This is a genomic window from Paenibacillus sp. FW104-T2 (assembly GCF_058789975.1).
In genome coordinates this window covers 54,330-228,453 of record NZ_JBYTCE010000010.1, presented here as the reverse complement: position 1 = coordinate 228,453, position 174,124 = coordinate 54,330, and the positions used below count along the sequence as shown (strand labels likewise).

Genomic DNA, 174,124 nt, shown 5'->3' with positions numbered 1-174,124 from the left:
TGTACCAAAAACCTTCACGTTCATCCTGCAAGCAGGATGATTACTCACTCGTTGTTCAGTTTTCAAAGATCAAACTTCGTTTCCGACTCTTTCAAGGCCGGAATTAGAATGTATCACATTCCATTATATCATGTAAAGACATTTCTCAAAAATTTTTTTGAGTTTTCCGTGCCTTTTGCGGCCGGAAGAATAATATATCATTTTGTCAGCCAGCTTGCTAGTTGTAAATTATTCCAGGAGTTGAAGCAAGTTGAACTGCTAAGAATTGTCCTATTCAAAAATTCCAATCTGCCTTGGCTTCAGTCTCTAGCTATTCATCAGGAAGGGAACCTTCCATAACAAACATTAAACCAGGAATACGCTTCATGAGGTCTCTCGCCTCTTGTTCTGTGATCCGCATTCCACATCCATCTTCATGTGCTTCCGTAAACAAATAGTCGCTTCCGTCTTCCTTCAGAAAGCACAGGTCCTCTGGCAAAGAGGGATACAGCCAATCAAGGAAACCATCAGCCTCTTCCTTCAGGATCTGTCCAGAGGCTGGCGTACATTCATATATGTAATAGACTCCTTCAGTGTAAAATGCGCTTGTCCTCATCATCATTTCTTCCGTGGTACAGCGCTCAATCAGATACGGCTTCAATCTCTGGAAAACTCTGGCGACTTCCACTGGAGTGTCCCCTATGTCGTGTTGTCTGTCCACAAGGAAAAAACGATCCGTCTTATCAATCAATTCATCAATTAAATAGATATAAGCAGCGCCACTTGGAGCCGTATGAAAAGGTATTATTCTCATGTCAATCCCCCTACATGTTCAATATCTCTGACGATTTCTACAGTGTCACGTGATTGCATTATGGCATAGGCTGATATCATCTATTCGATAACAGGAGGCTGAACACATGGCATACGGACCTGGTGCGATTTCATCTCCGTCCTCTGCAGGGTATCCTTACCCATATTATCCACCAACACCGCCACCCCCTTATCCCTATCCTTATCCGTACCCCTATCCATACCCGCCATATTACCCACTGCCTTTGCCCATTCCTTATGGCGGCCCTTGGTGGCATGGAGGGTATCCGGGAGGCGGGTACCCGGGCGGACATCACGGACCATTCCCTGGAGGCGGCTATCCCGGTGGTCCACATGGCGGAGGTCCTGGTGGTCATCCAGGTGGAGGTCCCGGCGGTTTTCACGGTCATCGCTTTTTCCAGCAGGGATAACATTTGGAATCGTGCAGGAGCTGCTGCAGGCAGTTACTGCAATTTATGATTGATTTTTACAATTTTACTAGTGATCTAGTACTCAATCTCATCCATAATCTCCAGGTTACGATTAGAGTCTTTCAGCAGGTTAGTGAACGTGTCTGTAATAAAATAAACAAAATCGGGATCATGTACATACATGATAATCTGTCCATAACTTCCCTGGTCCGACGGATCAAAGTCTAACATTAAGTAGAGGGAACCCCCGGCCATTGTCGCAAAGGGTATCCACGGTTTATGAAATAAGTAAGGTTTGATCTCGGGATCAAGTTTGCTGATCTCTTCTGCGGAATAATACTCACTCAGTTTCTCATCACGCTCACAGAAATATTGCTTGGTTTCCCGTATCTCATCAAGTGACAACATATAAAACGGGGTGCATTCCTCTCTCTCGGCATCTCCGGGATACAGGATATGAAAGGCATAACCACTACCATCTTTACATTTGTAGAATTCGCGAAAATCTTCGGGCAGCCGGACATCCATCTCGGTTTCAAAAGCAGCCAATCGATCCTCGGTAGCTCCTTTCTTCTCCTGATATTCGTGGTATAGCTGCCTAATCTCTTCATCCTTCACTTTGACATCCAATAATTCATTCAAATGATTCATCAGTTCATGCATACTATCGTGTATATCCGATTTCACAACCTTCTCCCCTTCTCACCAATTTCTGCCTGTTCCCGCACATATTCCTTATATCCCCAGAACGCTTCTTCTTCACCGCCATCTTCAATCAGAATCATGACGGCGTAAGATAAAAGGTTCAACCATTCTTCCATTAAGGCAATTTGTTCATCCGATATAAGTTTGTTCCTGCGCAGCATGCCATCAGGCAATATCGCCCATGCTCGCCCCAAATGGATGATGCTCCATAAGCAGGACATCACTTCCCGGTTTAGTGCGGGCTGCTTAAGTTGCGATGCCAACGTGCGGACAATTTCCATTAACTCGTGAAAGTTTCTTCTATTAACTGCCCGCGGAAAGGGCGCAGGCTTCCCAGAAAGCCGCTCTCCATCATGGGATGATCCAGATCGTCATGAACAAAGGCATGACATTTCAACAAAAGGACCGCTTCTTCAATTCTCAATGAGCTTTCCCCATTTCTGTTTGCATGTTATACAGCCCGCCACTCTACCATCGTAAAGGCTGCTCTCCACGCCACACAACAAAACGCTCTACTTCACGAAGTGATCCCGTTCCAATACTATAGTCATCCATCTGCTCAGCATGCAGATCAAGAATATGCACCATGCCTCCAAACGTACCTACTGCTAGTCTGGATTGGTCAGGCGAAAGCGCCAGTGAATAGATGGTGCTGCCTACAAAATGCCTCCAAACTTCCTGACCCTTCTTATCTATACATTTGAGATAGCCATAAGCATCACCAAGAACCATGCCTTCAGGTATTTCTACCGAGGCATAGACACGAGCAATTTCATCCATTATCGGCCAATCTTCTCTGGATTCATTGCCTTCCACCTCACTCAATTCCACCTGCATTGTAACTCCATTATAAAAATGACATGCATTAAACCATACCTTCCGGCTATCTCCGGAAAATAACGCATGATGCGGATAGCTCGATTCCGGATAGAGCGAATACGTATGATGACGTTCACGATCCAGAAGCATATGGTCACTGACCTGACTGCCAAACGCAATCCATCGACCATCCAGTGATACCGCAGCGTGACCCATGGAAATTTGTGTATCCTCTAATTCATGCTCCTCCACCTCTGCAGGATCAGGATGAATTGGAGATACCTTGCCATGTTCCACCAGATAAATGCCGTAAGTGGACAAAATGATGAGTGCCTGACCTTCATTAAATGGAATAAGACCTTCAAGTGTACGCTCCGGGTATTCACAGTCTGCGAGAGATTCAATTCGAGGCAGCACCTGATGAATGGCCGATTGAATATCTTCCCAACGGAACGTTGCCACTTCTTTTCCTTCCAGATGACGATCCGGATGTGTTATCACCCGAATACCTTCACTACCTGCCAGAGCATACTGTGCAGCATCCGGGGACTGGCCCGCAAATTGATATTGCGGAAAAGAAAGTACTTGCTCGGAATTCGCAGTATACACACAGCCTTGATCCGTATGAAAACCACTATTGATTACAACGGTACTGTTGTTCAGATATCCGGCTATACGCACGGCCTGCATGGATGACTGGAAGGTTTCACTGAAGGGCCATGTCGCTGCAGGCAACTCCGTGCGCAGCCTTTGCAGATCGTTCTGCTCATTGGCCTTCTTCACCATGTCCCATACTTGCGCACTGATTTCGGCTCTTCCGTCGTCTGTCAGTTCGGATTCATCCGGCTCTTCTCCCGCCATACCTCTGCGCACAAAATCATTTACACTCTGGGCATAGCGTCTCCCTTCCTTCCTCCACCGCTCCGCGATCTGTTCGTTTAACCAACTCATCCATGATTCCTCCACTCCGTGTCAATTCATGATTGTACAGTGATGTGCGAGCAAAAATTGTTCGATGTCGTAATCCGTAGTACCTCGGTTCCCGTCCGTTTCCTCATAGAAAAGCGCAATTTCACTGCCGTATGCATAATTAAAACGCAGGTATCCACCGATGGAAGCCATAAACAGCTTACAGGTATATTCATTTTCTATTACAGCATCCCAATTGAACTGCAATTGGCATAACTTGGACAAATGGTGAAGGGAGACCCCTTCCACATTATCTAGCAAGTGGTAAAAGGTATGATTCCTCAGCTCATTCCACGGTTCATAATACCTTAGTGTGATCGGGGCATTTTGACGGTAGTATCCACAATAGATCTTATCCAGCATATCTCCAAATTCCGATTCGGTATGTTCCCATAACATAATCTGTTCATCGTGGCGAGGGAGCCACAATAGCCCGTCAATGTCAGGATGAATGGCCAGAAAATCACCATCCACAGAACTCCCTATGCTAATGCACTCCTTCAATTGATCTAGACTGACAGGTGTATCCTCGGTATGCATCCAAAAATCATACTCTGCAAAAGGCTTCAATACCTCCTGATCTGGACGCTGAATATTCATCCACCCCGAATAAGTCCCCTCCCCATACTGTTCGAGCCACTCTCGATAGGATGCAGGCAATGATACGGAATACTGCTGCTCAAAATGTCCAAGCTCCTCCGCTGATACCGGTTTAAGCGTATGACTTACCACATACATGAACGACATCTCCTATCTTCAAACTCAAATCCCTGTCTTATAACCCATATGATGAATCAGGCAAGCTCCTCCTGAACAATTTCCGTTATTACGCCTTTACGATTCACGATACGAATCGAGAATGCATCATATCCATCCCGTTTAACCTGATCAAAATGCATAGTCTCGCCCGTAATCAACTCGTAGGTTCCGTCTTCATCCACATCTTCTCCGAATTCCTCATCCCAAGGAACGTTATAAAAGGCGGACAAGAGAACTTCAAACGTATCTTCTCCTTCTACGTCCAGATAAGGACGCAGCGTCCTTTTGCTCAGCTCTTCCTCCGGATAAGTTTCACATAGCATCGCATCATAACCATGTTTAGCTGCATCAATAAGCAGGTAACGCTCTCCGGTCACCGTGTGCTCGGCATATACGATTAACGGTGTCGAATCCTGCCAGGTTATCAGATCATCTTCCATCAAGTCACCATAATAAAAGATATGGAACTTGTTATGGCCATCACTCGTTTGCAGCTTGCCTTTCCACTCCACTTCCTGGTTCTCCCCATCCGTTACTTTCTTAACGATCCCTTCCAGATATGCAGGTCCATTATGTACGCCAAACAAATTCATGATCTCGCCTCCGCTTTATTCATTCGTATCCATACGATTTTCTGTTCTTCATCCACTGTCAGGTTGACATCCACATTCAGCTTATTATGAAATAGTGCCGTAATGTTCAGGTACGGGTCACGTGCCGGTTCACTTCCTCCGTTATGAGAGCGAGTCATCCCTTGGTGAATAATGGATTGTACCATATTCCCATCGCCTTTGCCCGTAGATTCATAGGTATAAATCTCCTGTCCTTCTTTATTGTAAAAATGAAGGTAGGTAGTGTAGTCCTTGGCATTGGAATATTCCATTTCCGATTTCACATAGGTGGTTTTAAGGCTATGGAAGTCCACCTTCCCTGCCAAATAGGGATTCTCGTTCTCGGGTGAAATGTCATACTCCTGATAAGCCAATTGAAAAAGGTAGTTAATATCACTCATATCCACCCGGTAATACAGCTGGCGATGATCTCCGCGCTTATCCATGGCAGCGAAACTGTTGATCAGCGGCCATGCATCATAAGGTTTTCCATTTACATCGATCACGAGCGCATAGTCTGATAAAACTTTTTCTTTTTGGAACACACCGAACGTCTGTAAAATAAAAAAGGCCGGGATCATCAGGATCCCTAAAATAATAGCCAACGTAAGCAGCTTGCCGCGCAATTTCATTCCTTTCCTCCTTCAAACATGTACAGCATCAACCTTAGCCCGTCTTGTGTTGAAGCTTGGTGAGTGTACGCACCATTTGATCCCTGTTTTTTGCTTCTTTCATATATACAGGTAGATAGTGTGATGCTGTTTTTAACGGCACATTTCCACGTCGTACGCGCAGATCGGCGGAAACATACGAAATCAGATAATTTAAATGCGCCCGATTAACAGCCCATACCAATTTGCCTCGAACGTAGTCCAGGAAATATAACTCCATCCCAAAAACGGGGTCTCTCCCGTCACGGGTGTCCATAATATATCTTCTGCAAACCGGCTTGCTATGCAGCTCGGCTTGATTGTCTGCGCCGCAGTGCGGACAATGAATGTGCGTTGATTTATGTGATACTTTTTTCTCATCTGTCACTTCAACATTGAACCAGCGTTCACAGAGAGTACAACTGCCCTTGGCATGATATTGATATACTTGTTTCTCCACCCCATGTGCATAACATGCTGAGCACTTCCACGTGATTTCATCCTGACATTCTTCAATATACGCATGACCACCGCATGATTGACATGTGACATCCACACGCTCACCTCGGCGGAGTACCCAGTAAAAATTATATTTATAGGCCCCTTCGTCCTCAAATCGCTTCATTATTAAATCGACACCTTTCTTGACTGAAATTAATTCGGCTTTCATCAGCATGGCAGTAAACATAAATTTCAAGCCTCAATATTTTCCATCCAAGGCTACCTAAAATTATAAGTAACTCCATCGCGTAGTACAAGAAACGTGTCTATGTCTGCGGAAATTTTGAATATCGAGCCTCTGGGGATTGTGTTTCACGTCACACCTGTCTCCACTGAACTGTCGTACACTAGACATGGCTGCAGCAAGCTATTGATTAGTTTGTGAATGATATCACTTAAATAAGGTTGTGTTCCCATGTTCTCCTGGATGAGTTTCATCAAATTGTCTTTCGCATTGGCATTAAGTACGGCCGTCCTCTCCCATTGCAATGCTGCAGAAATAGATAACCCGGATCATCACGACACTGCTCCTGTGGAGTCAATCCGTCATCAACCTGTTGACCCCATTATCCGTAGAGAAGGCACAAACGTATACATCGAGATGACAGCCCAAGTGACCGATATCGAGATCTCCGCAGGTGTTGTCTATAATGCCTGGACTTTTAACGGCACTGTACCTGGACCCGTTCTGCGCGTCATCGAAGGTGACACATTGATTTTCACTTTAAAAAATGAGGATTCTGCCTTGCCACATTCCATGGATTTCCATGCCGTACACGCTTCACCAAGCAGCAAATTCGTTGACGTTATGCCAGGTGAGGAGGGTACATTCACTTATAGCACATCGTCGCCCGGAGTCTTCATGTATCATTGCGGAACCAGTCCGGTACTTGCCCATATTGCAAACGGTATGTATGGCATGATTATTGTTGAACCGAAGGCCGGCTACCCTTCTGACGGACAGATTGATCGTGAATATACGCTCGTACAAAGTGAATGGTACAAAGAGCATAGCTACGATGCTTTTATGAATGATGAGCCGGATTATGTTGTCTTTAATGGCAACGACTATGGTCTGGTCAACTCCCCTTTGCTCGCTAAAACGGGTGATACGGTTCGAATATATGTCAGCAATGCAGGGCCGAACGAAGTTTCGTCCTTCCATGTGGTAGGGACTATTATGGACCGGGTTTACATGGATGGAAATCCCCGTAATATCCAATATGGATTACAGACCGTTATGCTTCCTGCGAGCGGAGGTGCAGTCGTTGAGTTTACCGTAACGGAAGAGGGCGATTATCCCATTGTAACCCATCAATTCAAACATGTTTCCAAGGGTGCTTCTGCAGTTTTGCGAGTTACCTCTGATGGCAAGGATCACGGTGGTAAAGCGATGCAGCATTAAGGCCGTCTCCGTGCTCAAGCAAATAAATAATTGAACCCTGCGAGGTGAATTTTGATCATGATATGCAGTTCTCAGGGCAAGACTCCCTGCCATGTCAAAGTCCCCCTTTTTCAGCACCTTGGACCTGAAGCATCATCCCTGCTCGTTTCCCTGCTGCAATCGCAGGTCTTTCACAAAGGGGAAATGGTCGTGAAGGAAGGAGAAGACTCAGCCAAGTTATACATGGTTCATCAGGGATGTGTGAAATTATCCAAATACACCGAGAACGGGAAGGAGCATATTGTCCGTTTCCTGTTTCCTGGTGATTCCTTCGGGCATGACGCACTGTTACATCAAAAACCGTATGGAGTTCATGCAGAAGTATTGGAAACATCCACTTTATGCTCCCTTCATAGGCAGGATTTTGACCAATTGATAGAACATGACCCAAAGCTTGCTTATCATTTTCTTCTAGCTGTTTCCGATCTTCTTGAACAATCTGAAGAATGGAATACTGCCCTCAGTTCCATGAACCCTGAACAACGAATCGCTAAGCTATTATTGAATTTTCATGTGCGAAATATAGAGACAGACGGAATCAAGCTTCCTGTTTTTAAAAAGGATCTGGCATTACTGGTAGGCATTACGCCCGAAACCTTGAGCCGCAAACTGGCCATTATGCAGTCCGAAGGTCTGCTCCAGGTAGCTGGGAATGTCATTTACCTTCTTCAACTGGAAGAGCTTCAGCAACGAACCCAATAACTCGGCTTAGAGAATCCTGACAGGAACGTTACATCTTTCACACAATATGTGAGTATCGTCACAGTGCACCATGGAGATCAGGTATACAGTGATACGTAAGAGAAACCACTCTACAGGAGGTTAACAAGATGAATACAATTGTAAAAATGGACAAACAGGCGATCATGCTTAAAATGGAGGAGTTATGCTCCGTGTTATTACAGGATGAAGGTTACCGTGAGATGCGGGAGATGATTGATCAATTTGCCGCAGATGAGCAGGCTACAGCGCAATACGAGCAGTTTATGGAGAAGCATCAGGCTCTGGAGGAAAAAGAACGTCAGAATATTGAATTGCTGACATCCGAAATGCAGGTGTACGAACAAGAAGAACGCGCCCTCTATGATCACCCGCTTATTCGCAGATTCATGTATGCACAGCGTGAGTTTAGCCAGATGCATCAGCAGATTAGCCAGTATTTCACCAAGTCCGTTGAATTAAACCGACTACCCAAACCGCGCGAAGTATATAAGGAAGCATGTGGTTGTGGAGGGAACTGTTCAAGCAATCACTAGTCACTGGTCACTGGGGAACAATGTAGATGCATCGGTAAGCAAAAGAGTATCCGTAACCTCAACATTTTGAGCGGATACTCTTTTTTTTGCTATGTTGCTTTTTTCGTGGAGATCTTACAGATCAAGCAGTAGGGATACAAGAAGCCCCATGGAAGCAATGAAGCCCACGACAGGACCACCTTCTTCAAAAGCTTCAGGCATCATGGTCGAACAGATCATGGCTATAATACCGCCGCCTGCAAATGCCCCAATGGCCGCAGCCATTTCATTCGGAAGCTGTTCGAGAAAAAGATATCCGCACAAGGCTGCAAGCGCAGATATCAACAGTACACCAAGCCACATCCATATGATTCTGGACTTGGTGTAATGATTGCCTTGCAAACCCACCGTGCTGGACAAGCCCTCCGGGATGTTGCTGACGAATATGGAAACGATGAGCACCACACTCACGCCTTTTCCGGCCAGCAAGCTAGCACCAAGCATGATGGATTCAGGAATGGCATCCATCACTGTCCCCGCAAAAATGCCGAGCCCGCTTTGGCGGCTGCCTCCGGGTTTCGGATGTGCTGAACGTTTACGTCCGGCACCACCCCTACTGGAAATAAGCAGGTCGAACAAGGTGTACACTACAGCACCCGCCGTAAACCCTATGGCTGTCGGGACAATCCCGCCATCATTCAAGGCATCTCCAATCAGCTCAAATGAAGCTGCCCCAATTAATGTCCCCGTACCGAAGGCCATAATCCAGCCAATCACTCGTTTCGGAATCTTGAGAAACAGTGCAGCAAGTGCACCAATAACTACCGCTGAAGCGGAGATGCCTCCCCACATGAATGCAGTCCACATTCGGGTCATCCCCTCTCATGTCTATATCATATCTATCCTTTCATTAACCTGGCTTGCTGCCGCAAAAACATCCGGTAGCACTGCTGCAAGATACAATCTATCTTGTCTGATCGTCAGTATTCCTCATCACATCCCATGTGATCTATGTCACTCATGCATTTCTAATATCGCGTTATGATAATATGATGCTGACTAAAAGAGAATAAACCAAATAAGGAATTGCACCGCTCCAGCAATCTCAATCAAACCCACTTTCATCGGACGCAAAGTGCGACCAGCATATACAAATGCTCGAACAGCTGAGTAGATATATGCTAAGCTCATCCATGGATATCCGGCGATGACGGGAATGATGAGCAGGATAATATGCAGCAGACGGGTCATTGTTACCCAGCGTTTGTTGTTTCGCTCCCGGAAGACAGATTTCACAAAGAACGTACTTCCTGTAAAATGTAAAAAAGAAAACAACAGCACGATCACCATCCGGTAATCCCATACTCCCGATCCAATGAGATATGCTGCTGCACCTCCAAGCGAGAACATCAACATGGCGCATAGATCATTCGTAAGCGAACGCTCAGCCTTGTGTCTGACATGCCAGATATTAACGAGCAATAATAGGATCAGAACCGGGGCAAATGCCAGTATGGAAGGATGACCGATTAACGGGGGTACCAGGCATACCACTGCACCCACGCCATATATCACTGCCCATGTGTACAAACGTCGAAGATCCGCTTTTCTTTTAAGAGATTGCAGCAAGGGGTAAGCCGCCAGGTATAGTCCAAGCCACGCCATGAATAGTGGCAAATGCAGCCACTGTGGGCCGCTGGCCATTACGCCTGCCGCAAAAGGTACACTTACCATGGCCCAGCCGCCATGTTCATGAGGAATAACCATTTTATGTACTGTCACTTCACCAATGACCTCCTAATTGATATGGATATAGAAAGGAAGAATCATAATGCGCAGGGAAAACAAAGATACGGCAGCAGAGTTTCTTCAACAGTTCCCCATTTTTCAGGATCTAAGTCCTGAGGAATTGAAGCAGGTTGAGGATATCGCCATTTCCAGAAGCATTCATAAAAAAACAGTTATTTTTGCCGAAGGCAGCGAGAAGGAAGCTGTATTTTTTATCCGAACCGGCATCGTAAAAGCATATAAAACGGATGAGAACGGGCACGAGCAGATCGTTTCCTTCCTGAAAACAGGAGATATGTTCCCGCATACGGGGTTCTTCAATGCTCACCCTTATCCCGCTACAGCAGAAGCCATCACTCCAGCGGAACTGATTGCCATTCCGGTCAGACTGTTTGAACGTCTTATGCTTAATACGCCATCCATTGCAATCAAAATTATGCGCGTCCTCGGCGATAAAATCCGCGAACTGCAGGATAAACTGCAAGTGCTCTCCGGCCAGGATGTCCGGAACCGCGTGCTGTCCTTCCTGCTGATGTTGGCAGAGCAGCACGGTCAGCCTTCCGGTCACAAAATCATTATTAACCTGCCCATGACGCACCAGGAATTCGCCAATTCCATTGGTACGACCAGGGAAACCGCCAACCGTTTGTTGAATCAGCTCACCAAGGAAAATCTGCTCGAAGTGGATCGGAGACAGATCATCATCCATGATCTGCAGGCCTTAAAGTATCAACGCGACACTTGAGCAGATACCTAGACTCTACCACTCTACCTCTAATGCTGAAATTCTAATAAACATAGCAAGGCATACATCTCATTTCGTATGAAAAGACCTTAACAAGAGTCGCATGTTGTTAAGGCCTTTTGCTGTATTTATCCTGTCATATGGCTACTATGCTGAAGGAAGATCCCTTTTTCCCATATCACTGAACATGCCCGCGTAGAATTTTACCTCCCCTGCTTCATTGCGGATCGCTGTAATACTCAGCCATTCCAGATATATCTCCCCGTTTTTCTTCCGGTTCCAGATCTCTCCCTGCCAATACCCTTGCTGCTTCAGATCAGCCCATAGCTGTTCGTAGAACGATTTATCCTGTTTACCTGATTTCAGCAAGCTCGGCTTCTGTCCCACCGCTTCATCGGATCGATAACCGGTGACTGCCGTAAATGCCGGATTCACGGAGCGAATAACGCTGTTTGTATCCGTAATCAGGATGGCCTCAATCGTATTTTCCAGTATGCTTGCAGACAGCTGAAGCTTCTCTTCGTAAAACATCCAGAAGACAAGTACCAAGCTTACCAGTGCAACCATGGAGAGTGCCATGAATCCAATCGCATAGTGACCTGTCATGCTATAGAGCAGCGTCAACATTAGTGGCGGGAAAAAGCCACCAAGTCCCCCCATTGCAGATATAATACCGTTAGCGACACCTGGTTGTTTAACGAAATACATTGGGACCAGTTTAAAAATAGTTCCGTTTCCTGTACCGGCGCATAAGGCTACGGTCAGGCAACCAACCGTGTACATGTAGATTGACGGCGCGAAGGATAATACGATCGCCGCTACCGTTAAACCACCGAATACAAACATCAGTATTTTAAAAGAATTAAAGCGGTCTCCAAGCCAGCCCCCGACCGGACGCATAATGGTAGCAACCAGGATGAATCCCGCTGTGCGTATCCCTGCATCCACTTTATCCATCTGAAAGTGACTGACCAGGAAATTGGGAAGGTACACGGTGAATGCTACGAAGGAACCAAAGGTCAGGAAGTAAAATAAACAGAGCAGCCATAATTTAGGGCTTCGCGATACCGCTTTTAATTGTTGAATTAGCGGCACGTTAACCCTTGTTTCCTGTTTGTCGCCCAATACAAAGTTCAAAGCGGCCATTCCCAGCAGCAAAATGCTGTACAGAAGAACCGTTTTGGACCACCCTATATGATCCGCAATCAGCGGGGCACCAAAAGCTGACAATGCCGTTCCCAGATTACCGATACCATAGATCCCGTTAACAAACCCATGTTTCTCTTTTGGATAATATTTGGGCAGTGAAGTTACGCCTACGGAAAATACCGCTCCGCCAATCCCGAGGAAAAAACCACCTATAATCAAATCCAGAAAAGAAGTGGATCGGCTGATCCACCATACGGGTGCGAGCAGCAGAACAAAACTGATCATAAAAATATTGCGTGCTCCATATCGGTTCGTCCAATACCCAATGGGGATACGGGCAACGGAGCCAATGAGGACAGGGATGGCTGTAGACCAGGCTAGCTGCGAAGAGGTTAACGCAATATCCTCCTTAATAAATGGCATTAGGGAAGACAGTATAACCCACACCATGAAGCCCAGAACCAAACTTGCCGTCTGCAAGGGCAGTTGGACTTTGCCTTTGTTTTGCATCTACATCGCCCTTTCTTTGTTCGGATTTGATTTTGAATCCGGATAAACAGATCCGTCACGTCTACGGTACAATACGTAGCTTCGCTTGAGGTAGCCGAGCGGCATGCTCAGCATATGCACAAGACGCGTAAACGGAAAAACGCAGTACAAGACAAACGAAAGCAGGATGTGTACTTTAAAGTTCATAGGCACGGTCTGCATCAGCGTTGGATCAGGCTGAAATACCATCAAACCGCGCAGCCAAGGGTTAATTGTCGTACGGTAATCAAAGCCAGTATGGTTCACTGCATTTGCAGATGTCGCCAATATGCCGGTTATGATGACAACAAGAAGCATGATGAGGGCCATCCAGTCTCCTGCACTGCTCGTCGCTCGTACTTTGGTGGCCACGTATCGACGCACCAGCAGTATGACTCCCCCGGCAAGTGCGATAATCCCCGCAGGCAACCCGCCTGCTATGGCAATCAGATGATAACCTTCGTCACTTAGCCCGATCCAGCGATAGAATTCTACCGGAACAATTAATCCGGCAATATGGCCGCAGATCACTGCGAATATGCCAATATGAAACAGCAAGCTTCCCCATTTCAGCATGCGTTTTTCTAACAACTCACTGGACTTGGATGTCCAGCTGAACGGATTCGTCACGTACCTCCATATGGTCGCAGTGATACAAAAAATGAGAACCATGTATGGGAGAGCTCCCCATAAAAACAACTCCGGTGTACTCATCGGCCTCCCCTCCCCATCCAGGTTGGCATGGTTTGGGCTGCTGCAGAATGGTCATGAACCTCTTCGTCAACATGAGCTGGCTTAGGCATAACCTTCAGAACTTGCTCTAACAATGGACCGTAGGGACTGTTCTGCCCTAATACACTATCTGTGATCGTTACCAAAGACTTATAACAACTCGATATCACTCCATAAGCATCTTCAGAAGGAGCCTCCGCTATAAATTCAAGCACCATGGGTAAATAATCGGGCAGTTCATTCAATTCCATGTAGAATCCCGCAGCTTCGTATCTGCGCTTTAATTCAATTAATGCCGGTCCACGGTCTCTTTCGTCTCCATAGAGAGCATAGGTTAAGTACAGATTTGATTTTTTGTCAAAATCAAATGTCCGTACGTATTTGTCCTGCCAAAACGTGGGATCCACTGATTCCGCTTCTCCCACAAAGGTCAGAAGAACTTTTTTCATTGTTTCATCCGTGAGGGATTGTACAGCAGTTCGGACACTCTGCAGTCCGTTCCTCCAGGCAGGATCCGGATATTGCAGCAGATAGGAGGTCAGCTTACATGCTTTTCTGGCCTCATCCATTCGTTCATCCGATGCCTGACTCCATTCCGTATTCATATTGGTCGCCATCGTAGTCGTTGTCTCCTCTCCCATCAGAATACACCGCAGGAACCTGGACCCCCTGCAAAATCAAGCCCGCAGCTTCCTTGTTCCTTGAAGAGATCCGCTACTTCTTCCCGATGAGCAGGCGGGATCACGAAGCGGTCATTATATTTGGCTATGGCGAGCAGTCGGTACATGTCTTCAACTTCCTGCGTGTCCATCCCCACTAGCTTAAGCAATGCAGGATCACTGGTTTTTCCAGTTTGCTGATTCCGCATGTGAATCCGCATTACCGCCATTTTGCGCAGTACATCACGAATGCGTTCCGTGTCTCCTGCAGTGAGCAGATTGGCCAGATATTCCACAGGTATGCGCATATTGTCAATGGCAGGGAAGATATCACTCGCATCCAGTGAACTCCCCTGTCCTTCAACCCGATTCGTGATTGGACTCAGCGGCGGAATATACCATACCATCGGCATGGTCCGGTATTCCGGGTGAAGCGGAAGCGCTATGCGCCAGTCCACAACCATTTTATAGATAGGCGACTGCTGAGCAGCGATAATCCAATCTTCCGGAATGCCGGCCTCCCTTGCTTCACGAATTACGCCAGGGTCATGCGGATCCAGGAAGATATCCATTTGGGATTCATATAAATCCTGTTCATTCTCCGCAGAAGCCGCAGCTTTAATACGGTCTGCATCGTACAACATCAGACCAATGTAACGGATACGACCGACACAGGTCTCTGAACAAATCGTTGGTAAACCCGCCTCAATCCGCGGAAAACACAAGGTGCATTTCTCGGCTTTGTTGGTTTGCCAATTGAAATACACTTTTTTGTAAGGACAGCTGGACACGCAGAATCTCCAGGCACGGCATGCGTTTTGGTCGACCAGTACGATGCCGTCTTCTTCCCGTTTGTACATCGCTCCTGAAGGGCAGGAAGACACACAGGAAGGATTGAGGCAGTGTTCACAAATTCGCGGAAGGTACATCATAAACACCTGTTCAAAATCCATTTTGATCGATTCCTCGACACCCTTCATGTTGGGATCTTCCATCCCCGTTACATGGGCACCTGCCAGATCATCCTCCCAGTTGGGTCCCCACTCCAGGTTCATGTATTCACCCGTAATTTGGGATTTGGGTCTCGCCACAGGCTGATGCTTTTTCTCCGGACTGCTCGTTAGTTTCTCATATTCATAGGTCCAGGGTTCGTAATAATCGTCGATGGTCGGCTGATCGGGATTGTGGAAAATGTTAAGCAATCGTCTGGCACGTGTGCCCGACTTTAACTCAAGCTTGCCATTTTTCATTTCCCAACCGCCGCGATACCTCTCCTGATCCTCCCACTGTTTGGGATAACCTACCCCAGGTTTGGTCTCCACGTTATTCCAGTACATGTATTCCGCGCCAGGCCGGTTCGTCCACGTGTTTTTGCACGTTACGCTGCACGTATGGCATCCGATACATTTATCCAAATTCATGACCATGCTGACTTGTGCTTTAATCTTCAAGCCAATCCACCTCCTGCAGTTTTCTTATGATGACATTCAGGTCACGCTGGTTGCCTGTTGGGCCGTAATAATTGAATCCATAGCTTAACTGGGCGTAACCGCCAATCATGTGGGTCGGCTTCACATGAATCCTCGTCGGACTGTTGTGCGTACCTCCACGTGTTTGCGATATTTTTGTTCCGGGAACGTTAATATGTCGATCCTGGGCGTGATACATGAACGCCATTCCACGAGGAATGCGGTGGGTGACGACTGCACGCGCAACGACTACACCGTTCCGGTTAAAACATTCGATCCAGTCATTATCGACGAGTCCTGCCTCTTCGGCATCCTCATGATTCATCCAGATCGTCGGGCCACCTCGGAACAGGGTCAGCATGGGCAGTGCATCATAGTACATGCTGTGAATTGACCACTTGTTGTGCGGAGTCAGATAGTTCAGGACAATTTCCTTGCCACCTTCGATTGGACGTTTGCTGCTTGGATGGAAAGGTGTATGTTTCAGTACAGGTTTGAACGTCGCCAGTGTCTCTCCAAACTCGCGAAGCATCTCATGATCAATGTAAAATTGCTGTCTGCCTGTCAACGTGCGCCAGGGAATAAGCCGTTCCACATTGGTTGTAAATGGCGAGTAGCGTCGGCCACCCTTCTCCGATCCACTGAATGCGGGTGAAGTGATAACCGTTTTGGGCCTGGAAGTAATCTCATCAAAAGTAAAACATTCTTCCGATCGCTCTTCAGCCAAATCCTTCAGATGTAAGGCCGTTTTTTGCTCAAGCGACTCCCATGCACGTACCGCCATTTTGCCATTTGTTGTTGTGGAGAGCGTCAGAATGGCTTCCGCCACATTTCGGTCTGTACTCAGATCAGGACACCCTTGCCCCACTCCCGCTTGCCTGCGCGTACCCAAAATACCCTTGAGCTTCTCATATTCTTCGCTTGCTGACCAAGAGATCCCCTTGGTTCCAATGGGTTTATCCTTAACCACAGGACCAAGAGTGATCATCTTGTCATATACCGCCGCATAATCACGTTCCACAATCTGAATGTGAGGCATCGTTTTGCCCGGAACAGGTTCACATTCTCCTGCACTCCAGTCCCTGATCTCGCCATACGGTTGAGCCAGCTCATCAGGTGAATCATGCAGCAGCGGTGTCGCCACAATCTCATGCTGGGGTCCGTCGAATTGCTGTGCAGCCATTTCCGAGAAGACACGTGCAATCTCCTTGAATGTGTCCCAGTCCGAACGGGACTCCCACTGTGAGGCAACTGCCGGATTAAACGGATGTACAAATGGATGCATATCCGTGCTGCTCAGGTCACTTTTTTCGTACCAGGTTGCCGCTGGCAAAACAATATCGGAATACATCGCTGTTCCCGCCATGCGGAAATCCAGGTTAATCATCAGATCCAGCTTACCCTCGGGTGCTTCGTCCACCCACTCCACGTGTTCTGGCCGGAGTCCGTGATCATCATCGTTCAGCAAACCGTTCGTCGCACCAAGCAAATGCTTCAGGAAGTACTCATGGCCTTTCCCAGAGCTCGAGATTAGATTCGCTCTCCATACGAACAGCACTCGAGGGAAATTCGCAGGGTTATCCGGCTGCTCAATGGAGAACTTGAGTTTTTGACTTTTTAATTCGGATGCCACATATGCACCGATTTCGTCTTTCGTTACAGCTCCGGCATCTATAGCATCCTGATGCAGATCAATCGAACTCCGATTGAATTGTGGATAGGACGGAAGCCAGCCCATGCGAGCAGCCATGACGTTATAATCTGCAACGTGCTGGAATCGGGGTTCACCCTCCAGTGCCGAAGTCAGCTCGCCTACTTTCGTTTCTTCGTATCTCCATTGATCTGTTGCAAAATAGAAGAATGATGTACCGTTCTGAAGACGGGCTGGCCCTGTCCAGTCACGGGCAAAGGCAATTGTCTGCCACCCCTCCGCAGGACGAAGCTTCTCCTGTCCAACATAGTGAGCCCAGCCACCGCCGTTCACGCCCTGACAACCAGTCATGAGAATCAGATTGATAATTGCACGGTAGATCACGTCCGAGTTGTACCAATGGTTGATTCCGGCTCCCATAATAATCATGGAACGCCCCTGGGTATCAATAGCATTCTGGGCAAATTCACGTGCAATCTGCACCACGGTTTCCTGCGGAACGCCTGTAATCTGTTCCTGCCATGCGGGGGTAAAAGGCTTCTCGTGCTTGTCATTCAGCTGACCATTCACTGCCTCATACGCTGTAGTTCTTCGAGCACGCGGCATGTCAGAGATTGCGATTACTTCGGCAGAATCTGCGGAACGAGTCATTTCACGTTCTACTCCATACTTGGCAAGAACCAGATCATACACCGCTGTAACCATAATCCAGCGATCCTCAAGCCAGATTTGACGAACAGGAATTTGACGTTCCATAACATGTCTTCCCTCGTCGTCAAAATAAGGCAGCTGAATCGTGACCAAGTCATGATGCACCCCTAGAAGAGATAACCGCGGATCGATGGGTTCGCCATTCTCGACCTGTTCCATTTTCAGATTCCAGGTCCCTTCCTCACCCCAGCGGAATCCCAGGCTTCCTTTCGGCATTGCATATGTCCCGCTGTTTTCGTCATAGACGAGTGTTTTCCAGGCCATATTGTTGCCCGTAATGCCCAAGTCTTCTCCGACAAGAAATCTGCCCGCTGTGTGAACCCCGTTCTTCTCCTCAACGATCAGGAGATTAGGAAAATCCGTATATTGTTTGGCATACTGCATGAAGTATTCCGTGGGTTGTTCGATATAAAATTCTTTGAGAATCACATGTCCCATAGCCATGGCAAGAGCTCCGTCGGTCCCCTGTTTGACTGACATCCATGTATCCGCAAATTTGACATATTCGGCATAATCCGGACTGATGGATACAACCTTCGTACCCCGGTAGCGTGCTTCAGCCAAAAAGTGAGCATCGGGTGTACGCGTCATTGGCAGGTTGGAACCCCAGACGAGAATATACCCGGAATTGTACCAGTCGCTGCTCTCCGGCACATCGGTTTGATCACCCCAAATCTGCGGTGAGGCCGGAGGCAGATCGGCGTACCAGTCGTAGAAACTGAGCAGCGGCGATCCCATCAGGGATAGGAATCTTGAACCTGCAGCATAACTGACCATCGACATGGCAGGAATAGGCGAAAAGCCGATAATCCGATCAGGTCCGTACTGCTTGATCGTATGAATAAGGGAGGCCGAGATTATCTGCGTTACTTCACTCCATGACGCACGAATCAATCCGCCCTTGCCACGAACAGACTTGTATTTTTTGACTTTATCCGGATCATCCGCAATACTGGACCAAGCCTTGACCGGATCACCATGCAGCTGAAGTGCCTCACGCCACAGATCCAGCAATGCCCCCCGAACGTATGGATATTTGACACGCAGCGGACTGTAAAGGTACCAGGAAAAACTCGCTCCGCGCGGACACCCTCTTGGTTCAAATTCCGGCATATCCGGGCCCGTGGAAGGATAATCGGTAGCTTGTGTCTCCCAAGTGACAATCCCGTCTTTCACATAGATCTGCCAGCTGCAGGATCCGGTGCAATTCACGCCATGTGTCGAACGCACAACTTTGTCATGCTGCCAGCGTCGCCGATAGACGTCCTCCCAGTCCCGGTTTTCGGGTGACATCTCGCTCCAGCCTTCTGCATTCTTTTCACGTTTCGCAAAATATTTAAGTTTCCCCATCCACGGTGTGCTTTGCTTACTCATTGTTTTCCTCCTGCTAATATGACATGTAGTTTCAGATCGGAATAACATCCGTTGCCGACATTTATCACTTACATCCAGCTAACCTCCAATTTGGGACATATGCCGGAGAGACGGAATTCCTCGAATTTCTTCGCCTTTAAGAGCTTTGAGCATGTCATGCGTCTCGGGCTTAACCCCCAGCGCTCTAAGAAACATGGCTTGAACCGCACTGGCATTACCGACATGTGGACGTACGTTGAATTCATCCGACCAATAAAGGCAGGGCTTGATATTGCCGTCTGCCGTCAGTCTCAATCGGTTACATGTACCGCAAAAGTGACTGCTTACAGGATGAATCAGACCGAATGTGCCCGCCGCTCCTTCAATACGGTAACTATCTGCCGGACCATGGCTATAGACATCACAGCCTGTGTAATCCCAGCTGTTCTTGCATGTATCCAGTACATGCTGCAGTGACATAAAACCCGATTTCCAGGCTTCTCCGCTCTCCCCTATGGGCATGTATTCGATGAAGCGAACATGTATCTCTTCATCGAGAGTCAAGCGCAAAAAATCCTCAACCTCGTCATCATTCACGCCTTTCATAAGCACCACGTTCAGTTTGATTGGCTGCAGACCAGCTTTTTGACTGGCTCTTACACCATCCAGCACCCGTTTCAGCTTGCCTCCCCTGGTAATTCGGGCAAACCGTTCAGGTTGCAGGGAATCCAGACTGATATTTACTCTTGTCAACCCGGCTGATTTCAGACGATCCGCGCATGCGGCCAGATATATGCCATTGGTTGTCATAGCGATATCCTCAATGCCAGGAATTTCGGATAAACGGGCAATTAGCTCATCAAGACCTTTTCGAACAAGAGGTTCACCGCCGGTCAAACGCAATTTCCTGATCCCAAGCGGAGCAAGCGCCTGAACAACCGAGACAATTTCTTCATGTGTCATGATCTGATCCGGTGGTTCAAACTGCATCCCTTCCTCCGGCATGCAGTATACACAGCGCAGATTACAGCGGTCCGTAACCGAGATGCGCAGATAATCATGAACTCTTCCAAAAGGATCAACCAGTCCAGCTTGCATCTCAAACTCCCCCTTCCTCTGGGTGTAATCTCACTATGGCGGGATGGAGGGATTCCTCTTTCCTCTCATCACTTGTCATCTTGTCGCTAAATATAAGGATGTCTTTGTAACGTAACTGTGCAAAATATCACAATGAGTGAAACATAATGCACATGACCTATTTCCAAAACTCCCGCAATCCGGGTTCCAAGCAGGAATCCGTAAAAAATGAGGCAAGATTATGACAAAACAAAATGTGTGAGCACGCTCACACAGGGGACCGTACATATTTTCTATACTCAGTTTGCAACACCACACTAAACCGATCCAGGAGGAACAACCTATGAACACATATGCAGCAACAATTAACGCAACCGAGTATCCACCGCATCTGAAACATAAAATCATCTTCGAGACGTTTGAACAATTGCCGCAAAATGAGGCCATGCTGCTTATCAATGACCATGATCCAGTACCTTTGCGATTTCAATTTCAGTCCACTCACCCAGACGGCTTCACCTGGGAATATATCGAACAGGGTCCGTCTGTCTTCCAGGTCAAAATCAGTAAATTGTAAAATGGGGACCAAACAGAGCACGAACTTACAGGAATGGATGTGAGCCATATGTCTTCAACGGATGACCGAATCATTGAACTCGATGTCCGGCCGCATTTAAGCAAAAAGCTTGAGCCGTTCCAACTCATCATGAACACCGTCAAGGGGCTGGACCCCATGGATGTTTTTGTGCTCCACGCGCCTTTCAAGCCGACACCCCTGCTCGGCATACTAAAAATGAGAGGTTATTCCCATTCAACGGAACGAGTCAATGCTGAGCACTGGCGTACCACGTTCGTACACCGGAAAAATAAAACGTGGTCCAAGGAAGGGACGTTTCATACTGCAAAAGACCTGAACCAGGAAGAAATTCCTACTGGCTGCATCGGAGAGCCTGACTCAACTGAATTTACTTACAGCTCTGATGAGGCGCCCCTGTCCCCAACCATTACACTGGATAACCGGGGATTGGAGCCGCCGCAGCCCATGATGAGAACCCTCGCCGCACTAAAGCGCTGTGAGCCTGGGCAGATGGTTCTCATTCATAATGACCGTGTTCCTGTGTTTTTGATGGAAGAACTGAATAATCTCGGATGCTCTTACACCGTAGAGGATCAGGCGGATGGTACAGCCAAGCTTAGAATCGTAAAAGGATAAGGGAGGGAAACGCCATGTCCAGGCTGCCATTTTGGTTTATCGTTACAGGCATCCTCGGATTTATCGCGTACCATGCGTTTTCCCTTCTGTCCCTGACAGGCTGGCTTGGTGATGAGTTACGAGGGCCGGAAGGATGGTTCCATGCCCATCTGTTTGTCTTGGGATGGGCTACCATGCTGGCCATGGGGGCTGTATATCAACTGATTCATGTGATTTTGCAATCGGATATTTACAGTACGAGGCTTGGTTACATCCATTACGTGATGTTTGGCATTGGCGTCACTGGTATGCTGTATGGATTCATTCAGGCAGATGTACGCTGGCTTGCAGGTTTTGCTACCTGTGCCCTGATTGGAATTCTGTTGTTCGGATGGAATATGGCGGTCACGTTATTTCGAGCATCGCAATGGAATCCGATTACGGTAAGTACGGCTTGTGCTTGTCTTTATTTGGTCCTTACCGGTCTGACGGGTATGTTAATGGGCTTGAATTTTGCATTCGGACAATGGAACGGACTGCATGAACGAATATTCGGGGCTCATATCTGGATGGGGACGATCGGCTGGTTCGGCATGTTAATTACAGGATTCAGCTACAAAATGCTGCCCATGTTCTATCTTTCGCACCATTATCCGGTTCGGCTTCAAAAGATAATCCTGTTGTTGTGGAATGCAGCTGTCATTACAGGCGTTGTGGCATTTCTAGCTGATATGAAACGAGGCCTGCTCTGGCTCGCACTCCTGCTGCTGACAGCAGGTATGCTCGTCTACGTCTACCATTTGGAACAAATACAGGAGAAACGTCACAAAAACAATCCCGGCCCAGGCATACGCTGGTCAGTCTATGTAAGCCGTGCACTGGCAGCTTTGATGCTCGCTCTGTTGATCTATGCAGCGCAAGGACCGGAACTGCTGCTTCATCCGCGGGTAGTCCTTCTGGCAGGCTGGGTCTATCTTGGTGGATGGGTCTCAATAACCATTCTGGGTTATGCTTCGAAGATCGTCCCCTTCTTATGGTGGACACACAAATATGGCAAGCAAGCCGGAAAACCAGGAACACCTCTTATGGCTGGTATGTTAAATCAGCGTTATGTGAGCTGGGGTTTGATTGCCATGGCTGCTTCCAGCCTTCTGCTTGTCAGTGGTGTATTGATCAATCTGGCAGAGGTAATGATGGTCGGTGGTACTCTTTTATCGATCTTCTCCATGGCTTATATCTTCATGATCGCAAGGGTGTTCCAACATTAAGAAACAGAAATGGAGCGTGGAACATATGGAACAGACGCAACAGATCAATCCACTGTTTGAGTATCTTAAGGAAGTATACGACCCGGAGCTAGGCGTTAACATTGTTGACCTTGGGCTCGTATATGAAATGCAGGAGGAGCCGGAAAGGGTCTCCGTCCGCATGACCTTGACCACACCAGGCTGCCCGCTGCATGATACGATTCTCGGTGCTGTGAAATGGGTACTGCAGGAGCATACAGACCATAAAGATGTAGATGTACAGTTGGTATGGGAACCTCAGTGGTCTCCCGATATGATGTCGAATGAAGCCAAGGAAATGCTCGGATATTTTTAAATGATTAATCCAACTGGCTCCTGATGAACATATAGACACGATAAAAAACGTACTACAACTCTGCATTCAAGAGAGTGTAGTACGTTTTTTGCTTGGTATGCGTTTTGATAACTCTTATAGAAATCTACAGGCCCTGAGTGACTCCGAACCATTTTATATGTCACGGGCGTAAGATTCATCGGGCACCTTGTTTAATACAACAAACAACCGAGCTTCACGGTTTCCCGTGTTATAGTAAGCAAATGTGTCTTCTCCACTACAGCAGATTACATCTTCCTGTTGTACTTTGTGTTCGACTCCATCCAATATAATTGTTCCTTCTCCTTCAATAATAAGAACCAGCACATCCGATCCAGGATGTTTATGGACAGGCAGTTGTTGTCCGGGCAGAAAATGCAGCGCAAACGTGACCCCACCGTTATGATTAAACAGAATTCGTTTCGTAAATCGTTCGGTCTGAAACTCCTTAACGGCTTGCAAAGAAATCGTACTCATGATGATTCCTCCTTCTGTAATCTTGAGATGAATTCATCATAGAACACCATGGCAGGATTTTCCTTGATTGAGATCAAGAAAACCCGAAGTGGAAATAATTGATCAGACGACGAGACGTCCACGCTTTTCTGCAAGACCAATGGTGGCTTCCACTCCGGAATTGAATTCGAGAAAGTCCTGTTCCACCCCATCGCTAAATATGACCCCATCCTCAGGCATTTGCGATACGATCCGCAGGGGCTGTTTCGGATGAACCTGACCAAACACCAGGTTAACTGCTGTTGTCCGGCTCGGGAATGGTTCACGAACTGTAAAGTACAAATAGGGTGCATCCCACCCAAAGTTCTCCATGTGATGTCCTCGGGTAACGGGGCTTTCCGCGTTAACATCAACACCATTGATGTGCATATGCTTCCATGCTTCGGACCCCACAATGCCGGCTGCTCCAGCCAGCACACTCTTGAACCAGCCTGTCGATCCGAGTCCTGTGGAAACAATAATACCGCTCGATGACTGCTGTTCTACCGAGGAACCCAAACGGACTTCATACCTGGCTGAGACATGGGTCTTCCGTCCGATGAACAAATCGTTAACCCCGTACAGAAATTGTCCGTCGTTAAGTTCCACTTTTGCCAAAGTTACTTCTTTCAAGGAACGCTGCTTGCGCATGACATCCGGGATAATCATCTTCAGGTCCTCCACCGTAAATGGAAGAAGTACGCCATCCCATCGCATGGGATCAGGATTCACGCCGATGAGCGGCTGTTCCGTCACATATTTGAGCGTATTCGCCACCAGTCCATCCTGCCCTACAACCACAACGATGTCCTGTTCTCCGAATATAAAATTGGGGACATGTTCCCGGTCAATGGTCTGCACCCGGCCGAGTTGACCCAGCTGATGCTGGGCCTGCTGCACGGAATGTCGATAACGTCGATCCTCTTCAATATAATCACTGAAATCGGCACCAAGACGTTCAATGTAAAATTGAGCCTGCTGCACCGTGTTATAACGCACCACCAGTTCTTCCAATCTTGTTCTGCGTTTGACCAGAATCAGCTTGGCATCGCCAAGATAGTTTTGGTCAGCATGTGGTGTACGTGAAGACTTATTGGAGTTCCCCAGCCTCATCGTACATGGCCTCCCTTCTCTCTTCCAGGTGTCGACATTAATCCTTGCAGCAGATCAGGCGAAATGTTGAGCTGACCAATTTTCCCTGCATTCTCCGCCAACTCCTGAAATGCCAGCGCAATCAGTTTATCCGAATTCATTCCCATATTGGCCATTGCCTGAAGTACATTCGGTTCAACATCCTGCAAAGATCTCATAACGGCAGCAATTTCATAGGCTTTCGCATCCGCTTCAGCATTTTGGTTCGCAATGGTCAATTCAATAAGCTGCTGTTTCCGTTCCTCCATGGCCGTGTTGAACTGAAGCTGCTCCTGCGCCATTTCATTTTCCTTCTGCTTGACTGAGCGCTCCGCCTGTAATTGTGTCTCCCTGATCTGCTGCTTTTTCGTTTCCACGGCAATTTCCGTATTGAGCTCGTTCTCCTTCACTCGTCTCTCCTGCTCAATGGAGGCATTGCGGCGCACATATAATGCTTCATCCGCTTGACGTAAAATCTCTTCCCGTGCCTGTGCCTCCAGCGCACGCATCGTTTCCTTATTCGGCAGAATGGCCAGGATGGATAGACTCATCAGCTCAACGCCTAGTTTCTCAAGTTCTTCACTCTGCACGACTTCACGTTTCATGCTGCTTGCAAGCCGTTCACTGGATTGAATGGCCTCTTTCAGTGGCATCCGCTCCAAATGCTTCTTGGTTAATACTTTGGCCGTCGTAATCACACGTTGATCAAGCTTGCCAGGATCGTCAGAGATATATTTGTTTTTGCGTAAGTTGTACGTGTAATTCAAACTTTGCGTTATTTTCAGGTAGTCCACGATGCGATAGCTCAATTGGCCCTGAATCGTCACCGTTTGATAGTCCGCCGTAATTTCTTCGAACATAAACGGAACATCGACGGATGATACAGGGAGGACAACAACCGACGTTGTAGGCTCATAATAATAAAAGGACAGTCCTACACCTTCGCGCTGCACCTTCCCATTTTTAATTTTCATTACATATTCACTGGGTTGAAACTTCACGAATCGGAATCCAAACATCGTTCATTCCCCATTTCTTAATATTGTCATTATGATATTATCGAAATGATAACAAAGAACAATGATAATGTCAATATGACATTAATGATTTCCGAAAAAATAGACCCGTCTCTAGGCCGCAGCCTTAAGACAGGTCTGTATTTCATTGTTTTACTATTTCAATATAGCAGTTCCATCATTCTGGCAACGACAACAGCTCCTTGTGCACGGTTAGCCGTCTGTTTCGGAGCGAAATTCCCATCGCCCAAGCCCTTCAATAATCCTAACCGCTGCATGGATGATACGGCTTGCTTCGCATAACCTGCGATATCTCCGTTATCCCTGAACTCTGTACCTGTGGATACATCCACACCGGACGTTTCATCCTGCTTCACAGCTTGCATGACACGTTTCAGTATAACCGCCATTTCTTCACGGGTAACCCGGTCATGCACTCCAAAAGATCCGTCAGGGCGCCCCTGAATAATGTTCATCTGCAAACCAAGACGAATCGAATCCGTATACCATTGTCCTTCGGATACATCACTTAGCAAATATCCGGTTTTGTTCGGAACATGAGACTCACCAATTCCCTTCATAACCATATGCAAGAACTGGGCCCTGGTCAGTTCACCCAACGGATCGAAACGGTCACCGGACATCCCAGAGACAATTCCTTTACCATACAAACTCTTTACTTCATTCACTGCCCAAGAATGTGCTTGTATATCCGCCAGAGTCACATTCACCTCTACTATAACGAATGAACCGGATTGAAGCGGCTTGAACGTCATTATTTGTGCAGACTCATCATATGCAGAATACAGGACTGTCTTCATCTGACCATCTGGCGATAAGGATTGAACAACGGGAACTGTATTCGCTGTCGCCGGTGTAGCTATACCCGAAAATGCGATCTCAATAGCTCGATCCGTCCAAGGCAGCACTTCGCCATCCACCAACAGTTTGACATCGATAACGGAGTGATTACCGATCACTGCTTTTTGCTGCTCGGACAGATTCGCAGTGGACCCCTTCGATATCACCACATCCAGTGTTTTGGCGGTCGATGCATGGATCTCCTGAAGTGATTTCATCGGTATGCGTACCGAAGTCTGGCCCACGCTCAGCTCCATTGACTGTAACGCCTGCGTCTTGACCCATGCTCCGAGTGAACTCACAGGCAATTGGAATGTGACAGCTTGGTATGGCTCAGCAATGTCTGCAACCAAACGCAGCTGTTGGTTACCTGCTTCCAGCCCTTTCACCAATTGAACCAGCTGCTGTTCATTCAGTGGAACAGAATACTGATCTTTCCTGGTCAAAACTCCTTTGAGTAGGGTAGATCCCTTTTCGGTCTGCTGTTCCGTTTCAGGTGCAGGTACTGTAACCGCTGGATTTCCTGGTGAGGATGGCGGTGACGGTTGGACTGGTTGCGATGGTCCAGGGGTTGACTCCTGCCGGACCAACTGACGCATGCCTTCTTTTAATGCGTTGTCAGCTTCACTGATATTCTGAATTGAAGCTTCGATGTCGTCCATCCATTCCTTGGCTCTAGTCAGCGCCTCCGCCAATCTGCTCCAACTGGCAGCCGTGTATTGATTTTGCTGAAGCTTAGATGCTGAGTCCACGGTCATCCGAAGAGCAGTTTTGTCTGCAGGAAATGTTCCATATGCCTCAAAATCCATGAATCCTACCCATGTCGAACCGGCCGTGATAGTAACTCGAATGTAACGTGCCTGAGTGTTTTCCGGCAGTATGTGTCTTGGACTGGTGGATACAACGACATCACTTGTGGTATCCACCACCGTGACATAATTTTCATTGTCTTCAGAGACTTCGATTCTGTATTTGATGCCTCCGCTCCACATGGACATTTCTAACTTTCGGATATTGGCAACCGCACCGAGGTCCACTTGCCACCAGCTGCCTACACTTTGATCCGTTCCCCATGATGTATTCGGGTTGCTGTCAATTGCCCCGTCAGGTGAGTTGCTCTGTCCGCCGCCCGCGCCTTCACTAGTGGAGGCTGTTGCTGTCTTCCCTGTTGTCAAGGCTTCGAGTTGAACAAGGTCACGACCGGCTTGCTGAAGCTGTTCCAGTGCTTGATTCACTTCAGACTGGATGGCATCAGGTTTGTCTCTTACCACAATGGCTGCCTGCAGCGCCGTCTGCAAAAGGCTCCAGCTTCGGTAAGTATAGGATGATTCACTCTGCTGCTGAGTCTCTTCGATGAGCTTGATCAGCAGAGTTTTGTCTACATCGGACAATCCCTGAATGGCTTTCTCCAAATGGATCACTGCCTGGTCCACTTCGGTCTGGGTCGCTCTTGGATCAGCAAGTACTTGTTTAGCCTTGGCGAGTGCTTTGCTAAAAACAGTCCATGTTGCAATTGACCAATCTGCTTCATGATATAATTCAGCTTCTGCAATTTTGCCTTCAAGCGTCTTACGATCAGCCGGGATAACTTCAAGCTGCTGCATAACTGCTTCGAGCGCAGCTGCAGCTTCATCGGTCTCCTGTTGTGTCAGAACCTCTGAAGTATAGGCTTTGTAATACACGTCCTTGGCTGCCTGAATGGCTGGTGCCAGGGTTATCCAGCTTGGTGGCGTATAATCAGAAGCCACCATTTCACTCCCACGTTTAATGGCTGCCCATAATTGCTGGCGGTCTACAGGCTGGGTATCCATCCCTCGTTTGTACACATTCAGTGACTCCAAGGCACGACCTTCGAACGAGTACCCTCCATTGGCAGGATATTCATCATAGTCGAACATGGCATGGTTCTCCCACGCATCTCCCTCTGAAGCAATCCAACCCACATTGGCGGCAATCCATGCCGGCTCCCAGTAGAAAAAACCCGCTCCGCGGCCATCAGGAACTTCTGCAATCATATCCATAATGCCGGCAATGGCATCATGCTGACCTTGCACCGTAGCCGGGAAAGTCGCACCGCCCACATGCAGCGCCTCTGGACTGCCAATGATGTTGCCATGGGCATCTCCATTTTTGTAGGAAAACGGGTATGAGGTCTCGGCAATGATTACTTCTTTTTTATATTTGGCAGAGACTGTATTCATCGTTTGCCGTACGTCAGCGAAGGTTCCATGCCAAAACGGATAGTAGGATAGCCCAATGATGTCATACTCCAGTCCGCGCTTCTCCACTTCTCCAAAGTACCAATCAAACAGCTCCGGTTTGCCGCCTTCTGCCAGATGAATCATGATCTGAACCTGATCTCCACCATCGACAGCGCGCACACCATCTACACCACTCTGCAGCAAGGCAACATTCTCATCAAAATTCACATTGCTGTTCAGGCCGTTCAGAACGCCGCTGTTAATTTCGTTCCCGATCTGAACCATATCCGGCATGGCACCCGACGATTTCATCTCACCTACGACCTCAGACGTATAATTGAATACCTCCTGTTTCAGTTCTTCAAAGGATAAGCCCTCCCATTCCTTTGGTCGAAGCTGCTGACCTGGATGGGCCCACTCATCGGAATAATGGAAATCCAGCAGGATCTTCATTCCCTTTTCCTTAACACGTTTAGCAAGTCGAATTACATCATCTTTATCATTATACCCACCTGATTTTTGTGGATCATTCCACAGACGGAGACGAACATAATTGACGCCGCGGTCCTTAAAGATGTCGAGCAGATCCCTTTCCGTCCCATTACTGTCCAGATATTTACCGCCATTGTCTTCAATTGCCGTTAAGGTTGAGATGTCCACTCCACGTACAAAATCATTCCGGTATCCCCCAACCTGAATATCAGCCACCGGTTGAGTAGGCGCTCCATATACATCCCCTGTAACGGTGAAGCTTCCAACGGAAGAATACTGAATCGGATCTATCGCGTTCCATGATACGGGAACATCTGCCGTCTTTCCATTTGAATAATGAGCCTGCACTTCAGCAGGCATTACGGGTGCAACCCCTTTTAAGGTGGAAATATTAATTGGAGAATACGATGTAATGAGTTCTGGCGTAAGCCCCTCTTCTTGCCCCCAGACTTTCAATTCGGCAATGCCTGGCCACCAATCTGGTCCAGCATAATATGGAATCGTAACCTTCACATACCTCACGTCGTTAGCCTGAAAACTCACCTTCGCGATGTCTTCGGCTATTTCGTTCGTTCGGTGATCCGCAGCTGTTGTCCATTCAGCGCCATCTGCTGACACTTCAACATGATACTTAACCACCTGGCCTTTATCTTTCCATGTCACTTCAGCTCCCGATACCTGGTACGTTCCTCCCAGATCGACCATTAACCAATGAGACTGCTCCGCTTCAATTCTGCTGTCTGCACTCCATTTGGTATCGGCGCTGCCGTCCACGGCATTTTCCTTGTTGCCATTGTATTGCAGATCCTCTGCACTCACGGTAACCTGTTTATTCAATGCAACGTTTACCCCTGCTGCCCCAGCCGGACGTACCCAGAAGCCGAGCTCACAGAACAGCATGAATAAGACCAGGCAGCCGCTTATGTATTTCTTGTTCACTCTTGATCTCCCCCTTTTTATAACACCTGAACATCATTGAATCATTGATGAAATCTATATTATTGTAAGCGCTTCACAGCGAGCCGGAACACGGCATTTTCCAAAGGAAACAGCAGTTATTCAAACAGTTTAATATCATTTGCTGCTAGCCGAACCATTCCAACCGTGAAGTCTCTCTGCTCCTCCTGTGTTAGAACAACGCCTTAACGCAAAAAAACCTGCCCCTTTGCCTACGGCATCTGGGACAGGTGTATTCATTGTATTATTCCTTCTGATGAGATCGGAGCAACAGTAATCCTATTTTGAATCAGGATCCGCGCCTCATTTTTTCACTCACAAATCATTTATTTGTCAAGCTTCAGTTCCAGTTGGACCTGAATATCATTCTCTGTGGATAACACAACCGAGTGAGGATTCTCCATACCGAAGTCTTCGAAAGTGACTGTTGTCGTTGCAGACAGCAGTACCTGATCATTTTCATAGGCGGCCTTTGCATCAAAAGTAACCTCTTTTTCGACGCCTTTAACCGTAAGGGTACCGTTCATTTTAAAATCCACGGTTTGTCCTGCAGTCCATTCCGCTGGAATGCCTTCAAAAGAAGTAGCGGTAAAAGTCGCTTGCGGATGTGTGCCAACATCGAAGAAATCAGCTTCTTTCACATGACCATCGCGCTGACCGTTACCCGAATCAATTCCGCTCATCTCAATCTGACCTTCCGCTTTCATCTGGGAAGCATCGTCCACATTAATCGCCCAGGTTCCACTTACCTGCTCGTCCACAAAATTGACAGTCTCCTGTGATGTCGTTACCGAGAAATACACCTTCGAGCCTTCGCTGATGGTCCAATCCCCGTTTAATTGCTCCGCGCTTGCTGCTTCATTTGCAACCGTCGTACCTGTGCCTGCATCCGTTGTGGATGCTGCGGTGCTTGCTGGTAGTACCTGCTCAATATCTACGTTATTCCCCATATAACTGTTAGCGACATAGTAACCTCCGCCCCCAAGAATTACGATTGCAGCAACTCCGGATATCACCCATGTTTTTGTCTTTTTATTCATCTCTATCTCCTCCAATTGGTCATTGTATAGTTGGTTGTTGCAAGAATCTTATCAACCCAATGTGTCAGGATGACGTCAAAAAGGATGAAAGCCTCATTCTTTTTTCTGAAAATATTTGCCTAATTGGCTTTAGGGCCCTGCTCATGTAAAATCAGTACACAAGCTTATGTCGTGAAAGGAGAAACCTTCTTGAAATCCATACTTATCGTTGAGGATGAGCAGGCAATTGCTCGTGTGCTGGCTGCTTATCTGAGAAAAGCGGGTTTTGATGTCCGTCATGCAGCAGATGGACCCACTGCTCTCACTTTATTTGATTCTGACGTACCCGCCCTGGTTCTGCTCGATGTCATGCTGCCAGGGATGGATGGTTGGGATCTGCTGCGGGTGATTCGTGAAAAAAGCCCTTGCCCTGTCATTATGCTAACGGCACTGGACGACATTCAGGACCGTCTCAATGGGCTGAATGCCGGTGCCGACGATTATATGAGCAAACCCTTCGTGCCGGAGGAAGTGGTTGCAAGAGTTAATGCCGTACTTCGCCGCAATCCACATTGGACAGCAGAAGGGGAAGGTAAACGTTATTTCGGCAATCTGGTCATTGATCTGGCAGCTAAACAGGTACTGCTGAATGGTGCAGAAGTGGCGTTAACGCCTCGCGACCTGTCGCTGCTGATGTTCCTATCTGAATATCCAAATCGAACGTTCACCCGGGAGCATCTCATTGAGCAGGTATGGGGCATGGAATATGACGGAAGCGACCGGGCTGTGGATCTTTCCATTAAACGGTTGCGTCAGGCCCTCTCCCACTGGCTGCCAGAAACAGGAGAAATCCGGACTTTAAGGGGAATGGGGTATCAATTTTGGATCGCAAACTAAGCCGTAAAACGCCTAAACGAAAAACTTCCATTCTCTCCTATTGGACACTTCAATATTTTCTGATCCTCTGTATCGGCTTCATCATAATTGTGGCAGGGGCACTCTACTGGATCAGGACCACTTCCCTGGAGAAAGGTCTCAAAACCGCTGAGCTTCTGGGTCTTGAAATTGCGGAGAAGGTATCCGGGACTGAAAACAAACTGCACATTCCTCCTGATCTGGATCGATTGGTGGACAAGCGTACCAAGCTTTTTAATACCGATAATCATTTTTGTATCATGATTCTCGACAACAACAATCAATTGATCTATTCCAAACCGAAAATGACCCAGCAGGAAGTTTACACTAGACTGTCAGATGATCTGTCGGAGCCGCGAAACCACAAATTTGCGGGTGTAACCGTCAATGTAGTGGATGCCGACCAGACGCTGGGTAAAGTATGGGTGCTGCAGTCCAAAAAAGCCATAACTTACAGTCCCGACACTCTGCTGATTGTAGGTCTGCTGTTTGCTGCTCTCATTCTGTGTGGCTGGTTTACGATCTATCTTCTGTCCCGCAAGCTGTCCAAACCCATTCGCCAGGTTGCACATGCCGCAGAGCAGATTCGAACCGGCAATTATGATGTAAACCTGAATCTGGACACCAGGGAGCAGGAAATGAATGAACTCGTCCATTCTTTTCGTGAAATGTCCCTGCGATTACAGCAGCTGGAGGAATGGCGTAATCTCTCACTGGCAGGCGTTACCCATGAGCTGAAAACCCCGGTTACCTCCATCAAAGGACTGGTTATGGCTGTTCGAGATGATATTGTTAGCCCGCAGGAAGGCAAAGAGTTTCTCGATATCGCCTTAAAAGAATCCGAACGTATGGAACGCATGGTGGCTGATCTTCTGGACTATAATGCCATGAGTGCAGGCAGTGTTGCCGTACGCCATGAGCGCGTCGATCTGAGTCTGCTGGTTGGGGAGATTATTTACCAGTGGAAAATCGCTTACGAGGATCAATCACCGGAAGTTGCAATGCATGTACCTGCGGGGGCACTGTATACGATCGGTGATGCATTGCGGATTCAGCAAATTATCGTCAATCTGCTGAATAATGGTTTGCAGGCCACTGCTTCGGGACAAACCACATTGTTCGAGATTCGCCTGCGTGCTGAAGAAAACTATCTCTACGTAGACGTACTGGACAACGGAACAGGAATTGCCGAGGAAGATCAATTCAAAATATTTGAACGTTTCTACCGAGGCGAGCTCAAAAAGCGTCAGTCTCGGGGATTGGGACTTGGGCTCACCTACAGCCGCCTTCTTGCTCAAGCACAAGGTGGAGATCTGACCCTCACCTCAAGCAGCCCAAAAGGAAGTCAGTTTACGCTGAAACTGCCACGCTGGAAGACACCTGAAGCAACCACTCCCGAAAAAGCGTACCGTTCACCAGCAAATGCTTAAAACATCTTAAACAGCAGAACAGCCCGGCCCGGGTTCCTGAATGGATCCCTGGCAGGGCTGTTTCATTATATTTTGTTTATCGGACAGTAATGTTCCGCTCAGCTTCTATGTAGATAATAATCGCGGCATATACTCATCATATGCATCAGTTATCAATTGTTCATGCAATGGGCTGTCCATAATAATCGCTTTCCGTTTGGCTTTGAGCACAATCTGCTCCACATCGGCGTAACTGCACCCTTTTAACTGCTTGCACATATAGGTTTTCAGGTCTGGCTGATGCTCAAATTGTCCAACCAGTTTGTTGATATATCGCTGCCTGCTCTCTTCATCCGGCATGGCATACGTTATTTTGGTATCAAATCGACGCCATACGGCATGATCCAGTTGGGTTTCCAAATTGGTGGCTGCCACCAGTACGCTATCGCCATCGAATTCATCCAGACACTGCAGCAAGGTATTAACTACCCTGGCCATCTCTTTCACTTCATCATTGCTCTCCCGGGTGCGGCCAATGGCATCGAACTCATCCAAAAACAACACACAGGGATTCAGACGTGCATACTCAAAAAGTTTACGTACATTCGTAGCCGTCTCTCCCAAATGGCTGTGAATGATTGCGTCCAGACGTACTAAAACCAGTGGGAGATTAAGCCGAGAGGCCAGGTAGGATGCCGTTAAAGTCTTCCCCGTGCCAGGAGGACCAAACATGACCAATTTGTTTGGCATGGAAACATCATGCTCCACAAAGCGTTCCTTCATACCGAGAATGGTCAGGAATTCCTCGATGATACGCTCGTTCTCCTGTGAGAAGACAATGTGCTTTACTTTGCGTGTACACTCTTTCGGTGAATAAAAAGCAGCCATATCCATTCCCTTGGCACGGGGAATACGGTTCATATGATTTGTTTTGCTCATGTTTGAATAACTCTCCTTCCGTTTATGCCAGGAGAGTAAGCTGCGAATCTCCAAGCCTTAAGGAATTGATGTTTGAGAAACCGAATAAAGAGGTCACGATCAACTATGATTTATAAACATCACTTTAAACGACTTAATAATAGTTTTTTGGAAATTTGTTGTGAGTTTCTTATTGAACTTCCGTTTAATCGTAATTATTACTATTTAATCATAACATACGACCGCCTTTTTGCAAAGTCAGTCTTCCTCGCTCGCGCAAAAAGCGTTGTATATGCATTGCACATGTTGCATGCGTTGCCCAAATTTGCTATTCTGAAAGTGCATCGTTGTGTATAACGCAAATAAGCCCTCTTTATTAAGAGGACAAAATGTTCCGAACTTCAAGCGGCAACTTGGTAAGTCGGAATTATCTTTATACCAACGAATGTAATCTAACTCAAAAGTGAGGTTATTAATCATGGCAAAAGACGTATTGTGTGAAGTAAATTCCTGTGTTCACTGGGCTGAAGAGAACAAATGTAATGCTGATTCGATTTATATCGTGAGCCACAGTTCACAAGAAGCAAGCAAGTCTGCTGAAACAGACTGCAAAACCTTTGAAGTAAAATAAAGACTTTACCATTGTTTTAAGTTAAAGGAGCCCTGGCCGGTTCCTTTTTCTTTTTGTATTGTAACAAGAATGATAATTATTATCAAGCCCTTTTTGCCAAGTTCGTTATTCCTCTGTCAGGATGCACATAAAGAAGGCTGCCTACGTAAACTACGAGAGCAGTCTATCTGCCCATGAACGATTAGATCCAAGAGGTGAATAACGATGCCTGTTAAAAGTGGCAAGCAGTACATTGAACGAATCAATTCCCAGAGTGTCCCCTGTTGGTATAAGGGAGAACTCGTTACGGGTAAAAGATCAGAACATCTTGCTTTCAAAGGCCTCATGGAGACACAAGCGCAACTCTACGACATGCAATCAGATCCGCTGCTTGCAGGTAAGATGACGTACGAATCCCCCGTAGACGGGAAACCGGTGGGACTGTCATTTCTGCCGCCCACCACAGTTGATGATCTGCGGAGACGGCGTGAAGCGATGAGTGTCTGGTCAAACGTTCATCACGGGTTTCTGGGTCGGTCACCCGATTATATGAACACGGCCATCATGTCATTCTACACTGCAGCGGAGCTCCTTAACGAGTTATCTCCGCAGTACGCTGAAAATCTGAGGAACTACTATGCCTTCTGTCGTGACAATGATATTACCCTCTCTCATGCCTTTATACAACCACACGCCAGCAAAATATCCGGGCAGATGGATGCTACCGAGGATGCAATCGCAGCCAAGGTGGTTGAACGTACTGAAGATGGTCTTATCATCACCGGGGCATTCATGATGGCTACACAGGGTGCTACATGTGATGAAATTTTTGTATACCCGTCACCCTCACCAGCCCCTTTTGACGATGAAAATCCGTTTGCCTTCGCGTTTGCCGTGCCTAACGATCTTCCAGGCATCACCCTCGTATGTCGGGATACCTACGCATCTGAATCCCGCTTTAATTTCCCGCTCAGCTCCAGATACGAAGAGATGGATAACATCGTCATTTTTGATCATGTCTTAGTGCCCCATGATCGGATTTTCTTTGCTGGAAACGAAGAAATGTCCTCGCGTTTATTTAACGGAAGCAACTTCCACATACACGCAGGACATCAGGTTTTATGCCGATATATTGCCAAAACTGAATTCATCCTGGGAACACTTCAGCTGCTCACCGATACGCTTGACCTCGCCTCCGAAGCACACGTCGTTGAGAAAACGGCACGTGTACTAGCCGGACTCGAGTCTCTTAAGGCGTTAGCCATCGCTGCTGAAGCTGGCGCCGTGCCAGATGGTCGAGGTTTTATACTGCCTGCACCACAGCCACTGATGGCTGCCAATATACTATATCCGAAGCTGTATCCCGAGATGATTGAAATCATCCAGCTAATGGCCTCAAGCGGGATGATTATGGTGCCTCAGGAGGAAGAATTCAAAACGGATGCAGCAACGCATTTGGACATCTACCTGAGAGGAACGGATATGACAGCACAGCAGCGCACTTCCCTTTTCCGTTTGATCTGGGAGCTCGGTGCAGGTTCATTCGGTGGCAGACAGACCCAATTCGAACGTTTTTTCTTCGGGAACAGTATTACCGTATCCAACCGCTTGTACTTGACCTATTCTGGCGTAGACACGTACCGCCAGCTAGTTAGCCGTTTTCTGGAAGACACGCATCGTTAATTTCTGTTCGCCTAAGAGGCAGCGTTTTAAACCAGATGGTCGTAGACTGTCATCAGTTCAGAGGCTGGTCTGCTAACATCCACATCTCTTAATGCAGGCTGGTCTCCGTAACCGATGTGAAAGACTCCTAATACCTGCTCTTCACTGGTTAAGCCCATCAGATTCATAAAAACGGGGTGCTGCTGATAATCATTCATTTTCCAAACGGCATGCAGTCCCTGTTCTGCTGCCAGCATGGAGAATCGCCTGCTCCAGGCTTTTGCAGGCAGTATATGATCCTCTTGATTGTTGGTTGGTGCAACAACAATCAGATGCGCAGGGATGGCTTCTGTATATTGATATGCGGCCCAGTCACCATATCGGTCTGCCAAGTGAGGAGGATAGCTCTGTCTGACCGCTTCCAGATAGAGCTGGCGCCCTTCTCCAGCAAAAAGCATAAATCGCCAGGGTTTAGAACTCATCACGTACAAGGAAGGGTCTGCCTCATCCAGCAAACGTCCAATCACCGATTGTGGTACCGGAAGCGGGCTGAATTCGCAGCTTCCTGCACGCTTCTTGCCACTCCCCAACTGATTCACACCGGTTAACATTGTGTCGCTCCTCCTTTATCTTCACTTTCTGTCAGACACTCTTCATGCAGATCTACATGAGCCAGTTTTTCTTGGGCTCTACTTCACTTCTTCTTCGGTCCACTTCCTCATGTATCCGGGCTTTATCACGGGAGGTGAAATGTTCCGTTGCCGAATTTTCCGTTTGCGGGATACTGTCACGAACAAGCCTAATGTAATCCATTGAACGAATCAGGGATTGACGTCCCGGAATGAATCGAATTTTACGACCTTCGAGCAAACAGTAAATTTCAATCATGCCAGGCAGCTTCCCGAAGGCTTCCCAGCAAAACACACTGGCCATATGCTGAAAAGCTTCAACTACGTTTGGATCGTGGACCACCATGAATTTCTGAAGCAACAGAGAGTCCCACCCTTCCGGTTGCCAAGCTGTCTGGAAAATCATCGACAAGTGCATGGAAAGTGCAGGAATTTCGGTTTTCCACTGTTCAAACAGAATCATGGGATGCTTCAAGTCATCGTTCATGGCGATTGCCAATGATAGTTCATCAATGACTTTATTTTTCACATCCCAGTAATGAAGGATGGAGTCGAAACCTGCTGCCTTTTTCGGCCACCACTTTTCCAGCAGATATTGTACCGGAACCTCCTTGCGCACATCGGGGTCCATACTATAAAAGGCATTAACCGCATGACTGACCGCATACTGAACGCGGTGTCTCCATTGCAGCGGGGCACGCTCTGCAGCCTCCGATTCTGGGCGAATGAATCGATGCGGGCTGCGAAGCATCTCCTCCAATTTATAATCCTCAAGCAGTCTCTCCGAATGGTCCGTACCTCTCGGCTGAACGGCTGCCTGAACATTAGGTTTCAACATGGTTTCTAGGACACCTGTAATCCGGCAGCAGCGAAGCGTTTACCGAATTCACGGCATGTATCCTTCTCCTGCTCCATCGGACTGTACTCAATCTTCAGCATCTCTGGAGATACTTCCGCCCCGCGCTCCTGCAGCTTCGCAGCTGCAAGATCCACTGCTCCGCAAAATTGTTCATAAGATGTGTCACCGCTGCCGAAGACAGCCGCTCGTTTGCCACTCAGGTCCAGTTCATCCAGTTCTTCGTAAAAATCAAGGAATTCATCTGGCAGTTCCCCGTCTCCCCATGTGTATACCCCTATCAGGAAACCATCATATTCAAGCACGTCCGCTGCATTGCAATCCATTACATCCTTGAGGACTGCCTCATGCCCTCCCTGTGTAATTCCTTCTACAATCAGCTCTGCAATTTCTTCCGTATTTCCAGTCATGCTCGCATAAGCCACCAACAATTTAGCCATCTATTTTTCCCTCACTTTAATTTAGTCATCTAGATCATGCAGTTCATAAGGATATCTGAATTATCAAAATCATATGTGATAATGATTATCATTGTCAAATTAAATTTTCATCTTTTCTTCATTTTTCGTATATGGCTACACAGCAAATTCAACACAACCAAAGTCCCTTCTGCCCACCCCAACTGGCGTACAGCCCCTTTTTTGTTGTACAATAGTATCCAAATGACTTTTGAAGGATGGATAAACGACTATGTACGTAGCATCGAACTGGAAGGACTATGAAGTAATCGATACAGGAGGCGGCGAGAAACTGGAGCGTTGGGGCGATGTCATCTTGCGCAGACCCGATCCACAGATTATTTGGCCTCTCGAAAAAGAAACCAATGAATGGCGCCAGGTGCATGGTCACTATCACCGCAGCTCTTCCGGCGGCGGCAGCTGGGATATGAAGAAGCCAATTCCGGAACGCTGGACCATCGGATACGAAAACCTTAAATTTCACATCAAACCGACCAGCTTCAAGCATACAGGCCTGTTCCCTGAACAAGCTGCCAACTGGAGCTGGATGATGGATAAAATCTCGAATGCAGGACGGCCCATCTCCGTACTTAACCTCTTTGCCTACACGGGCGGTGCGACGGTTGCTGCAGCTTATGCCGGCGCTTCGGTAGTTCACGTGGATGCAGCCAAAGGCATGGTGCAGTGGGCCAAGGAGAACGTTCAACTCTCGGGTCTTGCAGACCGCCCTGTTCGTTTTATTACAGATGATGTATTCAAATTCGTACAACGTGAACAGCGCCGTGGTAACCGTTACGATGCGATTATTATGGATCCTCCGTCCTACGGGCGGGGACCTAACGGAGAGACGTGGAAGCTGGAAGAGAACCTCTACCCCTTCTTGAAATCTTGCATGAGCATTTTGTCGGATAACCCACTATTCATGCTGGTTAATTCCTACACTACTGGTATCTCATCCACAGTTCTGCGCAACATGCTGACGATGACGATGTCTGCTCAATACGGAGGCAGCATTACTGCAGGTGAAATCGGTCTGCCGATTACACGCAGTGGTTTGGACCTGCCTTGCGGCATTCTGGGCCGCTGGGAGTCATGATGTCTGATCACGTACAGCCATCAGGTGATATTCCTGTACTATATGAGGATAATCACCTGTTAGGCATTACGAAACCTGTTAATGTCCCCACCCAGGAGGATGCGTCGGGAGACCCCGATCTGCTCACGCTCTTGAAGCAGGATTTGAAGGAACGGTACAATAAACCTGGTAATGTATATCTCGGTCTGGTTCACAGGCTGGATCGCCCCGTTGGAGGCGCAATGATTTTTGCCAAAACCTCCAAGGCGGCTTCCAGATTGTCTGAAACGGTCCGCGGACGACATTTCCGCAAAATATACGCTGCCGTCGTTCATGGTAAACTACCTGCGCAGAAGGGTACGTTGAGACATACTTTGCTGAAAGATGCGCGAACCAACACAGTAACAGCTGTACCAAAAGGTACCCCCGGCGGTAAAGAAGCTGTTCTGGATTACCAGGTTATCGGTCAAACGGATCGATACAGTCTGGTACACATCGAACTTCATACCGGAAGATCGCACCAGATTCGAGTTCAAATGAAAGAATCTGGCTGTCCCTTGTTTGGAGATCAGAAGTACGGTGCTGGTGTGAACAAGCCCGGCCAGCAGATCGCTCTCTGGTCTGCCATCGCGGCTTTTCCGCACCCGGTAACCAAGGAAGAGATCACATTAAGATCGCTACCTCCCCGCGAGTTCCCATGGGCGGAATGGCCATCTGGCTTGTATGAGGATGCGTTTAAAGAATAATGGACAAACCGTGTATCCGAATCTATATTCTGGGTACACGGTTTTTTTAACAATGTATCTTGATCGAAACGACAATGTATTACGACCATTCAAGATAAGACGAAGATCTATAGAGAAAAGAGCCATTACTCCTGAGATGGAGAAAGGAAGTTTGCATCCTAATGACACCGTTCACTAAACAAGTCGTGGCCATTATTGCATCTATACCGGAAGGCAAAGTCATGACCTATGGCCAGATAGCCGCTCTTGCGGGCAGCCCCCGTGCTGCAAGGCAGGTTGTGCGCATTCTTCACTCCATGAGCCGCAAGGAGCGACTTCCCTGGCATCGTGTTGTTAACGCCAAAGGAGAGATAGCCATTCCGGATGAACACTCTCGCTTGATGCAGGAGACCGAGCTCATCAGCGAAGGTGTTGAATTTCAGCTGAATGGAACCATTAACCTCCAGCAGTTTGGATATGATCCTGGGCCTGTATTTCTTGACGGTTTATCAGATAACCAGGAATAATTCATATTCACTCTCCAATACAAAAAGAGCCCCAGCAGTTCAAACTGCCGAGGCTCTCTCTCATTCAATCGCTTTGTATAAAGCGTAGATCGTATGAATATTAAACGATGATACCAATAATATTTTTAAGCTGTTGCATTCGCTTTTTGATGCTGTTCCACCGGTGTCGGTTCAATCGCCGGCTTCGTCTTACGGATAAAGAACGCCAGAAGCATTGCGGCAACGGTCATCCAGGTAGCTACCGTAAATGCGTAGTTTACCCCGTAGATGGTTGCATCTGCCGTAGCACCGAGCATAGCAGCTTGATCCTCAGGATTAATCTGTCCCAAAGCAAGCGTATCTGCCAGGTGGGATTTCAATTTACTGCTCATGATCGTAACCAGAATGGCTGTACCAATCGCACCAGCAACCGTACGAAGTGTGTTGGACATTGCTGTACCGTGTGCATTCAAACGCTGTGGCAGTTGGTTCAAGCCGGCAGTCTGAATCGGCATCATCAACATCGACATACCGAACATACGTGCAGTATAGATAAACATCATGTAGCCATATGTTGTATCAATGGACAGGCGGCTTAGCCCCCATGTCGTAATTGCAGTAATCGCAAGACCTGCAACGGACAGCCAGCGAGCACCAACTTTGTCAAAGATACGGCCAGTGATTGGAGACATAATCCCCATCAGAATCGCACCAGGCATCATGAGCAAACCTGATTCAATTGGTGAGAAGCCGCGAATATTTTGCAGGAAAATCGGAAGCAAAATCATGCCGGCAAACATCGCCATGGTCACAAGCATATTAATAATCGTAGTTAATGTGTACATGTTGTATTTGAAAATACGGAATTCCAGCAGTGGATGATCCGTTGTCAGTTGACGAACTACGAACAGGATCAGCGATATGGCACCTACGACCAGACAGCTGATAACAATTGCGCTTCCCCATCCATCTGTACCAGCATCACTGAAGCCGTACAACAAGCTACCAAATCCAAGTGTGGACAAAACAACGCCTGGATAATCGAGTTTCGGTTTGGATTGACGGGTTACATTTTTGACAAATGCAATACCGATTGCTGTTGCAATCACGGAGAATGGCAAGATGATGTAGAACAGCAGTCTCCAGGAATAATGTTCTACGACATAACCGGAAAGCGTTGGTCCAATGGCCGGAGCAAGGATCATGGCAATCCCCATTGTACCCATGGCCTGACCGCGTTTCTCGATCGGGAAAATGGTCAGGAAAACGACAGTCATCAGAGGCATCAGAATACCTGCGCCTGCCGCTTGAATCACACGACCAACCATCAGAATGGAGAAATTCGGACTAATTCCGCAGACGAGTGTTCCTAATGTAAATAACGTCATTGCCGTAATAAAGATCTGACGTGTTGAAAATCTGGCAATCAGATAAGCCGTAACCGGAATTAACACGCCATTGACAAGCATGTATCCCGTTGTCAGCCATTGGGCTGTATTCGCCCCGATACCGAGATCTTCCATGATTTTAGGAAGAGCCACGTTCATCAGGGTTTGGTTCAAGAAGGCTACAAATGCACCAATTAGCAGCGCGGCTACAATCGGTCCCTTCTTAATGTTGTCCATCGCAGAGGATGGAGCTGCAGCGGTAGTACTCATGGGTTGTTCATCTCTCTTCCTTCTAACTTTTCAATCATTTGAGTATGAATTCTTAGCAGATGCTCAAGATCTTCTTTTGGAATATCCAATATGGGAGATACTCTTTCCATCCACAACTGGTGTGTTTCCTGCTGTGCCTTATCTCCTTTATCCGTAATTTGCAGCATGACGGATCGGCGATCAGAATGGGAACGTGTCCGGACTATGTATTCACCCTTGACCAGACGTTCAACCACAGCACTCATGGAACTGCTGCCCATATGGCAGAGCTCAGCCACCTCGTTGATGCCAATGGAAGGACGCTCCTTCAAAATGGATAACACCATAAATTGAATCGAAGTTAACTCAATCTGCTTGTTTTCATTCCAGAATGCCCGAAACAGCATTTGATTCACTTGCCGGAACGAATTGATAATGTAGAATACTTCATACGTATCAATCATTAATTCACCCTTTTTACTTTTGGAATATAATATTTCGCACACGAAATATCAGGGGAACAATTATTTATTATAACAAAAATAATGACATAGTCAACTCTTTACATATGAATTTTCTGAAATAATTCATTGCCCTATGAGACAGACAAATCAATTCACTCCAGCCAAAATAAAATACCATAGCACTCCAGCTTGTATCCGCAGGAGTGCTATGGTATAGCATTAATTTTAAATCATATCATCATGAATTAGCCCCTGTCCATCATTGTCATTAGGATGTGGAGGACAACGCATGCTCCTTTGTTTTGGGTGCTGTCATCTTACCCAGTAGATAGACAAGCAGCTGTTGGTTGTGCATTGAAATATTGCTAAGTACGGAATTCATGAAATCATTTCGAATGGCAACGCCACGTTCTGTCTCCATTCGTCCCTTGTCAGATAAGGATACCCACACAATTCTTCGATCGTTATCATCCCGATCTCTGCGGATCAAATTGTTTTTTTCCATACGGTCAAGCAGCATGGTTACGGCCGCAGGTGTTGTAGCCAAAAAAGGAATCAGATCGGATGGCTTCATTTTCTGATGATCCTCAAGAACCTCCAATACAGCCAGCTGTGCCTCTGTTAAAGAGGGGGCCAGTTCCTGATCCATATGCAGCTTATAGTCCTTGGTGAGCCTTGACCAGCACTTGGCAAAATCGGAATTATACATCTTGAATCGCTCCTCTCTGCAACCCGGTTTTTCACTTCACTAGCTTAACTTTTCGCTCTAAAAACCCGCATTCCTGCTGCATTTTTTCAATTTCCCAGCGATCGACCGTAATCGACGAAGGTTGTTAAACTTCGCATGGACAGCCTCTTTTAATCCGAGTTTGAACAACAAAAAAAGACTCTTTGCACGACAGAGTCAACTGCTGTGCAAAAAGTCTATTTACTCATTTTACGATGTTGATGCTGGCTGATTTTCATCGAAATTCATGAGAAGTTCCACGATTTCATCCTGTTTATCCACATGAACCAGCAGCTTGCCAATATGTTTGCGTTCCGTAATCGGTACACCTTCAGAAGAAATCGGATACGCCTGCCCTTCTTTGGTCATTACCGTTACGTTTCGTTGTTCCCTGCAATAGAATGCCCCAGCTATGCGGCTTCCGTTCGGTTTCACACGCTTGCCTTCTTTGAATTCGAATGTGGCAATACCTTTGCCTCCGCGACTTTGCAATGCATAGTCCAGCAGCAGCGAACGTTTACCGTAGCCCAAGTCGGACAGCACGGCAATCTCGCCCTCATCTCCTTCTACCCATAAGGCAGAAACGACCTCATCCGTCTCTTTTAACTGAATACCACGAACCCCTCCGGATACCCGTCCCATTGGATTGACCTCATCTTCACGGAAACGGATCGCCATCGCTTCCTTGGTGATCAGCATAATATCCTTGCCACCTGTGCTTAGATGTACCGACAATACCTCATCGTCCTTACCCACTTTGCAAGCAGCTACAGCTCCGGAACGTTTGGTGATGTACTCTTTCAGCTCAGTACGCTTCACCTGTCCCTTACGTGTAACGAAGACGAGACTGTGACCTTCTTCTTCGAAGGACTTGACTGCGAGCACACTTGCGATACGATCATCCTTCGCTAACGGGATGACATTGACAATGGCTGTTCCGGGATCTTTCCACTTGAATTCCGGCACCTGGTGAACAGGCAGCAAAAAGTACTGGCCTTTTTGCGTGAACACGAGCAGGTTTTCAAGCGTATTAACTTCAAGCACCTGTGAAATATAGTCGCCTTCCTTTACACCGCTTCCGTTGCGCTCGCCGCCTGAACGAGTAAAGGACTGCATGCCCGTACGTTTCACATAGCCCTCTTTGGATAATGTAACAAATACATCTTCCGCGTTGACGAGGACTTCCAGATTAACCTTAAGTTCTTCCACCTCACCCTGAATGGCCGAACGACGGTCGATCCCGTATTTCTCCCGGATCTCCATCAATTCTTTGCGGATGACACCAATTAGCTTGCGATCGCTATCCAGAATGGAGCGTAACTGGGCAATCTTTTTCATCAGATCGTCAAGCTCCTTCTGGAGGGATGTGATCTCCAGATTGGTCAAACGGTACAGCTGCAGCGTCAAGATTGAATCCGCCTGGCGCTCCGAGAATCCGAACATCCACATCAGATTATTTTGCGCGTCCTGGCGATTTTTGGATGCCTTGATTGCTGCGATAACTTCATCAAGAATGTTCAGCGCCTTGACCAGACCCTCCAGCACGTGTGCACGGTCTTCCGCTTTCTCAAGCTCATACTTGGTCCGGAATGTCACAACCTCACGCTGATGGGCAATATAGGCTTCCAGGATGGATTTCAACCCAAGCTGTTGAGGTGCCTTGTTCACGATGGCAACCATGTTAAAATTGTAGGTTACCTGAAGATCGGTTTTTTTCAGTAAATAAGCCAGAATACCTTGCGCATCCGCTTCTTTTTTCAATTCAACCACGATACGCAGACCGTCACGTCCACTCTCATCGCGAACTTCGGCAATACCTTCTACTTTTTTCTCAAGTCGAATATTCTCCATGGCTGTAACAAGTCTGGATTTTACCACCTGATATGGAATCTCAGTGATGACAATCTGCTGTTTGCCACCGCGCATATTCTCGATATCCGTTTTCGAGCGAATGTAAATTCTTCCTTTGCCTGTCCGATAAGCATCCAGAATACCTTCGCCACCCATGATTAAGCCGCCTGTAGGAAAATCCGGGCCTTTCATGAACATCATGATCTCGTCCAGCTCAATCGATGGTTTTTCCATCACTGCGATGCAGGCATCAATGACTTCACGCAGATTATGCGTTGGTATCTCGGTTGCAAAGCCGGAAGAAATCCCACTTACGCCATTAACCAGTAGGTTGGGATAACGAGATGGCAGCACAACCGGCTCTTTGGCTGTATTATCGAAATTGTCCTTAAACAGAACGGTCCGTTTCTCGATATCTCGCAGCATCTCCATGGCGATCGGCGACAATCGGGCCTCTGTATACCGCATCGCTGCAGCCGGGTCATCATCCTGTGATCCCCAGTTACCATGACCGTCTACGAGCACATGGCCCATTTTCCAAGGTTGTGCCATCCGCACCATACCATCATAGATGGATGAGTCACCATGGGGATGGTAGTTACCCATCACATCACCGACGGTTTTTGCAGATTTACGATAAGGCTTTTCAGGCGTATTACCGGAATCGTACATGGCGTATAGAATACGACGCTGCACGGGTTTTAACCCATCCCGAACATCGGGAATGGCCCGATCCTGAATAATATATTTGGAGTAGCGACCGAACCGGTCACCGACGACCTCTTCGAGAAAGGCCGGCAAAAATTGTTCTGATAGACTCATTCCAAGCACCTTCTATTCTTCGTACTCTGTAAAGTCGACGTTCTCTACAATCCAGCGTTTACGCGGATCGACCTTATCACCCATAAGTGTTGACACACGGCGCTCCGCTTTGGCAGCATCTACAATCTCCACCTTGAGCAGCGTCCGTGTCTCCGGATTCATCGTCGTTTCCCACAGCTGGTCCGGATTCATCTCACCCAGACCTTTATAACGTTGAAGTTCGACGTTGTTTCCAAACTCCTTCATGTAATTCGCCAGCTCATCATCCGTCCAAGCGTAGCGAACACTTGCCATTTTACCGGACTTGCGGGTGAGCTTATACAATGGCGGCTGTGCAATAAACACTTTACCTTGGTCAATCAGAGGTTTCATATAACGGTAAAAGAAAGTCAGCAGCAGCACCTGAATATGTGCCCCATCCGTGTCCGCATCGGTCATGATTATGATTTTGGAATAATTGCTGTCTTCAACGGCAAATTCAGTCCCAATCCCCGCTCCGATTGCAGCCGTTATCGCACGATATTCCTCGTTTTTGAGGATATCCGCCAGCTTTGCTTTTTCCGGATTGAGTGGTTTTCCTTTCAGAGGCAGTATGGCTTGAATCTTCGAATCACGCCCCTGTTTGGCCGAGCCTCCCGCGGAATCACCTTCAACAATAAACAGCTCGTTTCGGGTAAAATCCTTGGATTGAGCCGGAGTCAGCTTGCCATTCAGATTGGAACTTTCACTGCGCTTTTTGCCTGTACGCATCTCGTCACGGGCCTTGCGTGCAGCTTCTCTTGCCTTCGAGGCCTGAACCGCTTTGCGAATCAACGTCTGAGCCACCTGCGGGTTTTCTTCCAAAAACCGCTGCATGTTCTCCGAAACGACCGAATCGACCGCACTTCGAGCGGAAGCGCTACCGAGTTGATCTTTCGTTTGTCCAACGAATTCGACTTCGGACATTTTTACGCTGATGACAGCCATCATGCCTTCTCGCAGATCATTACCCTCAAGATTTTTATCTTTTTCCTTAATCATGTTGGTACGTCTTGCATAGTCGTTCATCACACGGGTATACGCCGTCTTGAATCCGGTCTCATGTGTACCGCCGCCCCTGGTCGGGATCGAGTTAACAAACGAAGCCAGCGTTTCGGTATACCCTGCGTTATACTGGATTGCCACTTCCACCTCGATGTCGTCCTTCTCCGCATAGAAGTGAATGACATCATGCAGCACATCTTTATTTTCGTTCAAATACGCAACAAACTGGCTTGCTCCGCCTTCATACATATACTCATCCTGATTGCCTGACCGTTCGTCTTTCAGAACAATTTTCAGGCCCGAGTTCAGAAATGCAATTTCCTGAAGCCGTTCTGCCAGTGTATCATAGTTCAATTGAATGCCATTTTGGAAGACTCGTATATCGGGTTTAAACGTTACTTTGGTCCCTGTCCGATTAGTATTCCCGAGTACTTCGAGTCCCGTTACCGGCTCTCCAACATGTTCGACACCCTTTTTGTCCTGCCAATATTCAAAACGTTGACGATGAATCTTGCCATCACGGAAGATTTCGACTTCAAGCCACTCTGACAAAGCGTTCGTAACCGAAGCTCCTACGCCATGCAGTCCGCCTGATTTCTTATATCCTGATCCACCGAACTTTCCGCCTGCGTGCAAAATCGTAAACACGACCTGGGGAGTAGGAATCCCTGTTTTATGTATACCTGTCGGAATTCCCCTTCCGTTATCCTGAACCGTAATAGAACCGTCCTTATGCAGCGTGATATCGATTTTGGAGCAGAATTTGGCGAGATGCTCGTCGACAGCGTTGTCCACAATTTCCCATACCAAATGATGCAGACCTGAAGTACTGGTGCTGCCGATGTACATCCCGGGCCGTTTCCGAACCGCTACCAGTCCTTCAAGTACTTGAATGTCGTCCGCGTCGTAGCCTGAAGACCCTTGTCCTCCGCCTGTCGAACCTGCCGACATATCGATTTGCTCGACCATTCATGCTCCCCCTTCTTAACTTGCAACTGAAAAAATACCTAAAATGCAAACAGATGTTTTCTTATCCTTGTCCATTTTAATTCAAGATATCCCGTTTCGTAAAGACAAGGAATGACACAATGAGTGAGGCAATGCCCCAAACACTAAGCACAATAAGGGAAAAACCCAAATTCATTCCTTCAATCGGTGGCAATCCGCCGGACAAATAATCCGGAAGTTCCAGATTAACCATGAACAGGTATTTGGCTGACTGCCAAGAGGCAGCCATATTCGTGAGAATGGTTCCTGCGATAAGCGCAGCCATCATAATAACAATACTTGCAGCCGTGCTGCGAACCAGTACGGATACCATGAAAGCCAGAATGGCCACAATGACGCTCACAAACCATATCAATCCAGCCTGCATGAGAAGATACAGCCATTGATCCACGGCGTGTACGGCAGACAGATCCACATCTGTACCCACAACCTTGAATCCGGTAAAGATCGGCATGCCGAAACCTTTATATCCGAATACTGCACCTGATATAACGTAACAGATAATATACGCAGATACGACGATTATAGACACAAACATAATCAGGGTGACCAGTTTGCTGAGCAGTACCTTCCAGCGTTTGACCGGACGAGTCAGCAGCATCTTGATGGTACCTGTTGTGCGCTCACCCGACACCAGATCCGAGGCAATGGCCATAATAAGCAGTGGAATAAACAAGCCAACGGCATTATTCATGAATTCCCGGGTAAAGGTTACACCATTGGGCTCCTCTGGATTCACATCATTTTCCAGATAATATTGCATCTGCTGGATATAAACCGTGCGGTACTTTTTATATTCCTCAGGCACCCGGTCGCTGCCCAGTGAATTTTGATTATCCGTGATTGCCTGCTGAAGTTCAAGTCTCCAGTCGCCACCAAACTTGTCGCGGTTATTTTCCGCAGATTTCATCTGAGCATACGTAAACATCGGAACCAGAACCGCAAGTACAATAAATATAATATAAAGACGTTTCTTCTTCACCATCTTAATCGTTTCATTTCGGATGAGCGGCATGATATTACTCAATGGATTCACCTTCTGTCATCTTTAAGAATAATTGTTCCAGTGTCGGCTGAACCCGCTGTACACCTTCAACCCGAATCCCTGCCTGTACCATCTGATTCACTAGACCCGATATGCGATCCTCGTGCATTTCAGCAACAACCGCATTGGATCCAAGCCCTGCGATAATGGTATCATCCATCACCTCGGCAGGGCGATCCACTAACGCAATACCTGCGTCAAGCAGCATTTTTCTGCCCTCCTCCAGAGGTGAGAGATGCCAAATGGCGAATTTGGAGTGATCTTCAATTAATTCATCTACGCCTCCAACGGCAAGAACGCGGCCTGCACTTATAATCGCAACCCTGTCACACAGAAGCTGAATTTCACTCAACAGGTGACTGCTGACAAATACAGCCATCCCTTCGCTTGCAAGTTGTTTGATAAACACCCGAAGCTCCTTAATCCCTTTGGGATCAAGTCCGTTGGTAGGCTCATCCAGAATCAGCAGACGTGGGCGTCCAAGCAGGGCCTGGGCGATACCCAACCGTTGGCGCATGCCTAACGAATAGGTTCTCACTTTATCATGAATTCGTTGATCCAGACGGACAATATCCACCACTTCCTGAATACGTGCGTGATCAACACCAGGCTGCATCCGGGCAAAGTGCTCCAGATTCTCCCAACCTGTCAGGTATGTATACACCTCCGGATTTTCCACGATGGAACCGACATATTGAAGAGCACGCTCAGGATCGCGATTCACATCGTAACCACAGACTTTAATATTGCCTTCTGTCGGTTTGATCAGATCAACGAGCATCCGGATGGTTGTTGTTTTCCCCGCTCCGTTCGGGCCGAGAAAACCAAAAATTTCTCCGGGCTTCACTTCAAAAGTGACATCTTTAATAATCCATTTGCGTCCTATTTTTTTCTTAAGATGCTGCACAGACAGTACATAATCGCTCTGCGGCTCTGCCATTAGTACGTGCTCCCTTCTGCCGGTGTTTCAGCCTGATATTCCTGCGCGATCCGAACCGCAATCTCCTCGTATCCTGCACCATTCGGGTGAAAGTGATCGGATGAGAGATACTCGCCCAGATGATTTTCAAACAGATCAAAGGTGGGTACAAGCGTCATCTTATCCTCTTGGTTCAAGATTTGGAGCGCAGCATCATTCCATGCAGCTACAACCGCATTACCGGGAACCTCCAGCTCCTTCACATCACCAAAGGGGTTGTATAAACCTATGTACGCAATCTGTGCTTCCGGATTGATCTCCTTAACTTTCTTCAAGATTTCCTGGAGACGCTTGGACGTTTCAGGCAATGCTGCAGCCAGCTTTTCGGCGGTCGGCGGATCCTCACCCTGCAATACCTGTCCACCCTGAAAGAGATCATTAGCTCCGATGGACAATAAAATAAAGTTGGACTGCTGGAGTACATAGCGTACACCCTGTTCATCCAGTTTACTTAGTAATGCATCCGTTCTCAGGCCATTGACTCCCAGGTTGTTCAAAACCTGAACATCATGTCCCTGTTCCTTTAAAATATTCCCTGCACGCCTTACAAAGCCCAGTCCTTCATCATCCCCCGTGCCCCTAGCCAGAGAATCACCAATAACGGCCATTCGAATCTTACCATCATCAACTGGAGCTGCAGGTTTGCTGGCCTCATCAGCCGGTGTTTTCGTCGACTGCCCGGTCCCTAAAGCTGAATCCCCCTCAGGATAGATGACGTCTTTTATGGCATAACCAAAACCGAATAATAGCAGAAGCGTTGCCAAAATGGACACCGTACTGATTGTTCTCCAGATCCATGGTGCTGAATCAAGGGTTTTTCTTTTCATGCATCACATCTCCGCTCATGTACACCTGGTTGGGTGCTTATAATTTAAAATGGTTTTACATTAAGATGACGCTTTTTCTAAATAACATAAATGTTCTGTCGTTAATTTGCAAATTTTGCCGCTCTATTCTTTTTTAATTTTATAAATGGAAAAAGGCTATGCCTCACACAGATTTCGCTGCGCGGACATAACCTTTTTCTTTGATTTAAATCTGAACGTTATTCATTCAAATGACTTATTTGCCGATAAATTCTTGAGCCCAGTAACCGTTGTAGTACCCAACACCGATTTGAGTAAAGTTTTTGCTCAGGATATTCGCACGGTGTCCTTCACTGTTCATCCATGCAGTAACGACTTCCTGAGGCGTTTTTTGACCTTTGGCGATGTTCTCACCAGCATAGCTGTAAGTTACTCCAAATTGTTTCATCATATCAAAGGGAGAACCATACGTTGGTGATTGGTGATCAAAATAGTTGTTGTTGCTCATGTCTTTTGCTTTGGCAAGAGCGACTTTATCCAGAAGTGCATCGGATGCCAGTGCGCTCAGACCTGCTTTGGCACGCTCAGCATTCACCAGCTTTACGACCTGTGCTGCGAAATCGGATTGAGCCGACTCACTACCACTGTTGCTTGTGTTGTTACCTGTATTACCTGTGTTGCCAGTGCTTCCGCTGTTCTCCGGTTTTTCCGTTGGTGCAGGAGCCGGTTTCTCTTCTTGAGTTGGTTGAGACGGTTTGGCTGTTTCTGGTTTTGTTGTTTCTGGTTTTGTTGTCGGTTGTTTAACAACCTGACCATTCGATACCGTAATTCCGTTATCCTTCATCCACTTTTCAAGCAATGTTTTCAGGCTAGTTGCATCCGTAAGTTTAATTGTGGCTTTATATGTGGACACTTCTGCCGCAGAAGCAGGGAGCATAATTCCTACAGCCAGTACAGCTGTCAGACTTCCAGCAACGACGGTTTTCAACAAGTTCTTTTTCAAATTCATTCATCTCCTTGAAAATTAATTAGTTACAACTTTGTAATCAATACTCTAGCAGTATACCAATTCATACGAGTGATGTGAACCTATAAATTATGGAAGAGTTACTTTTTTGTAATCTTTAGCTTCGTTTCAAAAGCATCAAACTGGTTTAAATGTTTAAGTCACGCTTTAAGGACATGAACCTATTTACGTAGGTGCAGTTGGATTATCGTTTTGCTAGGTACCAAATACATGATAACCTCATTGCCTGTCCCAATTGTATAAGGCTTAATAGTTTTTTCATGCGAACAGCCTACTAAACTATCATATATGAAAACCATCCTTTAAGGGGCGTCCTTATTTAACCAAAAAAAAAGACATCCGGAATAAATACATCTTGTCCGAATGTCTCGAGTTACCTGTACATCAACGACCTGGTTGAGGAGTAGGTACCTTGTTTTGAAGAATCTTTTCTATAGAAGGACTTTACTGAAACGATATCCTCTCTTTTGAAAGCCAATGTGCTCATAGAAAGAATACGTTGATGAAGCAACTTCACGATTCGCACCGGTGACAAACAATTGTTTCCCACCTTGCTGTCTGCCCCAGTCCTCAGCACGAGCCATCAGACGACGGCCAATTCCGCCTCCACGGTACTCTTGCCCTACAATCAAGGACGTAATTTGAGCGGCAGGTTCTGGATAGGCATGACTTTGCACACATTGCAAGCCGATCATACCAATAATTTGTTCATCCACTTCGGCAACAAGCATGCACGCGTTTGGATTACTCTCCAAACCTTCAATGCGCTCTTTCATAACATTGGCTGTTGTCGGATAGCTGACCTCTCGCATCAGTCCCGTTACCGCTTCAGCATCTCGCAGTTCACACTCTCGGATCGTCAGTACAGGGACCTGGGCATTATTGGACATGATTTACCTCCACTTTCAGCATATTTGCGGCTTGAACCGCCGTTTTTCGAGCTTCTTCCACATCGTGACCAGCACTAAGTGCCACAGCCATCCGGCGTCCCACTTTGACCTCAGGTTTGCCAAATACACGAACCTGCGTACGTGGAAGAGCCAGTGCTTCTTCAATCCCGCCTATAGTAAAGTCGGATGTTTCATGATTGGCCTTCAGCGTAGCTGAGGCTCCAGGTGTAAGCAGATGTACATCTGTTACAGGGAAACCCAGAATTGCACGCACATGCAGCGCAAACTCGGAGCTATCTTGCGTTACCATGGTAACCATACCTGTATCATGCGGACGAGGTGATACCTCGCTGAACACAACACCGTCCGAAGTCAAGAATAGTTCGACACCGAACAGCCCATAACCACCTAACTCATCGGTTACAGACTTGGCAATATGACAAGCTTGCTCCCATTGCTGCGGAGTCATTGCATGCGGCTGCCAAGATTCGACATAATCTCCATCCTTCTGAATGTGACCAATCGGAGGACAAAATACAGTTCCTGATACAGATCTTACGGTGAGCAGCGTTATTTCACTGTCAAATTTCACAAAGCTCTCCACGATGACACGTACAGATTTGCCGCGAGCTCCAGAAAGAGCGATATTCCAGCAATTCTCCACGTCATCCGGCGTGCGGCATACACTCTGCCCTTTACCGGAAGAACTCATCAATGGTTTGATCACACAAGGTGTACCCAGTTCACGAACGGCTTCTTGAAGCTCTTCCAAGTTGTTCGCAAATAGATAGGCTGCTGTCGGAAGTTTCAATTGTTCTGCCGCCAAACGCCGGATGCCTTCGCGATCCATGGTTAAACGGGCAGCACGTGCCGTCGGCACAACACAAAATCCCTCTTCTTCAAGCTCCAACAAGGCTTCTGTCGCAATCGCTTCGATCTCCGGTACGATGTAATGAGGTTTTTCCTTGCGGATCAATTGTTTCAAAGCTTCGGCATCTAACATGTCGATGCAGTAAGACCGGTGTGCTACCTGCATGGCAGGTGCATTGTCATAACGATCAACAGCGATCGTTTCAACTCCCAGTCGATGGGCCTCAATAACGACCTCTTTTCCCAATTCTCCGCTACCCAGCAGTAGCATTTTTTTGGCTTGAGCCGTAAAAGGAGCACCCCACATGTTCTTTCCAATCCTCCCAAAGAGAAATCTTCTATATCTGTCTCTCTATTTTCGGGGTTTTGGTTAAAGATTGCAAGGGTGCTCCCTATTTTTCTTGTGAATTTTACAAGATTTTTTGTGTTTTTTCGATCAATTTTTACAATTACCGTTCACAGATTCGATACTCTTTCCATTCCTCCCAAAATCAAGGATGTGATTGTAATATTGATCAGAGATCGTCAATGAACCTTATCTTGCCTTCTTCCCAAGAGTTCAGCAGCCTGTAATGTGCCGATTTTTCTCTCGGAAGATGTCATTATGTGAAGAAACATAGGCCATCTTGGGCGCCTTCGGATTCAAGTACTGTTTCGCACTGTTTACTGCCACAATCGCATCATTAAAAGCTCCGGCAATCAGTCGTACTTTACTCTCATGGGTTGCACAATCTCCTGCCGAAAAAATACCGGGTATGTTGGTCTCTGCAAGATGGCTCATTGCAATCATACCTTCGCTCATCTCCAGACCGCAACGGGCAATGTCACTTACGTGGCTTGTATACCCATGATTAACCACGACTTCATCTACTTCGAGCAAATCATTCTCCCCGGTGTCTACGTGAGTTATAACCACCTGATGTATGCGTTCCCCATTCCCCTGTAACCGTGTAATTTGATAAGGTGTACGCACATCTGCTATGTCTTTCATGTGTTTCACGTTTCGTTCCATGGCGCGAAATTCCGTTTGACGGTGAACAACCGTTACTGTTTGAGCTTGTTCCGCGAGTTCGATAGCCCAGTCAACAGCACTATTGCCTCCTCCCGAGATCAACACATGTTTACCCTTAAATCGTTCCGGATTTTGCACCGTATAATGGAGATTGCTCCGCTCATATTCACTGGCTTCTTCCATGTCGAGTCTTTGAACTTCAGCGATTCCTCGACCTATTGCGATAATAATGGATCTTGTATAATGCAACTCGCCATCGTCAGTATGCATGGCGAATAGTCCGCTGTCCAGACGAGTGAATCTGTCTACACTACGCTTCAACACAACAGTCGGTTCAAAAGTGGTTGCCTGCTGGACGAGCCACTCAATCAATCGGGAGCATTTCATAGGTGGCACTCCGCCCACATCCCATATCGTTTTATCCGAATAGGTATGCAGAAACCCACCAAGCCGATCTTTGCCTTCAATCAGTTTCACTTTCATTTCGCGCATACCCGCATAGAAGGCCGCATACATGCCTGCAGGGCCGCCGCCAATGATTGTCACATCATAAATGTCTTCTTCATGCATTTCGGACACATCCGTTCTGGTTTTATCAATCGAATGCAGCTCTGGCAATAATACCGTTAACCTTATTTGTTTTTCTCCTTAAAAGCAGCAACGATATCATCAATCACATAACTGTTGGCAAGCGGAGACATTCCCAGATTGAACCATTCCTTTCCACCGACCATATAGACATGATCATTCTTGACCGCCTTTAGATTCTTCCACAGTGAGGTGGTTAACATCTCGTCAAACCTGCTTTGTATTTCCTTGTTCGTCTCATCATCCAGTTGTACGATCAGATGATCTGCATCGTATTCGGGCAATACTTCCAAGGATACGGACATTGCATTTTCTGATTCAGGAAAGTTAGGGAGCGGTCTCAAACCCAACTGCTTATGGACGAATCTTCCCCGATCAATGCTCTCGCCATGTAATATAATTTCCTTCTCCATCACTCTGATGTACAGCACAGTCTCGTCACCAATCAGGGTGTGCAGCGTTTCGGCGCCTTGTTTCTCATGCTGCTCCAAGGTTTGCATCACCTGTTCGGCCTGCTCCTCTTTTCCCAGAATCGCTGCTATCCCACGCAGTTCATCCCGCCAGTCATCTTGCTCTGGCAGCAGCACGGTGGGAGCAATCTGCGATAGCTGATCATAGTCCTTTTTCGACCACCAGACAGGAGCAATAATCAAGTCAGGGCCAGCATCAAGAATCGCTTCAAAGTCAGGTGTTCTTGCTATGCCCATCTTCAACGTATTGGAGAATGGCTCTTGCAGATATGCGGGAAACTCGGAATGATAGTTCTGCACAGCCACAGGTACGATACCGAGTGCATATAACAACTCCGGGTATACAACCGACAGAGCGATTACCCGTTGTGGTGATTCTGGTATAGTAATGTCGCCCATCTCAGTGTGGACCACTTTAACCTTGTCAGCTCCTGCTGCTGATGGATGAGACGCTCCTGTTTCTTGTGCTTCACTTGAAGACACCTTCTGACTGTTCGGACTACAGGCGGAAATCATAAGTAAAATCAAAATTGCACACACCACTGTAAACCCTTTGAACTTCACTTCGTATGTACCCCCTATATGTCAATGAGATGTGATAATGATTGATTAATAATAATTATCATTATCATTTAGATATAGGAGTAGTATATTAAATTTCGTTCCTGCATGATATTGACGATTCGGACTTTTTGCTATGGACGATCTTGCCAGAGCTTTAATATCTCATCCAGCATCAGTTCATGAGTAAACGCAGTGTAATCCAGCAGAACGCTCGGCATGAGTATATCGATGCATCCATTTTGGACTGCTGTCGTATCATTCCATGCTTCAGAGTTTTGAAGAGCGCTCCACGTTTGTTTGGACTTTTCATCTTCTTCCACGATCAACAGCATTCTATCTATTGAGAGCTTCGACAGCTCAGTAACTTTCAGTGTTCCCAGCTCCCATAATGCCTCTATTCCTTCAGGACCGTTCATTTGCATGTCCACATAAAATACAGAAGCTATGCTCCTCGGCCCCAGCACCTGCAGCACTTCGTCATGGACTCTCAGTACAAGAAGCCGTTCTTCTCGAATGTTGCCTGCAAGCTGTGTTCTAACCATCGCTGACTTCTCATCATATCTTTGCAGCCACACCTCCGCAATATCCGATCTGTCCAAAAAACGCGCAACATATCTCAGGTGATCCCGCCAATCCCCCTTGTCCTGCGGAATGATGCATACAGGCGCAATGGAACGAAGCTGATGAGCCAAAGTGTCCGACATTTCTCCCTCAACGGTGATGATATAATCCGGATCAACCATGCGAAGCTGCTCCAGCCAGATGGCTTCCAACTCAGCCAGCGGTATGACTCTGTCCGTTTCATATTTGCGTCTGTAATAATCAGTCCATGGATGACTTGCCTTTGCGGCACAAGGAATAGTCTGCAAGGCAAGGAGAGTTCCTATGCTCAAGGAATGAACAGCTGCTATTTTTTGCTTGCTGGCCTGTATAAATGCTGCTGGTGGAATACCCGAGATTTGCTTGAATTTACGACGGAAGTACATTTCATCCGGATAGCCCACATATGACGCAACATCCTTGAGTCGATGATAGTGATCGTTTCTCATTAAAATCTGAGCTTGCTTGATTCGGAAAAAGGTCAAATAGTCCATCGCACTGCAACCATATCTTTTTTTGAATAGGCGCATGAAGTGACGAGAGCTCATTCGTGCAACGGTCGCCAGCTCCTGAATCGTTATTTTGTTCATATAATTTTGTTCGATGTAGTCCTTCACATGTTCTATGGGTGAAGCGGAAAAACGCTCTTCTGCTCTTAACACATCGTTGAACATTGTATGCAGTAATTCCTGAAAACGAATTTGACCATCATACCTTTGCAGACCATTCTTACTCAGCGCTTGCTTATAGATCGTCTGACAGAGCACACGAGCCGCAACCGTCGAAGCACACATGACCTCAACGTTGAACTGATCCCCCAAAAGCTGCTTCATAATATCGAGAACTGCGTAATCACTTTGTTCCTCCAAGTGCATCACTTCGAAGTTCATATGATACACCCCTCTCTCATCCAGTGAATGGACATTTGCCTCAACCAACTGCCCAGGCAGTCCGATGTACCACGCTCCTGCGCGCAATTCAATAAATTTGCCATCTACTGTTAACCAGCCCTGTCCACTAGCCATAAACAGTAACATATATGTGTCCAGGAAGTGTTTTCTCAGACACCAATTTCTTGCATAATCGCTTGTGTCAGGTTGATCCACATGTATGAGCTTAAAGTGAAGATGATCCAGTTTGTCAAAACGTTTTAATTGGATTTCGCTATGTACTGCTTGCATCGTTCTCCCTCCAGCCGTCCCGATACGTTTTTTCGGTAATCCTTAAAATATAACACAGTTCCGTGAATGAACTAAGCGCCAGTAGGAGCAGCCATACACGTTCCTCTTCGCAAAAGGCCCGCACAGCACCTTTTGAATAATAAAAGACACTCCGGGCATTCCTATTTCCTGCCTTCAATGAAACCATTTGCTTATCTTGAAGGAAAACCAGGGTTATAGGGTGCTGGAGTGTCATATGCATCAGTCACAAAAATCTAAAGCATACATAAGCCAGAATTCATTTTATAAAAATTTGTATTGCGCTTCGATGAGACCATTATAAACGCCTTGTTTCTGAATAAGTTGCTCATGGTTTCCTTCTTCCTTGATTTCACCGTGATCGAGCACAATAATGTTATCTGCATTCCGGATCGTCGAGAGTCGGTGAGCGACCATGAAAGAGGTTCTGCCTTTAAGCAGCACTTTCAGTGCTTCCTGAATTTTGAGCTCTGTCTCGGTATCAATGCTTGCTGTTGCTTCATCCAAAATAAGAATCCGTGGATCCGCGAGCAAGGCACGGGCGAAGGACAACAGCTGCCGTTGTCCCATGGACAGCACGTTTCCTCTTTCTTCAACCTCCGTATCATATCCACCAGGCAGCTTCATAATAAATTCGTGGGCATTGACCGCCTTCGCAGCCTCCTCCACTTCTTCATTTGTTGCATCCAGTCTACCAAATCGAATATTGTCTCGAATCGTTCCGGAAAAGATAAAGGTATCCTGCAAGACAATGCTTACCTGACTGCGCAGACTCTCAACCGTAATATCCTGTATATCATGGCCGTCAATCGTTAGTCTTCCTCCGGAAATATCATAGAAGCGGCTAATCAGGTTGATAATTGTACTTTTTCCTGAGCCGGTGTGACCAACCAGTGCAATAGACTCCCCTGCTGCAGCCTTAAAGCTGATTCCCTTAAGCGCCTGCCTGCCTTTCTCGTATTCAAAAACGACATTGTCAAAAACGATATCGCCTTTAATAGAAGGAATCGGCTTCGCACCCGGTTTGTTAGCAATGCTTGGTTCCTCATCCATGAATTCGAAAATGCGTTCGGAGGAAGCCATGGCTACCAGCAATTGATTGTACATCTGACCCAGACGGTTAATCGGATCCCAGAAGTTACCGACATAGTTGGCGAAGGCTACAAGCAAACCTACAGTTAACTGACCATCTTGAATCAGGTAGGCACCAAACCAGAACAGGATCAATGTACCGAAACCGCCGGTAATTTCAATAAGCGGTCCAAAGCCCTGGTTCATGGCTGATGCTTTGTCCCATGATTTTTTGCTGGACATATTCATGTTGTCAAAGTATTTCATGTTTTCTTTTTCCTGTGTATACGCCTGAGTCACACGGATCCCCTGAATGGATTCATTCAAGTGGGAGTTGATGCGGGAGTTCTTCATGCGTACATCCTGCCAGGCACGACGGATCAATACGCGCAGCTTGGTGGAGATAATAAACATGATCGGTACCGTAATAATAACGGCAAGGCCGAGTTTCCAGTTGATAAGCATCAAAATAACGATAATTCCCAATAACTGCACGCAGTCGATCATGACGTTGACTGCACCATTGGTGAACAAATCCTGTAATGAGTTGATATCATTCGTGACACGAACGAGTACGGACCCCGCCGGTCTTTTGTCAAAAAAGTTAAAGGACAGTTTCTGAATATGTTTGAACAGATCCGAGCGAAGGTCATAAATAACCCGCTGTCCTATAATATTGGTTAATTTGATCCGGTACGTATTGGCAGCCCATTGAATGAGATACAGCAGGAGTACCGAACCCCCAATAATATATAACAGGGTCATGCTTGGCAGTCCACTCTCCGGTGCTATGGCTCTGTCAATCGCCAGACTGATCAAGAAAGGAACCGATAATTTCGTGATCGTACCCAAAATCATCATCAATATGATCAGCGGCAGAAGCTGCCTTGCGTAAGGTTTCATATAGCCGAACAAACGTCCAAATTCTTTCCAGTTAAACGGTTTCTCTATGATCTCATCGTCCTGATAGACGAATCGTTCATTTATATTCTTTTCAGAGGTCCCTTTGACCTCGCGCCTGTCTGCTACCGTTTCGGCACTCATGAGTTCACCTGCTCCCCAGCCTCCCGCTTGCCGCGGGCGATGTAGTCTGCGTATTGAATTTTGTAAACATCCTGATATGGTCCAGGTTCTTCAATAAGACGTTTGTGTGTACCGCGCTGAACGACACGCCCTTCATCCAGTACCAGGATCTCATCTGCATGTCGCAGTGATGATATCCGGTGTGCAATGATAAAGGTTGTTCTACCTCGCATAACTTCCTGGAAACCGGACTGGATCTCATGCTCGGTCTCCATATCGACCGCACTGGTCGCATCGTCAAGTACCAGAATTTTCGGATTTTTGAGCAAAGCTCTAGCGATCGCAATCCGCTGTTTCTGACCCCCGGACAGGCCCATGCCTCGTTCACCAACAACCGTGTCATATCCGTCCGGAAACTCCATAATGAAATCATGTGCTTTGGCCAGCTTCGCTGCCCGAATAATCTCATCCATGCTTACATTTTTGAGACCATACGAGATATTGTTGCGTATGCTGGAGGAGAACAGGAACGTTTCCTGAAAGACGGAAGCGATCTGGCTGCGCAAGCTGCGTATCCCCATGTCCTTAATATTTTTGCCATCCAGCTTGATGGTTCCCGAATTCACGTTATACGCACGCATCAAGAGCTGAATAATGGTGGACTTACCGGAACCTGTGCCTCCCAGGAAACCGATAACCGTACCCGGAGGTGCATCAAAATTGATATCGGTTACGGCCGCCATTTTATTGCCATACGCAAAGGTTACGGAATCAAACGTTACATGCCCCTTAACCTGATCAGCCTCGACAATGATTGGATCTTCTGTCTCCTGCACGTCCACCGGTGTATTCAACAGTTCCAGCACCCGTTCGCCAGAAGCTTTGGATTGTGTATAGTTATTGATATGGAATCCAAGGTTCCACATAGGTCCGATTATGTACCAGATCAAACTGAAAAAGGCAACGAGTTGACCAAGTGACAACGTTTGATTAATAACCATTCTTCCTCCGATGACCAGAAGGAGTACAACGCTTACAGAAGCAAGAATTTCCATAATGGGAAAATAGCGACTCCACAATGTTGCAGCATGGATCTGATTCGTTTTATAACGCTCGTTGCGTGTGGAAAACTTCTCCACTTCGTAAGGCTCACGTGCAAAGGATTTTACGGTACGCACTCCAGTGATATTTTCCTGTACGGCTGTCGTCAATGAACTGAGCGCCAGTCGCATCTCCTGGAATGCAGGGTGGATCTGGGATTCAAATCTTAGCGCAACAAAGGCAAGCAGAGGAATACATATGAGTGTCAGCAAGGTAAGCTGCCAACTCATCGTCATCATCATAATTGCGCCGAATACGACCATCAAAACCATGTTGAGAATCTGTGCAAAGCCAAATCCGATAAAGTTGCGGATGGCTTCCAGGTCTCCCGTGAGGCGGGACATCAGATCACCCGTCTTGGCCGTATCATAATACCGGAAGGATAAAAACTGAAGCTTTTCGTAACATGCGTTACGCAGTCGGTACGCCAGGAAGTTACCAAGGCGTCCTCCATAGAATCCGTGTAAAAACTGCATTCCCGCTTTCAAAATCACAACACCTAACACGGTTAAAGCAAGTATGGGAACGTCTTCAAAATTGCGCGGTATAATTACATCATCAATCAGTACCCTGAGCAAATTCGGATACACCAGCCCGAGCGCAGTCGCTATGGCGAGGAACAAGATTGATACAAATAAATACGTGCGCTTTTCCCAAAAAAAGGTTTGCAGTTGCCTGAGAACATCCATGTTTCTCCTCCTCTTGTCTCGTTCAAAAACGGTATGAACATTTATGAAGTTTATCACCGTCCCCCATTCGCGGCAAAGCGAATAACTGACCATATTCAGGCTACTTTCTCCTTAATGCGTCATTAACAGGAATAAAAGACCACCTATCAATCAAATGTTTGAATATTCTCTTTGTTTCAGGTTGTTCGGACAAAAAAAGGCTCCCTGGTTGACCTGGTCGGTCAGGAGCCTTTTTGCAGATACATATGCATACACTCTACGTGTATACTTATTCGTGTACGAATTGCTGCACTTGGGCTGAAAGACTGTGCCATTCCTCTGCTGGAACGCCACTTGTCAGTGTCTCATTCAATGCGGCAACAGCTTCTTTCAGTCGATCTTCCAACTGGCTGGCTTGATGCTGCAATGACTGGTGCAGTTGGGCATCATAGAACTGGACCAGTTTTTCCTGTGCAGCAGGAAGAGCGTTAGCCACCATTTGTTTGATAACCGGATCGAGCGCTTCCTGGAGTCGTTGTCTCCCCTCACCTTCAAAGAATTGCTTCGGGTTACGGAAGTAACTGAGATACGTTTTCCATCCTGACGGTACCTCCAGCCGGATTTCCTCGAGCACAGGTGTACTCCAGTTCTCATTATAAGCAAGCGAAAGATCCATTCCGCCTGATCGCTCTTTAAGTTCCTGAACGCAATCATCGATCTGCCTCATTAACCAGCACTTCCCTGCCTGCTCCAATCGGAGTGTCGTCGCAAGCAATTCCTGTTCCAGCTCTACAGCGATCATACGCAGCAGTTCTCGTCCGCATGCTGCAAATGCACCTTTTAGATTACCACGGTCTTCCCGCAGAACGGAAGGATGGAACGCTTCTGCCATAAAGAGCCCCAGTCGATAACCCAGCCGCTGTCTGACATGAAAGAGCAATTCAGCCGTCTCCTGAGCAAGCTCTTCTCTCATGGAGCGCTCGGCAAGGGTTCGGATTCGCACGAGAGACTGATCCATGACAGCATCCAGTTCCTGCCTCCGCTGCTGCAGCACTTCTTCACTCTGAACTGCATCGTGGGCACGCTGATCTAACCGCTGGATAACCCTCGACAGCTCTTCGGCAGCACCACCAACCGCAAGGTCAGCAAGTTCTGTGCCAGCAAACCGATTGAACTCTTCCTCAAAACGAAGGAAACCCGATTGCTCAAGCATGTCCGCATCTCCCGTGCTTTTGCCTTCCATGGCAAGCAGGCTGGAAACCGGAAATAACCGCGGGGCCCGAATCCCATTCGTTCGAAGCTGCGTACTGACATGCTCCAGTACCTGTTCAAGTTCATCTTCGGATGATGATAAGTCACTGGCATTCACCACGAAGAACATCTGGTCCATGGCCGAGCTGTCTTTCACCCGTCCCAGTTGGTTGAGAAACTGTCGATCTCCCTGAGAGAAAGCATGGTTGTAGTAGGTTACAAAGATAAGCGCATCCGCATTCTTCATATAATTGAATGTAACACCCGTATGACGGGCATTCACCGAATCGGCCCCAGGTGTATCGACCAGCACAATGCCTTGTTCGGTAACGTCACAGCTGTAGTACAGATCAATGCTGTCGACAAAGCAGGATTTCCGTTCATTGGCCACAAAATTTCGGTATCCAATAAGGTCTACCTGAACATCTTGACCAAGCTGATCCATCGTGTCATCCCAGCCTGCAGCTGCTGCCTGCAGGAAGCTGTAGTGCGGCCGTCCTGCGGGATGTACATCTTGGGGCGATAAGGACTGGACCCGTTTCTGCCAATCCGCTCCCGGTTCGCCCAATCCAAGCAAACGGAAGGAATAGGCCAGATCTTCCTGAAACGCGGCCAGGGTCTTCATGCGGACCCGGGCCGTTCCATGCTCCGCGCCTCCGGCCGGAGCCATGATCCGGTTAATCGCCGCTGTCGTTGGATGCGGCGATACGGGGAGTACAGCTTCGCCCAGCAACGCGTTGGCGAAGGAGGATTTGCCGGCGCTGAAGGCTCCGAACAGCGCCAGGGTAAACGTGCCGCCCGCAAGCGAAGCCGCGCGTGCACGCAGATCCCTTACCGCCGACCCCATGGCGGGGTACGGCTCTACCAGCGCAGCAGCGGCTTCCAGCCGTGCCGCAGCTGCGTCCAGGCGCCGGCGGCGCTGTGCGCCAGCCGCCGGTTGCATGTGCGCCGCAGCTTTGCGCGGCGGCGCTTCTGTCTGTGGCTGCGCAGCCACAGACGCGGATGTGCCCGGGTCAGAGCCGTGAGCTTCGCTCGGCTCTTGCGCGGGCACATGCGGGCCCTGCACCTCCGGCAACAGCCCGGAGGGGAGAGGGCCCGCAGGAGGCAGCAGGCTGCGCAGCCCTGCTGCCTCAGCGGCGGCGGCGCGCTGCAGCGCCGTATAGCGCGCAGCCGCCGCGGATTGCGCCAGCACCGCTGCGCGGCTGGCGTCCAGCGCCTGAAGCGCGGCTTCGCCCTGCGCGCCCAGCGCCTCAAGCATCCGGTCGACCAGCATCATGGCCGACCTGCGGTAGCGGGCCTCAATCTCGCCCCGCACCTCCTTGCTGAATTGAAGCACATACTCGGGAGACACCTCTGCGCCAGCGCTTCGTTTCATCTCCAACAGTGCTTCATCCAGAACAGGCAGTTCAGTATTCAATGCCTGTTCCCAGTCCGGGCTCCACAGCTGATGGGCTTCTCCCAGCTTCCGAAGCATGGTGCGAATATGCACTTCCACTTGACCCGAAGTTTGATCCTGCAGCATTTTAACGAGCTCAGCTGCACGGCGCTGCTTTTCCTGTTCGGTCTTCCCACCTGAGAAAAGCAATCCTACCCGAAATCCAGGTTTCCGGCTCTCAAGATAGGCTGCGGCCGAAGTACGGATATCTGCAGGAGTGAGGTTGGCATTCGATAACAGGGACTCCAGCTCCCCCCGGAACTTCTCACGCTCCCGTGAGGGCTTGGCACGAAGCTCGTCTTCTTCAGCCTTTAACTTATCCAGCTCTCGTTCAAGTCGTTCAATGCCTTCCTGTCCTCCGATTTCGTCCAGCAGAGCTGCCTCTTCGTCCTCTCGCCGTTCAGCCTGTCTGATGATGTGCTGCTCGGTGATATGACTGACCGAACTTGCAAGACTATGACGAATGAGTGCTTCCTTCTCGTTTAACATGTGTTGAATCAAATCAGGGAGCACATTCCATTGGTTATAACGATGATCCTTATCGCGAAGCGAAGTGAACAAGAGCCCATCATATCTGACTTCCCACGCGTCAAAAATCGCCTCTACACCTTTCACATACTCGTCAAACGCTAGCTCACGTTCCCTATGCTTATCAATCTGATTCACGATGAGAAACAGCGGCTTCCCCCAATCCGATAGGCTTTTGGCGAAAGACAAATTGCTCTCAGACTGAACATGGTTATAATCCATCACATAAAAGACCACATCAGCAAGGTGAAGCGCCGAATGTGTTGCCAAGCCATGCCCCCGGTCAGTCGAGTCCACACCTGGTGTATCCAGAAGCACAGCGTCATCTGCCAGCAAAGGGATATCATCCCACACTTCAATGGAACGATATGCACCACCATTCTTGCAGTACTCTTCCAGTTGCTCAGGAGAGACTTCAAGCGGATCTGCGAGTACTTTCTGATTGTCAGCGCTTTCGTTAGCTGCCGTATAAATCAGCGCTCGCGGCGCGCCATTACGAATGGACACCACATTGGCACTTGTCGGCACAGGGCTTGATGGCAGCACCCGTTTCCCACATAAACTATTGATCAAACTTGATTTTCCTGCAGAGAAGTGTCCACAAAACGCGATTGTCAATTGCTTCATCTCTGCCTTGCTCATCAGATCTGTTAACGCATGTACAGCAGTATGGTCCTCTGTCTGCTCCATTGCCTTGCGCAGCGAAAGCAGTGGTTCAGCCAATTCTACTGGGTAATCTGTTCTGGTCATGTCTGGCCTTCCCCCTGGCTCCTCTTTATTGTACCTGTCATGTCTTTATCTCATAATAAATGTATTTTAACATTAGACAAACCGAATTTGAACGGTTTCGTTCATTTAAAGCTAAGCGTTACAGAAAGAAAACATCATTTTTACTTAAAAAAAATAAAACCGATCTGTCGGTTTTATCTGAATAATGGTTCTATTGATTACACAATGCTGTTCATTGTACGTAGCTATGTATGCTGCATTCAATGCCCGCATGAACTTATGTGATAAGCTCAACGCCAGCATTGATGCAACATGTCTTGCATTGACCAGGAGAATTAGCTAACAGCATTCTCCAGGGAAGGCAGCAAAATTTCAAATACTTGTCCATGCTGCAAAATCGTAATGTCTCTTCCTTTGTCTCTCATAACCACAACTTCCGGTTTGGTAGACATACGCTCCAAATAATGCTCAGGCACGTCGCCGGAGTGGCTTACTGTGATGCCTTCGACTTCTTTCTCTTCGTTCTCAGCCATTTCCTGTTCTACGATTTGCTCAAAAATATCGGAGAAGGCCTCAAAATTGTCAGTGTACACGGAAATGCATTTCATCATTACTCATCCTCTTCTGGTCATTAATTTATTTTTCGTTTTGGGCTTGTAGCACGTTCCTTATCTTTCCTGATTTGGGACGTTTTCATACGCTTTTTCCCTTCCCGGCATACGTCCAGCAATGGACAAATATGACACGCGGGATTTTGCGCCTTGCAATGGTAGCGTCCAAAGAAAATAATCCGGTGGTGAGTTAAAGTCCACTCATCCCGGGGTACGCGCTTCATCAGTTTTTTCTCGACTTCAAGTACGGAGTCGTCCCAGCCTGCCAGCCCGAGCCGTTTGGATACACGTTCAACATGCGTATCCACCGCAATGGCCGGTACACCAAATGCATTGGAAACAACCACATTCGCGGTCTTCCGCCCTACACCTGGCAGCGTCACAAGCTGATCATGTTCCTGCGGTACATCACCGCCATACTGCTCTATTAAAATACGGCACATGTTCTGAATATGCTTGGCCTTGTTCCGGTACAAGCCAATACGCCGGATGTCCTGTTCCAACTCTTCGAGCGGAACCGCCAGATAGTCGGCAGGACTGGTGTACTTTTGGAACAAGTCTGCAGTCACCTTGTTTACCGTTTCATCGGTACACTGAGCAGACAACAGGACAGCTACAGTCAATTCAAACGCATTGCTGTGATTTAATTCGCAATGTGCATCAGGGAACATCGCTTCCATCGTATCGAGTATGTGCCTAACCGTCGCTGCATTCATGAAGAGCTACCTCCCACAAAATCACCACACGGTGGTGTGGAGACTTACTTTCCAAGCTTATTTCGAGTGCTCAGCGGGGACGCCAAAAAGCTTGCAAAAAAAACGTCCTGATGGGGGAAAGATCCCGCATCAAGACGGTCATTCTTTTGATCCTCGAAAAAAACGATTACTGTTTTTGGATCTCCATGACTACGTTATTCAGGAGATACAATACAATATTATCATTATCTTTGAGAGATTGCACGCTTAAAGTGTTGTCACCCTGGTGAACAAATACGCTTGTACCAAGTGCAAAACGGTAATTTGTATCTGAGGTGGACTCACGTTTAACCAGGATTTGGTTACCAACGCCATCATAAGACCAGAACTGCTTACTCATAATGGTCATCACTCTGAAACGAGTGGAATTATCCGTATCCTTGGTCATTTCAACACGGTCACCCACTGTAAGGCTGTTTAATGTGGTTAACGTAGAGCCAGACTTGATTACTTTTACAGCACCGCTAACAGGTACGGTTTCGCTCTGTCCATTAAACAACTTCAGCGTTACCGAAGTCGCATCAACAGACGTCACTTCTGCCAAAGTCCGTTTCACGACCTGAACCGCTTTAGGAGTCGTTCCTTCGAAAGTCACGTTAATCAGATTGCCGGCAGTCAGTTGAGAAGCTGTAATACTTTGTCCACCTTCACCTGTCAAAACAGCCTGATCCACGTAAAACTGACTTGTCAGGGAGTCCGATTTCACACGAACACGACCATTAGTCTCTACAGATACAACTTCAAATTGTGCCACGGTGTTCAATGACACTTTTTGTACGTAATCCTGATTGGAACCAAGCGTAACGGTTACTTTATCACCAATCTTCAGGTCACTCAGACTTGCTCCAGACTTGTTGTAGATCTCTACTGCCGGAACGGTAGAATAAGGAACCGTGATGGTTTGATTACCAGACAATACGCTGATGGTTTTTTTATTTGTATCCATGCCGCTAAGCGTACCTTCGTATTTGTAAATGACTTTTACGGACAACGCTCTGGTTCCGACATACGTCAGATCGAGTTTGCGCCCTTCGTTCAATAGCGATTCCAATCCTGCAAGCGTAGGCTTGGTTGTATTGTAGTCCAGCTTCGTTTTGTCATCCAGCGTAAATACAAATGGTTTTTTGTTACTGTCCAGTACAGTCAACACTTTGGTTTTGCTGTTGTAAGAAACTACTGAAGCACCGTTCATCGGTTCCATCTGACGTCCAATAACCTGAATTCGAGTTACACGATCTTCACCATTTAGCGTCAGCTCAACCTGGTCACCATTCGTTGCATCTGTAATCAGATCCGACAATGATGCGTCCTGGATTCCGTTGATTACTACCTCCGGATTTTCCGCCAGCAGTTTTGCCTCAAGAGAGCCACCTTCACGTTTAAACGTCAATGTTGACTGATTGCCACCAATCTCCACCAAAGTACCACGTACAGACTGCTCTACACCCTGAGACAATTCGATGGTTTGCAGAACACTGTCCTTCACTGTGTATTTCACGGTACTGCCTGCTTTTAGCTCAGCCAAAGACAGAATTCGATCCTGATAACGAATAATCAGGTTATCACCATACGTAAACTGCTCTGTGGTTCCTGCTGCATTCGTGAACTTGATCGTTTTCCCGGTTGTGCTCACTTCCGTAATCACACCGCTGTCACTTTTGTTCACAATACCGGACTTCACGCGGATGGCCACCGTTTTTTTGTCAGCGGAGAAGGTCTCACGCTGTATTTCAATAATGCTGTCTGCTGTAATATCAGCAAGCTTGATCGCATTTCCGTTCTGGTCGATAAAAGCAGTTGCTTCATCATACCCGTAAGTTTCATAGTTTTCGCCAACAAAGATCCCAATTTTATTGCCCGACAACGAACGCGCAAAAGTACCTTCGACGCTCTCCACCTGCGGCGTCGCATCGATAACTTCCACATAAGCTGCATTTCCAGCAGATCCAACTACCTGTACTTTGGTATAGAGCTGAACATTCGGTTCTGCCGCACGTGTCTCACTATCTTTTGTAAAATATGGAGTGCTACTGTTCACCGTAAAGTTTGTTACTTTACCATTAACCAGCAGGCTGATCTGACCATCTTTTAATCCAGTTACATAACCCGTGTACGTGTTCGGGTAAGCTGTATCTGTTAACGCTTCTCCTCTGCTAAAGAAAGTCGCTAATTGGGCCCGGGTTACCGATCCGGTTGGATTAAATTTGTTGCCTTCCACACCTTTGGCAAGCTCCAGGCTCACTGCCAGATTGACGTAACCTTTGCCATCTGTGGAGATGCTTGCATCATCGGCGAAGCCAGTGGACTGACTGTTCTGAGCCTTCGCTTCAGCCTCTTTGTCCAATGAACGGATCAGCAGCTTGGTAATCCACTCACGCGATGCAGGCTTTTGTCCCCATGTTGTTTTAGATACGTCTGCTGTAGCTTCTTCCGTTTTATCAATCAGTCCCAGTTGAAGCGCCAAAGCCACATATGGCTTGAAATAATTCCCCACTTCCATATTTGTCGGTAATGCCGTAGCCGTGCTGTCGTTCAACTGGCCTTCCTGGTTCATAAAACGGATCGCCATGGTTACAGCTTCCTGTTGTGTTACCGCATCTCCAGGACGGAACAGACCATTGTTACCGAGAAGGATACCTTGGTTTGCCAGCTTATATACATGCTTCTCAGCCCAGTATCCAACCTTGATATCACTGAACAAACCTGCAGGTGCAGTCGTGTTGCTTACAGCCGCAGTCTGGCTCTGCTCCGCTTCTGTTGATTCCGCTGCCATGGCAGCTCCGCCAGCGCTAAGGGCCATCATGCCTGCAAGCACGGCTGATACTACTTTTTTAGAGTGTGATGGATTGTTATATTTAAAAGTCACCTATGATTTCCCCTCTCATGTAAAACGGTCGATATCCATTGGAAAACGGTAAAACAACATGCTGCAGCCAAACTATTCGGATCTTGTCATTGGATGCTCAAGATCGACATGGCCCATCAAGCTCTCGGATTGCTGCCCGTCCACCAGCAAATCAAGCGATTTAACTTCATCAAACTGGAAGAATGTTTTCTTCAAGGCATCAATTGCATAGGCTTCTCCACCTGCACCAAGACGTGCAGTATCAGGCATATGAATGTCCAATGTAAGTGCACCTGCATCAAATTTCACGGATTTCAATTCAATATCTTTGGCCCACAGTGGAACAAGTTTGTCATCAGACGTTTGTTGTAAAGCCGCAAATGCTTCCTTGTATTTATCATCATCTGCTGCGTAGGAGATACTCGCAGTGGCTTCATGCAGATCCAGCTCTTCCGGATCGGTATAAAACACCTTGATCGTTTTTTGCTCTGTACTCTGTGAAGTGCTGCTCGAATCCGTAGAAGCTCCTCCCGAAGAAGTTGTTCCTTCCGAACCTGAGCTGGAAGGTGTTGAATCCGGTGTAGATGTCGTACCTTCTGTTTCCACAGTTACAGGATCAGTAATTTCTGTATCATTTGTCTCATTCTCATTCGTTTGATCCTCAGGGACACTAACTTCCGTACCTGCCCCTTGAGTCTGACTTGGAGCAGGAGCTGCTGTTGGCTTGCTTCCGCATCCGGCAGCAACTGCCATAACCGTTACCAGCAGTGCTGCAATCCATATTTTTTTGTTCATTCTAACTCCGCCTCCTGATCATAAGGGAAACCCTTATTTAATTCCCAGATACTCCTTGATTCCTGCAACAATACCCTTGGCAACACTGTTTTGGAAACTTTCAGTGAACAGAGCTGCTTCATCACTCTTATTGCTCAGGAAACCGCCCTCCAGCAGCACAGCTGGCATTGTCGTTTCACGGGTAACATGGAGGCTTGCCGTTTTCACGCCACGATCCTTTAATCCCGAAGATTGCAGAAGATATTTGTGCATGATGGTAGCCAATTCCTTACTAGTGGATCGAGTATAGAAGGTTTCTACACCGTTCGCAGCAGCAGGTCCACTATTGGCATGAATGGAAATGAAAATATCCGCGTTTACCTTTTCGGCAATTTTCACACGTTCACTCAAAGCAAGAAAAGTATCATCGCTGCGGGTTAACACAACGTCAATTTTAGACTCTTTTTTCAGCAGTGCTTCCACTTTCAAAGCCATTGCCAAGTTAAAATCCTTTTCCCGTTTACCGGTAACACCAATTGCTCCAGGATCATGATCCCCGTGGCCTGCATCAATGACGACAACTTTCTTGCCATTATCTCCAACTGGAGGAGTAGGTGTCGAGCCTTGCTTGTTCAGATCAACCATAATCAAACCAGAATCGTTTTGAACGTCATAACCTTTGGCACTCGAAAGGTCAATGACAAAACGAACAGTAGAAGGGCTGTTGCTGTATAACGAATACCGAATCTTGGAAACATCGGGATAACCGCTGACTACAAGCTGTCCATTCTGGTTGCTGTCAAGAGCTTGTCCCTCACTGAAAGAATCAGCAAATGCTGTATTAGGTAAGTCGATAACAATCCGATCCGGTCCTGTCATCGTGAAGACGTTCGGCTTCGTTTCTCCGCTGGTTGCAATAAAGAAGCGGTTGTCACTGAAGCTGATGCCGTTCACCAGTACAAGACCTTCCTCATTTGTACTCCCGCCATTATTGCCGGAGTTTGGAGGAGTTGTAGTCCCGTTTCCGGAACCTGAATTCTGGGTAACTAATGTTACCGTCTTCGTAGTGTTGTTCCAACCCACCTTAAGACCCATTTGTTCACCGATAAATCGGAGTGGCACAAGAGTCGTACCATTTTTTACGAGTGGCGGGGCATCCAGGTTCACGTTACTGCCGTTCACCGTTGCCGTCTTCTGTCCTACAATCATCTGCATGGCAGTGTTGTCTTTGCTTATCGTCACGGTGCTTGTACTTTGCTTCCATTCCACACCGTACCCCAGACTCTCGGAAATAACCCGAATCGGCACCATCACTTTGCTATTGATGATTTCCGCTTTGGCATCCGATGGCTGCACAATTTCTTTCCCGTCTAGGATAATTTTCGTATCCACAGCTGCATGACTATAGCCCGGGAAAACGAGCCCAAAGACAAATAACAGTACCAAAAAACCGAACTTCTTCATCCTTCACCCCTACCATTCTCATATTTTTTCGCCGCATGTTGTGACTTACAGCTCCGACTGACCACGTGGGCATTACCAGACACCTATTAGACGCCCCGTACTCTCAAAAGTTGCGAATATATTCCAACATAACAGAAAAAAAACGTTGTCAAATCAAGCTTTTTCTACATTTTAATGTCTTTTTATTTCCTTTTTTATCAATTAAACATCTGAAAACAACGAGCTTTCCTAAACTGCGCATTTACGAATAATCGTACTTAAAGCCCTAAAAATTCTATAATTCCATCTACAATTGCTTCTGCACAACGGTTCTGATAATCTTCTGTGAGCATGAGTGCTTCATCTGTTGGATTACTCATAAAACCTAGCTCAAGCAGAACTGCTGGCATGGACGTCTCACGAGTTACATGCAGGCTGACCATTTTCACACCACGATCCTTGAGCCCTGCAACTGGCATGATATGTGTATGAAGCACATCGGCCAGCGTTTTGCTCTCCATCCGACTATAGAGCGTTTCTATTCCGTTCGGATCAGCAGTCGTAAATTTGTTCCCGTGAATGGATATGAAAACGTCCGCCTGATTAAGTTCTGCCATCTCGACTCTCTGCTGCAAGGAAAGTTCCGTATCATCCTGACGCGTGATCACCGTTTGAATATCTTCATGCTTCTGCAGCAGTGCTTGTACTTTCAAACCCACTGCAAGATTAAAGTCCTTCTCATACTTTCCGGAAATACTTACTGCTCCCGACTGCCTCCCACCGTGCCCGGGATCAATAATCAATATTTTCTTGCCATCATCCGTTGGTAAGGCGGGTTGACTGGCAGACTCCCCATTACTTGCTGTCAGATCAACGAGCAGCACATGGTTATCTCCAAGCGACCATTTAGCCGTAGCAGGTTGTTTCAGATCAAATACAACACGAACCGTGGATGGTGAATGGCTGAACATGGCATATCGCACCTTGGATACCACAGTGGAATCTGTAACTACAATGCTGCCGCTGCCATCCGAACTGAAATCCTGTCCTTGGATGAAAGACTCAGAGAACGTGGTTTCAGGCATATCCACAATAATTCGATCCGGTGCACCGAGAGTGGACAGTTTCGGCTTGACTTCTCCACTTGTCGTTATCATCAATCGATTACTGCTGAAACTTATACTTTGAAGCTCAGCCTTCAACAGAGAAGGAGTTGTGGTAGCCTCTTCCTCTTGTTCTGCCACTGGTGGAGCGGTGCGTAGGCTGACTGTCTTGGTTCCATTGTCCCATCCTACTTCAAGCCCCATGCCTTCTCCGACGAAACGCAAGGGGACCAGCGTCGTTCCTTGTTTGACCAAAGGTGGGGAATCCAGTTCTACAGGGCTTCCATTGACTGTTGCTGTATCTTTACCGGCCGTCATTGCTATACTGCGGCTTCCTTTTTGAACCAGAACAGACTTGGTTTCCTTTTCCCACCTCACCTGATAACCGAGGTTCTCTGAAACAATGCGGATTGGGACCATCACGGCATTTCCGACATTTTCTGCTGGTGCACCGGATCGCTGATCAAGGGTTACTCCATCAAGAACAATTGAGGGCACGACGCCTGCTTGGGCTGCGATAGGAAATAAACACATGAACAGAAAGATAACGACTGCAGCCGACCATTTCTTCATAGATCATCCACCATTCTGTTGTGTTCTGTACCTTCGTATTGTCCTCTATGTAACTTTCCATAATATACTAATCAGTTTATCAGATAATGGCTTTTCATCCGGTTACAACGTTGTCATATTTAGTCGGAACCAAGATGAAAAAAGAAATCAAATTGGAAAAATATCTTCTTTTTAGTCAACACGAATTGGATATCTTGTCAAAAATATCATCTATTGATGCTATTATATTTTATGAGGCACCATTAGAAGATCCTCATCCATAGCAAATTGTCCAATCTACTTTGTATCGTAAGGAAAGAATGAAAGTCATTTTATTCATAGGGGGGAAAACAGTGATCACTTTGTATAAACAGGCATCCAATGGCAAGCTGCTCTACGCAGAATACTGGATCGAAGAGGATCAGGTTGTGGAGCATATCGGCGAAGTCGGTACGGTTGGTACAACGACCAGAATGGATTTTCCAGTCTCGTTTAGCGATGAGGACGAATTCAAGGTTGATTTTCTTCATCGCTGCTCAGACCAAGGTTACAAACAAGCTTCTGAAGACGAGGGTTATATGCTTATTATTCAATATCCGATGAAGAGTCTGACAGGCAGCAAACGTGATCTATGGCTCAAGGATAAAGCCAGTGAGGCACTGACAAGTGAGCTAGGTTGGAAAGGGCTCGGCATTGTAGATGGACATGATATGGGCCAAACGTCAAATCCAGTCACGCAGTATGCTTTGAATATTTACTGCTTTGTAATGGATGAGACACTTGGAATTCAAGCAGTTAAGCGTGTGCTCCGAGAGACGCGACTGGACTATACCAAGATCAAAATCGCATCAAGAGATTTAAAAAATGACGGGGATTACATATTGAAGTATTCAGCAAAAAACAATCAGGAATTCTACGTATAGATCACTTGATTTAAATGTGTCATTCTAACAAGGTAGCAGATTAATCAGCACTGAATAATAGAAAAAGCTTCTGTCTCTCATCGGAACAACGTTCCTACGGAGAAGCAGAAGCTTTTTTATTCGATATGTCAGATATTATCCAAACAGTTTTGCGGCATGACGCTGCTCATACGCTGTAATCTCATCATCATGTTGCAATGTCAGACCGATATCGTCCAGACCTTGCAGCAAGAATTGACGACGGTGCTCATCCAGATCAAAATCGATATGCAGTCCGTGTGCATCGGTAATCGTTTTGTTTTCCAGATTGACGTTCAGTTCATAGCCTTCATGAGCAGCTGTACGCTGGAACAGATCTTCTACTTGCTCTTCAGACAATTTAATTGGCAGGATGCCGTTTTTGAAGCAGTTGTTATAGAAGATATCTGCAAAAGATGGTGCGATGACACAACGGAATCCATAGTCCATAATTGCCCAAGGTGCATGCTCACGGGATGAGCCGCAGCCGAAGTTTGCACGGGAAATCAGAATGGATGCTCCTTCATAACGGGATTTGTTCATTTCGAAGGAAGGATTGTTGTTCCCCTCTTCATCGAAACGCCATTCATAGAACAAAAATTGTCCAAATCCGGTACGTTCAATCCGTTTCAAAAATTGTTTTGGAATGATCGCGTCAGTATCTACATTGACCCGGTCTACCGGTGCAACGATGCCTTGCAGTGTTTTAAATTCTTCCATGTGATCCGTTCTCCCTTCTGTCCGTTACCTGTTAGATAACTGCTTCCGTTTTAAAATTCCAGTCACGTACGTCAACGAAGTGACCTTTAACCGCTGCCGCTGCAGCCATTGCCGGAGATACCAGGTGGGTACGTCCTCCACGTCCTTGACGTCCTTCAAAGTTACGGTTAGATGTTGATGCACAGCGTTGTCCTGGTTTCAATACATCCGGGTTCATTGCAAGACACATGCTGCATCCTGCATCACGCCATTCAAATCCTGCCTCCGTGAAGATTTTATCCAAACCTTCTTTTTCGGCTTGAATTTTAACACGGCCTGAGCCAGGAACCACGATTGCCGTAACATTGCTGGACACGGTATGGCCTTTGGCAACCTTGGCTGCCGCACGCAGATCCTCAATCCGTCCATTCGTACAAGAACCGATAAATACATAGTCTACCTCAATTTCAGAAATCGGTGTTCCAGGTGTAAGACCCATATATTCAAGCGCCTTTTCAGCTGCTTTGCGTTCATTTTCAGTTGGCAGTTCTGCCGGAACAGGCACTTTGGATGAGATATCCGTTCCCATACCCGGGCTGGTACCCCAAGTTACTTGCGGAATCAGGGACTCCACATCGATCTCTACAACACGATCAAACTCGGCACCCTCGTCTGTAACAAGCTCTTTCCAAGCTGCAACAGCTTCATCAAACTTAGCACCAGCAGGAACATATTCACGTCCACGCAGATACTCAAATGTCGTTTCATCCGGAGCGATCATACCTGCTCTTGCTCCACCTTCGATAGACATGTTGCATACGGTCATACGCTCTTCCATGCTGAGTTCACGGATCGATTCGCCCGTATACTCAATAACATAACCTGTTGCAAAGTCTGTGCCATATTTGGCAATCACTGCGAGGATCATGTCTTTTGCTGTTACGCCCGGATTACGCTTCCCGACGAAGCGCACCTCCATGGTTTTTGCTTTTGCTTGCTGCAGACATTGAGTAGCCATGACATGCTCTACTTCACTGGTTCCAATTCCGAATGCCAGTGCACCAAATGCACCGTGTGTGGACGTATGGCTGTCACCGCAAACAATGGTTTTACCTGGGTGAGTCAGACCAAGTTCTGGTCCCATAACATGTACAACACCTTGGTCAATCGTATCCAGATCATACAGTTTTACGCCAAAGTCGCGGCAGTTTTGAGAGAGTGTATCAATTTGTTGCTTGGAGATTGGATCGGTAATGTTGTAACGATCCTTGGTAGGAACGTTGTGATCCATTGTCGCAAACGTTAATTCCGGGCGACGTACCTTGCGTCCAGACAAACGCAGGCCTTCAAATGCTTGTGGAGAAGTTACCTCGTGTACAAGGTGGAGATCGATATACAGAATGCTCGGTTTTCCTTCTTCCTGATGAATTACGTGATTTTCCCAAATTTTCTCAAACATCGTTTTTTTACTCATCATTTTCACCTCATCATAAGTTCGGTCCTTGGAAGAGCCTCTGTTTTTGTCTAAACGGTGAGGCTCTTGAATGACATAAATATATCACCCTGTCCTTCATTGTTCCAAGATATAATATCTATAGATGTAATAGGTTTGACCTATAATGAGTTGAAATACAATAAACCACTGTAACCACAGCGGCTCTTAATTGATAACAATTATCATTATCATATAATGCTTATACTACGTTGCTTCACCACGAGTGTCAATGCTTTTTATCTATATTCATTATAGAAAAATGATTTATTTATCCATGATGATATAATGGTGGCATAACGAAAGGAATGACAAGTGCTTATGGAATTCAGACAACTTCAATATACGCTGCAGATTGCTGCAGAACGGAATTTCTCCCGGGCGGCAGAGAAACTTCATATTGCTCAGCCTTCGCTCAGTCAGCAATTGTCTAAACTTGAGAAAGAGCTTGGCGTTCTGCTCTTTCAGCGTAATACCAGCACGGTGGAGTTGACCCATGCTGGGGTCACCTTTGTGGAGCAAGCCCAAAAAATTGTAGATGCTGTGGAATTACTCAGACAGGAAATGTCAGATATCTCCCAGCTGCGCAAAGGCAAAGTCGTTGTGGGCAGCATGCCGATCACCGGTTCCCACCTTCTGCCGCATGTACTCCCTGCTTACCAGCAAGCCTATCCGGATATCGAGGTTACATTGCTTGAAGACGCCGGTCTAACGCTGGAGAAGCTGACAGCCAGCGGCAAAGCTGATCTCAGCCTGCTCTCCTTGCCCTTGCAGGAACCAAGCCTGTCGTACGTTGCCATCGGCGAAGAGCGAATCGATCTGGCCGTACCTCCTCAACACCCCCTTGCCGTCAGAGGCAATCCGGATCATCCGATCCCTGTGCATATGGAGGAGCTTCGGGACGAGTCGTTTGTTGTATTGAAAAAAGGACAAGGCTTCCGCAAGCTGACCTTTGATCTGTGCCAGCAGGCAGGATTCGATCCGAGTGTCGTATTTGAGAGCAATAACATTGAAACCGTGCAATCCCTTGTAGCTACAGGCATGGGCATTACCCTTGTTCCACGCTTTATAGCCAGGGCACCACGCAGTGAGTTTGTGCCTGTCTATGTACCACTTGCTGAACCTGTCCCAAGTCGTACTCTAGTGGTCGCTTACCGTCAGGGACGTGTACTTTCCAAAGCGGCAGAAGCTTTTATTGAGACATTTAAACAGACGGTTGCCAAGCTTTCCGAAGGAGACAATGAGAATCCTGCCTCTGTAAATTAGTCATTTCAAAGGTACAAAATAAACAAAGGCTTGACCCATATGGGTCAAGCCTTTGTTCTATACTCTTCACCCGCATAAGCAGGATCAAGTTCTTGCATGAAATCGCAGTACATCGTTACATCACAATGTTGCTGATATCATGATCTAAAGTTAACGTAGAAACGTACATAAGAGATATTCATGTTTGGTTGGTTATTTCCGTAAATTACGTTCACTCGTCAGCCTGTTCTGTTGATTGACCAGTCGGCCTTCGTCCTGAATGTTTTGTTCAGGCGGTGATAGCCCTCCTGCTCCATTCTCTAAGAATGGCCTCAAGTGATCTTCCCTAGTGTTTTCCTGTTCCAGTCTCCTGAGCGTATCTTTCACATGGTTGTCCATTGATTGATCATCCTCCTTGGTGACGGGATAGTTATCATTACCCGCCTCCTGGAAGAATAAACACTTTACTGGAATTATTTTTTTATTATTTTGCACTAAAATAAATACCAGGTCTGCGGTCTTCAAAAACAGGAATGCGTCCCCGCACTTCATCAACAAGGGAAGGGCGAATCAGCCCGGTCACGATCTCTTCCCCTTCTCCTCCCTCAGCCACAATTTCGCCCCAAGGATCAATAATGAGAGAATGCCCAAAAAATTCGGTGTCTCCCCCTTTACCGACCCGGTTGCACGCGATCACATACATCTGATTTTCAATCGCTCGTGCTGTCAGCAGTGTGCGCCAGTGGTGCAAACGTGGATTCGGCCATTCTGCTGGTACGATCAGTGCTCTGGCCCCATTCAATGCAAGCGTACGGGCTAGTTCTGGAAATCGGATATCATAACAGATGGACGCCCCCGCTGTGAGACCGTTCTCCAGTTCGAAAATTTCAGGATCTGCTCCAGGCTGCAAATATTTCTCCTCATCCATCAGGCGGAATAAATGCAATTTATCATAACGTGTAACCTGCTTACCTTCCCTGTTGTAGGCATACATGGTATTAAAAATTTGTCCATTTCGCTTCTCTGCTATAGATCCACCGACAATTGAAATCTGATGCTTCTCGGCAAATGCCGATAACCACTCCCGTGATTTTTGCCCTTCCGGGTCAGCGAGCTCATGGATTTGTTCCAAAGCGTAACCTGTATTCCACATTTCCGGCAGCACGGCCAGCCCCAGATCCGGATATTGTTCAACTGCTTGCTCAAGCAGATTCTGCATATGTTGATGATTGGCTTCAGGATTACCAAGCTGAATGTCACCCTGAATCAGGGCAACACGCATTTCCTCCAATGGTTGTTTTGTCATGACGTGCACTCCTCCGAACTGTAATACCTGTTATCATAGCTTGATCCGCGCGAAGCCTGCAACAACGTTTTGATCAACCTTATTTATGACTTCAATCGCTGCTAGTTAACGATTATAGAGGATGGGTCAGTTCGTTTCAGCAATTCTGGGAACAGGCTCTGCAATCTGCTGTACGATAAGGCATCTCCCATATTCCACACCTGCTCATCCAACGTGTACACTTTTCCTTTTTTTACAGCGGGCAGTTCCTTCCACTCATCACTTTCAAACAGCTTCTCCGTTGCTGCCCTGGCCGCATCGCTCTCTGGCAGCATGACAAAAATATGGTCCCCCGCATACTGACTTATCGACTCTGTTGAAATCTCCTTGTAGGCCCTCCCGGCAGCTAGAGCTTCCTGCACTTTGCTTACAGGCACAAACCCCTGCGGGTGATACAGAAACGGAGCCAGTCCGATATTGCCCATGACAAACAAGCGGGCACCTCGGTGATGCACTAGCACCGAAGCCGTTTCGCCAAGCTGAATCCATGGTTTTATGCTGCTCCACATCTCCTCTGTTCTCCTATGATAAGATGCAATCCATGTCTCTGCATCCAGCTCCATGCCAAACCAGCTTCCCACTTTGCGGATGCGCTCTTCCAGGTTCGCATGAGAGTTGTATATCAAAGTAGGAGCAATGCGGGAAAGCCGCTGGTACAACTGTTCATTCGTGCTATCGAACAAAATCAGATCCGGCTGCTTCTGCACGGTCCATTCCAAATCAATGGAAGGTAAAACATCATACGCTTTGCCATCAAGCACGGGAAGCCCCAACGCAAGTAAGTCTCCTGCAGAATCTCCATAGAATAGAATCCGCCCAGGGTGTCCAGGAATGTTTACTTCATGTCCAGCCCAATCTTGAACAAGCGTATGTCGTTGAAGGGATCGATCATATTGCCGGGGAGCCAGTCCGGTGTGCTGCCTGAAGCGTCTGCTGAAATAGTACTCATCCCGGAAGCCTATACGACCCGCAATATCGCGCAGAGGTTCATCAGAAAGGGAGAGCCATTCCTTCGCCTGTTCAATGCGTACGTGGTTCAGGTATTCAAGAGGCTTACGGCCTGTAATTTGCCTAAACAAAGCTGTAAACTGAGCTGGTCGAAGATTCGCGAGCCTCGCTAATTTCTGTACACTTATATCCTGAGCGTAATGCTCGTCGACGTATTGAATGGTGTTCTGTACCCTGACATCCGGGCTTTGTTCTGTTTTGGGCAGCGTATAGCGGGACACTACTAGTTCCATCAATTTTTGAAAATGTACATTTAACCGGCTATATTCCGCATCCGTTTGATAGAGGCTGGCCGATTCCAACAAATCCAGCATGCCGAATAACGCGCCGGGTGAAAAATCGTTCATCTTGTCCCTTTCTTCAAATAAAAAACGTGTGTAAAGTTCCGGATCCCCTGTTACCATGTGCACGGCATCGAAATGAAGCACCGTATATCTCAGCTCACCAGAACGGTTATGCTCCAGCTGATAATTCTCTCCTGGTGCCATGGGGTATATCTTGCCGGAGATAAATGGGTGTAACTCAGATCCGATATATATGCGGCCTTCGCCCTGTTCACAGAACAGCAGCGTATGCCGTTGACAGCTGACTTCAAGCATAACCTGTTCAGAAGGTTCGATATGACGCTTGATATGAACATAACGGAACAGGAATGCGGAGAAAAATAAGGGATTACCGTTTGCGATCATTTGCTGCACTTCCGTTTCACCTCATACCTACTGTAAATGAGAATGGTTATCATTAATCTATTCTGATTATACGCCGCAAAGCCTCATTATTCCAGCATATATACAAAAGACACTGATTCACGATTAGAAACATTAATAAGAGCCCTCAACGATACGCTGAAGGCCCTGTACAGGATATGAATGGTCTTTTATTGAATCATCTGTTTCGGCAATTCCTGCAGAAGCCACTCTCTTGATGTAGCATCGCTCGATGCTTTGACGATATCAAATCGATAAACCTTGCCTTCCTTGACTGCAGGCAGATTATTCCACACCTCACTATTCATCAATTCCTCCGTTGATTGCTGTGCGCCTTGATCTACTGCATTTAAAATAAATATGCGGTCTCCAGCGAACTCTGCCATTTTTTCCTGTGATATCTCAACAAATCCTACTTCTTCATCCAGTACCTTTTGGATTTCAGGGGTTGGCTTCATACCACCAGGTCCGTACAACAGCTGGGGCAATCCTGCACCCGCCATCACGAACAATCGATTACCTGGATACATGGTAAATACCGATGCGGTTTCGTCTTCCTTCAGCCCATTTGCACGCAGCTGATCCCACATTTCCTCTGTTGCCTTGGCATGTGCAGCAAGCCAGTCTTCAGCCTCCTGTTTTTTGCCGAGCAAATCTCCCAAGAATCGCATCCGTTCTTCGAGTGGCCAGAAGGAGTTGAACGTCACCGTCGGAGCAACTTTTGAAATCTGCTCGTATTGCGTTTCATCATCATTCGAGAAAATAATCAGGTCAGGATTGAGTGATAGCGACTTTTCAACACTGATTGGAAAACCAACATCTTTTGCATCTGCCACCTGATCATCGAACACCGTACCTTCATTTTTAAGAATACCTACAGGAACTACCCCGAGTGCCAATAAATCCCCGGTAACTTCCCCGTGGTATATGACACGCTGTGGATTAGTCGGAACTTCAACTTCGTGTCCAGTCCAGTCTTTAAATATTTTCGTTTCACTCGTATTGTCTGCCCCTGCCACTTCTTCTTGCCCGGTGTTCTCTGCTGCTGCCTGCGAGTCATTGGATGTTGCCGCAGCAGTTGTCTCTCCGTCACCTGAACCGTTCGTGGATGAATTGCCGCAAGCAAGCAGCAGTACGGATAACGCTGCAATCATGAATGTCGTGCTCATCACACGAAAGCTGTTTTGTTTCATTTTTTTCTTTCCCCCTAGATAGTTAAGCATTCTATAAATGATATTGATTATCATTATCGTAAATGATCATAAGACAAAGGCTCTTCTTCGACAATGGACAAACACGAATCTGGCCAATTCGGTTTTGTACAAAAGCTATTTTCACGGTAGATAAAAAGTCTTCAATCTCTTATCCCCTCTATACAGCTCGGGATTAGCGTGATAAATTAATGAATACTATTCCCACTTTTATGAACCGGAGTGATGAAATTAATGAGTAATCTACAGCAAAATTCGGGTCGTTCCGCCTTTGATATACCTACCTCAGACGTTATGACACAGCTGCCAACGCAATTTTTTGCAACACTCGTGCAAAATGTTAACCGTGAAATCGCAAGTGGTCACGACGTAATTAATCTTGGTCAGGGGAACCCGGACACTCCTACACCACCGCATATCGTAAAAACATTGCAGGAGTCTGCCGAAAATCCGCTTTATCATAAATATTCACCCTTTAGTGGACATGCCTTCCTGAAGGAAGCCATCGCCAAACGTTATCAAGAAGATTACAACGTTGACCTTGATCCGGAGACTGAAGTTGCCATTTTGTTTGGTGGGAAAACGGGGCTTGTACAGCTGCCGCAAGTGCTGCTTAATCCCGGGGACGTATGTCTCGTTCCTGATCCGGGTTATCCGGATTACTGGTCCGGGGTGGCTCTTGCCAAAGCGCAAATGTCATTTATGCCTCTTTTGGAGTCGAATGCATTCCTTCCTGATTATGAGTCCATCTCGGATGAAGTTCGTGACAAGGCCAAGCTGATGTATTTAAACTATCCCAACAATCCAACATCCGCGACTGCCCCGCTGTCATTCTATGAAGATACCGTGGAATTCGCCATCCGGAACAAGATTGTCATTGCCAGTGACTTCGCATATGGTGCAATAGGGTTTGACGGACATCGTCCGGTCAGTTTCCTGCAGGCGCCTGGCGCCAAGGAAGTCGGTATTGAATTCTATACGTTATCCAAAACCTACAATATGGCAGGCTGGCGGGTAGGCTTCGCTCTGGGTAATGCGGAGATTATCTCCAAAATCAATCTGCTCCAGGATCACATTTATGTTAGCCTATTTGGCGGCATTCAGGCAGCGGCAGCTGCTGCCCTGACTTCCTCCCAACAATGTGTTACTGATCTGGTTGCGCGGTATGAATCCCGCCGTAATGCATTATATGAAGCACTTTCCTCCATCGGATGGCAGGCTTCGAAGCCCGGGGGTTCTTTCTTCAGCTGGCTGCCTGTTCCTTACGGGTTTACCTCAGCCGAATTTGCAGATTTGCTGCTTCGGGAAGCCAAAGTCGCTGTAGCACCGGGTATCGGGTTTGGCACACATGGGGAAGGTTACGTCCGCGCAGGTTTGCTGAGTGACGAGAAGCGATTGGAGGAAGCTGCCAGAAGGATTGGCAAGCTGAACTTGTTTAAGTAATTAAAGGCCGCATACCCCTTTGCATCTGCCAAGTTTCCATGGTATGTTATTAACAAATATCGAACGAAACGTGATGACGGGACCAGTACGAGAGAACAAGCCGCGCCCAGAGAGTAAATTCCACCGGGCTGCAAGAATTTACCGCGGCTTCTCTCCGAAACCTACCCCTGAGCGGCCTGTTTATGCAGGACAGTGCCTTCTGTTACAGGGCGAGAGCCGGATGATGCAATCATCAATAAAGGTGGTACCGCGGAAGCAACAAACTTTCGTCCTTTTTACAACAAAGGACGGGAGTTTTTTTTGTACCTGGATAACGGCCCATTGGTATCTCATTCATTATGTTTAAGGAAGTGAAAGCATGTCTTCACGAATAGTAGTCAAGATTGGGAGCAGTTCGCTTACCACCGAGGAAGGCGGCCTTGACCGCAGTTCCATATCATTTTACGCCAGTGAGATCGCTTCGCTCTATGAACAGGGCCACGAAGTTCTCCTGGTCACTTCCGGAGCCGTTGCTGCCGGATTCCGTGAAATTGGTTACCCTCAGCGTCCCAAAATGCTGCATGAGAAGCAAGCGGCAGCCGCAGTAGGTCAGGCATTGTTGATGCAGGCATATCAACAGGCTTTTGCAGCGCACCGCGTTACTACAGCACAAATTTTGCTAACCAGAACCGATTTTCACAGTCGGAAACGGATGGGAAATGCAGGCATGACCGTGGAAGAGCTGCTCAGACAACGCGTCATTCCCATTTTCAACGAAAATGATACGGTATCAGTAGACGAGTTGAAATTCGGGGATAATGATCTGCTCTCTGCGCTCGTTGCCAATTTGGTGAAAGCCCAGCATCTTGTTATTCTCACGGATACCAACGGACTCTATACGGCAGATCCCCGGAAGGATCCGAGTGCTGTACGTTATGATCGAATTCCTGAAATTACAGAAGAAATCTATGCGTATGCCGGAGGTTCAGGTTCATCGGTCGGTACAGGTGGCATGCGGTCCAAAGTTGATGCAGCCAAAGTGGCAACACGAGGAGGCGTCCCTGTCTTTGTGGGTAGCGTCAAGGAACCCGGCGACTTGCAAAACGCGGTTGAGGGCTGCGGCAAGGGGACGTATTTCGAAACTCGTCTGGCCGCACTCTCCCGCAAGAAACAATGGTTAGGCTTCATGTCAACACCTCTCGGTACAGTTGTCGTGGATGCCGGTGCCGAAGATGCCCTCGTTCACGGCGGTCATAGTCTGCTGCCAGTAGGCGTCAAACGTGTGCTTGGCACATTCCACGCAGGTGACGTTGTTGAGGTCATGGGTATGGATGAAACACTACTTGGCCGAGGCATTGTCAATTATGATGATGATCAGCTTCGCCTTATCGCAGGTTTGCCGAGTGGAGAAGTCATGAAGACCCTGAATGCCATCCACCGGCTTGAGGTCATCCATCGAGACGAATGGATTACGTTAAAATAACAAGTAATTGGTTGTATAGGTTAGAGACATGGACTTGCATAAATGAAGGAGGAATTTCAGATGAGTGAAGTAAGACAAAAAGCCAGCAAAGCTCAATCGTCTGTTCCACAGTTAAACCGTTTAAGTACGGACCAGAAAAATAAAGCCTTGCTTGCCATGGCGGATGCGCTTATTACGGAATCGGAATCCATTATTACGGCCAATGCGGAAGATCTCGAGCGTGGCAGAGAGCAAGGGACACCAGAATCCATGCTTGATCGTCTCGCTTTGAACAAAGAGCGTATCGCGGGAATTGCGGAGGGTTTGCGTCAGATTGTTGAACTCCCAGATCCAGTTGGTGAAGTACTGGAGTCATTTACGCGTCCAGATGGACTCCACATTGAAAAATTAAGGGTGCCGATTGGCCTGATTGGCATCATCTATGAGGCCCGTCCTAACGTTACGGTTGATGCTGCTGGGCTATGCCTCAAGACGGGCAATGCCGTTCTGCTGCGCGGGGGTTCTTCTGCCCTCTCTTCCAATCGTCGTATTGTAGAAGTACTTCATCAGGCACTAGCCAAAACAGACTTGCCGCCGGATGCGCTGCAGCTCGTGGAAGACGCTAACCGCTCTTCCGTCGATGAAATGCTCAAGCTGAATGGACTACTGGACGTCATTATTCCAAGAGGCGGTGCTTCACTGATTCGCAACGTGGTGACCAATGCAACGGTACCTGTCATCGAAACAGGCGCAGGCATCTGCCATACGTATGTGGATGAAACGGCGGATCCGGTCATGGCATCAGAAATTGCGATCAACGCAAAAGCACAGCGCCCATCCGTATGTAATTCCATGGAAACCCTGCTGATTCATGCTGCTTATGCAGAACAGCATTTGCCTGCCTTGGCCGAACAATTCCGTGAGGCGAATGTTGTATTAAAGGGTTGTGACACGACTCGTCGTCTGATCCCTACTGCCCTTCCCGTGACGGAAGAAGACTACGGTACAGAGTATAATGATTATATTTTGAATATACGAGTTGTGCAGGGTCTGGAAGAAGCCATGCAGCATATTGCCACGTATGGCACCAAACATTCCGAATGCATCGTCACCCATGATACAGCTCATGCGGAACGCTTTTTGCATGACGTGGATGCTGCCGCCGTTTATCACAATGCTTCCACCCGCTTCACGGATGGATTCGAGTTCGGTTATGGAGCCGAAATTGGAATAAGCACACAGAAGCTGCATGCTCGTGGTCCAATGGGACTGCCTGCCCTTACTTCTACCAAATACCGCGTTACCGGCAATGGACAAATTCGGCAATAATATCGCAGCCACAGCCATATAGGAGGAACGATAACCATGAGTCAAGAACAACAGACGTTATTACAACAAAAGATTACTTTCCACGGAGCAGGTGCCATGGCAGAAGCCATTGTGCGCGGACTGATCTCCCGCCTCGTTGTACGCCCGCAGGATATTACGATGCTGAACCGGAGCAACCAGAAACGTCAGGAAGAGCTGAGTACTCGTTATGCCGTTCATACAGGAACAGCCTCCCAATCATCGGAAGTACTCTCCGCTTCTCCCGTTATTGTACTGGCCATGAAACCAAAAGACGCTGCGGCAGCTCTTCGTGAGCTTGGTCCCCTCCTGTCACCGGACCAGCTTATCGTCTCTGTCATCGCCGGATTATCCATCCGCACGATGCAGACACTGCTCGGCCGTAAACAACCGATCGCTCGATCCATGCCGAATACATCCAGTACGATTGGACTTGGTGCAACAGGACTTGCCTTCTCCGCCGAAATTACAGATGAGCAGCGCAGTACAGTCATGACGATGTTTGAAGCGGTAGGCATTGTCACCATTGTTCCGGAAGAGAAACTGGAAGTGCTCACGGGTATTTCCGGAAGCGGCCCAGCTTATGTATACTATTTGATGGAAGCCATGATTGCGGCGGGGATCCGCGGCGGACTGTCCAGCCAGCAATCCCGCGATCTGACTGTTCAAACTGTACTTGGTGCGGCGAGAATGGTTCAGCAAACGGGAGCGGAGCCCATGAAACTTCGCAGTGATGTTACCTCACCTGGAGGCGCTACACAGGCAGCACTCAAAACACTGGATGAGGGCGATTTCTTTGAAAACGTGATTGCAGCCGTCAACCGCTGCGCAGAGCGCTCACGGGAGATGGGAGCTGCTTTGGAAGGAGATTTACGATGAACAACATGTGTACTGCCACATATCGTCTGCATGATGATCGTGCAGATTTCCGTAAAAAGGCGGAATCCATTGCAGTCGGTATGACTGTCGGCAGTTGGACTGAATTGCCGCAAGCCAAGCGCGAAGCCATGCAGAAACATCTTGGCGAAGTGATTAGCGTAGAAGTTCATGAACATGAGGGCATGGCTCCAGGAGAACGATATGCAGATATTACGATTGGATATCCTGATGTAAACTTCAGCCGCGATATTCCGGCTCTGCTCGTCACCGTCTTCGGCAAAATTTCGATGGATAGCCGGATCAAGCTGACAAGACTGGGCTTCTCGGACGGATTCCTAAGTGCATTCCCAGGTCCCAAATTCGGACTGAATGGGGTTCGTGATCTGCTTGGTGTTCATGATCGTCCTTTGTTAATGAGCATCTTCAAATCAGTCATTGGTCTGGATGCAGATGAGCTGCGCGAACAGTTTATCCGTCAGGCTCTGGGCGGAGTTGATCTGATCAAGGATGACGAAATTCTGTTTGAAAACAAGCTGACACCTATCGAGAAAAGAGTCGAGGTTTGCATGAAGGCTGCTGAGCAGGCCCGCCAGGAGACTGGCAAGAAATTGCTCTATGCCGCCAACCTGACTGGCCCAACTTCGCGCTTGAAGAAGCAGGCTGAACGAGCGATTGATGCGGGTGCCAATGCCTTGTTGTTTAACGTTTTGTCGTACGGATATGACGTTCTGCATGAGCTTACAAGCGATCCGGACATTAACGTGCCAATCATGGCGCATCCTGCACTTGCTGGCGCACTGTACCCTTCACCGCATTACGGGATATCCGCTTCGGTGCTGCTGGGTCAACTAATGCGTCTTGCCGGAGCGGATCTCGTTCTCTTCCCTTCGCCTTACGGATCGGTGACCATGCCAAAAGAAGAAAATATGGCCATTACGGAGCAGCTGCTCTCCAAAGATCTCCCGGTCAGAAGCAGTATGCCGGTTCCATCCGCTGGGATTCACCCAGGACTTGTGCCATTAATTCTCCGTGATTTTGGCACGGATGTTATCGTGAACGCCGGTGGAGGTATTCACGGACATCCAATGGGTACTGAGGCAGGTGGGCGTGCATTCTTGCAAGCCATTGAGGCGGCACAGCGTGGAGTTCCGCTTGCAGAGTATGCATCTGAGCACCCCGAGTTGAAAAGTGCACTGGATCTGTGGGGTGGAGAACGATGAGAAGTGACAAGAAAACGGTCATTTTCTGTGATTTTGATGGCACGATTACCCTTTCGGACAATATTGTGGCGATCATGAAGCACTTTAAGCCTGAAGGATTTGAGGCAATCATGAAAGATACGGTGGATCAAAGCATTACCCTGCGTGAAGGGGTCGGAGCCATGTTTGCTCTGCTGCCTGCATCACAAAAGGATGAAATTGTTGAATTTGTGCTTGGACAAGCAGGCATCCGCGAGGGATTTGGCGAGTTTCTGGAATATGTTCGGAACGAAGGCATTGAATTTAATGTGACCAGTGGCGGTATGGACTTTTTTATCGAACCACTGCTTGCACCTTTTAACATTCCACATGATCACGTCTATTGTAACGGTGCAGACTTTACAGGTGATTTTATCCGAATTGAATGGCCTAATCCATGTCAGCCCCCTTGTGAGAACGGCTGTGGTATGTGCAAAACGACGGTCATCCGCACATTCCCGGAAGAAAAATATAATCGGATTCTGATCGGAGACAGTCTAACCGATTTTGAAGGTGCCAAAATTGCCGATCTGGTGTACTCCCGTTCCATCCTGACGGACAAGTGCATCGAACTTGGTGTAGACCATGTCCCATTTGCTACCTTTTACGATATTATGGAAGACATGAAACAGAAGCAAACACAAGGAGTGCTGTAAAAATGGGTTTTGAGAAGATTACATTGGAACACAAACGTCAGGTGCTGGAGGAACTTGCTGATATTAAAGCCCTCTTTGCCAGCCGCAACTGGTTCCCCGGAACAAGTGGTAACCTGTCGATGCGTGTGGGAGAGTTTGATCCCGAGCAATTTTATTTTGCCGTTACGGCTTCAGGCAAAGACAAATCTCTTCGCACGCCGGAAGATTTCCTTTTTGTCGACAAGCATGGTAAAGCGATCGAAACAACAAACCTGAAGCCAAGTGCAGAAACACTGATTCATTGTGAAATCTATCGGTTGACTGGCTGCGGGGCTGTATTCCATGTACACACTGTATTTAACAACCTGATCAGCGAGTTCTTTGGCGGAGAAGGTCATGTGCCGATCCAAGGCATTGAACTGATCAAGGCTTTTAACATTTGGGAAGAAAATGCCGAGATTCGTGTGCCGGTACTGCCTAACTTTGCTGATATTCCATCCATTGCCGAACTGGTTCCAGGTGTACTTGACCCCAAAGTGCCGGGAATTTTACTGCGCAATCACGGCATTTATGCCTGGGGCAAAGATGCATTTGAAGCCAAAAGGCATCTGGAAGCTTTTGAGTTTCTGTTCGAAGTGATGTATCGTCAGCTGCTGCTGAAAGGTATTTCGAAATAGCCATCATTCCCTCACTGTTATTCAAGACCAAATCAAAAACACGCTATGACTGATTGTTCAGCTCATAGCGTGTTTTTTGGTTTGGGGCTCCGACAAGCCCGAAATTCACCTTAATTTACAATCAATTATCCCGATCCTTGAACAGGAACAGATTAGCCGAATCGTCTTCTTTCCCGTTTAGTCCGCTATGCTGCGCAATCGGACGCTGCTTGCCAAAGAGCAGCTTCAATCCACCAAAAATAAGCAATAGCGAAACAATAATCGTGTTCACATAGGAACGGATTTCATATGTCATAAACAGATTAGGGAACATTTCGTTCAGTTGTGGAATGACAAGTCGGATTGCCAGATAATACACGCCAAGTGCTGCAATACCGAATCCAATCAGACGCTGATGTCTAGCCCAATCCTTAAATATCGGTTGATCCGTAAGCGGTTCGCGGCCATAACGGCTTGAACACTGTAGCCCATCAAAGAAGCTGTAGAACCAAACGAGCGGAATCATGAACAGGAAAACGGACAAATGCAGCAGGTCCAGAATATAAATGCTGCCGAGGAACAGGAACATTAATTGCATTCCTCGCTTCTGAAGACCCAGGTACAGATGACCTGCCCCCGGAAAAGCCGACAAGAGGGTAGCTAACACCTTGCTGCGTCGTCCAGATGCTCTGCCCATTTCCAACTCTTCGAACAACGTACGGTCCTGCAATACTTCTCCTGCCTGCTTTCGATGTGCATGCTGTACAGCGTCAAACATGCAGTAAACCCAAATGACTGGCAGAATAAGCAGAAACATCAGAAAGGTCTCTTCATTGGTAATGGAAGCAACAAAGACCATCATCGCGAAAGAGCCAAAGAATGCGATCAAAAAGGATAGTCCCCGATGCAGCAGCCCCAGATGAAGATGACCCAGACCAGGGATGAACGACAGTAAAATGGTAAAGAATCGTTCACCTTCACTGCCTTTGCGATACTCGGGTTGGCCGTATGTACCCTCAGGAATACCATAGCCACCTGCAGGATGCTGACGCATCTCTTCCCCATTCATTGGCTCCATAACGCCATTTGGATCCGGATAGCCCTGTTCATATGGACCTCCTGGATATGGACCATATTGAGCCTCGTAGCCCCTGTAATGAGTATTACGTACAGAAGGGGTACGCAGCAGAACAATGATGATGTCCAGCATGTTGATGCACCAGAAGAAAAAGGCAGCGAGTGCTCCGAATATCATCAGGTCCCGTTCATCTCCAATTACTGCCAACATGAAGGCACCTATCAAAGAGCCAAAAACGAGTAATGGGTAAATCATCGCCTTAGCGGTTCGACCCCAATAGAGAAAACCAAGACCCGGGATCACATTTAATAAAAATGCAAATATTTTGTTGCGATCTGATTGCACAGTCGTCATCCTTTCTTTTCAGGCAATGCGTATGATTTATGGTTTAGGCTTGAAGTTATCCAGCCAATTGGTGGCGGCTTCCGTCCATTTCTGTGTAAAAGATCCCCGCTGCTCGCCGTCATGGAACTTGTGATAGGGCGCTACCTTATCAAACACTCCGGAGGAGAGAAAGATTAGCGTCAGGCAAGCCGCTACAGCATAATGAAACACCTTGTGCTCCAGCCAGCGTCTGCTTCGGCCTGAACGTGATTTGCGCTTGCTTCCTGACTGGTTCAGATCCGTAATACGCTCCATGATGGAATCAGCAAAGTGGGCCGGGTTCTCCAGTTGTGGCCATTTTTGATGAATCCCCATCGCTTCCAGATAGTTATCCATGGCTTCCGGATCTTCAATGATAGCCTTTTCCATGTTAACAGCTTGGTCACCGGTAACTCGTCCTTCAATATAATCCGTCCAGTCCTGCACACGGTACATCTCGTTTTTACTCACGCCACTCATCCTCCTTCCAATGACTTCTGATCCACTGCCGGGCACGGTACAAACGGGATTCCACGGTTTTGACAGCCACCTGGGCATCATGTGCGATCTGCTCATAATTTTTTTCGCTTAAATAATACGCTGTAATAATGTCCCTATGCTGGGCAGGCAGTTGATTAATTCGTTCACGCAGGGTTTCCTTGCGTTCTTCCCGCACGAGCCGGGCCAAAATATCTTCCTCGCTTCCAGGCAGGTTGATTATTCGTTCTTCTCCACCCAGATCTTCACTGCTTCGCCGGCCTAACTTGCGTTTTGCATCAATGGCTTTGTGAAAGGCAATTCGGGTAAGCCACGTTTTGAAACCTTCGGAACGGTACTCGGGGAGAGATTTATACATCTGAATGAACGCCTCCTGAGCTGCATCCTGCGCCTCCTGATCGTTCCTGAGTACGGAATATGCCACATGATATACATGCTGGCTGTACTTATCGATCAACAAGCGAAACTTGGATGCATCTCCTTGACGGATTTGTTCGATTAAGCGCGCTTCATCAATGACTCTCCCCTCCTCTCCACTACAATAGACGACAACGTTCTGGGCTGCCCCTGCGTATTTATTTAAATTTTTTAAAAATTCTTATCATAACAGTGCCTGAATAGATGATGAGTTCATCAATCACTTCATTGTAGAGATCTTCATTTCCTTCCGGAATCAAAAAACAGGCTCAGAATGTTTCTGGCCTGTTCCTTGATTTTCCTTTGCACTCAGACTAGCGTCCACCGCTGCGAAAACGCTGCGTGTATGCCTTCGCGTCCTGAACATTCTTCACCCGGTTGCGGCTCCACTCCAGCAAGATGCGGTCAATATAGCGGAAATGTACTTTACCGGCAAATACGGCTTCCTTCAGGGCCATCAGTATCAGTTCTTCCTGATAACGGTCCTGATCCAGCCAGCTGGAGATCGTTTCGCATTCCATGGGTGAAAGCGGGCGACCAAATTCTTTCTCGAAGATGGAAAACATATTACGTTCTTCCTCTTCTATTTGAACACTGTTCGAATTAGGACGTGCTGTCATGCTCATTTGCTGTTGCCTTGCGGCTGCTGCATCTTCAGCAACACATGTTGCGAGTTTGGCATACAATCCATGCAGATCGTAACGCTCATACTGAATATCCCGCTCTTCGTCCCGATGCTCATCAATGGATATATACCCATCCCGCATCAACCGCTGGAGCATTCGGGCAATACCTTCGGGGGCAAGTCCCATTCGTCCCGCCAGCTCTTCCAGGGTAGGAAACTCATTGAATTCTGCCTGACGGTAGCCGAGCAATTGAATCAGCAAAAGCACTTCGGCGTCTGATAATCCGAGTTGGTGATAAAAACGCAACAAAGCATACGGGAGCTGTGCTGTCCCAGACGTTAACCCGTAAGCTACGCCACTGAGCCACGCTTTGGATCCGGTTTCTTCCATAGATTCGTGATTAATCATTAAGGGTACAGACGGTAGAGCATACGCGGGAATGCAATTGTCTCACGTACATGATCCAACCCGCAGATCCATGCTACTGTCCGCTCCAATCCCAGACCAAATCCGGAGTGAGGTACCGATCCGTATTTACGCAGATCCAGGTACCATTGATACGCCTCGTCAGACAGCTTGTGCTCTTCAAAGCGCTGCTGCATCAACTCGGGATCATCGATACGTTGGGATCCGCCAATGATTTCGCCGTAACCCTCTGGTGCGATCATGTCAGCGCAGAGAACCACTTCCGGACGATTCGGGTCCGGTTTCATGTAAAATGCCTTGATGCCAGCCGGGTAATGCGTAATGAATACAGGAGTATTATACTTCTCCGCAATCGCTGTCTCGTGTGGAGCACCGAAATCTTCTCCCCAAGGAATATCGAAGCCTTGTCCATTCAAGAACTCAATCGCTTCATCATACGTAATACGAGGGAATGGAGCTGTGATCCCTTCCAGTTTGGATACGTCACGCCCGATGGATTCCAGTTCGGCACGACAGTTTTTCACGACAGACTGAACGACGTGTGCAATAAACTTCTCTTGTACTCGCAAACTTTCTTCGTGATCCACAAAAGCCATTTCCGGCTCAATCATCCAGAACTCGATTAGGTGGCGGCGAGTTTTGGATTTCTCGGCACGGAACGTTGGTCCGAAGGAATATACTTTACCCAGCGCCATTGCTGCAGCTTCCATGTACAATTGGCCACTTTGTGTAAGATAAGCATCCTCATCAAAATATTTGATGTGGAACAGGTTGGTTGTTCCCTCAGCGGACGAAGGAGTCAGAATCGGAGGATCAACCTGAGTGAATCCGTTACCATCAAAAAACTGCTGAACTGCACGGATAATCTCTGCACGAATCACCATAACAGCACGTTGCTTCGTAGAACGCAGCCATAGATGACGATGATCCATCAAGAAGTCCACACCATGCTCTTTCGGTGTAATCGGATAGTTTTCAGTCAAATGAATGATCTCGACGCCCGTAACCGTCATTTCATATCCGGATGCGCTGCGCGGTTCTTCACGAATAATTCCTGTTACATACAAGGAACTTTCTTGCGTGAGGCTTTTGGCATCATTCCATACCTCTTCGCTAACTTCACTCTTTACGACAACCCCTTGAATATATCCGGTTCCATCGCGCAGCTGCAAAAATTGAATTTTGCCGCTGGAACGTTTGTTATTAATCCAGGCACCGATCTTCACGGTTTCGCCCACATGCTCATTCACATTACGAATTACACAATCCGTACTCATGCCCATATCTCCCCTTGGTTCCTAAATTTGAAAATGCAGCGGGCAGGCCTCAGCCTGTCCCCTGCACTTCCTTGACATGCTATATTCACTTTACAATTAGATTACTTAGAATTCAATACGATTCGGTGTGTATCACGTGCAATCACCAATTCTTCATTGGTAGGTACAACGAGAACCTCAACCTTGGAGTTTGCTGTTGTGATTCGGCGCGGTTCGCCGGAACGGATGGCATTGAGAGCTTCATCCACTTCCACACCCAGGTAAGTAAGCTGCTCGCATACTTTTTGACGAAGAACGACGGAGTTCTCTCCCACACCTGCTGTAAATACAATCACGTCCACACCGTTCATTGCTGCTGCATATGAACCGATGTATTTACGCAAACGATATTCGTACATTTCGAATGCAAGGGTGGAGTTCGCATCACCGTTCTCCATTCCTTCCGTAATCTCACGCATGTCACTGCTGATGCCCGAGATGGCAAGCAGTCCGCTATGTTTGTTCAACATGGAGTTCACTTCGCTCACGCTCAGTTCTTCCTTGTTCATTACGTAAGGCACGATGGCCGGGTCAAGGTCACCACTGCGCGTTCCCATCATCAGACCTTCAAGCGGAGTCATACCCATGGATGTATCTACGGATACGCCACCTTTTACTGCCGTTACGCTACCGCCGTTACCGACGTGGCAAGTGATGATTTTGAGATCTTCTACTGGACGGCCAACATACTCAGCTGCAGTCTTGCTTACGTAGTCATGGGAAGTACCATGGGCACCGTAACGACGCACTTTATATTTTTTGTACAGTACACGCGGAATCGCGTAGAGATATGCTTTCTCAGGCATCGTCTGATGGAATGCTGTATCAAATACCATGACCTGAGGTACACCTGGCATATTAAGTTCAGCCGCACGAATACCCATCATTGCTGCTGGGTTGTGAAGTGGTGCCAAATCGAACAAGCGGCGAATTTCAGCCTTCGCTGCATCGTCAACCAGAGCAGATTCCTTGAAGGCTTCCCCGCCGTGAACGACACGGTGTCCAACCGCCTGAATCTCATCGACTGAACCAAGCACGCCGTTTTCTTTATCTGTCAAAATATCGATAACTTTACGAATTGCCGTTGTATGCTCCAAAATTTCACTGACTTCTGTAACATCCTCACGGCCCGTCGGTTTGTGTGTAAGAATGGAGGAATCCATCCCGATCCGTTCAACCAGTCCTTTAGCGAGTACGGACTCATCCGTCATGTCATACAATTGATATTTAAGCGAGGAGCTCCCCGCGTTGATTACGAGTATTTTCACAGCCGGTCACCATCCTTGTCGTACTTGAAGAATCCTTCGCCCGTCTTAACTCCGAGATGTCCTGCACGTACCATTTTCTTCAATACGGTAGAAGGACGATATTTGAGCTCTCCGAATTCACGGAACATTCTTTCTAGCGCAGCTTCAACGGAGTCCAATCCGAAACGGTCAGCCATTTCAAGCGGGCCATGCTGGAAGTTGTATCCGATACGCATTGCATCATCAATATCTTCAGCAGAAGCAACGCCTTCTTGAAGGACATGAAGAGCTTCATTGATCAGCAAGCAAATCAGTCTGGACGTAACGAATCCAGGGGATTCATAGATCATTACACCTTTTTTGTCTACAACCTCTTCCACAAATCTTCTTGTTTCATCGAAAGTGGAATCCGATGTTTTCAAACCACGAATAATTTCTACAAGGTCAACCCGGGAAACCGGGTGAATAAAGTGCATACCAATAACACGCTCTGGGTACTTGGTCGAGCTTGCAAGCTCGGTCAAACTCAGCGTGGATGTATTACTTGCAAGAATAACATTGCTTGGGCAAACTTGATCCAATTGGCTAAATACGGCCTTTTTGGCTTCCAGGTCTTCCGAGATCGTTTCGATAACCATATCGCATGATCCCAGTTCTGCCAGATGAGCTACTTTGGTAATACGGGATAAAATCAATTTTTTCTCGGCTTTGGTAATAGCCCATTTCTCTAATTGCTTATCGAGGTTTGTTTCAATCATGTCATATGCATGGTTAAGCTTCTCCGCCGTGTGCTCCACCAGAAGCACATCAAGTCCTTTGGCTGCAAGCATCTGGGAAATGCCTTGTCCCATCGTGCCGCCGCCGACAACTCCTATTTTTTTAAAAAACATGGTTCTGCTCCATCCTTTCGGTTCTCTATTTCTCTATTGTACCCTGTTCGCCGAAAATTACAAATTTCGACCCAACATATAATAATATCTTAGCACGAGTGAAAAGTAAAAAAAAATAACCGGCATAAATAAATTATGCCGGTAAAAGGGCGCTGTCACGAAATTGACAACGAAATTGCTCCCCAGACAAAACTTCTTCTCTCATCAGCGTATCCAATGAATTGTCGAATATTGTCCGTTGTTCTTCGAGCAGACGTTTGGTCTGATCCATCAGATCCTGCAGAATCATTTTATTTTCGCGCATGAGCTCTTCTGTTGTAACCATATCCATGTTTACAATACCAAGCGAGGTCAGACCCGAAGCCATCATGGTCTGTACAACATTGGTCGCCTGTTCAAAGTCATTGCGTGAACCGGTACTGCGACCACCATAGTACATTTCTTCTGCTGCTGCACCGCCAAGTGCAATCATGATCTGTTCTTCCAGAAAACGCTTGGTGTATAGGAATTGCTCCTGCTGCGGATTGTGACGTACATAACCGAGTGCCTGTCCACGCGGGCTGAGAGCAACCTGGCTTACGCTGCCAGGACGTACGAGCTCTGCCATGATGGCATGTCCCAATTCGTGAATGGCTACCCGTTTTTTCTCTTCAACACTGGATTCACGATCTGTCTTCTCACCCATCATGACTTTATCAATCGCCAGAGACAAGTGGCGCTGTTCAATGTTGAGCAGTCCATCTCTCATGGCGTAGATTGCTGCTTCATTCATGACACTTTCAAGCTGTGCACCTGAAAAGCCGTAGGATTCCTCTGCTGTTTTCTCTAGGTTTACACCTTCCATAAGAGGTTTATTCACCGCATGGAGCTCTAAAATATGTTTTCTGCCTTTCTTGTCAGGCAGGTCCACCTGGATATGACGGTCAAAACGTCCCGGACGAGTTAAGGCGCTGTCCAGCATTTCCTTACGGTTTGTTGCTGCAATAACGAGAATACGCGGTGTATCAGATGTATAAATTCCGTCCATTTCCGTTAACAGCTGATTGAGCGTCTGGTCATACTCACGCTGCTGACCGCCTTCACGTTTACCACCAATAACATCAATCTCATCGATAAAGATAATGGCGTTCTCTTTGTTTTCTTTCGCGGCACGTGTTCTGGCATCACGAAACAAATCACGAATTCTTCCAGCACCTACGCCGACGTACATTTCTACGAACTCACTGCCTGAAGCGGCAACGAATACGGAATCAGTATAATGTGCAGCCGCTTTGGCCATCAGGGTTTTCCCTGTTCCTGGAGGGCCTGTAAGCAGGATCCCCTTCAATGGGCGAATCCCGAACTTCTGAATTTCTTCATGTTTGATGAGAAAATCAAGAGCTTCCCGCAGCTCCTGCTTGGCACTATCCTGTCCGCCAATTTCTTCAAACGTCAGCTTGGTGGGTCCTTTTTTCTTGCGCTTACGTTCCTGACCCGCTCCAACGGTAATGCCACCCCGCATCTGCATCATAAGCAGCAATCCGCCCACAACCGCTGCTGCGATCAGAATCGGAAAGATATTCACACCAATAAAAGCGAGAAAGATAATCAACACGGGGACAAAACCAATGGCAACTTCCTTCGTCCATTTAGGCATTAGGCCACACTCCTATCTGGCCGGGTACACGCGGCAGAATAATAAACTTGCTGGCATCTCCGTCTCTAAGACTTACATATACGTTATTGTCATCCATGGCTGTATTCACTTGAATACCATTGGTCGCCATCTTGGATAATGTTGGTGTAATTTCGGTGTACTGCTTGTTCTCCATCGCCTGAGCGACGGTAAACATTGCATCGCCCCACCAGTTCTCCAGGGCTTCATTCGAATGATCAACGACATCAAGTTTCAATGAGCGCGAGCCGATCAGGGTCTGTCCTTCTTTCTGAATATATTGAACCAATCTGCCCAAATCTACATTTGGTTGCAAATCAAGTTTCAATTGTACATCATTGCGGTTAATAGTTAACTGAACATCATTAACCCCTTCATACTGGGTTACCATTTTTTCAATCGGATTCTGCATGGCCACCTGACGATACACAAACCAACCTCCAAACAACACAACGGCTGAAATGACGGCAGTTAAAGCAATAGGCAATACTTTTAGCTTCAAGTGAGTTTCCCCTCCCAAATTTTGGCCCATCCTATGGCTTATAGGCATATTATGAATTGTGTACGAATGACCTGTGATGTGCCCAACAGGTTTTATTCCTGTTTGATGTAACCTTGAATACATATTTGAGTATATCACATCGTATATACAATTTCGAAGGCGAAAATATGAATAAATTATTAATTTTAACTATTCAAATCCAGAATAATTTTCGAGATACGCCAAAAAACCGGATCAGGCGGGGTTCCGTCTGCCGGTTCTTTGAAGATTTTACCTGAAAAATCTCTGAATATCTGTTTAACTGTTTGGAATTGTATAGACCAAATCAACCTGTTCTCCATTGCTGAAGCGATAGAATCGATAATAGTTGTGTGTATCATCTTTGTAATAAACTTGCCATACATAGACGCCATTGACGACTCCAGGCATAATTCGTTTGATCTCTCCGCCCGGTACTTCAGAACTGAATCGATTGCGAACTTGTGCTTCCGATAACCCGTTCTGCAACAATTCACTGTGCACAGCATTGCTTCCTGTGACCGGTTTATTGGTTGCATCAAACTTAACCCAGACGGCGATGTCCTGATTATCTTTATTTTTGGCCATCATCGTCCAGTAAATGTTATCTTCGCCTTCTTTTTGGCCCCAGACGTATTTTCGAAGATCCTCATAAGAAGTTATCCCGAGCTGCTCCTGCGCCGCTTGAATAGCTAGCGCTTCTTCGTTGCGCTGGTCCTGGGTAATATAGACATAGAAGCGCTGTAATCCAAACAGAATCAAAACCAGGATGAGCAGCGAGATCCAGATCCATTTCTTTTTTCTTTTCAAAAGCCGAACTTCCTTTCCCCTATGACGCTGCTGCTATTCTGAAATTAACGGGCGAGCAGTCCGTCAAATGCAAGTTGAGACTCGCGCAGAATGCGCTCTTCATCCATAGTAAGACATTCACCATGTTTCACCAGCTGTTTGCCGTCAACCCATACATGCTCCACATCCTTGGCTGAAGCGGAGTAAATGGTATGAGAGATTAGATCCGTGTGCGGATAGAAGTGTGCTTGTTCAATATTTAGCGCAATGAAATCAGCCTTCATGCCGACTTGAAGTGCTCCCGTATTGTTCAGGAAGATGGATTTGGCACCATACCCCGTTCCAAGTAGCAGCGCTTCTCCCGCTGGAACCGCTGTTGGGTCACCGGATACTCCCTTATGAATTAAAGCAGCCAGTCTCATCTCTTCAAACATATCCAGGTTGTTGTTGCTTGCTGGTCCGTCTGTTCCCAGAGATACGGTTACTCCAGCTTTCAGCAGATCGGGAACACGCGCAACACCCGAAGCAAGCTTCAGATTGCTTCCCGGATTGTGAGAGACCGCTACATCATGGCGTGCCAGAATTTCAATCTCCTCATCATTCAAATGTACGGCGTGAGCTACAAGAGAAGGTCGAGAGAAGAAACCGAGCTTTTCCAGATGTGCCACTGGACGCAGTCCATAATCCGTTACATTCTGTTCGACTTCGCGAAGGGTTTCCGACATATGGGTGTGCAGCGGCAGATCCAGATCATGTGCAACCTGTACCAGCTTCTCTATGTAATCCGGAGGGCAAGTATACGGCGCATGCGGTGAGATGATCGTCGTAATTCGACCACCAGCCTGTCCGTTCCACTCGCGTGCAAACGCAGCCGATTCTTGCAGTTTGCGCATTTGCTCTTCTTCGGAACAGAGACCAATGACACCACGTGCCAATGCGGCACGAATCCCGGATTGTTCAACCACTTTTGCCACCTGGTCCATATGATCATACATATCCAGGAATGCAGTTGTTCCGCCTTTCAGCATTTCTAATACAGAAAGCGAGGTGCCCCAATACACGTCCTCAGACGTCATTTTCGCCTCCATAGGCCACATTTTCTCCTGAAGCCATACTTGCAGGGCCAGATCGTCCCCGTGACCTCTCAGAAGGGACATGGCTGCGTGACCATGCGTATTGATCAGACCCGGCAAAAAGACCAGTCCTTTGCCATCAACCTTCGGCAGGCTCTCATCTCCATCCGGCAGTGTCTCACCAATATGCACAATCTTATCGTCTTCAACCACCATATACCCTTGAACCACGGTCCATTCCGTACCACTATTTACAGCAAATTTGCCGTTATGAATTACCCATCTATTTGTCGTCATCTTCCTCGTCGTCCTTTCCGTTCTCCAGATAATAAGCAAGGCTAAGCAGATCCGTTGTAAAATCAGCATGATGAATACGGACGTGCGGTGGTGTTTTCAAGATGGTTGGTGCAAAGTTCAGAATCGCTTCAATGCCGGATTCCACGAGCTGATCGGCTACGTTCTGAGCTTCGGTATCCGGAACGGTAATGATACCAATACGAATATTATCTTTTTTGACCGAGTCCGTTAGTTCATTCATGGGCTGTACTTTCAGGCTGTTAATCTGACTGCCGATCTTAGGACCGTATGCATCGAAAACAGCAACAATTTTCATGTTGTCTTTCAGATAGGCGTTGTAATTGGACAATGCATGTCCCAAGTTACCAGCTCCGACCAGAGCAACATTGATTTGCTGATCAATTTTCAATATATGACGGATTTTCTCGATTAGATACGATACGTCATATCCAATGCCTTTGCGACCGAAGTCCCCAAAGTATGCAAGGTCTTTGCGAATCTGGGCAGGATTAAGATCCAGGCGTAGTCCCAGTTCCTGTGATGACACCGTGCCCACCTCACGTTGATGCAGTTCATTCAAATAGCGCAAGTAAACAGGCAACCTGCGTACCACAGCTTCCGAAATTTTATCTGATTTCATTACATTACTCCCCCTTACCAAGGCCACAATAGATAAATAAAAATGTAGCATCCCGCATAACCTTTTTCGTTTCCGAATGAAATCATGCAAGATGCCTTATAAGATATCAAGTTAAAAGTGCTTCAAAAATAATTCACACTCTAATAAAGTTTACAGCGAGAAGCCCTTATTGCGCAACGATGTCACTCCTGATTCGAAGCAGACGCGTCCTGAGCCGGCGTTTCCAGCCACTCGCTAATCCGTGGAACCATCTGTTCAGTCAGCATATGTTCCATTTTGGGACCGGGTAATGAATACAGGAAATACTTTCCGTAATAAGACTCAATCACCCGTGTATCGTAAACGATGACTATGCCCCGATCCTTAGCCGTACGAACAAGCCTGCCGAATCCCTGCTTGAAACGGATGACGGCCTGTGGAACAGACAGCTTCATAAACGGATTCTTTTTCTGTTCCTGCAGCAGTTCACTCTTCGCCTCGACGAGTGGATGGTTCGGTGGCTGGAAAGGCAATCTGACAATGGCCAGACATGTTAAAGCCTCTCCAGGGATATCTACTCCTTCCCAGAAACTGCTGGTGCCCAGCAGAACGGTTGCTTTCGCATCCTGGAACCTGCGGGTTAACTTGGAACGACTACCACTATCAACGCCTTGACCGAGCAGCGAAATATCGTTACCCGACAGCGCTTCTTTTAATGGGTCATACACCTGGCGCAGCATTCGGTATGAAGTAAAGAGCACCATCATACGGCCCCTTGTCGCAATAGCCGTTTCGGCCAGAGATCGTACAAGCATGTCGACAAAGTGAGCATCCCCCACACTGCCTTTTACGCTTGGGAAATCACGAGGGATGACCAGCAAAGCCTGGTCCCTATACCGGAATGGCGATGGCAGCATGGACGTCAGCAAACGGTTATTATCGGCTGCTTCCTGCAAGCCAAGCTGTTCAATCATGAACTGAAATGACTTATCGACCGATAGCGTAGCCGAAGTAAGGACAACGCTTTTCTTTTTATCGAAGAACATGTCCTTCAACTGTGCACTAACATCGACAGGAACGGCATACAGCTGCAGTGATTTGCTGCGGAACTGGCCGCTTGCCTCCATCCAGTATACCGTTTTGGCATCATCCATTCGCATGAAGAAACGTAGGTTTTCTTTGAGCGTTGCCAAATCCTTAAGCAGACCTGTAATGTCCGTGATCAAGCTATCCGATTGATAATCGTCCTGGTCTTCTTTGACTTCAAGAAGCAGCTTGTCTCCCTTGCGGATCAAGTCCCCCAGTGTGACATAAATCTGGTTCTCGTAATCCTGCAGCTCCTGCCACTTTGCCGGTTTCATTGAAGGCTTCAGTCTAAGGGAAAATTGCCCTGTTTCTCCGGGAGAAGCATCACTCCGCTCAGGCAGCAGGTTAAACAAGGCATCGCTCAAACGATCCCACATCTCTTTGACTTCAACAGCAAGCGGGAACATCTGGTCAATGACTGAGCCCCACTGCACCGAATTTTCATGCCCCGCAAGTTGTGTTCGCAGCATGGGAAGCTGACCGTTCCGACTATCCTTAAACAATCGGGTCAGGGTATGAACCAACGTGAAATATTTCATGTGAAGACCCAGGTGCTTACCCGCCACATCTTCGAGATGATGAGCCTCGTCGATTACGAGACTATCGTAAGTAGGAAGAAGCTGATGAGCTGCTTTTACATCCGTAAACAATTTGGAATGATTCGTAATGACGATATCGGACAATCCTGCTTCATGCTTCGCCCGATGGTAGAAGCACTTCCTGAACCAAGGACAAGAACGTCCCAGGCAGGATTCCGATTCGCTCTGTACCGTTTCCCAAAAGTCCCCACCGCGCGCACTGAGGTTCAGCTCCTCGTCATCTCCAGTCTCTGTCTGGGTGAGCCACACAATCATCTGAGCCGCTGTAAAGTAATCTTCTTTCGGTGTAGCAAACTCACGTTTGTTAATCTTGTGCTCAAACTTTCGCAGACACAGGTAGTGCCCCCGACCTTTAAACACGGCAGCCTTAAACGGAAAAGGCACCACTTTGGTCAGCAGCGGGATATCACGCTCCCGAAGCTGTTCCTGCAGGTTGATGGTATGCGTGCTAACCATTACTTTTCGTTCCTGCTTCACACTTTCATATATGGCCGGCAGCAAGTACCCCAGGGATTTCCCCGTACCCGTACCTGCTTCAATTAACAAATGCTTTTCTTCGTCCAGCGCTTGCCTTACACTGCTGAACATCTGTGTCTGTGCCTCGCGTTCTTCATAGTGATCCAGGGTATCCTGCAGATTGGCCCGGACCTGATCCATATACTGCTCAAAACTTACACCTTCGAGCGGATTACCTTCGCGTTCATCGCGTGGAGCACCGATCTCAGTCCAATCACTCACATTCAAGGCCAATTGGCGGTAATACGTATGTCCATCCAGATCCTGTATGGGCTCTGCTTCCTTCTCACTGCGCATGCCGTCGAAGAACCAGCCCAGATCGCTGTCCTCAGGTGCAAACAGGTCGCTGAGACGCTGTATCGTAATCAATGGCAGTTGACGCAGTTCATCCAAACACTTCAGGAGCACATAGGCCGTTGCCAAAGCATCACTGTCTGCCTGATGAGGACGGTCGTGCTGGAATCCGAATTCTGAAGATACATACCCCAGTTGATAAGAACCAAGTGAAGGAAATGAAATTTTGAGAAAATCAATGGTATCCAGAATACGTCCGGTGAACGGCAAGTAGCCGCATCGGTCAAGCGCATTCTGAAGGAAATGAAAATCAAAAGCCACGTTGTGTCCCACAAGGACAACATCGTCAAGCAGCGGAACCATCTCCATCATCATCTCTTCGAGTGAGGGAGCGTCCGCCACATCTTCGTCAGTAATCCCGGTTAATCCCGTAATAAATGGAGGAATAGGCACACCAGGGTTTACATAAGAACTATATATTTGAGTTATGCTGTAGTCATGATCTATGATGGCAAGTCCGGCTTGGATAATCTCACCGTCGGACTGCGTGCCGGTTGTTTCGAAATCCAATACGGCAAATTTCATTGCAATGTACAAGTCCCTTCCATTCCAGTCTATGTTACAGCATAGCAAAAAAACGGGCATTTGAAAATTAACTGACAAAAAAGGCGGTGTTCCCTCCATGATCTTAAAGGAGAAAACACCGTCTTGATGCCGCTGCACTGCACTTGAATTTCAAGTACGGTCAGCTTATTCCATATTGCAGTTGTCCGCTGTTCAGCCTGCAGGCTTCCATATTATACAACGGTTCGGTCAACGTCGGGTCATGCTGGAGTGCCTGTGCAAACAAGGAACATGCTCCTTTGGGATTCGCCATCTTGGCTTCAAGGCAGCCCAGTGCATTACAGGCTAACCCCTTCAGCCTCGGAGAACCATTCAGGTGCACGATGAGCCGCAGGTGACTTCCCGCTTCCGCGGTTTGATTGAGGTTCATATGCGCAAGTCCCAGATAGTACCGAGTCAGTGCACTATCCGGATATTCGGCAATAATTTGTGAGAACTGCACAATCGCCTGTGGATACATCTGTAACTTGAAGTATCCCTGACCGCGACTAAAGGATTCCAAATGGATTTCAGGCAGAGCCGTGACGGCTTCCTGTTCCGGTTGGAGTGCCACCGGCTGTTCTAAATCCCTGACCTGACTCATCTTCTCCTCAAACATCAGCCACTCATCAATCATCCCGTCACTCATCCGCTTCAGCAAGTTCCACTTTTGCAGCAGTTCCTGTTTGTTCAGACCTTCAGCGGAAGGGTAGCGCTTGATAATTTCATCTAACATGTCGTTCATTTCGGCGAAAACATGCTGGAACATCGATGCATCCCCACCCTTGAAAAAATGGATTAGTGCGTGACCTGTACTCATTTTTTGCAAGGTGGACCGATTTCATTCCCCTTACCAGTGGATTACATAATTGTCGCGTGAACTTCCTGCTTCATGGTTTGCACAGGTTTGTTTTGACCGTCCACAAAAACCACAGTAGGTTTGTGCGTATTCGCTTCTTCCTGAGACATCATTGCATATGAAATGATAATAACCGTGTCTCCTGGCTGCACAAGCCGTGCAGCTGCACCATTCAGACAGATTACTCCGCTGCCGCGTGGTCCGGGAATTACATAGGTCTCGAGCCGTGCACCATTGTTGTTGTTTACAATTTGCACTTTTTCATTTTCCATCAGATCAGACGTTTCCATCAGATCTTCATCAATGGTAATGCTCCCCACATAATTCAGGTTGGCTTCCGTAACGGTGGCACGGTGAATTTTGGATTTCATCAATGTTCTAAACATGGGACAGTACCTCCGCTCTTTGCAATCTTGTATTATCAATCAGTCTCGTTTTGCCAAATTTCACAGCCAGCGCAATCAGGATATCATCTCGTCCATGCACTTTTTCCTGATCAGCAAGCGGCACCAGACTCGGAAAAGCCTGAATCTCGGCATAATCAATAACAGCACGTGATGAACGCCCGATGTTCTCACGCAGAATACGCCGTATATCCGCAGCAGTCGTGTCAGCACTTGTATCCACTGCTTCTTGAGCCGCACGCAGCGCCTTGGACAGGACCAAAGCTTCCTGACGATCTTCAGCACTCAAATAGACATTACGCGAACTAAGTGCCAAGCCATCCTGCTCCCGTACAATCGGACATGGAACAATCTCAACAGGCATATTCAGATCATTAACCATTTGCTGGATGACTGCTACCTGCTGTGCGTCTTTCATTCCGAAAAATGCGCGCTGTGGCTGGACAATGTTAAACAGCTTCGACACCACTGTTGTCACTCCGTCAAAGTGTCCTGGACGGGAAGCACCGCACAGCCGTTCAGTCAAACTTGACACCGATACTGTTGTTTGTGTCTGCTGTGGATACATCTCTTCAACGGAGGGAATAAATACGATATCCACTCCCTGCGCACGCGCTGTCTCCACATCTCTGGCTTCATCCCGAGGGTAGCTGTCAAAGTCTTCATTTGGCCCAAACTGAATCGGATTTACAAAAATACTTAATACGACAATATCACTTTGCTGTTTGGCAGCATGCATCAGGCTTGCATGACCTTCATGAAGATATCCCATCGTAGGCACCAAGCCTACAGTAGACTCTCTGGATTGTGTAGCTTGACGCTTCAAACCAATTTCCTGTCTAAGTTCTGTGATGGTCCGAATCACTTTCATGAGTTGCTCTCCACCTTTTCTTTGCGATGTCCATACAGCTGCTCCACAACGCCGTCTGCGGCAGTAAATACATGTTCCTCCGCAGGGAAGGAACGGTCTTTGACTTCCTTGACATAAGCTCCAATGCTGTTACGAATCAGCGTACCTACATCGCCGTATGTTTTAACAAAGCGTTTCGGCATGTAGGGAGAGGCATACTGAACCACATCATGGAATACCAAAACCTGACCGTCACATCCACGTCCTGCTCCGATACCAATTGTGGGAATGGACAGTTCCTCCGAAATAGCTCTTGCCACTTCTTCGGTAACGAGTTCAAGCACAATGCCGAAGGCTCCCGCGGCTTCGAGTGCCTTGGCTTCATCCATTAATCTTCTGGCATCTGCTGCATCCTTACCCTGGATCCGATATCCCCCGATCTGATTCACCGATTGCGGTGTCAGTCCAATGTGTCCCAGAACCGGTACGCCGGCTTGCACTACAGCCTTAACGGTATCCGCGATCTCCACGCCGCCTTCCATTTTGACTGCATGCGCATGACCTTCCTGCATCAAACGACGAACACCCTTCAGCGTTTCATCCACACTGCCGTGATAGGTCATGAACGGCATATCCGCTACGATGAATGTGTTTCCTGCACCCCTTACAACAGAGCGGGTATGATATACCATATCGTCTATCGTCACAGGCAGGGTGGAATCATAACCCAGCACTACATTGCCGAGCGAATCCCCGACCAAAATCATGTCAATGCCTGCTTCTTCCGCAAGCAGGGCCGTTGGATAATCGTAAGCCGTAATCATGCTGAGGGGCACGCCATCCTGCTTGTATTTTTTCATTTTCACAATATTCAACGCTTGTTTGTTAGCCATTTTCTTCATGGCTCCTTTCTCCTTTTCATTCAGAACGCAACAAAAAAACCTTTTAGTTTTCCACTAAAAAGTCCCGAAAAGTCAAAAAAGAGTCACTTGCGATCGTCCCTTCTGTCTCGGTCCTCTTCGGCTCAGAGCAGAATCCAACAACTCACTTAACACATTTTCCATTTTGCTATGCATCTGTTCATGATCAAGCCAATCAGGCATACTGTTGCCGGAGTGCAATTCGGTCTGCAATAGCCGATATCGCCTCACGAACACAGTATACCAAAGATCAGCCCAAACTTCACGTGTTATGTTCATTATTTTAGTGGAAATTCGACAATTTCCTTAATCGATCAATGATATTTCTCCCGATACTACGGTTATCCGTTCGCCACTTCTCTTCTCTACAATCAAAGCCCCCGAAGGATCTAGCCCAATGGCTGTTCCCTCAATATCTCCCTGCGGGTTCGAAACCTTCACTTCCCGGTGAATCGTAACGGAGAGAGCTTCCCACAATGACGCGATTACACCGAAACCTTCCCTTTGATACAAAAGGTAAAGATGTTCCATTTCATTCAAAATGGCAGCAGTTAACTTTGTTCGATCCACCTGCTGTCCGGTCTCGACTTTGATTGAAGTCGCAATGGACGTCAGATCCTCCGGGTAGTCCGTAAGTTCAAAATTCACATCTACCCCAATACCTGCAATGCAGTAACGCAGTTCATGATCTTCTACCGCTGACTCCAGCAGGATGCCACACATTTTGCGACCGTTAATCAGGAGATCGTTCGGCCATTTGATGCCTGCATCGGCCCCCGTATGGGCCCGAACAGCCCGGCAAACGGCTACACCCGTCAGTAATGTCAGCTGTGGCGTATTCCGAAGCGGCTGCTCCGGACGCAGCAATATGCTCATCCAGATCCCTTTGCCAGGAGGTGAGAACCATTTACGCCCGAATCTTCCCCGTCCACCTGTTTGTTCCTCGGCAAGAACTACCGCACCTTCTGCCTGACCCTGTTCGGCCATTTGCTGAACATCGCCTTGCGTAGACAAGGTTGAATCTAGGATGAGTGCTTTACGGCCAAAGACAGACGTTTGCAGAGCCAGTTGAAGGCCTGCTGCATCAATGCTGTCTGGTCTCGTGAGTAGGCGGTATCCTTTGCGGGAGACAGCCTCGAATTCGTATCCGAGATCGCGTAGCTTGTTCACATGTTTCCAGACTGCTGTTCTGCTAATGGACAGGTTCCGGCTGATCTCTTCCCCTGATACAAATCGTCCATCCGCATTCATGAGCATATGTAACAGTTCTTCATGCTTGGTCATCTGCAGCCACCCGTTTCACTTCGGCGGTCAGCGCTTCATGCTGATTCGCTATATTTCCAATCGCTGTTTCACGTAACAAATGCTTCATCAACTGGCCAAGCCAAGGTCCACCTTTGCGCTCGAGTAGCCCAAGAACATTCTCTCCGGTAATATGGAGATCCCTCAGCTCATGCACCGGCATGGATCGACTCCAATCCGCTGCGTTAGCAAGAATCGCTTGGTATGATGCCTCTGCTGAAGCGGAAAGGAGATGGCCAGCAGGGAGAATAAGTTGAATCTTGAGCCAATCCGCAGCGGCTTGACGTCCGCACGTCAGTTCAGCACTAATCCACTCAGACCGTAATGACACTTGATCCTTATGGTTTTGCACAACCGTCTTCAGTAACTCATCAAACTGTAAAACCCCGGTAATGCGCAAACGATCATCGTTGGAAAACGTCCACTTGCGCAGTAAAGCATCGGCTTCATCCTTCTTATATTGACCTGCGATCAGCAAGAGCGACCAGCGCAGTAAGGAATCATTATCTTTCAGTTCCCCGATTCGAAGTAGCAGATTCCTATTGAATCGGCTGCCATGCACCGGAGCCTTAATATATTCCAGTATTTTACTATGCAGCAGCAAGTCCAAACCTCGCAGCGGATGAGGACCAGCCATCATCTTCACCATCTCGGTACGAACTCGCTCCATGGCAATATGTTGCAGCAAGTCTCTCTGCCTCATGAGACCTTTCCACGTGTTATAGGCAATGCTGAAGTCAAAAACCGAAGCAAACCGGACACACCGAAGCATGCGAAGCGCATCCTCACCGAACCGCTCACTCGCTGCGCCCACACATCTGACTCGTTCTTCACGAATATCCACTTGACCACCAAAAGGATCAACGATTGTCCCCCTTCTATCCATGGCCAGGGCATTCATCGTAAAATCACGACGCTGAAGGTCTTCTTTGATATCCTTGACAAACTGAACTTCAGACGGTCTTCGATTGTCTTTGTATTCCGATTCCGTACGGAATGTTGTGACCTCGAAGTAGTACCCCCCTGAACGTACAGTAACCGTTCCATGCTGGAGTCCTGTCGGAATACAGTCTGCAAACAGTTCCATCACTTGTTCAGGGGATGCCGAGGTTGTAATATCCATATCATCTACATTGCGACCCAGCAGCTCGTCCCGAACACAGCCACCAACCCAAAACGCATCATAGCCCTCTTCATTCAACTTAAGCAGCACCTGTTCACTCTGCTCAGCCATCTCGAGATCAACCCTTGTCCATTGCACCAAACCAATCACCTCATTACTTGCCTGTTGCTTGATCATTCTGTATCGCTGCTTCTATTGAATAAATAGAAGTTCAACCGCAAACGGGTTTTAGATTGGGAGCTTCTCTTCCCAGTACCCGATAGTATATTTGTTCATATTCATGACGGATGGCATCATTGCAAAAATCATGATGTGCCCTATGAAGACAAGCTTCTCTGAAATCTGCTGCCAGTCGATCATCGGTCAACAAGCGAATGGCATTCTCAGCCATGGACTGTGTATCGCCGATGGGTGATAAATACCCGGTTTTCCCGTGTAATACGAGTTCAGGAATGCCTCCTGCCTGTGATCCAACGGTCGGCACACCGCAGGCCATCGCTTCCAGGGCCACAAGTCCGAAGCTCTCTTTCTCCGAAGGAAGCATTAGGATGTCTGCCATGGATATGACTTGTGCAATGTCATCCTGTTTACCCAGGAAATGAACTTTGTCATTCAAACCCAATTCATTAATTTTCCATTGGATTTTAGGCAAATCCGGCCCCTCTCCAACAAACAGCAATTTGGCTGGAACCTGCTCCTGAACCTGACGAAATACTTCAACAACGTCCTGTGTCCGCTTTACCGGGCGGAAGTTAGAGATATGCATCAATATTTTCTCATTTGGAGCCGCAAAATCCCTGCGCAGACTGACCGCATCCCGGGGATAATAAATTCGTTTATCAATAAAATTATATGTCAGATCAATTGGACGTTGAATGTCCAAAAGTTCAACCGTCTCCCGAATCAAATCCTGTGAAACCGCAGTTACAGCGTCACTTTCGTTGATCGCAAGCCGAATGAGATCTTTCAGGGATTCATCCTGTGCCAGTACGGTAATGTCTGTACCATGCAGAGTTGTGACAACCTTCAGATCGTCGCCCACCATCTGTTTGGCCAGGAAAGCACATACTGCGTGCGGAACTGCATAATGCACATGCAGCAAATCAAGCTGCTGGGCTTTGGCCACTTGAGCCATCTTGGTTGCCAAAGACAGGTCGTATGGCGGATAGCGAAATACATAATAATCATTCACTTCAACTTCATGGTAAAAGATATTTTTCTGAAAAGTACCCAGTCGGAACGGAATACTATTCGCAATAAAATGAACCTGGTGACCCTGTTCGGCAAGCAATTTGCCGAGCTCCGTTGCGACAACGCCAGACCCTCCGAGGGACGGATAACAGGTGATACCAATCTTTAGCTTTTGATCCATCCGGTGGACGCTCCTTTCATCTCCCGCATGTGCGAGTTGATGTAATGCTGGCGGAATTTATATTCATATTAGGGTAAGAGCTTGCACAGCAACGTATTATCTAGCTGCTGCGCCAAACTGCCCAACGACATAAGGGGTAATACTCGCAAATCCTTCTGCGAAAGAAATCAAACTCCGCTGACCCAGCAAGGAGTCCCGAGCTCTTACGCGTTCGATATAACCCTGATTCAACGGAGTAGACACCGTTCCTGCCCCTATTTCAAATTGGGAACGATAACTGAGCAGCGATTTTTCCTTTTGCTCATAGTGTTCCGTAATATCGACAATCAAATCCACCGGTCCCATATCGTTAATGAAGTAAAAATACAGCTCCTTCACTTGGGTGGCAGGCATGTCCGGCATGTAATTGCGCAGCTTGGCATTGAATACCGCTTCCTGCACAAGCTTGCTGCACATGACATGATCCGGATGACGATCTTCCCAATAGGGTGCAAATACAATTTTCGGGGCATGCCTGCGAATCTCGGCCGTCACTGCCTGTATGTGCTCAGGGGTTATGTATAAACCACGATCTGGCAAGCCCAAATTGGTTCGACACGAAAGACCGAGGACGCGGGAGGCTTCCTCCGCTTCCTCGGCTCTGCGCTCTACAGTCCCGTTGGACGACATTTCTGCTTTTGTCAGATCACACACGCCCACTTTCATTCCCGCTGCAGTATGTTTGGCGATCGTTCCCGCCATTCCAATCTCCGCATCGTCTGCATGTGCCCCGAAAATCAGAATATCAAGACTCATTCGGAATCACCTGTTGTAACTCCAGCTTCCGGTTTGTATTTATGCACGAGCTCTCTCCATGCAAAATCGCCGCGATCCAATGCCTTAACCAGAATTTCAGCCGTTGCAATGTTGGTTGCGAGCGGAATACCCTGTACATCACACAAACGAAGCAGGGCATTAATATCCGGTTCGTGTGGCTGAGCCATAAGCGGATCACGCAGGAAAATAATTAGATCCATCTCATTCTGAGCTACTAAAGCACCAATCTGCTGGTCTCCTCCAAGAGGACCTGATTCAAAGCGGTGAATCTTCAAGGAAGTTCCTTCCATAATGCGAAGTCCGGTAGTGCCTGTCGAATACAATTGGTGATCTGTGAACACTGGTTCATAAGCTGTTACAAAGTTTACCATCTCTTCTTTTTTGCGATCATGGGCAATAAATGCAATTTTCAACATGACAATCTCCTTTAGTCGATAAAGTGATCAAATCCATAGATGAGTCCTGTATATTCCATAACCTTCTGAACACCGATTTTTACACCGGGCATGTAACCTGCACGTTCGTATGAATCATGACGAATTTTGAGCGTTTGGCCAAAATCGCCAAATACCACTTCCTGCTGCGCAAATACGCCTGGTAAACGAACACTGTGAATCCGGAATCCGTTATAATAGCCTCCGCGGGAGCCTTCAATGGTTTCCTCTTCATTAGGGTTGCCCTGACGGATTTCCTCACGATTGGCTGCAATCAGCTCAGCCGTTTTAATTGCTGTTCCTGAAGGCGCATCCAGTTTTTGATCTCCATGATACTCAATGATTTCAACGTTAGGCATATGTTTGGCCGCTTGTGCCGCGAATCTCATCATCAAAATGGCACCAATGGAGAAGTTCGGGGCAATCAGACCTCCGATCCCTTTGTCCTGACACTGCTTGTCCAGTTGTTCGATCTGCTCCGTCGTGAAGCCGGTAACTCCCATGACGGGTCTGACTCCATAACGGATCGCAAGTTCTGTATGAGCGAAAGCATATTGAGGTATTGTAAAATCAACCATGACCTGCGGTTTCGTCTCTGCAAAGGCCATTTCGATATCGTCGGTTACAAGCACTCCGCATTCCGGAAGACCGACCAGGGTTCCGGCATCAATACCCGCGCCGGAGCGGTTAACCGCAGCAGCAAGCTCCAGTTCCGGGTCTTGAAGAACCAGCTTCACCACTTCCCGGCCCATTCGGCCAGCCGCTCCGATTACGGCAACTCTTATTACTTCACTCATCTTGGCTGCATCTCCTCACTGTATGTTGGTTCAGTCACTAGAAAATTCATTTCGTCAGCTTTCGCTTCAGATGAAATGAATTTCTTATTGAATAGAATTCTTACGCTGCTTAATTTGTTGGTACATTTGATGCAATTGTGCGTTCTGCGGATCCAGCGATATCGCATCACGAACAGCCTTGATTGCACGATCAAATTCATTCAAATCGCTATAGGCCAGCGCAAGCATCACATGCGCTTCGACAGACAGCGGATCAAGCTTAACCGCTTCTTTCAGCAGAGCAGCAGCCGTAACATAACGTTCGTGTGTTCCGCTGCCAGCCTGTTCCAGCAAAACCTTCGCCTGTGTACTTAGCTGTTTGGCTTCCAGTGTCTGCAGATGCAGAACATATTCTTCTGTGCCATTAGACAGCTCAGCTGCCTTACGGGCATGTTCCAGTGCCGGACCAAGGTGCAAGCTGCGGGCATGTGTAATGGAACAACGGTAGTGAAGCTCCGCATGTTCCGGGTAAGCAAGAATAGCCGATTCAAACCAACGGATCGCTTGCTCAAAATCATTTTGCAAAATACAGCGGTAAGCCTGCTGCATATACTCTTCCGGCTTCATCATCCAAGCTGTCCCTCCCCAATCGGGTGATGGTACAGCATATGTAATCTACGCCTAATCGGTGTTTTTTGGAGTCCACCGATTTGCATCGCGTGTATTAAATTTATGCATGACTTTGTCGTGTGCCTGTGCCAGGTCAATCCCGAGCGAGTTGGCAAAACAAATCGTGATAAACAAAATATCCCCGAGCTCCAGCTCAATGGAATTGTCTGCCTCAGAAGCCTTCTTCGGCTTTTCACCGAACTCGTGATTGACTTCCCGAGCTAGCTCTCCCACCTCTTCCGACATACGCGCCAGCATGGCCAGCGGACTGAAGTAGCCTTCTTTGAACTGGGAAATGTAGAGGTCAACCTCGCGCTGCATTTCTGCGATGCTTTTCTCCATGAGAACGGATTCTCCTTTTGAAATTGTGTCGTATTTGTTCCTAATATATCAGTTATTTAGTTTGACTTCCACCATCCTGACGCACAAAACATTTTTAAAGAATCAATAAATAGGTATACTAAGATGGCAAGTATTGCTTCATCATTAATTTACATATGGAGAGGGATCTAATGAGCACTGCCAAAACTTGGATTCAAATCAAACTGATTCTCCCTATTTTGCTAGGTACTGCTTTGTATGCTTTTGGACTGCTGTACTTCATTATCCCTAATCAACTAATGGAGGGCGGTGTCACCGGGGTTACCGTACTGCTCAATTATGCGTTTGGCCTCTCTCCGTCTCTGACGACCCTTGTTATCAATGTCCCGCTATTTCTGATCGGGCTCAAGATATTGGGCGGCAGACAGATGGTCTATACTGGGGTGGGCATTGGTGCCCTTACGGTGTTTCTGTGGTTGTTTGAGAAAATGATTCACTCGGGATGGATTGAGCCTCTGCACACGGAGAATGATCTCCTGCTGGCAGCCCTTTATGCAGGTGTCACTCTCGGGGCTGGTTTGGGTATCGTATTTCGCTCAGGCGGTACGACAGGTGGTTCAGACATCATTGCACGGATTCTCAATCGAAAATATGGTTGGAGCATGGGCCGAATTTTGCTCGGTATCGATTTTATTATTATCGGCATTTCACTAATCTACATTCCAAAAGAAAAAATACTCTATACGCTGGTTGCCGTCTTTATCGCCTCCAAGGTCATTGACTTCATTCAGGAAGGGGCTTATTCCGCTCGGGCATTCATGATCATTAGTGACCACGCCCCTGAAATTGCCGATCTGATTACCCGGGAAATGGACCGCGGTGTAACTCTGATTCCAGCCATTGGCGCCTACTCCAAGCAAGCCAAACATGTTGCTTACTGCGTTATTTCACGTCAGGAGTTCAGGCGACTGCAAACTATTGTCAGATCTGTTGATCCCCGAGCCTTTGTTATCATCAGCGATGTTCATGACGTCCATGGAGAAGGCTTCAAGGAATCCTAAAAACCAACTGAAATATATACAAAAAAACCTCTAATCCAAGGACAAGCCAGTTCGCTTCCTTGCGGTATAGAGGTTCTTTGGTTTGGATGGTTTGAAGTTGATGATCAGCGCCGGAATGGAAAGATGCCTTGCTGTTGTGCACGATATTTACGATATCCTGCATAAGTTAGTGCGGCCACAATCACGGAAGTAATGAATAATCCTGCAGCTCTCCGGTTCGGTCCCTGAACAAATGGAACAAAGGCACTCTCATCCTTCTCGCGACCAAACAATTGATTAACCAGTTCTTCGCCTTGGGATATCATGCTTTGCAGCTGAGTGATATCTGGCTGTTTGGCTCCAGTCAGCCCTTTGGTATGGGATAACCAGGCATCCAGCTGAGCGATCTCGTAGGGTTCACGGCGAATCATCGCTGCCGGTCGAATGGTTTCATAGTGTTCTTCAAGCAAAGCATATCGGCTCGTGAGTGCTGCTGCTTTCTCATGCTGACTCACAGCAGTGGATATGGCCTGAAGGTCATCTTGTACAATTTTATAATATTGGAGCCATAAGGGTTTGGATGGATTCGCAAGACTGTCAGCAGCGAGCCTCAGCTTGGCAGAAGCCTGCTGAAGACCGGTATCATCACTTTTGACGCGGACGGCTGCTTGTTTGACTTCCACAATCGTTTCGGATAAGGCATGGATGCCTTCGACCGTCGTCTGACCTTCAAACGAAATATGCTCCAGTCGTTCGCTAATTCGCATAATACCGTTTCTGACTTCTTCGATATTATGATCCAAGGCATGCCTGTAGAGCGATGTCGCTTCCTGATTAAGCTGCTGAATGGAACTGTTGACAAGGGCTTGTTGATCCGCTTCCCCTTCATTCCCTTCACTTTGTGCAAATACACTGTATGACAAGTTCGTCCAAAACAACAGCGCCATGAACGATACTACCAATAACCCGGTTTTGTTCCAGAACATTCTCTTCATGGACATCCCCCCCATACCAATGTATGGCAGGGCACGGCCACTTAGAACAAGCTTGCGAAATCAGGCTCGTCTAGCCTGTCTCAATGCAAGCCACGCACACAGAATGCTAACCAGGGTAAGCCCGAAAGTGAAATTGCGTACGCCATCCAGATGCTCATAGAGGGCACTAGGCAGCCAAGGGAAAATATTATATGTATAGTCCATCGTATCGTTCAATAATGTCCATAGACTGGCGATTAGCAGCGCCACCCATCTGAAACCAAAGAACCTGACATAAATCAATGCTTCAATAGCCATGGCACTATGTGAGGCGATCAGCATCCAGTCCTGCCAATGCGGCGAACCCCCCTGCATCCATCCCGCAAAAATAATCGAAACGGCCCAGACCCCATATTTCACCGATGTAACCACAGCAAGAGCTTGAATAACATGTCCGATTCGGTTGAGCACCACAGACTTGGGTTTATATAGAACCCATAGAAGACCAAGGGTAAAAAACAAACTCGCTGTAGGACTGTCCGGAACAAAAACAACCTGCCATATGGGCTGTTCCGCCAGTGTTAATTTCAGCTGATCTCCGTACCATATGTACCCATACACGGTACCCACTGCATTACACCAAAACAGAAGCCACAGAAAATACCGATTGGTCAGAAACTCCCGGCTCCAGAAAAACGATAAAGACACGTTCGCTGCCCCTTCCTTCATACTATTTCTATTGTCTTTATGAAGCGTTGATTGGTAAATCACTCAAAAAAACCTGACCGCAACAACAGTCAGGTTTTTGGCTTAATTTGATTTTACTGTTCTGCCTTCTGTTTCGCAAGCCATTCCGCCAGGTGATTGATATCGTCGTCCGTAAGGCCTTGGGCGATAGCTTGATCATACTGAGGTGGCATGCTGTTGTATCCTTCTTTGATAATCGTTAAAATTTCTTCCTGGCTGTGTTTGTCACCCACACCACGAAGGGAAGGACCTCCAGCACCCTTCATATCTGCGGCATGACATGCCACACAACCTGCCTTTTTAAACGTTTCCATTGCGGGATCGTCCTTCTCAACGATGGCCACTTCTTGCTGTTGACCCGGTGCATTGGACGTTGGCAAACCTTGTTCATGTTTCTCAAGCGCCTCTTCCTCACGCTGAATGTGTTCAGGCTTCTGGCCTGTCGCTTCAAGCTCGTGCTTGTAGTGTGTCCAAGCCACATTCGTGAGATAAAATACAGAGAGGATGGACAGAACCATGAGTGATGATGCAATTGGACGTCTGTAAAACCGTCGTTCCTTGCCTGTATCCAAGAACGGTGCAAGCAGCAACGCTCCAAAAGCAACCCCGCTGACACCCAGAACACCGAGCAGGACATAATCACCTGACGCATAAGGATATTTCAGATATTGGTACAGAAATAGGAAATACCAGTCCGGCATCGGAATAACGGATGCACTTGGATTGGCCGGATAACCAAGGGGTGCAGGTTCAGAGATGGTCAGTACCAGGATACCCACCAGCACCACAACACCAACCATCCATTCTTTCAGCAGAAAGTTAGGTATAAATGCTTCTGATTTGCCTGGATACGCTGTATAATCCGGCGGGGTAATAAAACCTGCCCCTTTTCGGACGCGTGAATCACCGACAAAGATAATCTTCTCCTGGTCATCAGGCTTGTGTCCGTGAGCCATTGCGATTCCTCCCTTCTCAAGTTATAGTGGTCCCGAAATGCCCTGTCTGCGGATCATGATGAAGTGTCCGACCAGAAGCACCAGAAGCACAGCGGGAAGGAAGAAGACGTGCAGGGCAAAGAATCGTGTTAGCGTCTGTGCACCTACAATGGTTCCACCTTGAAGGAATTCTTTAATAATGGGTCCGAGCCATGGGACGGTATTGGCAATTTCCAGGGTAACTTTGGTTGCAAAATAGGCTTTGTTATCCCATGGCAGCAGGTACCCGGTCAATCCAAGACCCAGCATGACGAAAAAGATCAACATGCCAACAACCCAGTTCATCTCACGGGGCGCTTTATAAGAGCCTGTAAAGAATACACGCATCGTATGTAAAAACATCATTACGATTACCAGACTGGCTCCCCAGTGGTGCATGCCGCGCACAATTTGGCCGAAAGCTACCTTGGTCTGCAGATACTCGACACTGGCATAAGCATTGATAATATCAGGTACGTAATACATCGTAAGAAACATTCCTGAGAGAATCTGAATTACGGTAATAAAGAACGTCAAGCCACCAAAGCAGTAGACGAATGCGGAAAAGTGGTGAGCCGGGTTTACGTGCTCTGGAACTTCATGATCCGCAACGTCCCTCCAGATTGGCGTGATATCGAGACGCTCGTCAATCCAGTCATAGACATTTTTAAACATCTGCGTTCACGCCTCCTATTTCACTCGGGTGTTCGGAACAATCTCGCCCAGGTATACCCAGCCCTGTTCCTCCTTGACCACATATTCATCCAGCGGTTTCGGGGCTACGGCAAGATTTTTCCCTTCCTTGTCATAGTGCGCGCCATGGCACGGGCAATGATACTCATCAGGATAATTTTTGTCACTGTTCCAGCCGACTGTACAACCCAAATGTTTACAGATCGGTGAAAGCGCATAAATTTTACCCTGCTCATCCTTACGAATCCATGCCACAAGCGAAGCATTACTCAGGTACCAACCATCTTGCTGCTGCAGTTCAAATGTGAATTCTTGAGGTTCGTTCGTGATTTTGCTGATCTCAGCTACTTTGACAGAAGTGCCTTCTCCCTTGTGCTGCAATATTGGGTCCACCGCAAAACGGACCATGGGAAGAATCGCACCGGCGGCCATATAGGCTGTAGCTCCACCAAGCGTGTACGTTAAAAACTGCCTGCGCGACATTTCCATCCGGCTTGGTGGTTTGTTCGAGGCTTCGTGCTGGTCATGCTCACTGCTCATACTGTCTCCACCCCCCTTTTTCAACCAACTCTCTCATACGTTTTCATTATCAGAAATTCCACGACTTACTAGAACATACATAATCATATAGTAGCCCTAGAACACCGTCAAGAATTTGTCACACATTTTTAAGGTTCTATTGTAAGCGTTATTAAAAAAGTGTTGATAAATTGTCACATTTCCAGTCAAATGTTAATTTTTCCACATCTCGCGCACTTTTTCCCCGACATACCCTGCTATTTTCGCTTCATCTATTTCCTCAACCATTTGAGAACGATTAAAAACCAGATCTGCAGAAGAAATTTTGTCTCTGTCCAGAAAACCATCTGATGTCATTATCACCACATATTTGAATCCTGAGTGCTTCAGCTGCTCGCATATGGTGTTTAATGCCATTGACATTTCCGGAATAGCGAAATGGAATGCTGGATATGTCATGATCCTCCCTTTAAACGGGATTTCAATCAAATCCAGAAAATCTCTAAGCCTCTCTAGTGCTTCTGTGGCTTCAGCCGGCGAATGATTTCCCGTAAGACCGGTGAATGGAATAAGGCATGTATCCAGATAGAGTTGCAGTTCAGCCCAGCTGTCTTGAGTCATCTCACTGAATTTCAATTCCCTATTTCCCCTCTCTATCCATTTTATTCCCATATTATATATGAGCAAACGATGTAAATCTATAGAGTTATTCGTAAATCTCTCCCTAAAAACACAAAAGGAAATGCGTAATCACGCATTTCCTTTTTATATGGTTGGATCATCAGTTAATCAGTTTATGGTTTTCAGTTCATCCGTCAGACTCCGGAAAGCTACTTCGTCTCCGGTAGCCAACGCCTTGTCGATTTCCATATACAGCTTCTCGCTACGCTGTTTACGAAGCGCTTCGTCCCACACCATCTCAGCAGCCAGCCCCAACATGACTTCATACGTAACTTTCATTTTATCCAATAGGATGCACCTCCAAAACGGATTTAAGAGCTCCTATATTCCTTACCTTTGGCAACATAACCAAGTGAAGTCCTCGACATCCGCTCAAGGTCGGCATCCGTCAATTCACGGATCACTTTGGCTGGTGTTCCCAGAGCCAGGGTATAGGGCGGAATTTTAGTATTTTCAGTTACAACAGAACCGGCCCCAATCAGTGTGTATTCACCAATTTCAGCTCCATTGAGAAGGATGGCTCCCATACCGATCAGTGAGCCTGTTCCAATGTGACAACCATGAATAATCGCGGCATGTCCCACTGAAACGTCATCTCCCAGAAACAAAGGTTGATTCGTATTCACATGTCCAACAGCATTGTCCTGAATGTTACAACGTTGTCCGATCCATATTGGCGCCAGATCGGCCCGTAATACGGCATTGAACCAGACCGTAGAATCTGCACCTAACTTCAGGTCACCTATAAGTTTGGCCCCTTCAGCTACATACACCGAAGAATGAAGCTGCGGTTGTTGACCCTTGAATGGGATTATCATATCAGTATCACTCCTTAATTTGGGAGTGATTTTAGCAACTTGTCCCCTAAATGTCAAACACCAGAGGAGTCGTGTCACCAGACAGCGATCGGCAGGTTGCAGCGAGCCGCAAGCCCCATGCTGTCATTTGCACGGTACTCTCACCCTCCTGCTCTCCGATGCGTAGCATCCCCAGATGCAGCATCATTTTGACAACTCTCGTTTCATAGATCGTCTCCGGTGTGTCGTAATAAAACGGCTGGATTAACGGACCAATTTGTCGGAACAAGGACTCTGCGGTGGACCAACCAGGCGCACATTCTCCTGTCCAATACACAATGGAGGACAAGTTCGGAATAGCACCTTTATAAAGTCTTAACCAAAACCGAAATAGCTGTATCATCTCGGCTGTATTCTCTGCACCCAGTTTTTCCTCGCCGGCTGCAGTCAATTTCAGCAGCCCCTGTTCTTCCCGAACAAGCCGGTGGTGGAATGCATAGTCATATAGCAATGCAAACCGGTCAGGGTAATCCTTGAAGGAACGACCGTAGCCAAACCTCCATCCTGCTTTTCCAACCAATGTTTCACTGACATGGAGATGATCCATCACCTGCTGCTGAGAACGTCGGTACATCATGCCTTCTGCGTTCAACGTAATTTCATGCTGCTGCACAAACTGCAGGAACAACTTCAGATCGTCTACCAGCAGATGGTATTCATCTCGATACATCGGTGGTTCATTTGTCGTTTTAATACCTGCCTTCAGGTGAGCGGATAACACATCCCGGAACCTCATTTTCAAATCCTGGGGTACCTGGTATAGGTACTTCGTATGCTGTGTTGTTCCATTGAATAACCATCCACTCTTGGTGAACCGAACGATAAGATCTCGCGGACTGGCGCCGGACTCGCTATCTTTTTTGTCCATCGATTGACGGGCAATGGCGACAAGCTCCTCCATGCCAAAGTATTGCCGAGGATCAAATAGCAGGTTGTTCAGGAAACGCAGATGGGCCATATTAAGTTCGCTGACCTGTTGCTCAAAAAATCGTCTACTGCCCAACGTTGTGAGAATACTCTGGATGAGTTCATGTTTGGAATTGGGTTTGCACTCACACTGGTAATAGTCCGCTATTCGATTAAGCTGGCCGATATCGGCAAAAGTTAGCATATCCGCTAGATTCATGGGTCCATCGCCTCGCCGTTAACTACTATTGGGCTACTGATTCGGGGCCGGAGTAGTTTGGTTTTGTAAACATGTTTGACGGAATTCCCATGATCTAAACCTCATTCACCAAATCTTTTATCTTTTTATTCATCCTATGCCCGAACTTGTCTGCTCAGAAGAAAAATGAGAGGCACAGAATGATACCAAACGACAGTTTCGCTCTTTCAAAACAAAAAAAAAAACAACCTGAGTCCAATTACTCAGATTGTTTAGCTGCATCCAATGATAGATGTCGTGTGCAATTATATAACAAGGGACTCCAGTCATCCTGTTCTTTTTCCAGGATCGTAAGCGACAGGTTTCCAATTCGTTCCGTATAGCGGTCTTTGAACAAGGCAGACAACAAGTTTGCGAGAAAAGCGCCATGAGTTACAATCAAAATATTTTTGTCCTGATATGCTGCCCACAAATCTTCTAAAAACGCTAAAGCGCGAGTCTGTATATCAATAATCTGCTCCTGTCCCAGATCCAGCGTCTCCCAGTCCGTTCCCCAGCGGGTGATTCGTTCATCCGAGGTCAAACCTTCGATCTGACCGAAACCTCTTTCTTTTAAACGCGCATCTGGCTCAAGCATAGGCACGTCTAGCAATCCAGAGATAATCTCTCCTGTCTCCTGGGCCCGCGATAAACCACTGGTAATGATATAGTCCCATTGATAATCCTCTGTCAACAGACGGTGTCCCAGACGTTCTGCCTGCTGACGCCCTTCGGCATTCAATGGTATGTCTGTCTGCCCTTGGATACGCCCTGCAGCGTTCCAATCGGTAAGACCGTGACGAATAAGCCCAATTCGCATCTCATCCCTCTTTTCTATACGGCGAACGCCTGGTTAACTACGCACGCGCACCTTGTTTACGTTTGTTGGTCGTTCGATGCATCCGCCCCAGCGAAAACAAAGCCATGCCAATAGCGAGTAGTGACAAGGCCATCCAGTATCCCGGATATGCAGGTCCCATACTTACGACAAAGGGTTCAATAATGCTTCCTCTGTCGGCCCCTGGCATGTCGTACTGATACATACTTGATGCAGTCAGATCGCTTCCAGCAACAGCTGTTTCGAGAATCCCCGTAGAAACGACGCTTTGCTGTTCAGCTTCTGATACCCCAGACTTAAACATCGCCATGTATAAGAAACTGCATAAAAAAATGGCCAGAAACGCAGCAATCCACAACGTCATATGCTTGCGGATCGCAGCAGAGAATCGATTCACTTTTGCCTCTTCAGGCAAAAGCCACGGGGACTCCGCATAAATGCGGTCCATTACGTTGCGATTGACTCTCTCTGCCTGCTGCTCTGTCACTGGTTCCGGTATGCTGTGCAGCAGCACTTGGGCTTCTTCCCAAACTTCAAACTGCTGCGAGCACTCCTCACAACCATCCAGATGAGCATGAAAAGCAAGCCGCTGAGGATGATTTGCCGGCAAGTCCCAGATCAGTGCAAACAAGTCCTGGGCTTCATTGCAATTCATCGGTTCTTCATCCCTTCATATGGCTCGTACACCGGTTCGAAGAAATAAGGTTCCAATTGGGTTTTTACGCTTGATCTTGCTCTGAACAATAACGATTTTACAGAACTGACGCTCTGCCCAAGAATATTCGCAATCTCCTGGTAGTCTAGTTGATCATATTCACGGAGTATGATGGCAGAACGCTGCTTCTCCGGTAAGTTGTTAATGGCATCTCTAACCAGCATGACCCGCTCACTGCGCAGTACAGCATGCTCTGGGGCGTTCTCGGAAGGAGCAATGGGTACAACCCCGCTCTCTTCTAGAGGAACACTGCCACTGCGCTGTTTGCGCAGCTCACTCAGTACCGTATTTCTCGCAATGGTATATAACCACGTCGAGAATGAAGCATCAACCTCACGGAATGAGTGTAAACTGCGGAATGCCTTATAGAAAGTCTCAGAACAGAGATCTTCCGCAAGCAGCTCCATATTGGAACTTTTCAACATATGATATACGAAAGCCAGTATTTTACGCTGATAACGACGCATCAGCTCGGAATATAACTCCAGGTTACCTTCCTTGATCTCTCGAATCAACTGGGAATCCGTCATTTGAGTGCGACCCCTCCTCGCCCATCCATGTGCTTCTCCCCGTTCGACTCTATCCATGTATTACCGAACAGGCACAAAAAAGTTGCGGTTCTCACCGCATAAAACAGCGTAAAGCCATATCAGGCATCTACGCCAAATTCCCCTATGTAATGGCAATTTCCCCAACGTTTCTACATTAACAGTATTTATTGTACAACGGTCAGCAGCCTCCTGGCAAATTCTTTACGATTTACAAAAGTCCGACCTGTCATTCTTATGCCTCTTATTTTACGAGTATGACTACATAAGACCCAATTGGCAAAATTGCACATTGCACACTCATTAGACGCAGAGTTATCCAAAAAGGTTTCAAATTTTTAACCTTTTTTTCGATCCTTTTTTGGAGGATTTTATTTCCTGAATTTACGTAAGTTATAATTTGGTTTAACAAATTTTTATAAAGTGTTGACAAAATGAAAACGTATACATATAATAAAAGTACAGTATGGTTTCTCTCCACTCCTATCCAATAACTGTATTGCTCCACGTGAGCAATGGCCGCTTATGTAAGCGGTCTTTTTTTTGCCCTTCTTTAAGGACGTATCGTAACAACTGTTTATCAACACAAAAAAAAGGAGGGCTTTCGCCCTCTTTTTTTCTATCCTCATACCCAGACCTGATATCCCAGGGAATCCAATAAAGACTTCGCACGTTCCATATCCTCTTCCTGACGGAATGACAAACGCATGATGCCTGGCACATCAACCCGGTTCTCGATAATCTCCAGGTTGCTCAAGTTGATATCATGTGTCCCGAGCTCTGTTGCAATCTTACCAATCATCCCTGGCGCATCCTGAACGTCTGTATACAAGTCAAACAGCGGCGAGATCATGCCTTTACGCCGTTCTGGCAATACGCTGCGAAATTCACGGGCCTGACGAAATGCATCTTCGATTCCTGGGCCATTCTCGTTCTCCAGCATATCCGTAAAAGCAGACATCTGGCTGTTCCAGTCCTTCAATAGACCAAGGAGTACTTCACGATTGCTCAGCAGGATATCACGCCATACAATCGCATCACTGGATGCAATACGTGTGATATCACGGAACCCGCCTGCCGCCAACATTTTATACAGGGGATTCGATTCATTATATTCACGTACCTGATTCACGAGCGCTACTGCGATGACATGTGGCAAATGACTGATTGCTCCCACAATATCATCATGTAATAATGGCTCAACTCTGACGATCTGAGCCCGCGTATACGCGAGAAGCTCGGATAATCTGGCATATGCCTCTTCAGGAACATGTGCAGACGGAGTCAGAACATAGTACGCATTCTCGAAAAGTACGGCCGAAGCCGCGTCAACACCAGCACGCTCAGATCCGGCCATCGGATGACCGCCAATGAAGTAAGCATCGGTCATATGTACATGCTCAGCACAAGCAGCAATCGAAGCTTTGGTGCTGCCAACATCCGTAATGATGCATCCCTTTTTCAAGGGCAGCTTCGCCAATTGTTGAAAATATGATTCAAGCAAACCTACCGGAACGCACAAAAAAATAAAGTCGGCATCCTGCACCGCTTCTTCCAGAGAGAGTGTAGCGTCGTCCACTACACCACTCGCTATGTACTTTTCTTTCAATTCAGGTAGATGTGCATAGCCCATTACAGTTACTCCCGGCTTGCCCTTGAAGCAAAGCGCGAGAGATCCTCCAATGAGCCCGACACCAATCATTGCAATTTTTAATTTCATGAGACCTCACTCTTTCATCGCCGGTTTTAGTGGCTTGTTGTCGCCTTCTCAGCCAGCGTGTTCTCCAGTGCCGTCACAAAAGCACGGTTCTGTTCTGGTTTTCCTACAGACACACGGATGTATGTTGGATAGACTTGGAACCCAGGGCGGACAATGATCCCTTGTTTGAGCAAGGATTGGAACGCATCCTTAGATGGCATATCCAAATCGACCAAGATGAAGTTTCCTTGTGACGTGAAGAACGGCAATCCAAGACGGGCAAACTCGTTTTGCAGATAATCACGTTCAGATGCATTCTGCTTCGCACATTCCTGAACAAATGGTTGGTCCAAAAGTGCAGCCGTTGCTGCTACCTGGCCAAAACGCGACGTGTTGAATGGTTCACGTACACGGTTAATCAGGTCGATGACCTCCGGACGTGCAATGCCGTATCCAATTCGTAGTGAAGCAAGGCCATAGATTTTGGAGAATGTCCGTAAAATGACCAGGTTCGGATAACGATCCAGCATGGAAACGGTTTGTGGATAAGCCGCATCCGTTACAAACTCATAATAGGCCTCATCCACCACAACCATTACATGAGCAGGTACCCGATCCATAAACGCTACAAGTTCCTGTTCAGAGACAATTGTCCCTGTAGGGTTATTCGGATTACATACCCAGATGACTTTGGTTTTATCACTAATTTCCGCGAGCATGGAGGACAGGTCATGCGTTCCATCTTGAAGCGGAACTTCAATTGTCACTGCGCCCTCAATGTCTGCATTGCTCTTGTACACGGAGAACGTCTGATCCGCCATGATGGTCTCATCACCGGGAAGGAAGAAGGCACGGGTAATTAATGCAATAATTTCGTCTGATCCGCAGCCAAAAATAATGTTGTTCCGTTCCACGCCCAAATGCTTTGCCAGCACCTCTGTCAGCTCGACGGCGCTGCCGTCAGGATAGAGACTAACATGGGCCAACTCTTTCGTAATGGCTTCCAGTACGGCAGGAGAGCTGCCATATGGATTTTCGTTGGAGGCCAGCTTGATCACTTGCTCAAGCCCCAGTTCACGTTTCACTTCTTCAATCGGTTTGCCCGGTTGGTACACAGGCAGATTGACAATCTGGGATTTCGGTTTCAACCCGACCGCCTCCTGTAGTTAAGTTATAAGTTACATGCCGAAACATGCAGGGCAATAACACGTCGTTATCTCCCTATCCTTTTAATTGTGCCACAAAGTTGCGAATTTGCAACAGCCCTGCCTCACGGGTATCCGGATTCCCAAGAAGAGGAATCGCTTCTTCCACCTGACGAACAATGGCACTCCCTACAACCACCCCGTCGCAGATGCGGGAAAAACGCTCTACTTGCTCATGACTGGATATGCCGAAGCCTACTGCAACCGGAATATCTGTCAGACTTTTCACAGTCTCAATAAAGCTTTCTACTCCTTCAAAGAAGGAGGCTCTCTCCCCCGTTACACCTAGCGAAGATACGCAGTAGATAAAACCTCTCGCTCCAGTAACGATACGCTCAATCCGCGCGTTGGACGTAGGGGCTACCAGCGGAACCAGATGCACACCTGCTGCGTCCGCCCTGCGGCGCATCTCTTCTGCTTCCTCAATGGGAAGATCCGGAATAATCATGCCGCTAATATCGTGTTTCACAAGTTCATCAAAGAACAAATCAAGTCCCGTTTGCAGGACAGGGTTGTAATACGTAAAGAGAACAAACGGCAGCTGTACCCCTGCCTCGCGTGCTTTGGCGGCTGTTTCCATGCAGGTACGAATGGAGATTTGGCTTTTCAGTGCACGCTCGGATGCACGCTGGATGACAGGACCATCCGCAAGCGGATCGGAATAGGGAACCCCAAGCTCCAGGATGTCAGCTCCTGCCTGTTCAAGCTCCTTGATAATATCAATTGTCGTCTCCACATCGGGGTCACCAACGGTCAGAAACGGAATAAGTGCTGTACGATTTTGTTCCTTTAAACGCAGGAAGGTCTGGTCCATTAGGTTCATGACAAGTTCCCTCCCGTATATTTCATAATGGATTCAACATCTTTGTCTCCCCGACCGGACAGACAGATGACAACGATATCCTCTGCTGTAAGTTCAGGTGCAAGCTTAACGACCTGAGCCACGGCATGTGCAGATTCCAGTGCAGGAATGATACCTTCTGTACGACTGAGCAGCTGCAGAGCATCCAGCGCCTCCTGATCTGTAATCGGTACATATTTAGCACGTTCAATGTCTTTTAGATAGGAATGCTCCGGACCAACGCCAGGATAATCCAGACCCGCCGAGATGGAATGTGCAGGTTGAACCTGTCCATACTCATCCTGAAGCAAATAACTCATGGAACCCTGAAATACGCCATGTGTCCCTTTACTCATCGTTGCTGCGTGGAATTCAGTGTCCACACCTTTGCCGGCAGCTTCAACACCAACCAGCTTCACATCCTGATCCCCGATAAACGGGTAAAACATACCAATTGCATTGCTTCCGCCACCGACAGCCGCAACGATCACATCAGGCAGACGCCCTTCGATCTCCTGGATCTGTTTGCGCGTCTCATCCCCAATGACTCGTTGAAAGTTACGCACCATCATAGGATATGGATGAGGACCAACGACTGATCCAAGCACATAGAATGTATCCTCCACGTTGCTGACCCAGTAACGAAGAGCCTCATTCCCTGCATCCTTCAGTGTCCGTGTGCCCGACGTCACCGGAATCACTTCCGCCCCCAGCAGCTTCATCCGGAATACGTTCAGTTGTTGACGCTCTGTATCTTCTTCGCCCATGAACACTTTACACTCAAGACCAAGCAGTGCAGCAACGGTTGCCGTTGCGACGCCATGCTGCCCGGCACCCGTTTCGGCGATGACTTTCTTTTTACCCATACGTTTGGCGAGCAAGCCTTGTCCGATCGCATTGTTAATTTTATGTGCGCCGGTATGATTCAAATCTTCCCGCTTCAGATAGATCTTCGGTCCTCCCAGATGGCGAGACAACTGTTCCGCATGATACAGCGGCGTCTCCCGTCCGGAATACTCACTTAGCAGATAATTTAATTCCTTATTGAATTCCTCGTCTTGAGAGTAACGATCATACGCCTCTTCCAATTCGATTAGAGCGTTCATTAGTGTCTCAGGAACAAAGCGGCCTCCGAAGGGACCGAATCGCCCGTGTTGATCCGGCAATTGATGTGTCATGCCTGCTTCACCCTTTCTACAAATGCTGTGATTTTTGCAATATCTTTCACGCCATCAGACTCTACGCCGCTGGATACATCGACGCCGTCTGGTGCATAGGTCTGTATCAGTTGCTCTACATTATCCGGATTCAGCCCCCCTGCTACGAACAGAGCAATTCCATGTTGAATGGCCCATTCGGCATAAGCGGGAATACGATCCCACGCAAACGTCTTGCCGGAACCTCCTCCGTATAACGGATCATAGGTATCCAGTAATATGGCATCCACAACGTTTTGATAAGGATCAAGTGCCTTCTTGGCCGTATCGTTCACTTCTGCAGCTGTTTCATCTTTGGGAAAAGAAAGAGCCTTGAACACCTCGGTGCCGAAACGCTGCTTCACCAGTCCGCAAAATTCCGGAGACTCCTGTCCATGCAGCTGAATAACATCCAGGTGAGCTGCTTCCATGACACTCTCCAGCTCTGTGATTGAAGGATTCACAAATACTCCCGCCAGTTTCGGACGATAAGAAGCATTCCAGTCCATGAGGACCGCTCTTAACTCGGCAGCCTTACGCGCATCAATTTGGCGACGGGACTCGGCAAAGACAACACCAACGTAATCAATCGGCAAGTTTATCATCGATTTTAGCACTTCAACGTCCTGAAGTCCACAAATTTTTACTGCCGCTGCCGATTCCCTAGGCGCCCCGTTATCTCTGCCGCCTACACCGTCAATCATAAGTTTATTCATCCTCTTGGCCCCATCAGTTCGTAAACGGCAGCTTCCACATCATCCTTACGCATCAGATGCTCACCGACGAGGATTCCTTGTACTCCGGCCTCTATTAGAGATCCTAAACGCTCTGGACCGTCAATTCCGCTCTCACTGATTAACGTTACGCCATCCGGAATCAGCTCCATTAGATCAAGCGTTGTACTTAAGCTGGTTTCGAACGTCTTCAGATTACGGTTATTGATCCCAACAAGAGTTGCCTGCGGAATCTCCAGTACCTGCTCCAGTTCCGTTCGGTCATGGACTTCAATTAAGACATCCAGTCCTATACTTTTGGCAAATGACAGATACTGACGGATCTGCTCTGGGGACAGGATGCTTGCAATCAGCAAAATGGCATCTGCACCAAGCAATCTTGCTTCAGCGATCTGGCGCTCATCAATAATAAAATCCTTGCGCAAAAGAGGAATATTTACAGCTTGATGAATGGCCTGCAAATATTCTCCACTGCCTTGAAAGTAGGAGATGTCCGTCAATACGGAAATACAATCTGCTCCTGCCCGTTCATAGGCTAATGCAATCTCTACCGGATGAAAGTCAGGACGTATAAGCCCATTGGATGGTGATGCTTTTTTCACTTCAGCAATAAGTCCCAGGCTCCGATTACGATTCTTCGATAGCACCCGTTCAAACCCGCGGGTAACCGGCAATGTTTCAATCTGTTTTAATGCCTCTTCCATCTGAAAGGTCTGGGCCAATACTTCAACCTCTTGCTGTTTCGTTGCTACAATTCGATCAAGATACATGACTGTACGCCTCCGTTGTGTGTATTAGCTGTTCCAATTTCATCGCTGCCTTTCCGGAATCCACAGCATTCGCGGCCATGGTCACACCTTCCGCAATGGTCTCTGCAAGACCCGAAAGGTAGATGCATGCTCCAGCATTTAACAGAACGACATCACGATACGCGCTCCGTTCTCCGTGAAAGATTCGTTTTATGATTTCGGCATTCTGGAGAGCATCTCCTCCAAGAACCGTCTCCAGCGGATGGAGCGACAACCCCATATCACGCGGGTCAATGTCGTACGTCTGAACTTCACCATTACGCAGTTCAGATACCTGAGTCGGTGCGGATATGCTGATCTCATCCAGTCCATCATGACTTGCAACGACGAGCGCTCTCTTTAGACCGAGACGATTGAGAACTTCTGCAATCATCGGCGTACGACTGCGGTCATACAAACCAAGGAGCTGCCGATCCGCGCCTGCGGGATTAGTGAGAGGACCAAGCATATTGAAGATCGTACGTACACCAAGCTCTTTGCGTGGTGCCGCCGCATGTTTCATGGAAGGATGGTACACCTGAGCGAAACAGAAGCAAATTCCGATCTCATCCAGACATTGTCTCGCCTGTTCTCCATCCAGATGAATGTTAACCCCCAGCGCTTCAAGAACATCCGCACTGCCTGCTTTACCTGAAGCAGATCGATTGCCATGTTTCGCCACACGAACTGAAACTGCTGCAGCAATGATGGCTGAGGCTGTCGAGATATTGAACTTGTGAATCCCCGATCCACCGGTCCCGCAAGTATCGAGCAGCCCGCTGCCATCAGTAAGAATCCGGCCACCCTGTCCACGCATCGCCTCGGCAAAACCGGTGATTTCGTCCACCGTCTCCCCCTTCATTCGGAGAGCCATCAGCAACCCTCCGATCTGGGCCGGAGTCGCTTCCCCCCTCATGATGGAGTACATCAAGTTACGTGCTTCCGTCTGCTCGAGATGGTTACCCTCCAAAATTTTGGCAAGTCCGTCCTTCATTCCTTCGTTCTGGCCTAGGGCAGATGCGGATCTCTTGGAATCTTCATTCATCACAGGGTTCATATTCATATTCGGTCTCTCCTCTCTCAGTTCTGTTCAGCCGTGACTGGCGTTACAAAATAATCTGCATTAGCAAGTGTCAGGTGGTTATCTTTCCCCTTGGGAGGGAACATGGCCTCCGCTGTACGGATTGCTTTAAGTAATGCTTTCGCCTTGTTGACTGTTTCCTCGTATTCACTTTCAGGTACCGAGTCCCATACAATGCCTGCTCCGGCCTGCACGTACGCTTTTCCTTTTTTGAAAATGATGGTTCGAATCGTAATGCAGGCATCCATGTTACCGGAGAACCCGAGATATCCGATAGCGCCTGCGTAAGCACCGCGTGCTTCTTTTTCCAGCTCTGCAATAATTTCCATCGCACGCAGCTTCGGTGCACCCGATACCGTTCCAGCTGGGAGACAAGAGAGGAATGCATCGAAGAAGTCCTTGTCTTCTCTGAGCTCACCCGTCACATTCGATACCATGTGCATGACGTGAGAATAACGCTCAATCTCCATGAACATGTCACACTTCACACTGCCAAATTTCGATACACGGCCGAGATCGTTGCGGCCCAAATCAACCAGCATGAGATGTTCCGCCCGCTCCTTCTCATCCTGCAGCAGATCAGCTGCAAGAGCACGATCCTCCGCTTCTGTTGCACCTCTTGGGCGTGTGCCGGCAATTGGCCGTGTCTCCACACGATTTCCGTCCACCTTCACCAGAGCCTCTGGTGAGGTCCCGACAATGATTTCATCATCCATTTTCAAATAATACATATAGGGCGATGGGTTCAGTGTCCGAAGTACACGATACACATGAAGCGGGGAAACTTCAGTATCGATGTGGAAGCGCTGCGACAGCACGACCTGAAAAATATCACCTGCACGTATATATTCCTTGGCTTGCTCCACATTGCCGATAAACTGTTCCTTTGTTAGGTTAGAACGAATATCCCCCAGATCAACGTCTCCCGGAATGGATCGCGGATTCAGGTTTTCCCCTGGTCCCTGCTGCTGCAAGCGCTCAGCGGCCTGCTCAAGCTTCTCTGATGTCACTGCATAAGCTTTCCGGATGTCCTCATCCGTTGCTCCTTCTTTGACATGAACGTTCCCGACAAGCAGCATTTGCTGTTTCACGTGGTCAAACACAATAATCTGGTCACAGAACATGAAGCGAATATCATCCATATTCAGATCATCCAGCGCATGAGCCGGAAGCTTCTCGTAATATTGCAGCAGATCATATCCAAAAAAACCAATCGCCCCGCCTGTAAATGGCGGCAGTTCGTCATCTTTGGGACTACGGTACTTGCGCAGCAGCGCTTTTAGTTCTTCAATGGGTTTGCCTGGCAGCTCGCGCTTCTGGCCAGCTTCTTCCACTTCCATCCGACCCTTTTTGGCCGAAATCATCAGAAACGGATCCGTACCAATGAAAGAATACCTTGCCCACTGAATACCACCCTCCACACTTTCCAGCAGGAATGCCCGGTCATTCTCAGCATAACGGCGGAAAATCCGGATAGGTGTTTCCATATCAGCCAAAATCCGTTTGACTACCGGAATCAGATTGTATTCATTCGACATTTTCAGTACTTGATTAACGTTTGGCGTTATCATCAGATCACGTCCTTTCAGATTAGGTAGAAGAAAGTGGTTGTATATAACAAAAAAACCTCTACCATCAGGTAGAGGTTCTGGGTTTATAAGCTGTAATTAACAGTTTAATGCTTCATAAATAACAAGTCCCTATACTTCCATGCTGGATCACAGACCAGTCTCATGAATGAACGTTCTACATCCACCAACCTGCACGTCTTGAATATGGATTCACTAACTCTTCCTGCTTGAACGATTCCATCACAGAAACGAAATGGGATCTCAGCAAACAAAAATGAGCTTATACCAAAACAAAACGGTGTCACTGGACACGTTTCACAATATGAGGTTCCTGTTCCTATCAATCCTGTAGCACGACGTACCGCGAATCAGTTGGCCGACCTTGTTACTCCGGCTACCACCCGCTGGACTCTGCTATATACTCCACTATCTCAGCTGCTCTCAGCTCAACTCATACTCTACTCAACTGGTTCTCACTATACAGCATTCAGAATGGTTTGACAACCACTCTATTTCTTATGAATTTGAAGGTGCAGCCAAATCAGGCCGCAGGGATTGTGCACCATTCAGGTACACATGATTGATTTCATGTTGTTCTTTGGTTGTGTTCACATGCACCATGAAACGAATGCATTGCGGCAGGGCACCCTTAACGGGTACTTCCAGTGCGCACATCAAAGGTACCAATTCCCAGCCTTCCAGTTGACGAATGGCCTTCGCTGGAAAGGCAGCATCCAAATCACCCGTCATCGTAATCCAGACGCTGCAGATATCTTCCGGTTTAATATCGTTGCGGTCCACAATCTCCTGCAGCAATACCGCTGTTTCCTTCAAAATCTGTTCTTCGTTGTTTTGCGTGACTGTTGTAGCCCCGCGAATTCCACGTGTTACCATCGTTATTCTGCTCCCTTCTTAAGCAATTCAATGACATCCCGAACTGCCGATACGGGCACGTCTTTTACAATTCGCGCTGCTCCAATCCGATCCGGAATAATGAAAACCATATGTCCTTCACGGAATTTCTTGTCATGCATCATGGCATCCATCAACGCATCCGTTTCCAGATGTTTCGGCATAGTGACTGGTAATCGCAGCGAACGAAGCATCCGCACCGTATCGTCATATAGACCTGCAGGTGCACCAAGCTTCTCGCCCAGCAAAGCCGATCCGGCCATCCCGATAGAAATGGCTTCTCCATGCAAAAACTCCCCGTATCCAGCTATCGCTTCAATTGCGTGACCAATGGTATGGCCCAAATTTAAAAGTGCACGCTCGCCGTTTTCCCGCTCATCACGGGACACAATTTCAGCCTTGATGCCGCATCCGCGTTCCAGTCCGTATCCGAGTGCTTCCGGATCAAGCGCGAGCAACGCTTCGGCATGCTCTTCACACCAATGTGCAAACGCTTCGTCGCGAATCAGTCCGTGCTTCAGCATTTCCGATAGTCCGGCTGAAACATCACGCGGCGGCAAGGATTGAAGTGTATCCACATCATAGAGCACAAGCTCAGGCTGATGGAACGCACCAATCATATTTTTGGCCAGCGGATGGTTAACGGCTACTTTACCACCAACACTGCTGTCATGTGCGAGAATTGTTGTAGGTACTTGTACAAACTTGATTCCACGCATATATGTAGCTGCCACGAATCCAGCGAGATCTCCCACAACGCCTCCGCCTAACGCAATAATAGCGGAACTACGATCCAATTTACCCTCAATGGCAGCTGTCATCATGTCTTGATAAACCGATAGGGATTTGGAGGTCTCTCCCGAAGGAACCACTGCCGAGACGACTGTATAGTCAGCCGCTCGGAGGGTCTGTTCAAGACCAGCCAAATACTTGGGAGCCACATTCTCATCTGTAATAATGAGCAGCGGACTTTTCTTGGTCAATCCATATTGTTCAAAGAAACGAGGCGCCTCAGTGAGCAGACCACTGCCAATCAGAATGGGATATGAGCGTTCCTCCAACTGAACTGTCAGCTGACGCATATTAATAGCTCTCCAATTGAGCATTATAGTTGTTGTAGTTCGCGCGAATTTCCTCCATGGAATCCCCACCGAACTTCTCAAGGAATGCCTTGGCAATCTCCCATGCCACCACATGTTCCATAACTACGCTTGCTGCTGGAACGGCACAAGCATCTGACCGTTCGACTTGGGCAGTGAAGGCTTCTTTGGTATCAATATCAACACTTTGAAGTGGTTTGTAGAGTGTGGGAATAGGTTTCATAACCCCACGAACCACGACCGGCATTCCGTTGGTCATGCCGCCTTCAAATCCACCCAAACGATTGGTTGCCCGGTGGTAACCACGTTCCTCCGTGTGAAGAATTTCATCATGTACCTGGGAGCCACGAATCGTTCCTGCTTCGAATCCGATACCGATTTCCACACCTTTAAAGGCATTAATGGACATGACACCTTGAGCAATCCGTGCATCCAGTTTGCGATCATACTGCACATGGCTTCCGAGACCGACAGGCACACCTTCAACAATGCATTCCACGATTCCTCCGATGGAGTCGCCTTCCTGCTTGATTTGATCAATGTAGGCTTCCATCTTCTTCTCCGTCTCTGCATCCGTTACTCGAACCGAGGAAGCTTCGGTTACTTCAATCAGCTCATCGATAGGCAGGTCTTGGTAAGGTGCTTCGATCTCTCCGATACGCAGTACACGCCCCGCTACCTTAATGCCAAACTCAGCCAGAAATTGACGAGCGATCGCTCCACAAGCTACACGTACCGTTGTTTCACGTGCACTGGAGCGCTCTAGAACGTTGCGCAGATCTTTCAGGTTATATTTGAGTCCGCCGTTCAGATCCGCATGTCCAGGACGAGGGCGATGAACGCGGCGTTTCTCTTCATCACTGCCTTCAATAGGCTCAATATTCATAATGTTCTGCCAGTGTTTCCAGTCATTATTTTGAACGACCAAAGCTACCGGAGCTCCAGTTGTATATCCGTGACGGATGCCACCCACAAAATTGGCCTGATCTTTCTCAATCTGCATCCGGCGACCACGGCCATATCCTTTTTGTCTACGGTGGAGCTGGAAGTTCAGTTCCTCAAAATCAATATTCAGATTGCTTGGCAATCCTTCGATAATTGCGGTCAATTGGGGTCCGTGCGTTTCCCCTGCGGTTAAATAACGTAAACTCATAATACGTTCCCCCTTTAAACTGTTAAACTGCACATTGCTAAAATCCCATAATTTCTTTGCTCATTATAGTATAGCTGACCCGCTTTGACAAGAAAGCCCGTCGTTTCCTACCCAAAAACGAAATTTTGGTCAGCTTGTGCTGGGACAATTCGGAGCTGAAATTACACTCATTATATCCGGAAATACAAATAACCGTCTGGACACATGTTCGTGTGTAATCCAGACGGTCATCCAATCTGTAAACCTTATTTATTTTTTGCGATAGAAGAACGTTTCCGCTGTCTCCAGACCGTATTGTCCAGGGGAGAAGATCTGTTCTGTGCTGCCTACGAATAGAATGCCGCCTGGCCGTAAACTTGCTGCAAATTTATGATACAACAGATTTTTGGCTTCCTCGGTAAAATAGATCATTACATTTCGGCACACAATCAGATCATACCCATCATCAAACGGGTCCAGCAGCAAATTCTGCTTCATAAACTTGATTGAGCTTTTGAGCTTGTCATCGATTCGGTAAACCAACCCGTCCTGTTTAAAATAACGACTGGCTGTCTCTTTGGGGACATCCTTGAGCGAACGCTCCATATAACGCCCTTCCTTGGCTTTGGCCAGTGCGCCTTCGTCCAAATCACTCGCCGTAATGGAACTGTCCTTAAGAATGCCCATCGTATCCAAAATCATGGCAAGTGTATAGGGCTCTTCGCCAGTTGAACAAGCTGCACTCCATACCTTTACCCGGCGCTTTGGACCAATCAATTCAGGAAGGATCTCGTCACGGAGCACTTCCCAGCGGTTAGGATTTCGCCAAAATTCCGAAACGTTAATCGTCATCCGATCGAGAAATTCGTAAAACAGCGACTTATCCTTCTGCATGGCATCAAAAAAATTAGAAAATGTATGAAACCCGTTTTTGTTTCGAAGTGTGGTCAGCCGTCTTTTCATCTGGCCTTCCTTGTATTGAGCAAGATCAATGCCTGTGCTCTCTTTGATTTTCCGAATAAAACCGGCATAATCCGGGTCTAGTTGTTCCTGCTCCAGCATCGTATCACCCTTCTGGCTAATAAATTACAACCAGGCTGCGATGCTCTTGTCGTACGTCACCAATTCATCTGAAGTAAAGAAGTTTGCTGCTTCACGAGTGGCAGACTCCGGGGAATCAGCTCCATGAATCAGGTTATGCGGTGTGTGGCTCGCAAAGTCTCCGCGGATCGTACCGGGAGCCGCTTCCTTTACATTGGTTTTGCCGATAACGATCCGCGCAAGTGCCACAATGTCATCACCTTCCCAGACCATCGCAAATACAGGCCCGGATGTGATAAACTGCACCAGATCATCAAAAAACGGCTTTCCTTCATGTTCCGCATAATGGCGCTTTGCCTGATCCTCTGTCATCTGAACCAGTTTCCCAGCCACCATTTTAAACCCCTTGTCTTCCAGACGGCTAACGATACGCCCAATCAAACCACGCTGCACACCATCCGGCTTTACCATCAAAAATGTACGATCCATACGCTCACTCCTCACTCACGGTTCAAAGTTAGTTCATTATGTAGACGCAATCACTTTGATTGTAACATATATGTCCAATTCCTCCCAATGAGGAATCTCACATCTATGTCTTTGGAGTAAACCCGAGCAATAAGCAGCATGATCATATCACTGCACTTTAATGAGTCCGCTTGACAACAAAATGTGCAATATCGCGCAAATTTTTGCTTGTCTTGATATTAGGCAGCTGTTCCAGAGCATCGAGCGCTTTCTTCATATATCGGTCAGCCAGTGCTTCAGCTTTAGCGATTCCTTGACTTTGGCGAATCATTCCAATCGCATCCGAGGCACTTGCCCGTCCGTCTTCACGCTGAACACGCGAAATCTCGTTAAGCAGCGGCTCACGAAGATCACGTTCCTGTAGAGCGTATAGAACTGGCAGCGTAATATTGCCCTGTTTCATATCACTACCCGGAGGCTTGCCCAGCTGTTTCTCTGTTCCCACCAGATCAAGTACATCATCCTGAATCTGGAAGGCCATGCCCACATTATATCCGTAAGTATACAGGAGCGAGGAAACATGTTTTGGTGCACGTGTAGCCAGAGCTCCAAGCTGGCAGCTGACCGCAATCAGCAGCGCCGTTTTGCGACGGATCCGCAGCAAGTAATTGCGAACACTCTGTCCTGTATTGAAAAAGTCACGAATCTGCTCCATCTCACCGATGGACATCTGCACCATGGCCTTCGCCAGAATACGATGGATGTCCGGATCGGACAGGCCAGCTGTCATCTGAAGTGCTTTTCCATAGATATAATCCCCGGTGTACATGGCAATACGGTTATCCCATTTGGACTTTACCGTAGGTTTGCCTCTCCGTGTCTCCGCATTATCAATCACATCGTCATGTACCAGCGAAGCGGAGTGAATCAATTCCAGCGGTACCGCAATCAACTTCAGGCGTTCAATGTCATATGTACCATATTTACCGCCGAGCAGTACAAAGACTGGACGCAAACGCTTCCCGCCTGCTTTGAGCAGATGTAGTGAAGTTTCACTTAGCAGTTTCTGGTCTCCCTGCACACTGCGATACAATTCTTTTTCAATGTAATCCATGTCTTTTTTTAACAACCCGAAAATATCCAATAGTTTCATTCGTTCACCCGTGTCAGCGTATTATCAGTCCAAAAATCCATGCTTACCTTCCCCTCCAGCAAGTCGGGCCTGCAGGTATAACGAAAAACCAGGGCTTACCGTTCCTGCTTGTGTTCTACTAAGTCGTACTTACTTCATCGAATGTCAAGGCTGACATCCGGGAATTAAACTCTTCGACTTGTTCTGAAACAAATCCAGAAGTTGCCGGAGCATGGGTCAAGGCTGTGGTTTCACAGAAACTCTACCATCAGCGCTCACCAATACCCCGGGATACCGGGGCGAGCAGGTCGTATCCTGCATAAAGTTCAAACCGTTATAGAAAAAACGGCTAGCCCCGTTGATCCGGTTCTCCCCATCTTGCGAACAGTTGATGCTGAATGCGCAAACTATCCAGCACTTTACCTACCAAAAACAAAATCAACTCTTCCATCGTCTGAGGTTTGTGATAAAAAGCCGGCATGGCCGGAATCATTCGAACACCCAAGCGAGAGAGCTTGAGCATATTCTCCAAATGGATCGCATGCAGTGGAGTCTCCCGTGGTACCAGAATTAGTGGCCTTGCCTCCTTCATCATGACATCCGCAGCACGAGACATCAGATTATCTGACGCCCCCTGTGCGATGGAGGAAAGTGTGCCCATGGAGCATGGCATGATGATCATGCCATCAGCCAGGTAAGATCCGCTTGCAATCGAAGCCCCTATATCACTAACGGGATGATAAACCAGCGAACCGCCGAGGCCGCCGAATTTCTCTTCCAGCACACCTTCACGATTCGTGACATCCCAATCCACTTCTTCTTTTAAAACCCGCCAGCCGGCATTAGAAATCACCAGATGAACCGTGAAATCCAGGCCGAGCAGCGTTTCAATAAGTCTTATGCCATAAATACTTCCGCTGGCTCCGGTAATTCCGACAACAAGTCGTTTATTGTCCAGCTGCTGCATGTTTATTTCACCGCCAGGTCTATCAAAGTAAAGGTAAATACGACCAGACTCAAAACACTATTCATGGTAAAGAAAGCCGTCTGTACACGACTCATATCGTTAGGCGATACAATATAGTGCTCATAGAAAAGAATACCATATGTAATCAGCATGCCTGCACCATACCACCAGCTCAGATCCGTCATCAACAGAAGCGCCAAAAATCCGATGGCTGTAATAATGTGAAAGAACTTAGCAATATTCAACGATTTAATAAGTCCGAAACGGGAAGGAATGGAATGAAGCCCCTCTTCCTGGTCGAACTCCAAGTCCTGACATGCATAAATAATATCAAAGCCTGCTGTCCAGAACACAATCGTAACGTACAGCACAATGGCTGTCCAATCCATGGACCCCGTAACAGCTACCCAGCCTCCAAGTGGAGCAAGGCCAATAGTCATTCCTAGTACAACATGGCAGAGCCATGTGAATCGTTTGGTGTATGAATACAATACCAGCATAAACACTGCGATTGGAAGTAATTGCATGGATAACACATTAAGATTGGATGAAGCCCAGAATAACAGTACAAACGAGACAATAATAAAGATAACAACCTCGCCATTTTTGAGCAGGCCCGCTGGGATGGCACGCATAGCCGTCCGCGGATTTTTGCCGTCGATCGCTTGGTCAATCATCCGGTTAAGTCCAAATGCCGCACTGCGTGCACCAACCATGGCCAGCAGCACCCACATAATCTGCATCCACGTTGGGAACGTTCCGTTCACGACCATAGACCCGAGAATGGCACCCATAAATGCAAAAGGTAAAGCAAAAAGCGTATGTTCAATCTTGATCATTTCTAAAAAAATGCGAATTTTCCTAAACATGCTGATTCTCCTTGGTTCCAATATGCAATGCCGCGATGCCTCCGGTCAGAGGATAGGCCTGCACTTGCTTCAATCCGGTTTCTTCGAAAATGGTAGCCAGTTCCTTCCTTCCCGGAAATAATGCCAATGAATCAGGCAGCCACTTATACTGCTCATAACGTTTGGCGAACAATTTGGCAAGTCTCGGCAGTACTTGTTCAAAATAAAAATAATAAATACCTTTAAACGGTTGCCATGTCGGCTTGGACAATTCCAGGCACACAACCATACCACCTGGTTTCACTACACGTTTCATTTCCGATAAAACCTGTCTCAGATCAGGAACATTACGAAGGCCAAATCCAATGGTAACATAATCAAATGAATTATCTTCAAAAGGAAGTGACATGGCATTCCCCTGAACAAGCGTAATCTGCTTTTGTCTGTTTACGGCATTAACCTTGTTCTGCCCGACTTCAAGCATGTTGCTGCTAAAGTCCAGTCCATGCATGTGACCTGTTTCACTTGCCTCTGCCATCGCCAGCGTCCAGTCACAGGTACCGCAGCATAGATCTAAGCCTGTATCCCCTTTGGACATGTTCATTTTCTTCATTGTGAATTTGCGCCAAGCTTTATGCCTGCGGAAACTCAGGATGTCATTCATGACATCATATTTTCCGGCTATACTCTGAAACACCGAATGGACAAACTCTTCTTTTGGTTTCGACTCTGCGCTCCCCATTTGTCTCCCCCTCAATCTTCCCTTACTGCTGCGTGTGAAGGCTCCAGATAACCCAAATAGGTTTCCAAGATGGCATACAGCTCAGCTAATCCCTGCTGGTCTTGTTCTTCCTGAAGCAATTGCTTTATGCGGTTTGTACTTTCACGAAGCCTGTCCAGCAGAAGCCCATCAATTTGATACTTCACTGCCATGGCCCCACATGCCCGCATATCTGGCTCCGGCTGGACAATCAGGTTCCGCTCATCGGCTGTACCTTGCTTGTATATATGCCAGAAAGCATAGCTATGGCTGAATTTCTTCGCGTCATTCATTCGCTGCAGCTCTTCCACAACGGTCTCGCACAAGCTGAATTCGGCAAGAAGACTCTCCCATAGCTTCTGTTCCTTTGATCCGATCATGTCCGCAAAAGAAAGAAACAGCTGCATCTTCAGCTGTACCGTTTCACGCAAGTATTCTTCAGCCGAAACGAGAAGCTTTTTCATCCGATCATACAGCGTCATCTTGCGCACGTTGACTTCAGATACGGCACCACTGAGCTTGCCGATCATCTCAATACGACCCGCATGGGCAAGCAGCTGATAAAAGCGACTGCTCAAGTAATCACCAGCAAGAACGTTCAACTGGCGTGAGCGCATATCCTGCTCTTTCCGATCCCCGGAGATCGTATCGATTCGATCATGCGTATCCATGGCCAGCTGGACGAGCGAGGTAGCCAGAGCATACAACTCATCATGCTCCTTTTCATCTGTACGGCCCACAAACGCCTGCAGCAGACGAGCCCGGCTATCCGGAAACGGTGGTATTTCCGTATGTTGTCGAATCATGTCGTAATCCGTATATTTTTTTGCTAGTTGGGGTACGCGATATGAATTCATTCTCAGCCTCCGAGCCTTTGCATTGTTAAACCATTTCTGCACTACAATCTTATATATTATAGCATATGTTGAACAGACACGCACTGAATCCTGCTATTCTATTACCCTTCGTTCAACAATTCGAATTGCTTCTTCCACAGATCGGTCTCCATGATGTGAAACCATTCTTTTATTTCACCGGATAGGACGGGGCTTTTCCAATTTCGAAGTGCTTCGATTGCATCTGTTGGCCACTCATTTCTTCGTATATCTGCAGCAAGCAGCAGATGCCTTTTGTGCAGCCACTCATCTTCTGCCATGACACGAAGCAGTATTTGCTCTACGTTATCTAGACCGTGAAATCCAAGCTCGGCCACCGTTGCCATATTATCATAGATTTCGGTGTAACTTGTTCCGGTACCTGTCACCTTCAGATCCAGTTTCAAAATGGACTGCTTCCACTCCACTTTTGCAATCGGTGTAGTCAAATGCATGGAGCTCAGCACGTCCACCAAATTCTCGTCAGACAGTTCCAGCTTTTGCTCAGCTGCAGATACCGGCTGTACCCGCTCTCCGCCCAATGTTCGCATATGTAAGGTTTGCACAGCAACCAACAGGAAAACTGCTGCAACCGTTGCCAGCAGCGAAGCCGTCACGATCATCCGCGGTTTCATAAACGCCTCCCTGCCTTTACATGTTAGTGTAGTCTGTCCGGTAAAGGCTCATACCTCATTGTACAATGAAAAAAAGCAGGCTATGCCTGCAATTTTTCGTTCATACCCAAAGTATCGGCTCTACCCCAATCCACTTCGTGAACAGGCAGGAGATTTCCGTAAAACGACGCTTAGCTCTGATGCAACAGACTCTTAACTCGTCTTTTTATTCTGATTCTATTTGGCCATGCTTTGTAATCATGGTAGCCTTGCCGCGGATTTTGATCGCGGAAGTATGATTCGTAAACTGGGCAATCATGACTTCACCTTTGTCCAGCTTCTCGGTATGATGAAAACGCGTGTCCTGTCCTCGCGTCAAACCGATGACCTGAACTCCGTTTTCCTCTGCCTTAATGACAATGTAATCACTGCCGGTTGGATGGTCCATTACGTAGCGTCCCCTCTCCTAATTGTTCAATAGCGTTAATGATGATTAAGATTGATTCATTTGTCAACTGAGTTTTGCTTGTTAAGCTGCAATAATCTATGGGAACCGGGTCATACTACAGTATACATTCCATAGAAAGGAGCCTCTGCATGAAGTACACCCCTGCAACCTTGACAGACGAGCACATTCATCAGCTACAGGACATTGAACAGCACCTTTCGGAATCAGCAGGAGAAGATCTGATATTGATCGCTTATAGCAAGCAACCGGACGACCCTGAGGACACAAAAAACAGCGAGGCATATCGTTAGAAGACAAAAGAAAAGGCCGTGAACGAGTCACGGTCCTTTCTTTGACATATGGAATATGTAGAAATCTTATTTAATTCCGTCTTTGAGCGCTTTACCTGGTTTGAATGCAGGAATTTTGCTCGCAGGAATTTCGATTTCTTCACCTGTTTGCGGGTTACGCCCTTTGCGTGCAGAACGCTCGCGAACTTCGAAGTTCCCAAAACCAACCAATTGTACTTTGTCTCCGCTTTGAAGAGCCTCAGAGATTGCTTCGAATACGGCATCAACCGCTTTCGTTACATCCTTTTTGGACAATTCAGTCGCTTCGGACACGTGTGTAATCAAGTCTGATTTGTTCATTTGTTTTCACCTCCTGAATCAATGTCCTGAATGTTATACTGTGTTTCCGTTTTAAAGCGAAATATACGTTCATACGCAAAAAATCTACGTACATCTTGAGCGTGATGAACACAATTATCCGCCTGCGGTCAACAGTCATTTCCGGCAGAATGCCGCCTGAAACCAAGCGCGTTTCAGACGCGGAACAAATTTTATACTAATACAGACAGCACACAATTTCAAGTGCGGTTGCGGTTTAGCACGTAAAATGTCACCGCCAGGGCAAGCACGAGGACGCCACCTTTTACAATATCATGAGTAAAATACTGAACATTCATCATGGTTAAACCGTTCACCAGTACCCCAATCAGAACTGAACCAATGAAGGTTCCGATAACATTTGGTTTCCCCGCACCAAAGACAGAGAACCCTACAAACACAGCTGCTACGGATTCCATTAACAACGGAGATCCTGCATCAATCTGTCCTGATCCCACTTTGGAGGCGTAAATAATGCCCCCTATTGCAGCAAACACGCCAGCAGCCACATAAGCAAGCGTACGCACCTTTTTCACCTTGATTCCGGACAAGCGCGCCGCCTCTTCATTGCCTCCAGTAACGTACATCTGGCGTCCGTATTTCGTATACGTCAAAAAGATATGAACACCAATGACTGCAACGAGCAGGAGGATAACCGATATAGGCATGCCGAGCCATTTTCCCTGACCAATCAGCAAGAACGTAGGATCCATCTCTCCGGCTGCCTTGCTGCCATCAGGAAATTGCATATGATTATAAATGGTGTACCCTTGCGCGTACGTTTTGTGAATACCTCCAATGATGTACATGGTCGCCAGCGTGGCGAGCAGATCAGGAATGCGCAGTTTTACAATCAGCAAAGCATTCAGGAGGCCAATGACTGCACCGATCACGAGCGGAACAATAATGACAACGGCGAGCGGCTGCTGATACCAGATCATTAACGATGCCGTTACAACGGTCGTCAATGAGACAGTAGCCCCCACCGAGAGATCAAAACCATCCACAATGAGAGATAACGTTACACCGATAGCCACAAAGGTCACGATCGATATCGACCCCAGAATGTCAGTCAGATTACTGTAGGTAAAAAAATAAGGCAACTTGATGCCAAAAAAAGCAATAACTCCGATAATAACGATAATCGCCCCGTAACGGAACGCAAAATCCATAGATTTGTCCTTCATACCTGCACCTCTTGTCCACCGCTTGCATAGTATAGCAGCTGTTCTTGGTTGGTCTCGCCACGCTTGAATTCTTTTACGATTTTCCCTTCACACATCACTGCAATGCGGTCTCCTATACCGAGCCCCTCGTCCAGCTCACATGTGAAATAGATGACCGCCTTACCTGCCAAAGCCAGCTCGTTAATGATACGGAAGATGTCACTTTTGGCTCCAATATCCACGCCCTTGGTAGGTTCATCAAATATAAAGACATCAGCGTCTGCATTCAGCCATTTGCCAATAGCTACTTTCTGCTGGTTACCTCCGCTCAGATACTTCACTTCCTGACGTACCGAAGATGTTTTAATGCCAAGCTGTTGAACCAGGGATTCCGCGTTCTCCCGCTCCTTTTTGCGACTAACGAATCCGAATGTACTAAGACGTCCGAGCAAGGGCAGGCTCAAATTTCGTTCCACATTTTCCTGAATGAGAATCCCCTGCTTGCGACGTTCCTCGGGTACGGAAACAATGCCTGAAGCTGCAGCATCCGCCGGCTGAGAGAAGCGAAGCGGTTTATCGTGTATACGAATATCCCCTTTCTCCAGCTGGTCTGCTCCAATCAGAAGACGGGAGCATTCCGTTTTGCCCGCACCGACCAGACCGACAACAGCCAGAACCTCACCACGGTGTACAGACAAATCAACCCCCTTTACCTTGATCCCCCGGTGCAGTCCACGTGCTTCAAAGATTACCTCGCCTATAGGTGCTTCCGTCTTCGGAAATTCCTCTTCGAATGGCTTGCCCAGCATTTGTGTGACCAGATCATTGACAGTTAGTCCACGCGCCTCACCCGTAAATACATGCTGCCCGTCTCTCATGACGGTCACTCGATCACAATGCCCAGTCACCTCAGCAAGCCGGTGGGTTATAAAAATGCAAGCTACTCCCCGTTCTTTTAACAAATGAACAATCCGGAAAAAGGCATCGGTTTCTTCCTGGCTCAGCGGAGCAGTCGGTTCATCAAATATAATCACCTTGGCATCCTGAATCAGGATGCGTGCCAGCAGGATCATCTGTTTCTCTGCAAGGGTAAGGTCTGCTACCTTTTTCTGAACTGCAATGTCTGCTCCCAATTCTGTGAGTGCCTCAAGAGCACGCTGCTGGAGCTTACGCGGGCTTTTCCACCATCCACCAACTGGAGAAGCCAGCTGGTCCAGCATAATGTTCTCTGCAGCCGTCAGCTGCGGTACCAGTGCAGCGTCAACCTCCTGATAGACACAGTGAATTCCGTTTGCCTTAGCGTCCCCCGGTGAATTTAGACGTAAATGCTGATCATTTAAACGAATCTGGCCCTGATCCAGTTGATAGGCACCCGACAGAATTTTCATCAAAGTACTTTTCCCTGCTCCATTGGCGCCAAGCAGTGCATGAATCTCTCCACCTTTTACAGAGAAATCAACGTCTTTCAGCGCAGGAACGCCGGCAAACTGCTTATGAATATGTTCCATTTGAAGCAAAATCGGTGCTGTTGTCATAATGTAGACCTCCAATCCCTCCTCCAGGGAGTCATGCTAACCTTACAATCTGTTGTTTTACATATCTGCCTGCGAAAAAAGCGCACCTTGCGGCGCGCCTTCTAACGCTGCTTTATTTAGCAGTGATTCCGTATTCCGCCATCCAATCCTTGATGCCCTGTGTACTTCCTCCCCAACCCTCAACATATTGGGACAATTCGGAAGTAGAGATTTGTGTCTCAGGCAGTGCTTCGCGTTGAACATAAACCGGATTAAGGACCACCTGATCTTCAGTCTCATCACCATTCAGTTTCTGATAAGCGTAACGTACCTGAACACGTCCAATGTCTGTCGGGTCTACCGCTGCGGAAGCAACCCAAGGATTTTTCGGATCCTGAATCATTTGCAAATCCTCATCACTCATATCGATGCCGTAAACTTTAATTTCGTCACGGCCCGCTTGCTGGATTGCACGTGCAGCACCTTTGGCAAACTCATCCCACGCAGCCCACACGGCTGTGATTTCGCCTTTCGGGTATTGTTTCAGAATCGCTTCCATCTTGGCTTGTGTATCCAGAGCAGGGTTTTGCGCTGAGCCAAATGTGGCAATCTCCTTGATGTCCGTATTCTCCTTCATGAATTCGCCGTAAGCAATCTGGCGGCGTTCCATAGGAGCGAATCCGGCCACCCATACTTTGACGATATTCCCCTGGCCGTTAATATCCTTTTTCATTTGTTCCAGTGTAAGTTCCGCCATCTTCTGGTCATCCTGAGACAATACGGTTGCCCCTGGTACTTGAATGGCTGCATCGAAGACTACTACCGGAATGTTTTGTTCTACTGCTTTTTTCACACCCGGTTCCAGGAGCGAGTCCCCGTGATCCGTCAAGATTGCATCGAACTTCTGGTTAATTGCGCTGTCCAGCAATGAAACCATCTTGGCTTTATCATTATCAGCAACAAATGTAGTTAGCTCACCGCCGAATTTTTCAATTTCCTCTTTTACGCCTTGTACATACTGCTGTGAGAAGGTGCCCGTGTTAAATTCCATGATTAGGGCAATTCGTTTACCACTAAGCGGGCCCGTCACTGCCTCCGTCTTGGGCTTGTCCTCTGATGCTCCGGAAGCTGGAGCTGCTGCTGGTTCTTTTTTGATCCCGCAAGCGGACAGCACCAATGTAAATACAAGCAGAACACTTAACCATACCCATTTCGTATCTTTCTTTTTCATCTCTGTCTCCCCCTATTCGTGCACTCTCAGTGACCTTGATCACAATAGTTGAATATTAATATAACGGCTAATCCCAAGTATGTAAATGGGTTTTAACAATTTAAAGCTAAAACTCGCTAAGTTTTTCTTGTAGCATGTAGTATACATCCAGTAGTACCGTTTATAGGAAATTAAATCATACAGCAAAAAGACCACAAGGATGGCCTTGTGGTCGTCTTTTGTCTTACAGAATGATGGCAATCAAGCCGCCTGAACCTTCGTTGATGATACGTCCCAATGTCTCCTGCAATTTGTATCTTGCATTGTCCGGCATCATGGCGATCTTGCCCTGAATCCCTTCGCGCACGATGGAATGCAGTGAGCGACCAAACATGTCTGAATCCCACACCTTGATTGGGTCGTTCTCGAAGTCCTGCATCAGGTACCTCACCAGTTCCTCACTTTGCTTCTCCGTACCGATAATCGGTGCGAACTCGGACTCGACATCGACCCGGATCATGTGAATGGATGGTGCAGTTGCTTTCAAACGCACACCGAACTTGGTGCCTTGGCGAATAAGCTCGGGTTCATCCAGTGCCATCTCAGCAAGCGAAGGTGCCGCAATGCCGTATCCGGTCGTTTTGACCATCTCCAAGGCTTCAGCGAAGCGATCATATTCCCGTTTGGCATGAGAGAATTCCTGCATCAGCTGCAGCAGATGATCCTTGCCTCTGATTTCAATGCCGACCACTTCCACGAGGATCTGATCGTATAATTCATCAGGTGCGTACAGATCAATTTCGGCCACACCCTGGCCCATGTTCATGCCGCTGAGTCCTGCGCGGTCAATGAACTCATACTCCATGAACTGGGATACAACCCGGTCCACGTCACGCAGTCTACGAATGTCCTTCACCGTGTCGCGCACGGAATTTTCGTAGTTGTTACGCAGCCAGTGGGTTTCATTCAGGACCATAACCCAGCTCGGCAGATTCACATTCACCTCATGAACAGGGAACTCATACAGGACTTCACGCAACACGCCTGTCACATCATCTTCCGTCATGGTGGCCGCGCTTAATGTCATTACCGGAATATCATATTTAGCTGCCAATTCGCTTCGCAATTGAAGAGCCTCTTCACTGCGAGGACGGGTAGAGTTGATGATCAGTACGAACGGTTTGCCAACCTCTTTCAGTTCGGCAATGACTCGTTCTTCGGATTCCACGTAGGAACTACGGGCGATCTCGGCAATGGTGCCGTCTGTGGTAACCACCACACCCAATGTGGAATGCTCCTGAATGACTTTTCGCGTGCCAATCTCCGCTGCTTCCTGGAACGGGATCGGCTCTTCGAACCACGGCGTGGAGATCATGCGTGGACCATTTTCATCCTCATAGCCCTTCGCACCCTCCACAGCGTACCCTACACAATCCACCAAACGTACATTAACATCGAGCCCTTCAGCCACTTTGATCTGGACTGCGTTATTCGGTACGAATTTCGGCTCGGTGGTCATAATCGTTTTGCCTGCTGCACTCTGTGGAAGTTCATCCACTGCACGGGCACGATCAGCCTCGCTTGCGATGTTTGGCAGTACGATCGTTTCCATGAATCGTTTAATAAATGTTGATTTCCCCGTCCGGACTGCGCCGACAACCCCGAGATAGATATCCCCTCCGGTCCGCTCAGCTATGTCCTTAAAAATGTCCACTTTCTCCAATGAAATCCCCTCCCTAAATTACTCCGAAGGAAAAATGCTAAAGAGCATCCGCTTCGTTTTTTCAATCAGAAGACTGAAATCCCTGCAACGGTAGAGCCGCCTTTGTGAGTGCCCGGAAGTCGTCCGCCGCCGAACGTTGCATTCTGATGAAACCGGCGAAAGCGGCGTTAACTCGTACATGCAATTGGACTAGTATCATCTTATGTATCCGTATGCAGCAATATGACGCGTTTTTTTGTTTTTTTCTCAGGTCTTCAGCTCAGGGAAGTCGCCCCGCTCTCGGACTGCGCGTCATTATTTCAATCTACTTTATGAACACCTGGTCGCATTTATGCTGGTTTCATTCATTTCTATTTGGGGTATCGGACACTCGGAGTTAGAGGTATATTGTGAAGGAAACATGGTTTTAGAGCCGAGCTGAGTTAGATTGAAAACGAGATGAGAAAGGTGAGATGAGCATGGCACAGATTAAAGTTTTCGGTATACGTGAGCAGTTAAATCCAAAGAAAGAACAGCTTGCTATCGTGATTCATTCCGTTCTGATGGATGTGCTGGGACTGCCAGAGAACAAAAAATTCCAACGTTACTTCCCCATGGATGCGGAGAACTTTCAGTACCCGCCAGATCGATCAGCAGCATACACCATTGTTGAAATCAGCATGTTCGAAGGAAGATCTATGGAAACAAAGAAAGATTTAATCCAGCAGTTATATAAACAAATACATGAAAAACTCCAGTTGTCTTTCCATGATTTGGAGATTACTATTTTCGAGACACCACGTGCACACTGGGGCATTCGTGGAATGTCCGGCGATGAACTTATGTTGAATTACAAGGTTGAGGTCTAACGTATTATCTGATCTGGTTCTTTGAAGCTCCTGAGAACGTAATGCAACAATAAAAATAGAAGAGATACTCCTTAATAAGGAGTATCTCTTTTTTGGTGCATTTCATCTATGGTTTTTCTTGTGCCACTGGGGCATTATTCTGCCACGTATAACTAACCGATTTTACAGGAACGAAATGGGAGTGCTCCAGCAAATACTCGCGCACATCATCCCCCTCCACAGGAGAACGATCCGATTTTTCTACCGCCTGCATGATATCGAAGGCATAATCTACGTACACATTGCCTTCACCGTCCATGATAAATGGTAACTCCTGACCGGAATATACACTGTTCAGTGTAACCTCTGGAGCACCTGCCTGAGCAGCTTGTTTCATATCTACAGCATACAGACCGGTATACAATTCCTCTCCGACAGGCAGTTTGCCGTTATGTACTGATTTATACTGGTTAACCATGCGCTGTACATCATTGACCTTCTGTACCGTCTGCAAGTCCATTACTTTTACAGTGGGTGCTACCTCTTCATTTTGAATAAGGAAGTAAGCGCTCCCACCACTTTCAAAGGCAGTACCCGGAATCTCGTCCAGATAACCTTGCTGTTTCAGCTTCGGCAGATCCACTCTGAATTTTTCATATTTTGGTGTATCCATATCCGCATTAATCATGGGCAGAATCCCCTGATCCTTCTGAAATGCCTCTACAGCACTCTGTATCCGGTTCACACTCTCCCTGTATGCAATTTTGGGATCATCGTTACCCTGGGTTGGATACATGCAGCCACTTACTATAGCAAGCATTAAAATCAAGAGAAGGCAGCGGACTCCCTGAATCCCGTACCTCTGCCCTAAACTGATGAAGAGTCTATCTTTGTTTTCGCTCATCCGCATCCTCCTTGAATCTGAAGAGACCAACGGGACAACCCATTCCAATTGAGCTCCATTCAGGTAAGTTTCAGAACCAATCGTCATTCTCCTGCTGCTGGCGTTCCAACTGCTTACGTATCGCAGCTTTGAGCGGATCCTCCGGAACATGAACAGACACTGATCCCCTCACCTTGGCCTGACAAGCAAGACGAGTTCCTGCTTCCAGCAGGGAACCCAGTTTCCGTTGTTCAGCATCTGTAGGGGGGTGCAGCGCCTGCAGCTGATCACCATCTACTTTGACCTTGCACATTAGACAAGCAGCTTTTCCATCGCAACGGGTTGGAATCTTCACTCCTGCACGGCGTGCGGCACTGAGCAGGTTCACTCCCGCTTTTAGGCGAATGCTCTTATTTTGCGGTAAAAATGTAATCGTGTGCTCCATCCTCTTGCCTCCCCACCTATGAAGTCCATGTAAAACCAACCAACTCTTCTACCTCAGCGGAGAATCGGCTTGTCCACACATTATGCTTACCCAATGAAGCCAGTAAGGGCTGATGAAGCTGTGGATCCTTCCGGATTGCTTCGGCAATAGCCTCATAACGGTCAGCTCGACCTCTCAGCAGATTAAAAAGCAGCTCATGAGCAAGGGGCATCAATCTTAACGTGTAAGAACCAATTTGAGCCTGAGGCGCATGATGAATCAGCAGTTGTTCAATCTCAACCCGGTACCAGCTCTGCCTGGACCATACTTCAAAGCCACCTACGAGTTCAAGCGAACACTCTCCGACTTGATAATGACTCAGCAATGAAGCGTATGGCCCTGTTCGATCTATCAACGGTTTATCCAGGGCAATTCCTGGGGCAGCATGATGCAGCCCATGTGCAGCAGCCAGATCGGCGTACACATCAATATCTCTGGGAGCCTGCTGCAACTCGACCTGCTGCAGCAGCAGTCCACAGCTCCCCCCAAGAAGCCAAGCATAAGGTACTGTATTCCAGGTTTTTGCCGTTTCCAGCAACGCAGCGTGCAATTCCGGATAGCGCTCTGTAAGGCCCTCTGTTCCATGTGGTCCCAACCGGCTCACCTTCCCTTCATCCGTTTTCATTGTGTCAGTTCTATGGTGTACTTATGCGGATGTTAAGCTGCACGCAAGAATAAGATCAAGTGAGCGATGCAATTCCGCCGAAAAAACCAATCAGCATAATCAGAAACGCGATTAATGACAGAATCCCTCGCACAAAGCCTTTGGTTTTGGCTCTCGCGAAGGTGATCAGGAATACAGACAATCCCATAATCAGAATTGCAACCAATGACAGCCACATCTTGTCCATTGCGCTCATAATCCAGCAGTCTCCCCTTCAATCTGTTATTCATCACTGACACGGTGACAATTGAAATTATTATAACACGAAATTCAGAGGACTTTTCCAAAAAAAAGACAAAAAGAAAGCCAGCCTTAGCTGACTCATCTTTTTGTCTTGCTTACCCACGTTGCAGAAGCAAAAACGATCTATTATTTTTTCATCATCATTTTCATTAATGATTCCATGCTGTTTGGATTCAGTCCACTTTTTTTGACCGCACTTACAATATCCTGAACCGTATCTTCAGATACCGGAACTTTCGCCATGGCGGATACTTGTTTAATCAATTGGCGCAGCTGAGCTTCATTTTGCATGGTGGACGGTTTTACTGTGCTCGCCAATTTCTTGACAGCACCTTCTGTAATTGTTTTGCCCGTTTTTTTATTGATCGCTTTCAGTGCATCCTTAGAAATGTTGTTACCCATTCGTCTCCCCTCCTCCGGCAATACTCATGTGTATAGTATGAGTGTAGCGATGAAAAGGTGAATGAGCTTCTTTATTTCTGGTGAGTAAAGCAATGGAGAATCAGGAGTGCCACTGTTCCCATGTTTCCAGTTTCATAACTTCCATTTCGGTCTTGGGATCTCGGCCCATAAGTGCCTCAACCGCATCACGCGGCTCACGATCCTGAAAGAGAACATGGTATAGTTGATCCGCAATCGGCATCTGCACTCCGTATTTCTGGGAGATAAAATAGGCTGCTTTTGTCGTACGAATTCCTTCTACGACCATTCCCATGGAATTAAGTACATCCTCCAGCTTTTGTCCTTGTCCCAGCATGGAACCGGCCCGCCAGTTCCGGCTATGTTGGCTTGTCGCGGTAACGACCAAATCACCGATTCCTGCGAGGCCCGCAAACGTAAGCGGGTTTGCTCCCATCTCCACGCCAATCCGGGTGATCTCTGCCAATCCACGAGTCAATAGAGCGGCTTTTGCATTATCTCCGAAGTCCAGGCCATCCGACATCCCTGCACCAAGTGCGATAATATTTTTGAAGGCACCTGCCAGCTCCACGCCAAGCATATCCCGATTCGTATACACACGGAAATAGGCATTCATGAATAATGCCTGAGCAGCATCTGCTGCGGCTTTGTCGAGTGAAGCCACAACCACTGTTGTAGGACAGCGTTTGACCACTTCCTCCGCATGACTCGGACCCGAAAGTACAACGATATGTCCTTCTTCGCATTCAAGTTCCTCAGAGATCACCGTCGACATCCGTTTGAGGCTTTCCGTTTCAAATCCCTTGGTTGCATGGATTATTAACATGTCTGACGTATAATACGCCTTGAATTGGTTGACTACCGAACGCATGGCTGAGGAAGGCGCAACAATCAAAACGGCCGATGCCCCTTGAACGGCATCCCCCATATTAGTCGTTGCCTGAATGCGAGGTGATAACTCTGCACCAGGTAGAAAACGACTGTTCCGATGCTGGTTGTTAATTTCGGCGGCCTGCTCTTCACCACGTGTCCACATCGTCACTTCCAGCCCATTGGCGGCCAGCACACTTGCGAGAGCGGTCCCCCAACTGCCTGCGACCAGGACGGCAACTTTTTTAGACAACGCGTTTTCCACCCCCAGGTTTATTAGCTCCTAATTTATTTTCCTGTCCTCTGGCGAGCTTCGCAATGTTGGTGCGATGTCTCCAAAAAGCAAACAGACAAATAATCAGACTTCCCCAGAATAGATTCATGGAATATCCCGGGAACACTAGGATGAAGATTGGTGTTAATGCTACAAAAATAAGAGAACCCAGTGAAACGTAACGTGTCAAAACGATGGACAGGATTGCAAAAATTCCGGCAGAAACTGCAGGAACGAATGCAAGAGTGGCGAGTACGCCAATTGCTGTTGCAATTCCTTTTCCCCCACGGAATCGGAAGTAGAGCGGCCAGTTATGTCCTGCAATCGCTGCTATACCGCAAATTGCAGGAATCCACTCGGAGCCGTTACTGAGCCACACTCCAATCCATACAGCTGCAATACCTTTAAGGACATCCAACAGCAGCACAAGAATAGCCGGTCCTTTACCCAATATTCGCAATGTATTGGTAGCGCCTGCGTTTCCGCTGCCATGCTGACGAATGTCGATCCCCCGTATTGCCTTTGCAAGGAGGACACTAAAGCTGATTGAACCGAGCAGATAGCTCAGTACAATCGCTGCGATTGGTAAAATCACAAACTTCTCCCCTAACCTTCGTCGGACTTCCTCCGAGTAAATATGCGAATTGGCGTACCTTCAAAATCAAACGCTCCGCGGATTTTATTCTCCAGGTAACGCTCATAAGAGAAGTGCATCAATTCCGGATCGTTTACAAAAATAACCATGGTCGGCGGTTTGACAGCAACCTGTGTCACGTAGTTAATCCGCATTCTGCGTCCTTTGTCTGTAGGCGGTGGATTAATAGCCACGGCATCAGATACAACATCATTAAGCAAATGCGTCTGAACACGCATAGCATGCTGCTGGGCTACACGAGTTACCACAGGAAGCAATTTTTGTAAGCGTTGTTTTGTTTTGGCTGACAAAAAGACTACGGGAGCATAAGTCATAAACAGGAAGTGATCCCGAATTTTTTTCTCAAACTCATTCATCGTTTTATCTGTTTTATCCACCACGTCCCATTTATTCACAACGAACAGGGAAGCTTTACCGGCTTCAAATGCATAACCTGCGATGTGCTTGTCCTGTTCAATGATGCCTTCCTCGCCGTTTATAACGACCAAAACAACATCAGCACGTTCGATGGCACGCATAGCACGCATAACACTGTATTTCTCGGTAGTTTCATACACTTTACCACGTTTACGCATACCTGCTGTATCAATCAGCACGTAACGCTGCCCATCCTTTTCGAACGGGGTATCAATGGCATCACGCGTCGTTCCGGCTACATCGCTTACGATTACGCGTTCCTCACCCAAAATGGCATTCACCAATGAAGATTTACCCACGTTTGGACGTCCGATTAGAGCAACACGGATGACGTCTTCATCGTATGTCTCTTCTTCAAGTTCAGGCAATTTTTCAACGATCGCATCCAGCAAATCACCAATACCCGTACCATGACTCCCGGATACACCGATCGGATCTCCAAATCCAAATCCGTAAAACTCGTAAATGAGCTCACTGCGCCCAATATTATCCACTTTGTTAACGGCTACAACAATGGGCTTGCCTGAGCGGTACAACATCTCTGCGACTTCTTCGTCAGATTGCGTAATTCCTGCTTTTGCATCACACATGAATACAATAACATCCGCTTCTTCAATGGCGAGCTCTGCCTGCATCCGAATTGATTTAAGAATGACATCCTCGCCGTCGATTTCGATACCACCTGTATCGATAATACTGAATGGTTTACCGTTCCATTCACCGATTCCGTAGATCCGGTCACGGGTAATACCCGGCTTGTCTTCCACAATGGCCAGTCTGTCGCCGATAATCCGATTAAAAATAGTGGATTTACCCACGTTCGGTCGCCCGACAATTGCCACAACGGGTCTTGCCATACATTCCACTCCTCCTGTCCATACTTACGTTACTCATCATAGCAAAAAACACATGTCTTGGCTAACCTTTCATGCCAAGAATGCTTACAATAACAACAATCGGCGAACCCGCTGGGGCTCGCCGATCTTGCTTTTATTGTTCAGCAAAATATGCAGTATAACTTAGAACCATGCATGAATAACTTATTTGAATTTGCTGAGTTTGTCACCGAAACGTTCGCCGAGTGTGATGCTCATACCTTGATTGCTCAAGGAAACGTTCGGGTTGTTGATTTCTTCACGCGGAGCGTTGTTTCTAGCAGGTCTTTCAGCTTTTGGCGCTTGGGCAGGAGCTTCTTCTGTTTCTTTGATGCTCAGGCTTACACGTTGCTCAGCAGGATTCATGTCGAGAATCTTAACTTGAACTTCCTGACCTTCTTTCAGCACTTCGTGTGGAGTGCCGATGTGTTTGTGGGAAATTTGTGAAATGTGCACAAGTCCCTCAACACCAGGAGCGATTTCAACAAAAGCTCCGAAATCAACCAGACGTTTAACAACACCTGTTACGATATCACTAGTGTTGAATTTCTCGCCAGCTGTTTCCCATGGTCCTGGTTGAACAGCTTTCATGCTCAGGCTGATTTTGCCTTTTTCAGGGTCAACTTTCAGCACTTTAACGCTGACTTTATCACCTTCGGAAAGGACATCGGATGGTTTGTCCACATGAGTCCAAGCGAGCTCGGAAACGTGAACCAGACCGTCAACTCCGCCTACATCAACGAATGCTCCGAATTGAGTCAAACGTTGTACTGTACCTTCGATAACTTGGCCTTCTTGCAGACCAGCCATAACCTCAGCTTTGTTAGCTTCGAATTCTTGCTCCAGAACGTCTTTTTGGGAAAGGATCACTTTGTTGTTCTCACGATCGATCTCTTTCACTTTAACGCGCAGTGTGCGTCCTTTGTAGTCGCTGAAGTCTTCTACGAAATGGCGCTCAACCATGGAAGCCGGGATAAATCCGCGTACGCCCACGTCCGCTACCAGACCGCCTTTTACCACGTCAGCTACAACAACTTCGAATACATCTTGGTCTTCAAAGTGCTTTTGCAATTGATCCCAAGCGTTTTCGCTGTCGATTGCACGTTTGGACAGAACGAGTTTTTCTTTCTCGTCGTCAATGCTAAGTACTTTAGCTTCAACTTCTTGTCCAACTTCTACTGCATCAGACGCGCTGTCAACATGCAATGAGGACAGTTCACGAATTGGAATTACACCGTCATATTTATATCCAATGCTCACATAGGCTTGGTTATCTTCCAATTTGACGATGGTTCCTTTTACAGTATCTCCTTTTTTCAAGGAAACGAATTGATCCAACTCATCTTGGGTTGCTTCTTGATTTTTCATTTCTTCCGACATGTCAAATACCCTCCTCAATTCAAAAACCCCATTATATTCAAACCTGCCTGTAGCAGAGTTCAAAACACTTTCAACGCTGAATGGCTCGGATTAGTTTCCCTCAAAAATATGGAAATAATGCATTCAGACTTTCGGCGAAGAGCAAATTATTTGCTCGGTACACCTGTTTTCACCATCTCATTAATTTTGGACATAATCTTTTCAGTTGCTCTTTCCAGTGCATCACCAGAAGGATCTTCCTTAAACTCGTCCAAATTCACCGGTGCTCCATACACAACTTTCATCTTACGAAATAGCTTGTAGTTGCCGATAATAGCAGTAGGGATAACGGTAGCACCACTCCGAAGAGCAAAGCTCGCTGCACCTTTTTTGCCGATGCCTCCATCGTTGTGCCGACTCCCGGATGGGAAAATGCCGAGCACTTCACCATTGCGCAAAATGTTTAGTGAAGTTTTGATGGATTCCTTGCTAACGCCTCCACGCTTAACGGGAAACGCGCCCACAGCCTTGATGATCTTGCCAAGTACCGGAACATCAAACAATTCACTTTTGGCCATGAAGCGTACCTGCCGGCGAATTTTAATACCTACCGTTGGAGGATCAAAGTTACTGATATGATTGGAACATAAAAGTACGCCGCCCTCTTGGGGGATATTCTCCCGTCCAACTGCTTCCAGGCGGAAAAGAATGGTGTAAATGATCCGCAGTACTGTGCTGCAAAATGTGTAAATCATAGACCAACCTCTCCTCTGACCATTGTGCAATAAGATACGATTTTGTCAACCACTTCATGAATACTCATCTTGGTTGTATCAAGAACAGTTGCGTCCTCGGCACAGCGAAGTGGGGATATTTCCCGCTCTTCATCCAATTTGTCACGTGTGGCAATGTCTCGCTCTAATTGCTTCAACGTCAGTCCTTCAGAGGGGTCCAGTTCTTTGAAGCGGCGAAGTGCGCGCTCTTCCACACTGGCAGTCATGAAGATTTTCACTTCCGCATCGGGCAATACTGTCGTTCCGATATCGCGTCCATCCATAACGACGCCCTTGCGCAAAGCCATTTGCCGCTGAGTATCCACTAATTGCGAACGCAGCCCCTCGATTTGCGCATATCGGGACACGATCCCCGTAACTTCACGGGAGCGGATTTCCGAGGTTACATCTTCCCCGTTACAGAACACTTTCTGTCCGCCCGGGTCCGGCTGTAAATCAATGACCAGTTTGTGGGCTTCTTGAAGTACCTCTGATACATTATCCGGAGAAATCCCTTTCCGAATCATGTGTAGGGTTACCGCACGGTACATTGCGCCAGTATCGACGTAAATATAACCGAGCGCCTCTGCAACCAATCGGGCCACGGTACTTTTCCCGGCACCAGCAGGTCCGTCAATTGCAACGTTCATCTTCCCGTTCTCTGATGTGTTCTGGCTTGCCAACGGGGCATTCCTCCTCAAACGATAAGCCTCAATAAAAAAACAGGCATTGCCTGCATCGTGAAAATTATACCACACTATACACATGGATGCAAAAACAGCCAATTCAGTGATGTTCTCTTTTCGTTGAAAACTCCATGTGAATTGGTGTCCCCTCCATTCGGTCTATCCGGGTCACATTTTGTTTGAAATATGGAACCTGAAGCAGCAATTGGTATACCACCAACAACAAGAATAAAACGGCAATAAGCTGAAGGAGTCTTCTTTCCATTCGTTTGGAGAACACGTAATACAGACGCTCATATCTTCGGGATGTACGTCGGTGATTCATACCCAAGCACCTCCGTTTTTCCCCTTACGTTTCCCGCTACATTTCCTTTTTATTCAAAAAACGTGCCCTTACTTCGTACGATAATCCAGCTGCCGTTCAAAGCAGAACTTAATGATTTTTTGCCGCTCCGAATCTGTGATCTGAGTAAACTTCAACATACAGAGCTGTCTTCCAGACTCAAGGGTTTTAATACGAACCACTTCAGCTTCGAAAGCCACATGCTCAATCGTTGAATTCCGATAAGGAACGAGCAGCCAGCAATTCAACTTTTGCCCTTCCGCAATCGGGAAGTTTGGTTCTCCATATATGGACAATCCCCCGCCACCTATATCCTCGGTCAACCCCACGGCACGAGTCAGATCTTCTGCTTGAATGGCTAGTTCAAGATTCGCATGAACACGAAGGAAGCTGCGTCGTTGTATTTTCGAGATATCATCAGGCAGCGGTTTGCGTATACGCACAAGCCTTACCACATCTTCTTCAAATCCGGTCACGTACGTATTGAAATAATGTCTGACGCCATCTTCAGTGATATAAGAGATGGACAGCTCTTCGCCGAAATACAATCTTTTCAAACGACTGCTACCTTGCTGCATTGGTACTTCAATCAAAAAACTGTGATCATCCATGTCTGCTATACGGGATTTGTATTCCTTGCTCTCTTCTTTTTCATCGGCTGAGGCAATTTGGATGTGTAAAATTTCATTAATTTTTGGATACAAGCTCTTCACCGCCACCTTACTATTCATCATCGTATGTACAAGGACTATTATACCATGACCTTTCTCATAGCGGATAACAAAAAACAGACCACGAGGTGGTCTGTTTGGTAAAATTATTGAGTTTCGTTTTCCCTTTAAATTCTAGGAAGTCGCATTCACAGGTTTAATTTCTTCAACCGCTTCTTCGACCCCTGTATTAGCGTTGATATAAATTCGGTATTTCGTCCCGTTGATGCGTCCACCGAATTCATAACATAATACTTCCTTGCTGTAATCATTCTCAATTAATGACTTACGTGCATAGCTCTCCTCAAATTCAGGATTGAGCTTTTTGCGAGCCTGTGCTTCGGTAAGAGCCGCTTTTGGTATTTGCCGTTGTTTCTGATGCTCGTAGACATAATCACTTGCCTGGAAGCCAGTAACGTCTCCTGTGTCCAGACCGACGCGTACAGACATTTTCTCCGGATAAAGCAGGGTATCCCCTTGTTTACGCACGTACGTTAAGTTTGCTAGGTTACCATACTCATCGTAGTTTACTGCTTTCATATCTTTGTAGCCCTTATTGACGAGAAATTGATCCGCTTTGGCCATGGCATCTGAACGTGAGACCTTTTTCGCGCCAATCGGTCTAGTATCGCTGTAGGAAATCAGCATTCCCCCATTGCGGGTAAAATCCATCATCAACTTGCTTTCTTTGCCTTGATTGATCGTAGCGGTATAGGACTCCCAGTCCGTACCTTTACCATTCTCCTGTACATGGATCTTATTGGTGTCTGCATTGGAGAATTTCGCTGCTTTGCTCTGAATTTGCTCTTTCGATACTGGAACACCATCCAACTTCTTGACTGAACGTTTTGCATAAATGCTGGATACTGAAGGACCCCAATCAAGTTCAGGATACTCCTGTACTTTTTTGTTCACCGTGCGAAATCCATCGACAATCGTGTTATCCATCGTTTCTTCTTCTGTCGCCATAGCCGTTTCGGCATCCATCCAGCGCAAGCGGTCAGAAAGAACTTTTTGCTGGACTTCCTGCAGGTTTTTAGTGATCTCGGAGGAATTCTGGTACAGCCTTTTCAGGTTGCCCACTTCCTTCTCACTTAGTGGTTCATTGGTTAAATCACGCATGGAAGCCTGATAAGCAAAGTTTGAGATACGAGAAAGAAATTCCTCCGTCTCGTTAAAAGGCAGCATCGTCAGCGGCAGTTGGTTAATCTCATTTTGCGCCTCGCTGGTAAGCCGCCACACATTCATCAGACCTTTACGATGCATGCCCTGGGAAGTGGAGTTCACCGCCAGTGTATTACCGATTTCAGAGTGCAGCTTGTCCATATGGAAAGACAAATCATGAAATGCACGCTGATACTGATTCTCCGCTTTGATCAAGATCGCATTTTTCTCCTGGTTCTCCTGGTATCCCCACACAAGGGCACCGATCAGCAATACTGCAAATATCGGAAACATGACTGAACTTAAACGTTTATACATCGGTAGAGTCTCCTTTCATCTGAACCACTATCTATATTGTGGATCGAAGAAAGTCCTCTTATGCATCGGTTTTCCAGCCGGCACAATGTTTGACTCTTTACGAGCTATTTAATTCATTTGAATCCAAGACGTACCGCCATCTTCCTCAATCTCAAATTGATCCCGATTATCACACAGACACTGCTTGAATCCGGTCTCAATTCGCCCTCTTTCTTTTTTACCGCGCAGCGTAAACCGCTCTCCGCACTGTTTGCATCTAATTTTTATTTTTATTCTCATTACGCTGTCCCCGTTTCTGTTGTTCATTCCCCGGGATTCTTTAGGTCAAAAACAAAAAAACACACCGGGGCATCAGGCGCAGTACGCGCTCCATGTCCACCAGTGTGTCCGTATTTCTATAATTTAACCTCTTCCTCCCGTTTCACAAATCGAAAAGGAGAGCGGTTATTAGCCCGCGTAATTTTGCCTATGGCTCCATACCACAATCCCGCCATTAGCGGTGCTATGAACCACAGCCAATAGTTTACCATTGTGTTCATGATGACATCGTACAGTGCATGCCAGAAAAATGGAAGCAGCAGCGATAGCATCAGGAACCAACGTTTTTTCTTGCCGTCCGTAAACCTGGCCCGCCCCATGTAATATCCCATAATTACCGCAAACATGGCGTGTCCTGACACAGGAAGTAATGCACGGAGAAACATGGCTGAGACGGAGGCATTCCCCGCAAAGGCATACAATACATTCTCCACTGTTGCAAAACCAAGTGAAACAGCAACAGCGTAAAGAATACCGTCATATGGCTCATCAAACTCCGTGTGATTATAAATGATGTGGTATAACACAAACCATTTAACGAATTCCTCAACCCCGCCGGAAATGAGAATAGACTCAACATAAGGGTTATCTCCGAGCCACAGCATCATACCTCGCTGAATAATCATCACAGGCAACACCATCAAAATACCCATAACGAATACTCTCAGTACCATATGAAGCGGCTCGGAATCATAACGGTCTTTCAGATAAAAATATGTTAACAAGGCGAGACCCGGAGCTACTGCTGCCGCTAAAACCGAAAACAAAAGCACCGAAATTCCCTCCTCTGACTAAGACGCGTTTGCAATTGAATTTAATCCTGACGTTTGAAATGGGTGCAGATCACTTCAATGGCCTGTTCAGGCATAATCACTTTACCGTATTCTTCCATAACCGCTGGCGTAACCGAAGAACCCTCACCAAATTCAGCAAGCAGTGCTATTAGAGCAGCATGTTTGGTGCTATCGACTTCGTCCGGTTCCAGATGCAGGAACCACTTATCTTTATAGGAATAGAGTCTTCCCGCATTGGTTACATGTTCACGCAGCATATGTGCAGCCTCGATCAAGATTTCAAAATCCTTAAAGGCATATACAATGGAATCGCTCTGCTCCAGTGTAACTTCCATCTCGTATACTTCTTCAGGCAGATCATCCTCATGGCCGGAACCATATTGTTGCGGATCATATTTCCCACGCGTAACAATGACCACCATTCCTTGAGCGGGAAGTGCGAATACTTCGACAGCAAGAGGACCTGTAGCATCGAACCCAAGTTCGGAATATGCCTGATCCATCATTTCAGTGAACAGTTCATGAACTTTAGGTATTTCCTGCCACATATCTTCTTTTTGTATTCCGCGCTCGCTCAGATCGTCAAAGGTTAGGAAAATCCGTATCTTATCGTGACTTAATCGTTCTATTTTCATACAGGATCTCCCCTTTATAAGCAAGTCTTATAACAGATTATGAAGCACAAAACAATATGTGCTGAAAATAAATCTATGTAGTTATGTTATCATTTTATACCTGCAAATGCACGAAGTAAAATCGACAAAAAAAGAATCAATCCACATCCAACAAGACTGTGGTTGATTCTATTCCAGTAGTTTTGGTTTATAAACCGGGTACTGTTGTGTTTGTTTGACTCAAAATTTGCTCAACTTCATGTTTAACATCCGGATTGGTGCGAATAAAATCTTTGAGCATGTTCATGTTTTCTTCTTTTTCCTGCGGGGTAATGGCTCTTGCTGTTTTTTTCAATGCACTTTTGTGGGATTCACCATGCTCATTATTCTTAGGACTGAATCCATCCATGCCTGGAAAAGTCATTTCCATCATCTTGTGCTTGGCTTGACCCATCATGTTGCCGGACGAGAGTGAAGACAACATGGGAATTTTGCCCTTGGACAGATATGAACTGGCAGCAACACCAACTACAATCCCCCAAAAAAAGGATGACGCCTTCATTACACCAACCTCCTCTTATGTTAAGATCACAACTAGTGTTTGCGGAAGCACGAAATCTCATTCCGCATAAATACAGGAAAGTGAGTTGAAATTATGTTTAAAACGACTGCCGCAATCCTTATTTCCGCATGTCTCCTGTTGTCAGCATGTGGGGAGCAAGAAACACCTACTGCCGAAAACACCGCTCCTGAAAATGAAACAGTCTCCTCTGTACCAAGTGAAGAAAGCAAAACTTCAAACGCAGTGGAAGATGACCTACCTTCGTCTCAAGACAGCTTAGAGCAAACACAAGAACAAGAGACGACCGAGGATAAAAAAGAACAACACATTGAGAAGACATATCATATGAATGAAAATTATTACATCAAACCCAATGACGAAAACGGTGAGAAGAAGGTCGTTCTTCTGACATTCGATGACGGCCCTAAGGAAGCAGAAATGATTAATGGATTAATTGATACACTTGACAAGCATAATGCTAAAGCCATATTTTTCGTTAATGGATATCGCGTTAAAAGCCATCCGGAATTGCTAAAGCTTATTTACGAGCGTGAGCAGATTATTGGTAATCACGCTTGGGACCATGAGGATCTCAAAAAAATGTCCGCTTCAGAAGCTTCCAAGCAGGTAACGGATGTTCAACACATCGTCAAAGAAACCATTGGTGTGGAGCCTGAATTCTTCCGCCCTCCCTTTGGTTCTGGTAATGACGCTTTGAAGGAAACCGTCAAACAAAATGGCATGTTATACATGACATGGTCCAATGGTTCGCTGGACTGGGACAAGAGCACTCAGAACAAACCCGATAAAGTCGTTCAGAATGTGCTTGATCAGTTAAATCCCGGAAGCAATATATTAATGCATGAGCTTCCCTGGACTGTAGAGGCATTAGATGATTTGTTAACGAAGCTGGAGAACAAGGGATATTCTTTTGTTGACCCTCGTTCGATAGAGCTCGAGGCCAGGTGAGGATATAGATAAACAGCCCTGATCCATGTAGATCAAGGCTGTTTTATTTTGTTTTTATCGATTTTAAAGTAATCTTGTGCATCTCAGCTGGACAGCATAATCTGAGTGGCAAATGATTCGTTCCATAACCTCTGCTGACGAGCATTTTGCCATCAGGATCACCGTTCATCCGTTTCAAGGTGTACCATCCGTTCGACACATTTCGGTATGCTTGGTTAAGGAAAATCGGTCCAAGAAACGGGATCACGAGTTGTCCCCCGTGTGTGTGCCCACATAAGATAAGATCAGCATCATCATGAACACTCTTCGCCTGAAGCGGATCATGAATTAATACAATTAGGCAATCATTTCTGTCCTTTTCCCTTAGGTGATTGCTAAGTTCACGAGACCGATAATCCGCTCCAGCCAGCTTTATGCGGGAATCCCTTTTTTGAAGAGACACAACCTGATCCTGCAGAAGCCGAACCCCAGTTTCCTCAAAAATCCGTGTCAACTGAGCCGTTCCGGCATGTTTGTCATGGTTTCCATAAACCGCATAAGCAGGTGCAATATTGGTCAGTAGTTGCATATTGTGTCTGACGATGGACCATGAAATTCCCTTCTCTGCCACATCTCCACCTATCAGAACCCAGTCCACCTGGCTCAATAATGGCCTAATGTCCTCCTGCCTCAATCTCCTCTTATGAAGGTCAGATACATACAAAATGACGCTTCCATCGAACGAATGGGGTAAGGCGTTTATTTCAACCTCATCCTCCACGACCCGGTGAAGGTGCGCTTCACGCCACATATGAACGATCAATATGAAAACCACCATCAACACAGATGCGAACCAGACCATGATTACCAAGGCCAAGGAAGAAATGTGTTTAGTGGCGGAGCCCCTTTTATGCCCCACCAGACCAAGCTGATCGTGAGTAAAACAAAAATAATGATGAGTGAGTTGACAAACCGTTTACTTAACCGCAATCGGCGAGAAGGATGAAGCTCAGTCCGGGTAGGAAGTGAACCTGCTTCCGTGACCATTTCATCGGTCGCTTTTTGCTGAGATTTGGAACGTGCCGGAGCCCGGCTGGGGAGCACTGGGCTTTCCAGTGCTGATGCATACGACTTGCGTTGTGATCTTGGTACGGATACGGTGGACAATGATGCCCCCGCCCCCTCCAGTGCAGCTGCCGGTTCAGCAACCAGGTTCACTTGAGGAGCCGTAGTCCGCTCGGTCTTCTCTGTTTTGTCCGAGTGGCGGTGGCGCTGACTGCCATATGTCTTCATTCTGCTTAATTGCTGGTTCATGATCCCCTCCGAAAACGTATCGCTAATCCGGACACCAAATCAATAATAAAGTGACATAATATTGGCGCCCACAATGTGCCGGATTGCAAATAAATCCAACCCAATCCATAGCTAGAAACAAATACCCAACCTGTAGGAATCCAGTGGCGAAGATATCGAATATGAATTACTGCAAACAATATGCTAGTCCAGTAAGGGCCAATGGCATGCTGTATGGCTCCGCGAAACAATAATTCTTCACAAACAGCGACAATAGCTGCTATACATACGATATGCCAGATGGGGCGTGACCTGAACAGCATATCATTGATTCCTCCGTCATCCATGCTCTCCTGAGGAATGACATAAGACAGGACCAAATCCATGACGAGCATAATGCCTGCAAGACCAAGCCCCCACCAAATAAAATGAACACTTTCCGGCCAAGCAAGCACGTCGAACAGATTTAGCTTCTGCAATAAAATCCATACAACTCCAATGATCAGAGTTAAACCTTGTGTAATGTATAGATTGATCAGAAGCAAGCGCTCGGTAAGCTGCTGTGGTTCAGCCCTCTGAATCTTGAACTTGGAAAACTTTGATTTTTTCATTGCCTGCGTCTGTCCTCTTACTAGATATTTGATGGATAACCTACTTGGCTGCCCAATCGGATAGTATACTAAATGATAGCCAAAAATCCAAATTGGTTCAAGACCTGCCTCAAGTCCTGGTTTCCTATCCTTTGTTACCCGAAATTCACTCTCATCGTAACGTCTGATTTGATTTTTTGAATCTTGATTTTTCTTCGACTTTCAGTTATATGATTCAGGCATCTTTCATAGTAAACCGCTGATAAATGAACGTGATCCAAGTTATCTGCATTAAAACATTTATGCCTATTGACATGGTCATGTTAGCCATGATACATTATGAAAAAATTAGTCACGTTAAACACGATGATGGAAAAAAGATGTTGCTTTGTTCTTACAGAGAGCCGATGGATGGTGCAAATCGGTGGCAGGCAATGGATCTTGAGCGTTCCTGAGTTATTGCATTGAAATTGGAGTAGGTGCAATCGGTTTAGACCCGTTATCCTCTTCGGTCTTTATTGACCGTGAAGACTGTCGTTGCGAAGCGGCAGTGAATTAGGGTGGTACCACGACAACTCTCGTCCCTTATTGCGCAAGCAGTATGTGGATTGAGAGTTTTTTGATTTATTTTTAGGAATATACGTGGGTCCACTCTATTATTACACCCCTCCCCTCTGCTGCGACACCGCGTTGTTGGGCGGAAGGATGAACCCGGTTTTAAGGAACACCTCATTGCAGAGGTAAGTCCTTGACGATATAGATACACATACTAAGGAGGAAGAAACCATGTACAAAGTGTTAGTATCGGACCCAATCAGTGATCTGGGTATTCAGCAACTGGTGGATGCAAATGATGTTGTAGTTGAGAAAAATACCGGTCTTAGTGAAGATGAGCTTGTAGCCATTATTGGTAATTATGACGCCCTTCTCGTTCGAAGCCAAACTCGTGTAACAGATCGTATTATGGCTGCTGGAACAAATCTCAAGGTCATTGGCCGTGCAGGGGTTGGGGTGGATAACATTGACCTGGAGGCTGCCACTCAACGCGGTATCATCGTTATTAATGCGCCCGATGGTAATACCATCACGACATGTGAGCATACATTTGCCATGATGATGGCATTGGCACGTCACATCCCACAGGCCTACGCCAAAACCATTCAAGGTACATGGGATCGCAAGACCTTCCTGGGTGTGGAACTCAGAAATAAAACTCTGGGTGTACTCGGAATGGGACGAATCGGCAGTGAGGTAGCCAAACGCGCCAAAGCCTTTGGTATGGATATTCTGGCATACGACCCGTTCCTGACTCAAGAACGTGCAGAGAAGCTTCAAGTTAAACTGGCCAGCGTGGATGACATCATTCGCAATGCTGACTTTATGACCGTACACACTCCATTGACACCTGAAACTCGACACATGATCTCCCGTGCACAATTTGAAATCATGAAAAAAGGTATGCGCATTATCAACTGTGCTCGTGGCGGAGTCATTGATGAGATGGCCCTTGTGGAAGCAATCGATGAGGGTATTGTTGCAGGTGCTGCCTTTGACGTGTTTGAAAGCGAGCCACCAGCACAGGATCATCCTTTCCTGAACCACCCAAGTATCATCGTTACGCCACACCTTGGAGCTTCCACCGTGGAAGCACAAGAAAATGTAGCGATTGATGTATCGGAGCAGGTACTTCATATTTTGCGGAATGAACCGTTCAAAAACGCTGTGAACATGCCAGCGGTTGCACCAACCGTGATGAATAAACTCCAGCCGTATTTTAAGCTGGGTGAAACCCTGGGTAGCTTTGCAGCCCAAATTACACAGAATGCCGTGCAAGAGATTCGAATTGACTATGCTGGGGATCTTTCAGAAGTGGATACGTCGCCACTCACTCGTTACATTGTCAAGGGAATTCTCGCCAGACATCTGGGCGGAGAAGCAAATATCGTTAACTCCATGCATCTGGCCAAAACCCGTGATCTGAATGTGGTTGTAAGCCAAACATCTGCAACTAAAGGGTTTACTAACCTCATTACAGTTACGTTGGTAACGACACAGGAAGCGGAGGAACGCCGTGTAGCCGGAACGCTGCTTGCTGGTTATGGAGAACGGATCGTACGCCTGGACAAATTCCCAGTTGATATCGCTCCAGAAAGTCACCAAATTTTGATCTCCCATAACGATAAACCAGGTATCATCGGACGGGTAGGTACACTGCTTGGTCAAAATGATGTCAACATCGCCTCCATGCAAGTGGGACGGAAAATTATCGGTGGTGCTGCCATCATGATACTGACAGTGGATAAAGCAGTTCCAAAAGATGTCCTTGTTCAGCTTACAGGTCTGCCTGAGCTCAATACTGCTGTTGAAATTGTTCTTGAATAGATGCCACAACGTGCATAGATAGTCAAAAGAGACGAACCCAGAAGGGTTCGCCTCTTTTTTTGTACTTAGCTTAATCGAATAATGTTGAGTGTGGCGCCTGGAGGTGACAATACTGCTGTTGCAACCAAACCGAACAATTGGAGTTGAATGGTTGATCCAGCTGTGACGGTTACAATAAAGTCTGTTGCTAATTGGCTAAGCGAAAGTACTGGCGAGATTACACTTGGTGGAACTACAGCACCATTTAGCAGTATTCGAGATTGGACAGCGAGCGCTGCTGTAAGATTGATTTTGTAACTAATATAATAACGTCCTGCCGTAGCAAGAGTAAACGTATCACTGGTTCCATTTACGGTAATTCCGGTACCAATGTTTTGATTATTAGGCAGAGGTACAACCGTTCCGCCCAAAAGAACAAGAATTGTACCACTTGTATTCTCTGCGTATGAAGATGCTGCTGTAACTGAAGTTCCTGTTACACCTGTAGCGCCAGTTACTCCTGTGGTTCCGACACCTGTAGCTCCTGTTATGCCAGTCGCACCCGTCACTCCAGTTGCACCAGTAAGTCCCGTTGTACCTGTGGTTCCTGTGGTTCCTGTGGTTCCTGTGGTTCCTGTGGTTCCTGTTGTACCTGTTGCTCCGGTACTTCCCGTTATGCCTATTCCAGTAGCTCCCGCTATACCCGTCTCTCCTGTTACTCCAGTTGTTCCTGTCGCTCCAGTACTTCCTGTTACGCCTACCCCAGTAGCTCCTGTTGCCCCGGTACTGCCGGTTACACCTACACCAGTTGCTCCTGTTACCCCGGTACTTCCCGTTATGCCTACTCCAGTAGCTCCCGTTATACCGGTTTCTCCTGTTACTCCCGTTGCTCCGGTAATTCCGGTTACCCCTACCCCAGTAGCTCCTGTTACACCTGTCGCACCAGTTGCACCTGTAAAACCTGTGATGCCTGTAGTCCCTGTAACTCCGCTCGCTCCGATTATCCCTGTGGCTCCTGTTGCGCCAGTTACTCCAGTTTCACCTGTACCACCGGTTACTCCGGTGAATCCTGTAACACCTGTTGCTCCTGCGCCAGCCAGTAATGTGTAATCTGGGGAGGTTCCTGGTGTCCCGGTCGGTGCGGCAACATTGGCGATATACGTACTGCCGTTAAATGTAACCACTTGACCTGCCGGATACGTTGGAGCCACAGCCGGATCGAATGGTACCACTCCGCTCAAACCAATCCCTGTCGCACCCGTGATACCTGTAATTCCTGTCGCACCAGTTTCGCCTGTAAAACCTGTAATGCCTGTAAGTCCGGTAGCCCCTGTAACGCCAGTTGCACCGGTTATTCCGGTTACTCCAGTTTCACCTGTACCACCCGTTACTCCAGTTGACCCGGTAACACCCGTTGCACCAGCTCCTGCCAACAACGTGTAGTCTGGGGAGGTTCCTGGTGTCCCGGTCGGTGCGGCAACATTGGCGATATACGTACTGCCGTTAAATGTAACCACTTGACCTGCCGGATACGTTGGAGCCACAGCCGGATCGAATGGTACCACTCCGCTCAAACCAACCCCTGTCGCACCCGTGATACCTGTAATTCCTGTCGCACCAGTTTCGCCTGTAAAACCTGTAATGCCTGTAAGTCCGGTAGCCCCTGTAACGCCAGTTGCACCGGTTATTCCCGTGATTCCTGTGGCTCCTGTGGCTCCTGTGGCTCCAGTTTCGCCTGTACCTCCGGTTACTCCAGTTAATCCGGTAACACCTGTTGCACCAGCTCCTGCCAACAACGTGTAGTCTGTAGATGTGCCCGGTGTTCCCGTTGGGGCTGCAACATTCGTAATATACGTGCTGCCGTTAAACGTAACCACTTGACCTGCAGGATACGTTGGAGCCACGGCCGGATTGAATGGTACCACTCCACTCAATCCGATACCCGTTGCTCCCGTGATACCTGTAATTCCTGTCGCTCCAGTTTCACCTGTAAAACCTGTGATGCCTGTAAGTCCTGTAGCCCCTGTAACTCCGGTCGTTCCGGTTATCCCCGTGATTCCTGTGGCTCCTGTTGCGCCAGTTATGCCAGTTTCGCCTGTACCTCCGGTTACTCCAGTTAATCCGGTAACACCTGTTGCACCAGCTCCTGCCAACAACGTGTAGTCCGGAGATGTGCCCGGTGTCCCAGTCGGTCCGGCAACATTCGCAATATACGTACTTCCGTTAAACGTAACCACTTGACCTGCCGGATACGTTGGAGCCACGGCTGGATCGAATGGTACCACTCCGCTCAAACCAACCCCTGTCGCACCCGTGATACCTGTAATTCCTGTCGCACCAGTTTCACCTGTAAAACCTGTGATGCCTGTAAGTCCTGTAGCCCCTGTAACTCCGGTCGTTCCGGTTATCCCCGTGATTCCTGTGGCTCCTGTTGCGCCAGTTATGCCAGTTTCGCCTGTACCTCCGGTTACTCCAGTTAATCCGGTAACACCTGTTGCACCAGCTCCTGCCAACAACGTGTAGTCTGGAGATGTGCCCGGTGTCCCAGTCGGTCCGGCAACATTCGCAATATACGTACTTCCGTTAAACGTAACCACTTGACCTGCCGGATACGTTGGAGCCACGGCCGGATCGAATGGTACCACTCCGCTCAAACCTATTCCTGTCGCACCCGTGATACCTGTTGCCCCGGTTTCACCGGTAACACCCGCTATACCTGTGACACCTGTTGCCCCAGCTCCCGCCAACAACGTGTAGTCTGCAGATGTGCCCGGTGTCCCAGTCGGAGCGGCAACATTCGCAATATACGTACTACCGTTGAACGTAACCACTTGACCAGATGGGTACGTTGGAGCCACAGCCGGATCAAATGGTACTACTCCACTCAAACCGATTCCTGTTGCACCCGTGATCCCTGTTGCCCCAGTTATACCTGTGTCTCCGGTAATACCTGTGACCCCAGTCAATCCAGTAACTCCAGTAACTCCTGTCGCCCCTGCTCCCGCCAATAACGTATAGTCTGGGGACGTCCCCGGTGTTCCCGTTGGGGCTGCAACATTCGTAATATACGTGCTGCCGTTAAACGTAACCACTTGACCTGCCGGATACGTTGGAGCCACGGCTGGATCGAATGGTACCACTCCACTCAAACCGATTCCTGTTGCACCCGTGATCCCTGTTGCCCCAGTTATACCTGTGTCTCCGGTAATACCTGTG

At 47.3% G+C, this 174,124-nt stretch carries 169 protein-coding genes and 1 other annotated feature; of the genes, 30 read left to right on the top strand and 139 right to left on the bottom strand.

What is annotated here, in order from left to right:
• Positions 1-310: 310 nt before the first annotated feature.
• Positions 311-793 carry a hypothetical protein gene (locus tag AC3WQ3_RS15190; RefSeq protein WP_492472666.1) on the bottom strand — a complete coding sequence of 161 codons (483 nt, stop codon included), beginning with the start codon at positions 791-793 and terminating at the stop codon, positions 311-313.
• Between the two features lie 106 nt (positions 794-899).
• Between AC3WQ3_RS15190 and AC3WQ3_RS15185 the strand changes: the two genes are divergently transcribed.
• The gene (locus AC3WQ3_RS15185) at positions 900-1,223 is read left to right on the top strand and encodes a hypothetical protein (RefSeq protein WP_183521532.1); all 324 of its coding nucleotides are present in this window, start codon (positions 900-902) and stop codon (positions 1,221-1,223) included.
• Positions 1,224-1,298: 75 nt separating this feature from the next.
• Here the strand turns inward: AC3WQ3_RS15185 and AC3WQ3_RS15180 are convergent, their stop codons facing one another.
• The 8 genes from AC3WQ3_RS15180 to AC3WQ3_RS15145 all read right to left on the bottom strand — a co-directional run bounded on the left by AC3WQ3_RS15180 (position 1,299) and on the right by AC3WQ3_RS15145 (position 6,424).
• Positions 1,299-1,910, bottom strand: coding sequence for an SMI1/KNR4 family protein (locus AC3WQ3_RS15180; protein ID WP_492472665.1), 612 nt, complete (start codon positions 1,908-1,910; stop codon positions 1,299-1,301).
• Positions 1,907-2,122, bottom strand: a complete 216-nt coding sequence (locus tag AC3WQ3_RS15175) for a hypothetical protein (RefSeq protein ID WP_492472664.1) — start codon at positions 2,120-2,122, stop codon at positions 1,907-1,909. Before AC3WQ3_RS15175 ends, AC3WQ3_RS15180 begins: the two co-directional genes overlap by 4 nt.
• Before the next feature lie 86 nt (positions 2,123-2,208).
• Complete coding sequence (locus tag AC3WQ3_RS15170) at positions 2,209-2,352, bottom strand: hypothetical protein (protein WP_492472663.1); 144 nt, start codon at positions 2,350-2,352, stop codon at positions 2,209-2,211.
• 44 nt (positions 2,353-2,396) lie between these two features.
• Positions 2,397-3,698: a hypothetical protein gene (locus AC3WQ3_RS15165; RefSeq protein WP_492472662.1), complete on the bottom strand. Its 1,302-nt coding sequence runs from the start codon at positions 3,696-3,698 to the stop codon at positions 2,397-2,399.
• Between the two features lie 21 nt (positions 3,699-3,719).
• Positions 3,720-4,454, bottom strand: coding sequence for an SMI1/KNR4 family protein (locus AC3WQ3_RS15160; protein WP_492472661.1), 735 nt, complete (start codon positions 4,452-4,454; stop codon positions 3,720-3,722).
• Between the two features lie 56 nt (positions 4,455-4,510).
• Positions 4,511-5,068, bottom strand: a complete 558-nt coding sequence (locus AC3WQ3_RS15155; protein ID WP_336780810.1) for a hypothetical protein — start codon at positions 5,066-5,068, stop codon at positions 4,511-4,513.
• A complete protein-coding gene (locus AC3WQ3_RS15150) occupies positions 5,065-5,718 on the bottom strand; it encodes a hypothetical protein (protein ID WP_336780809.1) in 654 nt (217 codons plus the stop codon). Before AC3WQ3_RS15150 ends, AC3WQ3_RS15155 begins: the two co-directional genes overlap by 4 nt.
• 34 nt (positions 5,719-5,752) lie before the next feature.
• A complete protein-coding gene (locus tag AC3WQ3_RS15145; RefSeq protein ID WP_261780038.1) occupies positions 5,753-6,424 on the bottom strand; it encodes a hypothetical protein in 672 nt (223 codons plus the stop codon).
• Positions 6,425-6,664: 240 nt separating this feature from the next.
• Here AC3WQ3_RS15145 and AC3WQ3_RS15140 point away from each other — a divergent pair, with 240 nt between their 5' ends.
• The 3 genes from AC3WQ3_RS15140 (at position 6,665) to AC3WQ3_RS15130 (ending at position 8,937) form a co-directional block, all read left to right on the top strand.
• Positions 6,665-7,642, top strand: a complete 978-nt coding sequence (locus AC3WQ3_RS15140) for a multicopper oxidase domain-containing protein (RefSeq protein ID WP_492472660.1) — start codon at positions 6,665-6,667, stop codon at positions 7,640-7,642.
• A gap of 57 nt (positions 7,643-7,699) precedes the next feature.
• The gene (locus tag AC3WQ3_RS15135; protein WP_492472658.1) at positions 7,700-8,383 is read left to right on the top strand and encodes a Crp/Fnr family transcriptional regulator; all 684 of its coding nucleotides are present in this window, start codon (positions 7,700-7,702) and stop codon (positions 8,381-8,383) included.
• 128 nt (positions 8,384-8,511) lie between these two features.
• Positions 8,512-8,937, top strand: a complete 426-nt coding sequence (locus AC3WQ3_RS15130; RefSeq protein WP_492472657.1) for a YlbF family regulator — start codon at positions 8,512-8,514, stop codon at positions 8,935-8,937.
• Between the two features lie 114 nt (positions 8,938-9,051).
• On the opposite strand, the gene AC3WQ3_RS15125 is transcribed toward AC3WQ3_RS15130, so the two are convergent.
• Both AC3WQ3_RS15125 and AC3WQ3_RS15120 read right to left on the bottom strand, forming a co-directional pair.
• Entirely contained in the window at positions 9,052-9,783 is a 732-nt protein-coding gene (locus tag AC3WQ3_RS15125) for a ZIP family metal transporter (protein ID WP_492472656.1), read from the bottom strand.
• Between the two features lie 192 nt (positions 9,784-9,975).
• Positions 9,976-10,698 (bottom strand): YwiC-like family protein, encoded by a 723-nt coding sequence (locus tag AC3WQ3_RS15120; RefSeq protein ID WP_261780037.1) that lies wholly within the window; start codon positions 10,696-10,698, stop codon positions 9,976-9,978.
• 49 nt (positions 10,699-10,747) lie between these two features.
• Between AC3WQ3_RS15120 and AC3WQ3_RS15115 the strand changes: the two genes are divergently transcribed.
• A complete protein-coding gene (locus AC3WQ3_RS15115) occupies positions 10,748-11,449 on the top strand; it encodes a Crp/Fnr family transcriptional regulator (protein WP_154895734.1) in 702 nt (233 codons plus the stop codon).
• A 147-nt stretch (positions 11,450-11,596) separates the two neighbouring features.
• Here AC3WQ3_RS15115 and AC3WQ3_RS15110 read toward each other — a convergent pair whose 3' ends face one another.
• From AC3WQ3_RS15110 to moaA, 6 genes are all read right to left on the bottom strand, one after another.
• On the bottom strand, positions 11,597-13,108 hold the full coding sequence (locus AC3WQ3_RS15110; protein WP_154895732.1) for a nitrate/nitrite transporter: 1,512 nt from the start codon (positions 13,106-13,108) through the stop codon (positions 11,597-11,599).
• A complete protein-coding gene (narI, locus tag AC3WQ3_RS15105; protein WP_336780803.1) occupies positions 13,109-13,840 on the bottom strand; it encodes a respiratory nitrate reductase subunit gamma in 732 nt (243 codons plus the stop codon).
• Positions 13,837-14,499, bottom strand: a complete 663-nt coding sequence (gene narJ, locus AC3WQ3_RS15100; RefSeq protein WP_492472654.1) for a nitrate reductase molybdenum cofactor assembly chaperone — start codon at positions 14,497-14,499, stop codon at positions 13,837-13,839. The genes narI and narJ overlap by 4 nt, the downstream gene beginning before the upstream one ends.
• On the bottom strand, positions 14,499-15,968 hold the full coding sequence (gene narH, locus AC3WQ3_RS15095; RefSeq protein ID WP_492472653.1) for a nitrate reductase subunit beta: 1,470 nt from the start codon (positions 15,966-15,968) through the stop codon (positions 14,499-14,501). Before narH ends, narJ begins: the two co-directional genes overlap by 1 nt.
• Complete coding sequence (locus tag AC3WQ3_RS15090) at positions 15,958-19,722, bottom strand: nitrate reductase subunit alpha (RefSeq protein ID WP_492472652.1); 3,765 nt, start codon at positions 19,720-19,722, stop codon at positions 15,958-15,960. Before AC3WQ3_RS15090 ends, narH begins: the two co-directional genes overlap by 11 nt.
• 78 nt (positions 19,723-19,800) lie before the next feature.
• Positions 19,801-20,799 carry a GTP 3',8-cyclase MoaA gene (gene moaA, locus AC3WQ3_RS15085; protein ID WP_492472651.1) on the bottom strand — a complete coding sequence of 333 codons (999 nt, stop codon included), beginning with the start codon at positions 20,797-20,799 and terminating at the stop codon, positions 19,801-19,803.
• A gap of 322 nt (positions 20,800-21,121) precedes the next feature.
• Between moaA and AC3WQ3_RS15080 the strand changes: the two genes are divergently transcribed.
• Genes AC3WQ3_RS15080 through AC3WQ3_RS15065 form a run of 4 tightly spaced genes read left to right on the top strand, consistent with a single transcriptional unit; the run spans position 21,122 to position 23,572 of the window.
• On the top strand, positions 21,122-21,355 hold the full coding sequence (locus AC3WQ3_RS15080; RefSeq protein WP_095292626.1) for a DUF2249 domain-containing protein: 234 nt from the start codon (positions 21,122-21,124) through the stop codon (positions 21,353-21,355).
• 48 nt (positions 21,356-21,403) lie between these two features.
• On the top strand, positions 21,404-21,991 hold the full coding sequence (locus AC3WQ3_RS15075; protein ID WP_336780798.1) for a DUF2249 domain-containing protein: 588 nt from the start codon (positions 21,404-21,406) through the stop codon (positions 21,989-21,991).
• Positions 21,992-22,005: 14 nt separating this feature from the next.
• Complete coding sequence (locus AC3WQ3_RS15070; protein WP_492472650.1) at positions 22,006-23,238, top strand: hypothetical protein; 1,233 nt, start codon at positions 22,006-22,008, stop codon at positions 23,236-23,238.
• Positions 23,239-23,263: 25 nt separating this feature from the next.
• Positions 23,264-23,572: an iron-sulfur cluster assembly protein gene (locus tag AC3WQ3_RS15065; protein WP_154895719.1), complete on the top strand. Its 309-nt coding sequence runs from the start codon at positions 23,264-23,266 to the stop codon at positions 23,570-23,572.
• 153 nt (positions 23,573-23,725) lie between these two features.
• Here AC3WQ3_RS15065 and AC3WQ3_RS15060 read toward each other — a convergent pair whose 3' ends face one another.
• The 5 genes from AC3WQ3_RS15060 to AC3WQ3_RS15040 all read right to left on the bottom strand — a co-directional run bounded on the left by AC3WQ3_RS15060 (position 23,726) and on the right by AC3WQ3_RS15040 (position 31,783).
• Complete coding sequence (locus AC3WQ3_RS15060) at positions 23,726-24,067, bottom strand: cupin domain-containing protein (RefSeq protein ID WP_492472649.1); 342 nt, start codon at positions 24,065-24,067, stop codon at positions 23,726-23,728.
• Between the two features lie 102 nt (positions 24,068-24,169).
• The gene (locus AC3WQ3_RS15055; RefSeq protein ID WP_336780795.1) at positions 24,170-25,198 is read right to left on the bottom strand and encodes a diacylglycerol kinase catalytic domain-containing protein; all 1,029 of its coding nucleotides are present in this window, start codon (positions 25,196-25,198) and stop codon (positions 24,170-24,172) included.
• On the bottom strand, positions 25,195-26,235 hold the full coding sequence (locus AC3WQ3_RS15050) for an SPFH domain-containing protein (RefSeq protein WP_492472648.1): 1,041 nt from the start codon (positions 26,233-26,235) through the stop codon (positions 25,195-25,197). Before AC3WQ3_RS15050 ends, AC3WQ3_RS15055 begins: the two co-directional genes overlap by 4 nt.
• A 158-nt stretch (positions 26,236-26,393) precedes the next feature.
• Positions 26,394-30,725, bottom strand: a complete 4,332-nt coding sequence (locus AC3WQ3_RS15045; RefSeq protein ID WP_492472647.1) for a glycosyl hydrolase 53 family protein — start codon at positions 30,723-30,725, stop codon at positions 26,394-26,396.
• 344 nt (positions 30,726-31,069) lie between these two features.
• Positions 31,070-31,783, bottom strand: a complete 714-nt coding sequence (locus AC3WQ3_RS15040; RefSeq protein WP_154895712.1) for a YceI family protein — start codon at positions 31,781-31,783, stop codon at positions 31,070-31,072.
• Between the two features lie 189 nt (positions 31,784-31,972).
• Here AC3WQ3_RS15040 and AC3WQ3_RS15035 point away from each other — a divergent pair, with 189 nt between their 5' ends.
• Together AC3WQ3_RS15035 and AC3WQ3_RS15030 are read left to right on the top strand one after the other, a co-directional pair.
• Positions 31,973-32,659, top strand: a complete 687-nt coding sequence (locus tag AC3WQ3_RS15035) for a response regulator transcription factor (protein WP_492472646.1) — start codon at positions 31,973-31,975, stop codon at positions 32,657-32,659.
• On the top strand, positions 32,644-34,107 hold the full coding sequence (locus AC3WQ3_RS15030) for a HAMP domain-containing sensor histidine kinase (RefSeq protein ID WP_492472645.1): 1,464 nt from the start codon (positions 32,644-32,646) through the stop codon (positions 34,105-34,107). The genes AC3WQ3_RS15035 and AC3WQ3_RS15030 overlap by 16 nt, the downstream gene beginning before the upstream one ends.
• Before the next feature lie 105 nt (positions 34,108-34,212).
• Here the strand turns inward: AC3WQ3_RS15030 and AC3WQ3_RS15025 are convergent, their stop codons facing one another.
• Entirely contained in the window at positions 34,213-35,025 is an 813-nt protein-coding gene (locus tag AC3WQ3_RS15025) for an AAA family ATPase (protein ID WP_492472644.1), read from the bottom strand.
• Between the two features lie 457 nt (positions 35,026-35,482).
• Between AC3WQ3_RS15025 and AC3WQ3_RS15020 the strand changes: the two genes are divergently transcribed.
• Both AC3WQ3_RS15020 and AC3WQ3_RS15015 read left to right on the top strand, forming a co-directional pair.
• On the top strand, positions 35,483-35,635 hold the full coding sequence (locus tag AC3WQ3_RS15020; protein WP_095292667.1) for a DUF1540 domain-containing protein: 153 nt from the start codon (positions 35,483-35,485) through the stop codon (positions 35,633-35,635).
• A gap of 204 nt (positions 35,636-35,839) precedes the next feature.
• On the top strand, positions 35,840-37,297 hold the full coding sequence (locus AC3WQ3_RS15015; protein WP_492472643.1) for a 4-hydroxyphenylacetate 3-hydroxylase family protein: 1,458 nt from the start codon (positions 35,840-35,842) through the stop codon (positions 37,295-37,297).
• A 26-nt stretch (positions 37,298-37,323) separates the two neighbouring features.
• Here the strand turns inward: AC3WQ3_RS15015 and AC3WQ3_RS15010 are convergent, their stop codons facing one another.
• The 3 genes from AC3WQ3_RS15010 to AC3WQ3_RS15000 are packed head-to-tail and all read right to left on the bottom strand — an operon-like array spanning position 37,324 to position 39,201.
• Entirely contained in the window at positions 37,324-37,887 is a 564-nt protein-coding gene (locus AC3WQ3_RS15010; RefSeq protein ID WP_492472642.1) for a nitroreductase family protein, read from the bottom strand.
• A 52-nt stretch (positions 37,888-37,939) separates the two neighbouring features.
• Positions 37,940-38,743: a hypothetical protein gene (locus AC3WQ3_RS15005; RefSeq protein ID WP_492472641.1), complete on the bottom strand. Its 804-nt coding sequence runs from the start codon at positions 38,741-38,743 to the stop codon at positions 37,940-37,942.
• A gap of 5 nt (positions 38,744-38,748) precedes the next feature.
• Entirely contained in the window at positions 38,749-39,201 is a 453-nt protein-coding gene (locus AC3WQ3_RS15000) for a flavodoxin (protein ID WP_095292679.1), read from the bottom strand.
• A gap of 250 nt (positions 39,202-39,451) precedes the next feature.
• Here AC3WQ3_RS15000 and AC3WQ3_RS14995 point away from each other — a divergent pair, with 250 nt between their 5' ends.
• The 3 genes from AC3WQ3_RS14995 to AC3WQ3_RS14985 all read left to right on the top strand — a co-directional run bounded on the left by AC3WQ3_RS14995 (position 39,452) and on the right by AC3WQ3_RS14985 (position 41,546).
• Positions 39,452-40,315, top strand: coding sequence for a class I SAM-dependent methyltransferase (locus AC3WQ3_RS14995; RefSeq protein WP_095292682.1), 864 nt, complete (start codon positions 39,452-39,454; stop codon positions 40,313-40,315).
• Positions 40,315-41,040, top strand: a complete 726-nt coding sequence (locus AC3WQ3_RS14990) for an RluA family pseudouridine synthase (RefSeq protein WP_492472640.1) — start codon at positions 40,315-40,317, stop codon at positions 41,038-41,040. Before AC3WQ3_RS14995 ends, AC3WQ3_RS14990 begins: the two co-directional genes overlap by 1 nt.
• A gap of 161 nt (positions 41,041-41,201) precedes the next feature.
• Entirely contained in the window at positions 41,202-41,546 is a 345-nt protein-coding gene (locus AC3WQ3_RS14985) for an MGMT family protein (protein WP_154895702.1), read from the top strand.
• 125 nt (positions 41,547-41,671) lie between these two features.
• On the opposite strand, the gene AC3WQ3_RS14980 is transcribed toward AC3WQ3_RS14985, so the two are convergent.
• The 23 genes from AC3WQ3_RS14980 to AC3WQ3_RS14870 all read right to left on the bottom strand — a co-directional run bounded on the left by AC3WQ3_RS14980 (position 41,672) and on the right by AC3WQ3_RS14870 (position 75,017).
• Positions 41,672-43,183: a DHA2 family efflux MFS transporter permease subunit gene (locus AC3WQ3_RS14980; RefSeq protein ID WP_095292691.1), complete on the bottom strand. Its 1,512-nt coding sequence runs from the start codon at positions 43,181-43,183 to the stop codon at positions 41,672-41,674.
• Positions 43,180-43,626 (bottom strand): MarR family winged helix-turn-helix transcriptional regulator, encoded by a 447-nt coding sequence (locus AC3WQ3_RS14975; protein ID WP_095361859.1) that lies wholly within the window; start codon positions 43,624-43,626, stop codon positions 43,180-43,182. Before AC3WQ3_RS14975 ends, AC3WQ3_RS14980 begins: the two co-directional genes overlap by 4 nt.
• 268 nt (positions 43,627-43,894) lie before the next feature.
• Positions 43,895-44,335: a MarR family winged helix-turn-helix transcriptional regulator gene (locus AC3WQ3_RS14970; protein WP_095361860.1), complete on the bottom strand. Its 441-nt coding sequence runs from the start codon at positions 44,333-44,335 to the stop codon at positions 43,895-43,897.
• A 228-nt stretch (positions 44,336-44,563) separates the two neighbouring features.
• Entirely contained in the window at positions 44,564-47,026 is a 2,463-nt protein-coding gene (gene gyrA, locus AC3WQ3_RS14965) for a DNA gyrase subunit A (protein WP_336780784.1), read from the bottom strand.
• 12 nt (positions 47,027-47,038) lie between these two features.
• Positions 47,039-49,018: a DNA topoisomerase IV subunit B gene (gene parE / locus AC3WQ3_RS14960; protein ID WP_127540398.1), complete on the bottom strand. Its 1,980-nt coding sequence runs from the start codon at positions 49,016-49,018 to the stop codon at positions 47,039-47,041.
• A gap of 76 nt (positions 49,019-49,094) precedes the next feature.
• Positions 49,095-50,084, bottom strand: coding sequence for an ABC transporter permease (locus tag AC3WQ3_RS14955; RefSeq protein ID WP_095292704.1), 990 nt, complete (start codon positions 50,082-50,084; stop codon positions 49,095-49,097).
• Entirely contained in the window at positions 50,077-51,042 is a 966-nt protein-coding gene (locus AC3WQ3_RS14950; protein ID WP_492472637.1) for an ABC transporter ATP-binding protein, read from the bottom strand. The genes AC3WQ3_RS14955 and AC3WQ3_RS14950 overlap by 8 nt, the downstream gene beginning before the upstream one ends.
• On the bottom strand, positions 51,042-51,908 hold the full coding sequence (locus AC3WQ3_RS14945) for a GDSL-type esterase/lipase family protein (protein WP_492472636.1): 867 nt from the start codon (positions 51,906-51,908) through the stop codon (positions 51,042-51,044). The genes AC3WQ3_RS14950 and AC3WQ3_RS14945 overlap by 1 nt, the downstream gene beginning before the upstream one ends.
• A 235-nt stretch (positions 51,909-52,143) precedes the next feature.
• On the bottom strand, positions 52,144-52,890 hold the full coding sequence (locus AC3WQ3_RS14940) for a CAP domain-containing protein (protein ID WP_492472635.1): 747 nt from the start codon (positions 52,888-52,890) through the stop codon (positions 52,144-52,146).
• 455 nt (positions 52,891-53,345) lie between these two features.
• Positions 53,346-53,804, bottom strand: a complete 459-nt coding sequence (locus AC3WQ3_RS14935) for a GNAT family N-acetyltransferase (protein ID WP_492472634.1) — start codon at positions 53,802-53,804, stop codon at positions 53,346-53,348.
• Positions 53,794-54,981 carry a formate-dependent phosphoribosylglycinamide formyltransferase gene (purT, locus tag AC3WQ3_RS14930; RefSeq protein ID WP_154895694.1) on the bottom strand — a complete coding sequence of 396 codons (1,188 nt, stop codon included), beginning with the start codon at positions 54,979-54,981 and terminating at the stop codon, positions 53,794-53,796. The genes AC3WQ3_RS14935 and purT overlap by 11 nt, the downstream gene beginning before the upstream one ends.
• Before the next feature lie 252 nt (positions 54,982-55,233).
• Positions 55,234-56,256 carry an NAD(P)/FAD-dependent oxidoreductase gene (locus AC3WQ3_RS14925; protein WP_492472674.1) on the bottom strand — a complete coding sequence of 341 codons (1,023 nt, stop codon included), beginning with the start codon at positions 56,254-56,256 and terminating at the stop codon, positions 55,234-55,236.
• Between the two features lie 62 nt (positions 56,257-56,318).
• On the bottom strand, positions 56,319-57,308 hold the full coding sequence (locus tag AC3WQ3_RS14920) for an ABC transporter substrate-binding protein (protein WP_492472633.1): 990 nt from the start codon (positions 57,306-57,308) through the stop codon (positions 56,319-56,321).
• A 131-nt stretch (positions 57,309-57,439) separates the two neighbouring features.
• The gene (locus AC3WQ3_RS14915; protein ID WP_492472631.1) at positions 57,440-59,089 is read right to left on the bottom strand and encodes an AraC family transcriptional regulator; all 1,650 of its coding nucleotides are present in this window, start codon (positions 59,087-59,089) and stop codon (positions 57,440-57,442) included.
• A gap of 282 nt (positions 59,090-59,371) precedes the next feature.
• On the bottom strand, positions 59,372-61,222 hold the full coding sequence (locus AC3WQ3_RS14910; protein ID WP_336780778.1) for an ABC transporter ATP-binding protein: 1,851 nt from the start codon (positions 61,220-61,222) through the stop codon (positions 59,372-59,374).
• On the bottom strand, positions 61,219-62,991 hold the full coding sequence (locus AC3WQ3_RS14905) for an ABC transporter ATP-binding protein (protein ID WP_336780777.1): 1,773 nt from the start codon (positions 62,989-62,991) through the stop codon (positions 61,219-61,221). The genes AC3WQ3_RS14910 and AC3WQ3_RS14905 overlap by 4 nt, the downstream gene beginning before the upstream one ends.
• Positions 62,992-63,259: 268 nt before the next feature.
• Complete coding sequence (locus AC3WQ3_RS14900) at positions 63,260-66,934, bottom strand: dynamin family protein (RefSeq protein ID WP_492472630.1); 3,675 nt, start codon at positions 66,932-66,934, stop codon at positions 63,260-63,262.
• 314 nt (positions 66,935-67,248) lie between these two features.
• Positions 67,249-67,521 (bottom strand): NAD/NADP transhydrogenase alpha subunit, encoded by a 273-nt coding sequence (locus tag AC3WQ3_RS14895; RefSeq protein WP_095292936.1) that lies wholly within the window; start codon positions 67,519-67,521, stop codon positions 67,249-67,251.
• A 23-nt stretch (positions 67,522-67,544) separates the two neighbouring features.
• Entirely contained in the window at positions 67,545-68,240 is a 696-nt protein-coding gene (nth, locus tag AC3WQ3_RS14890; RefSeq protein ID WP_127540382.1) for an endonuclease III, read from the bottom strand.
• 166 nt (positions 68,241-68,406) lie between these two features.
• The gene (locus tag AC3WQ3_RS14885) at positions 68,407-71,145 is read right to left on the bottom strand and encodes an S-layer homology domain-containing protein (RefSeq protein WP_336780775.1); all 2,739 of its coding nucleotides are present in this window, start codon (positions 71,143-71,145) and stop codon (positions 68,407-68,409) included.
• A 72-nt stretch (positions 71,146-71,217) separates the two neighbouring features.
• Complete coding sequence (locus AC3WQ3_RS14880) at positions 71,218-71,919, bottom strand: GerMN domain-containing protein (RefSeq protein ID WP_154895682.1); 702 nt, start codon at positions 71,917-71,919, stop codon at positions 71,218-71,220.
• A 33-nt stretch (positions 71,920-71,952) separates the two neighbouring features.
• On the bottom strand, positions 71,953-73,362 hold the full coding sequence (locus tag AC3WQ3_RS14875; RefSeq protein ID WP_095292738.1) for an N-acetylmuramoyl-L-alanine amidase family protein: 1,410 nt from the start codon (positions 73,360-73,362) through the stop codon (positions 71,953-71,955).
• A gap of 257 nt (positions 73,363-73,619) precedes the next feature.
• Positions 73,620-75,017 (bottom strand): N-acetylmuramoyl-L-alanine amidase family protein, encoded by a 1,398-nt coding sequence (locus AC3WQ3_RS14870; protein WP_492472629.1) that lies wholly within the window; start codon positions 75,015-75,017, stop codon positions 73,620-73,622.
• Positions 75,018-75,349: 332 nt separating this feature from the next.
• Between AC3WQ3_RS14870 and AC3WQ3_RS14865 the strand changes: the two genes are divergently transcribed.
• Entirely contained in the window at positions 75,350-75,919 is a 570-nt protein-coding gene (locus AC3WQ3_RS14865; protein ID WP_492472628.1) for a hypothetical protein, read from the top strand.
• Positions 75,920-76,054: 135 nt separating this feature from the next.
• On the opposite strand, the gene leuD is transcribed toward AC3WQ3_RS14865, so the two are convergent.
• Together leuD and leuC are read right to left on the bottom strand one after the other, a co-directional pair.
• On the bottom strand, positions 76,055-76,657 hold the full coding sequence (gene leuD / locus AC3WQ3_RS14860) for a 3-isopropylmalate dehydratase small subunit (RefSeq protein ID WP_095292742.1): 603 nt from the start codon (positions 76,655-76,657) through the stop codon (positions 76,055-76,057).
• A gap of 31 nt (positions 76,658-76,688) precedes the next feature.
• On the bottom strand, positions 76,689-78,110 hold the full coding sequence (gene leuC / locus AC3WQ3_RS14855) for a 3-isopropylmalate dehydratase large subunit (protein ID WP_336780845.1): 1,422 nt from the start codon (positions 78,108-78,110) through the stop codon (positions 76,689-76,691).
• A gap of 339 nt (positions 78,111-78,449) precedes the next feature.
• Here leuC and AC3WQ3_RS14850 point away from each other — a divergent pair, with 339 nt between their 5' ends.
• Complete coding sequence (locus tag AC3WQ3_RS14850; RefSeq protein WP_492472627.1) at positions 78,450-79,394, top strand: LysR family transcriptional regulator; 945 nt, start codon at positions 78,450-78,452, stop codon at positions 79,392-79,394.
• A gap of 192 nt (positions 79,395-79,586) precedes the next feature.
• Here the strand turns inward: AC3WQ3_RS14850 and AC3WQ3_RS14845 are convergent, their stop codons facing one another.
• The 4 genes from AC3WQ3_RS14845 to AC3WQ3_RS14830 form a co-directional block, all read right to left on the bottom strand.
• Positions 79,587-79,772 (bottom strand): hypothetical protein, encoded by a 186-nt coding sequence (locus AC3WQ3_RS14845; protein WP_154895677.1) that lies wholly within the window; start codon positions 79,770-79,772, stop codon positions 79,587-79,589.
• 85 nt (positions 79,773-79,857) lie between these two features.
• On the bottom strand, positions 79,858-80,679 hold the full coding sequence (locus tag AC3WQ3_RS14840; RefSeq protein WP_492472626.1) for a carbon-nitrogen family hydrolase: 822 nt from the start codon (positions 80,677-80,679) through the stop codon (positions 79,858-79,860).
• A 101-nt stretch (positions 80,680-80,780) separates the two neighbouring features.
• Positions 80,781-82,415 (bottom strand): ABC transporter substrate-binding protein, encoded by a 1,635-nt coding sequence (locus AC3WQ3_RS14835; protein WP_492472673.1) that lies wholly within the window; start codon positions 82,413-82,415, stop codon positions 80,781-80,783.
• 188 nt (positions 82,416-82,603) lie between these two features.
• The gene (locus tag AC3WQ3_RS14830) at positions 82,604-83,626 is read right to left on the bottom strand and encodes an ABC transporter substrate-binding protein (RefSeq protein WP_492472625.1); all 1,023 of its coding nucleotides are present in this window, start codon (positions 83,624-83,626) and stop codon (positions 82,604-82,606) included.
• 252 nt (positions 83,627-83,878) lie between these two features.
• Between AC3WQ3_RS14830 and AC3WQ3_RS14825 the strand changes: the two genes are divergently transcribed.
• The 7 genes from AC3WQ3_RS14825 (at position 83,879) to AC3WQ3_RS14795 (ending at position 91,304) form a co-directional block, all read left to right on the top strand.
• Positions 83,879-85,087, top strand: coding sequence for an aminotransferase class I/II-fold pyridoxal phosphate-dependent enzyme (locus tag AC3WQ3_RS14825; RefSeq protein ID WP_154895671.1), 1,209 nt, complete (start codon positions 83,879-83,881; stop codon positions 85,085-85,087).
• Positions 85,088-85,445: 358 nt separating this feature from the next.
• Positions 85,446-86,549 (top strand): glutamate 5-kinase, encoded by a 1,104-nt coding sequence (gene proB, locus AC3WQ3_RS14820; protein WP_127540360.1) that lies wholly within the window; start codon positions 85,446-85,448, stop codon positions 86,547-86,549.
• Positions 86,550-86,609: 60 nt separating this feature from the next.
• A complete protein-coding gene (locus AC3WQ3_RS14815) occupies positions 86,610-87,857 on the top strand; it encodes a glutamate-5-semialdehyde dehydrogenase (RefSeq protein ID WP_492472624.1) in 1,248 nt (415 codons plus the stop codon).
• A 36-nt stretch (positions 87,858-87,893) separates the two neighbouring features.
• Positions 87,894-88,754 (top strand): pyrroline-5-carboxylate reductase, encoded by an 861-nt coding sequence (gene proC / locus AC3WQ3_RS14810; protein ID WP_170948280.1) that lies wholly within the window; start codon positions 87,894-87,896, stop codon positions 88,752-88,754.
• Complete coding sequence (locus AC3WQ3_RS14805; protein ID WP_492472622.1) at positions 88,751-89,974, top strand: 2,3-diketo-5-methylthiopentyl-1-phosphate enolase; 1,224 nt, start codon at positions 88,751-88,753, stop codon at positions 89,972-89,974. Before proC ends, AC3WQ3_RS14805 begins: the two co-directional genes overlap by 4 nt.
• The gene (locus AC3WQ3_RS14800) at positions 89,971-90,648 is read left to right on the top strand and encodes a 2-hydroxy-3-keto-5-methylthiopentenyl-1-phosphate phosphatase (RefSeq protein ID WP_336780764.1); all 678 of its coding nucleotides are present in this window, start codon (positions 89,971-89,973) and stop codon (positions 90,646-90,648) included. The genes AC3WQ3_RS14805 and AC3WQ3_RS14800 overlap by 4 nt, the downstream gene beginning before the upstream one ends.
• A 2-nt stretch (positions 90,649-90,650) precedes the next feature.
• Positions 90,651-91,304: a methylthioribulose 1-phosphate dehydratase gene (locus AC3WQ3_RS14795; RefSeq protein ID WP_492472621.1), complete on the top strand. Its 654-nt coding sequence runs from the start codon at positions 90,651-90,653 to the stop codon at positions 91,302-91,304.
• A gap of 121 nt (positions 91,305-91,425) precedes the next feature.
• Here the strand turns inward: AC3WQ3_RS14795 and AC3WQ3_RS14790 are convergent, their stop codons facing one another.
• The 25 genes from AC3WQ3_RS14790 to AC3WQ3_RS14670 all read right to left on the bottom strand — a co-directional run bounded on the left by AC3WQ3_RS14790 (position 91,426) and on the right by AC3WQ3_RS14670 (position 116,061).
• Positions 91,426-92,715: a multi-tm2 domain protein gene (locus tag AC3WQ3_RS14790; RefSeq protein WP_492472620.1), complete on the bottom strand. Its 1,290-nt coding sequence runs from the start codon at positions 92,713-92,715 to the stop codon at positions 91,426-91,428.
• A 27-nt stretch (positions 92,716-92,742) separates the two neighbouring features.
• A complete protein-coding gene (locus AC3WQ3_RS14785) occupies positions 92,743-93,195 on the bottom strand; it encodes a hypothetical protein (RefSeq protein ID WP_492472619.1) in 453 nt (150 codons plus the stop codon).
• Positions 93,188-93,682, bottom strand: a complete 495-nt coding sequence (locus AC3WQ3_RS14780; protein WP_227779808.1) for an RNA polymerase sigma factor — start codon at positions 93,680-93,682, stop codon at positions 93,188-93,190. Before AC3WQ3_RS14780 ends, AC3WQ3_RS14785 begins: the two co-directional genes overlap by 8 nt.
• 271 nt (positions 93,683-93,953) lie before the next feature.
• Positions 93,954-94,655 (bottom strand): DnaD domain protein, encoded by a 702-nt coding sequence (locus AC3WQ3_RS14775; protein WP_110758966.1) that lies wholly within the window; start codon positions 94,653-94,655, stop codon positions 93,954-93,956.
• Positions 94,656-94,672: 17 nt separating this feature from the next.
• Positions 94,673-95,968, bottom strand: a complete 1,296-nt coding sequence (asnS, locus tag AC3WQ3_RS14770; protein WP_127540342.1) for an asparagine--tRNA ligase — start codon at positions 95,966-95,968, stop codon at positions 94,673-94,675.
• Positions 95,969-96,069: 101 nt separating this feature from the next.
• Entirely contained in the window at positions 96,070-97,275 is a 1,206-nt protein-coding gene (locus tag AC3WQ3_RS14765) for an acetate/propionate family kinase (protein ID WP_095292787.1), read from the bottom strand.
• On the bottom strand, positions 97,272-98,144 hold the full coding sequence (locus tag AC3WQ3_RS14760) for a 3-hydroxyacyl-CoA dehydrogenase family protein (protein ID WP_095292788.1): 873 nt from the start codon (positions 98,142-98,144) through the stop codon (positions 97,272-97,274). Before AC3WQ3_RS14760 ends, AC3WQ3_RS14765 begins: the two co-directional genes overlap by 4 nt.
• A gap of 133 nt (positions 98,145-98,277) precedes the next feature.
• Positions 98,278-99,780, bottom strand: coding sequence for an AAA family ATPase (locus AC3WQ3_RS14755; RefSeq protein ID WP_154895657.1), 1,503 nt, complete (start codon positions 99,778-99,780; stop codon positions 98,278-98,280).
• On the bottom strand, positions 99,773-100,300 hold the full coding sequence (locus tag AC3WQ3_RS14750; protein WP_095292793.1) for a hypothetical protein: 528 nt from the start codon (positions 100,298-100,300) through the stop codon (positions 99,773-99,775). The genes AC3WQ3_RS14755 and AC3WQ3_RS14750 overlap by 8 nt, the downstream gene beginning before the upstream one ends.
• Positions 100,301-100,597: 297 nt before the next feature.
• The gene (locus AC3WQ3_RS14745) at positions 100,598-101,128 is read right to left on the bottom strand and encodes a hypothetical protein (RefSeq protein ID WP_336780759.1); all 531 of its coding nucleotides are present in this window, start codon (positions 101,126-101,128) and stop codon (positions 100,598-100,600) included.
• 44 nt (positions 101,129-101,172) lie between these two features.
• Positions 101,173-102,477, bottom strand: coding sequence for an amidohydrolase (locus AC3WQ3_RS14740; protein WP_251643650.1), 1,305 nt, complete (start codon positions 102,475-102,477; stop codon positions 101,173-101,175).
• A complete protein-coding gene (locus tag AC3WQ3_RS14735) occupies positions 102,464-103,117 on the bottom strand; it encodes a redox-sensing transcriptional repressor Rex (protein WP_127540332.1) in 654 nt (217 codons plus the stop codon). The genes AC3WQ3_RS14740 and AC3WQ3_RS14735 overlap by 14 nt, the downstream gene beginning before the upstream one ends.
• A gap of 182 nt (positions 103,118-103,299) precedes the next feature.
• The gene (gene dinG / locus AC3WQ3_RS14730; protein ID WP_492472618.1) at positions 103,300-106,176 is read right to left on the bottom strand and encodes an ATP-dependent DNA helicase DinG; all 2,877 of its coding nucleotides are present in this window, start codon (positions 106,174-106,176) and stop codon (positions 103,300-103,302) included.
• Between the two features lie 160 nt (positions 106,177-106,336).
• Positions 106,337-107,014 (bottom strand): tetratricopeptide repeat protein, encoded by a 678-nt coding sequence (locus AC3WQ3_RS14725; RefSeq protein WP_341175654.1) that lies wholly within the window; start codon positions 107,012-107,014, stop codon positions 106,337-106,339.
• A gap of 41 nt (positions 107,015-107,055) precedes the next feature.
• Positions 107,056-107,439 (bottom strand): aspartate 1-decarboxylase, encoded by a 384-nt coding sequence (gene panD, locus AC3WQ3_RS14720; protein ID WP_095292807.1) that lies wholly within the window; start codon positions 107,437-107,439, stop codon positions 107,056-107,058.
• Complete coding sequence (gene panC, locus AC3WQ3_RS14715) at positions 107,432-108,328, bottom strand: pantoate--beta-alanine ligase (RefSeq protein ID WP_336780756.1); 897 nt, start codon at positions 108,326-108,328, stop codon at positions 107,432-107,434. The genes panD and panC overlap by 8 nt, the downstream gene beginning before the upstream one ends.
• Positions 108,325-109,200 (bottom strand): 3-methyl-2-oxobutanoate hydroxymethyltransferase, encoded by an 876-nt coding sequence (panB, locus tag AC3WQ3_RS14710; protein ID WP_336780843.1) that lies wholly within the window; start codon positions 109,198-109,200, stop codon positions 108,325-108,327. Before panB ends, panC begins: the two co-directional genes overlap by 4 nt.
• 333 nt (positions 109,201-109,533) lie before the next feature.
• The gene (locus AC3WQ3_RS14705; RefSeq protein ID WP_492472617.1) at positions 109,534-110,511 is read right to left on the bottom strand and encodes a biotin--[acetyl-CoA-carboxylase] ligase; all 978 of its coding nucleotides are present in this window, start codon (positions 110,509-110,511) and stop codon (positions 109,534-109,536) included.
• Entirely contained in the window at positions 110,498-111,829 is a 1,332-nt protein-coding gene (locus AC3WQ3_RS14700) for a CCA tRNA nucleotidyltransferase (protein WP_492472615.1), read from the bottom strand. The genes AC3WQ3_RS14705 and AC3WQ3_RS14700 overlap by 14 nt, the downstream gene beginning before the upstream one ends.
• A 34-nt stretch (positions 111,830-111,863) precedes the next feature.
• Positions 111,864-113,024 (bottom strand): N-acetyl-alpha-D-glucosaminyl L-malate synthase BshA, encoded by a 1,161-nt coding sequence (gene bshA / locus AC3WQ3_RS14695; protein WP_336780754.1) that lies wholly within the window; start codon positions 113,022-113,024, stop codon positions 111,864-111,866.
• Between the two features lie 96 nt (positions 113,025-113,120).
• Positions 113,121-113,819 (bottom strand): bacillithiol biosynthesis deacetylase BshB1, encoded by a 699-nt coding sequence (gene bshB1, locus AC3WQ3_RS14690; protein ID WP_336780753.1) that lies wholly within the window; start codon positions 113,817-113,819, stop codon positions 113,121-113,123.
• A complete protein-coding gene (gene mgsA, locus AC3WQ3_RS14685) occupies positions 113,816-114,256 on the bottom strand; it encodes a methylglyoxal synthase (RefSeq protein WP_095292821.1) in 441 nt (146 codons plus the stop codon). The genes bshB1 and mgsA overlap by 4 nt, the downstream gene beginning before the upstream one ends.
• A gap of 11 nt (positions 114,257-114,267) precedes the next feature.
• Positions 114,268-115,071 carry a 4-hydroxy-tetrahydrodipicolinate reductase gene (dapB, locus tag AC3WQ3_RS14680; protein ID WP_095292823.1) on the bottom strand — a complete coding sequence of 268 codons (804 nt, stop codon included), beginning with the start codon at positions 115,069-115,071 and terminating at the stop codon, positions 114,268-114,270.
• Positions 115,072-115,155: 84 nt separating this feature from the next.
• A complete protein-coding gene (locus AC3WQ3_RS14675) occupies positions 115,156-115,680 on the bottom strand; it encodes a tetratricopeptide repeat protein (RefSeq protein ID WP_336780751.1) in 525 nt (174 codons plus the stop codon).
• Positions 115,681-115,731: 51 nt separating this feature from the next.
• Positions 115,732-116,061, bottom strand: coding sequence for a nucleotide pyrophosphohydrolase (locus tag AC3WQ3_RS14670; RefSeq protein WP_056696770.1), 330 nt, complete (start codon positions 116,059-116,061; stop codon positions 115,732-115,734).
• A gap of 170 nt (positions 116,062-116,231) precedes the next feature.
• Between AC3WQ3_RS14670 and AC3WQ3_RS14665 the strand changes: the two genes are divergently transcribed.
• Positions 116,232-117,101 carry a YitT family protein gene (locus AC3WQ3_RS14665; RefSeq protein WP_154895635.1) on the top strand — a complete coding sequence of 290 codons (870 nt, stop codon included), beginning with the start codon at positions 116,232-116,234 and terminating at the stop codon, positions 117,099-117,101.
• Between the two features lie 104 nt (positions 117,102-117,205).
• Here the strand turns inward: AC3WQ3_RS14665 and AC3WQ3_RS14660 are convergent, their stop codons facing one another.
• The 32 genes from AC3WQ3_RS14660 to mtrB all read right to left on the bottom strand — a co-directional run bounded on the left by AC3WQ3_RS14660 (position 117,206) and on the right by mtrB (position 145,182).
• Positions 117,206-118,075, bottom strand: coding sequence for a sporulation protein YpjB (locus AC3WQ3_RS14660; protein ID WP_336780750.1), 870 nt, complete (start codon positions 118,073-118,075; stop codon positions 117,206-117,208).
• A 60-nt stretch (positions 118,076-118,135) separates the two neighbouring features.
• On the bottom strand, positions 118,136-118,762 hold the full coding sequence (locus AC3WQ3_RS14655) for a DUF1405 domain-containing protein (protein WP_336780749.1): 627 nt from the start codon (positions 118,760-118,762) through the stop codon (positions 118,136-118,138).
• A gap of 113 nt (positions 118,763-118,875) precedes the next feature.
• Positions 118,876-119,757, bottom strand: a complete 882-nt coding sequence (locus tag AC3WQ3_RS14650) for a c-type cytochrome (protein ID WP_154895629.1) — start codon at positions 119,755-119,757, stop codon at positions 118,876-118,878.
• A 21-nt stretch (positions 119,758-119,778) separates the two neighbouring features.
• A complete protein-coding gene (gene qcrB / locus AC3WQ3_RS14645; RefSeq protein ID WP_017687726.1) occupies positions 119,779-120,450 on the bottom strand; it encodes a menaquinol-cytochrome c reductase cytochrome b subunit in 672 nt (223 codons plus the stop codon).
• A 15-nt stretch (positions 120,451-120,465) separates the two neighbouring features.
• A complete protein-coding gene (locus AC3WQ3_RS14640) occupies positions 120,466-121,008 on the bottom strand; it encodes a QcrA and Rieske domain-containing protein (RefSeq protein ID WP_095361914.1) in 543 nt (180 codons plus the stop codon).
• Positions 121,009-121,200: 192 nt separating this feature from the next.
• A complete protein-coding gene (locus tag AC3WQ3_RS14635; RefSeq protein ID WP_492472614.1) occupies positions 121,201-121,623 on the bottom strand; it encodes a DUF2487 family protein in 423 nt (140 codons plus the stop codon).
• Positions 121,624-121,776: 153 nt separating this feature from the next.
• Positions 121,777-121,956 (bottom strand): IDEAL domain-containing protein, encoded by a 180-nt coding sequence (locus AC3WQ3_RS14630; protein ID WP_095292837.1) that lies wholly within the window; start codon positions 121,954-121,956, stop codon positions 121,777-121,779.
• 23 nt (positions 121,957-121,979) lie between these two features.
• Positions 121,980-122,486, bottom strand: coding sequence for a gamma carbonic anhydrase family protein (locus tag AC3WQ3_RS14625; RefSeq protein ID WP_492472613.1), 507 nt, complete (start codon positions 122,484-122,486; stop codon positions 121,980-121,982).
• A gap of 46 nt (positions 122,487-122,532) precedes the next feature.
• Positions 122,533-123,651 carry a hypothetical protein gene (locus AC3WQ3_RS14620; protein WP_492472612.1) on the bottom strand — a complete coding sequence of 373 codons (1,119 nt, stop codon included), beginning with the start codon at positions 123,649-123,651 and terminating at the stop codon, positions 122,533-122,535.
• 238 nt (positions 123,652-123,889) lie between these two features.
• A complete protein-coding gene (locus tag AC3WQ3_RS14615; RefSeq protein WP_127540300.1) occupies positions 123,890-124,489 on the bottom strand; it encodes a histidine phosphatase family protein in 600 nt (199 codons plus the stop codon).
• Positions 124,490-124,526: 37 nt separating this feature from the next.
• A complete protein-coding gene (locus tag AC3WQ3_RS14610) occupies positions 124,527-125,162 on the bottom strand; it encodes an anti-sigma factor family protein (RefSeq protein WP_336780746.1) in 636 nt (211 codons plus the stop codon).
• A complete protein-coding gene (locus AC3WQ3_RS14605) occupies positions 125,159-125,752 on the bottom strand; it encodes an RNA polymerase sigma factor (protein ID WP_095292846.1) in 594 nt (197 codons plus the stop codon). The genes AC3WQ3_RS14610 and AC3WQ3_RS14605 overlap by 4 nt, the downstream gene beginning before the upstream one ends.
• 643 nt (positions 125,753-126,395) lie before the next feature.
• Positions 126,396-127,490, bottom strand: coding sequence for a prephenate dehydrogenase (locus AC3WQ3_RS14600; protein ID WP_492472611.1), 1,095 nt, complete (start codon positions 127,488-127,490; stop codon positions 126,396-126,398).
• A gap of 26 nt (positions 127,491-127,516) precedes the next feature.
• A complete protein-coding gene (gene hisC, locus AC3WQ3_RS14595; protein ID WP_492472610.1) occupies positions 127,517-128,617 on the bottom strand; it encodes a histidinol-phosphate transaminase in 1,101 nt (366 codons plus the stop codon).
• A gap of 73 nt (positions 128,618-128,690) precedes the next feature.
• Positions 128,691-129,497: a tryptophan synthase subunit alpha gene (trpA, locus tag AC3WQ3_RS14590; RefSeq protein ID WP_154895621.1), complete on the bottom strand. Its 807-nt coding sequence runs from the start codon at positions 129,495-129,497 to the stop codon at positions 128,691-128,693.
• Positions 129,494-130,693, bottom strand: a complete 1,200-nt coding sequence (trpB, locus tag AC3WQ3_RS14585) for a tryptophan synthase subunit beta (RefSeq protein WP_492472609.1) — start codon at positions 130,691-130,693, stop codon at positions 129,494-129,496. The genes trpA and trpB overlap by 4 nt, the downstream gene beginning before the upstream one ends.
• Positions 130,690-131,415, bottom strand: coding sequence for a phosphoribosylanthranilate isomerase (locus tag AC3WQ3_RS14580; RefSeq protein WP_492472671.1), 726 nt, complete (start codon positions 131,413-131,415; stop codon positions 130,690-130,692). The genes trpB and AC3WQ3_RS14580 overlap by 4 nt, the downstream gene beginning before the upstream one ends.
• A gap of 8 nt (positions 131,416-131,423) precedes the next feature.
• Positions 131,424-132,215: an indole-3-glycerol phosphate synthase TrpC gene (gene trpC, locus AC3WQ3_RS14575; RefSeq protein ID WP_492472608.1), complete on the bottom strand. Its 792-nt coding sequence runs from the start codon at positions 132,213-132,215 to the stop codon at positions 131,424-131,426.
• Positions 132,205-133,227 (bottom strand): anthranilate phosphoribosyltransferase, encoded by a 1,023-nt coding sequence (gene trpD, locus AC3WQ3_RS14570; protein WP_492472670.1) that lies wholly within the window; start codon positions 133,225-133,227, stop codon positions 132,205-132,207. Before trpD ends, trpC begins: the two co-directional genes overlap by 11 nt.
• Before the next feature lie 86 nt (positions 133,228-133,313).
• Complete coding sequence (gene trpE / locus AC3WQ3_RS14565; protein ID WP_492472607.1) at positions 133,314-134,885, bottom strand: anthranilate synthase component I; 1,572 nt, start codon at positions 134,883-134,885, stop codon at positions 133,314-133,316.
• Between the two features lie 516 nt (positions 134,886-135,401).
• Positions 135,402-135,779, bottom strand: a complete 378-nt coding sequence (gene aroH, locus AC3WQ3_RS14560) for a chorismate mutase (RefSeq protein ID WP_492472606.1) — start codon at positions 135,777-135,779, stop codon at positions 135,402-135,404.
• A 2-nt stretch (positions 135,780-135,781) separates the two neighbouring features.
• Positions 135,782-136,879: a 3-dehydroquinate synthase gene (aroB, locus tag AC3WQ3_RS14555; RefSeq protein ID WP_492472605.1), complete on the bottom strand. Its 1,098-nt coding sequence runs from the start codon at positions 136,877-136,879 to the stop codon at positions 135,782-135,784.
• A gap of 1 nt (position 136,880) precedes the next feature.
• Positions 136,881-138,050, bottom strand: a complete 1,170-nt coding sequence (aroC, locus tag AC3WQ3_RS14550) for a chorismate synthase (protein ID WP_095292861.1) — start codon at positions 138,048-138,050, stop codon at positions 136,881-136,883.
• 249 nt (positions 138,051-138,299) lie between these two features.
• Positions 138,300-139,091: a CheR family methyltransferase gene (locus AC3WQ3_RS14545; RefSeq protein ID WP_153979185.1), complete on the bottom strand. Its 792-nt coding sequence runs from the start codon at positions 139,089-139,091 to the stop codon at positions 138,300-138,302.
• Positions 139,092-139,115: 24 nt separating this feature from the next.
• On the bottom strand, positions 139,116-139,559 hold the full coding sequence (gene ndk / locus AC3WQ3_RS14540) for a nucleoside-diphosphate kinase (RefSeq protein ID WP_127540275.1): 444 nt from the start codon (positions 139,557-139,559) through the stop codon (positions 139,116-139,118).
• A gap of 157 nt (positions 139,560-139,716) precedes the next feature.
• On the bottom strand, positions 139,717-140,691 hold the full coding sequence (locus tag AC3WQ3_RS14535; protein ID WP_127540273.1) for a polyprenyl synthetase family protein: 975 nt from the start codon (positions 140,689-140,691) through the stop codon (positions 139,717-139,719).
• A 328-nt stretch (positions 140,692-141,019) separates the two neighbouring features.
• The gene (locus tag AC3WQ3_RS14530) at positions 141,020-141,637 is read right to left on the bottom strand and encodes a UbiX family flavin prenyltransferase (protein ID WP_336780737.1); all 618 of its coding nucleotides are present in this window, start codon (positions 141,635-141,637) and stop codon (positions 141,020-141,022) included.
• Between the two features lie 2 nt (positions 141,638-141,639).
• Complete coding sequence (locus tag AC3WQ3_RS14525) at positions 141,640-142,506, bottom strand: UbiA-like polyprenyltransferase (RefSeq protein WP_095361932.1); 867 nt, start codon at positions 142,504-142,506, stop codon at positions 141,640-141,642.
• A complete protein-coding gene (locus tag AC3WQ3_RS14520; RefSeq protein WP_095292874.1) occupies positions 142,499-143,227 on the bottom strand; it encodes a demethylmenaquinone methyltransferase in 729 nt (242 codons plus the stop codon). The genes AC3WQ3_RS14525 and AC3WQ3_RS14520 overlap by 8 nt, the downstream gene beginning before the upstream one ends.
• Positions 143,228-143,238: 11 nt before the next feature.
• The gene (locus AC3WQ3_RS14515) at positions 143,239-144,102 is read right to left on the bottom strand and encodes a heptaprenyl diphosphate synthase component 1 (RefSeq protein WP_492472604.1); all 864 of its coding nucleotides are present in this window, start codon (positions 144,100-144,102) and stop codon (positions 143,239-143,241) included.
• A gap of 101 nt (positions 144,103-144,203) precedes the next feature.
• A complete protein-coding gene (locus AC3WQ3_RS14510) occupies positions 144,204-144,755 on the bottom strand; it encodes a hypothetical protein (RefSeq protein ID WP_153979189.1) in 552 nt (183 codons plus the stop codon).
• Between the two features lie 205 nt (positions 144,756-144,960).
• Entirely contained in the window at positions 144,961-145,182 is a 222-nt protein-coding gene (gene mtrB, locus AC3WQ3_RS14505) for a trp RNA-binding attenuation protein MtrB (RefSeq protein ID WP_095292880.1), read from the bottom strand.
• Positions 145,183-145,331: 149 nt separating this feature from the next.
• On the opposite strand from mtrB, the gene AC3WQ3_RS14500 reads away from it, so the two are divergent.
• A complete protein-coding gene (locus AC3WQ3_RS14500; RefSeq protein WP_336780735.1) occupies positions 145,332-145,493 on the top strand; it encodes a hypothetical protein in 162 nt (53 codons plus the stop codon).
• A gap of 66 nt (positions 145,494-145,559) precedes the next feature.
• Here AC3WQ3_RS14500 and AC3WQ3_RS14495 read toward each other — a convergent pair whose 3' ends face one another.
• The 5 genes from AC3WQ3_RS14495 to spoIVA form a co-directional block, all read right to left on the bottom strand.
• Positions 145,560-145,832 carry an HU family DNA-binding protein gene (locus tag AC3WQ3_RS14495; RefSeq protein WP_024630670.1) on the bottom strand — a complete coding sequence of 91 codons (273 nt, stop codon included), beginning with the start codon at positions 145,830-145,832 and terminating at the stop codon, positions 145,560-145,562.
• Positions 145,833-146,050: 218 nt separating this feature from the next.
• Positions 146,051-147,037: an ABC transporter permease gene (locus tag AC3WQ3_RS14490; protein ID WP_095292881.1), complete on the bottom strand. Its 987-nt coding sequence runs from the start codon at positions 147,035-147,037 to the stop codon at positions 146,051-146,053.
• Complete coding sequence (locus AC3WQ3_RS14485; protein WP_492472603.1) at positions 147,034-148,551, bottom strand: sugar ABC transporter ATP-binding protein; 1,518 nt, start codon at positions 148,549-148,551, stop codon at positions 147,034-147,036. The genes AC3WQ3_RS14490 and AC3WQ3_RS14485 overlap by 4 nt, the downstream gene beginning before the upstream one ends.
• A gap of 112 nt (positions 148,552-148,663) precedes the next feature.
• Positions 148,664-149,761 carry a sugar ABC transporter substrate-binding protein gene (locus AC3WQ3_RS14480; RefSeq protein ID WP_492472602.1) on the bottom strand — a complete coding sequence of 366 codons (1,098 nt, stop codon included), beginning with the start codon at positions 149,759-149,761 and terminating at the stop codon, positions 148,664-148,666.
• Positions 149,762-149,984: 223 nt separating this feature from the next.
• On the bottom strand, positions 149,985-151,463 hold the full coding sequence (spoIVA, locus tag AC3WQ3_RS14475) for a stage IV sporulation protein A (protein ID WP_127540262.1): 1,479 nt from the start codon (positions 151,461-151,463) through the stop codon (positions 149,985-149,987).
• A gap of 458 nt (positions 151,464-151,921) precedes the next feature.
• Here spoIVA and AC3WQ3_RS14470 point away from each other — a divergent pair, with 458 nt between their 5' ends.
• Complete coding sequence (locus tag AC3WQ3_RS14470; protein WP_492472601.1) at positions 151,922-152,311, top strand: tautomerase family protein; 390 nt, start codon at positions 151,922-151,924, stop codon at positions 152,309-152,311.
• Between the two features lie 106 nt (positions 152,312-152,417).
• Here AC3WQ3_RS14470 and AC3WQ3_RS14465 read toward each other — a convergent pair whose 3' ends face one another.
• From AC3WQ3_RS14465 to AC3WQ3_RS14380, 18 genes are all read right to left on the bottom strand, one after another.
• Positions 152,418-153,194: a YphF family lipoprotein gene (locus AC3WQ3_RS14465; RefSeq protein WP_492472600.1), complete on the bottom strand. Its 777-nt coding sequence runs from the start codon at positions 153,192-153,194 to the stop codon at positions 152,418-152,420.
• Positions 153,195-153,264: 70 nt separating this feature from the next.
• Positions 153,265-153,618 (bottom strand): 2Fe-2S iron-sulfur cluster-binding protein, encoded by a 354-nt coding sequence (locus tag AC3WQ3_RS14460; protein ID WP_153979195.1) that lies wholly within the window; start codon positions 153,616-153,618, stop codon positions 153,265-153,267.
• A gap of 16 nt (positions 153,619-153,634) precedes the next feature.
• Positions 153,635-154,261: a hypothetical protein gene (locus AC3WQ3_RS14455; protein ID WP_492472599.1), complete on the bottom strand. Its 627-nt coding sequence runs from the start codon at positions 154,259-154,261 to the stop codon at positions 153,635-153,637.
• 76 nt (positions 154,262-154,337) lie between these two features.
• Positions 154,338-154,517 carry a DUF2768 family protein gene (locus tag AC3WQ3_RS14450; RefSeq protein ID WP_095292896.1) on the bottom strand — a complete coding sequence of 60 codons (180 nt, stop codon included), beginning with the start codon at positions 154,515-154,517 and terminating at the stop codon, positions 154,338-154,340.
• Between the two features lie 173 nt (positions 154,518-154,690).
• Positions 154,691-154,966, bottom strand: a complete 276-nt coding sequence (locus AC3WQ3_RS14445) for a stage VI sporulation protein F (protein WP_056696692.1) — start codon at positions 154,964-154,966, stop codon at positions 154,691-154,693.
• A 100-nt stretch (positions 154,967-155,066) separates the two neighbouring features.
• The gene (locus AC3WQ3_RS14440) at positions 155,067-156,107 is read right to left on the bottom strand and encodes an NAD(P)H-dependent glycerol-3-phosphate dehydrogenase (protein ID WP_336780730.1); all 1,041 of its coding nucleotides are present in this window, start codon (positions 156,105-156,107) and stop codon (positions 155,067-155,069) included.
• Positions 156,100-156,723, bottom strand: coding sequence for a glycerol-3-phosphate 1-O-acyltransferase PlsY (gene plsY / locus AC3WQ3_RS14435; protein WP_127540253.1), 624 nt, complete (start codon positions 156,721-156,723; stop codon positions 156,100-156,102). Before plsY ends, AC3WQ3_RS14440 begins: the two co-directional genes overlap by 8 nt.
• Positions 156,724-156,734: 11 nt before the next feature.
• Positions 156,735-158,057, bottom strand: coding sequence for a ribosome biogenesis GTPase Der (gene der, locus AC3WQ3_RS14430; RefSeq protein ID WP_095292901.1), 1,323 nt, complete (start codon positions 158,055-158,057; stop codon positions 156,735-156,737).
• Between the two features lie 183 nt (positions 158,058-158,240).
• The gene (gene rpsA, locus AC3WQ3_RS14425; RefSeq protein ID WP_095292903.1) at positions 158,241-159,455 is read right to left on the bottom strand and encodes a 30S ribosomal protein S1; all 1,215 of its coding nucleotides are present in this window, start codon (positions 159,453-159,455) and stop codon (positions 158,241-158,243) included.
• A 146-nt stretch (positions 159,456-159,601) separates the two neighbouring features.
• A complete protein-coding gene (locus AC3WQ3_RS14420) occupies positions 159,602-160,189 on the bottom strand; it encodes a lysophospholipid acyltransferase family protein (protein ID WP_127540251.1) in 588 nt (195 codons plus the stop codon).
• The gene (cmk, locus tag AC3WQ3_RS14415) at positions 160,186-160,890 is read right to left on the bottom strand and encodes a (d)CMP kinase (protein WP_095361940.1); all 705 of its coding nucleotides are present in this window, start codon (positions 160,888-160,890) and stop codon (positions 160,186-160,188) included. The genes AC3WQ3_RS14420 and cmk overlap by 4 nt, the downstream gene beginning before the upstream one ends.
• Positions 160,891-160,993: 103 nt before the next feature.
• On the bottom strand, positions 160,994-161,218 hold the full coding sequence (locus AC3WQ3_RS14410) for a hypothetical protein (protein WP_492472598.1): 225 nt from the start codon (positions 161,216-161,218) through the stop codon (positions 160,994-160,996).
• 68 nt (positions 161,219-161,286) lie between these two features.
• Positions 161,287-161,940 carry a flagellar brake protein gene (locus AC3WQ3_RS14405; protein WP_095292911.1) on the bottom strand — a complete coding sequence of 218 codons (654 nt, stop codon included), beginning with the start codon at positions 161,938-161,940 and terminating at the stop codon, positions 161,287-161,289.
• A gap of 141 nt (positions 161,941-162,081) precedes the next feature.
• Positions 162,082-163,428 (bottom strand): germination protein YpeB, encoded by a 1,347-nt coding sequence (ypeB, locus tag AC3WQ3_RS14400; protein ID WP_154895595.1) that lies wholly within the window; start codon positions 163,426-163,428, stop codon positions 162,082-162,084.
• A gap of 108 nt (positions 163,429-163,536) precedes the next feature.
• Positions 163,537-163,707 (bottom strand): hypothetical protein, encoded by a 171-nt coding sequence (locus AC3WQ3_RS14395; RefSeq protein WP_164764345.1) that lies wholly within the window; start codon positions 163,705-163,707, stop codon positions 163,537-163,539.
• 116 nt (positions 163,708-163,823) lie between these two features.
• Positions 163,824-164,519 carry a glutamic-type intramembrane protease PrsW gene (gene prsW / locus AC3WQ3_RS14390; protein ID WP_154895593.1) on the bottom strand — a complete coding sequence of 232 codons (696 nt, stop codon included), beginning with the start codon at positions 164,517-164,519 and terminating at the stop codon, positions 163,824-163,826.
• Between the two features lie 41 nt (positions 164,520-164,560).
• The gene (locus AC3WQ3_RS14385; RefSeq protein WP_153979202.1) at positions 164,561-165,175 is read right to left on the bottom strand and encodes a genetic competence negative regulator; all 615 of its coding nucleotides are present in this window, start codon (positions 165,173-165,175) and stop codon (positions 164,561-164,563) included.
• Positions 165,176-165,362: 187 nt separating this feature from the next.
• Positions 165,363-165,716: a hypothetical protein gene (locus AC3WQ3_RS14380; RefSeq protein ID WP_095361945.1), complete on the bottom strand. Its 354-nt coding sequence runs from the start codon at positions 165,714-165,716 to the stop codon at positions 165,363-165,365.
• Positions 165,717-165,809: 93 nt separating this feature from the next.
• Here AC3WQ3_RS14380 and AC3WQ3_RS14375 point away from each other — a divergent pair, with 93 nt between their 5' ends.
• Positions 165,810-166,685 carry a polysaccharide deacetylase family protein gene (locus tag AC3WQ3_RS14375; RefSeq protein WP_336780726.1) on the top strand — a complete coding sequence of 292 codons (876 nt, stop codon included), beginning with the start codon at positions 165,810-165,812 and terminating at the stop codon, positions 166,683-166,685.
• A gap of 43 nt (positions 166,686-166,728) precedes the next feature.
• On the opposite strand, the gene AC3WQ3_RS14370 is transcribed toward AC3WQ3_RS14375, so the two are convergent.
• The 3 genes from AC3WQ3_RS14370 to AC3WQ3_RS14360 are packed head-to-tail and all read right to left on the bottom strand — an operon-like array spanning position 166,729 to position 168,568.
• On the bottom strand, positions 166,729-167,475 hold the full coding sequence (locus tag AC3WQ3_RS14370; RefSeq protein WP_492472669.1) for a metallophosphoesterase: 747 nt from the start codon (positions 167,473-167,475) through the stop codon (positions 166,729-166,731).
• A 53-nt stretch (positions 167,476-167,528) separates the two neighbouring features.
• Entirely contained in the window at positions 167,529-167,978 is a 450-nt protein-coding gene (locus tag AC3WQ3_RS14365; protein ID WP_492472597.1) for a hypothetical protein, read from the bottom strand.
• Positions 167,975-168,568, bottom strand: coding sequence for a CPBP family glutamic-type intramembrane protease (locus tag AC3WQ3_RS14360; protein WP_492472596.1), 594 nt, complete (start codon positions 168,566-168,568; stop codon positions 167,975-167,977). Before AC3WQ3_RS14360 ends, AC3WQ3_RS14365 begins: the two co-directional genes overlap by 4 nt.
• A 336-nt stretch (positions 168,569-168,904) precedes the next feature.
• Positions 168,905-169,136 (top strand) — a binding site (T-box leader).
• A 197-nt stretch (positions 169,137-169,333) separates the two neighbouring features.
• Between AC3WQ3_RS14360 and serA the strand changes: the two genes are divergently transcribed.
• On the top strand, positions 169,334-170,929 hold the full coding sequence (serA, locus tag AC3WQ3_RS14355) for a phosphoglycerate dehydrogenase (RefSeq protein WP_153979207.1): 1,596 nt from the start codon (positions 169,334-169,336) through the stop codon (positions 170,927-170,929).
• A gap of 65 nt (positions 170,930-170,994) precedes the next feature.
• Here the strand turns inward: serA and AC3WQ3_RS14350 are convergent.
• On the bottom strand, positions 170,995-174,124 hold a 3,130-nt coding region (locus tag AC3WQ3_RS14350), incomplete at its 5' end, for a BclA C-terminal domain-containing protein (protein WP_492472595.1).

What these genes read in the sequence shown, in the direction of transcription:
- AC3WQ3_RS14735 (WP_127540332.1), bottom strand. Translation starts at nt 103,117, where the DNA reads ATGAAATCAGATAAAATTTCGGAAGCTGTGGTACGCAGGTTGCCTGTT.
- ndk (WP_127540275.1), bottom strand. Translation starts at nt 139,559, where the DNA reads ATGGATCGTACATTTTTGATGGTAAAGCCGGATGGTGTGCAGCGTGGT.
- AC3WQ3_RS14660 (WP_336780750.1), bottom strand. Translation starts at nt 118,075, where the DNA reads ATGAAGAGAATGTTCTGGAACAAAACCGGGTTATTGGTAGTATCGTTC.
- AC3WQ3_RS15155 (WP_336780810.1), bottom strand. Translation starts at nt 5,068, where the DNA reads ATGAATTTGTTTGGCGTACATAATGGACCTGCATATCTGGAAGGGATC.
- AC3WQ3_RS15110 (WP_154895732.1), bottom strand. Translation starts at nt 13,108, where the DNA reads ATGCAAAACAAAGGCAAAGTCCAACTGCCCTTGCAGACGGCAAGTTTG.
- AC3WQ3_RS14485 (WP_492472603.1), bottom strand. Translation starts at nt 148,551, where the DNA reads ATGACAACAGCACCGATTTTGCTTCAAATGGAACATATTCATAAGCAG.
- AC3WQ3_RS14535 (WP_127540273.1), bottom strand. Translation starts at nt 140,691, where the DNA reads ATGAAACTATTGGATATTTTCGGGTTGTTAAAAAAAGACATGGATTAC.
- AC3WQ3_RS14795 (WP_492472621.1), top strand. Translation starts at nt 90,651, where the DNA reads ATGGGTTTTGAGAAGATTACATTGGAACACAAACGTCAGGTGCTGGAG.
- AC3WQ3_RS14445 (WP_056696692.1), bottom strand. Translation starts at nt 154,966, where the DNA reads ATGGGTAACAACATTTCTAAGGATGCACTGAAAGCGATCAATAAAAAA.
- AC3WQ3_RS14725 (WP_341175654.1), bottom strand. Translation starts at nt 107,014, where the DNA reads ATGAGTACAGGTCACGCACTAATCCATTTTTTCAAGGGTGGGGATGCA.
- AC3WQ3_RS15160 (WP_492472661.1), bottom strand. Translation starts at nt 4,454, where the DNA reads ATGTATGTGGTAAGTCATACGCTTAAACCGGTATCAGCGGAGGAGCTT.
- aroH (WP_492472606.1), bottom strand. Translation starts at nt 135,779, where the DNA reads ATGGTAACACGTGGAATTCGCGGGGCTACAACAGTCACGCAAAACAAC.
- AC3WQ3_RS14840 (WP_492472626.1), bottom strand. Translation starts at nt 80,679, where the DNA reads ATGACAAAACAACCATTGGAGGAAATGCGTGTTGCCCTGATTCAGGGT.
- AC3WQ3_RS14915 (WP_492472631.1), bottom strand. Translation starts at nt 59,089, where the DNA reads ATGCAAGCAGTACATAGCGAAATCCAATTAAAACGTTTTGACAAACTG.
- AC3WQ3_RS14605 (WP_095292846.1), bottom strand. Translation starts at nt 125,752, where the DNA reads ATGACGGATTCCCAGTTGATTCGAGAGATCAAGGAAGGTAACCTGGAG.
- AC3WQ3_RS14925 (WP_492472674.1), bottom strand. Translation starts at nt 56,256, where the DNA reads ATGCATGAAGAAGACATTTATGATGTGACAATCATTGGCGGCGGCCCT.
- AC3WQ3_RS15135 (WP_492472658.1), top strand. Translation starts at nt 7,700, where the DNA reads ATGATATGCAGTTCTCAGGGCAAGACTCCCTGCCATGTCAAAGTCCCC.
- AC3WQ3_RS14990 (WP_492472640.1), top strand. Translation starts at nt 40,315, where the DNA reads ATGTCTGATCACGTACAGCCATCAGGTGATATTCCTGTACTATATGAG.
- nth (WP_127540382.1), bottom strand. Translation starts at nt 68,240, where the DNA reads ATGAATGCAGCGACGGTTAGGCACATACTCGATACGATGGAAGCGATG.
- AC3WQ3_RS15090 (WP_492472652.1), bottom strand. Translation starts at nt 19,722, where the DNA reads ATGAGTAAGCAAAGCACACCGTGGATGGGGAAACTTAAATATTTTGCG.
- AC3WQ3_RS14610 (WP_336780746.1), bottom strand. Translation starts at nt 125,162, where the DNA reads ATGAATTGCAATGAAGCCCAGGACTTGTTTGCACTGATCTGGGACTTG.
- AC3WQ3_RS14530 (WP_336780737.1), bottom strand. Translation starts at nt 141,637, where the DNA reads ATGCAGCAGCTGGACAATAAACGACTTGTTGTCGGAATTACCGGAGCC.
- AC3WQ3_RS15130 (WP_492472657.1), top strand. Translation starts at nt 8,512, where the DNA reads ATGAATACAATTGTAAAAATGGACAAACAGGCGATCATGCTTAAAATG.
- trpE (WP_492472607.1), bottom strand. Translation starts at nt 134,885, where the DNA reads ATGATAACGCCAAACGTTAATCAAGTACTGAAAATGTCGAATGAATAC.
- panC (WP_336780756.1), bottom strand. Translation starts at nt 108,328, where the DNA reads ATGAAAGTGATTCGGACCATCACAGAACTTAGACAGGAAATTGGTTTG.
- AC3WQ3_RS14410 (WP_492472598.1), bottom strand. Translation starts at nt 161,218, where the DNA reads ATGAATCACCGACGTACATCCCGAAGATATGAGCGTCTGTATTACGTG.
- AC3WQ3_RS14525 (WP_095361932.1), bottom strand. Translation starts at nt 142,506, where the DNA reads ATGTTTAGGAAAATTCGCATTTTTTTAGAAATGATCAAGATTGAACAT.
- AC3WQ3_RS14460 (WP_153979195.1), bottom strand. Translation starts at nt 153,618, where the DNA reads ATGGAGCACACGATTACATTTTTACCGCAAAATAAGAGCATTCGCCTA.
- AC3WQ3_RS14790 (WP_492472620.1), bottom strand. Translation starts at nt 92,715, where the DNA reads ATGACGACTGTGCAATCAGATCGCAACAAAATATTTGCATTTTTATTA.
- AC3WQ3_RS14845 (WP_154895677.1), bottom strand. Translation starts at nt 79,772, where the DNA reads ATGGACAACCATGTGAAAGATACGCTCAGGAGACTGGAACAGGAAAAC.
- AC3WQ3_RS14875 (WP_095292738.1), bottom strand. Translation starts at nt 73,362, where the DNA reads ATGAAGAAGTTCGGTTTTTTGGTACTGTTATTTGTCTTTGGGCTCGTT.
- AC3WQ3_RS14755 (WP_154895657.1), bottom strand. Translation starts at nt 99,780, where the DNA reads ATGCCTAAATGGACGAAGGAAGTTGCCATTGGTTTTGTCCCCGTGTTG.
- AC3WQ3_RS14985 (WP_154895702.1), top strand. Translation starts at nt 41,202, where the DNA reads ATGACACCGTTCACTAAACAAGTCGTGGCCATTATTGCATCTATACCG.
- AC3WQ3_RS14850 (WP_492472627.1), top strand. Translation starts at nt 78,450, where the DNA reads ATGGAATTCAGACAACTTCAATATACGCTGCAGATTGCTGCAGAACGG.
- AC3WQ3_RS15165 (WP_492472662.1), bottom strand. Translation starts at nt 3,698, where the DNA reads ATGAGTTGGTTAAACGAACAGATCGCGGAGCGGTGGAGGAAGGAAGGG.
- mtrB (WP_095292880.1), bottom strand. Translation starts at nt 145,182, where the DNA reads ATGGACCATCCAACCGGCAGTGATTACATTGTCATTAAGGCAGAGGAA.
- AC3WQ3_RS14385 (WP_153979202.1), bottom strand. Translation starts at nt 165,175, where the DNA reads ATGAAAATAGAACGATTAAGTCACGATAAGATACGGATTTTCCTAACC.
- AC3WQ3_RS15065 (WP_154895719.1), top strand. Translation starts at nt 23,264, where the DNA reads ATGGAACAGACGCAACAGATCAATCCACTGTTTGAGTATCTTAAGGAA.
- AC3WQ3_RS15150 (WP_336780809.1), bottom strand. Translation starts at nt 5,718, where the DNA reads ATGAAATTGCGCGGCAAGCTGCTTACGTTGGCTATTATTTTAGGGATC.
- AC3WQ3_RS14470 (WP_492472601.1), top strand. Translation starts at nt 151,922, where the DNA reads ATGGCACAGATTAAAGTTTTCGGTATACGTGAGCAGTTAAATCCAAAG.
- AC3WQ3_RS14835 (WP_492472673.1), bottom strand. Translation starts at nt 82,415, where the DNA reads ATGATCGCAAACGGTAATCCCTTATTTTTCTCCGCATTCCTGTTCCGT.
- AC3WQ3_RS14640 (WP_095361914.1), bottom strand. Translation starts at nt 121,008, where the DNA reads ATGAGCAGTGAGCATGACCAGCACGAAGCCTCGAACAAACCACCAAGC.
- AC3WQ3_RS14515 (WP_492472604.1), bottom strand. Translation starts at nt 144,102, where the DNA reads ATGAATTCATATCGCGTACCCCAACTAGCAAAAAAATATACGGATTAC.
- AC3WQ3_RS15040 (WP_154895712.1), bottom strand. Translation starts at nt 31,783, where the DNA reads ATGAATAAAAAGACAAAAACATGGGTGATATCCGGAGTTGCTGCAATC.
- AC3WQ3_RS15125 (WP_492472656.1), bottom strand. Translation starts at nt 9,783, where the DNA reads ATGTGGACTGCATTCATGTGGGGAGGCATCTCCGCTTCAGCGGTAGTT.
- narI (WP_336780803.1), bottom strand. Translation starts at nt 13,840, where the DNA reads ATGAGTACACCGGAGTTGTTTTTATGGGGAGCTCTCCCATACATGGTT.
- AC3WQ3_RS15185 (WP_183521532.1), top strand. Translation starts at nt 900, where the DNA reads ATGGCATACGGACCTGGTGCGATTTCATCTCCGTCCTCTGCAGGGTAT.
- AC3WQ3_RS14910 (WP_336780778.1), bottom strand. Translation starts at nt 61,222, where the DNA reads ATGAGTGCCGAAACGGTAGCAGACAGGCGCGAGGTCAAAGGGACCTCT.
- AC3WQ3_RS14805 (WP_492472622.1), top strand. Translation starts at nt 88,751, where the DNA reads ATGAACAACATGTGTACTGCCACATATCGTCTGCATGATGATCGTGCA.
- AC3WQ3_RS14760 (WP_095292788.1), bottom strand. Translation starts at nt 98,144, where the DNA reads ATGTTTTTTAAAAAAATAGGAGTTGTCGGCGGCGGCACGATGGGACAA.
- AC3WQ3_RS14945 (WP_492472636.1), bottom strand. Translation starts at nt 51,908, where the DNA reads ATGAAAAGAAAAACCCTTGATTCAGCACCATGGATCTGGAGAACAATC.
- AC3WQ3_RS14740 (WP_251643650.1), bottom strand. Translation starts at nt 102,477, where the DNA reads ATGACGACAAATAGATGGGTAATTCATAACGGCAAATTTGCTGTAAAT.
- AC3WQ3_RS14970 (WP_095361860.1), bottom strand. Translation starts at nt 44,335, where the DNA reads ATGTATAATTCCGATTTTGCCAAGTGCTGGTCAAGGCTCACCAAGGAC.
- AC3WQ3_RS15145 (WP_261780038.1), bottom strand. Translation starts at nt 6,424, where the DNA reads ATGTTTACTGCCATGCTGATGAAAGCCGAATTAATTTCAGTCAAGAAA.
- AC3WQ3_RS14480 (WP_492472602.1), bottom strand. Translation starts at nt 149,761, where the DNA reads ATGAAAAAGAAAGATACGAAATGGGTATGGTTAAGTGTTCTGCTTGTA.
- AC3WQ3_RS14625 (WP_492472613.1), bottom strand. Translation starts at nt 122,486, where the DNA reads ATGATAATCCCATTCAAGGGTCAACAACCGCAGCTTCATTCTTCGGTG.
- aroB (WP_492472605.1), bottom strand. Translation starts at nt 136,879, where the DNA reads ATGCGTCAGCTGACAGTTCAGTTGGAGGAACGCTCATATCCCATTCTG.
- gyrA (WP_336780784.1), bottom strand. Translation starts at nt 47,026, where the DNA reads ATGAGTCTATCAGAACAATTTTTGCCGGCCTTTCTCGAAGAGGTCGTC.
- AC3WQ3_RS14495 (WP_024630670.1), bottom strand. Translation starts at nt 145,832, where the DNA reads ATGAACAAATCAGACTTGATTACACACGTGTCCGAAGCGACTGAATTG.
- trpB (WP_492472609.1), bottom strand. Translation starts at nt 130,693, where the DNA reads ATGACACATCAATTGCCGGATCAACACGGGCGATTCGGTCCCTTCGGA.
- AC3WQ3_RS15115 (WP_154895734.1), top strand. Translation starts at nt 10,748, where the DNA reads ATGCGCAGGGAAAACAAAGATACGGCAGCAGAGTTTCTTCAACAGTTC.
- AC3WQ3_RS14620 (WP_492472612.1), bottom strand. Translation starts at nt 123,651, where the DNA reads ATGAATCTAGCGGATATGCTAACTTTTGCCGATATCGGCCAGCTTAAT.
- AC3WQ3_RS15000 (WP_095292679.1), bottom strand. Translation starts at nt 39,201, where the DNA reads ATGGCTAAATTGTTGGTGGCTTATGCGAGCATGACTGGAAATACGGAA.
- qcrB (WP_017687726.1), bottom strand. Translation starts at nt 120,450, where the DNA reads ATGTTTAAAAATGTCTATGACTGGATTGACGAGCGTCTCGATATCACG.
- AC3WQ3_RS15025 (WP_492472644.1), bottom strand. Translation starts at nt 35,025, where the DNA reads ATGAGCAAAACAAATCATATGAACCGTATTCCCCGTGCCAAGGGAATG.
- AC3WQ3_RS14510 (WP_153979189.1), bottom strand. Translation starts at nt 144,755, where the DNA reads ATGAAACCGCGGATGATCGTGACGGCTTCGCTGCTGGCAACGGTTGCA.
- AC3WQ3_RS14995 (WP_095292682.1), top strand. Translation starts at nt 39,452, where the DNA reads ATGTACGTAGCATCGAACTGGAAGGACTATGAAGTAATCGATACAGGA.
- proC (WP_170948280.1), top strand. Translation starts at nt 87,894, where the DNA reads ATGAGTCAAGAACAACAGACGTTATTACAACAAAAGATTACTTTCCAC.
- AC3WQ3_RS14380 (WP_095361945.1), bottom strand. Translation starts at nt 165,716, where the DNA reads ATGAAGGCGTCATCCTTTTTTTGGGGGATTGTAGTTGGTGTTGCTGCC.
- mgsA (WP_095292821.1), bottom strand. Translation starts at nt 114,256, where the DNA reads ATGTTGAAAATTGCATTTATTGCCCATGATCGCAAAAAAGAAGAGATG.
- AC3WQ3_RS14465 (WP_492472600.1), bottom strand. Translation starts at nt 153,194, where the DNA reads ATGAGCGAAAACAAAGATAGACTCTTCATCAGTTTAGGGCAGAGGTAC.
- AC3WQ3_RS15055 (WP_336780795.1), bottom strand. Translation starts at nt 25,198, where the DNA reads ATGAGGCTGGGGAACTCCAATAAGTCTTCACGTACACCACATGCTGAC.
- AC3WQ3_RS14420 (WP_127540251.1), bottom strand. Translation starts at nt 160,189, where the DNA reads ATGATTTACACATTTTGCAGCACAGTACTGCGGATCATTTACACCATT.
- AC3WQ3_RS14905 (WP_336780777.1), bottom strand. Translation starts at nt 62,991, where the DNA reads ATGGATGTTCTCAGGCAACTGCAAACCTTTTTTTGGGAAAAGCGCACG.
- AC3WQ3_RS14450 (WP_095292896.1), bottom strand. Translation starts at nt 154,517, where the DNA reads ATGAGCGCAATGGACAAGATGTGGCTGTCATTGGTTGCAATTCTGATT.
- AC3WQ3_RS14895 (WP_095292936.1), bottom strand. Translation starts at nt 67,521, where the DNA reads ATGAAATGCATTTCCGTGTACACTGACAATTTTGAGGCCTTCTCCGAT.
- AC3WQ3_RS14705 (WP_492472617.1), bottom strand. Translation starts at nt 110,511, where the DNA reads ATGACCAAGCATGAAGAACTGTTACATATGCTCATGAATGCGGATGGA.
- leuD (WP_095292742.1), bottom strand. Translation starts at nt 76,657, where the DNA reads ATGGAAGAATTTAAAACACTGCAAGGCATCGTTGCACCGGTAGACCGG.
- AC3WQ3_RS14670 (WP_056696770.1), bottom strand. Translation starts at nt 116,061, where the DNA reads ATGGAGAAAAGCATCGCAGAAATGCAGCGCGAGGTTGACCTCTACATT.
- AC3WQ3_RS14825 (WP_154895671.1), top strand. Translation starts at nt 83,879, where the DNA reads ATGAGTAATCTACAGCAAAATTCGGGTCGTTCCGCCTTTGATATACCT.
- AC3WQ3_RS14935 (WP_492472634.1), bottom strand. Translation starts at nt 53,804, where the DNA reads ATGTCCAATAATGCCCAGGTCCCTGTACTGACGATCCGAGAGTGTGAA.
- AC3WQ3_RS15190 (WP_492472666.1), bottom strand. Translation starts at nt 793, where the DNA reads ATGAGAATAATACCTTTTCATACGGCTCCAAGTGGCGCTGCTTATATC.
- parE (WP_127540398.1), bottom strand. Translation starts at nt 49,018, where the DNA reads ATGGTCGAGCAAATCGATATGTCGGCAGGTTCGACAGGCGGAGGACAA.
- AC3WQ3_RS15060 (WP_492472649.1), bottom strand. Translation starts at nt 24,067, where the DNA reads ATGAGTACGATTTCTTTGCAAGCCGTTAAGGAGTTTCAGACCGAACGA.
- AC3WQ3_RS14880 (WP_154895682.1), bottom strand. Translation starts at nt 71,919, where the DNA reads ATGAACAAAAAAATATGGATTGCAGCACTGCTGGTAACGGTTATGGCA.
- AC3WQ3_RS14830 (WP_492472625.1), bottom strand. Translation starts at nt 83,626, where the DNA reads ATGAAACAAAACAGCTTTCGTGTGATGAGCACGACATTCATGATTGCA.
- trpA (WP_154895621.1), bottom strand. Translation starts at nt 129,497, where the DNA reads ATGAACCTAATGGACCAGACCTTCCTGCGTTTAAAGGAACAAAATCGT.
- bshA (WP_336780754.1), bottom strand. Translation starts at nt 113,024, where the DNA reads ATGGATCAAAAGCTAAAGATTGGTATCACCTGTTATCCGTCCCTCGGA.
- panB (WP_336780843.1), bottom strand. Translation starts at nt 109,200, where the DNA reads ATGGCTAACAAACAAGCGTTGAATATTGTGAAAATGAAAAAATACAAG.
- dinG (WP_492472618.1), bottom strand. Translation starts at nt 106,176, where the DNA reads ATGAAATTTGCCGTATTGGATTTCGAAACAACCGGCACGCAGTCCGAC.
- AC3WQ3_RS14520 (WP_095292874.1), bottom strand. Translation starts at nt 143,227, where the DNA reads ATGGGGAGCGCAGAGTCGAAACCAAAAGAAGAGTTTGTCCATTCGGTG.
- AC3WQ3_RS14675 (WP_336780751.1), bottom strand. Translation starts at nt 115,680, where the DNA reads ATGATGAAGCCGGAAGAGTATATGCAGCAGGCTTACCGCTGTATTTTG.
- AC3WQ3_RS14800 (WP_336780764.1), top strand. Translation starts at nt 89,971, where the DNA reads ATGAGAAGTGACAAGAAAACGGTCATTTTCTGTGATTTTGATGGCACG.
- bshB1 (WP_336780753.1), bottom strand. Translation starts at nt 113,819, where the DNA reads ATGAGTCTTGATATTCTGATTTTCGGGGCACATGCAGACGATGCGGAG.
- AC3WQ3_RS14950 (WP_492472637.1), bottom strand. Translation starts at nt 51,042, where the DNA reads ATGGCAGAGCCGCAGAGCGATTATGTACTGTCTGTGCAGCATCTTAAG.
- AC3WQ3_RS14615 (WP_127540300.1), bottom strand. Translation starts at nt 124,489, where the DNA reads ATGCGAATTGGGCTTATTCGTCACGGTCTTACCGATTGGAACGCTGCA.
- AC3WQ3_RS14900 (WP_492472630.1), bottom strand. Translation starts at nt 66,934, where the DNA reads ATGACCAGAACAGATTACCCAGTAGAATTGGCTGAACCACTGCTTTCG.
- AC3WQ3_RS15020 (WP_095292667.1), top strand. Translation starts at nt 35,483, where the DNA reads ATGGCAAAAGACGTATTGTGTGAAGTAAATTCCTGTGTTCACTGGGCT.
- narJ (WP_492472654.1), bottom strand. Translation starts at nt 14,499, where the DNA reads ATGGGAGAGGAGACAACGACTACGATGGCGACCAATATGAATACGGAA.
- AC3WQ3_RS14775 (WP_110758966.1), bottom strand. Translation starts at nt 94,655, where the DNA reads ATGGAAGAAACCGGATCCAAAGCGTGGCTCAGTGGCGTAGCTTACGGG.
- AC3WQ3_RS14360 (WP_492472596.1), bottom strand. Translation starts at nt 168,568, where the DNA reads ATGAAAAAATCAAAGTTTTCCAAGTTCAAGATTCAGAGGGCTGAACCA.
- trpD (WP_492472670.1), bottom strand. Translation starts at nt 133,227, where the DNA reads ATGAAGGACGGACTTGCCAAAATTTTGGAGGGTAACCATCTCGAGCAG.
- moaA (WP_492472651.1), bottom strand. Translation starts at nt 20,799, where the DNA reads ATGCAAGCTGGACTGGTTGATCCTTTTGGAAGAGTTCATGATTATCTG.
- leuC (WP_336780845.1), bottom strand. Translation starts at nt 78,110, where the DNA reads ATGAGTAAAAAAACGATGTTTGAGAAAATTTGGGAAAATCACGTAATT.
- AC3WQ3_RS14395 (WP_164764345.1), bottom strand. Translation starts at nt 163,707, where the DNA reads ATGAGAATAAAAATAAAAATTAGATGCAAACAGTGCGGAGAGCGGTTT.
- AC3WQ3_RS15075 (WP_336780798.1), top strand. Translation starts at nt 21,404, where the DNA reads ATGTCTTCAACGGATGACCGAATCATTGAACTCGATGTCCGGCCGCAT.
- serA (WP_153979207.1), top strand. Translation starts at nt 169,334, where the DNA reads ATGTACAAAGTGTTAGTATCGGACCCAATCAGTGATCTGGGTATTCAG.
- AC3WQ3_RS14980 (WP_095292691.1), bottom strand. Translation starts at nt 43,183, where the DNA reads ATGAGTACTACCGCTGCAGCTCCATCCTCTGCGATGGACAACATTAAG.
- AC3WQ3_RS14600 (WP_492472611.1), bottom strand. Translation starts at nt 127,490, where the DNA reads ATGAAATTAAAAATTGCAATGATTGGTGTCGGGCTCATTGGAGGATCT.
- AC3WQ3_RS14500 (WP_336780735.1), top strand. Translation starts at nt 145,332, where the DNA reads ATGAAGTACACCCCTGCAACCTTGACAGACGAGCACATTCATCAGCTA.
- rpsA (WP_095292903.1), bottom strand. Translation starts at nt 159,455, where the DNA reads ATGTCGGAAGAAATGAAAAATCAAGAAGCAACCCAAGATGAGTTGGAT.
- AC3WQ3_RS15070 (WP_492472650.1), top strand. Translation starts at nt 22,006, where the DNA reads ATGTCCAGGCTGCCATTTTGGTTTATCGTTACAGGCATCCTCGGATTT.
- AC3WQ3_RS15140 (WP_492472660.1), top strand. Translation starts at nt 6,665, where the DNA reads ATGAGTTTCATCAAATTGTCTTTCGCATTGGCATTAAGTACGGCCGTC.
- AC3WQ3_RS14545 (WP_153979185.1), bottom strand. Translation starts at nt 139,091, where the DNA reads ATGCTGGAGCAGGAACAACTAGACCCGGATTATGCCGGTTTTATTCGG.
- AC3WQ3_RS15010 (WP_492472642.1), bottom strand. Translation starts at nt 37,887, where the DNA reads ATGTTAACCGGTGTGAATCAGTTGGGGAGTGGCAAGAAGCGTGCAGGA.
- AC3WQ3_RS14365 (WP_492472597.1), bottom strand. Translation starts at nt 167,978, where the DNA reads ATGAACCAGCAATTAAGCAGAATGAAGACATATGGCAGTCAGCGCCAC.
- AC3WQ3_RS15050 (WP_492472648.1), bottom strand. Translation starts at nt 26,235, where the DNA reads ATGTTTGGATTCCGATTCGTGAAGTTTCAACCCAGTGAATATGTAATG.
- AC3WQ3_RS15015 (WP_492472643.1), top strand. Translation starts at nt 35,840, where the DNA reads ATGCCTGTTAAAAGTGGCAAGCAGTACATTGAACGAATCAATTCCCAG.
- ypeB (WP_154895595.1), bottom strand. Translation starts at nt 163,428, where the DNA reads ATGTATAAACGTTTAAGTTCAGTCATGTTTCCGATATTTGCAGTATTG.
- AC3WQ3_RS14975 (WP_095361859.1), bottom strand. Translation starts at nt 43,626, where the DNA reads ATGATTGATACGTATGAAGTATTCTACATTATCAATTCGTTCCGGCAA.
- AC3WQ3_RS14700 (WP_492472615.1), bottom strand. Translation starts at nt 111,829, where the DNA reads ATGATCAAGCAACAGGCAAGTAATGAGGTGATTGGTTTGGTGCAATGG.
- dapB (WP_095292823.1), bottom strand. Translation starts at nt 115,071, where the DNA reads ATGAGTGAAGTAATAAGAGTTGCCGTAATCGGAGCGGCTGGCCGAATG.
- AC3WQ3_RS14665 (WP_154895635.1), top strand. Translation starts at nt 116,232, where the DNA reads ATGAGCACTGCCAAAACTTGGATTCAAATCAAACTGATTCTCCCTATT.
- aroC (WP_095292861.1), bottom strand. Translation starts at nt 138,050, where the DNA reads ATGAGTTTACGTTATTTAACCGCAGGGGAAACGCACGGACCCCAATTG.
- asnS (WP_127540342.1), bottom strand. Translation starts at nt 95,968, where the DNA reads ATGAGTACGGATTGTGTAATTCGTAATGTGAATGAGCATGTGGGCGAA.
- AC3WQ3_RS14580 (WP_492472671.1), bottom strand. Translation starts at nt 131,415, where the DNA reads ATGATTGACGGTGTAGGCGGCAGAGATAACGGGGCGCCTAGGGAATCG.
- AC3WQ3_RS14650 (WP_154895629.1), bottom strand. Translation starts at nt 119,757, where the DNA reads ATGGCTCACGGACACAAGCCTGATGACCAGGAGAAGATTATCTTTGTC.
- panD (WP_095292807.1), bottom strand. Translation starts at nt 107,439, where the DNA reads ATGTTTAGAACATTGATGAAATCCAAAATTCACCGTGCCACCGTTACG.
- der (WP_095292901.1), bottom strand. Translation starts at nt 158,057, where the DNA reads ATGGCAAGACCCGTTGTGGCAATTGTCGGGCGACCGAACGTGGGTAAA.
- AC3WQ3_RS14815 (WP_492472624.1), top strand. Translation starts at nt 86,610, where the DNA reads ATGAGTGAAGTAAGACAAAAAGCCAGCAAAGCTCAATCGTCTGTTCCA.
- AC3WQ3_RS14375 (WP_336780726.1), top strand. Translation starts at nt 165,810, where the DNA reads ATGTTTAAAACGACTGCCGCAATCCTTATTTCCGCATGTCTCCTGTTG.
- AC3WQ3_RS14870 (WP_492472629.1), bottom strand. Translation starts at nt 75,017, where the DNA reads ATGAAGAAATGGTCGGCTGCAGTCGTTATCTTTCTGTTCATGTGTTTA.
- proB (WP_127540360.1), top strand. Translation starts at nt 85,446, where the DNA reads ATGTCTTCACGAATAGTAGTCAAGATTGGGAGCAGTTCGCTTACCACC.
- purT (WP_154895694.1), bottom strand. Translation starts at nt 54,981, where the DNA reads ATGTGGGGTGCTCCTTTTACGGCTCAAGCCAAAAAAATGCTACTGCTG.
- AC3WQ3_RS15080 (WP_095292626.1), top strand. Translation starts at nt 21,122, where the DNA reads ATGAACACATATGCAGCAACAATTAACGCAACCGAGTATCCACCGCAT.
- AC3WQ3_RS15005 (WP_492472641.1), bottom strand. Translation starts at nt 38,743, where the DNA reads ATGTTGAAACCTAATGTTCAGGCAGCCGTTCAGCCGAGAGGTACGGAC.
- trpC (WP_492472608.1), bottom strand. Translation starts at nt 132,215, where the DNA reads ATGTATCTTGATCGAATTGTAGCAACGAAACAGCAAGAGGTTGAAGTA.
- AC3WQ3_RS14490 (WP_095292881.1), bottom strand. Translation starts at nt 147,037, where the DNA reads ATGAAGGACAAATCTATGGATTTTGCGTTCCGTTACGGGGCGATTATC.
- AC3WQ3_RS14370 (WP_492472669.1), bottom strand. Translation starts at nt 167,475, where the DNA reads ATGTGGCGTGAAGCGCACCTTCACCGGGTCGTGGAGGATGAGGTTGAA.